Here is a 223,743-nt window from a genome sequence, read left to right as displayed (position 1 = left end):
GTGACGAAGCCCTGCAGGCTCGATGCGGTTCCGGCAATCTCCCCCATCCGCTCCATCGCCATCGCCGAGAAGTTCGACGTGGCGAGGCCGAAGCTCGCCATCATCAGCGCCTGCAGGATCGCGAAGGTCCACAGATTCTCGTAACCGCCAAAGGCGACGACGAGATGGATCGCCGCGAACAGGATCAACGCCGACAGCGCGCTGTGCGAGATGCGCCGCGTGCCGATCTTCATCACGATCCGCGAATTGAGGAACGACCCGACCGCCATCGTGCTCGCCACCGTCGCGAACACGACAGTGAGCAGCTCGGGCCGGCCGAACACATCGGCCATGATCTGCTGGACCGAGCCGATGAAGCCGAACAGCCCGCCCGAGAGCAGGGCGGCGGCGACGGTGTAGCCCACGGCGCAGCGATCGCGCAGCACCAGCCCGTAATCGGCCACGATCCGCGCCGGCCGCAGCGACTGGCGATTGGCGGAATCGAGCGTCTCGGGCATGCGCAGCCAGAACCACAGCACAACCAGCGCCGCCACGCCGGCGACGCCCCAGAAGATCATCCGCCACGATCCCCCTGCGCCGAGCACCGCCTGACCGAACGCCGGGGCGAAGATCGGTGCCGCCATGAAGACGATGAAGGCCAAGCTCATCACCCGCGCCATTGCGCGGCCGGCGAAGCAATCGCGCACCAGCGCCACCGTCACGACGCGCGCGCCAGCCGCCGAGGCGCCCATTGCCGCGCGGGCGACGAGCAGCAGCTCGAAGCTGCCCGAGATCGCCGCGAGCGCGCTGGTGAGGACATACGAGACCAGCGCGATCACCAGCACCGGCCGGCGCCCGAACCGATCCGAGAGCGGCCCATAGATCAGCTGCGCGAACGCGAAGCCGAGCAGGAAGGCCGTGATCACGAACTGGCGGTGGTTGGGCTCGACGACGTCGAGGCTCTCACCGATCGCGGGCAGCGCCGGCAACATCGAATCGATGCCGAGCGCAGTCAGCGCCATCATCGACGCGATCAGCGTCACGAACTCGCCGAAGCGCAGCGGCGCGCGATTGGCGGAATCGGTGGAGAGATGCGGTTCGGCCATGGCGTTGCCCATGGCGGATAGCGGCACGGGCGTCACCCCCTTGGTTGACGGCCCCGGCGCCGGGCGCTAGTGTATTGCATACATAATACGCCAACGGAGATCCGCGATGCTTCGCCTCGCCCTGCTACTGCCGCTGCTCCCGCTCGCCGCCTGCGACGGCTCGGGAACCGGGACGAGCATCAAGATCAACGCCAAATCGGACGAGAACGGCAGCTCGACCACGGTCTCCACCGACGGCAATGGCCAGGCGGCGATCAAGGTTCCGGGCTTCGAAGGCTCGATCAAACTGCCCCAGATTCACGTCAATGCCGAGAATTTCGACCTCAACGGGGTGAAGCTCTATCCGAATTCGCAGGTCAAGGCGCTCAACGTCGACGCCAACTCGGGCGATGGCGGCAAGGACGAGGGCACGGTCGACGTGACCTTCGAGAGCCCGGCGCCGCTGGCGACGGTGCAAGGCTGGTTCCGCGACAAGATGACCGCGCGCGGCTTCCGGGTCGAGGCGGACGGCACCGGGCTCAAGGGCAGCACCGACGAAGGCGACCCGTTCCGGCTCCAGCTCGGCGCGGAGGGCGATCAGAAGACGAAGGGGCGGCTCGAGGTCGGCAGCAAATAGCGGTGCCGAGCCGCTTGTTCGGCACCGGCCTGCGGGTCTAAGCGGTCTCCAATTCCGGAGACTCGCATGCTCGACACTTTGAACGAAATCCCGACGCTGTCGCTCGCCGATCAGCAGTCCGATCCCGATGGCTTCGCCCAGGCCTTTGGCCAGTCCTTCCAGCGCTTCGGCTTCGCCGTGGTCAAGGATCACGGCGTCCCGCAGGCGCTGATCGAGCGCGCCTGGGCGGCGACCAAGGCGTTCTTCGACCTCCCCGAGGACGAGAAGCGCGGCTATTTCGTTGAGGGCGGCGGCGGCGCGCGCGGCTATACGCCGTTCAAGACCGAGATCGCCAAGGGCGCGCAATATGTCGACCTCAAGGAGTTCTGGCATGTCGGCCGCGAGCTGGCGAAGGGCCACCGCTTCGAGGATTCGATGTCGCCCAATATCTGGCCCGACCGGCCGGAGGGCTTCCGCGATACCTTCCTGACGCTGTTCCAGGCGTTCGACGATGCCGGCGACAAGCTGCTCTCGGCGGTCGCGCGCTATCTGGGGCTCGCGCCGAACTGGTTCGACTCCGCGGTCAAGGACGGCAATTCGGTGCTCCGCCTGCTCCACTATCCGCCGGTCGACGCCAACGCCCCCGAGGTCCGCGCCGGCGCGCACGAGGACATCAACCTGATCACGCTGCTGCTCGGCGCCGAGGAAGCCGGGCTCGAGCTGCTCGACCGCGACGGCAAATGGCTCGCGGTCAAGCCGCCCGAGGGCGCGATGGTGGTCAATGTCGGCGACATGCTGCAGCGGCTGACCAACCATGTCCTGCCCTCGACCACGCACCGCGTGGTCAACCCGCCGGCCGAGCGCCGCGGCCATTCGCGCTATTCGATGCCGTTCTTCCTGCATCCCGCGCCCGATTTCCTGATCAAGGCGCTGCCTGGGTGCGTCACCGCGCAGAACCCCGAGCGCGAGCCGCCGATCACCGCGCACGACTATCTCGCCGAGCGCCTCGCCGAGATCGGGCTGATCAAGAAATAGAAAATCTAATTCCCCTCCCTGCAAGGGAGGGGTTAGGGGTGGGTTGCGGCGGGCGGGGCTCGATGCCCCGCTCGCCGCTTTCACGTCAGACGTCGAAGGGCTCGCTGACGCTCGCACCCACCCCCAGCCCCTCCCTTGCAGGGAGGGGAGTGAGAGAGAACATGACCGAACCGCTCCGCATCGCACTTGCCGGCCTTGGAACCGTGGGTGCGGGCGTGATTCGCCTGCTCGACGCCAATGGCGAGCTGATCGCACGGCGCGCGGGGCGGCCGATCGAAGTGGTGGCGGTCTCGGCGCGCGACCGGACCAAGGATCGCGGGGTCGACATCGCGCGCTTCGACTGGATCGACGATCCCGCCGAGCTGGCGCGGCACCCGCAGGCGGACGTGGTGGTCGAGCTGGTCGGCGGCTCGGACGGCCCGGCGCTGGCGCTCGCCCGCGCGACGCTGGCCGCAGGCAAGAGCCTCGTCACCGCCAACAAGGCGATGATCGCGCATCACGGGCTCGAGCTCGCGCGCGCCGCCGAGGCCGCCAATCTCGCGCTCAAGTTCGAAGCCGCGGTCGCCGGCGGCGTGCCGGTGATCAAGGGGCTGCGCGAAGGCGCCGCCGCGAACGTGATCGGCCGCGTCTACGGCATCCTCAACGGCACCTGCAATTTCATCCTCTCCAAGATGGAGGCCGAGGGCCGCGACTTCGCCGAGATCCTGAGCGAGGCGCAGGCATTGGGCTATGCCGAGGCCGATCCGAGCTTCGACATCGACGGCGTCGACGCCGCGCACAAGCTCTCGATCCTCGCCAGCGTCGCCTTCGGTGCGCAGCCCGCGTTCGACGATGTCGCGATCACCGGCGTGCGCCACGTCATCGCCGCCGACATCGCCGAGGCCGCGGCGCTCGGCTATCGCATCCGGCTGCTCGGCGTCGCCGATGCCGGCCCGCACGGGCTGTTCCAGCGCGTCCATCCGCATCTCGTGCCGCTCAGCCACCCGCTCGCGCACGTTCTCGGCTCGACCAACGCGGTCGTCGCCGAAGGCAATTTCGTCGGCCGGCTGCTGTTCCAGGGCGCCGGCGCAGGCGACGGCCCAACCGCCAGCGCCGTGGTCGCCGATCTGATCGACATCGCCCGCGGCGAATTCGGCCCGCCCTATGCGATGCCCGCCGACGCGCTCGCCGCGCAGGACGCGGCCGATAGCGGCGAGCGGCGTGCGCGTGCCTATGTCCGCCTCACCGTCGCCGACAAGGTCGGCGTGCTCGCCGAGATCGCCGCGGCGATGCGCGATGCCGGGGTCTCGATCGAGAGCCTGATCCAGCGCGGCGCGCAGGCCGATGGCAGCGTGCTCGTCGCGATCGTCACGCACGAAGGGCCCGAGCGCAGCGTCGCGCAGGCGCTCGACAAGCTGCGCGGCTCGCAGAGCCTCGTCGGCGAGCCGATGTGGATGCACATCCTCGGCGAGTGATCAGGGCGCCAGCTTGCGCTCCACCCATTGGAGCCCGCGCCCGCCGACCGAAACGCTGGCGCCGACGAACCCGCAATGCGCCATGAAGGCGCCCTGCCCGCATTCGGGCTCGGTGCGCTGGCCGACCAGCCGCGCGACGCGCTGATCGGGCAGCTCCTGTCTTCCGGGCGCGACGAAAGGCACGCGATAGCGATCGGCGTCGCGCAGCTTGCAGATGACGACCTCGCCTTCCTCCGTGGTCGCCCGGCACGGCACGTCGCCGGCGGTTTTCGCCCGGGCGTCGGCGATTGCCGTCTCGAGCGCGGGCGCGTCCTGAAGCAGCAGCAGCAACGGCAAGAACATCGCGATTCGCTCCCCGCTTGCGACGAAGCGAGGCTGGCGCGCGGTTGTGGCGAAATTGCGATCGGCCTGACAGCGCTAGCAGCCTCGACACTGCAACCTGCGCCTCCTATCGCGACCCCATTCTGTAAGGGGATCCCCAGCCGATGCCGACCGCCAGCCATGTTCTCGACCGTGTCCTCGTGCTCGAAATGGTGCGCGTCACCGAAGCCGCGGCGATCGCCGCGTCGAGCCTCGTCGGTCGCGGCGACGAAAAGGCCGCCGATCATGTCGCGGTCGAGGCGATGCGCGAGGCGCTCAATTCGCTCTACATGGACGGTACCGTGGTGATCGGCGAAGGCGAGCGCGACGAGGCGCCGATGCTGTTCATCGGCGAGAAGGTCGGCTCGGCGATCGGCACCGGCCCCAAGATCGACATCGCGCTCGACCCCCTCGAAGGCACCACGATCTGCGCCAAGGCCGGCCCCAACGCGCTCGCGGTGCTCGCCGTCGCCGAGCATGGCTGCCTGCTCAATGCGCCCGACGTCTATATGGACAAGATCGCGGTCGGCCCCGGCTATCCCGACGGCGTGATCGATCTCGCCAAATCGCCGACCGACAACGTCAAGGCGCTCGCCGCGGCCAAGGGCGTCGCGCCCAACGAGATCATCGTCTGCGTGCTCGATCGGCCGCGCCACGAGAAGCTGATCGCCGAGCTGCGATCGATCGGCTGCGGCATCGTGCTGATCGGCGACGGCGACGTGGCGGGGGTGATCGCCACCACCAATCCCGACACGACGATCGACATGTACATGGGCTCGGGCGGCGCCCCCGAGGGCGTGCTCGCCTGCGCGGCGCTGCGCTGCGTCGGCGGCCAGTTCAAGGGCCGGCTGCTGTTCCGCAACGACGACGAGCGCGCCCGCGCGCGCAAATGGGGGATCGACGATCTCGACAAGATCTACGACCTCACCGATCTCGCCAAGGGCGACTGCATCTTCGCCGCCACTGGCGTCACCGACGGCTCGCTGCTCGAAGGCGTCAAGCGCGTGCGCGGCAAGATGACCACCGAAAGCGTGGTGATGCGCGCCAGCTCGGGCACGGTCCGCTGGGTCAAGGGCGAGCATCGGCTCGACTGACCCCTACGATCGCGCGACGAGCTTCGACCGCGCCGATTGACAGGCGCGTGGCGCGCTTCTCTAGTCCGGCACAAACCGGACGGGGATCGAAATGAACAAGCTGATGATCGTGCTCGCGGCAAGCGTCGCCGCGCTTCCGATGGCGGCCGCGCCCGCGCGCCAGCAAGCGGCGCCTGCCACTGCCGCGGAGGAATCGCCCTTCACCTTCGAAGAGGTGATGGTGCCGATGCGCGACGGCGCCAAGCTGCAGACCGTGATCTGGCGGCCCAAGGGCAAGACCGGCAAGCTTCCGATCCTGCTCCAGCGCACTCCGTACGGCGTGCCCGACGCCGCGCCGCCCAAGATGCCCAACACGATCCGCTTTCTGCAAGAGGATGGCTACATCATCGTCTTTCAGAACATGCGCGGCCAGTTCAAGTCGGACGGCGACTTCAGGATGTCGATGGCGCTCGATGCCAAGGGCAAGAAAGGCGTCGACGAGGCCACCGACGCGTACGACACCGTCGACTGGCTGGTGAAGAACGTCGCCGACAACAACGGCAAGGTCGGCATGTGGGGCGTCTCCTATCCGGGCTATGCCTCGGCGGTGGCGCTCGCCCGGCCGCACCCGGCGCTCAAGGCAGTGAGCCCGCAGGCGGCGTGGAACGACTGGTGGATCAACGACGATCTCCACCGCTACGGCGCGGCGCGGCTCTCCTATCTGACCGACTGGCTGTTCAGCCTGCAGAACAACGACCAGGGCAACGACTTCGATTATGGCGGCAAGGCCCCGGTCGACAGCTATGAGTGGTTCCTCAAGCTCGGTCCGATCGCCAATCTCGACAAGCTCTACTTCAAGGGAACGGTGCCCCAGTTCACTGCGATGATCGAGCATCCCGATTACGACGATTTCTGGAAGCGCCAGCGCTGGACCGAGCAACTCGGCCGCACCACCGTGCCGACGCTCCACGTCGCCGGCTTCTGGGATCAGGAGGATCCGCTCGGCACGTGGAAGATCTATGAGAAGATGGAGGCACAGGACCCCGACGGTCTCAACATGATCGTCGCCGGCCCCTGGGCGCACGGCACCTGGCATTCGATGGGCTATGATGTCGGCTATATCAAGCACGGCAAGGAGAGCGGCACCGAGTTCATGCGCGACATCGAGGCGCCGTTCTTCGCGCATTGGCTGCACGGCAAGGGCGCCAGGCCGACCGGCGAGGCGCGGATGTTCCAGAGCGGCTCGTGGGAGTGGAAGTCCTATCCCAAATGGCCGGCCCCGGGCACGACCGCGACCAACCTCTATCTACAGAGCGACGGCACGCTGTCGTTCACGCCGCCCGCCGATGCCGGGCAGTGCCGCGAATATGTCTCCGACCCGGCCAATCCGGTGCCGTTCCGCGAGCGCCCGATCTCGCGCACCTATCCGTCGCAGGAATGGCGCTGGTGGGAAGCCGCCGACCAGCGCTTCGTCGATCACCGCCCCGACGTGCTCAGCTACGTCAGCGCGCCGCTCGAGGCGGATCTGACCGTCACCGGCGAGATCGCCGCGAAGCTGATGGCGTCGACCTCGGGCACCGACAGCGATTTCGTGGTCAAGCTGATCGACGTCCTCCCCGACGATTACGAACCTGCTCCGAAAGGCGCGCTCGGCGATTATCCGCGCACGCTCAACGGCTACCAGTTCCCGATCGCGATGGAGGTGCGGCGGGGCCGCTATCTGCAGAGCTTCGAGAAGGCGACGCCGCTGACGCCGAACCAGGTCGTCGCATGGGACGTGCCGCTGCGCAGCCACGACCATGTCTTCAAAAAGGGCCACCGGCTGATGGTGCAGGTCCAGTCGAGCTGGTTCCCCGTGGTCGACCGCAATCCGCAGAAGTTCGTGCCCAACATCTACAAGGCGGCGCCCGAGGACTTCGTCAAGGCGACCCAGCGCGTCTGCGGCGGCTCGCTGGTGACGCTGCCGGTGGTCAAATAGGCAGGACCGCGCCGAGCATCAGAAACGCATCCTCGCCGTAGGACGGATCGGCGTCGCGCGGAACATAGGCGAAGCCTTGGGCGGCCCAGAAGCGATCGGCGCCGCCCACCGCCATCAGCGCGATGTCGACCAGCCCCAGCGTCCGGGTCTGCGCCTTGACGAAGTCGAGCGCCGCCTTGCTCGCACCGGCCCCGCGCGCGACCGGCAGCAAGGCGATGTCGTGGAGATAATAGGCGTCGGCATCGGAAGGAATCGCGCCGAGCATCGCCCCGAGCTTCGGTGGCGCCTCACGATACCATGGATGGCTGACCAGATAGCCGACGACCGCACCGTCCCGCTCGAGCACGCGGCAGCCCTCCGGCCACAGCGCCAGCCGCTCCGCATAGACTGCTACCGGCTCGGTGAAGCGGCCGTGCACCGCATCGGAGATCGCCGACACCGTAGCGAGGTCGCTCGCGTCCATCTGCCGCCACATATCTTCGCCTTTCCTCACCCCCGCCCTTGCGCGGGGGTCCACGACGCCGGGAGAAGCCGGAAGCTCGACGGCCTCGCCTGCCGCACAGTGGACCCCGGCACAAGGCCGGGGTGACGGAATGGCGAGGGCGCGCGGACCCTAGTTCTTGAGCCGGTATCCGGTCCGGAAGATCGCGACGATCAGCCCGAGGCAGAGCAGCAGGAAGAAGCCGGTCACCCCGAGGCTCCAGCCGACGCTGACATCGCCGGCGCCGAAGAAGCTCCAGCGGAAACCGCTGACGAGATAGACCACCGGGTTGAACAGACTCACCGTCCGCCACGGCTCGGGGAGCATGTCAATCGAGTAGAAGGCGCCGCCGAGAAAGGTCAGCGGGGTGATCAGCAGCGCCGGCACGAAGCTCAGCTGCTCGAATCCCTTGGCCCATACCCCGATGATGAAGCCGAACATGCTGAACGCCACCGAGGTCAGCACCAGAAAGGCGATCATCGCCACCGGATGATCGATCCGCAGATCGACGAAGAAGGCCGAGGTGATCAGGATGATCAGTCCGATCACCACCGATTTGGTCGCCGCCGCGCCGACATAGCCGACCACCAGCTCGATCGCCGAGATCGGCGCCGAGAGCAGTTCGAAGATCGTGCCGGTGAATTTCGGGAAGTAGATGCCGATCGAGGCGTTCGAGATGCTCTGGGTGAGCAAGGTCAGCATGATCAGCCCGGGGACGAGGAAGCTGCCGTAGTTGACGTCGCCGATCGCGTCGATCTTGCTGCCGATCGCCCCGCCGAACACGATGAAATAGAGCGAGGTGGTGATCACCGGGGTGGCGACGCTCTGCCACAGCGTGCGCAGCGTCCGCGCCATCTCGAAGCGATAGATCGCCCAGATGCCGTGCAGGTTGATGCCGGTCATCAGCGCTTCTCCACCAGGTCGACGAAAATATCCTCGAGGCTCGACTTGGAGGTGTCGAGATCCTTGAATGCGATGCCCAGCTCGCCGAGCTTGCGCAGCAACGACGGGATGCCGGTGCGCTCGGCCTGCGCGTCGAACACGTAGCGCAGCCGATGGCCTTCGTCCTCGAGGCTGAGATGCCATTCCTCCAGCCCCGCGGGCACTTCGGAAAGCGGCTCGACCAGCGACAGATCCATCTCGCGCTTGCCGAGCTTCTTCATCAGCGCAGCCTTGTCCTCGACGAGGAGCAGCTGGCCCTTGTTGATCACCCCCACCCGATCGGCCATTTCCTCGGCCTCTTCGATATAGTGGGTGGTGAGGATGATGGTGACGCCGCGCGCGCGCAGCGATCCGATCAGCTTCCACATGTCGCGGCGCAGCGAGACGTCGACGCCGGCGGTGGGCTCGTCGAGGAACAGGATGTCGGGCTCGTGGCTCAGCGCCTTGGCGATGAGCACGCGGCGCTTCATGCCGCCCGACAGCTCCATGATCTTGGCATCGCGCTTGTCCCAGAGCGACAGATCGCGCAGCACCTGCTCGGTATGCGCCTTGTCGGGCGCCTTGCCGAACAGGCCGCGGCTGAAGCGCATCGTCGCCGCAACCGTTTCGAACATGTCGACCGACAATTCCTGCGGCACCAGCCCGATGCGCGAGCGTGCCTCGCGCGGATGGCGGATCGCGTTATGCCCGTCGACGAGGATCGTCCCCGAGCTCGGCGTGACGATACCGCAGATGATGCTGATCAGCGTCGTCTTGCCGGCGCCATTCGGGCCGAGCAGCGCGAAGATCTCGCCGCGGCGAATCTCCAGATCGACATGCTCGAGCGCCTTCTGCCCCGACGCATAGGTCTTGCTGACCTGCGAAACCGACAAGATAGATTGCATGGAGAACCCCGGACCGGAACGGAGCCGTTACGTAGGGTCGGATAGGGGGCACGACAAGCACGTGTCCCAAATCAGCGTCGAAAAGCGGCGCGTGATCCGGCAAGGCAGGAGCGCCGGATCGGCAGGTAGCCGCCTATTTCGCCGCCCGCGCCTCGGCGACCGCCGCTGCCAGCCCGGCATAGTCGCGCGCGCCGCTGAGCAGCTTGCCGCCCACCACCCAGCTCGGAGTGCCGGTCATCGCGAGCAGCTCGCCATATTTGTGGTTCGCCGCGATCTCCTGCTCGACCGGCTTCGACTCGATCGCCTTGGTCGCCACTGCCTTGTCGAGGCCGGCCTTTTCGACAGCGAGGGCGATATTCTCGGCGCTGGGCTGACCGGCAGCGAACAGCGCGTCGTGGAAGGCGCGGAACTTGCCCTGCCCGGCCGCCGCCAGCGCCCAGCGCGCGGCGAGCACGCTCTCGGGGCCGAGCACGGGGAATTCGCGATAGACGACGCGCACGTTCGGATCCTTGGCGAGCAGCTCCTCGATCCCCGGCAGGCTCGCGCGGCAATAGCCGCACGCATAGTCCATGAACGCCACCACGGTGACGTCACCCTTCGGATTGCCCGCCCAGGCACCGGCAAAGGGCGTTTCGAGCTGCGCGCGATGCTGCGGCACGGCAGCTTGCGCGCCTTGCTGCGCCTTTTCGTAGCGCGCCGTCTCGCGCGCCTGGAGCCGGTCCATCGCCTCGGGCAGCACTTCGGGATGCTCGAGCAGATAGCCGCGGATCGCGGGACCGGCGAGACCGGGCATCCAGCTCAACAGCAGGGCGAAGGCACCCGCGCCGAGCAGGGCGGATACCAGCATCGCGCCGGCGAGGGCCAGCGGGTTGCGCAACAATCTCCCGCTCATTGGAATCGGCGCTTCTTCTTCTGCTCTTCCATCGCGGTCTGCGCGACCATCGCGATGTCCTGCGCGCGCACCCAGTCGCTCGAACCTTGGGGCAGGTTCGCCATCGCCGAGCGCGCGCTCACCAGCGCGGTGCGCACATCGCCCATCAGATGCGCACGCTCGGCGGTGGCGAGCGCGGTGCGCGGCTCGTCGCCCTTGCGCTCATAGACGGTGCCGAGCTGCATCCAGGCGAACGGGTTCTCCTTATCGCGCGCGACGGCCTGGCGCAGCACGGTCTCGGCCTCGCCGAGATTGGCCTTGTCCTCGGTCGCGAGCAGCGCGTGGCCGAAGGTCGCGGCGATCAGCGGCTGGTTGTTCGAGCGGCGCGTGGCCTCGCGCAGCGGACTCAATGCCTCGGCAGGCTTGCCCGATTCGAGCAGGATCTGGCCCTCGAGCTCGAGGAAATAGGGATCGTCGGGCGCGGTCTTGACCAAAGCCGCGGTCTCGGCCGCCGCCTGCTCCGGATAGCCCGATTTGTGATAGGCATAGGCGCGCGCATAATGCGCCGGCGCCGACTGGTCGGTGGCTGGGTAGCGCCGCAGCGTCGCCTCGGGCTCGTTGACATAGCCGCGCAGCTTGGCCTGCACGCGCTTGAAGCGTTGCTCGATCTTCGCATCGATCGGCTTGTTCCACGATGGCGCCGATTGCAGATCGGCCTTGAGATTCTCGACGCGATCGGCCGACATCGGGTGAGTCTGCGCGAAGGGATCGACCTCGGGATTGCTCGCGGTCGCGTAATATCCGTAGCGGTGCATCTGCGCGGTCAGCTTGTCGAAGAAGCTGAGCATGCCTTTGCCGCTGATCCCGGCGGTGGTGATGAAACGAACGCCCGCGGCATCGGCCGAGGATTCCTGCACGCGGCTGAACGCGAGATATTTGCCGATCGCGGCGCGCTGGCCCATCATCAGGATGCCGGTGCCCGCCTCGCCCGCGCCCGCCGCCATCGCCGCGGCGCCGAGCAACAGGCTGAGGATCGAGATGTTGGTGTAACCGCCGTCATTCTGGAACACGGCATGGCCGCCGACGATATGGCCGATCTCGTGCGCGATCACGCCCTGGACTTCGTTGGCGCTATCGGCGGCGTCGATCAGCCCCGAATGAATATACACGATCTGGCCGCCCGCGACGAAGGCGTTGATCGACGGATCATTGACCAGCACGACGCGGACATTGGCGGGCGAAAGCCCCGCCGCCTCGATCAGCGGCCGCGACATGTCGGCAAGCAGCGCCTCGGTCTCGGCGTCGCGCAGCACCGACTGCGCCATCGCGGGCCGCGCCGCGAAGCAGCACAGGCAAAGCAGGGCCGTCAGGGCCGCGAGGCGCTTCATCATCGGGGCACGCTCCTGGGATAAGGCTGGTGTCGAATATCCGCGATGAACATGTCGTGAAGCCAGCCTGCGAGCGGGCGTGCCCGGGGCACGCCCGCTCGTTCGGCATCAGGCGCCGAAGGTCCGCTGCCACCAGCCACGGCGCGGCGTGCCGTCGGGATTGGCATCGCCGTCGCCTTCGGCTTCGTTCGCCTCGGGCGCGAGATCCTGCGCCACCGGCTCGGCCTCGGCAGGCGCCTCCGCTACGGCCTCGGGCGTCGGCGCAGCTGCCTTGCGACGGCTACGCTTCGGCTTCTCGGCCGGCGCATCGGCGATCACCGCCTCAGCCGCCGGCGCCGCGGCCGCCTCGACGGGCGCCGCTTCGGCATCGGCCTTCTTGCGACGGCTGCGCTTCGGCTTCTCGGCCGGAGCTTCCTCGGCAATCGGCTCGGCTGCCGGGGCCGCGGGTGCCGCTTCGACTGCCTCTGCCTCTGCCGGCGCCTCGGCATCGGCCTTCTTGCGACGGCTGCGCTTCGGCTTCGCGGGTGCCTCGACGGCCTCGACTGCCGGCTCGGCTTCCGCCAGCGCCGCCACGTCGCTCACCGGCGCCTCGGCCGCTTCGCCTTCGGCTGCCTCGGCAACCCCGTCCTCGCCATGGCCGGCACCGCGACGACCGCCGCGACGGCCGCGACGACGGCGCTTGCGACCGGCCTCGCCGGCCTCGTCACGCTCGCCCTCGGCAGCTTCGGCACCATCGGCTTCGGTCTCGGTCTCGGCGATATCGTCCTCGCCCTCGCCTGCTTCGGCCTCGGACGTGTCCTCGCCGCCCTCGACCTCGTTCTCGCGACCCCGCCGACCGCGACCACGCCGGCGGCGGCGACGCTTGCCGCGCCCCTCGCCGTCGCCTTCGTCACGCTCGCGCGCCTCGCGGGGCTGACGCGCGCGGGGCGCCTCGGCCTCTTCCTCCTCGATCTCCTCTTCGTCGACTTCCTCGACATAATCGTCTTCGGGCTCTTCGACGAGGCGCTCGATCCGGGGCGCATGCGCCGGCGGCGGCCCGCTCGATTCGACCGACATGCGCGCGCCCTCGAGCTCACCGTCCGACGCGACCTCGACCATCACGCCGTAGCGATCCTCGATCTCGGCAAGCTCCGAACGCTTGCGGTTGAGCACGTAGAAAGCGGCTTCCTGGCTGGCGCGCAGCACCAGCTGCGAGCCGCGGCCGCGGGCGGCTTCGTCCTCGATCATGCGCAGCGCCGAGAGCCCTGCCGACGAAGCGGTGCGGACCAGCCCGGTGCCTTCGCAATGCGGGCACTGGCGGGTCGAAGCCTCGAGCACGCCGGTGCGCAGCCGCTGGCGGCTCATCTCCATCAGGCCGAACGCCGAGATGCGGCCGACCTGGATGCGCGCGCGATCGTTCTTGAGCGCCTCCTTCATCGCCTTCTCGACCTTACGGACGTTGGATCCGTGATCCATGTCGATGAAGTCGATGACGACGAGCCCGGCCATGTCGCGCAGCCGCAGCTGGCGCGCGATTTCCTGCGCGGCTTCGAGGTTGGTCTGGGTCGCGGTCTGCTCGATCGAATGCTCGCGCGTCGAGCGGCCCGAGTTGATGTCGATCGAGACGAGCGCCTCGGTCGGGTTGATCACCAGATAGCCGCCCGATTTGAGCTGCACCACCGGATGGTACATCGCCGACAATTGCTCCTCGACCCCGGCGCGCTGGAACAGCGGCACCGCATCGGCGTATTGCTTCACCTTGCGGGCGTGGCTGGGCATCAGGAGCCGCATGAACTCCTTGGCCTGGCGATAGCCGTCCTCCCCCTCGACGATCACCTCGTCGATGTCCTTGTTGTAGATGTCGCGGATCGCGCGCTTGAGCAGATCGCTGTCGCCATAGACGAGCGCCGGCGCCGACGATCGCAACGTCTCCTCGCGAATCCCGTCCCACAGCCGGGCGAGATAGTCGAAGTCGCGCTTGATCTCGGTCTTGGTGCGCTGGAGCCCCGCGGTGCGGACGATGCAGCCCATCGTCGGCGGCAGCTTGAGGTCCGACATGATCGTCTTGAGCCGCTTGCGATCGGCAGCCGACGAAATCTTGCGCGAGATGCCGCCGCCGTGCGCGGTGTTGGGCATCAGCACGCAGTAACGGCCGGCGAGGCTGAGATAGGTGGTCAGCGCCGCGCCCTTGTTGCCGCGCTCTTCCTTGACGACCTGGACCAGCAGCACCTGACGGCGGCGGATCACGTCCTGGATCTTGTAGCGACGACGCAGGTTCATGCGGCGCTGGCGCAGCGCCTCGGCCTCGTCTTCCTTGCCGCCACGCCCGCGGCGACGGCCCCGGCCGCGCCCGTGATCGCCCTCGGCGCTTTCCTCGCCCTCGGCGGTCTCGCCGTCGGTCTCGTCGTCATGCTCCTCGTCGTCGTGCGGGCGCTCGAGAACCTCTACGCCGTCCTCGGCCTCGAGATGCTCGTCGTCGTCGGCGTCATCCTGCGCGCGCAGCGCGGCTTCCTCGGCGGCATGCTCGGCCTCTTCGCGAAGCAGCGCCTCGCGATCCTCTTTGGGGATCTGGTAGTAATCGGGATGGATTTCCGAGAAGGCGAGGAAGCCGTGGCGGTTGCCACCATAGTCGACGAACGCCGCCTGAAGCGACGGTTCGACCCGGGTGACCTTGGCTAGATAGATATTGCCCTTGAGCTGCTTGCGCTCGGCAGACTCGAAGTCAAACTCCTCGATCCGGCTCCCTTTGACGACGGCCACACGGGTTTCCTCCCGGTGGCGTGCGTCGATCAGCATACGCATGGTCATTTATTGTTCTCCGGGCGCGCCGGCCTGAACCCCTGAAGACTGTGTTGTCCCTGTGAGGAAGGGGCGCGTGCGCGCGATACAAATTGCGGCCTTGGCCGGCGACGCCGGCTGTGGTCTCGCAGGTTTCGAAAACTGCTGCTGCTCGCCAGGCACGTCCGGACGCGTGGTCCGGAAGCTCCACCATCGTCCCGCGGCCGGCCACCTGGGCCTGGCGGGTGGGACGATGGGGAAATTGCCTCATGCGAGCGTCAACCTGAACTGTCGCGACGGATTTTGTCGCGGATAGGCTCCGATACAAGGGTCGGAGCGAACTCCTGCTAGCACCCCCCGGGCCATGCGGCAACCACGAGCGGGTGCTTAAGTGCAATGAACCGCAGCGGCAATCACCTGCCGCCCTCCGGCAGATTTATGCCGGTTAACCAAGCTGTTTCACTTCGATTTGAAGGTCCTTCTCTATCCCGATTCCGTCAGGGAAGACGTGTTCGAGAGTTGATCTTCATGCATTTGGGCTGGACCCTTCACGGCCCGGCGCGGCATATCGCGCGGGTGCTATTCCTGCTTGCCCTTCTCTCCGGCTGGTTGACCGGGGTGCCGAGTTGGGCAGGCGCCGTGCAGGAAGTGCGCGTGCAGGGCGATCGCGTCGTCGTGAAATTCGACGCGCCGGTCGCCCGGGCGAGCGCCTTCCTTCTTGCTGGACCGCAGCGCATCGCGCTCGATGTCTCCGGCGCCGAGCCCGGTCGCGTCGCGATCACGGGCGGCGCGGTCGCGAAGATTCGTCAGGGCGCGCAGGGCGATGGCGCGCGCATCGTGTTCGACCTCGCGCGCCCCGCGATCGTGTCCGAAGGCAGCTTCGGCAGCGACGGGCGCACGCTCACGCTCCAGCTCAGAACCGTCGACGACGAACGCTTCGCACGCGCCGCGGCCGAGCGTCGGATGAGCTTCCTGCCACCCTTCACCTATCTCCAGCCGGCGAGCCGCCACCCCTATAGCGTGGCGATGGCCGTGCCGAAGCGGCTTTCGCGGGCGCCGCTGCCGCGCGTCTATGGCGCGGCGGGCAAGCCGCTGGTGGTGATCGACGCCGGTCATGGCGGCCACGACCCCGGCGCGCTCTCGAACGATGGCGGGCTGCGCGAGAAGGATCTCACCTTGCAGGTGGCCCGTGCGGTCCGCGATTCGCTGCTCGCCTCGGGCCGCGTCCGCGTCGCGCTGACCCGCGACGACGATCGCTTCCTCGTGCTCCAGGAGCGCTACGGCCTCGCGCGGCGGCTCAAGGCCGATCTGTTCATCTCGATCCATTGCGACAGCGCCGGCAATCCCGAGGCGACGGGCGCGACCGTCTACACGCTCTCCGAAGTCGCTTCGGACAAGGAAGCCGCCCGGCTCGCCGCGCGCGAGAACAAGGCCGATATCCTCGCCGGGGTCGATCTCGGCGCCGCCAGCCCCGACATCTCGTCGATCCTGATCGATCTTACCCAGCGCGAGACGATGAACGCCAGCGCCAATTTCGCGCGCCTGCTCGGCCGCGAGGCGCAGCCGCTGATGCCGATCAAGGCCAACTACCACCGGATGGCGTCGCTGATGGTCCTGAAGGCGCCCGATATGCCCTCGGTGCTGTTCGAGACCGGCTATATCTCGAATAGCGCCGATGCCGATTTCCTCGCCTCGAGCGAAGGGCAGCGCAAGGTCGCCCAGAGCGTCCGCAAGGCGGTCGAGATCCATTTCGCGACCCGCATGGCGTCGCGCTGATCCGGCTGTTTCTGCAATCCCCACCGACCTCTTATAGAGGCGAATGCGGCGGGTTGGTTTCGGTGGCGTTTTGATCGGGTTTCTTCGCCCGAGAAAGTTGCTACACCGCACCCCGCATGGCGGACGGCAGTATTTCCAGCGAAACGGTGACGATCAAGCGTGGGGCCGGGGGTATCCGCGGCTGGTACCAGCGTGTGCATCGTCGGTGGTGGTTCCGAATCCTCGCCTGGCTGGCGCTGCTCGCCGGGGTGTTCTGGTTCCTGATCTGGCTGCTCGTCGCGCGCAATCTTCCCTCGGTCGACACGCTGCGCGCCTATGAGCCGCCGCTGCCGACCAATGTCCGCTCGGTCGACGGCCTGCCGATCCACAGCTATGCCCGCGAGCGCCGCGTCCAGCTGAGCTATGCCGAATATCCGAAGCAGCTGGTCGAGGCGTTCCTCTCGGCCGAGGACAAGACCTTCTTCAGCCATTACGGCGTCGACCTTCCGGGCACCGCGGGCGCCGTCGTCGATTACGTCACCAAGATGGGCAGCGGCCAGCGCGCGCGTGGCGGCTCGACGATCACCCAGCAGGTCGCCAAGAACCTGCTGATCGGCAGCGAATATTCGCCGGTCCGCAAGCTCAAGGAGGCGATCCTCGCCTACAAGATCGAAAGCACGCTTTCCAAGCAGCAGATCCTCGAGCTCTATCTCAACTCGATCGAGCTCGGCCGCAACGCCGGCGGCGTCGAGGCGGCGAGCCAGGCCTATTTCGGCAAGGAGCTCGACCAGCTCAGCCTTCCGCAAATGGCCTATCTCGCGATCCTGCCCAAGGGGCCGGCCAATTACGATCCCGATCGCTACACCGAACGCGCGCTGGAGCGGCGCAACTGGGTGCTCGGCGAGATGCACGACAATGGGTTCATCTCTGCCCCCGAGCGCGACGCGGCGCGCGCCGAGCCCTTGGGCACGATCCCGCGCCAGACCCCGCGCTACGAGCGGGTCGGCGGCTATTTCGTGGAGGAGGTCCGCCGCCAGCTGATCGACAAGTTCGGCGAGCAGGCCGAGGACGGACCCAACAGCGTCTATGGCGGCGGCCTGTGGGTGCGCACCTCGCTCGATCCGCGTCTCCAGCAATATGCCCAGAAAGCGCTGCGCGACGGCCTGCTCCGCTATGATCGCGGGCGTGGCTGGTCGGGCCCGATCAATCATGTCGAGGTCGAGAAGGGCTGGCTCCAGCCCTTCCTCAACACCAATATCGGCGTCGATTACGAGGACTGGCGTGCCGCCGTGGCGATCGAGCGCGGCGCCGGCGGCTGGCAGATCGGCTTCGACAACGGCCAGACCGGCACGCTGCCGCGCGATCTCGCGACCATGCCGGTGCGCGGCAAGGGCGGCGCGGCGTACGATGCGATCAAGCCGGGCGACATCATCGCGGTCGCGCCCGATGGCGGTAGCTGGTCGCTCCGCTCGATCCCGCGCGTCTCGGGCGGCATGGTGGTCGAGGACCCGCGCAACGGCCGCGTGCTGGCGATGCAGGGCGGCTTCGATTCGCGCATCCAGTCGTTCAACCGCGCCACCCAGGCGCAGCGCCAGCCGGGCTCGACGATCAAGCCGCTCGTCTATGCCGCTGCGATGGAACAGGGGCTAACCCCCGCCTCGATCGTCGTCGACGGGCCGTTCTGCGTCTGGCAGGGCGCCGGGCTCGGCAACAAATGCTTCCGCAATTTCGGCAATCAGCGCGGCGCCGGCCCCAAGACGCTGCGCTGGGGCGTCGAGCAGTCGCGCAACCTGATGACGGTGCAGGTCGCCAATCAGATCGGCATGGAACATGTCGTCGATCTGATCCAGCGCGTCGGCGTCTCGAAGCAGAAATTCCCGACCTATCTCAGCTATGCGCTCGGCGCGGGCGAGACCACCGTGATGCGGATGGTCAATGCCTATTCGATCCTCGTCAATCACGGCCGCGCGCTCAATCCGACGGTGATCGACTTCGTCCAGAACCGCCGCGGCGAGGTGATCTGGCCCGAGAACTGGCGCGCCTGCGACCGCTGCAACGCGCGCGACTGGGACGGCGGGCCGATGCCGCGGCCGGTGACGCGGGCGCGCCAGCTGGTCGAGCCGATGAGCGCCTATCAGATCGTCCACATCGCCGAGGGCGTCGTCCAGCGCGGCACCGCCACCGTGCTGCGCGATCTCGGCCGGCCGATCATGGGCAAGACCGGCACCACCTCGGGGCCGACCGACGTGTGGTTCGTCGGCGGCACCCCGCAGATGATCGGCGGGCTCTATCTGGGCTATGACAATCCGACCAATCTCGGTGGCTATGCCCAGGGCGGCTCGATCGCCGCGCCGATCTTCAAGCAATTCGCCCTCCCCGCCTTCAAAGGCATGGAAGTGCTGCCCTTCACTGCGCCCGCCGGGATCCGGATGGTGCGCATCGATCGCGCCAGCGGACGTCCGGTGGCCGGCGGCTGGCCGACCAACGATCCGCTCGCCTCGATCATCTGGGAAGCCTTCAAGCCCGAGGTCGAGCCGCAGCGCCGCCGTCGCACCGGCGCGGAGGAAGAGGTCGAGAAAAAGGCCGTCGAGAAAAAGGCCGCGCCCGCCACCCAGGCGCCCGGCGACAGCGACTTCTTGCAACGCGAGGGCGGAATCTACTAGCGCGCTTCCTATATCGTCATCCCGGCGAACGCCGGGATCTCAGGCCGCGTGCAGGGCCTGAGGCGCGAGATCCCGGCTTTCGCCGGGATGACGGAATGATTTGGAGTTATTGAATATGCGCGCCGAAGCGCAGGCTCATGTCGACAACATCAAGGCGGCGCTGGCGCTGCTGCGGCGCTTCCTCGATTGGGACCGCGCGCTGCGCCGGCTCGACGAGCTCAACGCGCGCGTCGAGGACCCGACCTTGTGGAACGACGCCAAGGCCGCGCAGGACGTGATGCGCGAGCGCCGCCGCCTCGACGAGGCGGTCAGCGCGACGCGCGCGATTGAGACCGAGCTCAACGACACCGCCGAATTGATCGAGATGGCCGAGGCCGAAGGCGACGAGGAGATGGCGAGCGAAGGCACTGCCGCGCTCGCCGCGCTCGCCGAGCGGGCCGAGGTCGACAAGGTCAAGGCGTTGCTCTCGGGCGAGGCCGATCCCAACGACACCTATATCGAGATCAACTCGGGTGCCGGCGGCACCGAGAGCCAGGACTGGGCGGGCATGCTCCAGCGCATGTACACGCGCTGGGCCGAGCGCCACGGCTTGAAGGTCGAGCTGATCGACTATCACGCCGGCGAGCAGGCGGGGATCAAGTCGGCGACTCTGCTGGTCAAGGGCGAGAACGCCTATGGCTACGCCAAGACCGAGAGCGGCGTGCATCGCCTCGTCCGCATCTCGCCCTATGACAGCGCGGCGCGGCGCCACACCAGCTTCTCGAGCGTCTGGGTCTATCCGGTGATCGACGACAATATCGAAGTCGAGATCAACGAGAGCGAGCTGCGCATCGACACCTATCGCGCCTCGGGCGCCGGCGGCCAGCACATCAACACCACCGATTCGGCGGTGCGCATCACCCATTTGCCCACCGGCATCGTCGTCCAGTGCCAGAACCAGCGTTCGCAGCACAAGAACAAGGCCGAGGCCTATAACCAGCTCCGCGCCCGGCTCTACGAGCGCGAGCTCGCCGAGCGCGAGGCCGTGGCCAATGCGCAGAACGCCACCAAGACCGATATCGGCTGGGGCCACCAGATCCGCAGCTATGTGCTCCAGCCCTATCAGCTGGTGAAGGACCTGCGCACCGGCGTCACTTCCACGGCGCCGTCCGACGTGCTCGACGGAGACCTCGACGCATTCATGGCGGCTGCGCTATCCCAGCGCGTGACCGGCGAGACGGTCGAAGTGGAGGATGTCGATTGAAGTCAGCCCTCGCTCTGGGCGCCCTGATGCTGCTGGCCGCATGCGACGGCGGCAGCGCGGTGCCGCGCGAGCAAAAGGCGCAAACGCATACCGGCTTCCCCGCCGCCGACCGGCCGGTCGCGACGATCGTCTCGGCACGCTGGTCGACCGAAGAGGCGCGTGACCGGCTCAACGAGGCCGGACAGGTGATGAACCTCGCCGGGATCAAGCCCGGCATGACCGTCGCCGATATCGGCGCGGGCGAAGGCTATTACACGATCCGCCTGGGCCAGCGCGTCGGCAAGGAAGGCCGCGTCGTCGCCGAGGACATCGTTCCCGATGTCCGTGACGCGCTGGCGACGCGCGTCGTGCGCGAGCGGCTCGACAATGTCAGCGTCCGGCTCGGCCTCCCCGCCGATCCGCGCCTGCCCGAAGCCAGCTTCGATCGCGTGCTGATGGTGCACATGTATCACGAGATCGAGAGTCCCTACGAGTTCCTGTGGCGGTTGCGGCCGTCGCTGCGCCCCGACGGGCAGGTGATCGTGGTCGATGCCGATCGCCCCACCGAGCATCACGGCACTCCGCCCGAACTGCTCAAATGCGAGTTCGGCGCGGTCGGCTATGCGCTGGTCTCGATGCGCCGGATGCCGTCCGCGGGCGGCTATATCGCGATCTTCCGCGCGAGCGGCGAGCGCCCCGAACCGGGCATGATCAAGGCCTGCAAGAGCGGCGCCCGCGCCACCCCCGCGGCGGTCCAGCCCGGCCAGGGCTCAGAGTAATCCCAGCCGGCGAAAGCTGGTGATTCCGCCGCGCGCCACGATCAGATGGTCGAGCAGCCGCATGTCGAGCGCGTCCAACCCGCGCGCGAGCCGGCGCGTCGCCTCGCGATCGGCGATGCTCGGACGGGGATCGCCGCTCGGATGGTTGTGCGCGACCACCACTGCCGCCGCGCCGAACGCCAGCGCGTCCGCCGCGATGTCGCGGATCGGCAGGACCATGCGATCGGCCGCACCCGAACGCGCATGGCGCAAGCCCAGCACGCGCTGGTCGGGGTCCAGATAGACCGCGACGCATATCTCGGTCGCTTCATCCGCAAGGCACGCGAACAACATCCCTGCGGCGGCCGGGTCGGCGAGACGGTGCGGTTCTGCGAGCGCGTCGAGCGGCATCGCCAACAGCTGCCAGCCACATCGGCCGCATCGAAACGGAGTCCGCTCCAGTTCGGCGGTGCTGCGACGAACATCGACCGGCTTGGCGCACGCCCCGGCCGTCGCTAGGCTCGCGATATGCGTCAGTGTCTCGATCGGATCGAAAGCGGGCCGGTCGCGGCGCCGGAAAGCTCCATAATCGATCGATCGTCGCTTCCGACGCCCGCAATGCTGACCCCCGAGCTCGAGAAAGCCAGAACATCGTGATGCGCCATCCCGAACATCAATATCTCGATCTGCTCGCCCAGGTCCTCGACAAGGGCGACGAGCGCGTCGACCGTACCGGCGTCGGCACGCGCTCGATCTTCGGTGCGATGGTGCGGTTCGATCTGTCGGACGGCGCGGCGCCGATCCTCACCACCAAGCGCGTGTTCTGGAAGACCGCGGTCAAGGAAATGCTGTGGTTCCTCACCGGCGGCACCAACATCCAGCCTTTGCTGCGCGAAAATGTCAGGATCTGGAGCGACTGGCCGCTCGCCGCCTATCGCCGCGAGACCGGAGAGGATATCGGCCAGCTCGAATTCGAGCAGCGCATCGTCGAGGACGACGCCTTTGCCGCGCGCTGGGGCGACCTTGGCCCGGTCTATGGCAAGCAATGGCGCCGCTGGCTCGGGCCGGACGGCCGCGAGCATGATCAGATCGCCGAACTCGTGCGGATGCTGCGCGAGACCCCGGCCAGCAGGCGCATGCTGTTCCATGGCTGGAACGTCGCGGAGGTCGGCGCGATGGCACTGCCGCCCTGTCATATGGTCTATCAATATCATGTGACGTCGGACGGGAAGCTCAATTGCCTGCTCTTCCAGCGCTCGGTCGATCTATTGCTCGGCGCGCCGTTCAATTTCGTCGGCGCCGCCGCGCTGCTGTTGATGCTTGCCCAACAGGCCGATCTCGCGCCGGGCGAGCTCGTCTGGGTCGGCGGCGACGTTCATCTCTATCTGAACCATCTCGAGCAGGCGCGTCTGCAGCTCGGCCGCGAGCCGCGACCGCTTCCAGGCATGCGGCTGACGCGCCGCGCCGCCGATATCGACGACTATCGCATCGAGGATTTCGAGGTTGCGGACTATGCGCCGCACGCGTCGATCAGCGCCGAGGTCGCCGTATAGGCGGAGCCGGGCCGGTTTGCGCCGCGCGAGCGATCGCGCGGCGCTGGCAGGTCAGTTGGTCTTGCCGGCGCGCGGCGCCCGCTTCGGCTTGGCCGGGCTGTCGGCGCGCGCCGTCGCGGCCTTGGCCTGTCTGCCCTTCGCGCCGAGGCCGATCTTGTGCGCCATCGCGCGGCGCACTTCCGAATAATTCTCCGACACCATCGGATAATCCGGCTTCAGATTGTAGCGGCGGCGATAATCCTCCGGCGTCAGCCCGTGCGTCGAAAGATGCCGACGCAGCGTCTTGTACGGCTTGCCGTCGATCATCGAGATGATGTGATCCTTCGACGCCAGCGACTTGCGGACGGATACGGCAGGCGTGAACTCGGCCTGCGCCGCAGGCTCTTCATCACCGCCACCCGAACCGGAAGTTCCGCTCGATAGTTCGCTGACGGTTGCGTGCATGTTGCGGAGAAATACCGGAACTTCCTCCGCCGACACCCGATTGTTCTGATTGCCGAGCCAGGCAATTGTCAGCTCGGTCGCGAGCTCGACTGCATTGAGCGCGTTATCTTCCGGCATGGGCGACTCCATATCGTTATAACAAGTGTTTCAAGCGACGCAGTATAGCTGCGGGCACATCTCCATAACGGATGTTCTGCGTCTGTCGATTGGTACAATCCGTGAATTTTCACAAATCCCGAACATGCTTGTTGCCTGTTCTGAACCCCGATGGCATCGCCGCGAGGACCGCGACGCGACGGCCGGATGCCGCCATGCGTTCCCGGCGCCAGTCCGCGCGCGTTCTGCGACGAAAGGGCTTGAGACTTTATATCATCTCCGTTAGCGCAGCGCCGACATCATCTGGTTCGGGATCTGTCCATGTTGCGTACCCTGTTGCTTGCCACTGCCGCGCTGCTCGCTTTGCCCGCCCATGCCGAGGAAAAACCGATCGCCGGCCCCGGTGGCGACGCGCCTGCCGACGCACCCGCGGCCGACACGCAGGACCACGACCAGCCGACCCAGGAAGTCGTGATCACCGGCACGCGCGCCCGCGCCACCGCCGATGTGCTCGGCGGCACCGCGGTGCTCGCCGCCGAAGAGCTCACTCGCGAGATGCGCCCGACGATCGGCGAGACGCTCGCCTCGCAGCCGGGCGTCTCGGCGACCTCGTTCGGCCCCAATGCCTCGCGTCCGGTGCTGCGCGGCTTCACCGGCGATCGCGCGCGGCTGCTGATCGACGGGATCGGCAGCATCGACGTGTCGAACACCTCGGCCGATCACGCCGCGATCATCAACCCGCTCACCGCCGATCGTATCGAAGTGCTGCGCGGCCCTTCGGCGCTGCTGTTCGGCCCCTCGTCGATCGGCGGCGTGGTCAACGTCATCGACAGTCGCATCCCGCGCCGCATGGCCGAAAGCCCGCTCCATTTCGACGGCATGGCGACTTATGGCAGCGCCTCGGACGAGCGCTCGGTATCGGGCGCCGCCGACGTGCCCGTGGCGGGCAAGATCGTGGTCCATGCCGATGGCAGCTATTCGAAGACCGGCGACCTGCGCAGCGGCGGCTATGTATTGACCCCCGAGCTGCGCGCGCAGGCCGCGGCCAGCGCCGATCCCGAGATCCAGGAGCTTGCCGACCTCAAGGGCAAGGTGCCCAACACCGCCGCGCGCACCTGGGACGTCGCCGGCGGCGCCGCGATCGTCGACGACCGCGGCAGCCTCGGCTTCTCGGTGTCGCGCTACGACAGCCTCTATGGCGTGCCGATCCGCTACTCGCTCGATCCGTCGGTCGAGGCCGAGGCCGTGCGGCTGCACGCGAAGCAGACGCGCTTCGATGTGCGCGGCGACATCCTCACCGAGGCCGCAGGCATCCACCAGATCCGTATGCGTCTGGCCGCCGCCGATTATCAGCACAGCGAGATCGAGGACACCGGCGCGGTCGGCACGACCTTCTACAGCCAGGGTCTCGAAGGCCGGCTCGAGCTGGTGCAGGAGACGCACGGCAAATGGGAAGGCGTCACCGGCGGCCAGTTCTCGACGCGCAACACGCGCATCGTCGGCGAGGAGAAGTTCCTGCCGCGCACCGAGAGCAACCAATACGGCCTGTTCACGCTCCAGTCGCTCGACTTCGGCAAGCTCAAGGCCGAGGCGGCGCTGCGCTACGAGCGCAACGATCTCGTCGCGCAGGCTGACGAGGACATCGGCAACCCGCGCACCGATCGCAGCTTCGACAGCCTCTCGGCCTCGCTCGGCGCCAGCTATGCGCTGGCCGATCATCTTCGCTTCGGCGTGAACGTGTCGCGCAGCGAGCGCGCGCCGACGCAGGAGGAATTGTTCGCCAACGGCCCGCACGCCGGCACCCAGGCCTTCGAGATCGGCAATCCCGATTTCACCACCGAAAAGGCTTGGGGCGTCGAAGGCACGCTCAAGGGCACCGGCGACGGCTGGAGCCTGTCGGCCGCGGCCTATTACAACTGGTTCAGCGACTATATCTACGACGCGCCGACCGGCGCGATCGAGGATGATCTGCCGGTATTCCAGTACAACCAGGCCGATGCCCGTTATTACGGCTTCGAGGTCGAGGGCTCGGCCAAGCTGGCCCAGCTCGTCGGTTTCGCGATCAACGCCGATGCGCTCGCCGATTACGTCCATGCCGAGATCGTCGATCAGGGCCCGGTCCCGCGCATTCCGCCGCTCCGCGTGATGGGCGGGCTCGAAGCCCAGTCGGACGCGCTTACCGGCCGGGTCGAGGTCGAGCACAGCTTCGCGCAGGATCGCGTCACCGATTTCGAGACGACCACCTCCGGCTTCACCTTGGTCAACGCCTCGGTCTCGTGGAAGCCGTTCGGGGCGGGCTCGAACACCAGCCTGATGCTCTCGGCGAACAATATCTTCGACGTCGAGGCGCGCCGCCACACCAGCGTGCTCAAGGACTATGCCCCGCTCGCCGGGCGCGATCTGCGCGCGACGCTGCGCGTGCAACTCTGACGGCGCTGAGCCATTAGGGGGCGGATGGAGAGCCCGCCCCCCGAACCCGTCGCCGGACTGAAGCCCGAGGCCGCGGCATCGCGGCGCATCCCATGGCCGATCATCGCGCTGGCCGCACTGGCGCTGTTGCTGCTCGGGCTGTTCTGGTTCGGGCACGAGATCATGGAAGGCGACGCCGCCGAGCTCGACCGCGCGATCATCCTCGCGCTGCGCGTCCCCGGCCATCCCGAACAGCCGATCGGGCCGCACTGGCTGCCCTCGGCGGTGCGCGACGTCACTGCGCTCGGCAGCACCACGGTGCTGACTCTCGTGGTGATCGTCACCGCCAGCTTCCTCGCGCTCCAGCGGCGCTTCCGCTCGGCGCTGCTCGTCCTTGCCGCCACCACGCTCGGCGCGCTGGCAGTGACGCTGATCAAGGTGCTGATCGCCCGCGCCCGCCCCGATCTCGTCCAGCAATTGATGGAGGAGGCCTCGCACAGCTTTCCGAGCGGCCATGCCGCCAACAGCGCGATCGTCTATCTGACGCTGGCGACCCTCCTCTTCCCGGTCGTCCGCGGCTGGCGGATGCGCGGCTTCGTCCTCGCCGTCGCGATGCTGCTCGTCGGGCTGATCGGAGTCAGCCGCGTCTATCTCGGCGTCCATTGGCCCAGCGACGTCCTCGCCGGATGGGCGTTCGGCAGCTGCTGGGCGCTGCTCTGGTGGGGAATCGAGCTCCGGCTCTTCAAGGCGCGCTGACGCCGCATCCGTCACCCGGTCGTGTGCCGGGTCTACCGCGTCCCAAACAATACCCTTCGCGGGTCCGTGGATCCCGGCACAAGGGCGGGAGTCGGTTCAGGGTCTAGCCACGCTCGGCGAGCTTGCGCTCCCACGCCAGCGCATCCTTGACGATCGTCTCGAGATCGTCGTGCTTCGGCCGCCACGGCAAGGTCGCGAGGATGCGGCTATTGTCGGCGACCAGCGCGTCGGGATCGCCGGCGCGGCGCCCCTCGAGCTTGCGCTCGATCGTCCGGTTGGTCACCCGGTCGACCGCGTCGAGCACCTGCAGCACCGAGAAGCCGCGGCCATAGCCGCAATTCATCGTGTGGCTCTCCTCCGGCCGCGCGATCAGCAGGTCGAGTGCGTCGACATGCGCCGCGGCGAGATCGGTGACATGGATATAGTCGCGCACCCCGGTGCCGTCCGCGGTGGCGAAGTCGGTGCCGAACACCGACACCGCCGCGCGTTTCCCCGTCGCGGCCTCGGCAGCGATCTTGATCAGATGCGTCGCCCCCGCGGTCGACTGGCCCGAGCGGCCCTGCGGATCGGCACCGGCGACGTTGAAATAGCGCAGCGCGCAATAGTTGATCGGATGCGCCGCGGCGACGTCCTTGAGCATGATCTCGGTCATCAGCTTGGACATGCCGTACGGGTTGATCGGCTGCTTGGGACTTTCCTCGGAGACCGGCACCTGCTCCGGAATGCCATAGGTCGCCGCGGTCGAGGAGAAGATGAAATGCTTCACCCCGCATGCCACCGCGCTCTCTATCAGCGCGCGGCTGGCGACGGTGTTGTTGCGATAATATTTGAGCGGGTCGCTGACCGATTCGGGCACGACCACCGATCCGGCGAAGTGCATCACCGCGATCACGCCCTCGTCGCGCATCGTCCGGCGCACGGTCGCCTCGTCCTCGATGTTCGCGACGACCAGCTTCGCGCGCTTGTCGACCGCCCAGTCGAAGCCGGTGACGAGGTTGTCGACCACCACGACCTTCCAGCCCGCGTCGAGCAGCGCGAGCACCGCATGGCTGCCGATATAGCCCGCCCCGCCCGTCACCAGCACCGTACCGTCGCGCATGCCCGTCTCCCTTTTCGCGGCCTCGCCTAAAGGCCCGATTGCGCTCCGCCAACCCCCACCTATCTTGGTCGCGACAAGGAGAATGAAATGACAGTCGAAACCGCGACTCTCGCCGGCGGATGCTTCTGGTGCACCGAGGCGGTGTTCAACGATGTGGTGGGCGTCAGCAAGGTCGAGAGCGGCTATATCGGCGGCAGCGTCGCCAATCCGACCTACAAGCAGGTGTGCGGCGGCGACACCGGCCATGCCGAGGCGATCCGGGTGACCTTCGATAGCGATCAGATCCGCTATGCCGATCTGCTCGACATCTTCCTCGCCACGCACGACCCGACCCAGCTCAACCGCCAGGGCAACGATATCGGTACCCAGTATCGCTCGGCGATCTTCCCGCATTCGGAGGAACAGAAGGCCGAGGCCGAAGCCGCGATCGAGCGTGCCCGTCCCGATTGGCCGGCGCCGATCGTCACTACGATCGAGCCGCTTTCGGACTGGTATCCGGCAGAGGATTACCACCAGCAATATTGGGAAGGCGAAGGCCAGCGGAACCCCTATTGCCTCGCCGTGATCCCGCCCAAGCTGCGGAAGCTGCGCAAGAGCTTCGCCGCGCGGATCAAGGAAGGCGCGGCGGCCTGAGCCGGAGCCGCTATTCGGCCGGAAGCGCCTCGCCTTCGATCGGCGGGCGCTTCCCGGCTTCGGCGCCGAGCAGGCGATAGACCGTCCCGCCGAGGATTCCGCCGGCGATCGGCGCGAGCCAGAACAGCCAGAGCTGGCGGAACGCGATCCCGCCCTCGAGCAGCGCCGGGCCGGTCGAGCGCGCCGGATTGACCGAGGTATTGGTCACCGGGATCGAGATCAGGTGGATCAGCGTCAGCGCCAGCCCGATCGCGATCGGTGCGAACCCCGCCGGCGCGCGTGCATCGGTCGATCCCATGATCACCAGCAGAAACACGAAGGTCAGCACGACTTCGATCGTCGCCGCCGCGGTCACCGAATAGCCGTGCGGCGAGTGGACGCCGAAGCCGTTCGAGGCCAGCCCGCCGGTGAACCCCGGCGCCCCGCTCGCGATCCCGTAGAGCAGGGCCGCGGCCACCACCGCGCCGACCAGCTGCGCCGCGACATAGAGCGGGATGTCGCGTCCCGGAAAGCGCTTGCCCGCCCACAGGCCGATCGTCACCGCCGGATTGAGATGGCAGCCCGAGATGTGCCCGATCGAATAGGCCATGGTGAGCACCGTCAGCCCGAATGCCAGCGACACGCCGGCATAGGCGATGCCGAGCTCGGGGATCCCCGCAGCGAGCACCGCGCTGCCGCAGCCGCCGAACACCAGCCAGAACGTGCCGATCGCCTCGGCGAAACCCCGTTGCGCGTTGGTCATCCCGATCCTCCTGCGAAACCCGGCACAGCATGCCGCTTCCGCGTTTCGGGGCGCATCGGGATAAGTCCCGAGTTCAGGAGTGGGCCAATATCAGGAGCGGGGATGTGCCGCCCGGCGAAGACGGTCGTTGATCGCAATGCCGATGCCGAGCGCGGGGACCGGCGCCACCGCGATCGCCTTGGCGGCCGAAGCGTCGGCGCGGTGAAGCGCATCGAACAGGTTCGCGGCCGCCTCGGTGAGATCGCCGCGAATCGACAGCGTATCGTCGCCCGCGACATCGCCGAAGCCGATCAGCCATTCGCCCGCCTCGCGCTCCCCTGCGTTCAGCCGCAGCGGCTTGCCCGGCGCATAATGGCTGGCGAGCTGGCCGGGTGCCACGATCGCGTGCTCCGGCGAAGGCCGGAGCGCTGGATGACTGGACGACTCGCGCTGTAACGCAGGGCTCCGGCCTTCGCCGGAGAACAGGTCTTGCGCGCTCAGCGGCCCAGGCCGCAAAATCGTCCGCCCCATCACGATCGTCGACTCAAGTCCCGCGGATGTCGGCCCGTCGTCGATCACCAGCGGGATGCGGCCCGCCAGGCTCGCCGCGACATGCGCCGCGCGCGTCGGGCTGATCGACCCGCTGGCATTGGCCGAGGGCGCGGCGAGCGGCACCCCGCTCGCGTCGAGCAGGGACTGCATCGCGCGGTGATCGGGCACGCGGATCGCGATCGTGTCGAGCCCGGCAGTCACCAGCGAGGCGATCCCCGCCTCGGGTCGCAGCGGCAGCACCAAAGTCAGCGGTCCGGGCCAGAAGCGCTGCGCGAGCGCGCGCGCCGCATCGTCGAACAGCGCGATGATCTCGGCCGCCGCGAGATCGGGCACGTGCACGATCAGCGGGTTGAAGCTCGGCCGCCCCTTGGCTTCGTAGATTCCCGCCATCGCCTGCGAATCGGTAGCGTTCGCGGCGAGGCCATAGACCGTCTCGGTCGGCACCGCGACGCAGCCGCCGGCGCGAATCACTGCCGCCGCTTCGGCGATCGCAGCCATGCCGTAGGGTAAGATTCGAGGATTTGTCGGGCTCACGCGAGGGGGGCTATAGCGCGGGAAACAGGACGACAAGAGAGGCATCATGTTCACCCCCGCCACCGCCGAGCAGCGTTTCGTGCTCGAGCACCTCGTCCGCCTCGCCGAGATCAACCCCGAGGCCGCCGAAATGACCGACGCGGTGCTCGAGGGCGCGGGGCAATTCGCCGCCGGCGAATGGGCGCCGCTCGAGCGCCTCGGCGATACCGAGGGGCCCAAGTGGAGCGCGGGCGGCGTGACGATGCCCGCGGGCTTCGCCGCGGCGTACAAGGCCTATGTCGAGGGCGGCTGGGGCACGATCGGCTCACCGGCCGCGTTCGGCGGGCAGGGCCTGCCGGTCAGCCTGTCGATCGCGGTGCTCGAGACGCTCGGCACCGCGAACATGGGGTTCGCGCTCGCGCCGATCCTCACCGTCGGCGCGATCGAGGCGCTGACGCATCACGGCTCGCCCGAGCAGCAGGCGCTCTATCTGCCCAAACTGGCGACCGGCGAATGGACCGGCACGATGAACCTCACCGAGCCGCAGGCCGGATCGGACGTCGGCGCGCTCAAGACCCGCGCCGATCCGGTCGGCGACGGCACCTACAGGATCAAGGGCACCAAGATCTTCATCTCGTTCGGCGACCACGACATGGCCGACAACATCGTCCACCTCGTCCTCGCCCGCACCCCCGATGCGCCCGCCGGCACCAAGGGCCTCTCGCTGTTCCTCGTCCCCAAATATCGCCTGAACCCCGACGGCAAGCCGGGCGCCTTCAACGACGTCCGCGTCGTCTCGATCGAGCACAAGATGGGGCTCCACGCCTCGCCGACCTGCGTGCTCAGCTTCGGCGATCATGACGATTGCATCGGCGAGCTGATCGGCGGCGAGATGGGCGGCATCCGCGCGATGTTCACGATGATGAACAATGCGCGGCTCAATGTCGGCCTGCAGGGTGTGCAGGTCGCCGAGCGCGCCACCCAACGCGCGGTCGCCTATGCCCGCGAGCGGGTGCAGGGCGTCCGCGCCGGCACCCCCGCCGCGATCGTCGAGCATCCCGATGTCCGCCGCATGCTGCTGCGGATGAAGGCGCAGACCCAGGCGGCACGCGCTTTGGTCTATTACGCCTTCGGCCAGCTCGATCGCGGCCATGCCGGCGACGCCGCCGCGCGGGCCAGGGTCGAGCTGCTCACCCCGCTCGCCAAGGCGCACGGCACCGATCTCGGCAACGAAGTCGCCAGCCTCGGCATCCAGGTCCATGGCGGCATGGGCTATATCGAGGAGACCGGCGCCGCCCAGCATTTCCGCGATGCGCGGATCACCCCGATCTACGAAGGCACCAACGGCATCCAGGCCGCCGATCTGGTCGGCCGCAAGCTGAGCATGGACAATGGCGGGACGTTGTTCGCCCTGCTCGGTCAGATGCGCGACGAGGCCGAGGATGGCGAGCTGCTCCGGCTGGTCGATGCCTGCGAGGAAGTCGGTCGCCACCTGCTCGGTGCCGACTCCGACGATCGCCTCGCCGCGAGCACGCCCTTCCTGACGATGCTGTCGGTCGCGGTGTGCGGCTGGCTGATGGAGGCGAGCGGGCGCATCGCCGCGCGCTCGGAAGGCGATCCCGCGTTCCTCCGGATGAAGGCCGCTGCGAGCCGCTTCTATGTCGAGCAGATCGTCCCCGAGGCGATGGGTCTCAAGGCCGCGGCGATGGCGCCGGCGGAAATCCTCTATTCGATCGACGCGGACGCGTTCGCGGCCTGAGCCGGGCGCTCGGCGCGCTGCTTGACGAGGGCGAGCAGATTGTTCTCGACGTCGCCGAGGAACAGCTCGCCCCACAGCGCCGAATAGCCGTTCACCGGGGTGCGGATCACATAGTGCGTATCGAGCGTGACGCGGGTGCGCCCGCCACCGAGCGGCTCGAGCGTGTAGCCACCGGTCGTCACGCGGAAATAGGCGCTGTCGGGGCGCAGATGCCGGTCGGTGAAGTGCCAGCCCTGCGAGCCGCCGAAATCGAAGCTCCACCCGATCCGGCGGCCGGGCTGCCATTCGGTGATCCGCTCGCGAAAGCCGATCCCGTACTGCCAGCGCGCGACGCGCTCCGCCCCCGCACCATTGCCGAGCAGCCGCGCGCCCACCGGCCGGGGCACCCCGACCACGTCCTGCGAGAAGTTCCATTTGCCTTCGCCGGGCCGGACGTCGGGGATGCCGCGCAGAAGTGGCCAGATCCGGTCCGGCGACGCCGCGACCACGATCGTGCGGGTGACGGCATAACTCTGCTCGGGCAGCGGAATCAGCGGCTCGATCTGCATCGCCACCAAAGGTGCCAGCAGCAGCGTCGTGCACAAAGTGCGATCACGGCGCGTGCGCTTGCGCGCCTCGCGGAGGACGATCGTCCCGATCGAACCCGAGATCAGCCACAGCGGCGAGAGGATCACCACGCAGATCGTGCCTTCGCGCAGCACCACGATCGAGATCGCGATCAGCCCGAGCAGCGTCCAGAACGGAATGGCGAGATAGAAGCCCGCGCCGCGCTCGAACCACGGATCGGCGACGAACGCGGCCAGCGCGCAGGCCGCGGCGGGCAGCACGAGCAGGAAGGTGAAGCTCACCAGCCCCGCCGACGGTCGTGCCATCTCCAGCAGCAAATAGACGACGAGGCCGAGACCCGCCGCTGCGGCAAGCGCCGCGGCGATGCGCGGCGCCGCGTTGCGCCGGGGTTCGGCGCCGTCGTCGGGATCGTCGGTCATGTCAGGCCGCGGACTCGGCCGTCGCCGGCACGGCATGACCGCTGCGCTGCCAGAGCCCGCGCAGCATCCTTCCGGCCAGCGCCGGCAGTCCCGGCCGGACGAACAGCCAGTCGCGGATCGCGGGGCCGCGCTCGGCGCCGATCACGCGCTTGTAGCCGCTGTCGCCCGCGCCCCAATCGACCCTGGCGATGCCGTCCGCGATGCCGCGGACGAGGTTGCGGTAATAGAGCAGCTTGCCCGGCGAATGCTTGGCGAAGGCGGGATCGTAGCTGTTTGCGATCGCATATTTGAGCGCGCCGGCATTGAGATCGAACGAGAAGGCCGCCGGCACGCCGTCGACGCGCAGCACCGCGGCCCACATCATCGCCGCGACCACCGGGTCCGCCGCGGCGGCGCGCCAGAAGCCGCCATGGCCGTCTTCGGTGAACTTGGCGTCGGACCCGTCGGTGCGCGCTGCGATCCAGCTCTTGCGCTCGATTTCGGCCAGCGCGTCGAACGCCGCCGCGTTCCAGCCGGCGCCCGAGACGAAGGCCCAGTCGAGTTCGCCATGGCCGGAGAGATGCTTTTCGTGGAAGCGGTTCTTGCGCAGCGTCGAATTGCGCGGCCAGATCCCCTCGGCCTGCAGTTCGGCGATGTCGAGCAGATAGGAGTCCGCGACGAAGCGATCGAGCACCGCCCAGCCCTTGCCCCGCGCCGCGTCGCGGAGCAGCTCGAGCGCCGGATCGCCGTCATAGACCGGCCCGAGCCGAAGCGCATTGGCCTCGCGCGCCAGCCGGCCGAGCAACGCTTCGGCGACTTCGATGCCGGCATCGGCCGCCACCGGGAAGCTGCGGAACGGCCAATAGCAGCCCGGCACGCTGGCCAGCCGGAGCCGGCCCGGCCCGATGCCGACGATCGGCAATGCCGCTACCGCCATACCCTCGCGAGTCACGGTCAGCGTCCGCGCCGCGCCGCCATAGGCCTGCAGCGCCGCCGCGAACCAGCCATAGCGCAGGAAGCGGTGCGTCGGCGCCGCGTTGCCGGCGACGGCGTCGATGCTCGCGGCGAGCCCGTCGACGCAATCGGCGGCGAGCATCGGCGGCAGGCGCGTGAAGGTGTCGAGCGGCATCGGCTTGGTCATCCCACCCATCCTAACCGGCGATCGGTTACCAAGCGGTGAGGGCAGGCGCGTAACGACTTCACTCCGCCGCGCGACCGCGCCATAGTCCGCAGCGATGGAAGGCCCCTATCTCTCCACCGTCGCCGACACGATCCAGAGCGCGATCGCCCCGGTGTTCCTGCTCGCCGGTATCGGCGCGATCCTCAACGTCATGGTCGGCCGCCTCGCGCGCATCGTCGACCGGGCACGCACGCTCGAGGAGATCCACCCGCGCTCGACCGGGCCAGAGCACGACCGCCATGTCTGGGAGCTGCGCCTGATCGACAAGCGCATCTCGGTGATCAACATGGCGATCTTCCTGTGCGTCTCCAGCGCGCTCTCGACCTGCTTCGTCGTCGCGCTGATGTTCGTCTCGCGGCTGTTCGGCCTCCATGTCGGCGCGATCGTCGCAGTCGCCTTCGTGGTGACGATGCTGCTGCTGATGACCTGCCTGATCTATTTCCTGATCGAGGTCCGCATGTCGCTCGGCGCGATCCATGTCCGCGAGGAGCTGCTCGAGCTCGACCGGCTGGGGCCGCGGCACAGGCGCGTCGAGCCGGCGGAATAGCTCACTTCAGCCGTTGCGGACCGAGATCGGCGGGCACGGTCGGCAGATAGCGCGGCGCCACCCGGGCATGCGTCGCCTGCTCGTACGCATAGCCTGCCCGGAGCAGCAGCCCGTCGGAATCGGCGGTGCCGATGAACGACAGCCCCGCCGGCAACCCGCCGACCAATCCCATCGGCACGGTCAGGTGCGGATAGCCTGATACCGCGGGGAGCTCGCTCGCCGAGGGGCCGCCGAACTGGTCGCCATGCGCGGGATCGCTGAGCCACGGCGTGCCATAGGTCGGCGTGACGAGGATCTGCGCGTCCGCGGCCTTGAGCATCGCGTCGATCCCCTCGATCCCGGCCAGTCGCGCCGATTTCGCCCGCGCGCCGAGATATTCGGGGTCCTTCGTCCCGCGGGTCTTCTCGGCCTTGAGGAAACTCTCCTGCCCGAAGAACGGCATCTCCACCGCCTTGTTGGCCTCGTTGAAGGCGATGACGTCGGCGAGGGTGCGCACCTTTACCGACGCCGGGGTGGTGGCGAGATAGGCGGCGAGATCGTCGCGCAGCTCGGTGTAGAGCACCTCGCTCTCGGCGTCGCCGAGCCCCTTGAGCTCGGGCATCTTGACCTCGACGAGGACCGCGCCGGCCGCGCGCAGCTCGTCGAGCGCCTTGTCGAACCGCGCGGCGAGATCGGCACTCATCTCGGGCTTCCAATAGCCGACGCGAATGCCCTTGAGCGCGTCCGCCGACAGATCGGCGGCATAATTGGCGAGATAATTGTTCGCGTCGAGCGTCGCCGGATCCTCGGGATCCTTGCCGACCATCGCCGTGTAGAGGATAGCGACGTCGCGGATGCTGCGCCCCATCGGCCCGGGCGTGTCCTGGCTGTGGCTGATCGGCACGACATGGGTACGGCTGACCCTGCCGAGCGTCGGCTTCAGCCCGACCAGCCCGTTCATCGCCGCGGGGCAGACCACCGACCCGTCGGTCTCGGTGCCGACCGCGACCGCGGCGAGGCTCGCCGCCACCGCCGCCCCCGATCCGCTCGACGAGCCGCAGGCCGAGCGATCGAGCGCATAGGGATTGCGGACCAGCCCGCCGACCGCGCTCCACCCGCTCATCGAATTGTTCGAGCGGATGTTCGCCCATTCGCTGAGATTGGTCTTGCCGAGGATCACCGCGCCCTGCGATCGCAGCCGCGCGACGACCGGCGCATCGCGCTTCGTCCAATTGTCGGCGAGAGCGAGGCTGCCAGCGGTGGTGGGCAATTCGATCGTGTCGATATTGTCCTTGATCAGCACCGGGACGCCATCGAGCGGCCCGAGGCTCTTGCCCGCCTTGCGCCGCGCGTCGCTGGCGCGGGCCTGATCGAGCGCATTGGGCGAGACTGCGATCACCGCGCGCAAGGTCGGCCCCTTGCGATCGATCGCCGCGATCCGATCGAGATAGGCCTGGGTGAGCCGGGCGCTGGTCGCCTTGCCCGAGGCGAGCATCGCCCGCAGCGCGTCGATCGACTGTTCCTCGACCAGCGCACCGGCGCCACGCTCCTGCGCCAGCGCAGGAGCGCTCGCCACCAATGCCAGCGCCAGCAACCCCGTCCGCATATGCCGCCCCCCTTGATCCGGGACGCAGCCTAGAGCGGCGAATCCCCAACGGAAAGGCCCGTGAAAATAGTCGGCCGCGCACCGCCGACGAGACGCCGCAACGCCACAGCCAGTGGTAACCCCGATGCCCGCACCGCGCGTCCGCTGGCAGGATCGTCCGCTTCGGAAAGGAACCCGGCGACTCGTGCCAGACGCGATCCACACCCTCCTGCCGATCACCGCCGAGGCGCCGACCAACCGCCAGCGCCTCGTCATCGGCTATCTCTTCGGCGTGCTCATCGATCTGGTGGTGCTCAACCTGTTCGCCGAACTTTGGGGCAGCGTCGTCGTCGCCTCGTTCAGCTGGTCGCTGCTCGCCGCGATCCTGTTGCAGGCTCTGCTCAAGGCGACGCTCGCGCTCGAGCAGCGCGTCACCGCCTTCTTCAAGGCGCGACAGGGTGCGCTGATGACCTTCCTGCGCTTCCTCGGCGCATGGCTGGTGCTGTTCCTCTCGAAGTTCGTGATCCTCGAGGCGCTCAATCTCGTGCTCGGCGACAAGGTTCGCTTCGAGGGCGCGATGTATGGCCTCGTGCCGTTGATGGTCGTCGTCGCCACCATGGTCCTCGCCGAGGAGGCGGTCCTGCGGTTCGTCCGCTGGCTGCGCTAGCGCGCGAGCTCGACCTCGGCCTCGACCGACATGCCCGGGCGCAGGCGCGCGGCAGCGGGTTGATCGGGATCGATGCGGATGCGCACCGCGATCCGCTGGGGCACCTTGACGAAATTGCCGCTGGCATTGTCGGGACGGATCACTGCGAATTCGGAGCCCGCCGCCGGCGAGAGCTCTTCGACATGGCCGGTCAGGCGCTCGCCGCCGAGCGCGTCGACGCGGAAGCGCGCCGCCGCACCCGGCCGGATCCGCGCGGTCTGCGCTTCCTTGAAATTGGCAATCACCCAGAGCTGGTGCGGCACCAGCGACATCAGCTGGGTGCCGGCGGTGACATATTGGCCTTGCCGCACTCCGATCTCGCCGAGCTGCCCCGCCACCGGCGCGCGGATCACCGTGTTGGCGAGATCGATCTCGGCGAGGCGCAGCGCCGCCTCCGCCGCCTCGACTCCCGCCTCGAGCCCGCCGCGGCCGACCTCGACGCTGCGGATGTCCTGCTCGGCGATCGTCTGCCCCGCCTCGGCCTGACGAAGATCGGCCTGCGCCTGGCGCAGCGCCGCGCGGCTGACATCGAGATCGCGGCGCGCGACGAAGCCCTGCCGCGCCAGCGCCTCGACCCGGGCATTGTCCGCCTGCGCGCGTGCCAGCTGCGCCCGCGCCGCCGCGACGCCGGCCTGTTGCGAGCCGAGGCTCGCCGCGCGCGATGCCGCATCCTGCGGATTGTTGGCGAGCGAGGCGCGCGCGGTGGCGAGATTGGCGCGCGCCTGCTCGACGCGCTGGCGATAGATGCGATCGTCGATCCGCGCGAGCACCGTGCCCGCCTCGACATTGGCGAAATCCTGCACCGGCACCTGCACGACATAGCCGTTCACTTGCGGGCTGACGATCGTGACCTGCCCGCGAACATAGGCATTCTCGGTCGATTCGACCCCGGCGGCGAACGGCCCCACGCGCAGCGCGAGCAGGATCGCGACGATCGCGCCGATCACGAGCAGCACGATGATCGCGAGGCCCACCGGCCCGGGCCGCGGCGGCGACCAGCGCCGCGCCTCGGGCGCGGGCGGCGGATCGGCACCCTCGGCGGTCGGCGGCGGCACCGGCTCGACGGGCTCGGCCTCGACGGGCGGCGGCGGATTGCGGTCAGCCATTTTTCGCTCCTGCCTCGCCCGCGGCGATGCGCGCGAGATTTTCGCGGCGCACCCGGAAAATATGGAACGACGCCCAGACGATCGTGCCCACCGCGATCGCCGCGATCAACAGGAAGACGTCGTTATAGGCGAGGATGTTCGCCTCGCGGCTCGCCTGTTGCGCGAGCAATGCCGCGCCCTCGGCCTGTCGTAGCGCCGGATCGGTGAGCACCCGGCCATAGGCGCTCGCATTCTGCTGGATCCGCTGGGCGACCAGCGGATCGGCGAGCGTCAGCCCGGAGGTGATCGCGGCGCTGTGGGCGCGCTCGCGCACCACCTGGAAGGTGCCGAGCATCGCCGCGCCGAACAGCCCGCCAAGGCTCTGGGTGATCCCGAACAGCGCCGAGAAACTGACGAAATGCGTCGGCCCCTGCTGGAGCGCGCGGGTCAGCCCGACGAGCATCGCCGGCCCCATGAACAGCGCGCCGGCGAAGCCGAGCAATGCCTGGCTCCAGTACATGTCGTGCGGCCGGGTGAGATTGGTCGAATTCGAATCGAGCCATGCGCCCAGCGCGATCAGCGCCAGCGCGATCAGGATCGGCCGGCCGAGAAAGGTCGGATCGATCGTCAGCGCGCTGACCACCCCGCCGGCCAGCGTGGCGAGCAGCACGATCAGATAGAGGCCGCGCAGCTGATCCTGCCCCATGCCGACCACGGTGAGCAGCCCGCTCGCGCCGATGCCCTGTTCCGACAGCACGATGCGGACGAGGATCGCGACGAGGGCGAAGCGAAGGATGTCGCCGCTCCCCAGCCAGCGGGTGTTGAGCAACGGATTGGCGCGATAATGCTCGATCAGCAGCGCCGCCGGGATCAGCACCGCCGCGCCCGCCAGCGCCGGCGCGATCCACGGCGCCTCGAACCACCACAAGGTCCGCCCCATGCCGAGCACCGCGCAGAGCAGCCCCATGCCGACCGCGAACAACGGAAAAGTGACGAAATCGAGCGGCTCGAACGCCTTGACCCGCTCGACCGGGGGCAGCGCGAGCAGTCGCACCCCGGCGAGGCAGAGCAAGGCCAGCCCCAATTCGAACAGATACATGGTCTGCCAGCGATCGGGCTCGAACGCGCTCGACGGGAACAGGCGGGCGAGCGGCACCGCGAGCTGGGGCAGCGTGATCGCAGTGACGATCCCCTTGAGCCGATGCTTCGCCGGCCAGGCCTGGACCATGTAGAGGAAGCCGACCGTGCTCAGCGCCGCCGCCGCGATCCCCGAAAAGGCGCGCACCGCGATCGCCGACCAGAAGCTGTGCACCAGCAGATGCGCGCCGGTGGTGAGCACGAAGCCGATCAGGAAGATCTGGGTGAACAGGCGGATGCCATATTGCTGGCGGAACTTGATCAGCACCATGTTGGCGCAGACATTGGTCATCACATAGACCGTCGGCAGCCACTGGATCTCGGCCTGATAGAGCCCGAGCGAGCCCTGGAGGTTGACGAGATTGGCGGTGACGATGCCGTTGCCGAGCGCGCCCGCCATCACAACCAGAGTCGCCACCGAGCCATAAGCGGCGCGGCGGTGTGGCGGATGCCAAGGCGTCGGCGGCGAGCCCGGGATCGGCGAGCGCTCGTGCGGCGCCGGCTGCCATTGCTGCTCGGGGATCTCGCCGCTCGTTGCCATAGCGATATAAAGCGGAAGCGGGACGAACGATCCCGTCTCCGCAACAGTCCCGATGCGCGGCGCTCAGTCGCCGCGCACGATCGTCAGATGGACGGCGTTCTCGCCGGCCTCCTGCCTGGCGACGCGATAGCCGAGCGCGGCGAGATCGAGCCCCGCGAACAGCGCCTCGCCCTTGCCGAGCAGCACCGGCGAGACAGGGATGTGAAGCTCGTCGATCGCCTGCGCGGCGAGATATTGGCGCACCGTCTCGACGCCGCCGCCGATGCGGATGTCGCGCGCGCCCGCCGCGACGCGTGCCTGATCGAGCGCGCTTTCGATTCCGTCGGTGACGAAGTGGAACACGGTGCCACCCTCCATCGCGAGCGGCGGACGTTCATGGTGAGTCAGCACGAACACCGGCACATGATAGGGCGGATTGGGGCCCCACCAGCCCTTCCAGTCGTGGTTCGGCCATGGCCCACGCACCGGGCCGAACATGTTGCGGCCCATGATCCATGCGCCGAGCCCGGCCATGCTGCGCGCGGCATAGCCCTCGTCGATCCCGGTCGAACCGCCGTCCTGACCGAACATCGTGCGGAAGGTCTGCGTCTCGAACGCCCAGCCGTGCAGCTCCTCGCCGCGCCGGCCGAGCGGATCCTCGAGGCTCTGCTCGATCCCTGCGCCATAGCCATCGGCCGAGATGCTGAATGCACTCACGCGAACTTTCGACATGCCCGCCTCCATCTGCTTGCGTTTTGCAACCGGTTGCGGTTTACGTAAACTGATTTTATATTGCAAGCGGTTTCTGGAGGCCGATATGGAAGAGCCGCGCTCGGGCTGTCCGATCAATCTCGCGCTCGAGGTGCTCGGCGATCGCTGGAGCCTCGTCATCATCCGCGACATGATGTTCGGCAATCGCCGCCATTTCCGCGTGCTGCTGCGCGAATCGATGGAAGGCATCGCCTCGAACATCCTCGCCGAGCGCCTGAAGCGGCTCGAGGCGGCGGGGCTGGTCAGCCGCGCCGACGATCCCAGCCACAAGCAGAAGACGCTCTACAGCCTCACCGAAAAGGCGATCCAGCTGGTACCCTTGCTGGTGACGATGGGGGCATGGGGGCGCAAATATCTGCCGGTCACCCCCGAGCTGGCGATCCGCAACCAATTGCTCGAGGAGGGCGGGCCCGCGATCTGGGAGCAATTCATGGACGAGCTGCGCGCGACGCATCTCGGCGCGCCGCCGCGGCCGGGGCCCACCGTCGCCGAACGGCTGCTCGCCGCCTATCGCGAGGCGGCGGGGCTGGCCTGAGCCGGGCTCATCGCGCGCACCGCCGCTTTGGTCGTCGCGGCGTTGCGCGCGCGCCTGCGCGAGCCACGGCTTCGGCATGCTCGGAAAACTCGCCGCCTTGTTGATCGCCGTCGCCACGCCGGTGGCGGCGCGGCCGATCGATCCGGTCACCGCCGCCGAGGGCGATGCGATCCGCGCGATGGCGGCGTTCCGGCCGGTGGGCATGGCGGTCGCCTATATCGCCGATGGCGAGCTGCAGTTCGCCGAGGGCTTCGGCGTGCGCGGGCTGAACGATCCGGCGCGGGTGGACCCCGACACGGTGTTCGGCATCGCCTCGCTGACCAAGGCCTTCACCGCCACCGCGCTGGCCATGCTGGTCGACGACGGCAAGCTGGCGTGGGACGACCGCGTCGTCGATCGCCTGCCCGGCTTCGCGATGTCCGATCCGTGGGTGACGCGCGAGATGCGGGTGCGCGACCTGCTCGTCCATCGCTCGGGGCTGGCGCGCGGCGCGGGCGATCTGCTGACCTGGCCCGACGGTACCGCGACCCCCGGGGAAGTGATGGCGGCGCTGCGCTATCTGCCGCTGACGCAGGGCTTTCGCAGCGGATTCCTCTACGACAACGCGCTGTACAGCGTCGCCGGGCTGCTCGTCGCGCGGGTATCGGGGATGGCGTGGGAGGACTTTGTCCGCGCGCGCATCTTCGATCCGCTCGGCATGGCGTCGTGCAGCGCCGATCCGCGCCGGCCGCGCGCCGCCAATGTCGCGGGTCGGCATGCCAGCACGGGTGGCGGCGCGCGGCTGCTGGCGCATGCCCCTGCCCAGCCCGACCCGGCGGGCTCGATCGCCTGCTCGGTGCGCGACATGGCGAAATGGGCGCAGTTCAACCTCGCCGGCGGCGTGGCGCCCGACGGCACGCGGCTGCTGCGCGAGGCGCAGATGCGCGAGATCCTCACCGGGGTGACGCCGATGCGACCGCAGGGAATTCTGCGGCGGCTCGGCGCTACCCATTTCAGCCTCTATGGCCTTGGCTGGACGCTGGCCGATTTCCACGGCGCGCTGATCGCCGAGCATGGCGGCAGCGCGCCGGGCGGCACCGCGCAGATCGTGCTGGCGCCCGAGCGGCACGCCGCGGCGATCGTGCTGGTCAACGACACCGTCCCCGCGACGATGCTCGCCTGGCAGCTGATCGATCGTGCGCTGCGCGGCACCGCCGCGGCCGACTGGATCGCCGACGTCGCCGGGCGCCCCGGCCCCGACGCGGCGGCGCCCGCCCCCGCCGAGCGCGCCCCGCCGGCCGATGCGAAACCGCCGGCGCACCCGATGCCGGCCTATGCCGGGCGCTACCGCGATCCCTGGTATGGCGATCTCGAGGTGGTGTGGGACGGGCGGATGCTGATGCTCCACATGACCCGCTCGCAGCTGCTGCGCGGGCCGCTGATCCCGTTCGGCGGCGAGACCTTCCTCGCGCGCTGGCCCGATCGCAGCCTCAACGCCGATGCGCTGGTGACCTTCGAGGCCGATGCCGGCGGGCGCCCGGTGCGGATACGGCTGACGCCCTTCGCGGAGGACACCGATTTTTCCTATGACTATCAGCATCTCGCCCCGGTGCGGGTGCCCGGGCCGCGCGCGGACCGCTGATCGCGCCGCGCCGCCGGCCGAAACACTACCGATAGTGTTCACCGATTCCTCAACCGGAAAATTTTTTCGGTTCTTGCGATGTTCTCTTGCCTTTGCGGGACCCGAGGATTGACCATGCGTCGCGCCCTGCAGGCGTCTGTGAACCGAGTCATTTTAGCGACGAAGCGTTTGGTTAAGTGAGAATTTAACCCCTTGTGCCGGGACTCGGTTTGGCACAATCTGTAGTGGTAAGACTGAGGGGCAGGCTCAAGCACTGGTAGAAGCGCACCCGCATACCCATATGCGGAGCAGGCGCTGACGTGTCCGCCGCATGGTGCGAAGTTCGTTTTTTGTTCTCGCGCCAGGCCATGTCGACGGGTACCATCGTCGAGCCGCCCCGAGTCGCACCCAACGCTTCCGCGAGGAGGCGGGTGCAGAGTCAAAAAGGGGTCGGATGCCATGGAATTCAGGGACACGGAAAACAGCGTGAACGACACCGTCGCCGAAGCCACGACCGCCGCCGAGACCAGGGCGAAGCCGCGCAAGTCCGCCAAGGAGCAGGATACGCGCGCCGTGAACCCGCGCCCTTGGCCGCTCGAGGTCGATCACAGCCGCGACGCGCTGCTCACCGAGTTCGGCAAGGAGACCCTGAAGGACCGCTATCTCCTCCCCGGCGAGACCTATCAGGACCTGTTCGTCCGCGTCGCCTCGGCCTATGCCGACGATCAGGCGCACGCCCAGCGCATCTATGATTACATCTCGAAGCTGTGGTTCATGCCCGCCACGCCGGTTCTCTCGAACGGCGGCACCGGGCGCGGCCTGCCGATCTCGTGCTTCCTCAATTCGGTGCCCGACAGCCTCAACGGCATCGTCGACACGTGGAACGAGAATGTCTGGCTCGCCTCGCGCGGCGGCGGCATCGGCACCTATTGGGGCAATGTCCGCGGGATCGGCGAGCCGGTCGGCCTCAACGGCAAGACCAGCGGCATCATTCCGTTCGTCCGGGTGATGGATTCGCTCACCCTTGCGATCAGCCAGGGGTCGCTCCGCCGCGGCTCGGCGGCCTGCTATCTCGACATCTCGCACCCCGAGATCGAGGAGTTCCTCGAGATCCGCAAACCCTCGGGCGACTTCAACCGCAAGGCGCTCAACCTCCACCACGGGGTGCTCATCCCCGATGCGTTCATGGAAGCCGTCCGCAACGGCGAGGAATGGACGCTCAAATCGCCCAAGGACGGCTCGGAGCGCGGCAAGGTCGATGCCCGTGCGCTGTTCCAGAAGCTGGTCGAGACCCGCCTCGCCACCGGCGAGCCGTACATCGTGTTCGCCGATCACGTGAACTCGAACATGCCCAAGCATCACCGCGATCTCGGGCTCAAGGTCTCGACCTCGAACCTGTGCAGCGAGATCACCCTGCCCACCGGCAAGGACCATCTCGGCAACGAGCGCACCGCGGTGTGCTGCCTGTCCTCGCTCAACCTCGAAACGTGGGACGCGTGGAAGGGCGAGAAGGGCTTCATCGAGGACGTGATGCGCTTCCTCGACAATGTGCTGAGCGACTATATCGAGCGCGCCGAGCCGGGCATGGAGAAGGCCGCCTATTCGGCGGGCCGCGAGCGCTCGGTCGGCCTCGGGGTGATGGGCTTCCACAGCTTCCTGCAGGCGCGCGGCCTCTCGTTCGAGGGTGCGATGGCGAAGAGCTGGAACCTCAAGATGTTCAAGCACATCAAGGGCCAGGTCGACGAGGCGTCGATGCAGCTCGCGGTCGAGCGCGGGCCGTGCCCCGACGCGGCCGACATGGGCGTGATGGAGCGGTTCAGCTGCAAGATGGCGATCGCGCCGACCGCGAGCATCTCGATCATCTGCGGCGGCACCAGCGCGTGCATCGAGCCGATCCCGGCGAACATCTACACGCACAAGACGCTGTCGGGCTCGTTCTCGGTCCGCAATCCCTATCTCGAGAAGCTGCTGGTCGAGAAGTCGAAGAACTCGGACGCGGTGTGGAGCTCGATCCTCGAGCAGGGCGGCTCGGTCCAGCATCTCGACTTCCTCAGTCAGGAAGAGAAGGACGCGTACAAGACCAGCTTCGAGATCGACCAGCGCTGGATCCTCGAGCTCGCCGGCGACCGCGCGCCCTATATCGACCAGGCCCAGTCGCTGAACCTGTTCATCCCGGCGGACGTCGAGAAATGGGATCTGCTGATGCTCCACTTCCGCGCATGGGAGCTCGGTATCAAGTCGCTCTATTATCTGCGCTCCAAGTCGGTCCAGCGCGCCGGCTTCGCGGGCGGGGTCGAGGCCGACAACACGCTCGAAAAGCCGCAGTTCAACCTCGGCGAGAGCACCGACTATGACGAATGCCTGGCGTGCCAGTGAGGTGGTTGGGGTAGGTCGCCCGGGGAACCCCTCTCCCCTTGTGGGAGAGGGAGGGGCCCGCGCCGCGCAGCGGCGTGGGAGGATGAGGGGGAATGCGCAGGGCCTGACCAAGCGCCAGCTGCTGCCTGCCGCCACCGTGTTCCGCTCGCGCGAACTCCGCCGCAAGGCGGGTCCGGTGGAAAGGGCGCTGAAAATGGCGCTCCGCGAGGCGCTTCCTGCAGCTGGATTCCGGCATCAGGCGCCGTTCGGCCCCTATCACGCCGATTTCGCCTCGCACGCTGCGAAGCTGATCGTCGAGGTGGACGACGCAACCCATGCGGAGCGCCGCGATCGCGACGCTGCGTGGACTGCTTTCCTGAATGCCGAAGGGCATCGCGTGATCCGGTTCTGGAACAACGACGTAATGGGAAACATCGAAGGTGTGATCGCGGAGATCGCCCGGAGCCTGCCCCCGGAATTGCGGGGAAGCCTCGCGTGATGCGGCCCCCTCACCCTTCCCACGCCTTCGGCGCGGGCCCCTTCCCTCTCCCACAAGGGGAGAGGGAGGTGGTTGCTCCCAAATCCCTCTCCCCTTGTGGGAGAGGGAGGGAGACGCGCAGCGCCGGAAGGGTGAGGGGGGCTCGCGTCAAAAGGCGTTCAGCCCGCGTCCTCTTCTTCCTCGAAGCTCACCGCGACGTCGGCGTTGGCGCTCAGCCGCACTTGATCACCCTCGACATCGGCGACGAGGCCGAGCGAGATGAAGTGATGGTGCCCGGCATGGCTGCCCTCGGCGCCTTCGATCTCGGCGCCCGAATCCTTCTTGGTCAGCTTGATGCGGTCGCCCTCGACATGGTCGACGGTGCCGACATGGACGCCGTCGGCGCCGATGACTTCCATATGTTCCCTGATTGCGCTCGCGTCGGCCATGGGGTCACTCCTTTTGTTGGTTCGGCGTCGCAACGCACCAGCGCCGCGAACGATGCAGGAGATAGGGAATGATTCGCCTCCGCAACAGTATCGCCCTCGCCGCGCTCGTGCTGCTCACCGCCTGTGCGAAGCAGGTCGCCGCCGGCGTCGTCCCCGGCGCGCCGGGCTTCTTCTGGGGGCTGTGGCACGGCTTCATCTTCCCCGTGGCGTGGTTCCTCTCGCTGATCATGCCCGACGTCGCGATCTATGCCGTGCCCAACAATGGCGGCTGGTATGATTTCGGCTATTTCCTCGGCATCGTCGTGTTCGGCGTCGGCGCCAATCGCGGCAAGAAGATCGTTTATCGCGACCGCGTGATCCGCGAGCCGCGCGGCCGGGTGATCGACCACGAATGACGCGCAGCCTCGCCTTGATGGCCGGGCTGGCCGGCGCCGCGAGCGCGCTCGGGCTGACGACGCTGCTGCGCCCGTCGCTCGCCCGCACCGCGCTGCGCCTGCCCGATGCGGAAGCGACCGGCTATGCGCTGCGCATCGCGGGGATGATGCTGGCGGCGCTCGGGCTGCTGCTCGGCGGTTTTGCGCTGGTCGCGACGCTGGCGGGAGGCGCGGCATGAGCACGCCCCAGTTCCTTGCGGTCATGATCGCGACCGGATCGCTTTTCGTCGCCTCAGCCTATCTGCTGGGGAAACTGCTTGAGCCCGTCTTCGGCGCCGAGGCGAGCGGGCGTCGTCTGCAACGTCGTCTCGATCGACGCCTCGCGCGCGGAGAAGACAGATATTTCGAAGAGTTGCGCAGTATCGAGTCTGCGATCGCCGCGCAGGCGACGACGGCGCCGCGACGGCTTTTTGCGTGGCCGCTTGTCGCCACCTTGCCGCTCGGCATCGTCACGATGGGGCTCATGCTGGCGCCACTGCTTCTTCCGGACGAAGGTCCGATGGCGCCCCCCGCCTGGACACGCCATTGGGTCATGGTCTGGCTGATCTATCTTGGAGCCGTCAATCTCGCAGACCCGCAAAGCTCAGCTTTCAGCCCCTCGGGTGCGCGCGCAATGGGTGCTTTCATGATCGCTCTCGGCCTTGTCGCTGTCGCTTGTTCTTTCTTCTGATCCAATTCGTCCCGGAGTAATCCCATGTCCCTTCTCGAAGCCCGCAAGACCTACAAGCCGTTCGAATATCCCTGGGCCTATGAGTTCTGGAAGCGCCAGCAGCAGATCCACTGGATGCCCGAGGAAGTGCCGCTCGGCGAGGATTGCCGCGACTGGGCGCAGAAGCTCACCGAGCACGAGCGCAACCTGCTCACCCAGATCTTCCGCTTCTTCACCCAGGCCGATGTCGAGGTGCAGGATTGCTACCACGAGAAATATGGCCGGGTGTTCAAGCCGACCGAGATCAAGATGATGCTCGCCGCCTTCTCCAACATGGAGACGGTGCACATCGCGGCGTACAGCCACCTGCTCGACACGATCGGCATGCCCGAGAGCGAATATGGCATGTTCCTCGAATATGCCGAGATGAAAGACAAGCACGACTATCTCGGCACCTTCGGCGTCGACAATGACGAGGACATCGCCAAGACGCTGGCGATGTTCGGCGGCTTCACCGAGGGGCTGCAGCTCTTCGCCAGCTTCGCGATGCTGATGAACTTCCCGCGCTTCAACAAGATGAAGGGCATGGGCCAGATCGTCTCGTGGTCGGTGCGCGACGAGAGCCTCCATTGCGAGGGCATCATCCGGCTGTTCCACACCTTCGCCCGCGAGCGCGACTGCCTGACCAAGTCGGTCAAGTCCGACATCATGGACATGTGCCAGACCACGGTGCGCCTCGAGGACGCGTTCATCGACCTCGCCTTCGAGCAGGGCCCGGTGACGGGCATGACGCCCAAGGAGATCAAGAAGTATATCCGCTACATCGCCGACTGGCGGCTGGGCCAGCTCGGCCTCAAGCCGATCTACATGATCGACGAGCACCCGCTGCCGTGGCTGGCGCCTTTGCTCAACGGCGTCGAGCACGCCAATTTCTTCGAACAGCGCGCGACCGAATATTCGAAGGGCGCGACGCGGGGGAACTGGAACGAGGTGTGGGACTCGTTCGACAAGCGGCAGAAGGCGAAGGTGCCGGCGGCGAATGAGGATGCCGGCGCAGGCGACGGCGGGGATATGTTCGCTAAGGCGGGGATTGCGGCGGAGTAAACTACTAGTGGCGACACAATTTCAACATGATTGCCCTCACTGCCTAACAAAGTTCGCCGGCTTCACCGTTGCGTATCAATGGGCCGTGAGAGGTTCTTCGGTGCAGGCTCGACTTCTGACAATTTGTGGGGTTTGCACCGGCGGAATGATAGTTTTAGCTAGGTCTTTAAATGGAAACTTGCCAAATCTAATTCAGCATTCGGCAACATTTCCGGGCTCCGGATATTCTATAGATGAATATTGGCCGAGATATACCTCCGAAGTTCCCACAGGAACCCCCGAAAATATTGGCCAGTTTTATTTACAAGGAGTGGAAAGTTTACACTCGGGACGATGGGATGCCGCAGGGGCAATGTTCCGAAAAACTTTGGACGCAAGCACTAAGTCTATCGCACCTGCGCACAAATCTCTGAATCTCTACAAGCGAATTAATAAGCTCGTGGAAGAGGGTCTCCTGACTGCAGCAATGGGTGATTGGTCGCATGAGATTCGCCTTGATGGCAACGATGCCGTCCATGGTGATGAACCAGAAACGGAAGATGATGCTCGCAAGGCTCAAAAGTTCACAGAGGCCTTTCTACAATATGCCTTTACACTGCCAGCATTAGTATCGGGCAGTCGAGCAGTTCGTTCAGGTAAGATCGAGTAAGCAAGCTCCACGCTGACCAGCCCTTGTCTCGGGGACACTACTTCACCGTGCGATATCGCCAGCGGTCAAGCCTCAGCGCCATCAAGAGGTCGTTCCATTCCGGGCTCTGGCGCTCGATCGGGTCCCCCTTCCAATCCCGCCACAGCACCCCCTGCACCTCCGATGCTTTCATCCCGCCGCACCGTGGATCCCGGAACAAGTCCGGGATGACGGGAGGAGGCGAGCGGCGCCCCAAATCCATAACCGTCATCCCGGCCTTGGGCCGGGATCCACCGGGCCGCGCCTCACGGCACCCACGGTTCCAGCCCCAGTCCCGCCGCGAGGTCGTTCCACGCCGGGTTCCGGCGCTCGATCAGGTTGCGCTTCCAGTCGCGGCGCCAGCGCTTGAGGCGCTTTTCGCGGGGGATCGCTTCGGTCATCGTCTCCCAGACTTCGTAATAGACCAGCCGGCAGATGCCGTATTTCTTCGTGTGGCCTTCATAGGTGCCGTCGCGGTGCTGCAGGACGCGGCCGGGCAGGTTCGACGTCACGCCGACGTACAGCGCGCCGTTGTAGCGGCTGGCGAGGATATAGACGCAGGGGATGCCGTCGATCTTCACGCGCACAGCCTGTCGCGCGGTGGATCCCGGCACAAGGCCGGGATGACGGAGGGGACGTGAGACCGCGCCGATCCGGATGCGTTTGCCCGCGGGTCTGCCAGCGCTAGCCGCTTTTCGCATCCATCAGCTCAATCCTCATCCCGCGCCCCATGTCGGATCCGCAGAATCACCGCCTCCGCTTCAACGCGGTAGCGCAGCACATAGGGCCAGACCGTCGTCGCGTCCGCGCTCCGAATATTCCGCCAGACTGTCCGCCACGGCGATGAGCCGCTCGCCGAGCCGATCCGCCGCCGGCGGATTGAAGGCCCGGACATACGCCATGATCGCTTCGAGATGGTCGATCGCCTCGTCGGTCCAGACGATCCTTCGAAAGCTAGTCGCCGGGAGTGGGGCGCGGCAACGGCTTGTCGGTTCCGAGCGACGCGATCCAGCGTTTGACGGCGTCGTGCCCGACCAGCCGCCCCGCCTTCACGTCCGCCTCCGCGCGCGCATCGGCGGCAGCCTCGGCGGCCGGATCGTTCTCGTCGAAGAGGGACTTCTCGCGCGTCATTGCGGGATAAATCTAGCAGGCTTCCGTCGTTCCCGAAACCCGGCGCATCCCCGTTCGGCCTAAGCCAACCGCCCCAGCCGCGCCGCCAGTTGCCGGACGCGGAGCCCGCTCACCGGATCGCGCCAGTCGGGCGCCACCGCGAGCAGCGGCCGCAGCACGAAGTCGCGCGCCCGGAACGCGGCGTGCGGCACGGTCAGCCCCGGCTCGCCCCATGTCCCGCCCGACCACAGCACGATGTCGAGATCGATCACCCGCGCCCCCCAGCTCCGCCCGCGCCGCCGACCGAACGCGCGTTCGATCGCCTTCAATCGGGCGAGCAATTCCGGCGGCGTCTCGTCGCTCTCGATCAGCGCGACGGCGTTGGCGAAGCGGCGCTTCGAGGGGCCCAGCGGTGCGGTGCGCAGCAGCGGCGAGACCGCGACGACCCCGCCCAGCGCGCCAAGCGCCGCGGCGATCTCGGCTTCGGGGCTGCCGTGGCGGCCGCGGCGGTTGGAGCCCAAGGCGATCGCATAGCTTGTCGTCGGCACGGCGCCAAGCCTATCGCGGCCTCATGCCCGCGCCAAGCCCCCAGCCCTCCCGCGATTGCCCGCTCTGCCCGCGGCTGGTCGCGCTGCGCACCAGCCTCCGCGCCGAGCATCCCGATTGGTGGAACGCGCCGGTGCCCGCGCTGGGCGACCCCGATCCATGGCTGGTGATCGTCGGGCTCGCCCCCGGCAAGCACGGCGCCAACCGCACCGGCCGCGCCTTTACCGGCGACGCATCGGGCGATCTGCTGTTCGCGACATTGGCGAAGTTCGGGCTGGCCGAGGGCCGCGAGCCCAGGGGTGTCCGCATCCTCAACGCGGTCAAATGCCTGCCGCCCGACAACAAGCCGGTTCCCGTCGAAATCCATGCCTGCCGCGACTTTCTGAGCGCCGAGATCGCGGCCTTGCCCTCGGCGCGGATCTTCGTCGCGCTCGGCGAGATCGCGCACCAGTCGGCGGTCAAGGCGCTCGGCGGCAAGCTGCCCAAGGCGCGCTTCGGCCATCTCGCCGAGCATCGCCTGCCGCGCGGGCAGGTGCTGATCGATAGCTATCACTGCTCGCGCTACAACCAGAATACCGGGCGGCTGACGCCGGCGATGTTCGAAGCAGTGTTCGCCCGCGCGCTGGCGCTGCGCGACGCTCGATAAAGGCTTTCGAATGGGGTAGGATGGGCGCGTCCGTTCAGGAGGCTGCCCGTGCGTATTCTCGTGCTCGCTCTCGCGCTGTTACCCGCCGCCGCGCTCGCGCAGGACCAGACCCCGGTCCGTCCCACTGCGATCGGCAAGCCCGGCTGCGCCAACAGCGTCCCGCAATATGCGAAGGACAGGAAACCGGTGAAGGCGCGCAAGCTCGGGCAGGAGCCCGTAGCGGACCAGTATCTCACCGTGCTCCGCCTCGACGAGAGGGGCTGCGACCGGCCGGTGAAGATCCGCGAGAATATCGGCGACGACGCCGCGGACCAGCGCTAGCCCCCGATCAGATGTCCTGCACCAGCCGCCCGTAGAGCTCGGGCCGGCGATCGCGGAAGAAGCCGAACGCGGCGCGGTGGCGCTTGACCCGGTCGAGGTCGAGCCTCGCGGTGATCACCCCGGTCTCCTCGCGGTCGAGCTCGGCGAGGATGTCGCCGCGCTCGTCGGTGATGAAGCTGGTGCCGTAGAAGGTCTGGCCGTGCTCGACGCCGACGCGGTTGGCGGCGACGACGGGGACGACGTTGGAGACGGCATGGCCGACCATCGCCCGGCGCCACAGCCGCGCGGTGTCGAGGCTGTCGTCATGCGGCTCGGAGCCGATCGCGGTCGGGTAGAACAGCACTTCGGCGCCCATCAGCATCATCGCGCGCGCGGTTTCCGGATACCATTGGTCCCAGCAGACGCCGACACCGATCTTCGCGCCCGGCCCGTTCCACACCTTGAAGCCGGTATTGCCCGGGCGGAAATAGAATTTCTCCTCGTAGCCGGGGCCGTCGGGGATGTGGCTCTTGCGATAGACGCCCTCGATCCGGCCGTCGGGGCCGATCATCGCGAGGCTGTTGTAATGGTGCGGGCCGTCGGCCTCGAAGAAGCTGGTCGGGATGTGGATGCCGAGATCTGATGCGAGGTGCTGCATCGCGAGCACCGCCTTGTGTTCGGCGACCGGCTTGGCATTGGCGAACAGGCCCTCGTCCTCGACCCGGCAGAAATATTCGCCCTCGAACAATTCGGGGGGCAGCACGACCTGCGCGCCGCGCCCCGCCGCCTCGCGGACGAGCTCGGAGACCGCCTTGATGTTGGCGTCGATATCGTTGGTGAAGGCGAGCTGGAGCGCCGCGACGGTGATCTCGGTCATGGGTTCCTCAGAGCCGGGGAAGCTGCTGGCTGATGCAGTGGAAGCTGCCGCCGCCGGTCAAGATATGATCGGCGCGCTGCCCGACAACCTGTCGGCCGGGGAAAAGCTCCGCGAGCGCGGCGATCGCGGCATCGTCATTGTCCTCGCCGTAGACCGGGACCACCACCGCGGCGTTGCCGATGTAGAAGTTCATGTAGCTCGCGGGCACGATCTCCTCGTCGGGGCCGAGCACCCGCCCCGGCGAGGGGAAGCGGACGACCTCGACGCCGAACGCCGCGGCGCGCTGCGCGGCGTCCTGATAGACGCGCCAATTGGGGTCGTTGTCGGCAGCTTGCGGGATCAGCAGCCGGTTCTCGCCGACGAAGCGCGCGAGATTGTCGACATGGCCGTCGGTATGATCGTTGAGCAGCCCGTCGCCGAGCCACAGCACGCGGGTGTAGCCGAGATCGGCGGCCAGCCGCGCCTCGACCTCGCCCTGGCTCAGCCCCGGATTGCGATTGGGATTGAGCAGGCATTGCTCGGTGGTGACGGCGAGCCCGGTGCCGTCCCCGTCGATCGCGCCGCCCTCGAGGATCCAGTCGCGCGTCTCGACCGCACGCCCTTCGCGCCGCGCCAGCCGGAGACCGACGTCGCCGTCGCCGGGCAGATCATATTTGCCGCCCCAGCCGTTGAAGCGGAAATCATGCGCGGTGCCGGCGCCGTCGAGGATCGGGCCGGTATCGCGCAGCCAGATGTCGCCGAACGGCTCGACGACGACCTTGGCGACGTCGCCGGCATGCTCGCGCGCCGCGGCCGCGGCCTCCTCATCGGCGGCGACGAGGATCACCGTCTCGCCGCGCCCGCCGGCATGGACCGCGCGGGCAAAGGCGGCGACTTCCGCGCGCGCGGGCTCGAGATCGTCGAGCCACAATTCGGGGTGGCTCGGAAAGCCGATCCAGACGGCGTCGTGCGGAGCCCATTCGGGCGGAGGCGGCAGAATCATGCCGCGCCCTTTACCGCCCCGCGCGGCTCTTGTCTCGGACCGCGCGGAATTCGGCGGTGGGATACCAATTGGGCCAGGTCGATCCCTCGGCGAGCTGGCGGCCGAGGCCGTAGAAGATCGTCAGATCCTCGATCGCACCATCCCAGTTCCAGTTGGGATCATAATTGTCCTGCGGCTTGTGATAGCGATTGGCGGTATAGTCGTCCGAGGCCTTCTTGCCGGCTTCCTTGCCGCCGACGCGCAAATCCTCGCCGCTCTCGCCATAGAGCATCGGCACGCCGAGCCGGGCGAAGCTGAAATGATCCGAGCGGTAATAGAAGCCGCGCTCCGGCGTGGGCTCGGCGACGATCACCCGATCCTGCGCGGCGACGAAGGGCTTCACCAGATCTTCGAGCTCGGACTTGCCGACGCCGATCAGCACGAAATCCTTCGCCCGGCCGACATTGTTGACGCCATCCATGTTGACCCCGCCGACGGTCTGCGACAGCGGGAAGACCGGGTTCTCGGCATAGAATTTGGAGCCGAGCAGCCCCGATTCCTCGGCGGTGACGGCGAGGAAGACGAGGCTGCGCTTCGCCGGCCCGGCCCTGGCATGCGCCTCGGCGAGCGCGACCAAAGCGGCGCTGCCCGAGGCATTGTCGAGCGCGCCGTTGCAGATGTCGTCGCCATCGACGGCATCGCAGCGGCCGAGATGATCCCAATGCGCCGAATAGAGGACATATTCGTTCGGCCGCGCGCTGCCCGGCAGCACGCCGACGACGTTCTTCGAGGCCTGGCGCCGGATGCCGTTGTCGAACGACACATTGGCCTTCACGCCGAGCGGCACCGCCTTGAAACCCTTGTGCTTCGCCGCCTCGAGCAGCGCCGCATAATCCTTGCCGGCGCTGGCGAAGAGCGCCTTGGCGCCGTCCTGCTGTATCCAGCCGATCGCCTTTGACTGGTCCATATGATCGCCCGGCGTGTCCTGCTCGAGCTGCGGCCCGGTCCACGAGGATTGCACCACCCCCCAGCCATAGGCGGCCGGCTCGGTATCGTGGATGATGATCGCGGCGGCCGCACCCTGCCGCGCCGCCTCCTCATATTTGTAGGTCCAGCGGCCATAATAGGTCATCGCCCGGCCGCCGAAATCGCCCTGCAGCCCCTGCGTCTGCCAATCGGGATCGTTGACGAGGATGACGACGGTCTTCCCCTTCACATCGACGCCGGCATAATCGTTCCAGCCGCGCTCGGGCGCATTGATGCCATAGCCGACAAAGACGACGTCGCTGTCCTTGACCTGCGCCTTCGGCGTCACCTGATAGGTGCCGATCACCATGTCCTTGCGATAGTCGAGGCTGACCGGCGCCTTGCCGCCGGTGAAGCTGAGCGGCGCGACATTTTGCGGCGTGAGCTCGACCAGCGGCACATCCTGGAACCAGCTGCCTTTGTTGCCCGGCTGGAGTCCGGCCTTGCGGAAGCGCTCGACCAGATAGGCGAGCGTCTTCTCCTCGCCTGCGGTGGTCGGTGCGCGCCCCTCGAACTCGTCCGAGGCGAGACGCTCGGTGACCTGTTTGAGCGTATCGAGCGAGATTTGCGGGGCAGTCTGGGCCGCGGCGGCGGTGCTCGCGAGCAGGGTCAGTACGGAAAATGCACGGCGCATGGGCAACTCCGGGATGAAGATCCCGCAAGTGTGGCAGCGCCTTGCGGCACCGACAAGCTGGGCCGCCCGACATTGCAAGCAGGGACAAGTTCGGGCAGCAATGATAGCGATAACATGGAGGGGATCGATGCGCTGGAGAAATGCGCTGCTGATGCTGGCGGTGGCGGCGATGCCGGCCGCGGCGCAACAGGATTACCGCGCCGCCGACATCGACCGGCGCGCGATGCTCGACTTGCTCGGCATCGCCGACACCCGCCCCGGTGCCGACGGATTCAAGCCCGACGTCCCCAATGCCGCCAATTACGACGAGGCCCGGGCCGGCGGGATGCCACAACTTCCCGCGCTGCTTCGCTTCGCCGACGGCACGCCGGTGACCACCGCGAAAGACTGGGCGCGGCGGCGGCGCGAGATCGTGGCGCTGTTCGATCGCGAGATCTATGGCCGGGTTCCGGCGACCGCGCCCGCGATCCATTGGCGGCTCGACAGGCAGGAGCGCGCGATCGAGGGCGACAAGCCCGTCGTCAAATACTGGCTCACCGGCATCGCCGACAATCGCGCCTGGCCCGCGGCCAAGGCCGAGATCGCGCTGCGCTACACGCTTCCCGCCGCGGCGCGACGGCCGGTGCCGGTGATCCTCTCGTTCGGCTTTCCCGAGGGCTTCCGCTTTCCGGGCCCGCCGCGCGCGCCCGATCCCGGCCCGCCCTATACCGAGCAATTGCTCGCGCGCGGCTTCGGCTATGCGGTGCTCGTCGCCAATTCGATCCAAACAGATAATGGCGGGGCGCTGGACAATGGCGTGATCGGCATCTCGCTGCGTGGCAAGCGCCGCGGCCCGGAGGATTGGGGCGTGCTGCGCGCCTGGGCATGGGGCGCGAGCCGCGCGCTCGACGCATTGACGAAGGACCGCGCGATCGATGCGAGCCGGATCGGCATCGAGGGTCTTTCGCGCTACGGCAAGGCGGCGCTCGTCACCATGGCCTATGACCCGCGTTTCGCGATCGGCTTCATCGGATCGTCGGGCGCCGGCGGCGCGGCGCTCTATCGCCGCGATTTCGGCGAGCGGATCGGCAACCTCGCCGCAGGTGGCGAATATCACTGGTTCGCCGGCAACTTCCTCAAATATGCCGGGCCGCTGACGCCCGCCGACCTGCCGATCGACTCGCATATGCTGATCGCGCTCGCCGCGCCGCGCCCGATCTTCATCGGCGCGGGCACCGTCGAGACCGGCGACGGCTGGGTCGACCCGAGAGGAAGCTTCCTCGCCGCGGTCGCGGCGTCCCCGGCATGGGTGCTGCTGGGCCGACAAGGATTGACGACGGACGGGTTTCCACCGGTGTTGACCGGGCTAACCGACGGTAAAGTCGCGTTTCGTCAGCATCAGGGCGGGCACAATAACCGCGACAACTGGCCGGTCTTCATCGATTATGCTGCGATGCAACTGTCATCAAAGTTACACTGATCTTGAGGATAGTTTTCGAGACGTCTTGCGAACCTGAATAATAGGACTTGCCAATTTCGTTTCGCTGGTAAACGATAGGGCATCGGGGGAGAATCGGGCATGGCTGAGCCGTTTTTGTCGGAGCTGAGGCTTTTTTCCTTTGCCTTCGCACCCAAGGGCTGGGCGCTTTGCAACGGCCAGTTTCTGCCGATCAACCAGAATCAGGCGCTGTTCGCGCTGCTCGGCACGACCTATGGCGGCAACGGACAGACGACCTTCGCGCTTCCCGACCTGCGCGGACGCGTGCCGATCCATTTCGCCAACGGCTTCAACCTCGGCCAGGCCGGCGGCGAACGCGCGCATACGCTGACGATCAGCGAAATGCCCACGCACCAGCACATGCTGCAGGCGACCTCGGCCAATCCGACCACGCAGATCCCCGATGCCACCACGCTGCTGTCGTCCTCGGCACCGAACGATCTTTATACCGGGCCCGCGGCGCTGACGGCGCTGATCGGCAGCTCGGTGAGCAACGTTGGCGGAAGCCAGCCGCACGAGAACCGGCAACCGTTCCTGACGCTGTCCTGGTGCATCGCGCTTCAGGGCATCTTCCCCTCGCAGAACTGAGGAAACGGCCGATGGCACAACCCTATGTCGGTGAAATCCGGATGTTCGCCGGGAATTTCCCGCCCAATGGCTGGATGTTCTGCGAAGGTCAGCTGCTGGCGATCTCCGAGAACGAGACGCTGTTTCAGTTGATCGGCACCACCTTTGGCGGCGACGGCCAGGAAACGTTCGGGTTGCCCGATCTGCGCGGCCGTGCGCCGCTCCATCAGGGCACCAGCGCGGGCACCACCTATATTCTCGGCGAGACCGGCGGTGTCGAGGAAGTCACGCTGACCACGCAACAGCTCCCGATCCACACCCATGCCATGCTGGGATCGACGAACACCGCGAGCGGCCCGACCCCGACCAACCTGCTGATCGGCCAGTCGACATCGATCGATGCGTTCCTGAACGCTGTGGCCGGCGACCCGATGAGTCCGCAGGCGATAACGCCGGTCGGCGGCAACCAGCCGCACGAGAACATGCAGCCCTATCTCTGCGTCGATTTCATCATCTCGCTGTTCGGGATCTTCCCGAGCCAAACCTGAGGAGCCGAGCCTTGGCCGATCCGTTCGTTGCCGAAATCCGGGTCTTTCCGTTCAACTTCGCACCCACCGGCTGGGCGCTCTGCAACGGGCAGCTCCTGCCGATCTCGCAGAATACGGCGCTCTTTTCGCTGCTCGGCACCGTCTATGGCGGTGATGGCAAGAGCACTTTCGCGCTTCCCGACATGCAGGGATCGGTACCGCTCCATCCCGGCCAGGGCCCGGGCCTGTCCCTGTACGATCTCGGCCAGATCGGTGGCTCGGAGACGGTGACCTTGCTGACCAGCGAGATGCCGTTTCACAATCACAACCTCATGGCGGCCTCCGGCGACACCGCGGAGAAGAACATCCCGACCGACAGCGCGCTGTCGCGATCGACGCTCAACATCTATTCGACGACGCTGACGCCGCTCGTCCAGATGGCGCCGCAGGCGCTGGCGCCCAACGGCGGCAGCCTGCCGCACAACAACATGATGCCCTATCTGACCCTGAACTTCTGCATCGCGCTGCAGGGCGTCTTCCCGCCGCGCCCCTGAGCCGATCGTGCCGCTCCCGCTGGACCGGGCCGCCGCGCTCGGCATCGCACTTCGGCCGATGTCGGATGCGGACCTGCCCTTCACCGCCGCGCTCTATGCTTCGACGCGCACCGAGGAGCTGGCGCCGCTGCCCTGGCCCGAAGAGGCCAAGCGGATGTTCCTCGCCCAGCAGCATGCCGCGCAGCATGCGCATTACCAGCAGCATTATCGCGGCATGGAGGCATGGATCGTCGAGCATGGCGGCGCGGCGATCGGCCGCCTCTACCTGCATGACATGCCCGGCGAGATCCGGATCGTCGACATCTCGCTGATCCCCGAGGCGCGCGGCCAGGGGATCGGCGCGGCGCTGCTCCATGATCTGTTCGCGCAGGCGCGGCTGCGCGAGCGGCGCGTGACCATCCATGTCGAGAAGAACAATCCGGCACGCACGCTCTATGCGCGGCTGGGCTTCACGATCCTCGACGACGATCGCGGCGCCTATGATCTGTGGGAATGGCGCGCGGCGGCCTGAGCCTCAGTAGAACACGGCTTCGTAGCGCACGCCCCCGGCATCGCGGGCGATCGGCACGATGAAGATCTCGTGCGCGTCTCCGGCGCCCGCGAAGCGATAGATCGCCTGCGGCAGCACCGGCGCGTCGGGGCCGACGAACTCGAGACGGAACGCACCGCCCTCGCGCCCCGAATCGGCGAGCGCCTGCACCCTGTCGAGCGTGAGCGGGAACACCGCGTCGCCCGCCGCGACGTCATAGACCGCTCCGGCGGTGAAATCGGACAGGCTCAGCGCGGTCATGGACACCCTATCGTGGTTCAGGCCGAACGAATTGTGACAGCGCGATTCCCGCGCGGCAAGTCCGCTTGATCCTCCGCAATTTGGCGATAGGTTCGCGGCGTAGTTCCATCGGGGGAAATCCATGATCCGAAATCTTGCGGCACTGGGTGTGTCGTTGAGCATCGCCGTGCCTGCGGCCGCCCAGAGCGTGCAGGCCAAACAATTTGGCGCACGCGAAATGGTGCGCGACGTGAGCGTCTCGCCCGACGGGCAGCGCGTGGCGCTGGTGGTGGCGACGGGCACGCGGGGAACCGGCCTCGTGGTCTCGACGCCGGACGGGCAGCTCAAGTCGATCCTCAATTATCCGGGCACGCCACCGATCCGGCTGAGCAGCTGCGCCTGGTCGACATCGACCCGGCTGGTCTGCACGCTGTTCGGCATCGTCGACCGCGCGGGCGATCCCGCCGGAATGACCCGCATGATCGCGATCGACGCCGACGGCTCGAACGCGAAGGAGCTCAGCGCGCGCCAGAAGCTCGGCGAATTGTACGAGCGCTATTATGGCGGCGGCATCCTCGACTGGCTGCCCGACGACACCGGCAGCCATGTGCTGATGCTGCGGCAGTTCGTTCCCGAGCAGGGCACCGGCACGCTGGTGGCGCAGACCCGCGAGGGGCTGGGCATCGAGCGGGTGGACACCGTCTCGCTCAAGCGCACCACCGTCGAAGGGCCGCGCGCAACGGGCGCCGACTACATCACCGACGGCCATGGCGTGACCCGGGTGATGGCGACGCAGCCGCGGCTGTCGAGCGGCTATTTCGGCGACGAGATGGTCTATAAATATCGCCGTGCCGACGGAAAGGAATGGGAGCCGCTCAGCACGGTCAAGTTCACCGGCTATCTGAGCGACGGATTCTGGCCCTATGCCGTCGATCGCGACCTCAACGTCGCCTATGGCTTCGACAATGCCGACGGGCGCAAGGCGCTGTACAAGGTCGCGCTCGACGGCAGCCTGAAGCGCGATCTCGTGCTCGCGCGGCCCGATGTCGATGTCGACGGACTGGTGCGGATCGGGCGCCAGCAGCGCGTGGTGGGGGTGAGCTATGCCACCGACCGGCGCCATGTCAGCTATTTCGACCCCAAGATCAGCGCGCTGGTCGCCTCGCTCGGCAAGGCCGTGTCGGGATCGCCGAGCATCGCGGTGACCGATGCGAGCCTCGACGAGAAGAAGCTGGTGGTGTTCGCCGGCAGCGACCTCAATCCGGGCAGCTATTATCTGCTCGACCAGCCGACCAAGAAGATGGCCGAGATCGCGCCGGCGCGGCCCGACCTTGCCGGAGTCAAGCTCGCGGCGGTCAAGGCGATCACCTATCGCGCAGGCGACGGCACGATGGTGCCCGCCTATCTGACGCTGCCGCCCGGCAGCGACGGCAAGAACCTGCCCGCGATCGTGATGCCGCATGGCGGCCCCTCGGCGCGCGACGAATGGGGCTTCGACTGGCTCTCGCAATTCTTCGCCGCGCGCGGCTATGCTGTGATCCAGCCCAATTATCGCGGCTCGAGCGGCTATGGCGAGCGCTGGTTCAAGGGCAATGGCTTCCGCTCGTGGAAGGCGGCGATGGGCGACGTCAACGATGCCGGCCGCTGGCTGGTGTCGGAAGGGATCACCACGCCCGACAAGCTGGCGATCGTCGGCTGGTCCTATGGCGGCTATGCCGCGCTCCAGTCGAGCATGCTCGACCCCGACCTGTTCAAGGCGATCACTGCGATCGCCCCGGTGACCGACCTCGAGCGGTTGCGCAACGAGCTCAAAAACTCATCGAGCGACCAGCAGGTCAAGGACATCATCGGCGCCGAATCGCTCTGGGCCGAAGCCTCGCCCGCGCAGAATGCCGGGCGGATCAAGGCGCCGGTGCTGCTGTTCCACGGCGACAGGGACCTCAACGTCGCGATCGGCCAATCGCAGCTGATGGCATCGAAGCTGCGCGGCGCCGGCCGCCCGGTCGAGTTGATCGAGTATAAGGGGCTCGACCACCAGCTCGACGACAGCGCGGTGCGCGCGGCGATGCTCGACCGGATCGATCAGTTCCTGCGGACGACGATGAAGCTTCCCGCCAACCCGTGACCAACAAAAAGGGGCGGCCCGCAAGGACCGCCCCGATTTGTTTCCCGAGGGAAGCCGAAGCCTAGCGCGAGTAGAACTCGACGACGAGGTTCGGTTCCATGCGCACCGGATACGGCACTTCGTCGAGCGTCGGGATGCGCGTGAAGGTGATCTTCGAGGCGCCGTCCGGCGAGACATAGTCGGGGATGTCGCGCTCGGAGAGGCTCTGCGCCTCCATCACCAGCGCCATTTCCTGCGCCTTCGAGCGGAGCGACACGGTCTGGCCCGGCTTGATGCGACGCGAACCGATGTTGCACTTCTCGCCGTCGACGAGGACGTGGCCGTGATTGACCAACTGGCGGGCGGCGAAGATCGTCGGCGCGAACTTGGCGCGATAGACAATCATGTCGAGGCGCTGCTCGAGCAGGCCGATCAGGTTCTGACCGGTATCGCCCTTCATGCGCGACGCCTCTTCATAGGCCTTCTTGAACTGCTTCTCGGTGACGTCGCCGTAATAGCCCTTGAGCTTCTGCTTCGCGCGCAGCTGGATGCCGAAGTCCGACATCTTGCCCTTGCGGCGCTGGCCGTGCTGGCCGGGGCCATACTCGCGCTTGTTGACCGGGCTCTTCGGGCGACCCCAGATGTTCTCGCCCATCCGGCGATCGAGCTTATACTTGGCGCTGGAGCGCTTCGACATATCTAATCCTTTGCAATCGCTAACGACGTAATCCGCGCTCCCGTTCGGGAAAGCGGGGTTGATCCCGGTCTCCGCCTGCTGAATCCTTGTGGGAAAGGCAGGGCCACCGCTTCACCGGGGTGCGGGGCCATTGCGAAGGCGCGCGGTTAGCGACCCGATGCCGATGAGTCAAGCTGGACAGGCGCGCGGCGCCCCGCCAAGGGGCTGGCATGCAAGACACGATCGATCCCGAAGCCTGCACGACGATGGCCGAGGTCCGCGCCGGGGTGGACGCCGTAGACCGCGCGCTGGTGGCGCTGCTCACGCGTCGCTTCGGCTATATGGACGCCGCCGCGCGCATCAAGCCCGAGCGCGGCCATGTCCGCGACGAGGCACGCAAGGCGCAGGTCATCGCCAATGTCCGCGCGCATGCCCGCGCCGCGGGCATCCCCGAGGAGCCGATCGCGGCATTGTGGGACCAGCTGGTCGAGGCCTCGATCGCCTATGAATTCGTCCGGTTCGACGCGCGCTGAGCGGCCCGGCGCGCCGGCGCCGGGATTTATTGACGCGCCGAACTCACCCCGATCCCGCCGGTGCGGCCGCCATAATCGCGATCGAGCTTCTCGCGCGCCGCGGTCGAGCGCCTCGCGATCTCCGCCCATTCGCCGCGGGTGTGGCATTCGCGCTTCGTCATGATCGAGCCCGTCTGCGGCATCGCCCGGCAGATCTTCTTCTCGGCGGGCTTTTCGGCCGCGGGCGGCGCGACAGGATCCGACGCCTGCGACGCGAGCGCCGGCGATGGGAGCAGGACCCCGGCAAGGATGACCACAAAACGCATCGACATTCTCCGCCACCGAAAGATTCGGTCAGCGTAACGCCATCCTGCCATTGCCGAAGCGCGCAGCGACGAGCGTGTCAGCGGCCGCGATGAAGCTTCTTGCCGTCGAGCGCGGAGAGCACGCCGCGCAGCGTGCGGAGCTCCTGCGACGACCAGCCCGGCTTGGTGAGCAGCGTGCGCAGCGTCCGCCGCGTGGCGGGGACGCGATCGGGCGGGAAATAATAGCCCGATTCGTCGAGCATCGCATCGAGCTGGCCGATCATGCCGTCGAGCTCTTCCTGCGGGGCGGGCGGATCGAGATCGGTCGTCGGCGGACTGGCGAGCTGCGCGCCCTTCGACCATTCATAGGCGACGAGGATCACCGCCTGAGCGAGATTAAGCGAGCCGAACTCGGGATTGATCGGCACGGTGACGATCGTCCGGGCGAGCGCGACATCGTCGGTCTCGAGCCCCGAGCGCTCGGGGCCGAACAGAATCGCCGAACGCTCGTCCGCCGCGCGGATGTCGCGCGCGGCTTGCTCGGGCGTGACCACCGGCTTGGAGACGCCGCGCTTGCGCACCGTGGTCGCGAAGACCTGCGTGCAATCGGCCACCGCATCGGCGACGCTGTCGAAGACCTGCGCCTTCTCGAGCACGAGATCGGCGCCGCTCGCCGCCGGTCCGGCGGACGGATTGGGCCAGCCGTCGCGCGGGGCGACGAGGCGCATCTCGGTCAGCCCGAAATTGAGCATCGCGCGCGCCGCCTTGCCGATATTCTCGCCCAGTTGCGGGCGCACGAGGACGATGACCGGGTTCACCCTTTGCCGACCTCGCTCACATTGCCGGCGAATTCCTCGAAATCCCTGGCCTCGCGGAAATCCTTATAGACCGAGGCGAAGCGGATATAGGCGACCGAATCGAGACCCTTCAGCCCGTGCATCACCAGCTCGCCGATCCGCTGCGACGGGATCTCGGCATCGCCCTGCGTCTCGAGCTGACGCTGGATGCCCGAGACCAGCCGTTCGATCTGCGCCGCGGTGATCGGCCGCTTGCGCGCCGCAGTGGAGACCGAGCGGACGAGCTTGTCGCGCTCGAACGGCTCGCGCCGTTCCCCGCTCTTCACGACCGTCAGGTCGCGCAGCTGGATGCGCTCGAAGGTGGTGAAGCGCGCGGCGCAGGCCTCGCACTGCCGCCGCCGCCGGATCGCCGCCCCGTCTTCGGTGGGACGGCTGTCCTTCACCTGGCTGTCTTCATTTCCGCAGAACGGGCAGCGCATTACCGGGTCAATCGCTTGAACGCGACATAGCCGGCGCCCAGCACGGCACCGGCGCCGACGGTGAGCAGCGGCAACGCCACGCCCGCGGCGGCACCCAGCGCGGCGCCGGCTGCCAGGCGCTTGCCGGTCTTGCTCTTCAGCGCCTCGATCGTGAGCGTTCGCACCTCACCCAGAGTTCCCCGGGCGAGTTCCGAGGCAGTCGCGCGCAAGGTGGCGTCGTCCGCCGGAGCTGCAGCGCGCACAACCCGCTTGCCGCAATGCGGGCAGAAGCGGGCATCGACATCGACCCCGGCTTCGCAATGCAGGCACTGCTCCAGCCGAACGACCCCCGACTCCATTCAGCCCTCCGGATAGATCGGGAAGCGCTCGCACAGCGCGCGTACCCGCTCGCGGACATTGGCCTCGATCTGCGCGTCGCCCGCCTCGCCATTCTTGCGCAGGCCGTCGAGCACGTCGGCGACCATGTTGCCGATCTCGCGGAACTCGGCGGGGCCGAAGCCGCGGGTGGTGCCCGCCGGCGAGCCGACGCGGATGCCGCTGGTCTTGACCGGCGGCAGCGGATCATTGGGGATGCCGTTCTTGTTGCAGGTGATCGCGGCGCGCTCGAGCGCCTCGTCGGCGTCCTTGCCGGTCACGCCGAGCGGGGTGAGATCGACCAGCGCCAAATGCGTGTCGGTGCCGCCCGAGACGAGATTGGCGCCACGCTCGTTGAGCGTCGCCGCCAGCACCTTGGCGTTCTCGACGATCGCCGCGGCATAGGATTTGAAGTCGGGGCGCAGCGCCTCGCCGAACGCGACCGCCTTGGCGGCGATGACGTGCATCAGCGGGCCGCCCTGGAGGCCGGGGAACACCGCCGAGTTGATCTTCTTGGCGATCGCCTCGTCATTGGTGAACACCGCGCCGCCCCGCGGGCCGCGCAGCGTCTTGTGGGTGGTGGTGGTGACGACATGGGCGTGGCCGAACGGCGTCGGATGCACCCCGCCCGCGACGAGGCCGGCGAAATGCGCCATGTCGACCATGAAGATCGCGCCGACCTCGTCCGCGATCGCGCGGAAGCGGGCGAAATCGATATGGCGCGGATAGGCCGAGCCGCCGGTGATGATCAGCTTGGGGCGATGCTCCTTCGCCAGCCGCTCGACCTGATCGAAGTCGATCAGATGGTCGTCGGGGCGCACGCCGTACTGGATCGCGTTGAACCATTTGCCCGACATCGCCGCCCTGGCGCCGTGGGTGAGGTGGCCGCCGGCATCGAGGCTGAGCCCCATGATCGTGTCACCCGGCTTCGTCAGCGCGAGCATCACCGCGCCATTGGCCTGCGCGCCCGAATGCGGCTGGACGTTGGCGAAGTCGCAGCCGAACAGCTGCTTGGCGCGATCGATCGCCAGCTGCTCCACCTCATCGGAGGGATGGCAGCCCTGATAATAGCGCTTGCCGGGATAGCCCTCGGCATATTTGTTGGTGAACACCGAGCCCTGCGCCTCGAGCACCGCCTTCGAGACGATGTTCTCCGACGCAATCAGCTCGATCTGATGCTGCTCGCGATCGAGCTCGTGGCGGACGCCGGCGAACACCGCCGGATCGGCATCGGCAAGCGATTTGGTGAAGAAGCCGTCGGGCTGGAGCCCTGCCGTCTGGGGGTTGGTGCTCATACGGGGCTCCTTTCGGGATGGCTGAGTTTGTCGACGCGGCGCTGGTGACGATCGCCGCCGAAGCTGGTTTCGAGAAAGGCGGTGACGCACGCCTTGGCCATTTCGATGCCGAGCAGCCGGGCACCCATCGCGACGACATTGGCGTCGTTGTGCTCGCGGGCCAGGCGCGCCGAGAGCGGCTCGGAGACCAGCGCGCAGCGCGCGGCGGGATTGCGATTGACTGCGATCGAGATGCCGATCCCCGATCCGCACAAAGCCACGCCGAACTCGGCATCGCCGCGCTCGATCGTCCGCGCGAGCGCATAGCCATAATCGGGATAGTCGACGCTCGCGGTGCTGTCCGGGCCGAGGTCGGTCACCGCATGGCCGGCGGAACGCAACCATTCGGCGAGTTCCGATTTCATGACGATGGCGGCATGATCCGAGGCGATGGCGATACGGCGCGACATGCCGCGCTCCCTACGCCCTCGGGATTGTGCTGGCTAGACCGAGACAATCTCTGGAGACCGAAATGCGCAAATCTGTTCTCGCCCTCACGCCCATATTCGCGCTTGGCCTCGCCCTCGCCGCCTGCTCCGAGAGCGCGCAGGACAATCTCGCCAGCGCCGTCGACCAGACCGGCGACAGCATCGAGAACGCCGCCGACAAGACCGGCGACATGATCGAGAACGGTGCCGACCGCGCCGGTCAGGCGATCGAGAACACCGCCGACGAGGTCGGAGACACGGTGGCGCAGGGCGCCCGCGACACCGGCAACGCCATCGACACGACTCACTAAGCTCCCGGGCGCGGCGGCGCGCGCAGCCAGCGCCGCCGCCGCGCTTCGGGCGCATAGGTCGCGCTGACCGGAACCGCCGCGCCCCCGGCGAGCCGCAGCCGCCAACGCCGCCCATCGCGCTCCGCCCCCTCGACCGCACCGGCGGCGACCCAGACGCCGCGATGGACCTGCGCCCCGTCGAGCCCGGCGAGCTCGGCGAGCGCGTCGCCGAAACGGTAATGGATTAGCGCGCTGTGGCCGTCGCGCCGATGGACGCGGCAATAATGATCCTCGGCCTCGACTGCGGCGAGCGCCTCGGGCGCGACGCGCGCGCGGCCGAGCAGCCCGTCGGCCGGGACCCCCGCCGCCGGCGCCGCGGGCCGGCGGAGCAACACCCAGGCAACCAGCGACGCGACGACGATGATCACTGCCGAGATCGCCAGCGCGCGGCTCCACGTCTCGAGCGGGTCGAAGCGCATCGGCTCGCCGACCGCGGCGCCGCACAGCGCTATCTCGACCGGCAGCGACAGATTGAGCACCAACGTTCCCGCCAGCGACGCGCGCGGCCAATCGGCGGGCTTGCGCACCCGCCACGCGAACCAGAGCTGCCATTTGAACGCGTTCCACGCCATCAGCAGCAGCCAGAAGCCGATGCGCGACCCCAGCGCGAGCCGCCCGGTGCCGAAGCCGCCGGTGACCACCATCAGCCCCGCCGCGCCGAAACAACCGATCCACAGCAAAGGAAAGCCCGGCGGCGAATCGCGCCAGGCGCGTTTCACGAAGTCCGCGACGCGGTTCACGAAACGCGGCTTGCCGGCCGGGGCGGCGGCGCGGCTTTGGCGAAGGGTCCGGGCGGCGGGCATTGGCGGAAAGGCTGCCACTGCGCACCCGATCGAGCAACGGGGACGATGCGATGAAGACGATGATAGTGGTTTGCGCGCTGGCACTGGGGGTTCCGGCGGCGGCGCAGGCGCAGGCGGCCGACATGGCGACGATCGCGGCGCAGCAGGCGGCGATGGCGAAGCTCGCGGCGATGCTCGGCATCTGGCGCGGCCCGGCGACGAGCACGACGCCGCGCGGCGAGATCCGCATGACCCAGACCGAGCGCGTCGGCAGCTTCCTCGACGGCACGCTGACGCTGGTCGAGGGCAAGGCCTATATGGCGGACGGCAAGGTCGGCTTTCACGCGTTCGGCGCGATCTCGTACGACGCCGCGACCCAGAGCTATTGGATGAGCAGCCACGCGCAGGGCCGCAGCGGCCGCTTCCAGCTGACGCTGACCGACACCGGCTGGACGTGGGAGGTTCCCGCGGGGCCCGCGACGATTCGCTACGTCGCCAGCTTCGCGGGCGGCAAATGGACCGAGACCGGCGACTATGTTGCCCCCGGCCAGCCGCCGCGGCGGATCTTCGAGATGACGCTCAGCCGCGTCGGCGACACCGACTGGCCCGAGGTCGGCAGCGTCACGAAACAGTGACCTGACTGACCGGCAGCTGTCACATGGTCGGGCTAGCAGATGCGCGAGCCGCCGGGCAGACCCGACGGCGCGCATCTGGAGTCCGGCCATGGGAACTCTTGCCAAGACGCCAAAGAACGGCGCCGTCCGAGGCGCGGTCCACCGCCACGAACATCTCAGCAAGGAAGGGCTGCTCGAGCGCGCCTTCACCTTCGCGTTTCGCGGGCTGGTCTATGCCCAGATCTGGGAAGACCCGGTGGTCGACATGGAGGCGCTGGAGATCACCCCCGACAGCCATGTCGTCGCGATCGCATCGGGCGGCTGCAACGTCTTCTCCTATCTGACCGCCGACCCGAAGCGGATCACCGCGGTCGACCTCAATCCCGCGCATGTCGCGCTCAACAAGCTCAAACAGGCGGCGGCGTTGCATCTGCCCGATTATGCGAGCTTCCGTGCGTTCTTCGCCGAGGCCGACCGCGCCGACAACATCGCGCTGTACGAACGGTATCTGCGCCCGCATCTCGACGCGGCGACCCGCGCCTATTGGGAGGGCCGCGATCTGCGCGGACGCCGCCGCATCTCGGGCTTCGCGACGGGATTCTACCGGCAGGGCCTGCTCGGCAAGCTGATCGGCTTCGTCCATTTCCTCGGGCGGCTCTACGGCATCGACGCGCGCGAGATCCTCAAGGCGCAGACGATCGAGGAGCAGCGCGCGATCTTCGAGACGCGCTACGCGCCGTTTTTCGAGAAGAAGTTCCTGCGCTGGCTGGTCGATCAGCCCGCCGCGCTGTTCGGCTTCGGCATCCCGCCGGCGCAATATGACCTGCTCAAGATCGACGACGCGCAGGGCATCACCGGCGCGCTGCGCAGCCGGCTGCGCAAGCTCGCCTGCGATTTCGACATCAAGGACAATTTCTACGCGTGGCAGGCGTTCGGCCGGGCCTATGGCAAGCACGCGGACGCGCCGCTGCCGCCCTATCTGCAGGCTGCAAACCATGACGCGGTGCGCGACCGCGCCGACCGCGTCGAGGTGCGGCACACCAACTATGCCGATTATCTGGAGAGCATGCCGGCGCAATCGCTCGATCGCTACATCCTGCTCGACGCGCAGGACTGGATGACCGACGCGCAGCTCACCCGGATCTGGAGCGAGATCACCCGCACCGCGAAGCCGGGCGCGCGCGTGCTCTATCGCACTGCGGCGGCGCCGGACGTGGTGGCGGGCCATGTGCCCGCGACGATCCTCGATCAATGGGAATATGCCGATGCGGCGACGCGCGACGACTGGTCGCAGCGCGATCGTTCGTCGGTCTATGGCGCGACGCATCTCTGGACGCTGAGGCCGCACGCATGACCGCGATGGCGCACGACCAGCGGGCGCTGATGGACGATGTCTATGCGCTCCATCGTCACTTCTACGACCTCACCCGCAAATTCTACCTGGTGGGGCGCGACCAGCTGATCCGCAATCTCGCGCCGCCGCCGGGCGGAACCGTGGTCGAGGTCGGCTGCGGCACCGCGCGTAACCTGATCGTCGCGGCGAAGGCGTGGCCCGATGCGCGCTTTCACGGCTTCGACATCAGCGAGGCAATGCTCGCGACCGCGCGCAAATCGGTCGCGCGCACCGGGCTCTCCGATCGTATCACCCTCGCCCAGGGCGATGCCGGGACCTTCGACACCGCGCAGCTCTTCCGGCTGGAGCAGGTCGACCGCGTCTTCATGAGCTACACGCTGTCGATGATCCCGCCTTGGCAGGAAGCGATCGAGCGGAGCGCCGCGAGCCTCGCGCCGGGGGGCGGCCTGCACATCGTCGATTTCGGCCAGTATGAGCGGCTGCCCGCGCTGCTCAAGCGGCTCCACTTCAAATCGCTCAACGACTTCCACGTCTGTCCGCGCCGCGAATTGCCGGCGGTGCTCAAACGCGTCGCCGAGGACCATGGGCTGACGCTCAAATTCACTCCGCTCTATCGCGGCTATGCATGGAGCGCGGTGCTGGAACGCCGCTAGCCGCGCCCGGGATCGTACACGCGGACGATCCACGAGACGTAATAAGCGAGATAGAGCAAGGCGAAGACCAGCTGGAAGCGCTGGTTGCGGGTACGCATCGCGACCAGCGCGAGCATGATCGTGCCGGCGATGCGCAGCGGATATTCGACGCCGAAGCTCGCCAGATAGGCATGGCCCTTGATCGCGGTATCGAACCAGTCGGTGAGCATCGACACGATCAGCAGCCCGAAGAACCATTTCCGGCGCGACAGGAAGTAATCCTGATAGCCGTCATATTCCTCGAGATCGTCGGGGAAGAGGATGTTCGCCATCAGCGCGAACTGGAAGGCGTAGAACAGCACGAACAGGAACAGCTCGAAGCGCCAGCGCGTCACCGCCGCGAGCCCGAATTCCCACCACCAGAAATGGATCGACGCGATCAGCACGATCAGCGCCCAGAGCAGGTGGACCGGATAGACTTTGAGCTTGCCGGGATGCTGGACGAACCTGGCCAGTCCGGCGAGGATGCGGGTGATCGCGATCCCCAGCACGATGCTGATGATCACGCGGATATGGAGATAGAGATCGTGGGTGACTTCGGGGCCGGGCAGGTGCGCGGCCAAGGCTTCAGGCCGCGAGCCGGAGCTCCAGCCGGCCCCAGATCTCGACCAGCGCGTCGACGAGCTCGCGCATCATCGCCTCGTCATGCGCCGGGCCGGGCGTGAAGCGCAGCCGCTCGGTGCCGCGCGGCACGGTCGGATAGTTGATCGGCTGAACATAGACGCCGTACTCGGCGAGCAGCACGTCGCTGATCTTCTTGGCCTTGACCGGATCGCCGACCATCAGCGGCACGATGTGCGTGGTCGAGGGCAGCACCGGCAACCCCGCCCCGGCCATCAATGCCTTGAGCTTCGCCGCCGCCGCCTGCTGGCCGTCGCGCTCCACGGTCGACGCCTTGAGGTGCTTGACGCTCGCCAGCGCGCCGGCGACGAGCACCGGCGAGAGCGAGGTGGTGAAGATGAAGCCCGGCGCATAGCTGCGGATCACGTCGATGATCATCTGATCGGCGGCGATATAGCCGCCCATCACGCCGAACGCCTTGCCGAGCGTGCCCTCGATGATCGTGATGCGACCGGCAACCGAGTCGCGCTCCGAAATCCCGCCGCCGCGCGCGCCGTACATGCCGACGGCATGGACCTCGTCGAGATAGGTCAGCGCATTGTACTTGTCGGCGAGGTCGCAGATCTCGGCGATCGGCGCGATATCCGCGTCCATCGAATAGACGCTCTCGAACGCGATCAGCTTGGGCGCCCCGGGGTCGTCGGCGGCGAGCAGCGCCTCGAGATGCGCGAGATCATTGTGGCGGAAAACGCGCTTCTCGCAGCCCGAATTGCGAATGCCGGCGATCATCGAGGCGTGGTTGAGCTCGTCCGAATAGACGATGCAGCCCGGCATCAGCTTGGCGAGCGTCGAGAGCGTCGCCTCGTTCGACACATAGCCCGAGGTGAAGAGCAGCGCGCCTTCCTTGCCGTGCAGATCGGCGAGCTCGTGCTCGAGCTCGATATGGTAATGGGTGTTGCCGCCGATGTTGCGCGTGCCGCCCGAGCCGGCGCCGACATCGTGGAGCGCCTCTTCCATCGCCGCGATCACCGCGGGGTGCTGGCCCATGGCGAGATAGTCGTTAGAGCACCAGACGGTGATCGGCTTCGGCCCGTTATGCCCGGCGAAGCAGCGCGCGTTGGGATAGGCGCCCTTGTTGCGCAGGATATCGATGAACACGCGATAGCGGCCCTCGGCGTGCAGCCGATCGATCGCCGACGAGAAGACTCGCGAATAGTCGACGGCGGGCGAAGGGCTGTCCTCGATGCGCATGGGAGCCTCCCCTAACCTCAAAATCCGCCGATTTCCAGTCGTGCAACCGCGACAAAATGTCTCACATCAATGCCCCCGCTGCATGCCCGCCCGCGCCAAAATGCGCTTGATCCAGCTCACAGGCAAATCCTGATCCGCATCATGATCGCGCGAAGATCGAACTGCTATGATCGTGGCATCGCGGGCGACCCCGAGTCGCAAGCAAGTCCGCGACTGAGAGACAATTCGTGCTCCCGCTTGTGTGATGGAGCGTCAGATGAGCGAACACATCAACAGCCCGGATATCGAATATTTCCAGCGACGCGAACGACAGGAACGCGAGCACGCCGCCCGCACCGACGATTCGATTGCCAGGCGCGTCCATCTCGAGATGGCCGAGCGCTACTCGACCTTGCAGAATTCCACCGTCGCGCCCGCGATGCAGGGCTAGAGGCCCTCGATTTCCACGAGGCCATAGCGCGCCAGCGCGGGCACCAGGGCTTCGGTGCGCGCGCTTCGCGCGGTGAAGACCGCGCGGCCGGGGACAGGCTCCGCCGGCCATTGCTGGCCCTCGGTGAGATGCGCGATCCGCCGCGCGATGCCCGGCCCCCCATCGACGAACTCGACCCGGTTTCCCGTCGCGGCGCGGAGCGCGTCCTCGAGCAGCGGGAAATGGGTGCACGCATTGACGATCACGTCGATCTCCTCGCCGCGCGGCTGCCCGGTCAGGCCGCGCAGCGTCTCGGCCACCGCCGCCACGGCGGGGGCTTCGCCGCCGAGCGCCGCCTCGGCGATGGCGACGAGCTCGGCCGAGCCGTGGCGCAGCACGACGCAATCGGCGGCGAAGCGCGCCGCGAGATCGTCGACATAGGGCTGGCGCACCGTCGCCTCGGTACCGAGCACGCCGATGACGCGGGTGCGGCTGAGCGCCGCCGCGGGCTTGATCGCCGGCACGGTGCCGACGATCGGCACGTCGAGCGCGGCGCGGACATGCTGGAGCGCGATCGTCGAGGCGGTGTTGCAGGCGATCACGATCAGCCGCGGATCGTAGCGCTCGGCCAGCCGCCCGAGCAGCGCCGGAACCCGCGCGGCGATTTCGGCCTCGCTGCGCGTGCCATAGGGAAAACCCGCCGAATCGGCGACATAGACGAGCGGCGCCTGCGGCAGGAGGCGCGCGGTCGGCGCGAGCACCGAGAGCCCGCCGACACCGGAATCGAAGAAGAGGATCGGGCGACGATCGGCCATGCCGGCGCGCATGGCGGCCGACCGCGGCGCCGTCAACCATGCGCGCAGGCCGTGGTTGCGCCCCGCCGGACAGCGCTTATGTTGGCCGCGACTGGGGGTTGGATTTGCCGAGCGAAATCGTCTGGATGCCGTCCGTAGCTGCGATCCTGCTCGGCTATCTGCTGGGCGCGATCCCGTTTGGCGTGCTGCTTACCCGCATGGCCGGCGCCGGCGACCTCCGCCAGATCGGCTCGGGCAATATCGGCGCGACCAATGTGCTGCGCACCGGCCGCAAGGGGCTGGCCGCCGCGACGCTGCTGCTCGATCTCGCCAAGGGCTCGGCCGCGGTGCTGCTCGCCGATTGGCTGCTCCCGGGCACCGCCGTGCTCGCGGGCATGGCCGCCTTTATCGGCCATTGCTACCCGGTCTGGCTGCGCTTTCGCGGCGGCAAGGGCGTGGCGACGCTGATGGGGATCGTCGTCGCGCTGCACTGGCCGTCGGGACTCGTCTATGCGGCGGTGTGGCTGGGGCTGCTCGCCGCGCTGCGCATCTCGTCGCTGGCGGGAATCACCGCGGCGATCAGCGCCCCGGTCAGCGCCGCCTTCTGGGGCCGGATCGACCTCGTCCTGCTGCTCCTCGCGCTCGCGCTGATCGTGCTGTGGAAGCATCGCGACAATATCGACCGGCTGCTCAGCGGCACCGAGCCGCGCATCGGCAGGAAGCGTGACTGACGCGCCCCCGGCGCGCAACGCATGAGCGATCCGCGCGAGGCACGGCTGCGGCTGTTGCGCTCGGCGAATGTCGGACCCGTCACCTGGCGCCAGCTGATCGTCCGCTATGGCAGCGCCGAAGCGGCGCTCGAGGCATTGCCGATGCTCGCCGCGCGCGGTGGCGGCCGCCCACCGGCGATCGCCGATCCTGGCACGGTCCGGCGCGAGATCGCGCGGGTCGAGAAGCTCGGCGCGCGCTATCTGTTCCTCGGCGATGACGACTATCCACCGCTGCTCGCCGAGCTGGATACCGCGCCGCCGGCGCTGATCGTGCGCGGCCGGATCGCATTGGCCACCGGCGATTGCGCGGCGATGGTCGGCGCGCGCAACGCATCGGCGGCGGCGTGCCGCTTCGCGCGCCAGCTCGCGCTGGGGCTCGGCGAGGCGGGGGTAACGGTGGTGTCGGGGCTGGCGCGCGGCATCGACACCGCCGCGCATATCGGCGCGCTAGCCGGCGGCACGATCGGGGTGATCGCCAGCGGGATCGACGTCGCCTTTCCGCCCGAGAATGCCGAGCTGCAGGAGCGCGTCGCCCGCGAGGGGCTGCTGATCGCCGAGCAGCCGCCCGGCACCGAGCCGCTCGCGCGCTTCTTCCCGTCGCGCAACCGGATCATCGCCGGGCTGGCGACGGGAACGGTGGTGGTGGAGGCCGCGCCGCGTTCGGGCTCGCTGATCACCGCGCGCATCGCCGCCGAGGCGGGGCGCGAAGTGATGGCGGTGCCGGGCTCGCCGCTCGATCCGCGCGCGCAGGGCTGCAATCTGCTGATCCGCGAAGGCGCGACTTTGGTCCAGTCGGTCGACGACATTCTCGAGATGCTGCGGCCGATCGACCGGCGCGCCGTCCGCGCCCCGGTCCGCCCGTTCGAAGGGCCGCCGCCGCACGACGCCAGCGACGCCGATCGCCGCGCGGTGACCGCGCTGCTCGGCCCGGTGCCGGTCTCGGTCGACGAGCTGATCCGCCAGTCGGGGCTGGCGCCGGCGCTGGTCCAGACGGTGCTGCTCGAGCTCGAGCTCGCCGGGCGGCTCGAACGTCATGCCGGCGGCAGAACGAGTTTGGCGGGATAAACCAAAACCATCCCCCTGCCGGGTCTGGCGCCGCGCCGGCTGCCGCCTACATCGTCGCCAGCAATCGTCCTGCTTTCCAGGGAGACTCCAAATGGCCGACGCCCCCGATCCCGCCCTCAACCAGCCCGTCGGTTATGTGCCGCCCAAGGTCTGGACGTGGGAGCAGCCGAGCGGCGGCCAGTTCGCCAACATCAACCGCCCGGTCTCGGGCGCGACGCACGACAAGGATCTGCCGATCGGCAAGCATCCGCTCCAGCTCTATTCGCAGGGCACCCCCAATGGCCAGAAAGTGACGATCCTGCTCGAGGAGCTGATCGCCGCGGGCCATGCCGGCGCCGAATATGACGCGTGGAAGATCGATATTGGCCAGGGCGACCAGTTCGGCAGCGGCTTCGTCGCAATCAATCCGAATTCGAAGATCCCCGCGCTCGTCGATCGCTCGGTCGATCCGGCGCTGCCGATCTTCGAGAGCGGCGCTATCCTGATCTATCTCGCCGAGAAGTTCGGCGCGTTCCTGCCGAGCGATCCGGCGAAGCGCGCGCGGACGCTGAGCTGGCTGATGTGGCAGATGGGCTCGGCGCCGTTTCTCGGCGGCGGCTTCGGCCATTTCTACGTCTATGCGCCGTTCAAGATCGAATATGCGATCAACCGCTATGCGATGGAAGTGAAGCGCCAGTTCCACGTGCTCGACACACATCTCGCCGAGCACCGCTTTCTCGCCGGCGACGACTATACGATCGCCGACATGGCGGTCTGGCCCTGGTATGGCGGCGTGGCGCGCGGCGATGCCTATGCCGGCGCGGCCGAGTTCCTCAACACCGATGAATACACCCATTTCAACCGCTGGGCCGGCGAAGTCGCCGCGCGCGAGCCGGTGCAGCGCGGCCGGCTGGTCAATCGCGGCTCGGGCCCCGAGGAGTACCGCCTCGCCGAGCGCCATTCGGCCGCCGATATCGACGCGATCCGCGCGCGCATGAAGGCGGCCGGCGCCTAGAAGTTGCTGCGATAGCAGGCTTCGATGTTGTTCCCGTCGGGATCGAGCAGGAAGGCGCCGTAATAGCCCGGCACCCCGTCGCGCGGTCCCGGCGGGCCATGGTCGCGGCCGCCCGCCGCCAGCCCGGCGGCGTGGAAGGCCTGCACCATCGCCTCGCTCCCGGCGCGGAAGGCGACATGCATCTGGTTGATCCCGGCGCGCGAGCCCTCGACCCAGTAAGAGGGGCGCAGGGTGCCGATCCACAGATAGGGGATCGGCTCGGCCGCGCTCTTGCCGAACAGGAAGCTTTCGGGGCCGTTGCTGATCGTCGCGAGCCCGAGCGCGCCAGCGATCGCATCGTAGAAGCGCCGCGCCAGCGCGAGATCGGTGACGACAATGCCGGTATGATCGAGCATGAAGCGAGAACCTGCCAGCCGTCACGCCGTTCCGCGGCTTGACGGCCCCCGCCGCTCCTCCCCACCTTACACGCGTACGCGTAAGGAAGCCCAGAACCGCTCATGCAACTCGTCATCGTAGAATCGCCGGCCAAGGCGAAGACCATCGAGAAATATCTCGGCAAGGACTATCGCGTCCTCGCTTCCTACGGCCATGTCCGCGACCTGCCGGCGCGCGACGGCTCGGTCGACCCCGATGCCGGGTTCTCGATGGAGTGGGAAACCTATGCCGACAAGGGCAAGCAGCTCAAGGCGATCGCCGACGAGGCCAAGAAGGCCGACCGACTGATCCTCGCGACCGACCCCGATCGCGAAGGCGAGGCGATCAGCTGGCACGTCCAGGAAGTGCTCAGGAACAAGAAGGCGCTCCCCAAGGAAGTCGAGCGGGTCACCTTCAACGCGATCACCAAGCCCGCGATCCTCGAGGCGATGAAGGCGCCGCGCGAGCTCGATACCGATCTGATCGACGCCTATCGCGCCCGCCGCGCGCTCGACTATCTCGTCGGCTTCACGCTCTCTCCGGTGCTATGGCGCAAGCTGCCCGGCGCCAAGTCGGCCGGCCGCGTCCAGTCGGTCGCGCTGCGCCTCATCGTCGAGCGCGAGCGCGAGATCGAAGGCTTCAAGGCGCAGGAATATTGGTCGGTCACCGCCGAGATGGAGCAGGACGGCACGCCGTTCCAGGCGCGGCTGGTCAAGTACAAGGGCGACAGGCTCGATCGGCTGTCGATCGGCGATCAGGGCACCGCGCTCGCCGCAAAGAAGGCGGTCGAGGAAGGCCGCTTCTCGGTCGCGTCGGTCGAGACCAAACCGGCGACGCGCAACCCGCCGCCTCCCTTCACCACCTCGACGCTGCAGCAGGAAGCCGCGCGCAAGCTCGGCTTCTCGGCGAGCCACACGATGCGCATCGCCCAAGGCCTCTACGAAGATGGCGCGATCACCTATATGCGTACCGACGGCGTCCAGATGGACGGCGGCGCGATCCAGGAAGCCCGCAAAGCGATCGCGACCCGCTATGACGGCAGCTACGTCCCCGACAAGCCGCGCCAGTATCAGACCAAGGCCAAGAATGCGCAGGAAGCGCACGAGGCGATCCGCCCGACCGACTTCTCCAAGGACAAGGCGGGGTCTGGCGATCACGGGCGGCTCTACGACCTGATCTGGAAACGCGCGCTTGCCAGCCAGATGGCGTCGGCGCGGATGGAGCGCACCACGATCGATCTCGAGGACGGCACCGGCCAGCACGGCCTGCGCGCCACCGGGCAGGTCGTGCTCTTCCCCGGCTATCTCGCGCTCTACGAGGAAGGCCGCGACGACCCGGTTGGCCGCTCTGGCCAACAGGCCGACGCGGATGCCGACGAGGATTCGCGCCGCCTGCCGCGCATGTCCGCGGGCGACGCGCCCGCAAAGAAGGCGGTCAACGCCGAGCAGCACTTCACCCAGCCGCCGCCGCGCTTCTCCGAGGCATCGCTGGTCAAGCGGCTCGAGGAGCTCGGCATCGGCCGCCCCTCGACCTATGCGTCGATCATCCAGGTGCTCAAGGATCGCGCCTATGTCCGCGTCGAGAAGAACCGCTTCTTCGCCGAGGAATCGGGCCGGCTGCTGACGGCGTTCCTCGAGCGGTTCTTCCAGAAATACGTCTCGTACGACTTCACCGCCGAGCTCGAGGAGGAGCTGGACGACGTCTCGGGCGGGCGCGCCGAATGGAAGGAAGTGCTCGAAGAGTTCTGGCGCGACTTCAAGCCGCGCACCGCCGAGGTGATGGAGCAGAAGCCGTCGGACATCACCGCCGCGCTCGACGAGTTCCTCGCGCCCTATCTCTTCCCGCAAAAGGCCGATGGCAGCGATCCGCGGCTCTGCCCCAATTGCGGCAACGGCCGGCTGTCGCTGCGCGGCGGGCGCTTCGGCGCGTTCATCGCCTGCTCCAACTATCCCGAGTGCAAGTTCACCCGGCGCTTCGCCCAGCCGGGCGGCGCCGAGGGCGAGGACAGCGGCCCCGAAGTGCTGGGCAACGACCCCGACACCGGGCTTCCGGTCGAACGCAAATCGGGGCGGTTCGGGCCGTACATTCAGCTCGGCGAGGGCAAGGAGGCGCCGCGCGCCTCGATCCCCAAGGATATCGAGCTCGATCTCGAATGGGCGCTCAAGTTGCTCAAGCTGCCGCGCACGATCGGCAATCATCCCGAAACCGGCAGCCCGATCACCGCGTCGATCGGCCGCTACGGCCCCTATCTCGCGCATGAGGGCAAGTACGCCCGGCTGCAATCGACCGCCGAGGTGTTCGAGACCGGCATGAACGCGGCGGTGGTCAAGCTCGCCGAGGCCGCGAGCGGCGCGGGCCGTCCGGCGCGCGGCGCGGCGCGCGAGCCGCTCAAGATCCTCGGCAAGCATCCGCGCACCGAGGCCGAGATCAAGCTGATGGACGGCCGTTACGGCGCCTATGTCACCGACGGCGAGACCAACGCGACCTTGCCCAAGTCGATCGACAAGGATCAGCTAACGCTCGAGGAGGCCGCCCAGCTGATCGACGCGCGCGCCGCGGCGGGTCCGGCCAAGGGCAAGGGCAAGAAAAAGGCCGCCCCGAAGAAGAAGGCAGCGCCCAAGAAAGCAGCGGCGAAGAAATAGCCTTGGCGGAAACCCCGGTTCCGCGTGCTTCGCTCGCACTCCGCGCGGGGGTGACTGTCAGTTTCCTGCTCGTCGTCGGGCTGCTGGCATGGGTGTTCTGGATGTCCGCCGCGCTGGCGGGCAAGGAGGCCGCGCGCTCAAGGCTCAGTTTCGAAGCGCGTAGCAGCATGTTTGCCGAGGATTTGCGTGACTGCCTCGAGCAAGGGCGAGTCGAGGGGCTGGGGATTCGGCGCAAGGACGGCGCATGGCAGACCAACGCCGATGCGCCGGCGGTCTCGTTCGCCGAGAATCCCGCGCGACATATGCGAATCGAAGTCATCGAAGCGGGAGACGAACGCGTCCTGCGCTTCTACACGCGCGACGGCGCCGCGCTGTACCGGTCCGACCGCAGGTTCATCGACGCCTGCCTCGCGGACGGGCACGCCTGAAACCTCAGGCGGCGCGGACCTCGAAGCCGCGCAGCCACGCACGCGCGGCCTTCTGCGCCTCGATGATCTCGCGCGCGGTCATGTCCTCGGAAATCTCGGCGCGGCACTCGGCGGCGCGCTCGCTGCCCGACACGGCGGCGATGTTGAACCATTTGTGCGCTTCGATCAGATCGACATCGACGCCCTCGGCGCCGCTCGAATAGACGATCCCGAGATCGAAACACGCCTTGGCGTCGCCGCGCGTCGCGTCACGCAGACGGCTCTCGACGAGAAAACGTGCGCTCTTGAGACTGTTGCCCATAACTGCTCACCCGCTGTTATCCTCAATGTTGCAAGGATTGGCAGGTAAGCGGGAAACAAAAGGTTAACGGGGTTAACCGTAATCGTTCGTATTCACCGGGATATTGTCGATCAGGCGGGTGCCGCCGATCCGCGCCGCGGCGAGCAGCCGCATCGGGCGCCCCTCGACCGGTTCGCCGAGCGTATCGGCGTCGGTCAGCGCGACATAGTCGACTTCGAACCCCGCCGCGGCGAGCATCTCGCGCGCCTGCGCCAGCGCCGCTTCGGGATCGCCGCCCTTGGCGATCGCCCGCTCGGCGACGCCCAGCGCGCGCGGCAGCGCGACCGCGCGGGCGCGATCCTCGGGGACGAGGTAGACATTGCGCGAGGAGAGCGCGAGCCCGTCATCCTCACGCTGGGTCGGCACGCCGTGGATTTCGAGCTCGAGATTGAGATCGGCCACCAGCCGGCGGATCACCGCGAGCTGCTGCCAGTCCTTCTCGCCGAACAGCGCGACATCGGGGCGGACCTGGTTGAACAGCTTGGCAACCACGGTGGCGACGCCGTCGAAATGGCCGGGACGGTGCGCGCCGTCGAGCACTTCGCTGACGCCGCTGACCGAGACGCTGGTCGCGAAACCTTCCGGATACATCTCCTCGACCGGCGGCAGCCACAGCAGATCGACGCCGGCAGCAGCGAGCATCCGCGAATCGGCGAGCTCCTTGCGCGGATATTTGGCGAGGTCCTCGTTGGGCCCGAACTGCTTCGGATTGACGAAGATCGAGACGACGACCCGATCGGCCGCGCGCTTCGCCGCCTCGACCAGCGCCATATGCCCGTCATGCAGGGCGCCCATGGTCGGCACCAGCGCGACGCGTTCGCCCGCCGCGCGCCAGGCGGCGACGCCGGCGCGAAGATCGACGAGTTGACGGACGGTTTGCACGCTTGAGCACTTTCGATAAGACAGGAGCGCGGCCTTCTATGGGGCGCGGGCGGCAGGATCAATAAAGGAAGTTGTGGGCTTGACCGACGGAGCTAAGCGCTTGCACGTGCTCGTTTTTGCCAACGAGAAGGGCGGCACCGGCAAGTCGACCACGGCAGTCCATGCGGCGATTGCGCTCGCCGCCAAGGGCGCGCGGGTGGCCTGTTTCGACCTCGATCACCGCCAGCGCACGCTCGGCCGCTACCTCGACAATCGCCGCGCCACGATCAAGCGCATGGGCCGCGAGCTGCCGATGCCCGAATATGAGACGCACGACGGCGAGAGCATGGATTTCTTCGCCGAGACGCTCGAGCGGCTCGGCGGGCAGGCCGACTTCCTCGTCATCGACACGCCCGGCCGCGACGACAAATTCGCCCGCATCGCGGTCACCAATGCCGACACGCTGGTGACGCCGATGAACGACAGCTTCGTCGATTTCGACCTGATCGGCCATGTCGACCCCGAGACGTTCAAGGTCTCGCGCCCGAGCTTCTATTCGGAGCTGATCTGGGAATCGCGCAAGCGGCGCGCGAAGGCCGATGGCGAGACGATCGACTGGGTGGTGCTGCGCAACCGCATGCAGCACATCGAGGCGCGCAACATGCGCCGCGTCTCCGAGGCGATCGACCAGCTCTCCAAGCGCGTCGGCTTCCGGGTGATCTCGGGGCTTTCCGAGCGCGTGATCTATCGCGAGCTGTTCCCGCAGGGGCTGACCATGCTCGACAGCCGAGAGTTCGGCGAGATGGGGCTGAGCCACGTCGCCGCGCGGCAGGAGCTGCGCGAGATGATGGCGGGCCTGGCGCTTCCCGAAGTCGCCATGCCGCTGTTCGCCTGATGGCAAAGGCGATCCTCGCGGCGCTGATCCTCGCCGCGCTCTATCACCTGCTGCTCAAGCCCAAGCCCCGCAAGCCGCGCATGCCCGAGGACGAGGCACGCGCGATCCTCGGCGTGTCCGCCAATGCCGATGCCGAAGCGATCCGCAGCGCGCATCGCCGGCTGGTCAGCGCGGTGCATCCCGACAAGGGCGGATCGGCCGAGCTGACGCGGCGGATCAATGCCGCGCGCGACACGTTGCTTCGACGCGGCGCATAGCCGCCACAGGCCGCCGATTTGCCCTTGTTACGCCTGCGCAATTGAACTTTCGCGACGCTCGCGATTTAGGCGGGCACCAGCTTTTCCGGAGGTATCATGACGCACCGTTTCGACCCCACTTCCCTGCGCGAATATGACATTCGCGGGATCGTGGGGAAGACGCTCGGCGCCGCCGATGCGCGCGCGATCGGGCGCAGCTTCGGCACGCTGCTGCGCCGCGCCGGCGGGCATCGCGTCGCCGTCGGCCGCGACGGCCGCGTATCCTCGCCCGAATTCGAGGCGGCGCTGGTCGAGGGGCTGACCGCGTCGGGCTGCGACGTGGTGCGCATCGGCCTCGGCCCGACCCCGATGCTCTATTATGCCGAGGCGACGCTCGAGGTGGACGGCGGCATCCAGATCACCGGCAGCCACAATCCCGGCGACTATAACGGCTTCAAGATGGTGTTCCAGCACCGCCCCTTCTTCGGCGAGGACATCCAGACGCTCGGGCGGAACGCCGCCGACGGCGATTGGGAGGAAGGCAGCGGCACCGTCACCGACTACGACATCCTCGACGCCTATGTCGGCCGGCTGGTCGCGGGCTATGCCGGGGGCGCCTATCGCATCGGCTGGGATACCGGCAACGGCGCCGCCGGCCCGGTGATCGAGAAGCTGGTCGCGCAGCTGCCCGGCGAGCATTTCACGCTGTTCACCGAAGTCGACGGCGCTTTCCCCAACCACCATCCCGACCCCACCGAGGAGAAGAATCTCGCCGATCTCAAGCGGCTGGTTGCCGAGAAGCAGCTCGATTTCGGGCTCGCCTTCGACGGCGACGGTGACCGGCTCGGCGCGATCGACGGGCAGGGCCGGGTGATCTGGGGCGACCAGATCCTCTCGATCCTCGCCGAGCCGCTGCTCAAGGCCGAGCCGGGCGCGACCGTGATCGCCGACGTCAAAGCGAGCCAGGCGCTCTACGACCGCATCGCCGAACTCGGCGGCGAGCCGGTGATGTGGAAGACCGGCCACAGCCTGATCAAGACCAAGATGAAGGAGACCGGCGCGCCGCTCGCCGGCGAGATGAGCGGCCACATCTTCTTCGCCGACGGCTTCTACGGCTATTACGGCTATGACGACGCGCAGTTCGCCGCAGTCCAGCTGATCCGCGCGGTGCATTCGACGGGCAAGTCGCTGACCGCGCTCAAGGACGCGATGCCGGCGATGATCAACACCCCCGAGATGCGCTTCCAGGTCGACGAATCGCGCAAGTTCGCGGTGATCGACGAAGTGCTCGACCGGCTCGAGGCCGAAGGTGCCGACGTCAACCGCACCGACGGCGCGCGGGTGAACACCGCCGATGGCTGGTGGCTGTTGCGCGCGTCGAACACGCAGGACGTGCTCGTCGCGCGCGCCGAGGCGAAGAGCCAGGAAGGGCTCGATCGGCTGCTCGCGCAGATCGACGCTCAGCTCGCCGCGAGCGGGCTGGCGCGCGGTCCACAAGCCGGGCACTAATCCCGACGAACCGCCCGGACGGGAGGAACCTTGATTTGCATCAAGGGTTTAACCGTCCGAGTGGGATTTGGGCCGTGACTGACAAGCATATCAACAACATCGCCGAGATCGAGGACGCGCAGGCAGGGCTCCGCGAGAGCATCGCCGCGACCAAGGAACTGGCCGAGCGCACCGACGATCTGCTGCAGCGGCACAGGGCGCGCGACGAACGCCTGAGCGTCAACGACGACGCATGATTCGCGCCGGGATTGCGGTGACGGCAAGTTTCGGCTGGCATTTCGCGGCGGCACGCCCCACCTAGCCGGCATGGCCTCCCGCGCCCCTTCCATCATCCGCGTGATCGATCTCGAAACCACCGGCCAGGCGCCGCCGACCCATGGCGTGTGCGAGATCGGCTGGCAGGACGTCGCGCTCCAGCCCGACGGTCGCTGGGAGATCGAAGGCGACGGCGGCAACCGGATGGTCAATCCGGGCCGCCAGATCCCGCCGCTGACCATGGCGGTGCACCATATCCGCGACGAGGACGTCGCCGACGCGCCGTGGTGGCACGATGTCGCGCGGCCGGTGCTCGATCCCTGGCCGCGCCGCGTCGCGCTGGCTGCGCACCGCGCCGATTTCGAGCAGCAATTCTGCACCTCCGCGCTCACCCGCGGCGCCGACTGGATCTGCACGTGGAAGTGCGCGATGCGGCTGTGGCCGCGCTCGCCGGGTTTTTCGAACCAGATGCTGCGCTATTGGCGCAAGCCCGAGGGGCTGGTGCACGAGCGCGGGCTGCCCGCGCACCGCGCCTTTCCCGACGCCTATGTGACCGCGCACCATCTGCGCGACATGCTCAACGAGGCGAGCGTCGCGCAGTTGATCGCGTGGTCGAAGGAGCCGGGGCTGTTGCCGCGGGTGCGCTACGGCCCCGATCGCGGCAAGGAATGGAGCGAGATCGACGACGATTCGCTCGCCGTTTTCCTCAACGACCGCGACGTCGATGTGCGCCACACCGCGCAGCAGGAGCATATCCGGCGCATCGGCGGCGGCCCGGTCGGGCGCAACGCCTCGACGCAGGAATTGCTGCTCTAGCGCTTGCCGGCGATCAGCCAGCGCATCCCTTCGAGCACCCAGCCGTAAACGAGATGCGATGCCGCGCTATAGGCGTGGGTGGCGAGCGGCGTCTCGTCGGGGGACGGCGCGAGCCCCGTGGCCGGGACCACTGCCTCGTCGAACAACGCCGCGGTAGCGACGCCATAGGCGCCGCCGAAGCCGGCGCTCGCCTCTGGCTTGTACTCGGTGAGGACCCCGTAAATGCCGCCGATCACCGCGCCTGCGATGTAATGGACCGCCTGCCCCGCCTGCTCGCGATAAGGCTCGGGAACCGGATCGCCGATCACCGCCTCGCTCGCCATGTCGGCTGCCTTGACCGTCGCCGGATCGTCGTCGCCGCCCTCATCGGGAAGCAGTTTCTGCGCCTGCGCCTGGAACGCCGCCATCGCGGCGGAAGCGACGACTCCCGCGGCGATGCCGACGAACAGGCCGAGAAAGGGACGCGGTTGCTTGGCCATGCGCTGCTCCGTGGCGGTGGACTGCCCGAACGTCCGCGAGGGCATTCGGGTTCAGCCCGGGCGGAAAGGGTTCAATATTTGACGCGGGTGGCGCGCAGCCCGTGCTTCCCAAGCTGCGCCTGGACGCCGTCGGGGCCGGCGAGATGCCCCGCGCCGACCGCCATGAACACGGTGCCCGGCGTCGCGAGCCGCTTATCGATCCATTCGGCCCAGCGCGCGTTGCGATCGGCGAGCAGGATTTTGGCGATCTCGGGGGTTTCGCGCATACCTTCGTTCATCGTCTCGGCGAGCCTGTCGGGATCGCCGGCGGACCAGCTGGCGACCATCTTGTCGAGCTCGGCGCCCATCTCCGGATAATCGTCGATCGTCGAGACGAGGAACTTGATCTGGAGCGGCTCGGGCAGCGTATCGAAATAGCCGAGCTGCTGTTCGGGAGTCTCGAGGCCGACGAGCTGCTTGTTCGCCGCCCTCGCGGCATCGGTGAGCGTGCGCTCGGCGCCGTGGGCCGGATCATAGCCGAGCCTGGGCAGCCCCGCGACGGTCAGCGTCACCGCGGCGAACCACGGATCGAAGCGATCGAGCGCGATGGCAGGAACGCCGACATCGGCCACCACCTTGGCATAGGCCTCGCGCTTGTCGGCGGGGAGCCTTTCGGTGAGCGTTGGGCCGGACGGGTTGACCGCGGTCTTCATGATCAGCCCCTGCATCGTCGCGGCATCGGGCTCGACCATCTCGATCACCAGCGTGTCGCTCTTGTCGAACGCGGTCTTGACCGCCTCGTCGAACCAGCTGAGCCCCGGCTTGAGCACATGGACCGTGCCGAACAGATAGATGGTCGTATCCGAATCCTTGACCACCCACAGCGCGGGATCGGCATCCTTGACCGCCTGTGCCTGCGCGGCGGGCACGGCGAGCCAGGCGAGGGCCGTCAGCAACTTCAACATCGACTTCCTACTCCGGTTCAGGCGAGGTCCTTGAGCGGGGTGGCGGCGTCGGCGAGCAGCGCCGGATCGATCACCGCCCCTTCGAGCACGAGCTTGCGCCCCTGGACATAGTCCCGCGTGGCATTCACGCAATCGAGCGCGATCACGCGACCCTCGCGCAGATAGATTACCGAAAAGCTGTGCGCGGCGGGATCGCCGCGCACCAGTGCCGCGTCGTGATCGGTCGCGAGGCCGACGGTCTGGAGCTTGAGGTCATACTGGTTCGACCAGAACCATGGGACGGCGTCATAGGCGGCCTCGATCCCGAAAATGGTCTTCGCCGCGACGGTCGCCTGATCATTGGCGTTCTGGACCGATTCGAGCCGGATGCAGCGATCGCCGGCGAAGCGATTGGCGTGAAGCGCGCAATCGCCGACCGCGAAGATGTCCGCCAGCGAGGTGCGGCATTGCGCGTCGACGAGCACGCCATTGCCACCGTTCGCGCCGGCATCGAGCAGCGGCGCGACCGCGGGATCGATACCGATGCCCACGATTGCCATTTCGGCGGGCAGAACCTCGCCATCGGCGAGCCGGACGCCGGTGACGCGGTCCGCGCCTTCGATCGACTCGACTGCGACGCCGAGCCGGATCTCGACGCCATGGGCGCGATGCTCGTCCTCGAAAAAGCGCGACAGCGGTTCGCCGGCGACGCGCGCGAGGACGCGGTCCAGCGCCTCGAGCACGACCACCTGCCGCCCGAGCTTCGCGAGCACCGCCGCCGCCTCGAGCCCGATATAGCCGCCGCCGATCACCGCGACGCGGGCGACGTCGGGCAGCTCGGCGATCATCCGGTCGACATCGGCACGGGTGCGCACGGTATGCACGCCGACGAGATCGCCGCCCGCGCAGGCGAGCCGGCGGGGCTTGCCGCCCGCCGCCCAGACCAGCTGGCCATAACCGATCATATCGCCATCGGCGGTGCCGACGCCGTGCGCGATCGGATCGACCCGGACCGCGGTGCGGTTTGGGAGCAGCGTCACCTCGCGCTCTTCCCAGAAGGCGGCGTTGCGGATCAGCAGCCGCTCGAACGGCTTGTCTCCTGCGAGATACTCCTTGGAGAGCGGCGGGCGCTCATAGGGGAACTCGGGCTCGTCGCCGAGCAAGGCGATGCTGCCGGCGAACTTGTTCTGGCGGAGTGCGATCGCCGCCTGCGCGCCGGCATGGCCGGCACCGACGATCAGGACATCGTAACGGCTCATGCCTTCAGCCGCTCGGCATGCCACGCGATATGATCGGCCATGAAGCTGGAGATGAAGTAATAGCTATGGTCGTAGCCGGGCTGGAGCCGCAGCGTCAGATCGATCTCCGCAGCATCGCAGGCGGCGCGCAGCAATTCGGGGCGGAGCTGCTCGTGGAGGAATTGATCGGCATCGCCGACATCGACGAGCAGTTCGGGCACGCGCGCGCCGTCGAGGATCAGCGCACAGGCATCATAGGCGCGCCAGTTGGAGCGATCCGGGCCGAGATAGCCGGTGAGCGCCTTCTCGCCCCACGGCACGACACTGGGCGCGACGATCGGCGCGAAGGCCGAGACGCTGCGGAAGCGGTCCGGGTTGCGCAAGGCGATGGTGAGCGCGCCGTGCCCGCCCATCGAATGGCCGGTGATCCCCTGCCGCTCCATGTCCGCCGGGAATTCGGCGGCGACCAGCGCGGGCAGTTCCTGCTCGAGATAGGCGCGCATGTGGAAATGCGAGGCCCAGCGCGCCTCGGTCGCGTCGACATAGAAGCCCGCACCCTGCCCGAAATCATAGGCTTCGTCATCGGGTACGCCTTCGCCGCGCGGACTGGTGTCGGGCGCGACGAGGATAACCCCCTGCTCGGCGCAGGCGCGGCGATACTCGCCCTTGTCGGTGACGTTGGCGTGGGTGCAGGTGAGCCCCGACAGATACCAGAGCACCGGCAGCCTGGTGCCGCGCACATGCTCCGGCACATAGACCGAGAAGGTCATGTCGGTGCCGGTGACCAGCGACGCGTGGCGGTACACACCCTGCGTTCCGCCGTGTGACTTGTTCTGGCTCAGCGTTTCCATTGTACCTCTCTCTATCCTCCCCCGGAGGGGGAGGGGGACCGCGAAGCGGTGGAGGGGTATTCTCCGCAGGCGATGCCGCTCGTGGATAATACCCCTCCGTCAGCCTGCGGCTGCCACCTCCCCCTCCGGGGGAGGATCACACCGATCGCGGAACGCATACTCATCGAAACACGATCGTTCGGATGCCGTTGAGGAACACCCGCCGTGCGCCGACCCATTGCACCGCCCGGGCGAGCACCTGCGCCTCGATGTCGCGGCCGATGCGGATCATGTCGTCGACCGAGGCGCGGTGATCGATCCGCTCGACCGCCTGCTCGATGATCGGCCCCTCGTCGAGATCGCTGGTGACGAAATGCGCCGTCGCGCCGATCAGCTTGACCCCGCGCTCGTGCGCGCGGTGATAGGGGCGCGCGCCCTTGAAGCTGGGCAGGAAGCTGTGATGGATGTTGATGCAGCGGCCCGCCAGCCGTTCGGCCAGCGCGGGTGACAATATCTGCATGTAGCGCGCGAGGATCAGATAGTCGGCGTCCAGCGCCTCGTACTGTTCGAGCAACGCGGTTTCCTGCGCCTGTTTGCCCGCAGGCAGCAGTGTGAACGGGAGACCGTGCCATTCGGTGAGCGCGCGCAGCGTATCGTGGTTCGAGACGACGCCGACGATCTCGACGCCGAGCGAGCGCGTCTGCCAACGATGGAGCAGATCGTTGAGGCAATGCGACCCTTGCGAGACTGCGATCAGCACGCGCGGGCGCTGGGCCGCGTCGGACAGCTCCCAATCGAGCGCCAGCTTCTCGGCGACCGGCGAGAAGGCTTGCCGCAACTTCGCGGCCTCGAACGGCGCATCCACCGCCTTGAACTCAACTCGCATGAAGAAGCGGCCGGCATCGAGATCGGCATATTGCTGGCTGTCGAGAATGAACCCGCCGCGCTCGGCCAGAAAGCCGCTGACCGCGGCGACGATGCCGGGCCGATCGGTGCAGTCGAGCGTCAGGATCCACGAGGGCGGCATCAGCCGTCGATCACCGGGCGCTGCGGCGAATCGTCACCGAGATTGTGCGTGCCACCGGGCTCGATGTTGATCATCCGCACCTCGCCGCGGCGCGCGACCGGGCGATGCTCGACACCGCGCGGAACGACGAAGAGCTCGCCCGGACCCAGCGTGACGGTGCGGTCGCGCAGCTCGATGTCGAGCTCGCCGTCGAGCACGAGGAAAAAGTCGTCGGTATCGTCATGGGCATGCCAGACGAACTCGCCCGCGACCTTGACGATGCGGATGTCGTTGCCGTTATAACTTGCCACGCGGCGCGGCGCCCAATGCTCGGAGAAGCTGGCGAACTTCGCATCGAGATTGACCGGCTCGTTCATGCCGGCAGGCGCCAGATCGCGCAGAGCTTGTTGCCGTCGGGGTCGCGGACATAGGCGAGGTGCATCTGCCCGAGCGCGCCGCCGTCGCGCAGGCCGGGCGGGTCCTCGATCGAGGTGCCGCCATGCGCGATCGCGACATCGTGGAACTGCCGCACTTCCTCCGCCGACGCACATCTGAACCCGATCGTGCCGCCATTGGCGCAGGTCGCCGGTTCGCCGTCGATCGGCTCGGTGATGCCGAGCGTGCCGTCCTTGTGACGAAAGAACAGCCGGGTCTGCCCGCCCGGACCGACGTTGCGCAGCGGCTCGCCGGCATAGCCGAGCGTGCCGAGCACCGCGGTGTAGAAGCTTTTCGAGCGCTCGATGTCGTTCGAGCCGAGGACGATATGATTGAACATCTCAGTAGACCACCACGCTGCGGATGCTCTCGCCGGCATGCATCAGATCGAAGCCCTTGTTGATCTCGTCGAGCGTCAGGACATGGGTGATCATCGGGTCGATCTGGATCTTGCCGTTCATGTACCAGTCGACGATTTTCGGCACATCGGTCCGACCCTTGGCGCCGCCGAACGCCGTCCCGCGCCAGTTGCGCCCGGTGACCAGCTGAAACGGCCGCGTCGCGATCTCCTTTCCCGCCTCGGCCACGCCGATGATGATGCTGGTGCCCCAGCCGCGGTGGCAGGCCTCCAGCGCGGTGCGCATAACTTCGGTGTTGCCGGTGCAGTCGAAGGTATAGTCCGCGCCGCCGTCGGTGAGCGCAAGGATCTCGGCGATGGTCTGCTCGCGCGACTTGCCGCGGCCGTCGATGAAATCGGTCATCCCGAAGCGGCGGCCCCATTCCTCGCGGTCGGGATTGATGTCGACGCCGATGATCCGTCCAGCCCCCGCCATCTTCGCGCCCTGGAGCACGTTGAGGCCGATGCCGCCCAGCCCGAACACGACGATATTGTCGCCGACCTGGACCTTGGCGGTATTCACCACCGCGCCGACCCCGGTGGTGACGCCGCAGCCGATATAGCAGCTGGTCTGGAACGGCGCGTCCTCGCGGATCTTCGCGACGGCGATCTCGGGCAGCACGGTGAAGTTCGAGAAGGTCGAGCAGCCCATGTAATGGAAGATCGTCTGGCCCTTGTAGCTGAACCGCGAGGTGCCGTCGGGCATGAGCCCCTTGCCCTGGGTCGCGCGGATCGCGGTGCACAAGTTGGTCTTGCCCGAGAGGCACGACTTACACTGGCGACATTCGGGGGTGTAGAGCGGGATGACATGATCGCCGGGGTTCACCGAAGTGACGCCGGGACCGACTTCGCGGACGATGCCCGCGCCTTCATGGCCGAGCACGCTGGGGAACAGCCCCTCCGAATCGAGCCCGTCCAGCGTGTACGCATCGGTATGACAGATGCCGGTGGCCATGATCTCGACCAGCACCTCGCCGGGCTTGGGGCCTTCGAGGTCGAGCTCGACGATCTCGAGCGGCTGCTTCGCTTCAAATGCGACGGCGGCGCGGGTCTTCATGCGGCATCTCCTTGCTCAGGCGCCTGATCGGGGAACCGACCGGCGGTTGCAAGGAGGGAAAATGGTGCTGCCGGTGAGGATTGAACTCACGACCTCAGCCTTACCAAGGATGCGCTCTACCACTGAGCTACGGCAGCACTCGCCGGTCCGGGACCGGGCGGGAGGGGCCTATGTGCTTGGGGGCGACCGATTGTCAACCCGAAGCCGGCCGGTTTATCGAGACTTATTATGAGCGATGCCGAAAAACAGGCCCGACTGGCCGAAGCGCTGCGGACGAATCTACGGAAACGCAAGGCGCAGGCGCGCGCGCAGGCGGCCGATCACGGCGATTCTCAGCGCGACTGTACCCAGCCCGCCGCGAAGGATGTCAGGTCATAGCCCTTGTCGATGAGGGCGTGGGGACCCATCAGATAGACCGCCATGGTGACGGCACCCGCGAGAAACCACATCACTCGATTGGCGCGACCTTCGCTTCCAGCCATTGCCTTTCTTCCTCACTCAGCAACGGGCCGACCACTCCCATGACCCGCGCGTGGTAGGTATTAACCCACTGAAGTTCCTTTGAGGTTAACAGCGCAGGCGCGATCAGCCGCCGTTCGATCGGCGCGAAGGTGAGCGTCTCGAAGGCGAGCATCGGCTGCTCGGCCCCGGCAATCGCGGCCTCGACGACCAGCACCAGATTCTCGATGCGGATGCCGTATTCGCCAGCCTTGTAATAGCCGGGCTCGTTCGAGAGGAACATGCCGGCGCGCAGCGGCTCGAGGCTCTGCCCGCCCGGATAGAAGGGCTGGGCGATGCGCTGCGGCCCTTCGTGGACCGAGAGATAGGCACCGACGCCGTGGCCGGTGCCGTGGCCGTAATCGAGCCCGACTTCCCAGAGCGGCGCGCGGGCGAAGCTGTCGAGCTGCGCGCCGGTGGTGCCTTCGGGGAAGATCGCGGTGGCGATACCGATATGCCCCTTGAGCACGCGGGTGAAGCGGTCGCGCATCTCCGGGGTCGGTTCGCCGACGGGTGCGACGCGCGTCACATCGGTGGTGCCGTCGGCATATTGGCCGCCCGAATCGACGAGGTAGAGCTGGCCGGTCTCGATCGGCAGGTTCGATTCGTCGGTGACCTTGTAGTGCGGGATCGCGCCATTGGGGCCGGTGGCCGAAATGGTGTCGAAGCTCAGATCCTTGAGCAGGCCGGTCTGCTCGCGAAATTGCCGGAGCTTGTCCGCCGCCGACATCTCGGTGAGCCCGCCAGCGGGCGCGGTCTCCTCGAACCATTTGAGGAAGCGGACCAGCGCCGCGCCGTCACGCGCCTGCGCCGATTTGTGTCCGGCGATCTCGGCGGGATTCTTGAGCGCCTTGGCGAGCACCACCGGGTCGCGCTGGCTCAGCACCTTCGCGCCGCCGGCATCGAGCGCGTCGAAGATCGCGGCGACCGCGCGCTCGGGATCGGCGGCGACGCGCTTGCCGGCAAAGTCCTTGAGCGCCGGCGCGAAGGCGGCGCGATCATGGACGCGAATCGCATTGCCGAGATGCTGGCGGATCGCGTCGGTAATTTTCTCGGGGGCGACGAACAGATCGGCGGTGCCGTCGGCATTGACGATCGCATAGGCGAGCGCGACCGGCGTGTGGCTGACGTCGTTACCGCGGATGTTGAATGCCCACGCGATCGAATCAAGCGCCGAGAGCACCACCGCGTCGGCTTTCCGCGCGGAGAGCCACTCGGCGATCTCGGCGCGCTTGGCGGCGGAGGTGCGCCCGGCGGCGGCATTGTCCTGAACCGTGAGGGTCGCGTCCGACGGCGCGGGACGATCGGGCCAGACCGCATCGACCGGATTGGTGTCGACCGCGACCAGATCGGCGCCCTTCTCGGCGAGCGCCTTGCGCGCTTCCTCGACCCAGGCGCGGGTGTGCAGCCACGGATCATAGCCGATGCGACCGCCTTCGGGGGCGTGCTCGCCGAGCCAGCCGGCGATGCTCACCTGCGGCACGGGGACATATTGCCAATGATCGGCCGAGACCTGCTGGCGGACCTGGAGCGTATAGCGCCCGTCGGTGAAGATCGCCGCCTCGCTGGAGAGCACCACCGCGCTGCCAGCGCTGCCCTGGAAGCCGGTGAGCCAGGCGAGGCGCTGGGCATAGGCGCCGACATATTCGGACATATGCTCGTCGGTGAGCGGGACGACGAAGCCGTCGAGCCGATCGCGCTTCAGCTGCTCGCGAAGGGCGTGGAGACGGTCGGCATAGCGGGACATGGCGGTTCCTCGAAATCGGGTGCCGCGGACTTCGGGATCGACGCGCGTGAGTCGGCGGCTTCGTTGCCGATCGTTTGGCCGATGGAATCGCGAATGGGAAGCGCTATGCCTCGGGCATGACCGTTCCCCTGCCCCGCCGCGACCTTGCCACTCCCGCGCTGATCGTCGATCGCGCCGCGCTGACCCGCAACATCGCGGCGATGGCCGCCTTTGCCGAAGCGCAAGGCGTGGCGCTGCGGCCGCACGCCAAGACGCACAAGAGCGGCGAGATCGCACGGCGACAGATCGCGGCGGGCGCGGCCGGGATCTGCTGCGCCAAGCTCGCCGAAGCCGAGGCGCTGGCCGCGGACGGCGTCGCGAACATCCACCTCACCTCGCCGGTGGTCACCCCCGCGGCGATCGAACGGCTCGCCGCGCTCAGCCGGCGGATCGCGCTTTCGGTGGTGATCGACCATCCCGACAACGCCCGCGCGATCGGCGCCGCCGCCGGCGGCCTGACCGTGTTCATCGACGTCGATCCCGGCAGCCATCGCACCGGCGTGACCTCGGCGGCGGCGGCGGTCGCGCTCGCACGGGCGATCGCCGCGACGGGGACGCTCGTGCTCGGCGGGGTGCAATTTTATTGCGGATCGCACCAGCATATCCAGAGCCTCGCCGAACGGCGCGCGGCGATCGTCGAGCGAACCGACTATCTGCGCGGGGTGCTCGATGCGCTGGGCGATGCGGGGTTCGCCGTGCCGATCGTCACCGGCGGCGGCACCGGCACCTTCGCGATCGACGCATCGCTGGGGCTGTTCACCGAGCTGCAGGTGGGATCGTACATCTTTCTCGACCGCGAATATGTCGATTGCGAGCTGGCCGGACCGCGCTTCGAGCCGGCGCTGTTCGTCGACGCGACCGTGGTCAGCGCGAACACGCCGGGCATGGTGACGATCGACGCCGGCCTCAAGGCGTTCGCGACCGATGCCGGCGTGCCGGTGGTGCTGGCCGGCGCGCCGGACGGCAGCGGCTATGCCTTCACCGGCGACGAGCATGGCGCGCTGCGCGGCGACGGATTGCCGCAACTCGGTGCGCGTGTGTCGTTGATGCCGCCGCACTGCGATCCGACGGTCAATCTCTACGATCGCTATTTCGTGCTCGACGGCGGCATGATCGTCGATAGCTGGCCGGTCACCGCGCGCGGCTGCTCGAGCTGAGACTGGCTTCCGCCGCGTTAAGCTTGCGTGTTCCGAATATTTTGAGCGGCGGCGATCAGAATGCCGATCGATGCGCTTCTATTTCGCCACCTCCTCCGCCTTTCCCTATCGCCTGCGGCTGCGGCTGTTCGCATCGTGCTGCGCCGCGACGCATCTGCCGCTGCTCGCCTGGATCGGCTGGAGCGCGGCCACGGGCAAGCTCGCGCTCGGCGAATTCGCGCTGCTGGCGCTCGCGACGCTGGCGGGCGCGGTGATCGCGCTGGGCGGAGTCGGCTCGGTGCTGGCGCGGTTGCCCTTCGCACAGGACGCGCCGGAGGCGCCCGGGCTGCGCAGCGTCCCGATCGCCCGGCCGTCGCGCCGGCGCGAGGATGTGGTCGGCAGCCTGCTCGGCCCGCTGAACACCGCCGAGGCGCGTTCGCGCGAGCGCGACCTCGCCGCCAAAGAGGATCTGCTCACCGGCATCCGCAACCGCCACGGCTTTCTCTCCGACATCGCCGATCTGCTGCCCGCGGAGCGCCGCGGCGCGATCGCGCTGCTCGACCTCAACGGCTTCCGGCGGATCAACGATCAGTTCGGCCATGAAGTGGGCGACCGGGTGCTGCGCGACTTTGCCGGCCGGCTTTCGTCCGAGCTGCGCCGCGGCGACCTGATCGCGCGCTGGGACGGCGAGGAGTTCGCGGTGCTGTTCCGGGGCGCCACCGAGGACGAGGCGGCCGGCGTGCTGAGCCGCGTCACCCGCCGCCTGATCGTCAACCCGCTGATTCTGCTCGACGGCGAGGCGCTGACCTTCTCCGCCGGCGTCTGCCGCTTCGGCGGCGACGGCATCGACGCGACTCTCGCCAGCGCCGACGACGCGCTCGCGGTCGCGCGGCAGGCGGGACGGAGCCGGGTGGCGTGCGCGGGCCGGCCCGGGCAGGTGTTGCTCCCGCTCGCCTGACGGGGGTTCGACACGGCGCCAAGCTGCGATATGGGCAGGCGATGACCGATCTCCCCCCGCCCCCCGTCGCCGCGACGCGCCCCCACAGCTTCACCGCGCACGGCGCCACGATCGACGATCCCTGGGCATGGCTGCGCGATCCCGGCTATCCCGAGGTCACCGACAAGGACGTTCTCGCCTATCTCGAGGCGGAGAACGGCTATTTCGAAAAGGTGATGGCGCCCCTCAAGCCTTTGAGCGCGAAACTGTTCGAGGAGATGCGCGGGCGGATCAAGGAAGACGAATCGACCGTGCCGCAGAAGGACGGCGACTGGCTCTACTGGACCGATTTCGAGACCGGTGGCGAATATCCGCGCTGGTGGCGCAAGCCGGTTGCCGGCGGTGACGACCAGCTGATCCTCGACGAGCCGGCGCTCGCCGAGGGCAAGGAATATTTCCGGTTGGGCGCGTTCAGCGTCAGCCATGACGGGCGCTATCTAGCCTATGCCGTCGACGACAATGGCTCGGAGCGCTTCGAAGTTCGGGTCAAGGATCTCGTGACCGGCGAACTGCTCCCCGAGACGATCCCCGGCATGCTCTCCGAAATCGTCTGGACGAGCGACTCCATGGGCTTCCTCTACGGCGTCGCCAACGAGAACTGGCGTACCGACAATGCCCGCTGGCACAAGCTCGGCGAGCCGGTCGAGAACGATGTCGAGCTCTTCAAGGAAGCCGATGAGGGCTATCGCGTCGCGGTGGGCGAGACGAGCTCGCGCAACTATCTGGTCGTCGCGACCGGCGATCACGTCACCAGCGAGGTGTATCTGCTGCCCGCCGACGATCCTGCCGCGCCGCTGCGCTGCGTGAGTCCGCGCCAGCCGGGGCGCGAATATGATGTCGACGAGCATGACGGCACGCTGTTCATCCACACCAACGACGTGGATCCGCAATTCCGGCTGGTGACGGCATCGGTCGACGCTCCCGGCGAATGGCACGAGCGCATCGCCCCGTCGCCGCATTTCTACATGACCGGCGTGACCTGCTTTGCCGACTTCTTCATCGTCGAGGGCCGCGAGGACGGGCTCGATCAGGTCGAGCTGCACCGCTACGATCCGGCGATCGCGCCGGTGCGGCTGACCTTCCCCGAGGCGAGCTATGTCGCCGGGCTGGGCGACAATCCCGAATATGCCGTCGACAAGCTGCGGCTGAGCTATGAATCGATGGTCACCCCCGGCACGGTGCAGGACTATGACGTCGCCACCGGGGCGGTCACCACATTGAAGGTGCAGGAGATCCCGAGCGGCTATGACGCGTCGAAATATGGCACCGAGCGGCTGAAGATCACCGCGCGCGACGGCACCGAGGTGCCCGTGTCGATCGTCTATCCCAGCGACTTCCCGCGCGACGGCAGCGGCACGCTCTATCTCTATGCCTATGGCGCCTATGGCTATGCGATCCCGCCGGGCTTCTCGACCAGCCGGATGTCGTTCCTCGATCGCGGCATGGCCTTCGCGATCGCGCATATCCGCGGCGGCGACGATCTCGGCCAGCAATGGTATCTCGACGGCAAGCTCGAGAAGCGCGTCAACACGTTCAACGACTTCGTCGACGTGGCGAGGGGGCTGATCGACCGCGGTTTCACGCACAAGGGGGGGATCGCGATCGCCGGACGCTCGGCCGGCGGCGAGCTGATGGGCGCGGTGGTCAATTCCGACCCCGATCTGTGGGGCGCGGTGATCGCCGACGTGCCGTTCGTCGATGTGCTCAACACGATGCTCGACGCCGAGCTGCCGCTCACCCCGGGCGAATGGCCCGAATGGGGCAACCCGGTCGACGACGCCGCGGCCTTCGCGCTGATCCGCTCCTATTCGCCCTACGACAACGTCACTGCCCAGCCCTATCCGCCGATGTTCATCTCGGGCGGACTCAACGATCCGCGGGTGACCTATTGGGAACCGGCCAAATGGGCGGCGAAGCTGCGCGCCACCAAGACCGACGACAATGTGCTGGTGCTCAAGACCAATATGGGCGCGGGGCATGGCGGCAAATCGGGCCGCTGGGAGAGCCTGAAAGAGGCCGCGGACGAGATGGCGTTCGTGCTGTGGCAGCTGGGCGTGGCGCAATAGCGCCTGGTTTGGGGATGTGCGCGCTTCGCCGGCCGGGGAAGCCCGACGCGCGCCTGGCTATCGCCGCGCGCGCTCGGCCAGCCGGGTCTCGCGATGGCAGGTGTGGCAGAAGGCAAAGTCGAATATCTCGCTGAGCGCCCAGGCCTGGCTTTCCAGATTCCATTCGGCCCATGCGTCGCGCGTCACCGCCACGCTGCCGCAGCGTTCGCACGCATATTCTACCCGAGGAGTGTCACCTTCCGCCACGCGCGCATGGTGGCACGGCCAGCGTCCGCTTCGGAGGGAAGTGGCTCCGAAACGGAGACGTTTGCCCGTGAACCGCGTCTGCCCCCCGTCGGCCCTGTCGAGGCACGCCGCGAGGCGGCCACCGCGTAAGGGATTCGCTCCAGCGCAGCACGCTACCTTTTGGTTACGCCGCCGGCTCTAGGCTCGCCCGATGCGGCACGCGTTCGAATTCCACCGTCAATTGCGTCGGCCTCGGCGCCGCCGCACCAAGCTCGATTTTCGGATCGCGCTCGCCCTTGTCGTCGCCGCGGGCGGCGCGTTCGGCGCGACCTTCCAATGGCCGGCCGCCGTCCCCGGAGGGCGCCCGGGCGCAACCGCGACCGAAATCGAGATCGATGGCGCCGGCGCGACGATCAGCCGGCGCTTCGGCGCGTGCCACAGCGGCGGCGGGACCAATTGCGTCGTCGACGGAGACACCTTCTGGCTGGACGGCGAACGCATCCGCATCGCCGATATCGATGCGCCCGAAACCCATCCGCCGCGCTGCGCAGAGGAAGCACGGCTGGGCGACGCCGCGACCGAGCGGTTGCGGGCATTGCTCAACGCGGGGCCGGTGCAGCTCGCGATGACCGATCGCGATACCGACCGCTACGGCCGCAAGTTGCGCGTCGTGCTGCGCGACGGGCGGTCGCTGGGCGCGCAAATGGTGGACGAAGGGCTGGCGCGTACCTGGACCGGGCATCGCCGGCCGTGGTGCTGACCGCGGCTCAGCTCTTCGGCTGCTGGTCGGCGGGCACCGGAGTCAGTTCGTAGATGTCGACCTGCCGCGCATCCACCCCGGCGACCGCGAGGCGCCAGCGGAAGCTGCCGACGCGCTCGACCACGCCGACCATGTCGCGCGTCGGCTCGTTGCCATAACCCACCGAATTCTCGCCCGCGCGGCGCTGGCGCGCGCCGAGAAAGACATAGCGTTTGCCGTCGGGGTAGAAATAGCCCGCCGCCGGATCATTTCCGGTCTGCTTGACGAAGGCCACGCCGTCGGGCGCGCCCGAGATGAAGCAGAAATCGTTCGAGGAACTGCGAACCGTGGCGGGACCGCGCGGCGGGGTGCGCAACCGGACGACGCGGCAGCGATACGAACCCGGGCTCAGCGCGGGCAGATCCAGCCCCGCGGCCGGATCGACGAGGCTGCCCTGCGCGGTGCGGACGCGCGCCGAGAGGCGGGCGTGGAGGCCGTCCCAATGCGCGCGCAGCGCCTGCAGCCGCGCCTCGTCCTCGCGCTTGATCGACGTCCGCCATGCCGGCGGCTCCTCGATCGTGACGGGGCTCACCACCACGATACGCGGCGGCGCCTTGGTCGCGCACGCGGCCAAGGTCGAGCACAGGGCAAGCGTGGCGATGCGCCGATACATTGGCGGACCCTCCCGAACCACATCCAGATTGTCGAAAACCGTTACCGAAAGATGAACGGAGAAAGTTAACGAATGGTAAACGACGCGTTACACCGTTGCGTCGCAGCATGTTTCGGTCCGGAAAATGGCCCCGCTTGCGCGCATCCGTGACGGGGTACGGACCGATGCCGCAGCCGGATACGCTGGCATGCGCGGCATCGGTGATGGCAGAATCGCCGAGCCGCGATTTTGTTGCACTGCAAACGAAAAAACTGGGCGCGGCGCGTTTCGCGCCCTGCGGCCGCTATTCGGCGGCGCGCATCTCGGGCACGTCGTCCGCCACGTCTTCGGGCAGCGCCCAGAGCAGATCGCCCTTGTGGAGCACGCGGCCATCGTGCGCCTGCACCGTCACTTGCGCGATCGGGCGGCGGTCACGCGCATCGACCAGCACCGGGAAGGCGGGGACGCAGGTCTCCCAGCGCTCGCCCCATTGCCGCAGCGCGATCATCGTGGGGAGCAGCGCATAGCCCTTGTCGGTGAGGCGGTACTCGATCTTGCGCCGATCCTCGGGACAGGGCCGCCGTTCGAGAATTCCCTTGTCGACAAGGCGCGCAAGCCGGTTGGCGAGGATGTTGCGGGCGATGCCGAGCTCGGACTGGAACTCCTCGAAATGGTTCAAGCCGTTGAACGACCCGCGCAGGATCAGGAACGACCATCGCTCGCCCATTGCCTCCAGCGCGGCCGGAAGGCTGCAGTCTTTCGCCAGCTCGCGCAGCGACTCTCGGATCGCACCACCCATGACTGAACACCCTACTCCAATTCGCGCATGCAGGGAAACGGCATAACGCATTGCAACGCAGCAATAGTTTCTGCTTGCAACTTACCTGCATGTCAATTAGGTATCGATTCGCAACTGATGTTGCGTCCAAAGGTTCCCCAGGAGGACGAAATGACCCGTTATCTTGCCGTCGCGGCAGCTGCCGCGGCAACGCTGGCGCTCACGCCCACGGCCGGCTTCGCGCAGACTGCGCGCGGTTATTATGCCGCAACTCCGGTGACTTCGCCCGAGAAGGCCAGCCTCGTGACGCGCTCGACGATCTGGAAGTGCGGCGAAGGCGTGTGCGTCGCCTCGAAGGCCAATGCCCGCGACAACATCGTGTGCGAGCTGGTTGCCCGTGAAGTCGGCCAGCTTTCGGCCTTCCGCGCCAACGGCGCCGAATTCGACGCCGACGCGCTCGCCAAGTGCAACGCCAAGGCGCACTAAAACAACAAATACGTTGCATTGCCGCAGCACGGGACGCCATCTAGGTCCCGTGCTGCGTCAATATGAACTTGTAGACCGGGTCCTGTCCTACGACCCCGAAGCCGACGAGGCGCTGCTCAACCGCGCCTATGTGTTCTCGGTCAACGCGCACGGCACCCAGAAGCGCGCTTCGGGCGACCCCTATTTCAGCCACCCGATCGAAGTGGCGGGCATCCTCACTGATCTGCATCTCGACGACGAGACGATCGCCACCGCGATCCTCCACGACACGATCGAGGACACCGTCGCCACCCCCGAGGAGATTCAGCGGCTGTTCGGCGACAATGTCGCGCGGATGGTCGACGGGGTGACCAAGCTCTCCAAGATCGAGGCGCAGACCGAGAGCGAGCGCGCAGCCGAGAATCTCCGGAAATTCCTGCTCGCGATGAGCGACGACATCCGGGTGCTGCTGGTCAAGCTCGCCGACCGGCTGCACAACATGCGCACGCTCCACCACATCAAGAATCCGGACAAGCGCAAGCGCATCGCGCGCGAGACGATGGACATCTATGCCCCGCTCGCCGAGCGGATCGGCATGTACGAGTTCATGAAGGAGATGCAGACGCTCGCCTTCAAGGAGCTCGAGCCCGAGGCCTATGAGAGCATCAGCAAGCGGCTCGACAGCCTCTCGGTCGAGGGCGAGGACCGGATCGCCAAGATCGCCTCGGGGCTCAAGCTGCTGCTCGCGCGCGGCGGCGTCGATGCCGAGCTGTCGGGGCGCGAGAAGCATCCTTATTCGATCTGGAAGAAGATGTCCGAGCGGCACGTGTCGCTCGAGCAGCTCAGCGACATCATGGCCTTTCGCGCGATCGTCGAGACCGAGGAGGAATGCTATCGCGCGCTCGGCGTGATCCACCGCCGCTGGCCGATGGTGCCGGGGCGGTTCAAGGACTATATCTCGACGCCCAAGCGCAACGGCTATCGCTCGCTCCACACCACGATCATGCACGCCGGCGATACCCGCGTGGAGATCCAGATCCGCACCCGCGACATGCACGCCCAGGCCGAGTTCGGGCTCGCCGCGCACTGGGCGTACAAGCAGGATTCGGTGCGCCCCGACACGCAGGTCAGCTGGATCCGTGACCTGATCGAGATCCTCGAGCATGCCGAAAGCCCCGAGGAGCTGCTCGAGCATACCCGGATGGCGATGTACCAGGACCGGATCTTCGCCTTCACGCCCAAGGGCGAGCTGATCCAGCTCCCCAAGGGCGCGACGCCGATCGACTTCGCCTATGCGGTGCACACCGATCTCGGCGACCAGTCGGTCGGCGCGAAGATCAACGGCAAGGTCGTGCCGCTCCGGACCGAGATCGAGCAGGGCGATCAGGTCGCGATCCTGCGCTCCAAGGCGCAGGAGCCGCAGGCCAATTGGCTCAACTTCGCGATCACCGGCAAGGCCCGCGCGGCGATCCGGCGGCACATCCGCCACAAGGAGCGCGACGAGACGGTCAAGCTCGGGCGCAAGCTCTATGACGAGATCATCGCGCGACTGCCCGCGCCGACCGGCGAGAGCGCGCTCAAGGACGCGCTCAAGCGACTGAAGCTCGCCGACGAGGCCGCGCTGATGGAGGCGATCGCGCGGCGCAAGCTCAACGATGCGCAGGTGATGGAAGCGGTGATGCCGGGGTCGAGCGACGGCACCGAGCACGAGCTGCCGAGCCAGGCGCGGGCGATCGACATCAAGGGGCTGACGCCCGGCGTCGCGGTCCATTTCGCCGAGGATTGCCGCCCGGTGCCCGGCGATCGCATCGTCGGGGTGCGCCGCCCCGGCGAGCCGATCGAGGTGCATCGCATCGATTGCGCCGGCCTGATCGACACCGACGAAGAGGATTGGGTCGATCTGACGTGGGGCGACAAGGCCGAGACCGGGATCGCCCGGATCGCGGTGACGCTCAAGAACGAGCCCGGCGCGCTCGGCGCGGTGGCGACGCTGATCGGCGCGCAAAAGGCCAATATCCTCGGCCTGCGCATGGATAATCGCGACACGACCTTCCACACCAACACGATCGACCTCGAGGTCCGCAATGCGGGGCATCTGATGAAGCTGCTCGCGGCGCTGCGCGCGGCGGATGTGGTGAATTCGGCCGAACGGGTTTAGCGGCGATTCTTTTCCTCCCTCGCGTCAGCGGGGGAGGTGGCATGCGCAGCATGACGGAGGGGGCCTCGCCGCGAACGCATCGCCCGCGGAAATGCCCCCTCCACCAGCTTCGCTGGTCCCCCTCCCCGCTGCGCGGGGGAGGAACTGGCGTCAGCCGCCCGCGGCCCTGGTCGCCTGATCCATCAGTGCCTTTGCGGTGCGGATCGCGTCGGCTTCCTTGATCTTGCCCGCCTGGAGTTCGTCGGCGATCTCGAGCACGCGGCCGCTGATCACGGTGCCGTGATCGGCTTCCTCGGTGATGCGGATCCCGCCCTTGGCTGCCGCGATGCGATCCCATTCGGCGCGGATCGCCGCCCAATAGCCCTTGGTCGCCGCCCAATAGCCCTCGGCGGCCTTGATCTCGAAACCGTCGTTCTTCGTGTAGCTGTTGAGGACATATTCCTGGACGATCGGGCTGAGCTTGCCGCTCACCTCGCCGATCTTCAGATTGTCCTGCCAATGGATCCAGCCGGCGGGTGCCAGCGCGTGGCGGTTGATCCCGAGATAGCGATCATAGACCGGTCCGCGGATCGCATCGCGGCGCGCGAGCGGGCGCCAGCTCTCGCCCGACTGCCAGCGGCGCACGCCGCCGACCGTCTGCCATTTGCCCCAGCCGCCATAGCGTGGGCTGTCGTCGACCTGATAGACGGTCTGCGACCAGACGCCCTTGCGTTGCTCGGGCGAGAGCGCGGCCCATGTCCAGGCATCGGGGCCGGCATAGGTGAGCACGCGGGCAGGTTCGTACTCCCAGTCCTGCCGCCAATGCTTGATCACCATCGGCTTGCCGCCGGCATCGACGACGAGCAGGTGCTGGAGCCGGATGACGCGACCGCTGTCCTCGATCACGCGCACCGCCTCGAACCCGCCCGAGACCTTGACCGGGATCGGCGTATAGTCGGCGCGCCACGACGTCGCCTCCTGCATGTCGAACCTGACCTTGTAGTTGCCGGCCATGCCGAGAATGTCGGCGCGATCGGCATCGAATGCGGAAGCCGGCGCCGCGATGGGCGCGGCTTGCGCGAAGGCGGGAAGCGGCGCGGCGACGAGCGCGAGCGCGGCAACGAAGCGAAGATGGTTCATCCTGTCCCTCCTCAGAAGCGGACGCTGAGCGAGATGCTGCCGTTGCGGCCCGGCTGGCTATAGGCGTCCTTGATCGGCGAGCTGGTGGCAAGGCCGCGAATATCGGCCCATTGCCAGTATTTCTGATCGGTGAGGTTGAACACGCCGGCGCGCAAGGTCACCCCCGGCAGCACCCGCCACCATGCGGTGATGTCGAGCGCCAGATATTCGTTCCCCGTGAAGCAGGCCGGCACCGGATCGGGCGCGGCCGTGGTCGGCAGCGGGAAGCACGACGCGCCGCGCGTCTCACTGTTTTCCTTTTGCCCGCCATAGGTGGCGACGATCCGCCCGCCAAAACGCTGGCCGTCATAACCGAGCCCGAGCGCCGCGCGGAATGGATCGATCGACTGGAGCGGGGTCTTCACGCCCGCGCCCGAAATCGCCGCGCCATCGGCATAGGCGAGCGCCAGCGTCGCGCTGACGCCGGGCGCCGGCCGGACCGAGCCGCGCGCCTCGAAGCCGCTCACCTCCGCGCCGGTCAGGTTGACCCATTGATAGATCCACGGATTGCCCGGCATCGGGAACGGTCGCCCGGTGGTCTCCACCTGCTCGATGAAATTGTCATATTCCGAATGGAAGCCGGTGAGTTCGAGCGACGCGAAGGTGCCGGCATAGCGCAGCCCGCCCTCGAAGCTGCGGCTCGTCTCGGGGCGCAGATCGGGATTGGGGATGCTGACATAGCCGACCGGCGGGTTCTCGAAGAAATTGTTCACCTGGCTCGGCGACGGCGCCTTGAAGCCCTCGGCATAATTGGCGAACAGCCGGAAATCTGCGGGCAGCCGCAGGACCGCGCCGAGCTTGGGCGACACCCGCGATCCGTGCTGCGCCGCGCCCGTGAAGGTCGGCAGCAGCGGATCGTCCTCGGGATCGAGATCATAGGCATCGTAGCGCAGCGCCGGGTAGAGCGTCAGCGGCCCGAGCTTGAGCTCGCCCGCGACGAACAGGCCGGCGAGCATGAAATCGGTCTCGGGGAAGGCGCGGGTCGGGAAGACCTCGCCCGCCGGCGGGACGACACCGTCGCGCAGCCCCTGCTGGTGGGTGAAGCTGATATCGCCCCCCGCGACGATCCGTACCGCGCCGACGCCGCCGCGAAGCTCGGCCGCCGCGCCATAGACGCGGTTCTCGAACGTGTTGAGCCGCTCGCGATCGGCGGCGGGGGTGCGATCCTCGTCGGTGAACTGGCGATCCTCGGCATCCTGCCACCAGGCGGCGACACGCGCATAGTTGATCGCGCCGGTGCCCTGCCACGTCCAGTCGGCCGACAGGCGTTTGCGCTGGCCGGTGTCGCGGCCGTGGAGCAGCTCGACCGTGGAGCTGAGCCCGCTCAGCACATCGGTGGTGACCAAGGTGTCGAGATATTCGCCGGTCAGGCGGATCTTGTGATTGCCCGGCGCATAGACGATGCGGCCGAGCACCGCGTTCGATTGGCCGTCCTGCGGATTGGGCTCGGTGCGCAGCGCGCCGGTGCCGCCGACGGTCCCCATATTGTCGAGCTCGGACCAGTCGCGGCGGGTATAAGCGGCCATCGCCGACCAATCACCGCTGCGCCCTGCGAGGATCGCGGTCTCGGCGAACTCGTTGTCGGCCGAGCTCCAGCCGGCCCGCGCGAGGCCGCCGATCGATTTGCCGCCGTCGAGGAAATCGGCAGGATCGCTGGTGATGAAGCTCACCGCGCCCGCCAGCCCGTCGCTGCCGTAGAGCGCAGAGGCCGGGCCGCGCAGGATCTCGACCGACTTGACCAGCCCGACATCGACATAATCGCCCCGCCCTGCCGCCTGCGCGCCGAAGGCGAAGCCGTCGGGCGCGCGGATGCCGTCGACCTGGATCAGCACGCGATTGCCGCCGATGCCGCGGATGTTGAAGCCTTCATTGCCGGCGCGGCCGGTGGCGCCGAGCGCCGCACCGAAGCGCGCGGGCCCGCGCGGCACGGTGATGCCGGGTTCATAGCGGACGAGATCCTTGATGTCGGTCACCAGCTCGTCGGCGATGCGCCGTTCGTCGATCACCGTGACCGTAGCCGGCGCGTCGACCGTGGCGATCGGCTGGCGCGTCGCGGTGACCGTGACCTGGCCCTGGTCCTGCTCCGTCGCCTCCTCGACCTCAGCCGCTGCACCCCGTGTGCCCTGTGCGAGCGCCGGCGCCGCCAGCGCGCATGCCCAAAGGCTGATCCCCGTTGCCACCCACCGCTTCATCATGCCCCTTTCGCTACTGCGACTGACTCGCATTAGCTTCCCGGTAGGAGCGTTGACCGCGTGGGTCAATCCCGTAACGAATAGGCGGCAGCGCGGAGGGGCCCGCGGATTTTCATGTGACGCCGCCGCCGCACGCCGCTACAGCGGCCGGTCATGAAGAGGCCCAAGCTTTCCGTCGTCGTCCCCTGCTACAATGAAGAGGCGTGCCTCGAGCTCTTGCACGGACGCATCTCCGCGGCCGCCCATGCGGCGGTGGGCGAGGATTACGAGATCGTGCTGATCAACGACGGCTCGCGCGACGCGAGCTGGAAGGTGATGCAGCGCCTGTCCGAAGCCGATCCGCGCCTCGTCGCGATCAACCTCTCGCGCAACCACGGCCATCAGCTCGCGCTCACCGCGGGGCTCGACCTGTGCAGCGGCGAGGAGATATTGATCATCGACGCCGATCTGCAGGATCCGCCCGAGCTGCTGACCGACATGCGCGCGGCGATGAAGAGCCAGGGCGCCGACGTGGTCTATGCGGTGCGGCGCAAGCGCGACGGCGAGACGATCTTCAAGAAGCTCACCGCGGCGTTCTTCTACCGCATGCTCGATCGGATCACCGACACGCCGATCCCGCTCGACACCGGCGACTTCCGGCTGATGACGCGGCGCGCGCTCGACGCGTTCCTGTCGCTTCCCGAGCAAGCGCGCTTCATCCGCGGGATGGTCGCCTGGGTGGGCTTCAAGCAAGTGCCCTTCCCTTATGATCGGCACGAGCGCCATGCTGGCGAGAGCAAATATCCGCTCGGCAAGATGATCCGCTTCGCGCTCGATGCGATCACCGGCTTCTCGACCGCGCCGCTGCGCTTCGCCAGCCATGTCGGGCTGCTGCTCACCGGCGCCTCGGCGCTGCTCGTGCTCTACATCCTGATCGGCTGGCTGTTCGGCGCGGCGATCCCCGGCTGGACCTCGCTGATGCTCGTCGTCGTCGTGCTCGGCGCGGTGCAGATGTTCGTGCTGGGGATGATCGGCGAATATCTCGGGCGACTCTATGTCGAGTCGAAGCGGCGCCCGCTCTATCTCGTCGCCGATGTCGCCGGGCCGGTACGCGGCCACGCCTCGCTCGGCTATCGCTTCGAGGATTCAGGCGAGGTCAGCGTCTCCCCCCAGACCGTGCGCAGCGAAACGGGGCAATAGCCCGATCCACCCTCGCCTGCGCAGGGGAGGATTTTACTTCTTCGAAGCCAGCGTGATCAGCGAGAGACCGGGCGGCAGCGGCATCCGGCCGACCATGTGGCGCTCGAGCCGGAAGACGCCCTCGAACAGGGTGTTGAGCGGCTTGGGCGGGGGCGAATCGTCGCTATCGTCCTTGCCCATCAGCTTGCCGGCGAAGCGCGCCGCGACCGCGACCGGGAAGAGCAGCGAATTGAAATAGCCGAGCTTCTTGCCCTGCAGCCCGGCGTTCGCGAGCAGCGCCTCGAAACCTGCTTTCGAATAGCGGCGCTTGTGATGGTTGACCACGTCGTGCGCGCTCCACATCCATTGGTGCGCCGGCACGGTGATCAGGATCTTGCCGCCGGGCTTGAGCGCCGTGGCGATCGCCTCGAGCGCGGCGACATCGTCCTCGACATGCTCGATCACGTCGAGCACCGCGACAAGATCGTAGCTGCCGGGCGCGACGCCGACCAGCTCGGGCAGCGGCGCGGTGCCGACCGGCTTGCCGAGCCGCTCGCTCGCCTTGGCGCGCGCGGTCTCGTCGATCTCGATCGCGTCGATCTCGCCGAACTGCGCGAGCATCGGCAGGTTGTGCCCGGTGCCGCAGCCGATCTCGAGGATGCGCGCATCCTTGGGAAGATCGCCCCAGCGCCTGAGATAATCGGCGAGGATGTCGCGGCGCGCGCGGTACCACCAATGGGTGGTGTCGTGTGCGGCCATGCGCTCGTAAACAATGCGGTCCATTTCAGCCGAATACCCATTGGCGGTTGAGCGCGAAAGTCGCGAGCGGTGTTATCAGCACGATCGGGAGCAGCGGCAGCCATTGCGGGCCGTGCAAGAGCGGACCGGTGATCACCCAGGTGAACAGCGCGTTGAGCAGCAGCCCGAAGCCCTGGACTACGAAGAATTTGAGGTGCTGGCGGCCGCTCGAATCGCGCGTGCCGTGCCCCTTGAAGCTCCAATAGCTGTGCAGGAAGAAGCCGCAGACCACTGCGACAAGGAACGCCGGCGGCACCGCGAGCACCGCCATGTTCTTGGGCAGCACGAAATAGGCGAGCGGCAGATAGACCGCCGAATAGATCACGGTCGAGATCCCCCCGGCGATGCCGAAGCGGATCAGCTGGCCGAGCACGCCGCTCGCCATCACGGATTCCAGTCGCTGGAAGATTGCGGTCACTAGTCTAGCTTGCCCTCGCGCAGGGCGCCGCCCTAATGCGGAGCGCGGAACGAGGGAAGCGATTTTGAAGCTGAGCGGTATTGGCGGTCTGCGCCTGGAAGAGGAACTGGACCGGCGCTGGCGGGCGGGCATGCTGCTCTTCTGGCTGGGCGTGGTCGCCTGGTATCTGTGGCAGCGGCAGGGCAACATCCAATGGCTGATGCTCACCGATACCGACGACAATATGCGGCTGATGCAGGTCCGCGCCTGGCTGGCGGGACAAGGCTGGTACGATCTGCGCCAGTACCGGCTCGATCCGGCGATGGGCGGGTTCGACATCCATTGGTCGCGGATCGTCGACTTGCCGATCGCCGCGCTGATCCTGTTGCTCAAACCCTTTATCGGCGTCGCCGCGGCGGAGAGATGGGCATGCGGGCTCGCGCCGCTGCTCCCGCTGACGCTGACCATGACCGGGCTCTGCCTGACCGTCCGCCGGCTGGTGGCGCCGCAGGCCTGGCTGCTCGCGCTGATCATCCTGATGGGCTGCACCTCGACGATGCTGATGTATGCGCCGCTGCGCATCGATCATCATGGCTGGCAGCTCGCCTGCCTCGCGCTGACCGTGGCGGGGCTCGCCGACACCCGGCGCGCGCGCGGCGGCGCCACCGTCGGGCTGTCGAGCGCGCTGTCGCTGACGATCGGGCTCGAGATGCTGCCCTATTGCGCGATGGCCGGCGCGATCATCGCATTGCGCTGGGTGTGGGACGCGGGCGATGTCCGGCGCATGCAGGTCTATGGGCTGAGCCTCGCGGGCGGCACCGCGCTCGGCTTCGCGCTGTTCGCCTCGAATGCCAACCAGGTGCTGCGCTGCGACGCGCTGACGCCGGTGTGGCTGAGCGTGATGGTCGCCGCCGGCACCTTGCTGTTCGGGCTGTCGTTGCTCAACCCCGCCAATCGCTGGGTACGGCTGGCGCTCGCCGCGCTTGCCGGCGCGGTGATCGTCACGGGCTTCGCGCTGCTCTTCCCGCAGTGCCTCGGCCGGCCCGAACAGGTTTCGGACGAGCTCGCCCAGACTTGGCTCAACCGCGTCCGCGAGGCCAAGCCGATCTACGAACACCCGTTCAAGACCGGCTTCCCGATCGCCGTGCTGCCGGTGATCGGCATCCTCGGCGCGCTGGTCGGGACATGGCGCGCGCGGCGCAGCGAGGCGGCGGTGGCATGGGCGGCGATCGCATTGTTCACCGCCTTCGCCGCGGCGATGCTGCTCTGGCAGATCCGCGCCGGCCCGGCGGCGCAGATGCTGAGCGTGCCGGGCGCGACCGCACTCGCCTGGCTGATCATCCCGTGGTTCCTGCGCCAGAAATCGATGCTGGTCCGCGTGTTCGGATCGGCGCTCGCCTTCCTGATCGTCTCGGGGCTCTTCGCCGGCCTGCTCCTGCCTTATCTGCCCTCGGATGCGGGCAAGACCGGCAAGGCCGGCAAGAGCATCCCCGACAAGGTGGCGCAGGCAAATGCCGCGTGCGCGCGCATCACCTCGCTGCGCCCGCTCGACATGCTTCCCAGGGCGATAATGTTCACGCATGTCGACATGGGGCCGCGGCTGATCACGATCACCCATCACTATGGCGTGGCGGGCCCCTATCACCGCAACGGCGACGCGATCCTCGCGGTGCACCACGCGTTCAGCGGTCCGGCGCGCGGCTTCCGTCCGATCGCGGCGCGGCACAAGGCGCAATATCTGCTGATTTGCCCCGACATGGCCGAGACCACGGTCTATCGCGCGCGCAACCCCAACGGCTTTTACGGCCAGCTCCATCGCGGCCAGGTGCCCAACTGGCTCGAGCCGGTGGCGCTGCCCGAGAAATCGCCGTTCCGGCTGTGGCGGATCCGCTACGACCTGCCCGACGTGCCCGAGCCGGTCAGCTCCGCAAGGATCAATGCCCCGAAAGCGCCGCCCCGGCGCTGAAGCTCGCGCGGATCCCGTCGATCACGAACTGCGCCGCCAGCGCGGCGAGCAGCACCCCGAGCAGCCGCGAGACCACCGCCTCGATCTTGGCGCCGACGACGCGCATGATCGGACCGGCGATCAGCAGCGCGACCAGTGTCAGCACGAGGATCGACGCCATCGCGGCGAGCACCACCGCCGAGCGCTCGATGCCGTTGTTCTGCGACATCAGCAGCATCACCGAGGCGATCGATCCGGGACCCGCGATCATCGGCATCGCCATCGGGAAGGTCGAGATGTCGGCGACTTCGTCGGCGCGGACCTTTTCCGCCCGGTCCTCGCGGCGCTCGGTGCGCTTCTCGAACACCATCTCGAGCGCGATCAGGAACAGCATGATCCCGCCGGCGATGCGAAAGGCGTTGAGGCTGATGCCCAGCGCGCGCAGCAGCGCCTCGCCGAACAGCGCGAAGCCGAACAGGATCGCCGAGGCGACCAGCACCGCGCGGATCGCCATCGCGCGGCGATGCACCGCGCTCGCGCCGGCGGTGAGGCCGGCGAAGATCGGCGCGCAGCCGGGCGGATCGATCACCACGAAGAAGGTGACGAAGGACGAGAGGAAGAGTTCGATCATTGCGGCTCCGCGGCTACATTGTCGTCGATGACGGTCTCGAAGGACCGGCCGTTCCAGAGCCGGGCGTCGAAATGACGCGCGCCATCGGCCGCGGCGCGCCAATGCCAGGTGAGCGATCGATCGCGGGACTGCTCGGCGCGGCATTGCGACTCACGCCCGCGACAGGTGTCGAATGCGATCTCCGGCGCTTTCGTTCCACAGGCGGCGCGGCGCAGCTTCGGCGGGGCGGCGGGGCGCGGACGGGCGAGCCTGTCGCCATGATCCATCGTCCATTTCCACGCACCATCGGCCTGGCGGACCCATAAAGTAGTGAAATAGCCGACCGATCCGTTCGGCCGCGTCCATCCGCCGGTGTTCACTGCGACGCTGCCGTCGCACGAGACATAGCTTTCGAGCGGCCACCAGCGCACTGGCCGCGGCGGATCTGGCCGGTCCTTGAGCCATGCTTGCGCATTGACCTGATGCGGCACGAACATCACCGCGTCGTGCGTCGCGAACGCCCGGAAGGCGGTCCACTGCCCTTTCTGCTGCGCCATGCGATCAAAGGCGCGCTCGGCGTCGATCGCGGTCGTCTCGGGAACGATGGCGAACAGCAGCAGGGCCAGCATCAGATCTCCCCTTCGTCGAGCGGGACTCCCTCGCGGCGGTGCGCCGCCACCAATGTGTTACGCAACAGCACGGCGATCGTCATCGGACCGACCCCGCCGGGCACCGGGGTGATCGCGCCCGCCACGCTCGCGGCGCTGTCGAAATCGACATCGCCGGTGAGGCCCGTCTCGGTGCGGTTGATCCCGACATCGATCACGCATGCGCCGGGCTTGAGCCACTCGCCCTTGACGAAATGCGCGCGGCCGACCGCCGCGACGACGATATCGGCATGCTGGAGATAGTGCGGCAGATTCTTCGTGCGCGAATGCGCGACCGTCACCGTGCAGCTCTTCGCGGTGAGCAACGCCGCCATCGGCTTGCCGACGATGTTCGAGCGGCCGATCACCACCGCGTCGAGCCCGGAGAGATCGCCGAGCCGGTCCTCGAGCAGCATCAGGCAGCCGAGCGGGGTGCACGGCACGAAGCCGGGCAGCCCGGTGGCCAGCCGGCCGGCATTGACCGGATGGAAGCCGTCGACATCCTTGTCGGGATCGATGCGCAGCAGCACTTCGTCGGCGTCGAGATGCGCCGGAAGCGGCAGCTGGACGAGGATCCCGTCCACCGCCGGATCGCCGTTGAGCCGATCGACCAGCGCGAGCAGATCGGCCTGGCTGACATCGGCGCCGGGGCGATGCTCGAAGCTCTCCATACCGGCCTCGCGCGTCGCCTTGCCCTTGGAGCGGACATAGACCGCCGAGGCCGGATCCTCGCCGACCAGCACCACCGCCAGCCCGGGCGCCCTGCCCGCCGCCTCGCGGAATGCCGGAACCCGTTCCGCCACCCGGGCACGAAGCCCCGCCGCGAATGCCTTGCCGTCGATCAATGCTGCGCTCATGGCTCGCGTCCATAAAGGCTGGCGGCGATCTTCGCCAGCGCATCCGGGTCGCCGGCGATGGCGAGCCGCTTCAGCCGCGCGGCCTCGCCGGCGCGCAACGTCACCGCGCGCTTCGGGACATCGAAGACCGTGGCGATCAGCGCGACGAGCGCGGCATTGGCTGCGCCATCGACGGGCGCCGCCGCCAGCCACGCGGCGAAATGCGCGTCGGAGCCGGCGGCGAGGCGATCGCGCGATGCGCGCGGCGTAACCCGCACGGCGATCTCGATCCCGTCGGGGCGCAGCGTCCAGGCTGCGCCGGCCCGGCTCAGATCGGCAGACCGAAGGCGGCGCGGTAGAGCGCCGGGATCACCGCGCGCTGGATGATCCACAGGATCACGAGCACCACCATCGGCGAGAGATCGAGCCCGCCGAAATCGGGCAGCACGCGCCGGATGGGGCGGTAGATCGGATCGGTCATCCGCTGCAGCGCGCGCCAGACTGCGCCGACATATTCGTTGTGCGTGTTGATCACGTTGAACGCGAGCAGCCACGACAAAATGGCCTGGACGATGATGATCCACCAGATGACGGTGAGGACGATCTGCAGGATGTCGAGGATCAGGATCAAACCCGTTCTCCGGAGCGATTGGTTTGGATGGTGATAGCGCGCGCTTCAGGCGTGGACCAGCGTGCCCGCGCCGCGCCGCGTGAAGATCTCGAGCAGCATCGCGTGCGGCACGCGCCCGTCGAGGATGACCGCGGCATCGACCCCGGCCTCGACCGCGGCGACGCAGGTGTCCACTTTCGGGATCATGCCGCCCGAAATCGTGCCGTCGGCCTTGAGCGCGGCGATCCCGGCGGGATCGAGATCGGTCATCAGATCGCCCGACTTGTCGAGCACGCCGGCGACATCGGTGAGCAGGAAGAAGCGCTTGGCCCCGCAGGCCCCGGCGATCGCCCCGGCCATCGTGTCGGCGTTGATGTTGTAGGTATGGCCGTCGGTGCCGAGCGCGATCGGTGCGACCACGGGGATGAAGCCCTGCGCCGCGAGCGAGCGCAGGATCGAGGGATCGACTGCCACCGGCTCGCCGACAAAGCCCAGATCGACGTGGCGCTCGATCCCCTGCAGCGGATCGGCATCGCGGCCGGCGACCTTCTCGGCGGTGACCAGCGCGGCATCCTTGCCCGAGATGCCGACGGCCTTGCCGCCGGCCTGGCCGATCCAGCCGACGATTTCCTTGTTGATCGATCCGGCGAGGACCATCTCGGCGATCCGCGCAGTCTCCGCATCGGTGACGCGCAGCCCGCCGACGAACTGCGATTCGACTCCCAGCCGCTTGAGCATCGCGCCGATCTGCGGGCCGCCGCCGTGCACGACGATCGGATTGATGCCGACCGCCTGGAGCAGCACCACGTCCTCGGCGAAATCGCGCGCCAGCTCGGGATCGCCCATCGCGTGGCCGCCATATTTCACGACGAAGGTCGCGCCGGCGTAGCGCTTCAGATAGGGCAGCGCTTCGGTGAGGGTCTCGGCCTTGGCGAGCAGCGCGGGATCGGGTGCGTGATCGGTCATCGCGCGCCCTTAGGGCAAAGCGCGCGCGAGCCCAAGCCCGTCTTAGAGGCTGCGGCGCCCATCGAGGAAGCGGCCGAGCCCGACGAAGAAATAGATCAGCAAGGGCACCAGCACGACGCTGAGCACCACCTTGGCGAGCATCTGGCCGACGAGCAGCTCGCCGATCGGGAAGACGCCGTAAAAGGCGATGGTGGCGAAGATCAGCGTATCGACGATCTGGCTCAGCACGCTGGCGATCGCGGCGCGCAACCAGAGCAGCCTGCCGCCGCCGCTCTTCAGCGCGCTGAAGATCGTGACGTTGAGTATCTGCGAGATGCCATAGGCGACGATCCCGCCCAGCCAGATGCGCCAGGTCGAGCCCATCATCAGCGTGAAGGCATCGCGCCGCGCCGGATCCATGCTCGGCGATGCGGGCAGGCTCAGAACGAGCTCGGTGAGCGCGACCGACAGGATCAGCGGCACGAAGCCGATCAGCACCATCCGCCGCGCGGTGTCCGGTCCGTGCAGCTCGGCGACCGCGCTCGACACCGCGACGAGCAGCAGGAAGGCGAAGATCCCGGCCTCGACCGCGAGCGGCCCGACGCCGACCCAGGTGCCGATCTGCGAGATCGGCCCGAGCGACACCTGCTTGTTGCCGAGCACACCGGCGATACAGACCATGCCGCCGTAGAAGATCGAGAGAAAGAAGAGCGAGCGCGTGATGCTGGGCCGGATTTCCATCGGCGGACGCTAGCGGGAAAGAAGCGGCTGCGAAAGATGCTGCGCTGCCCTCTGGCCTGCGCGCGCGCAGCGTGTATGGTCCCGGTTTTGCTGGCCAAATATCGAGCCGGCCTGGGGGCGCGCAAGCGGCATGAATCAGTTTCCGATCGGCATTTTCGGCATCATCGCGATCCTCGCGATCGCGTGGCTGCTTTCGAGCAACCGCCGCGCGATCCGTCTGCGCGTCGTCGGCGCGGCGTTCGCGTTGCAGGCCGGCGTCGCGTTTCTCGTGCTGCGTACCGACTGGGGACAGACGGCGCTGCACGCGCTTTCGAACGGCGTCTCGGCGCTGCTCGGCTATGCCGGCGAAGGCACCGCCTTTCTATTCGGGCCCCTCGCCAAACCTGAGCTGGGCGGCCAGAGCTTCGCGATCGCCGCGCTGCCGGTGATCATCTTCTTCGCCGCCCTCGTGTCGATCCTCTACCATCTCGGCGTGATGCAGTTCGTCATCCGCTGGATCGGCGGCGCGATCGAGAAGGTGGTGGGCACCAGCAAGGTCGAATCGCTGTGCGCGGCGGCGAACATCTTCGTCGGCCAGAGCGAATCGCCGCTGGTGATCCGCCCCTATCTCGCCCGGCTCACGCCCTCGCAGCTGTTCGCGGTGATGACTGTCGGCATGGCCGGTGTCGCGGGCACGATCCTCGCCGCCTATGCCAGCCTGCTCGGCCCCGCATCGCTGCCCTATCTGCTCGCCGCCTCGTTCATGGCGGCGCCGGGCGGGCTGCTGATGGCCAAGATCATCATGCCCGACGATCTCGCACCGGCGAAGGGCGAGCTGCCGCTCGGCGACGATCCCGAGGACGAAGCGATCAAGATCGCCGAGCACGACATCGAGGAGGAACGCGCCGCGAACCTGATCATGGCCGCGGCGACCGGCGCCTCGACCGGCGTCAAGATCGCCGTGGCGGTGGGCGCGATGGTGCTCGCCTTCGTCGCGCTGGTTGCGCTCGCCAACGGACTGCTCGGCGGGCTCGGCAACTGGATCTACGAACTTTCCGGACACGCCGCCTGGGCGCAGTGGTTCGCCGGGCTGAGCTTCCAGAAGATCATCGGCACGATCTTCGCGCCGGTGATGTTCCTGCTCGGCATCTCGTGGCACGAGGCGGTGGCGGCGGGCGGGCTGTTCGGCACCAAGGTCGTGCTCAACGAGTTTGTCGCGTTCATCGATCTCGGCCAGATGAAGGATCTCGCTCCGCGCACCGTGGCGATCATCACCTTCGCGCTGTGCGGTTTCGCCAATTTCAGCTCGATCGCGATCCAGATGGCGGCGACCGGGAGCCTCGCTCCGAATCAGCGCCCGATGATCGCGAGGCTGGGCATCAAGGCGCTGATCGCGGGCAGCCTCGCCAATTTGATGTCGGCGGCGCTGGCGGGGCTGCTGCTGCAGTGAGCCGGATGGCCGCGATACTGATCGCCTCGGCGACGTTCGCGGCCACCCCGGCGGATGCCTGCTCGCCGCCGGTGACCGGCGTGCCACGGATTGCGCCGCCAGGCGACGCGGTGATCGCGGAGAGCCTGTTCCGCCAGTCCAGCGAGATCGTCTACGGCAGGGTGATCCGCGGTGCCGGCACGCGTGGCGGCGCGCGATTCAAGGTACTCCACGTCTACAAGGGCAAGCTGAAGCCGGGCGCGATCCTCGCGATCGCATGGACCGCGCCGATGCCCTGCGCCGGCGTCACCGTGCCGCAGATCAACAAGGGCATGTCCGGCGTGATCGGCTTCAGCGGCGCCCCGAAGCTCGACTTCATAGAGCGGAAATGGGTCGATCGGATGATCGCCGACAAATGGATCGTGGCGAGCCCCGGCGACCGCGCCCGGCTTCAGCGGGTCGGCACCGGCTCCGCGCCCGAATAATCGTAGAAGCCGCGCTTCGTCTTGCGGCCGTACCAGCCGGCTTCGACATATTTGACCAGCAGCGGCGCGGGACGGAACTTGGGGTCGCCGGTGCCTTCGAACAGGACGCGGGTGATCTCGAGGCAGGTATCGAGCCCGATGAAGTCGGCAAGCGTGAACGGCCCCATCGGATGATTGAGCCCGAGCTGGCAGGCGGCGTCGATATCGGGAATCGTCGCGACGCCCTCGCCGAGCGCGAAGCATGCCTCGTTGAGCATCGGCATCAGCACGCGATTGACGATGAAGCCGGGCGCGTCGTTGGCGTGAACAATGCGCTTGTTCAGCGACTGGCCGAACTTCTCGACCGCGGCGACGGTGGCGTCCGAGGTGGCGAGGCCGCGGATCAGCTCGATCAGCCCCATCACCGGCACCGGGTTGAAGAAATGAACGCCCATGAAGCGGGCGGGGTCCGGCGCCGCCTGCGCTAGCCGGGTGATGGGGATCGACGAGGTGTTGCTGGCAAGGATCGCGTCCGGCGCGAGCACCTTGCCGACATTCTGGAAGATCGCGCGCTTGATCTCCTCGCGCTCGGTCGCGGCCTCGATCACGAGCGCGCACGGTGCCATCGCCGAGACATCGCCCACCGGCTCGATCCGGGCGAGCGCCGCCTCGGCGTCGGCGGGGGCGATCTTCTCCTTTTCGACGGCGCGCGCGAGCTGCTTGCCGATGCCGGCCTTGCCCGCTTCGGCACGCGCGCGATCCATATCGGAGAGCAGAACACGATACCCCGCCTGCGCCGCGACCTGCGCGATGCCCGCGCCCATCTGTCCCGCACCGATCACGCCCACTGTCTGCATCGTCCGTCTCCTCTTGCGCGCCACCTACCGCCACGGAAACGCTTCGGCTAGACCGTCGCCATGCTGATCCTCGCGCTTCTCGCCGCGGCACAGGCCGCACCGGCGCCCTCCGACGTCAAGGCATATGGCGATTGGGCCGTCGCCTGCGACAATATCCGCTTTTGCGAGGCGACCTCGCTGATGCCCGGCGAGGATCTGTCCGGCGATCCGCCGCAGGTGTCGATCACGCGCGAGGGCGGCCCGGCGGGCGACGTGTCGCTCGAGATCACGCCCAACGCCGAATATCGCGGCGCCTGGCGGATCGAAGTCGACGGCAAGCCGGTGGCGAACGGTTCGGTGACCGGGCCGAGCATCGTCCTGCAGGGTGCCGCGGCGGCGGAACTGATCGACGCGATGCTGAAGGGACAGGCGATGACGACCCGCGCGGGCGACGGCAAGGTGCTGAGCCAAGCCTCGCTCAAGGGGATTTCAGCAAGCCTGCGCTATTTCGATGCCAGCCAGGGACGCGCCGGCGCGCGGAGCGCCTTCGTCGCCAAGGGCCCGGGATCGGCCGCCGCGGTGCCCGGCGCTCCGCCTGTGCCGCGCGTCCAGTTCGTCCGCCCTTCGGGCAAGCCCGATGCCATTCCAGCGGCGCTGCGCACGGCGATGGGCAAGCAATCCGATTGCGATTCGGTCTACGAGGGGGGCGAGGGCGAGAAGCCCAAGGTCGAGACCCATGCGCTCGGCGGCGGCAAGACGCTGGCGCTGATCCCGTGCGGCAGCGGCGCGTATAATTTCTCGACCGTGCCCTTCATCGTCGAGCGCGGCAAGGCGGTGGTCGCACGCTTCGACCATGTGCCGGGCTGGACCCAGAGCGAAGGCATCGCGACGCTGGTCAATGCCGACTGGGACGCGGCCAAGGCCGAGCTTTCGAGCTATACCAAGGGCCGCGGGATCGGCGATTGCGGCAGCTCGGAAGGCTATGTGTGGGACGGCGCGATGTTCCGCCTCGTCGAGGCGCGGGCGATGGGCGAATGCCGCGGCTCGGCCAATTGGCTGCGCATCTGGAAGGCCGAGCCGGTCGCGCGCTAGGGCGCCATCCGCAGCGGCTGCGCCTCGCACAGCGCCAGCGCGAACCAGTCCTGCGGATCGGTCCATTCGCGGATCGGGGTCCAGCCACCCGCACGGAGCAGCATCCGGCCGCCATTGGGACCGTATTTGTGGCTGTTCTCGGTGTGGATCGTCTCGCCCGCGGCGATGGCGAAGGGGCGGTCCTCGACGGTGAACGCGACGTCGCGCTGCGCTTCGAGATGCATCTCGATCCGGGCGGCGCCGGCGTTCCAGATCGCACGATGCCGGAAGGCGTCGACCGGGATCGTCCCGGCGAGCTCGCGGTTGATCCGCTCGAGCAGATTGCGGTTGAACGCGGCGGTGACGCCCTGCGCGTCGTCATAGGCGGGGATCAGGATGTCGGGCGATTTGACCCGGTCCATCCCGATCAGCAGCCGCGCGCCTTCGCCCAGCCATTCGCGCATCGCGCGGAGCAGATTGACGGCGTGGAAGGCGTTCATGTTGCCGATCGTCGAGCCGGGGAAGAAGCCGAGCTTGGGCAGCCCGGCGACCTGCGTCGGCAGCGGCACCGGGCGGAGGAAATCGGCCTCGACCGGATGAACCGGCAGCCCGGGAAAGGCCTGTGACAGCGCCGCCGCCGAGTGGCGCAGGAACTCGCCCGAGATGTCGATCGGCACATAGGCGGCGGGATCGATCGCGCGCAGCAGAATCGGCGTCTTGGTCGACGAGCCCGAGCCGAACTCGACGATCGCCGCGTTGGGCGCGGCGAGCGCGCCGAGCTGTGGCCCGACCTGCATCAACAGCGCGGTCTCGGTGCGCGTCGGGTAATATTCGGGCAGATCGGTGATCGCCTCGAACAGTTCGGAGCCGCGGCGATCATAGAACCAGCGCGCCGGGATCGCGCGCGGCGTGGCGGCGAGGCCGTTGAGCACGTCCGCGCGAAAATTGGGATCGGCGAGCCCGCGCTCGCCGTCCACCATCTCTTGCTTGAGCATCGTTACAGATCCCTGGCCAGACGCACGCCGGTGAACTGCCAGCGCTGGTGCGGATAGAAGAAATTGCGGTAGCTCGCCCGGACGTGACCGCGCGGCGTCGCGCAGCTGCCGCCGCGCAGCACGAACTGCCCGCTCATGAACTTGCCATTATATTCGCCGACCGCGCCCTCGGCGGCGCGGAAGCCCGGATAGGGGCGATAGGCGCTGCCGGTCCATTCCCAGACGTCGCCGAAAAAGGCCGGGCCGCCCGGCGAGGGGCGCGGCTCGACCGCGCCGGCGCGGTCGAGCTGGTTGCCGCCGTTCGGGTCATGCCGCGCGGCCGCGGCTTCCCACTCGAACTCGGTGGGCAACCGCGCACCGGCCCAGCTCGCATAGGCGTCGGCCTCGAAGAAGCTGACATGGGTGACCGGCGCAGCGGGATCGACCGGGCGGCGGCCATCGAGCCCGAAGCGCGTCCAGACCCCGTCGCGCTGCTCCCAATAGAGCGGCGCCGCGACGGCGTTCGCCTGCACCCATGCCCAGCCATCGGAAAGCCAGTGGCGGGAGTCGCGATAGCCGCCATCGGCGATGAAGGCCGCCCATTCGCCATTGGTCACCGTGCGGTCGGCGAGGGCATGGGGATGGAGCAACTGGGTGTGGCGGGGGCCTTCGCAGTCGAAGGCGAAAGGTTGCGAAGTTGTCGCGGAGCCGATGTCGGCGGGACCGGTCACGCCGTCGAGCCATTGGATCGGGCCGGGCACCGCGACCGGCACTTTGGGGGATCCGGACCAAATAGCTGATTCCAAAGGATTTATGGAGAAGTGATGGAGGATGTCGGTGAGCAGCAGCTCCTGATGCTGCTGCTCGTGATGACATCCCAGCTCGACCAGCGCCTGCGCCGCCGGGGACAGATCGGGCAGCGCCGCGAGCAGCGCGGCGTCGACCGCCTCGCGATAGCGCAGGATCTCCGCGAGCGACGGGCGCGACAACATGCCGCGGCGCGGGCGGGCGTGGCGCTGCCCCTCGGCCTCGTAATAGCTGTTGAACAGGAACGGCCAGCGCGAGTCGAACAGGCGATAGCCGGCCACATGATCGCGCAGGAGGAAGGTCTCGAAGAACCAGGTCGTGTGCGCGAGGTGCCATTTTGCCGGCGACGCATCGTCCATCGACTGGATCGTCGCATCGGCGTCCGACAGCGGGGCGACAAGATCGGCGCTGAGCGCCCGGACCGCGGCAAAGCGCGACGCGAGTGCGGAGGAAGCCGAAAGTACGTCGCGCTCCGTTCTCATAATGTTCCCCCTACGCCGTCGCCGCTATAGCGTCAACCCGAAACGAGCCGGTCAGCGCGATGCGCCCGGCACCCATAGAACGTCTCCCGCCCCGTTGCGGTTCATTGCCCGCGCGGCGACGAAGAGCAGATCGGAGAGGCGGTTTAGGTAGGCGATCGCCTCGGCACGCAGCGCGACCGTCGCGGCGGCGGCCACCGCGGTGCGCTCGGCGCGGCGCACGATCGCACGGGCGAGATGCAGCGCCGCCGCGGCAGGCTCGCCGGCGGGGAGGATGAAGCTGGTCAGCGGATCGAGCGCGGCGTTGAGGTGATCGATCCGCGCCTCGAGCCATTCGATCTGACCGGGCACGATGCGCAGCGCGCCCTCGATCTCGATCGGGGTGGCGAGATCGGCGCCGAGATCGAACAGATCGTTCTGGATGCGGGCGAGCATCTCGCTGAACGTGCCGGGCCCGAGCGCGGCACGCGCGACTCCGATCGCGCTGTTCGCCTCGTCGACGTCGCCGATCGCCGCCATGCGCGGATCGGCCTTGGACAGGCGCGAGCCGTCGACCAGCCCCGTGGTGCCGTCGTCGCCGGTGCGCGTGTAGATCTTGTTCAGCTTGACCATGAAGCGATCCCTAGCCCTGCCCGGCGCTTCGCGAAAGCGCCGGCGGATTTACGCGCGGGTAAGCCTAAAACCACACCGCGCGGTAACCCGGCGGGGCGCAGCATATAAGCGGAGGAAATCCGTATGCGCTCGAATGACCAGAATGCGAATGGGACGCTGCTGGGCCAGTCCGATCTGGCCGAACGCCGCGCCAACCCGCGTACCTCGACGGCGCTCACCGCGACGATCCGCGCCAGCGGCGACGTGCGGCGGATCAAGGGCGAGGTCGCCGACGTGTCGGTGGAGGGCTGCAAGATCTTCACCTGGGGTCTGCGCGAGGGCGACGAGGTCTGGGTGGCGATCGCCCATCTCGCGCCGATGCCGGCGACAGTGATGTGGTCGCGCGAGGGCGTGGTCGGGCTCAAGTTCAAGGGCACGCTCCACCAGTCGCTGGTGACGCATCTCGGATTTCTGTGACCATGGCGGCGATGCGATGCGCCGTCCGTCCCTGCTCGATCTCGAACTCGCGGTCCTGATCGGCCTGCTGCTCGTCGCCTTCGTCTGGTGCCTCGTCGCGCTCTATCGTTGAGCGCGGTCAGCCCTTGGCGGAGAGGATCAGCAGCAGCAGCGCGATGATCGCGATCGCGACGCCCTGAAACAGGATGCGCTGCTGCATGAGCTTCTGCGAGCGCAGCGACCGATCGCTCGGGCCCTCGCCCTCCAGATCCTGGGTGGTGGTCTGCGCCATGTTGATCAGACCCTTGATGAGCACGACGACCACCGCGAGCATCGCGGCGAGGAGCAAGGCGGCGAGGAAGAAGGTCATTCCGCCGTCCTACGCCTTTGCCGGCGCGAAGCCAACCGGGAGCAAACCCTGACGCAGCCGGTCGGCCAACCCGCGGCCGTCCTCGCCGGCGAGGCGCATCGCCTCGAGGCTGGGCGCGCCGTGGCGCTTGGCGAGCCGCGTGCCGTCGGGACCGAGCAGCAGCGGATGGTGGCGATATTCGGGCGTCGGCAAGCCGAGCAGCGCCTGGAGCAGGCGATGGACATGCGTCGCCTCGAACAGGTCCTTGCCGCGAACGACATGCGTGACGCCCTGCGCGGCGTCGTCGACGGTGACCGCGAGGTGATAGCTGGCGGGGGCGTCCTTGCGGGCGAGGATGACGTCGCCGTGCGAGCGCGGGTTGGCGCGGATCCAGCCAGCGGGGGTGTCGTGCCACCAAAGATCCTCCCCGGCACGGGGAGGGGGACCAGCCGCAGGCTGGTGGAGGGGGTTCTCCACCGGCGACGCCGTTTGGGGCGAGCCCCCTCCACCACCGCCTTCGGCGGCGGTCCCCCTCCCCGTGTCGGGGAGGATCTCAAGCGCCTTCTCCACATCGAGCCGCCAGCTATGGGGGCGGGAGAGATCGGGATCGGCCAGCCCGCGGCAGGTCCCCGGATATATAGTCCCCTCGGGCCCGTGCGGGGCCGACAGGCTCGCGGCGATGTCGGCGCGGGTGCAGAAACAGGGGTAGAGCAGGCCCATCGCGCGGAGACGATCGAGCGCGGCTTCGTAGAGGTGCAGGCGCTGCGACTGGAAGGTCGCCTCGCCGTCCCAGCCCAGCCCGAGCCATTCGAGATCGCGCAAGATCGCCTCGACATGCCCGGTGCGGCTGCGGGTGCCGTCGATATCCTCGATGCGCAGGCTGAAGCGTCCACCGTGCCCGCGGGCGAAATCGTGCGCCTGAAGCGCGGACCAGGCATGGCCGAGGTGCAGGCGCCCCGTCGGGCTCGGCGCGAATCGGCTGTGGACAACCATCAAACCCGCCCTTGACCGCGAGTCGCGGCATATGCTGTCATGTGCACGTCACCATTCCCGGTCAGGGAGTGCGGCAACCAAAACGGGGCGAGGGAACGTATGTACCATCCCGATCTGATCCGCCATCCGGACAGTTGCCCCGCGCTTGTCCTGAACGCCGATTACACGCCGCTCAGCTATTATCCACTCAGTGTGTGGCCATGGCAGACCGCGATCAAGGCGCTGTTCCTCGAACGCGTCGACGTCGTCTCCTATTACGAACGCGAGATCCGAAGTCCCAGCGCGAGGCTGAAGCTTCCTTCGGTCATCGCGCTCAAACAATATGTCAGACCGTCCCAATTCCCTGCCTTCACGCGCTTCAACCTGTTCCTCCGCGACAAATTCTCCTGTCAATATTGCGGCAGCCTGCGCGACCTCACCTTCGACCATGTCATTCCCCGCGCCCAGGGCGGGCGCACCACCTGGGAAAATGTCGCCACGGCCTGCGCCCCCTGCAACCTGCGCAAGGGCGGGCGCACCCCGAAGCAGGCGCACATGCCGCTCCACATCGAACCGATCCGGCCGACGAGCTGGCAGCTGCAGGAACATGGCCGCCGCTTCCCGCCGCATTATCTCCACCAGACCTGGCGCGACTGGCTCTACTGGGACGTCGAGCTCGAGGCCTGAACCCCCTCCTTCCCTGCCCGTTGTCCCGCCGGGATTTTTTCGTCGGCCGGCGAAGTGAGTCTTTCGTGCCACACCCACCAGCGCTTGCGCCTGTGGATAACTTCTTGACTCAACATCTGGTCGGGTGCCGGAATGTTCTGGGCCGTTAACGGCTTAGCAGCCTTTCTCGTTAACCAATGTTTGCTTGACGGCGGACTCCGCCAGCCGCGAATACGCGCGTTCCGGGCAAGGGAGTTGAGTGAATGGGGGTTCTGGAAAAGGTAAATGTGCGGGGCCGCACGGCTGCGCAGCCGGTGCCGGTGCTGCCGCTCGACCAGATCCTGCGCGGCGACTGCATCGCGCACATGAAGGCGCTGCCCGACAAGTCGATCGACTGCATCTTCGCCGACCCTCCCTATAATCTGCAGCTCGGCGGCGACCTCAATCGCCCCGATGGCAGCCATGTCGACGCCGTCACCGACGCATGGGACAAGTTCGACAGCCTCGCGGCGTACGACAAGTTCACCCGCGAATGGCTGACCGAGGCGCGCCGCATTCTCAAGGATGACGGCACGATCTGGGTGATCGGCAGCTATCACAACATCTTCAAGGTGGGCTCGGCGATCCAGGATCTCGGCTTCTGGATCCTCAACGACATCATCTGGCGCAAGGCCAATCCGATGCCCAATTTCAAGGGCACGCGCTTCACCAACGCGCACGAGACGCTGATCTGGGCGTCGACAGGCGAGAAGGCGCGCTACACCTTCAACTATCGCAGCATGAAGACGCTCAACGACGAGCTGCAGATGCGCAGCGATTGGGAATTCCCGATCTGCGGCGGGCAGGAGCGGCTCAAGAAGGACGGCCATAAAGTCCACCCGACCCAGAAGCCCGAGGCACTGCTCTACCGGATCCTGCTGGCGAGCACGAAGAAGGGTGATGTGATCCTCGACCCGTTCTTCGGCACCGGCACCACCGGCGCGGTCGCCAAGCGGCTCGGCCGGCGCTGGATCGGGATCGATCGCGAGGGCGTTTATGTCGAGGCGGCGCAGGCGCGCATCGACGCGGCGCTGCCGCTCGACGAGAGCGCGCTCACCACGATGCAGGCGCCCAAGGCGGCACCGCGCGTGGCGTTCGGCCAGCTCGTCGAGAATGGCTATCTCGCGCCCGGCACGGTGCTCACCGATGCCAGGCGGCGGCACCGCGCGGTGGTCGGCGCCGACGGCTCGCTCAAATGCGGCGACGCGGCGGGATCGATCCACAAGCTGGGCGCGACGCTGCAGAACGCGCCGTCGTGCAACGGCTGGACGTGGTGGCATTACGAGGACGGCGGCGCGCTCAAGCCGATCGACGCGCTGCGCCAGACTTATCTGCTGGCGACGCAGCCCTAGTTCGATCCTCCCCGGCACGGGGAGGTGGCAGCGCCCAGCGCTGACGGAGGGGGCTCTCCACAAGCGACATCCTTTGCGGCACGCCCCCTCCACCAGCCTGCGACTGGTCCCCCTCCCCGTTCCGGGGAGGATCTTGTAGGACCTCGTTCATGGACCTCCCCGCCTCCGCACGCCTCTATCTTCGGCCCACCCAATTCGTCGACACGCCGATCGGGCATGACGACGGCAGCGTCGCGCGGCTGGCCGGCGGGCTGTGCTGGTTCGCGGCATGGGAGCTGATCGCCGTCGAGGGCCAGCGTCGCGTGCTCCAGCGCACGATCCCGGTCGCCGATCTTCCCGCCGACGAACGGCTGCAAGCGATCGCCGCGCGCGTCACCGCGCCGCGCGCGCCACTCAGGCTCGGCGAGCGCGTGGTGCGGCTCGATCAGCCGCAGGTGATGGCGATCCTCAACCTCACCCCCGACAGCTTCTCCGACGGCGGCAAGCATGTCGGCGATCCCGCCGCGGCGGCGCAGGCGGGCGTCGACATGACCGTCGCCGGGGCGGCGATCGTCGATGTCGGCGGCGAATCGACCCGGCCGGGCGCGGCAACGGTGTGGGAAGGCGACGAGATCCAGCGCATTGTGCCGGTCGTCGAGCGACTGGCGCGGAGCGGCACGGCGGTGTCGATCGACACGCGCAAGGCAGCGGTGATGGAAGCCGGGATCGGCGCGGGCGCGCATCTGATCAACGACGTGTCGGCGCTGCTCTACGACGATCGCGCGCTCGGTGTGGCGGCGCAGGCCGGCTGCCCGGTGGTGCTGATGCACTCGCCCGATCCGCGCAAGACCGGGCACGAGGGTGGCAATTACGGCGACGTGCTGGTCGAGGTCTATGACTGGCTCGCGCGCCGCGTCGAGCAAGTCGTCGCCGGCGGGATCGCGCGCGAGCATGTGCTGATCGATCCGGGCATCGGCTTCGGCAAGTCGCTCGCCGACAATCTCGCGCTGCTCAACGGGCTGGCGCTGTTCCACGGCATCGGCTGCGGAATCGTGCTCGGGGCGAGCCGCAAGCGGATGATCGGCGCGCTCTCGAACGAGGCGCCGGCCGAGGCGCGGCTGGGCGGCTCGCTGGCGGTGGCGCTCAAGGGCGCCGAGCTGGGCGCGCAGCTGATCCGCGTCCACGACGTGTTCGAGACCGCGCAGGCGCTGCGCATCTGGCGCGGGATGCGCGACGCGGCGCTGGTCGCGCGGAACTAGGGCAGCAAGCCGCGCGCGATCAGCGCGGTGGCGGCGAGACCGAGCAAGGTGCGGACCCAGTGGAGCTGGCCCCAGCGGATCAGCAGCGCGCGGCTCGCCGGCCCGGCGGCGTCGGGCGGCGTCGCCTTGAGCGCGCCGTTGGTGCGCCAGATGACGAGCAGCGTGTAGGGGATGTTGAGCAACAGGACGATGCCGCCGGCAAGCCAGAACCAGTTGCTCTGCCAGCGAAACCAGGCGGCGGCACCGAGCACGCCGCCGAGCAGCGCGAGGCTGGCCTGCAACAGGGCGGCGCGATCATAGGACGGCTTCCACTGCGCCAGCGCGGCGCGGTCGTCGAGCTTCATCCGGGCCGGATGCTCGGCGAAGGAGACGTAGAAAGCGGCGCCGGCGAACAGGGCGGCGCACATCAGTGCGGCAAGTGCGAGCATCGGATGCTCCTCCCGGGCCGGGGCTATACCGTATCGCCGCCCTTGCTGACCAGCGCCGCGGATCGATCGCGCCGCGGCGCCTTGACGCCATGCCCCGGCCCCGCGACAGCAAGGCCGGGAGCCTGGGGAGGAGTGCGACTTTGACGCGCGGCGCGGCAGGAGCGGAATGGAGCCGCGGCGACTTGCTCGTCGTGCCCGTGCTGCTGGGCGCGATCGCGCTCCGCATCGTCAGCGCGGGCTATTCGCTGTGGTTCGACGAGATCGCCGCGGTCACGCTGGCGCATCAGCCGCTCGATCATTTGTGGAGCGGCTGGATGGCACGCGAGGCCAATCCGCCGCTCTATTACACGCTGCTCAAGGGCTGGATGGCGCTGTTCGGCTCCGGAGACCTGGCGGTGCAGCTGCTGTCGGTGGCGATCGGCACCGCGGGAATCGGCGCCGCGTGGTGGGCGGCGCGGCGCCTCGGCGGGACGGGAGCGGGGCTGATCGCGGCGCTGCTGCTGGCGATCTCGCCCGCGCATCTCGATTTCTCGCAGGAGGTGCGCAGCTATATCCTCGCGCAGACCGCGGCGCTGTTCGCGTGCGCGGCGATCATTCTGTATCTCGAGCGGCCCCGGCTGGCGCCGCTCGCCGGCTATGCGCTGGCGGCGGGGGTAGCGCTCTATGCGCATACCACGATGGCGCTGTTCGTCGGGCTGTCCAATTTCGCCCTGTTCTGGCTGCTCCGCCGCGACCGGCCGGCGCTGCTGCGCTGGATCCTCGCCAATGCGCTCGTCGCAATGCTGTGGAGCTGGTGGGCATGGATCAGCCTCGGCCAGGCGGCGGGCGGCGACACCGCGTTCGGCTGGATCACGCGGCCCGACCTGCCCGCAGCGCTGACCATGACCGCGACGGTCTATCTGCCTTTCTATGTCGCCAGCGAGCGCATCGTCTTCGCGCCGCTGCTCGCGCTGGCGTGGCTTGGCGGGCTCGGCTGGTTCGCCGCGCGGGACCGCCGTCCGGCAGTGGTGCTGCTCGCGGCGCTCACGCTGGCGGCGCCGTTGCTGCTGTGGGCGGTGAGCCAGCGCCTGCCGATCTTCCTGCCGCGGACCCTGTTCTGGGCGGCCGGGCCGGCGACGGTGCTGCTGGCGGTCGCGCTGGCGGCGGTGCCGTCGCGGCCGATGCGCGGAGCGCTCGTCGCCTTGCTCGTCGCGCTGCAGATCGGCGCGCTGCTGCGCTGGCTACCCGAACGCGAGACCGAGGCGTGGCCGCAGACGCTGGCGACGATCGCGCGAATCGATCCGCACGCGGCGGTGATCGTCGAGGGCGACGCGATGGGCGTGGCGGCCGAGCATTATCGGCAGGCGCAGGCGCCGGGCTTGCGCATCTTCATCGTCCAGCGCCCCGCCGGTGCGGTGGATCGCTGGGCGGAGGGACTCGTCGCGGCGCCGCATCTCGACGCGGGCAGCGCACGCGCCCTGCTCGCGCGCGAAGGCCGGCTCTTCACACTCGCGCGCGGCGATTATGATCCGGCGTGGCTGTTCGCCGGGATCGGCGTAGCGCAGCCCCTGCCCGAAAGCGCGCGGAACCGGCAGCCGCACCTCGCCTCGTGGCGGGTGCGCTGAACCTCAGGCGGCGCTCTGGTCGATCCCGAGCTCGCCGAGCTTGCGGTAGAGCGTCGAGCGCCCGATGCCGAGGCGGCGGGCGACTTCGGTCATGCGCCCGCGATAATGGCCGATCGCGAGGCGGATGACGTCGGCCTCGATCTCGTCGAGCGCGCGCAGATTGCCGTCGGGACGAAACAGCGTCACCCCGGCATTGCCCGAGCCTTGCGGATGCGGGCCGCTGCCCGCCGGCCGACCCGCGGCGAGCTGGGCGATCTGGGGAAAGTCGGCGCGGGCCAGCCCGTCGCCGTCACAGAGCACCGCCGCGCGGAACAGCGCATTCTGGAGCTGGCGGACATTGCCGGGCCAGTCATAGCTGCCGAGCAGCGCCAGCGCGTCATCGGTGATGCCGAGCGGGCGCAGCCCCGGCTGCTCGGCGATCCGCGCGAGCAGATGGCGGGCGAGCGCCGGGATGTCGCCGGCGCGCTCGCGCAGCGGCGGGATCGTCACCTGGACGACGTTGAGCCGGTAATAGAGATCCTCGCGGAAGCGCCCGGCCTCGACTTCGGCGAGCAGGCTCTTGTTGGTCGCGGCGATCACCCGGACGTCGACTTCGCGGGGATGGCGCGCGCCGAGCGGCTGGATCTCGCCGGTCTGCAGCACGCGGAGCAATTTGACCTGCGCATCGAGCGGCATCTCGCCGACCTCGTCGAGGAACAGGGTGCCGCCATCGGCATCCTGGAAGCGGCCGATCTTGCGCTCGAACGCGCCGGTGAACGCGCCCTTTTCGTGCCCGAACAGCTCCGATTCGACGAGATTGGCGGGGATCGCGCCGCAATTGACGGCGATCGCGGGCTTCTTGTTGCGCGGGCTCGCGGCGTGGATCGCCTCGGCGACGACTTCCTTGCCGACGCCGCTCTCGCCCTCGATCAGGATCGGGACGCGGGCGCGCGCCGCCTTTGCGGCGATCGCGAGCGCGGCGCGGAACTGCGGCGCGCTGCCGACGATCTCGTCAAAGGCGAGGCTGGCCGAAAGCTTCTCGGTGAGCGGGCGGAGCTCGCCCGCGCTCATCCCGCCGATCGCCGCCTCGAGCGCGGCGAGCAGCCGTTCCGAGGCGATCGGCTTTACGAGGAAATCGGTGGCGCCCGCGCGCATCGCGCTGACCGCCGCGGCGGCCGAGCTGTTGGCGGTGAGCACGAGGATCGGCAGCTGGGGACGGCGCTCGCGCAGCTCGCCGATCAGCGCAGCGGCATCGGCATCCGACGAGGCATGATCGAGGATGATCGCATCGAGCGCCATGCCGTCGGGTGTGCCGAGCATCGCGATCGCCGTCTCGGCCTCGCCCGCGAACACCGTGCGCCATCCGCGCCGCGCGGCGATCGCCGCGACGAGGCGGCGCTGCGCCGGTTCGTCGTCAATCAGCATCAGGAGGCGCTGCCCGTTGCGCGTCATCCCACTGTCCCTGTTGTCCCGTTTCAGGTCGTATCCCATAATCGGCATCGGTAAAGGCGGGCTTAAGCCTGCGCGCAGTCGATGTTTTCCGTGCCGGGGTTGAGGCGCTGCGGCACCGCCGTTAAGGTCCCCCAAAAATCGCGCAGAGGGGATCACGAAGCATGGCCGAAACGGGCGACAACAGCACCGAAGTCCAGGCCCATATCGCGGCCTATGGCGGCTTCACCAGGCTCATGCTGTGGGGAACCATCACTGCGTTCGCGATCGGCGCGTTCGTCGTCCTCATGATCGCCAGCTGAGGTGAAGATCGCGGTGCTCAAGGAGGCCGCCGCCGGCGAGCGGCGCGTCTCCGCGACTCCCGAGACCGTCAAGAAGTTCATCGGGCTGGGCGCCACCGTGGCGGTCGAATCCGGGGCGGGCGCGACGGCATCGATCGCCGATCAGGGCTATGCCGATGCGGGTGCGGCTGTCGCCAGCCGCGCGGAAGTGCTGGCCGATGCCGATATCGTGCTCGGCGTGCAGGGTCCCGATCCCGATCAGCTTCCCGGATTGAAGCAGGGCGCGTGGATCGTCGCGGGGCTCAATCCCTTCGGCGAGCGCGCGCGCGTCGATCGCTATGCCGCGCTCGGCGCCGAGGCGCTGGCGATGGAGTTCATGCCGCGCATCACCCGCGCGCAGTCGATGGACATCCTCTCCTCGCAGTCCAACCTCGCGGGCTACAAGGCCGTGCTCGACGCCGCCGCCGAATATGGCCGGGCCTTCCCGATGATGATGACCGCGGCGGGCACCGTCAGCGCCGCCAAGGTCTTCGTGATGGGCGTCGGCGTCGCCGGGCTTCAGGCGATCGCCACCGCGCGGCGGCTCGGCGCGCAGGTCTCCGCTACCGATGTGCGCGCGGCGACGAAGGAGCAGATCCTCTCGCTCGGCGCCAAACCGATCTTCGTCGAGAGCGTGAAAGGCATCGAGGGCGAAGGTAGCGGCGGCTATGCCACCGAGATGTCCGACGAATACAAGGCGGCGCAGGCCGAGCTGGTCTCGTCGCACATCGCCAGGCAGGACATCGTCATCACCACCGCGCTGATCCCGGGACGTCCGGCGCCGCGGCTGATCAGCGACGCGCAGGTGGCGAGCATGAAGCCGGGCAGCGTGATCGTCGATCTCGCGGTCGAGGCGGGCGGCAATGTCGAGGGCGCGGTCGCGGGCGAAGTGGTCGAGCGGCACGGCGTCAAGATCGTCGGGCACAAGAACGTCGCGAGCCGCCTTGCCGCGGACAGCTCGGCGCTGTTCGCGCGCAACCTGTTCAACTTCCTGAGCGCGTTCTGGGACAAGGAAGCGCAGCGGCCGGTGCTCGACGACGAGATCGGCAATGCGATCCGCCTGACGCAAGGCGGCAAGGTCGTGCACGAGAGGCTGCTGGGTTGACGACGCAGCGGCTCCCCGATCCTCCCCGGAACGGGGAGGGGGACCGCGCGAAGCGTGGTGGAGGGGGCTTTCCGCGCATGCTCCGGCCCGAGACGGCGCGGGCGCGCAAGCAGCGGCGTGAAATGAGCTATCCGGAGGTCCTGCTGTGGCAGCGTTTGCGGCGCCGGAATTCAGGGCTGCACTTTCGCAATCACCACGCGATCGGGCCCTATGTCGTCGATTTCTATTTCGCGCCGAAACGGCGGGCGATCGAAGTCGATGGTCAGATTCATTCGACAGCGACCGCGATCGCACAGGATCGCGAGCGTGACCGGTCCATCCGTGAGAACCGGTACCGACTAGTTCGGATCAATGCCGCAGACGTATTGCAGGATGCGGATGCAGTAGCCGCCGCGATCATCTCGCTTGTGGCGAGCCCCCTCCACCAGCCTGCGGCTGGTCCCCCTCCCCGTTCCGGGGAGGATCAAGGAAAGTAAGATGGACTTCATCTCGATCCTGTCGATCTTCGTGCTGGCGTGCTTCGTCGGCTATTACGTGGTCTGGTCGGTAACCCCGGCGCTGCACACGCCGCTGATGGCGGTGACCAACGCGATCTCGTCGGTGATCATCGTCGGCGCGCTGATCGCGTCGGCGGCGGTCGGGCTGGGCAGCGGGGGCGCGGTCTCGAAATGGCTGGGGCTGGTCGCGGTGGTGTTCGCCAGCATCAACATCTTCGGCGGCTTCGCGGTGACCGCGCGCATGCTCGCGATGTACAAGAAGAAGGTGCGCTGAGATGGAACATGGCGCACCGGTAAACCCTTGGGCCGCACTCGCGTATCTCGTTGCGGGCGTGTGCTTCATCCTCGCGCTGCGCGGCCTGTCGAGCCCGGTCTCGAGCCAGCGGGGCAACCGCTTCGGGATGATCGGCATGACCATCGCGGTGGTGACGACGATCGTCACGCATTTCCCGATGACGGCGCTGGGCGCTTTGGATGGGCAACCCATCTTCGAGCCCGACCTCGGGCTGGCGGGGCAGATATTGGCCGCGATTGCCATTGGCGCCGCAATCGGCCTGGTGACCGCGCGGAAGATCGCGATGACCGCGATGCCGCAGCTCGTCGCCGCGTTCCACAGCCTTGTCGGTCTCGCCGCGGTGCTCGTCGCGGCAGCGGCGTTCCTCAATCCGCTGGCCTTTGGGATCGCGCAGGTGATCCGGCCGATCTACGGCCCCGATGTCGTGACCATCCTTCAGGTCAGCCGGGTCGAGATGGGCCTCGGCGTCGCGATTGGCGCGATCACCTTTTCGGGCTCGGTGATCGCGTTCCTCAAGCTCAACGGCAATATGAGCGGCAAGCCGATCATGCTGCCCGGCCGCCATGTCATCAATCTCGCGCTTCTTGCCGGCATCCTCGGCCTGATCGGCTATTTCCTCACCGACCAGAGCCCGTGGGTGTTCTGGACGATCACCGCGCTCAGCTTCGTGATCGGCTTCCTGCTGATCATCCCGATCGGCGGCGCGGACATGCCGGTCGTGGTGTCGATGCTCAACAGCTATTCGGGCTGGGCAGCGGCGGCGATGGGGTTCACGCTCCACAACAGCGCGATGATCATCACCGGCGCATTGGTCGGCAGCTCGGGCGCGATCCTGAGCTACATCATGTGCCGCGCGATGAACCGCAGCTTCATCAGCGTGATCGCGGGCGGGTTCGGCGGCGACAGCGGCAGCGGTGCGGCCGCGGCGGCGACCGACCGGCCGTGGAAGCGCGGCTCGGCCGAAGACGCCGCGTTCCTGATGCAGCAGGCCGAGCAGGTGATCATCGTCCCCGGCTACGGCATGGCGGTGGCGCAGGCGCAGCACACGCTCAGGGAGATGGCCGACAAGCTCAAGGAGCACGGCGTCCGGGTGAAATACGCGATCCATCCGGTCGCGGGACGCATGCCGGGGCACATGAACGTGCTGCTCGCCGAGGCCAACGTGCCGTATGACGAAGTGTTCGAGCTCGAGGACATCAACAGCGAGTTCGCGCAGACCGACGTCGCCTTCGTGATCGGCGCCAACGACGTGACCAACCCCGCCGCCAAGACCGACAAGAGCTCGCCGATCTACGGCATGCCGGTGCTCGACGTCGAAAAGGCCAAGACGGTATTGTTCATCAAACGCTCGATGGGCGGCGTCGGTTATGCGGGCGTGGACAACGAGCTGTTTTACCGCGACAATACGATGATGCTTCTGGCCGATGCCAAGAAGATGGTCGAAGAGATCGTGAAGTCACTGGATTAGTTCGCGTAAAGTCGGATTGGCAGACGGCGCTCCCCGCGCGGGCGCGCCGCCATCCGCTCCGATATGGAGCCTCGCTCCAGCCCAGCGCCGCGCAGGTCGCCTCATAACCTCCGAAACGGAGGAAATCGGACTCACCCGTTCCGGGGCCTTGCGGCATCTCCGGAACAGAAGACGAACTTGAGGCAGGCGATGGCGAGATTGACCATGGTCCATGACGAGGCCGTTCCTGGCTATGCCGCCAGCGGGCCGACGGCGCTGGTCATCGCCGACAGCGAAACGGCCGCCGCCGAGGCGATCGCCGCGCTCGAACTGGCCGGCTGCCCCGCGCGACGCGCCATCGACTTCGCCGAGGCCGCCGCCGACATCAGCAATTATGACGGGCTCGACCTGATCCTCGTCGAGGCCGTCGCGGCGTCGGACGATCTGCTAGACCTCGTGCTCGCGCGCGCCGACACGATCGCGCGCGAACGTGCGCTCGGGATCGTCGCGACGGTGCTGCCCGAGCAGATCGACATCGCCGCGGCGCAATTGCTCGGCCCGCGCGCCCAGATCCTGTGCAATCCCGGCACCGCCGAGCGAGTCAGCGCGATCGCCGCGGCGAAATGGCAGGCGCGCGGGGTGATGGACGACGTCAACCGCGAGTCCGAATCGGCGCGGCTGCGGCGGCTGAGCGAGGAAGTCGCGCGGATCGCCGAGACGCTCGCGCGGCTGACCCGCGGCGACGATGCCGAGCCCCGTGCCGGGGTGCGCGACCGTGGGGTCGGCTATCGCGGCCCCGATTCCGGCGCCGGCGTGGAGATCGCCGCGGCCGAAATTCGCGCGGTGATCCGGGCGCGGCGGATGCGCGCGCAATTCTTCGCCGACGAGCTGTTCGCCGATCCGGCCTGGGACATGCTGCTCGATCTTTTCGCGGCGGGGCTCGAGCGGCGGCAGGTCTCGGTTTCGAGCCTGTGCATCGCCGCCGCAGTGCCGCCGACGACGGCGCTGCGCTGGATCGGGACGCTCCACGAAGCCGGGCTGTTCGAACGCCAGGCCGATCCGGCCGACCGCCGCCGCGCCTATATCGGGCTGAGCGCGCGAGGCTTCGAGGGCATGCGCAGCTATGCCGGCGCGGTAAAGCGCGCCGGGCTGCATCTGGTGTGACGCCGGGCCTTGCCCCGGCGCGCCGCTTTTGGCATCGCGCACGGGATCGGGCGCTTAGCTCAGTTGGTAGAGCATCTCGTTTACACCGAGAGGGTCGGCGGTTCGAGCCCGTCAGCGCCCACCATCCCGATGGTCCGGGCGCGCGGGCGCAACCGGCGGATCATTCGCTCCGCTCGTCGCGGGAATGGATGGCCGCCTTTGGGCGCGACCGCCGGGTTTTAAGCCCTTCGGCCCGGCCTTTCCCAAAAAGGTTCGCGTGGTGCGAAGCGGACGCAGAGGCTGACGCACCTCCCACCCCGTGAATAGCGGTTGCATCAAGTGCTCCCGGCGTCGGCCTGACTCGCGCCCAGCGCCTGGAGAACATCCTTCCATCGTCTTGTTTCGTTGAAGCGCGGCCCGTCGAGATTGATCAAATAATCAATGGCCGAGCGGCTGGGCACGAAGAAATAGCCGCCCCCGTGAAACTCGACGAAGGTCTGCATCTCCTTGAGCGCCAGGGGGCCGGCGGCGGTGGGGATCGAATAGCCGCGCGGCTCGCACAGGCGCGCGTCGGTCGTGATCGGATCGGGCTCGCCGGTCAGGCCGTGGAAAGACGGCAGCGTCGCCCAGCTCTGCTGCACGAACTCGAACTGCCGCTCGAGATCGCCGCACAGGCACATGAACAACATGCCGCGCTGCACATCCGCCTCCGGCGCGTGTTCCGAAACATAGTCGGAGATCGCCGGATCGAACACATAGCTGCGCCCGCGTCGCAACATGCGATGCCGGTTGGAAATCGTCTGCTCAAGCGGATCATCGGGCTCGAGGCTGTCGCGCGGATTGGTCCGCCGGATATGCGCGCCGAGCGGGCATTGGTGGCCGCGCGGATCGTCGCGGCCATACAAAAAGTCGTTATTGGGTTTCTGGTCGTTGAATTCATTCGCCCGCCGGGGATTGCCGATCAACGGGCGGCCATCGCGCCATCTTCCCATCATCTTGGCGGCGACCCAGTCCCCGTCGACATGCTCGCCGACAGTGGCGCGCAATTCCTTCTCGCCATAATGAGCAACGAGCTCCCCGGCCTTCCCGTCCGCAAAGCGGCGGAAGCCGGCGACATCCTGTCCGAGCTGGCGAATGACGAGGAAACTGCCGTTGCGGCCGAAATCGCGGGTCGCCAGCAGATCGTCCCGGCCGGCGAAATCGGGATGACCGAAGGCCGTGCTCTGCGCCAGGATCGGAAGGCTCTCGCCCAGGTCCGTCGCCGCGGGAACGGTGATCGCCGGCGGGAAATAGCCCTGATTGTTGCGATAGCCGAGAACGAATTCGCCTGGCTCGACCAGATCATGCCTGTCGAAGCCGGGGGTGAATTGTTCGGTGCCGCGGATCACCGGCTGCGAGATGCCGTCGCGGAAGCCGAAATGCTCATGGCTCACAGCCTTTGGCGCATTCCGTCCGCGCGGTGTGCCGTCGATGACGGTCCCCTCTTCGTCGAGCAGCAGGGTGCGGATCACGCCGTGCACCACCGCGCCGCCATGTTCCTCCAGCGCCGCGCAATGATTGCTGATCTCCTGGTCGAGCGCCGCGCAATTGGGCGCGTAGATCAGCAATACGGCATCGGCGACATTCGCTTCGGGTTCGGGAGCGGCGTCGCGCCATCGCCAGCCGTGCGCCTCCGGGTCCGGATCGCGCAGAATCTTGCTGCGCGCGCTCATCCCGCCCGCGAACGCGCTCGGGAAATCGCGCAGCATGTCGACGCCGAGCGCCGCGTCGCCTTGCGGACTGTCGAACCGGGCGATCCCGGTTGGCGACAGTGCGAGATAGAGCGCGCCATCGAGCTTGGGATAGGCGCCGAACGACAAATGTTCGCGCACATGCATGAGCCAGTCGCTCTTGCGGCCGTCAGACGGCAGGCGCACGGGAATGCAGGCGCTGAAATAGGCGCGCTTCAGCCCGCGGAACAGAATCGACTGGATCTCTTCTGACTCGAGTTCATATTCCTGCCGCGGCGCCGAGCCGATCAGATCGAGCCACGCGCGCGCTGCGGTATCGGAATAGGCCCGCGCCAGGCCATCCTGCACCAGCGCGTTGCGGCGGATTTCCTGCGTCGTCAGTTGCGGGTAGCGACTGTACCAGAAATCGGTCGGCACCTGCTGGCGCCGCACCCAGCGCTTGAAACGGTCACCGTCGCGCGCGCCCTTGTTGATCAGCCATTCCGAGTTCGGAAACCCCACGCCGTTGCTCCACGCCGCGGTTTGCCCCTGATGCGCGCGCGTGATGAAATCCTCGAGATAGCTTTCCCAGCTGCCGTCATAGTTGGACTGGAACACCAATGTGTGGGTGCCGGGCACGCGGAACCAGCGCGCGTAATGGATCGTGCCCATGGTCACGACGAAGCCGGTGCGGAACCACAACAGGCTCTGCCGGATGCCCCAGAGCGCGAGCGCGAGCGACAGGCGGCGCATCAGTCCGCGCTTGAGCGGAGTCACCGCGATGATGTGGTTCTGGGCATGGCCCGGGCTGTCCTCGCGCGCCGCGATCTCCCGCAGATGCTCGCGATCGGGAGCCTCGTCATCCGGCACCTCGAGCCGCTCGGCACGGCGGTAGAACCAAGCCAATGCGGCCAGAACGAGCGTCCAGAACAGGATCGTGAGGACCAACGCCAGCAACGCCAGCAACCCGCCGCGCAGCCCGGCAGCCAATGCGTCCCCCAGCGCGCCGTGATACAAGGCGGCGCCGAGTCCCCAAATGCTGTGGCCCAGCGCGGGAAGCGACAGCCACGCGCCCTGGCGGAGCGCATGATGGCAAAGCAGCAGCGTCACGACCCAGGTGGCGAAGGCAACCGTGCCGACCTTGTGGTTCAACCCGCCGCTCCAGACGTCCGCGAACGGCGCCCAGAAGCCATGATCGGGCCGCCGTCGCGCAAATGAGAGTCCGCCGCGCGTGGGCGCGACCAGCATCGCATCGAGTTCGAGCAATCCACCGTCTTCCGGATTCGCCCATGCCGCATCCCGGATCTCGTGGCGGACGTTCGCCAGCACCTGCAATGCGCGGCCGCCCAGTTTGTCGGCATCGCCAGCCAGATTGGCGGCGATCTTGTCACAGACATGCGCGTGCAAAGCCTGTTGGCGATGTATGTCGGCGACGGAGAATTCGCCTGTCCCCGGGAAATGCAGCCCGGTCGATCCCCATGGCCAGAAATGCAGGTCGAGCGCGTGGCGGCGCAGCGCCGCTTCCAGCGAATCGGGCGCGTCGCCGAGGGCGAGCGCGACGATGGGGCGGATCCACCGGCCCATCGCGACCGCATAGCAATGGATCGCGGCATCGCGCTGGCCATCGACATTGAGTTCGATCAGCAGCCGGAATTCGGGCGCTCCGGGCACCCCCGCATTGATCAGCGAGCAAGAGGAGAAATGGACGATCCCGGTAGCATCGAGCGCCGCGGTGACTTTCGACGAGGCCGGATTGCCCATGTCGCGAAGTGCCTCGCGAATATCCGTCACCTTGCCGGTATCGACGACCGGGATGGCGATGATGATCTGGCTCTGGGTGCTGGCTGGACCATCATAGACCATGTCGAGCCGCTTGGTGAAATAGCCCACGCGCTGCATCCGCCCCCGGGGGCCGGCCGCCACGCGCAATCCCGGCAGCGCAAAGAGCGGCAACAGCGCTTCGCGGATGATCCGCATCGCCAGATATTTGCCGACGCATTCATGGAGCCCATCACCGAAGATCAACCCCGGCTCCTGCCCGCGGTTCGGATCGAAGCGACCGGGATGCGCCCAGCGGCGCCGGTCGCGCATTGCCGACATCGTCGCCACCATCACCGTCGCGCCGGCGGGGATCTCGCGCCCGGCGACGGTGGCGCCCCCCGGGCAATAGCGCCATTGGCCGGGCGCCAGCCCCGGGTTGAGCCGCGCCGCTTCGAGCAGAATCGCTTCGAGGCGCTCGACCTTTCCCGCGCGCGCCACCTTGCATGCCAGGTCGAACACTTCCGGCCGGCGCAGGATCTCCTCGATCATCTTCGCGCCGCCGACGCCATTGGTCGGGACGAAGCCGACGACCATTCCGAGCAGGATCGCGCGGATTTCGTCATCCTGCAGCTCAAGTGCGCGATCGTGCTGCGACAGCGCAACCAACCGTTCGACCAACGTCAACTGGGCGAGATCCGGCGTCCCCAGCGCGACCGCGCGCGCGACCGGCCGCCTGGCGCGCGCGATGGCGATGTCGATGATCCGGCGCAGCCGCTGCGCTCCGGCAAGCGCGACCTCGCGTGTCGTGGGATCGCCATAAGGGTCGGCGAACACCAATGCCGAGACCGACATCGCCCATTCCGCGAAACTGTCCGGATCAGCGATGCCGAGCCCGAAATAGCGTCTGCAAATCTCGGTCGGGATCCGGATCGACAGGTCGCCGACAACGTCGAGCCGCCCCTTCCCTCCCGCAATCAGCGAGAGCGCGAAGGCGCGGGCATATCGGCCGACGCGTTCGGTGTCCCCGGGCAGCACGACGCTTCGGATAATCGCGTTCTGGCGCGCCTGGTCCGGCCCATCCATGCCGAGCGAGAAATTGACCTCGTCGCCGCGATCGATCGGTCCGGTGGTGGGCGGCGCGGCGTGTCCGCCCGAAAGCTCCGCCATTTCCGGCCCGAAGGGTGTGGGAAAGGTCGCGCCGTCGGCGAGCACGGCCTCGACATCCTCGGCACGGCAGACCCAGTAGACGCCGTTCAATCGGAACACCGGGAAAAAGGATCTGCCCAGCCAGAGCAGGACCGGCAGCAGGCCGTCGACGACGGCGCCGACGATCTTTTCCCGCCACGTATTCCGCCCAAGTCGGTTGAAATCGAATTCGAGAAGTTCACCAATACGCGGTTGCCGCCATGCACCACGCACTTCGAGAATGCGATCAAAATACTTCGTTTTCGCCACGCCCCACCCCCCAGTGAAAACGCTCAAGTACTTATCTTATCAGTACAATAGCGGGCATCAATTCCGAACCCGCCCATTTTGGCGTTATTCCTCTGCCACGCTCAACGACGCGCGAAGGCGTGACGGCCATTTGGCGGTGGTGAACGGAATCCAGTCGATATAGCTGGCATCGAAGCGCGGCTTGGCACGTCGCAGCCGCGCAAGTGCCGCGGCGGCTTCCCCCGCGCAGCCACATTGGACCAGCGCGTGGATCTTCACGAGATGCGCATACCAATAGGCCTCGCGGCGCACGATCGCATGGTCCGCCGCCTCGATCGCGCCGGTGGCATTGCCCAGCATCGCGCGGATGATCGCCAGCTCGCCCAGCGCATAATAAGTATATTGCTCGCCCAGCCCCAATCGGAACGCCCGGCTGATCGGTTCGAGTGCGTGTTCGGGTGCGTCGTCGAGATAGAAGGCCGCGGCCAGCTGGGTGTAAGCCAGCGCAAGGCTGGGGTTTAGCCGGATCGCCTGCTCGAGCAGCGCGACCGCGGGCACCGTATTGCGACGCCAGAGTTCGGCCATCCCGGCGAGCATATAGCCTCGGCCGTCGATCGGGTCGGCAGTGATCGCGCGCCGCGCGAGCTGTCCAAGATCCGCGATTTCCGCCGCGCTGGCGCGCTTGATCCATAGTTGACGCTGGCGGAAATATGCGAGCTGCAGGATCGCCTCCGACGAGTCCGGATCGATCGCCAGCGCCTGTTCGAGCAGATCCTCGGCGATGCGTGCATTGGCCGGCGTGTAGCGGTTGTGATGCCAGCGCGCGCGCCAGATCAGGCCGGTGACGCCGGAGCCGGTCGCGGGCGCCCGCGTCGCGCGGACCATCTCCGCCAGATCGATCCGGGTGGACAGCGCGCCGACAATCTCGTCGAGCACCGGCCCCAGCATCGTCGCGGAGGCGTCGGCGGGGAGCTGGATATGGTGCGACCAGATCGCCTCGCTGGTGTCGGTGTCGGAAATCCCGATCGCGAGCGTCAGCGCGCCGGCCTCTCCGCGCAGTCGCCCGTCGATCAGATATCGCGCACCGAGCGCCCGCCCGATATCGGCGAGGCGCAGTTTCGCCGAAGGATAGGCGGCGCTCGCCATGCCCGAGATCACCGGCAGCCAGCGCAGATGGGCGATCTGATCGATCAGATCGCTGACCAGGCCTTCGGCGACATAGTCGAGCTCGGCATTCCCGGTCAGATTGGCGAAAGGCAGCACCGCCAGCGTGGGCCGATCGGGCAGACCCGCGGCAGGCTCGGTCATGTCGACGATGTCGCGCGGCAACACCGGCGCGGCCGGCGGCGCCAATTGCCCGGCAAAGTCGCTGCGTTGTTCGCGCAGCCATTGCTCGAACGCCTCGGCGTCGACGAGATCCAGCCCCTCGAGGAACTCGCCGCAGCGGCCCGGCCGCGCGCTTCCGGCATCGACCGCGATATGATCGAGCGCGAGCGTGACGCGGCCGTGTTCGCAGATCAACAGCGGATCGGAGCCGGCGTTGAGCAGCCGGCGCAACGCAGAAAGCTCGCGGCGCAGGCTCGCGCTCGCCTGCTCGGGCGCGCGCGAGCCCCATAGCATGTCCTGCAACCACGGCCGCGCGCGCACGCCGTCCCGCGCCATCGCCAGCAGCGCGAGCAGCGCCATGCCCTTCTTGCTGGGAATCTCGATGCGTGCGCCGTTTGGCTCGAACAAGCCAAACGGACCCAACAGATTCAGCTGGTGCGAGTGCCCGGTCGCCTGCTGCATCATTCCCCCGCGCGCAACATAAGCGAAAAACGGGGCCTCCTCACTTCATTTTTCACGCTTTCCCGACGCCGCAATCACGTCCTGCGAGCGGGTGATCCGCGATGACCTTCGGCGACAATCGCCAAAAGGGAGTCCGAAATGCTCTTCGCACTGGGACATGGTCAAAAATTCGTGCAGCTCGGCATGACTCTCGCCACCGCGGGCAGCGATGGGGACGGCGCCGGCGGCGCGACCAGCAGCGAAGTCGCACCCGCATCCGCGTTCGCGTCGAATGCGCCCGACATGATCGCCGAGGCGGCAGGCGCGGCGGCGGCAGGCGCGGCACCGGCGGGACCCGACCGGTTCGGCTATATGTTCACCGGCGGCGGGCTGGTGCACGATCCCGACGCGTTCGAAAAGCTGGGCGCGGTCGGCGCGGCGATGAACGACGCCGGGCCATTTCCCGGACCGTCGAGCGAGCTGCCCGCCGTGCTCACCTATTTCGGCCAGTTCATCGATCACGACATCACCGCCAACACCGATCGGAATCCCGAGGCATTGGCCGATTTCAGCATCGCCGCGCCGCCGCTGGTGATCAACCCGCGCGCGACGGTGATGCAGCAGCTCGGCAATCTGCGACGCGGCACGCTGCGGCTCGACAGCGTCTATGGCGACGGCACCGATATCGACGAGAAGCTGCGCGACGGGGCACATATGCGCGTCGGCCACGCCGATGGCGGTGAGCCCAATGATCTGCCGCGCTTCGGCCAGATGCTGGACGAAGGCCTAGTGACCGATTTGCCACCGACCACGGGCATGGTCAGCGACTTCGGCCCCGTCGATCCGCGCAAGCTCGCTTTCATCGCCGACAGCCGCAATGACGAGAATCTGGTCGTCGCGCAGCTCCATTTGTCGGTCCTGCGCTTCCACAACGCCGTCGCCGATACGCTTGCCGGTGACGACGACGCGCGCTTCGCACGCGCCAAACGGCTGGTGCAGTGGCATTATCAATGGCTCGTCGTGGAGCGGTATCTCGCCGCCTTGTGCGATCCCGCGATCCTCGCCGTGACGAAGGTGAGCGGGGGCGCCCGCTACGCGGCCTTCGCCAAAGCGCATGGCGGCACGTCCGGGGATCACGCACCGCTCCCGATCGAGTTCAGTGTCGCCGCCTTCCGCTTCGGCCATTCGATGATCCGCGGCGCCTATACCTTCAACGCGTTCTTCGGCCCCGCGGGCAGTCTCGGTCGGGCGACGCTGCACGAGCTGTTCCAGTTCACCGGCAAGGGAGGGCTCGGCGGGGCATCCGTGCTGCCCAGCGTGTGGATCATCAACTGGGCCAATTTCATTGTGCCCGACGACGTCGCACGTGTCGCGCGCCCGATCGATCCCGCGCTGGCCGACGCGCTCGGCGACCTCGTCAATGAAAGCAAGCCGCATCTGCGCTCGCTGGCGCAGCGCAACCTGCGCCGGAGCTATATCCTCAACCTGCCCACCGCGCAGACCGTCGGGGCACAGCTCGACGATGCCGGGATCGAGGTCAAGGCATTGACCACCGCCGAGATCACCGCGGGCCCCGGCGGCGCGGCGATCGACGACAATGGCTACGAGACCCAGACGCCCTTGTGGTTCTACGTGCTCGCCGAGGCGCAGGCGCGGGGCGGCGGCAAACGGCTCGGGCCGATCGGCAGCGCGATCGTCGCCGAGACGCTGGTCGGCCTGATCGCGACCGATCCCGAAAGCTACTGGAACGCCGCGGGCAGCGACCAGGGACGCTGGCATCCCGCTGACGCCGGTCTGCCCGGCGGACCGGTCGACAGCTTCGAATCCTTCTTCAAATTCGCGGGAGTGCTGTGATGCGCCGGTCGACGCTTCGGCCGGGCACTGCGGCAACCGCCTTGCTCGAGGAAACGGTGTGATGGCGAAGGGAACCCAAAGACGGCATTCCGGAACCGGCGAGGCCGGCGAGAATGGCAACCCACTCATCCGGCTCGCCGCGCCTTATGCGTCCGAACTGGTCCCGGGCATGCTGGTCACCTTCCCGCTCGAGGGTACCAGCGACGCGGTCGCGACGCTGCGGTCGAAGGCGGGATTGGCCGTCGCGCACGCGGCCGACTATGGCGAGGGCATGGCCGCCGCCGCCGGGGACGGCGCCGATGCGACGATCTTTCCCTCGCTCGGTGTCGCGGTGCTCGACGCCGATCCCGACCAGCAGGGCGCGATCGCGGCGGCGGTCGCCGACAAGGCCAATCCGCTCGCCTCGCGCGAGTGCGAGCCCATTTTTTTCGCCTTCGGTGGCGCGTCGCCCGACTTCGCCCCGTATCTGCGCGGCTATCGGGACGCGGTGAACGCGCTCTGGGCCCAGCTCAATGGCGAAGCGATCGGCGAAAGCGCGGCACCGGGCCCACTGGCGGGCCTGCCCGGCGCGTGCGCTGCCGGGCAGGCATTTGCCGACAGCCTCACCTCGACCTGGGGATTGACCGCGACGGGGGTGGAGGGCACGGCGCTGACCGGGCGCGGCGTCAAGCTGGCCATTCTCGATACCGGGATCGACATCGATCATCCGGATTTTCGCGGACGCCTGAGCGCCGCGCGGATGAAGTCCTTCATTCCCGGCCAGGACGTAGACGATCTGAACGGCCACGGCACTCACTGTGCCGGCACCGCCGCAGGCTCGCGTCAGCCGCAGCGAGGTCCCCGCTACGGCATCGCATCCGAGGCCGAACTCTATATCGGCAAGGTGCTTTCGAATACCGGCGCGGCGTTGGGCCGCTCGACCGTGTTCGGAATCGAATGGGCGGTCAGCCAGGGATGCCGGATCATCTCGATGTCGATCGGCGGACGGATCTTGCCCGGTGCCGGGCCGAGCCCCGCGTTCGAGACGCTCGCGCGCAACGCACTTCGCAGCAATGCCCTGATTATCGCGGCGGCCGGCAATGACAGCCGCCGCAGCCAGACCCGCCCCGAACCGGTCAGCTCGCCGGCCAACTGCCCGTCGATCATGGCCGTGGCGGCGCTCGACCGCGCCTTGCGGGTGGCGGACTTCTCGAACGCGGCGGTGAACCCCAGCGCCAACATCGATATCGCTGCGCCCGGCGTGCAGGTCTATTCGAGCGCTCCCGAGCCCGCTGCGCCGCCGCAGCCGCCGCGCTTCCGGCCATGGCGCTCGCAATATGACCTGCTCGACGGAACCAGCATGGCGACGCCGCACGTGGCCGGGATCGCCGCGCTTCTGCTGCAGCAGAATCCCTCGCTGAGCGCCAGCGAACTGTGGCGCATGCTCGTCTCGCGCGCGCAGCCGCTGTCGCAGCCGGCGAGCGACGTCGGCGCGGGGCTCGCGCGGCTATAGCCTTTGCGATAAAAGGGGACCCAAGCAGTGGAGATCGGTTCATGTCCGGACGCAAGACCTACAAGCTCAGCGTCCTTGTCACGGTCGAGGAGCCGCACCGCGAGCGCCTCGACGCCATCGAGCAGCAGCTGCGCAACGCCGGCCTCGAAGTTGTCGACACCTCCGAACTCGGCGGCATCATCGCCGGGGACATCGAGGAGGAAAAGCTCGGTTCGCTGGCAGCGGTGCCCGGCGTCGCAAACGTCGAAGTGGACCAGAGCTACACCACCGAGGACGAAGACCCGCATAGCTGACCCGCCGGCGGCGGCGCCCCTGCGGGGCGCCCTCGCCGTGATGGCGCTGTTGACGCTGTCGGCCTGCGCGATGCGCGGCCCGATGGCGATCCGCGACTGCCCCGGTTTCTACGCGATGAGCCACGCGCTGCCGCGCGACGCGCTCACCGAGGCGATCCAGCGCGACGCGCCGCCGCCAACCGAGGCGGACCAGACGGGCGCGATCGCGGCCGCCGACACCGCCGCGACGTCCACCGAGGATTTCGACGCGCTGTTGCGCGAAGGCATCGACCTTGCCGAGCTCGTCGGCCTGTCGGCGGAGGTTTTCCCCCCCGGCCCCGATTGCGACCGTCCTGCCGGAGCGGGGCGCGAGGCGCCGACGCAACCCGGCCTGTTGTTGCTCTCGGGCGGCGGCCAATGGGGCGCGTTCGGCACGGGCTTCCTCAACCGGCTCCACAAATGCGGCGAATTGCCGCAGTTCACCTTCATCAGCGGCGTGAGCACCGGCGCACTCCAGGCCCTGTTCCTCGCCGGCGCCAGCCGCCCGGAGGAAGCCGAGCGGATGTTCGCAACGCTCACGCGCAATTACGCGCCGGCCAGCGAACGGCAAATCGTGAACCGTAACGCGCAGGCCCTTGCCGCGCTCACCGGCTCGGTTGCGGGAAGCGCGCCGCTGCGCCGCCGCATCGAGGAAGCGCTATGTCCGCGCGCCGACGGCCGTCCGGGCGAAGGCGACTGCACGCAAAGCCCGATGCTCAAGCTGCTCGCCGCGCCGGGAACCCCGCCGACGCTGCTCGGCTTCGTCGATGCCCGCAACGGCGGCTTCCGCTTCGTCGACGTGCGGATGCTGGCGCGCCTGCGCGGACGCACCGCGCAGCAATGCATCGTCGGCGCCGCCCTCGCCTCCGCGGCGGTGCCGGTATTCTACCAGCAGGTGCGTATCGACGAACGCTCCTATATGGATGGCGGCGTTCGCCAGTCGGTGTTCGAGGCCGCCATCGCCGAGCGCGCCGCAGCGATCATGGCGGTGCGCGCACGCACAGGTGCAAGCATTGTCACGCCGCCACTTTATGTGGTGCGCAACGGCCCCACGATCGTCGGTCGCGACACCGCGATCGACGGGCGGGCCGACGCGCTGAGCGCGGCGCTGCGCACGCAGAGCATCATGGTCAACGCGCTGGAGGTCGGCTCGATCGCGGCGCTGCGTCTCGGCTTTCCCTCGACCCCGATCCACCTCGCCACCGCCGACGGCTGGAACCGGCCGGCGACGGAGGGCGGACCCGGGTGCCGCAAGGACTTCCACCGTGGCCGTGATCGCAAGGGGATGATGTTCAATCCCACCTTCATGCAATGCCTCCAGCGGTTCGGCGCCGCCAAGGCCGACCGCGCGCAACCGTGGATTGCATTGCCGACCGTCGCCGAGATCGCCGCCGCGCGCGGCAAAGGAGCATCCCGATGAAACACCGCTCTCTCCTTGTCACCACGGCGCTCGTGCTGTCCGGTTGCGGCGCCAATACTCTGCGGCTGGAAAGCGCCGCCACCGTCTCGACATCCTCGACCGCGGTCGTCGACGCGTCGCGCGCCGCGCTCGTCGAGCACAGGCTCCGCCGGGCCCGCGCGAACGCGGTGATCGTCGCAAGCGATCCTTCGTGCACCGGCGCGATAGTCGTCCATATCCGGATAGGATCGACAGGAGCGCTCTGCGCGGACGAACCTGGACCCCAAGGCACCACGATAGCCCTCGACACGCGTCCGATCGCCGATGCCAGCGTACAGCCCACACTGGTGATGATCGCCGCGCTGGCGGACTATGCCGCAGCTCTGGACAAGACTCTCGGCGCGCCGAACCGCGACATCGCCGCCGAGCTGGCGGCCCTCGCCGCCAAGGCCGGCGAGGCGCGCGCGCTCGCCGAGGCGCTATTCGGCGCCGGATTGCCCAAAATCCCGACGGATCTGGCGGGCGATCAGGCGAAAAGCGCGATCAAGCTCGCGCAATTCGCCAGCGATCTCGCGCAGGAAGCCGGCAAGGTCCGGCGCGTGCGCGCGATCGTCGCCGCGCGCGATGCGGAGGTCGGCGCGATCTCGGCCGAATTGCAGAAGCAGGTCAGGGATTGGGTGGCCTTCGCCAGGACCGACGCGAACGACACCACCAGCCGCCTGCGCACGGTCTACAACGGCCAGATCCGCAACAGCCGCCCGTTCGAGCAGCGTCTCGCTTTCGTCGAACTGCTGCAATCGGCGCGCGTCGACGAGAACCAGGTCGAGGCACGTGGAAAGGCGATGGAGGCGGCGGTCGTGCTGCTCGGCAATAGCCGGGCGACGCTGGCACGGCACCTGAAGGGCGATTTCACCGAAACCGAGCGTCGGCGCATCGCCGCCATCGAGGGAAAACGCATAGCAGAAGCACTGCGTCTTTTGGCGCAGGTCGCGACTGCGGTGATCTGAGGAGGAATTATGGCAATCGCAGATGAAACCGTCGCCGCGTTCCGGCAACTTGCGCAGGCCGTGCATCAAGCGGGCGAGAGCGGCAATTTCGGCGCGGATCAAAGCGCGGCGCTGGCCAACGCGGAGACCGCGCTCAATGCCGCGATCCGGAACTTTGCCGCGGCTCCCGGCGATGAAACCGCGCAGCGTGCCGCGGCGGCGGCCGCGGGTCGCGCGGAGCGCATGCTGGCCAGCGCGACACCGGCCGATCTCGACGCCGCGTTGCGAGAGATAGCGGACGCGACGCGGCTGCTCCTCGCTGCAACCGGGGCCGCACGCGCGCACACCGCCGCCCTGCCCTCGATCCAGGGCAGCCTTCGCATCGCGCGCCGGCCCGCGCCGACGGGAGTGCTTTCCGCAACCGGGGCCGACGACAATATCGAGGCGGGCGGCGGCGATCCGACCGTCTACAACAAGCTCATCACGCTGTTCCCCGCCGAGGCGCTCACTCTGTATGGAAGCGGGCTCGCCATCTTCCCCAATGGCGCGGTCAAGAAGCTCGTCGTGCTGATCGTCTGCGTCGTGTTGCTGTTCTTCGTCCGCCGCCTCGCGAACACGAGTCGGCCCGTCGCCAACGAACCGACCAATCTGGATGCCGCCGCGGTTTGGGTCGCGGTCACCGCGTTCCTGCTATGGGCAACCGCGACCGATGCCGAATGGCTGTTCGGGTTTTACGATCTCACCGGCTTCGGGCTGCCGGAGCGCGCGGAGGTCGTCAGGCAATGGGCGGCATTCCTGGGTGCGGCTTTCGTGCTCGGGGCGACAGCTTTCTACACGCCCAAGCCGCTGCCGAGCGAGGGCACCGCCGGTTGACAGCTTTGCTTGATCGGCCATCAGGTGTTGGGGGATCGTCGCCGGCGACAGCGATGTTGTTCGCCGGCGGCCCCCCATTCCTGCTGCGCTCCGGTTGAGCCGATGTGGCGGATCTGCGGAAAACCGCCTCTCGCAGCTTTCCGCCATTTACCCGGGGACGCTCTCGTCTGGATACGACAGCGCGTGCCGCTCAGCTCACCTTGAAGCTCGCCTTGCCATTGGCATAGGTGATCGTCACATAGCTGTTCACGCAGATGTCGATCGCGGACCACACCGCCGAGCTATCGTCGTCGAAAGTGGCCTTGAGATCATATTTGCAGCCCGAGCCCTTGTCGAAATGGACCGTGGTCTTGCCGCCGGTCTTGACCGAGGCCTCCTTGCGCAGCTCGGGATCGAATTTATTGGGCGCCCAGCTGCCCGCGCCGGCGGCCGAGATCTCGATCGACTTGATCGTCTTGCCGGTGCTGTTGGTGAGCATGAAGTCCCAATCCTCGGCCAGTGCCGGCGCGGCGAGCGTCAGCACGGCGGCGAGCGTCGTTGCGATTCGGATCATGGCGATCCCCTCCTGTTCTTGCCCCTTTTCTGCGCGGCAGAGTGCGCTTCCGCGCGGCGCTGGGCAAGCGTCTAGAGCGCGCGCACCAGCCGCACCGCGCAGGCGATCCACGGCGGGTCGGTCACCACTTGCTGGCGGGCGCCCGCGCCGAGCGGGAGGAGGAGAAGCTTGTCGCCCTCGCGCCCGATCAGCCGCCCGAACAGGAAGCGTCCCGCCGGGCGTGGAACGAGCACGTCGCGGTTGAGCGCGCGCGCATAGGCATCCGGCGCGAGGCGATCGCACCAGATCTCATCGCCCGCGCGATAATCGCCGATCCCGCCGCCGACGGTGACCGCGATCATCTCCGGCGCGCCGCGCGGCGGCACCACCGAAGCCGGGCGCCGCGGCGCCTGCACCCCGCTCGAATCGAGGATCGCCGCCACGGCGATCTCGGGACGATCGGGAAGCCGGACGAGATCAGCCGCATCGACGCCGAGCGCCGTGGCGATGCGATTGAGCCAGCCGACCGAGACGGTGCGCGTCCCCGTCTCGAGACGCCCGACCGTCTGCGCCGTGGTCGGCGGGACACAGCGCTGCGCCACCTCCTCGAGCGTGAGCCCCTTGGCGCGTCGCACTTCGCGGATCGCAGTGATCATGCACGTATCCTAACCGATTTGGTTTTTTCACTTTCCTACAAACAGGACTCGGTGGCAAGAGTGTCGCTGCGAACAAAAGGAGATCATCGATGCGGGAGCTGGTCGAGCGCGACATTCATGATCCGGGCGGCACGCGCACGCCGGCGCCGCGGGTGCGGCGGAGCGTGACGGTCAATCTCGCCGAATCACCGCTGAGCTGGCTGCGATCGCGCGGGCATGTCGACGCCCGTCAGTTCGAGGCGGGCGAGCGGCTGCGCGGCGATTACGAGACGGCATCGCTCGGCGCGCGGGTGACGATGCGCTGGGACGCGGGCCCGCGCGCACCCGGCCGGCGCGGCCCGGCCGAGGGGCTCGATCCCACGCTGGCGCAGATCGCGGCGCGGCGGCGCTTCGACGCGGCGGTGGCGGCGGCCGGACCGGGGCTCTCGGACATATTGTGGCGCGTCGTCTGCGCGGGCGAGGGCCTCGTCGCCGCCGAACGGGCATTGGGCTGGCCGAGCCGGGCGGGCAAGCTCGTGCTCGGACTGGCACTCGACCGGCTCGCCCATCATTACGGGCTGCGCTGAATCGGGTAAAACGCCCCTAAGCCGCTGCTAATCATGATTTTTCGGAACGCGTGAATCGCTGGCGCGTATCCGGCCACGATGTTCGGGGGCGAGATGCCGACAATCGACAGGGGTGGCACGCATCCGCGCGCGGCGGCGCGGCTCAAGATCTTCCGGCCGGGCGAGATGGAGCGCGGCGGCGCAACCACGCGCGTCCATCTGCTCAACATCTCGACCGGCGGCGCGCTGCTCTATGCCGAGACCGCCCCCGCGGTGGGCGCGGAGATCCGCCTGACCAGCGGGATCGCGCTCGGGCCGGCGCGGGTGCAGTGGAGCAGCGGCCGCCGCTTCGGCGTCGCCTTCCGCACGCCGCTGACCCCCGGGCAGCTGGCGGCGATGCTGCAGGCCGGAAGCGAGGCCCGAAGCTGACGGATCAGGCCTAAGGCGCGTCGCCTTCGCCGATCGCCGCCGCCGGGCGCGCGAGAAAGCGGCCATAGGCCCAGCTGATGCCGATCAGCGCGACGCCGAGCGCGAGGAACGACAGGATGCGCAGCACGCCATCGAGCGCCGCGGCGTCGAGGAGGAACACCTTGAAGGTGACGAGCGTGAGCAGCGCGAGCCCGGCGATGCGCAAATCATAGACGCCCGCGGTGATGCCGCGCCACAGCCAGAACAGGGCGACACCGAGCAGCGCCGCCGAATAGCCCGTATTCTCGAGCGTTCCGACCGGCCCGGCGAGCAGGCTGCCATGCGTCGCCTGCCGGACGAGCGCGAGCGCGGCGACGATGGTGGCCAGCGCGCCGGCGGTGCGCCATGCCGGCGCGCGCGGCAGCGTCCAGAGCCAGAAAGCGGTGAGCGCGGCGTGGAGCACCGCGGCGTTGAGCAGCGGGAACGGGCCCACCGCCTGCGGCTCGAGCACCGGATTGAGCAGCAGCAGATCGAACCAGACGAACCGCACCAGCCCGAGCCCGAACAGGAATGCGGCGAGCGACGGCAATCGGCGGGTGCGCAGCAGATACCAGCCCGAAGCGAGGCATACCTGGGTGAGCAGCGCGCGCTCGACGAAGCCGAGTTCGACGAAGCGCGGCAAGGTGGCGATCGCGAGCAGCTGCTTGGCGAGCGCGTGGAGGAGCAGGATCCCGACCGCGATGGCGAGGCTGCCGACGAGGCGCCGCGCGCGGCCGAGCTGGCGCGGATCGAGCAGGATCGCGAGCAACGCCGCGGTGGGCAACGCCAGGTCGCGGAACAGCCCGGTCAAGGGCGGGATGCCGAGCAACGGCAGACGGTCGCCGCCCAGCGCCGCGCCGACCATCGTCGCCAGCCCGAAAAGGGATTCGGCGCCCGCGACCATCGCGGCGATCCAGGGCAGCGCGGGCAATTCGAACAAGGCAGGGGCGCGGACGGCGCGCGCCCAGTCCGCCAGTCCGAGCAGCACGAGGGTCAGCGGCAGGCTGAGCCAGCCGTCGGGCAGGAACTGGGCGAGCCCGACCGTGACGAGCAGCCCGGTCGCGAGGCTCGCCGCGGTCAGCACCGGTGCGTCGCTGTCGCGCCTGAGCCGCCATGCGAGATACGCGCATGCGGCCGCCGCCGCCAGCGCGAGCGCGCCCCATGCCGCGGGGGCGAGCAGCGACGGCGCGAACGCGCACGCGATCAGCAGCGGCCCCGCCGAGCCGCCCAGCGCGAGCGTTGCCCAGCCGCGGCCGCGGCCGGCAAGGCCGTGGCCGGGGACCGCGAACAACAGGGTCGCGCCGGCCGCGGCGAGCGGCGTCGCGCTGCGCTCGCCCTGAATCAACGCGAGCGCCTCGAAGGCGAGCAGGAAACCGAGCGCTGCGAGCGCCGCGGGCAAATAGAGCGACTGGCGCCACGACAGGAACAGCGCCGCCGCGGCGAGGACGAGGTAGAAGCTCCACGCCAGCGCGCCGAATTCGAGCGCCGGCGCGAGCGCGAGCAGCTGGACGAAGCCCGCGACGAGCGGCGCCAGCCGCAGCCAGCGATTGTGCATCCCGGTCGCGGGGAGCGCGGCGCTGGCGCAGGCGGCGAGCAGCATGGTGAAGCCGCCCACCGCCGACAGATCGCCGCCACGTCCATCGAGCGCCGCGATCAGATAGTTGATCCACGCGAAGCCGGCGATGCTCGCAGCCAACGCGAGCCAGCCCCAGCCGCGATGGATGGCGAGCCCGAACAGCGCCGCGGTGAACAGCCCGAGATAGACGAGCAGCGGGCCGACCCCGGCAGTATCGAACCCCGCGACGAGCGGCGCGACGAAACCGCCGATCAGCGCCATCGCCGCGGTCGGCGGACCGTGCCGGAGGGCGAGCCCCATCGCTGCCGCAGTGACCAGCACCACCGCGACAAAGGCAGTGAGCGGCGCGATCAGATGATAGAGCGCCGCCGCCATGTAGAGCGTGCCGTAGAGGCTGGCGACGCCGGCCCCGGCAAGCACCTGCGCCACCCGCGGATCCTCGGCAGTCGCGGGCAGGCGGCGCGCACCTTCGCTCGCCGCGATCAGCACCAGCCCAAACAGCGCCGCAAGCAAAGTCCGCACCGTCGGGCCGAGCAGCCCGCTCTCGATCGAATAGCGCACGAGGAAGAAACCGGCGAGGACGAGCGCCGCCCCGCCGATCCAGATCGGCAGGCTGCCGCCGATCAGCGCCTCGAGCTGGATCGCCGGCCGGGCCGGGCTGGTACGTGTCGGCGCAGGGGAAGCCTTTGCGGGTTGCGCGGGCCGCGCGCGAGCGGTGACGATTCGCGCCGCGGGCTGCGCGAATTGCTCCGGCGCGGGAGGCGGCACGTCCTCTTCGCGAGACGCCGCGACGAGGGGCTCAGAAGGTGCGACGAAACGGGACTCGCGCTGCTCGATACGCGCGACGAGTGACTCGACGCGGCGCAACTCCTGTTCCACAACAGCGAGGCGACGCAGGACCACAAAAAAGGCCGCGGCGACGCCAAGGACGAGCAGGAGCGTGAAAGCGATCAAGTGCTTCTCCCTGGCACAGCGGATTCGCGCTGTCGTGGCAAACTAGGTGTTCCCCGGGTCCGGAGTGCCAAGGTTTTGCGGCATGATGGAGGGAATGTCCGATGATCGTATTTGGTTCGACGCTGTCACCTTATGTCCGAAAATGCATGGTGTTCGGGGCCGAAAAAGGGCTCGCGCTGGAACTGCAGCCCGCCGGCATGGGCCGGGGCGGCCCCGATTTCCAGGCTGCGAGCCCGTTCGGCAAGATGCCGGGCTTCAAGGACGAGGATTTCCTGATCTCGGATTCGTCCGCGATCGTCGCCTATATCGAGGCCAAATATCCCGACCCCAACCTGATCCCGGCCGAGCCGCGCGCACGGGCCCGGACGATCTGGTATGACGAGCTGGCCGACACGATCATGATGGCCGCGGGCGGCGCGATCTTCGGCAATCGCTTCGTGCTGCCGCGGGTGCTCAAGCAAGACTGCGACCATGAGGCCGCCGACCGGGCCGAGCGCGACCAGCTGCCGCCGATCTTCGACTATCTCGAGAATATGATCCCCGCGAGCGGCTTCCTCGTCGAGGACCGGCTGACCCTTGCGGACATCGCGGTGGCGAGCCCGTTCGCGACGCTCGGCTGCATCGAGGTGCGGGCGAACCCGGCGCGCCATCCGCGCACCGCCGCCTATCTCGAGGCGATCCACGCGCGGCCGAGCTTCGCCGAGATCATCGCGCGCGATCAGGCGACCGTTGCGGCGATGGGCGGCCCGGTGAGCGCGCAACAGGCCGCCTGAGGGAGTAGCCAGCCGGGCGCTGCCGCCCTAGATGGGCGGCATGCGGCTCGCCTTCACCAAATGCCATGGCTCGGGGAACGACTTTCCCCTGATCGACGCGCGCGCGCTGGCGCTGGACGACGATGCCTGGGCGGGGATCGCGCGCGCGCTCGCCGATCGCAACGGCCCGGTGGGCGGCGACGGGCTGCTGCTGCTCGTCGCGGGCGACGACGCGCACGCATTCGGCATGCGGATGTTCAACGCGGACGGCTCCGAGGCCGAGACCTGCCTCAACGGGCTGCGCTGCGTGGCGCGCGCGGGATTCGAGGCGCTGGGAATCGATTCGGCGCGAGTGAAGCTCAAGACGAGCTCGGCCGAGGTGGCGCGCGAGGCGGAGCTGGCGCCGGGCGTCGCGACGGTGCGCACCGTGGTCGGGCCGGCCTCGACCGCGCTCGCCGATGTCGGGCTCCGCGGCGCGCTGACCGAGCTGCCGAGCGAACGGAGCTTCACCGCGGTGGCGATGCCCAACCCGCATCTGGTGACGTTCGTCGACCGGGTCGACGAGGCGGAGCTGGTCGCGCTGGGCGAATTTTGCGAGAGCGCGCCGCCGCTGATCCCGGGTCGCGCCAATGTCTCGTTCGTAGAGCTGCGCGGTGCCGACCTGTTCGTGCGGACCTTCGAGCGCGGCGTGGGGCTGACCGACAGCTGCGGCAGCGCGATGGCCGCATCGGTCCTCGCCGCGGGCCTCACCGGGCGCGTGCCGCTGGGCGCCGAGGTCCGCGTGTTCAACAAGGGCGGGCTGGTGCGCGGGCGCGCGAGCGCCGACCGAGTGGTGACGATCAGCGGCAACGCGACCTTTCTCTACGATGCGAGCGTCGAGGTCGATCCGGCACGCGGCGTCGCCGAAGTCCCTGTCGTCCATGCCCGGCGCGAGGAAGAAGCGCGCGCATGGGAAGCGGCGGTGGCGGCGCTGGCCTGAGCTTGTCACGCCCCTGGCGCGTGGCTAGCGTGGCCTGACCAGGAGGCCGGACATGCCGGCGCTACGGGGAGGTATGCGCATGTCGTGGGTCCGCTTGCTTGCCGTCGCCGTGCTGGCCGCCGCGCCGCTGGCGCTCGCCGCGCAGGACACGCCCGCCCCGCAACTCCCGCCGATCGACAAGCCGCTCCCCCCCGCCGCCGACCGCACCCCGCGCGCCAGCGTGATTCTCGCCGATTATCGCTACGACGACATTCTCTGGGAGAATGACCGCACCGCGCATCGCATCTATGGCCATGCGCTCGAAGCCTATGAGCCGCCCTCGGGCTCGGGCGTCGACAGCTGGGGCAAGACCGTCGCCTGGCCGTTCGCCGATCGCCAGCTCAAGAGCGGCGACCAGCATGGCTTTCACGGCGAGGGGCTCGACTATTACAATGTCGGCACCTCGCGCGGCGCGGGCGGGCTCGGCATCTGGTTCGACAACAAGCTGTGGACCTCGCGCAACTACGCCGCGCACCGAATCCTCAGGAACGGCCCCGACGCCGCCGACTTCGAAGTCGACTACAAGCCGTGGCCGGTCGACGTGAACCGCAAGGTCTGGGAGACGCGACGCTTCACCCTGCCGATGGGCACGCACTTCACCCGGATGGTCTCGACGATCCGATCGGACAAGGCGGGGCCGCTGATCGTCGGCGTCGGCATCGCGCGCAAGCCGACCGGCGCCGAGGGCGAGCTCACCGTCGACAAGGCGCGCGGGCTGCTCTCGTGGTGGGGCCCGGAACAGCCGGGCCATGGCCGGATGGCGGTCGCGCTGCGCGTCGATCCGACGATGCTGGTCGACGTCGTCAAGGACGCCGACAACCATCTCGCGCTGCTGCGCGTCACCCCGGGCAAGCCCTTCGTCTATTATTCGGGCTCGGCGTGGAGCCTCGGCAATGGCGGGTTCCGCACGCGCGCCGACTGGGATCGCTACGTCGCCGCCGAACAGCCGCGCTTCGCCCCGCCGGCGCGATAGCCCGATGCCCGTAACTGGAGCCGATCGCATGAGACTCTTGCTTCTTCCGATGCTGGCGCTGCTCGGCGCCGCCCCCGCGCCTGCATGGCAGCGCATCTTCGACGGCAAGAGCCTCGAGGGCTGGACGCCCAAGATCACCGGCTATGCAGTGGGCGAGGATCCGCTGCACATGTTCACCGTCGAGGACGGGGTAATCCGCGTCTCCTATGCGCATTATCCGAAATTCGAGGGCGCGTTCGGGCATCTGTTCTGGAAGACGCCGCTCAAGGCCTATCGCATCCGCTTCGATTACCGGCTGTTCGGCGAGCCGCTGCCGGGGATCAAGACCTGGCAGACCGCCAATTCGGGGCTGATGTTCCACGCGCAGGCGCCCGCGACGATGCGCCGCGATCAGGATTTCCCGGTGAGCCTCGAGCTGCAGCTGCTCGCCGTTCCACGCCCGACGCAGGAGCCGACCGGCAATCTCTGCACGCCGGGCACGACGGTGGTGTTCGAGGGCAAGCGCGACCCACGCCACTGCATCCTGTCGAGCGCGCCGCTGGTCCCGGTGGGGCGCTGGACCCGCGTCGAGCTCGAGGTGCTGCCCAATGGCGCGGTCACCCATTTCATCGACGGCAAGCCGGTGCTGCAATATTCGGGGATCGAACTCGATCCCGCCGACAAGGACGCGCAGCCGCTGATCGCCGCGGCCGGCAGCAAGCTGACGCTCGGCGAGGGCTATATCGCGCTGCAAAGCGAGGGCCACCAGATCGACTTCCGCGACATCGAGGTCAAACGGCTCGATTGAAGGTCGCGCGCGGTTCGAGAAAGTGGCGCACCCGACAGGATTGTGCGTGCGTCACCAAATTCTCCATATGTAATTGGTTTTGTTGTGAGCGTCCGGCTTCGTGGAACACGATTGTGTGAGAGTGGAGGGTAGCGCCTTGTCAACCATTGTGAAGGGGTTTGGCCGCTTTGCGCTCCATTTCGGCGATTCAGCTGGGTCGTGAACGGTCCGAAAGCTGCCGTTGCTGCAAGAGGCATCGGACACAGAGCTGTTGGCAAGACCCGGGGATCTTTCCATCCAACCGACGAGCGGGTACCAAAAAACTAGCCGCTCTGAATAGTTGCTCGATTGCGTTCGCCTTGATTCGCATGCAAGTTTCCTGCCTCGGGGTGGAGGGGTAAAGCATGGATTTGGCGACGCGTCTTACTGAGCTGGCAGCGAAGACCCAGCAGCATCGGGAAGTCTTACTGACGGAACAGGCCGCCAAGACCGCCCTTGTGATGCCATTCATCAACCTCTTGGGTTATGACGTATTCAATCCGTCCGAGGTTGTCCCGGAATACGTAGCGGACGTTGGCACCAAAAAAGGTGAGAAGGTCGATTACGCAATCTGCATCGGTGGTAAGCTCTCGATTTTGATTGAGTGCAAACCCTCCACCGGCGACCTCACGATCAACCATGCATCGCAATTATTCCGCTATTTCAGCGTAACGGATGCTCGGCTTGCGATCCTGACGAACGGCGTAATCTACAAATTCTTCTCCGACCTTGATCAGCCGAACAAGATGGACGCGCAACCATTCTTTACACTGAGCCTCGATGCGGTTCGCAAGTCCGACGTGCGCATTCTCGAAAGCTTTACCAAAGCCGGCTTCGATATCGACGCTATCGTACGCGAGGCGTCCAATCTGAAACTGGAATCCCTCGTCCGTAAAGAGCTGGAAAGCGAAATGGGGACCGCGTCGGAGGAGTTTGCCCGCTTGATCGCCAAGCGCGTTTATCCGGGTCAGGTGACATCGCAGGTGAAAGACAACTTCACGCGGCTCATCGCAAACTCGTTCTCGGCGATTGTGCGTGACCATGTGAATGATCGGCTCACCTCTGCCCTGAACGCTTCAGCCGTTCCCGAACATGATGAGGGGCCGGGGGCGTCGTCGCCAGAGGAAGTCATCACTACTGAGGAGGAAGTGAGCGGGTTTCGTATCGTACAGGCCATCGCTTCTCGGCTGATCGACCCCAAGCGTGTCGTCATGCGGGACGCAAAATCCTACTGCGCTGTCCTGCTTGACGACAACAACCGTAAATCACTGGCTCGCCTGCACTTTAATGGCCTGACGACGAAATATGTCGGCACATTTGACGGTCAGGCAGAGACACGGAATTTAATCAGCGATTTGACCGACATTTATAAGTTCGCACCGCAAATTGAAGCGCGCATCAACGAGCTTAGCAGCAAGAAGACGGATTGAGTCGCCGCTCTTCTCTGGCCAACGCCCTTGGCTCCGCCGCGAGGCATCGAAAGGTTCACAGTCCGTGCAAGACGAAGCGCCGCTGAATGACAGCGGATATGATCGTAATGATGAGCAGTCGGCCTCTGCTCGCTCTGTACAGAAGCTTTTCGATGACACGCGTAAACGGCTGGTAGAGACAGGTACGCGAAATCGGCTTGTCCACGTCAACCGCGCAAACACTCGCGGTAATATTGTGAATGTCGTCAACGAGCGATCGGACGAAGTTTGGGCAATCCTGTCGTCGGGCAAAGCCATGCGCTTCCGCGCGCTGGGGCATGATACCCGGCGCGGCGATGACGCGTCGGATATTGTCTTGGCGAATGAGGATTCCGATGAGGTCGGAACCGACCGCTACACCGACAACCAGCTAGAGACGCGATTGGGACCGGACGGGCTGGCGAAGAAGTTGCTCAAAATCGCCCGTGAAGCGAAAACGGCAGAGGAAGAGCAAGGCGTCAACATACTGTACCTTGCTCTCGGATTTCTGACTTGGTTTGAGGACACGACCTCAACCGTGGTGCGGGAAGCTCCGTTGATCCTGTTGCCCGTGGAACTGGTGCGCAACGCCCGCACCTCAACCTACGATATCAGGTTGCGAGACGAGGATCTGATAACAAATTTGCCCTTGCAGCAGAGGCTGTCCGAGGATTTTGGGATTAGGCTTCCTCCGGTCGAGGTCGGAGATAATTGGAAGCCGTCCGATTATTACAAGCAAGTCGAAGCTGTCATCGCCGACCGAGCGCGATGGAAGATCGACAGCGACGCAATGCAGCTGGGATTTTTCTCATTTTCAAAGCTGCTGATGTATCTCGACCTCGCACTGGATGCGTGGCCTGACAGCGCGTTGGAGGGCCACGCCCTGACACGCGGGCTATTATACGAGGGGTTCGATTCCGAACAACCGCTGTTCGGACCCGATGACCGCCTCGATGACATTCTGCCACCAGAAAAGATGTTTCATGTTGTCGATGCGGATTCCAGTCAGGCGCGTGTGATCGAAGAAGTGCGCTCTGGTCGGAACTTGGTTGTTCAAGGCCCGCCTGGCACCGGCAAGAGTCAGACTATCACCAATATCATCGCGGCGGCTGCGAAAGAGGGTAAAACCGTCTTGTTCGTCGCGGAAAAAATGGCTGCGCTTTCGGTGGTTCACGATCGCTTGGTCAAAGTCGGCCTGCGAGACGTTTGCCTTGAACTGCATTCCAAATCGGCGAACAAAAAGGTTGTACTGGCGGAGATCGCGAGGACGCTCGGTGCCGCGCAAGCCATTCCCGCTATGCCGCAAGCGCCTGTTGCGCTGACAGAAACAAGAGATCGCCTAAACCGGATCGCAGACGCGCTGCACACACCGATTGGTGAAACGGGCGAAACGCCATTCTCCGCACTCGCCCGCCAAGCTCGATATATCGGCATGGATGCACCAACGCCGATGTTTGAAGCCGATGCGCTGGCAACAATGCCGAAGGCAAAAGAGCGCGAACTTGCCAACGACCTTCTTGAATTTGGTTCTCTGCTTCAGTCCTTGGGTAACCTGCGTTCCCATCCTTTTTGGGGAGTCGGCGCGCTCGACCTGCAACCCGTTGAATTAGCGCGCTTGCGAAACGATCTAACTACCGCCGTTGAAGCAGTTCAGGAACTACGCGATGTCCTCGACGGGCCATTGACGGCGATGCGATTGCCGTTGGCACGATCCTTGTCGGTGGTGTCGGCTGTTATCGAAACTATGCGTGGCCTGATCGGTCTCCCCGAAGGCGAAGCCACGCTTGCTAAGGCCATCTCGCGTGTCTCTGATCCGGCGCGACTTACCGAGGCGCTAGATACGGCAACGGCTTGGCGTGAACTCCGCGACGCGGAGGCGGCAGAGTTTACGGAACCTGCATTTGATGGCGATGCCGCTTCTATCCGTGCGCCATTGGTTGCTGGAACCGGGTCATTTTTCGCTCGATGGGGATCAGCGTATCGGGGTGCCTCCCGGCAGTTGGGAGGTATGTTGCGCAACCCAATGCCCAAAAGCGCTGACGATCGGGTCAGCTTGATAGATCGGTTGCTGGAGGTGAAGCGGCTCCGCGCTCGTTGGGGTGACGACGAAGCTTTCATGAGTGCTGCACTAGGCGAGGTCTGGCGTGGAGAGCGGACCGACTTCGCGCGAGTAGCCGGTATCGCGCGGTGGGTATTCAAGGCTCGGAATGTCCCGCTAACGATAGACATAGAGCAAGCGATTGAGCTGGGCGCAGCCGCGCCTGCGCTTGAGGCGATGATTGATGGGCTTGAGCGACGATCGCCTGTGGCGCGTGATGCGATCGACCGCACCACCGGAATATTACAACTCGATTCGGCCATATTTGATGGTGGCGTGGATGGCGTCGATCTGATCGATATCACCGCCAGATTCTCGGCAATGGCTGATTCCGTTGATCGCTATGCCGAATGGTCGAGATTGCGCAGACTAGAGAACCAGCTTGCCGTTGGCGGAGTTGCTGCCCTTGCGGATCGCGTTGCCAGTGGCGCGCTAGATGGGAATGCCGGTGTTATCGAATTGAAGTTCGCGAGAGCGGAAAGGCTCTGGCAGGATTCAATCGCAGCATGGCCAGAGCTTAAGGAAATCGGAAACCTCAACCGACACGCGCTCGCGGGAGAGTTCGCCGGCCTTGAGCGCAAGCGGTTGAAAGAGAATGTGACGACGATCCTCGCCGGTCATTTAGCTCAGGTGCCGCAAGGTGCGCTTGGCGAAATGAAAATAGTTCGGGGAGAGATCGGAAAGAAGCGGGCGCACATTGCGCTTAGGCGATTGTTCGAACAGGCACCGGCTGCGCTGCAACGGATCAAGCCAGTAGTTCTTATGAGTCCGATTTCGGTAGCTCAGTATCTGACACCGGGGCGCCTCAGTTTCGACTTGCTGGTCATCGATGAAGCAAGTCAGGTGCGTCCTGAAGATGCTCTTGGGGCAATCGCGCGGGCGCGACAGATTGTCGTTGTGGGGGATCAGAAGCAGTTGCCCCCATCATCCTTCTTCGATCGCCTGGTCGCCGATGACGGCGAAACCGAAGAGGAGGATGAAGAGGGCGAAGAGAACCTGCTGGGGGGTGCCGCCGCTCTCGGATCGCTCGAAAGCATCCTATCGCTTTGCGAGGCGCGTGGTCTCTCGTCACGCATGCTGCAATGGCATTATCGATCGCGTGATCCCTCGCTGATCCGGGTTTCTAATCGTGAGTTCTACGAGGATGGGCTGATCCTCCCACCATCGCCGCTACAGGAAGACCCCGCCTATGGACTGATCTTTACCAAGGTCGATGGGGTCTATGATAAGGGTGGCAAACGCGACAATCGCCTTGAGGGCGAAGCGATCGTCAAGCGCGTGTCGGAGCATGCGCGCGCCAATCCCAACCTTTCGCTTGGGATCGTGACGTTTTCATCCGCGCAGAAGAATACGATCACGGAGCTGCTCGAACTGATGCTCGGCAGCAACTCGCCATATGGGCTGCGCGATCAGGGGGCTATCGCCGCGCGCGATGTAGCCGCACGCCGTGATTGCGTATCCCTGCGCAGAAAACGGGATCGATCGCCAAGGACCGCGCCGGTCGCCATCCGGGTTCGAGAACCCGTTCAGGTTGGGTGGCAGAGTGTTGCGAAACGCCTTCCATTCGACCGGTGGCACCTTACCGTACGCTAGAACCGTGTCGTGCGCCAAGCCAATAGCTGCGCGGTTCTCGCGCGACGTTCGCTTCTGCCAGATGACCTCCGCCAAGAAGTTTCGCCTCCCAAAGACCTCGTCAAGGATGACCTTGAGGTAGTGGCCTTCATTGTCGTCGATCGACACCCAGATGCTGCCGTCCTCCGCCAGCAGATCGCGCAGCAGCACGAGCCGGGGATAGATCATGGCCAGCCATTGGCTGTGTTCCAGATTGTCATCATAATGCTCGAACGCCGAACGCGTGTTGTACGGCGGATCGATGTAGATGCATTTCACTGCGCCCTTGAAATAGGGCATCAGCGCCTTGAGCGCGTCGAGGTTGTCGCCTTGGATCAGCATGTTCGCTGGATCGGCGTCGCCGCCGTCCAGCTCGGACCGTGCTTCCAGCAACCGATACGGCACCTGCGCCGCCGCGCGTACGTCGTCCCCGCGCGTCATCCACTCCAGCGTCGGCACCTATCCCCCGGGGTCAAATTCAATAGCTACGCGAGGGCTAGCACGGCGCGGTCGGAGCGGGAACGGCGAACCGCTTTCGCCCGGCTCGAGGCTTCTCTCCGAATAGCCGATTCAATGCGCACGGAATGTTGAAGGTTCTCCGCAAAATGCCGTTTCAATGCGCGCGAGCGTTTGGGAGCTTCTCCGGAAATTGCCGTTTCAATGCACAGTGCGATGTCGCCGATGAAGGCCATAATCACCCTCAACGCACGAATCTGGGCCGTTTTTTGTATTTGCCACAATTAGGGGAGAGCGAGAATTCGGCTTCTCCGCTAATTCCAATACCGGCCGCCAGAGCAGGCTCGGCGAGTGCGAGTCCAGTGCCACCGTCCGCGATAAATCCATATAGGGGAACGATTTATTTTGGGATGCCGGGGGGCGGCGGCTTCTCCGCTAAATCGCGCGCCGGTAAATATGGGACCTCCTCTGCAGCTATTCGGCCGACTGCAACAGCATCCTCGGAGCCGCTTATCGGAATTAGCGGAGAACAATTATGCCGCTCCATCGCCGCATTGCAGACCACTAAGGTCCGAAACGACGTCATTCTCGCCTTCTCCGCTAATTCCTGTCGAATTCTCCGCAGTTGCTGGAAATGCGAACCTAGGTCGGAACGCAGCGTGGCAAAGCCAGCTGGAAGCCGAAAAGGTGGTTGAGGGGATCTGCCCACGTAATCCTCGAAATTGTGACGTTGTTGCGTATCGCAGCAGCGCCAATCCCAAACCCTCCCTCGGAACCGCCGCGAAGCCTTCGCGCGGTTGAGATGGAGAATGAAATGGCGGCTCTCAGCGAGCTTGCGCGGAATTGGTTGCGAAAAACCGAACTGGGAAAAGGCATTCGCATCGATGCCGATGCCCTCGATCTGCTCAACGCGATCGGTGTGGGCGAGTTCATTCAGGCAGCCGCCGCCGAACAACAGAGGAAAATATGCGAAAACAGGATCAACCCCTCTATTCGAGGGGACGGTATAAACTCGTCTACGACAGGAAGCGGAACGGAAGCCTTCGGTCACCCTATCTCCAGATCGTCTGGTATGATCAGGCCACAGGACGTAACCGAAGCCGCTCAACGGGCACAGCGAGCGTTGAAGATGCGCAGCATCAGCTAGATGCGCTTTATCTTGAGCGCGAGCGCGGTCAGGCGGTGTGCCCGAGCTGCGGGCAGCCTCTCCAGGCGAGCGCTCGGCATCTCGTAACAGACGCCATTGCGAACTATCTGATTGCTCGCGAAACCCGCGCCAGCATTAGCGCGATCAGGCCGCGTCTAGCGCACGTCGTTGCCTACCTCACCGAAATCGGGAAACTTGATGCCGTCTGCGAGGATATCGACGAAGATTGGATTGACGCTTTCCGCGAATGGGCCTCGGAGGTTCCCATTGCGCTGCCGAACGGCGACACTCGGGAGCGCGCGCCCGGGACGGTCGAGGCTAGCGTACGCCAGCTTGCCGCTGTCATCAATTTGGCCGAAGCGAACAGGAATACGCTGTCCCGCGCCAAGTTCGTGCCTAAGAAGCCGGCGGAAGTCAGCCAGACGCCGATGTACCGGGCCGACATTCCAACGCTCGCGGCCATGTTCAATTATTGCATCGATCCGAAGATGGCCAAAGGCGAAAGCGAAAAACTGCGCGATAGGCGGATTCAGTTCCGCGAGCAGCTTCACCGCTTCCTGCAGATCAGCGTCACGACCTGGGCGCGGCCTGATGCTGCTCACGATGTGTCTGTCGATTCGAAGCGCGCGCAGTGGCATTCGGCATCGAGGACGCTCAATCTGAATCCGAAGGGCCGGGCTCAGACCAAAAAGTACCGGCCGATTATCCCGGTCGCCCGACAAATGGCGCCGCTCCTTGATGGTCACAAGGGCTTCTATGTCGAAGTCGCGTCGGTTAGGCAGGCGTTCGAGGCGCTGCAGCAAGCACTCTACCTGCCTGGTGATCGCGAAGCGGGCCTCAAGCTGGTCCGTCGCTCGATGGCCCAGCTCGCTCGCCGCCGTCTGGGAGAGCGGGACTGGGTGGAGGGCAAGATTTTCCTCGGGCATCATCGCCCGGATGTGTCGGATATTTATGCCCCCTTCGACCCGGATTACCTCAGCCGTGCGCGGGAGGTGACTGAGCAGATTATCGACGAAATCATCGTGTTGGCGCCGAACGCGTTTCAACCGACCGGAGGTCAACGCCGCAATGAACCGCGATAGCCCCGGCGCCCCCGGCGCCGCTTACCTCGGCAGTAACCTGAGCAGACGACAATCTTGAAACCTGTCTCGGATAGAGGGCGCTATGCCACAACGCCCTGACTCCACCGCCCACCCCGCTTTTCTGCTAGCACGACAACCCCTTCTTCAAATGGGCAAGGACATCTGCGTCATCGGAATCCTGTCGTGTGTGTTTCTGCTGGGCCTGTCGGCAGTCGCCCCGAGATACGCGACGCACCCTCTCCATCTCATCAGTGTCTGTTCGATACTAATATCGAGCATGCTGCGCGTTTGCCTGGGCCTGTATGGCCAGTCGCAGTCCTTTTGGGCGGAGATGCAGAGCGTGTCCGCCAACGCGGCAGCGATCGCCGCACAAGCTGAGGCTTTGTCTGATTGGCCGAGAGTCGGTGCTAAGTGAGCGCGTCATCGCAGCCACCTTCGTAGAGGGCCGCACTGCGATACCCTTGCCTCGTTCGCTTGCAGCGGTCTCGAAAGCCGCCGCTTATTCGCTTATTCAGCCGCCCATCCACGGGTCGAATGGACAATCTTTGGGATATTGGGGAGGCCAGCTTACGCAGGCTAGAGGATTAGCGCCCGTCGAAATACGGCAATCAGAATCTCGTGGTTCCGAAGTGACGCCTGTTCAAAATTCGACGCGGTATAGCCAGGCCCGAGCAAGGTCAGTCCCGGTTTTGGCTGAATATCCCTTGCTAAACGGAAATAGCACCCGCGCACCGATCGGACCGCAATCAAACATGTGATAGATAGCAAAGCCAAGAGCTTGGGCCTTGGTGCCGAGCGGGCAGAGCATGACGCTCGTGTCAGGCGCGCTCGACAAACGCCGCTCGACGATCTCGCGCAACACCGAGGCCGTCCCGAACGGATCATTGGCCGGAGCGAACGAGCGGTGATACTCAGAGAAGCCAGGATCCCCGAGTTCGTCGGCAGCCTTGCGCGACCGCAAAACGCTTTCCTGATACATATCGGCGCGCAGCGATGGCAAGCCGAACATCTGATGCTTGTCCGCCTTGTCCTTCGTCTCGGCTACGGCGGCGAGGAGCCGATCGTCATAACCCATGCCGATGACCAGGAAATCGTCGCTGCCGCGAGCACTTGGTGACCCTTCGAACCCACGCACCGGTCGCACCTCGTAGATCGAGCCGGTGGAGAAGGGAGTTTTCTCCTTCAGCGCATAATGCTTAGGTTCGGCGTATATTAGATCGACATAGCGTAAGCCGAGACGCTTCAGGTACAAGACCAGAAACATTAGATGCGGGCGCAAAATCCCGGTAATGTCGATGCACAGTCGCGTTGCCGCCGGGTCCAAGCTGCCCTCAGCCACAAGACCGTCGATCAAAGCGCGGCAATAGGTTGATTCATCAGTGCCAGCCAGCATGAACCGCTCGCCTTCTGGGAGATCTTCGGCTGCGAGCTCGTATTCCTCATGAATTAACCAGATTTTCTTCGCCGCGCTCACTTGGTCGAAGACAATCTTGATGCGTTCACCAAGGTTGAATGCGGAGAGGAACAGCTCGTAGGATTCTAATTGCTGCCAGCCGCTAGTGCCGTAGATCTCCTCGCGCAGGAAAAGGCCGTAGTCAAAACTCATCGATCAACCCTGAAACAGATCGGCCTGATCATCCCGACCCTCTGTTGAGTTTAGGTTCGAGGTCAGCCGGCGAGCGCGCTCGAACGGGGCGTTCATACGGCTCGACCAATCGGCTTTGAGCAAGTTGAAGGCGTCCTGAGCGCTAGGATCAAAGATCGCGTTAAACTCGCGCTCGCCCAGCGGCTTGATGCCGCGACGTCCGGTGGCGAGCCCCCATTTGGGCACCAGCATCCTGTTCAGCTGGTACTTGCCAGTGACCTGCTCCGAATTGCGCTCGGCTTGTCCACCAAGTATTTCCACCAAGAACGAGTGGTCGAGCGCCAAGCTTAGGGTACGATGCGCCGCCTCTGACCCTGTGCTTTGGCTGACGCTGAACCCGATCAGGGAACATTCGGCCGGATTGTTCGCGTAGCGATTGATCCGAAACAATTCCGCGAGGCGGTCCGTGGCGATGAGAATGGCGCGGCCATCGTCGCCGGCCCTGCTCATATTGTTGTAGAACCAGTCGGACGCTGCGAGTGCACCCTTGCTTTCAGCGTCGATGCTGATGCTGCCAACCTCAAAGGGGCGCTCGCCTTGGAACGTAGCCCAGTCGAACGTTTGCTTCAGCAAGGTTATCAGCGCGCGGGGCTGGCCTTCGGACATACGGGTGAACTCATCCAGGCCACCATATGGCTGGCGGACCGTCGCCTCCCGATACATCTGGGCGATGATGTCAGATTTGTAATGATCGAGCTTCTGGCGATAGCGCCCGTTCTGGCGCGTTCTAATGAACTCGGCGCAGTCGTTGCGGATCGTAGCAGCCGCGTCGCGTAGGTCGGCATTCTTGGCCCAGGCGTTGAACACGATCATCGTGTTCAACTTCTCGAGAAGCGGCGCTTCTGCAACGGCGGTATCGATCATTATTTGATCGATATGCGCCTGCTCGGATACCCCCGGAACTGCGCCGCGCTCCATGTACTCCTGGAGCGCCGATCGGAGCCGCACCATGTGCGGGCGCTCCCCCGACGGCCCCGATTTGCCAAGGCTTAGGAAGGCTGGATCAAACGGGTCGCGTTTGGGCTCTTCGAACCATTCGGATAATTTCCGTCCGCGCCCGGCTAGGCCCGAACGAGAAGGTGGCCAGAAGCTTTCCAGCCGCCGTTCCACTAGGTTGCTGACTAGGCTTCGATACGTGCTTTCGTTCCGGCGGAACAGCTGGTCAAGCCGCAGTTCCTCGAACTCGGAATCCTTGAGGTTGATCTCTCCGGCACTCATCGTCTCGTGCGTCTTGATGCCGAATTGCCGCGCGCCGATCTTCAGGCTGGCCGGGCCGCTCCTAGCCCTCACGAGCGTGTTAACGTGCTTCTGCTGCGCCTCTGTGAGGTTTTCCATCTCATCGATCTGGTAGGCGAATAGAATGCCAGCGAGTTCTGGAACGAACGCGTGCACCGCCTGCGGTATCCCAAAGATCAGCCTGCCGCGGCTCGCGGTGATGTTCAAGTTTAGCTGCCCGGTAAAAGCGGCATTGTTGACTTCAGCGTCGAGTGCGCGCCGCCGTCTTTCAAACTCGCCGATCAAGTCCGAAAAGCGTTCGCCAGCCGGAGCATCAATGTCGAAAAGTCCCGCGATCTCGGCACAAAGAGCAGTCGCATTGTGAGCCGCGGCGCTCGCGGCGACGAGTTCCTCCGTCACGCGAAGCGCAGCGACGCCTAGCGACAGCTCTAGGTAGTAGGAGAAGACCTCGTGCCACGCCTCGGCCGACTGGCCCTTGCCCTGAAACCTTCCCGTCTCGAGGCCGCTACACAGCATGTAGATGCCGACGTACCCATCCCGCCGGACGCCGTTGCATAGCCCGAGTTCGTCGCGCGCGAATCGCTTCTTCTGAAGTGGAAATGAAGCGTAGCGCATAAGGTGCGTCTTACCGCTGCCCTTGCTGCCTAGGATATAGGTGGGCATCGGAGAGGCGAACCTCCCGGAGCTGAACAGCGACTGTGGCTTGTCGGGCGGCGCAATGTCCACCCACAGGTCCTGAATTTGGTCATCACTCAGATCGTTAGCCTTGGTCAGGCTGAACGGGTTGTCGGGTTCGATACCGGCCATCACCAGGACACCTTTGGATACCGTTTGAATATAGGCCGCCACGGCAGGGGTGCGCTATGATCGCTCCAGAAGATGGGAAGGCTGTTGTCAGGCGTGTTGTGAGCGAAGCCGATGAACAGTTGGCCTTCCTCATAGCCAAGTGGATGGCCCGGCCAGAGTTTGTCGCCATAGCGCCGGCACGTGGCTTCGGTAGCGGACCGCAGGAGCGCCATCGTCTCGTCAACGAACAGGCGGGATTCAGCTGCGAAAGCACGGAACGAATCGTCGAGTTCCATCACCGGAGCAACGAGATCGAACTCTGTGCACCTCCGAAGGTGGTCAATGCCTGCGGAAAGCCCGAACAGCGGAAAATAATAAGTGCGAATGGCAGGGTCGATGCGCTTGAGAGGGGCGACGACATTCGTGGCATAATCTTCGGCCTGGTGGCCGGAGCCGCAGAGATCGTCTATGAAGACATATCGTGAGATCGAGGGATCGCGGAGGCTTACGGTCCCGCCCGTTCCCACTCGGGATAGATCGAAGATATCGGACGCGTGAATGAAAAGATCTTTCGGCAGCGAATTTTCCTGCCGGAAATAATATAGCAGCAATGCGCTGCTCTCCGACGGATTGCCCAGCGACACGAACCGCATGTGGTCGAGATCGTTGCGCAGCTCCGCCGCGATGGCTGCGAGGTCGACCGCCCCGCCGAGCCGGGCCCTTACCTCCTTCGCCACCTGCGGCCGGAACGTGTCGCGATAAAGCGAGCGAAGCAGAGCCCGGATTTCGTTCACACCGAAATACATGAAGTTCGAGAGCAGTCGTAGCGCATGCAGCTGCTCGTCGGCTGCGGGATCTGCATTCTCCGCGAACTGGTCGAGCCACTCGAGCACCTGCGGCCACGCGGCCCGGCGTTCCCAGATCGACTTGTGGAGAGTCATGATCTTCGCCTGGAGCTCATCGACGATCGTGTCGTGTGCGCTGTCGCTATACATCGACGGGACCGCGCTTGAGGAGGAAGACCGATTCCTGCTGAATGACCCCCGCCGTTCGATTTCGCTTAGTCATCAGTCCACGCGACTCGATCGAATCGATCAGATGTAAGTGCGTTGCGAAGCCGGCCCGCCGGGCTAGCTCTTCCAGAAACGCCGGCGTCGGGAATTCGAAGCCAGCGACCAGATTGGGGCCGACGACAAGGATGAGATCCGCCCCGGTCCTCATAACCCGTGCGAGCTCGGCCAAGGCATCTCGCATCTCTAGCAGGTATCTCTGCGCAATCCGCGCGCGCAGCGGATTCCTCGCAGCGATCTCGTCCAGCAAGGCATCGGCGGCGAGGATGCCGGTACCCTCGGTCTGCCAAATTTCCTCGGCTCCTAAGTGCTCTCTGCCGATCGAGACCCGTTCATGCGGGCGCAGCTTGCATTCCGGCGTGAAGCCTAGCCAGCCGAGAGAAAGGCTCGAGGCGCGGATATATTTCTGCGCGCCGACATAGGGTGGCGAGGTGATCGCAATGTCGATGGATGCATCGGCCAGGTTGAGTGCGCGGGCATCATCGAAGATCGTGAAAGGGATCTCGGCGTCGCCTTCGCGCACCTGGCGCAATCGCCGGCTGTTCTGGCTAACAATGCTCCAAAACACGGCTGCCACGTCAACGTTTTCGAGGCGCGCGAGCCGCCGAAGGACCTCGTCGCCCTTAGCGCCGTAGCGCGCGCTACGCGCCGGGTTGATTTTGACTGGCACCGAGAGCCGCGGGTCGGCGTAGCTCACGCGCTTTACGGTGGCGGAGAAACTGACGTCGAACAGCGGCCGATGCCGCGTCGACACGCATTGCGCAATTGCTGCCCGCAGCTTTCCAAGCGTCTGCGAAATACGATCTGAGAACCAGTAATCGAGGTTGATGACATCGGGAATGTCGGGTGCCAGCATAGGGTAGCGCTGCATGATTAACGCCAGCTCGTCGCCCACCACATCGCGGTTGATCGATGTCAGTTTGGCTCGCGTTACGAGCCGTGCCAACGGATTCGAGTCAGAACCTAAGGGTCGCAGGCCGGCAAGGGCGGCCTCGTAGAGGACGGTGCCCGAGCCGCAGAAAGGATCGAGCAGCTTGTCTCCGTGATCGGGGCACAGAGCCGCCAAAAAAAACTGCGGGATATTGACCAGCAGCTTTGCCGGATAGGGATGGATGGCGTGTCCGCCGCGCGGCGGCGTCACCGACGGCATGAGGCGCCGAAAATTGACCTCCACCGCAGCGCTCCCGGAGTCGAAGCGGGAAATTAGCGTGTCGAGGGCGGGCCGCTCGCCGTGCGGGAGTGGCTCAACGCGCGCGGTCATCGATCATCATAGCCCCTTCGCTCCCGGAATAGACGCTGCCACTAGCAAAGCAAGGTTGGCGGGCGCCGCGCTCATCGAGATGCTGCCGACGCACAAGTCAGCGGCTGCGGAACAGATCGTCACGCATGCCGTGCCGTTCTGCGATCGGTCTCAGTGTCAGACCCGCTTCGAGTTCGTCGAAATAACTGCCTTGGTCCTCCATGCGCCGACGGAAATGCTCGTTCTCGAAAATCGAAACTTCGAACAGGCCGCCCCGCTTTAGGAACAGGCCGGGTTCGCCGACCACGGTGCCCACGATTGCAATCGCCAGGCCAGCCAGCCCCAAATCCTCGACCTGCGCTTTGTCCTCAGGCGCGATGGCGTAGACGATGCCCCAGTCGCCAACTCCGAAAGCGTAGTGGATAAGATCGGCGCCGCGCTCCGCCGCATTGTCCATAGCCAGGTCGTGAAACGGCAACGCGGCGAAATCCAGAACCGCCCCGGCCCCGGCGGCGAGGACTTGTCTGACGCTCGACGCCAAGCCGTCGCTGAGGTCGCAGGCCGAGCGAATGCCCGCGATTTGCGACAAGGCGCGCGCCTCTCGCCAAGCCGCACTTGGTTCGCACAGGTACCGCAGCGCCTCGCCGGACGGGTCTTGGGACACGCATTGCCGATATCCACCCAGGAACCCGCCCAGCTGTCCCGCCAAAACGAGAAGGTCGCCCGGACGTCCCTGCAGCCGGTCATAGTGCCGACCTTTAGGGATCGTGCCGATTGCCGACCCGACAATGTTGAGGCCAACCGCCTCCTTGGTGTCGCCGCCGAGGAAGGCAACGTCGCATCGTTCACATTCCTCAGCGGCGCCCCTGATGATTTCCGCGGCGATGCTAACCGGTGTGTCGGGCGCGATGCTGAGCGACAGCATGAACCCCTTCGGCTCGCCGCCAACAGCTAGGATGTCGCTGCAATTCGCCGTGACGGCGATGCGTCCCCAGACGCGATAGTCGGCCCAGCCATTCAAGGAGGCGATGGGCGTGGCCGCGCGATCGATCTTCATTACCAGATCTCGCTCCAAGCCGATGTCGAGCACGCTGGCATCGTGGCCGAAACCGTTCACGAATCGCGCGTCGACGCTGAGGCTAGGAAGGAGCCGGGCGAGAAACTCCTTTTCGCCAAGGTCTGTCATCGTGGCTGCCGAACCGATCATTGGCCCACGCTTTCGAGCACCAATGCGAGATGCTCGCGCGACATAGCCTTCACGCTCTCATCCTTGGGTTGATCATAAGAACCGGCGGCGCGGAAGACACGGGCGGTAGGCTCGATACACGGCGACTGAAATTGGATGGTGACTGCAACATCGGTTAGGGGCCACGCCCGGTGAAGCTCCCGATGATGAAGTGACAATGCGTCATAAGGGGCGACGGTTCGCTCGTTTTTCAGCGCGAGCCGCTGGCGTTCGCCCGGAGCGCCTTCGGTCTCGGCGCAGCATCCTGCCTGATAGCGCGATGCCTCGCAGGCGAGGGCATCTGCGGAATCGCATGGCTCGAAAAAGCTGTGACAAATCTCGCCCGCGATGCAGATGGAAACGAAGTCGTAGCAATGGTCATGGATATCGAGGGCATGCCCCGCCGGCCAATCTCTGCTCCATACATGGACGGCGAAACGGGGCCGCTCAAGCGTCCAAGGCGACAAGGGAATTCTGGCGAAACCCAAGGGGTGAATAACGCCCCCGCCACCATCACGCAGCGCGGCCACGGCACGGCGCAGCGCCTCCGCGGCGATCGTCGCGCGTTCATCGCGATCCCATGGAATCGCCGTATATCCCGCGGCGTCAACGCGCGCCGCCGCTGCCTCAAGCAAGCCGCCGGTCTCGTAAGCGGAAATGGTCATCTGATCACGGCGTCGATGGCATTAGGTATGCGGTCGTCCTGGAAGATCGCGCGATAGTGATCGCGCAGGTAGCGGAAGACATCGCCATTTTTATCCGCGCTCTTCGGGTTAGCCAACGCCTCTTCGATGGTAACCCACTTGTAGTTTCGCGACTGGACTTCGAACTCACGGCGTCGGAAGGGAGTCGCATGCCCCGCCGCAACCTTCATTATGTAAAAGGCGAATCGATAGTTAGTCATCTTGCCCGTGGCCGCAGATATTTTCTCTGATACTAAAACGTGATCATCGAGTTCGCGGGCAGAAAGCGCGTCCTTCGACAGGCTGAACCGGTCCGCCGCGGGCTCGGATACGTCCTCAGGATCAGATTGGTCTTCGTGAAGTCGGACATAGGGGAGCAAGTAGCAGTCCCAGACTTCGTCATGATACACTAGCAACCGCGCCACACCCCGCGCGTCAGCGGCTTTGAAAAGCGTTATACCGTAGTGGCGCGGTCTCGAAATGCTTTCGGCGCAGATGGTATCCATAAGCGCGTCAAGGTCTTGGCCGCGAACTGCACGTACGACCGCGATGATCGTAGTGACGGACGCAGCCGCGAGACCGAGCAAAGCGAGGAGGCGCCACTGCTCGGCCGACAGGCCGGCAAAACTCATCTTAAACTCAGACACGACGAGCGTGAACAGCAGCGAAATGGCAATGCTAAACGGCGTCCACCAGAAAACGCGGTCCTTCACCCGGCCAGCAAAGGCGTGGATCAGGTTTTCGAGCCGAAAGAAATTGATCGACACCGTATCAACGTAATGTCGCGTACGGTGTGGCCCCCGCCCCCCGCTCTGTCCCTGCACCATCCACCTGACCTCACAAACTATCGATCGCTATCGGTGGCTCGATCATAGCTAGGTTGCCTCACAAGCGAAGGGACAAAGCCTCTGTCTCAGACATTTCGCTTCTGATCCACACGCGATCGCCGGCATCCTTTTATAGTTTCGGGCATGCGCCAAAAACCATTCGATGCCGAGACTTCGAACAGATCGCCTTGACCGCAAGCTGCCAAGCTCTGCCCTAAAGGCGCCGTCTAAGACAACCTGGATGGATGGCGGATTTGGGCAGTAGGATCGTTGCCTCTAACAACAGCAAAGTCGGCGGTTGCCGATCTCGCCAAAGCTCCGCGCGAACGTCAGGTTTCCACAGCTCCCTGCCTGGAAACGGACTGTGAGCAACCGGCCCAACATTGGTCGCCAGGTATCACAAACGGGGCGGCCTAGAGCACTTCACCGGATCGACACCGGAGCAAAATCCGGTGTCGATCGAAAAAAACGGTGGAAAAGCTGGCGCACCCGACATAATGAAGGTGGGCACTCAAATTATTGGGAAATATCTCTGCCGCTGGGCGGATAGCATCGCTTTGCGCCCGATCCCCAATGGATCGATTGACCGGCCCTCCCGGAGGATCCTGTGGAACATATCCCCGTTCATCGGCAATCTTCCTGGATATCACCGGGGCATCACGTTTTGCTTGTAACGACGGTCTCGGCTGCCTCAGTGTAGTGCGGCCACGGCGCCTCCAGGACCGGAAACCCCGGTCGCCGTTGGCGTGTGGAACAGTGCGATAAGTCATGCCCATGCGTTACAAACGATCCGTCGCCACCTTCGTAGACATCTTGGGATTCGCCGAGATCGTCGGCGATGGCGAGGGCAACGACGCCGCCAATGTCGACGACCTGCTCGACGCTTTGGACAAGACAGCCGGGCAGCCCGTTGGCGAGGTCGGCGCAAAGACCTCCGTCCTGACCTTCTCGGACAGCGTCATCCGGTCACGGCCACTAGACGGCGAGTCGATCTACGACGCGCTGCTCGCCGAGGTGCAGGACCTCGCCACGGCGCAATGGACGCTCCTCGAGGCGGGCGTGCTGATCCGTGGGGGGACAACGGTCGGTGATATGGTGCTCGACGAGCGCCGCGCGTTCGGTCCTGCGTTCGTCCGCGCCTATCGTCTCGAGTCAGGGTTGGCGAATGCTCCCAGGATCGTGATCGACCCGGCGGTGATCGAACAGGTTCGCGGCCACCTGAAGGCCGTGCCGTCGCGATCGACGAAGCGGAACCTCATCGAAGATCTGAAGAGCCATCTGAGGCTCGGCGACGATGGGATCTGGTTCATCGACTACATCAAAAGCGTGTCGCTGATGAACGAGGCGGCATACGTGCGCGATGCACTAGGGACGATGCGCGCTTTCATTATCGACAAGGCGGAGTCGTTACCGCCGTCCTCACTGATCCTGCCCAAGTATCTATGGCTGATCCGCTACCACAATCAGTCCGTCGGACGGGTGTTTCCCAGCGCACGCGAACTAAAGATTAGGTCCAGCGACGTGCCAGCGGCTGACGAGCTCCTCAAGCCTATCCGCATCAAGAAACCGCCGCGCCGGTAGGCGACGACAGCGAAACGCCGCCGGGCATCGGTATTTGGTGGCGGGGCACCATGTCTCGACCCACCTATGGGATGCCATCGTAAGCGGCTTCGCGCGACCACGCTCGAGCATAGGCCGTGCCCGACCGGCCAGCAGATAAGATTGATTGAAGATTCCCCGGACACGGTCCGAAAGAGGAAAAATTATGGACAACAGCTACAGCTTCGCCGCCATCCGCGGCATCCAGGCAGGACGCGCCTTCTACGTCGCGATGATACCGTTGCGGATGCTGGAGCGGCTGTTTCGGTATGACGAGGAGGAGCTTCCGATCGCCTTGTGCGCCCAGCGCGACCTGAACAAGACCCGCATTCCGGCGATCGCCAGATACGTGGCCGACAACCCTAGCGAATACGTATTGTCCGCGCTGTCGGCGACGATCGACGGCGCGTTCGAGTTCGAGCCGGTAGCCGGGCAGCGCTCGGTCGGGACGCTTGAGATCGACATGCGCGCTACCATCCTGGTCAACGACGGGCAGCACCGTCGAGCCGGAATTATCGAGGCGCTGCGCGACAGGCCGTCGCTCGGCGATGAGACTATCGCGGTGACATTGTTCCCGGACGAAGGGCTCACCAGATCGCAGCAGATGTTCGTCGACCTCAACCAGCATGGCGTGAAGCCCGCACGGTCGCTCCGTCTGTTCTACGACGGGCGGGACGAGGGCGCCCGCCTCAGCCGGGCGGTGGCCGACGCGATCCCGCTCTTCCGGGAGCTGACCGACTTTACTAGGTCCAACTTGACGGCCGGTTCGCGCAAGCTGTTCGCGTTCAGCAACCTGCATACGGCGGTGAGCACTCTGGTTGCCGACGCTGGGCTGACCGTCACGGCCGCCGATCCTGACCGGGTCGTCGAGTTCTGGAACGCGGTGATCGAGAACATGCCGGACTGGACCGCCGCCGGCCGCCGCGAGGTGACGCCGGCCGAACTTCGCCGTGAGACAGTCCATGCGCACGGGATCGCGCTGGAGGCGATCGCGGTTGTCGGCGCGCGCCTGATGATCGAGCTTCCGGACAGCTGGCAGGTGGCGTTGGAAGGGTTACGCGACGTGGACTGGTCGCGCTCAAACACGGCGATCTGGGAGGGGCGCGCGCTCGTGAACGGAAAGATCAACCGATCGAGGGCTAGCGTCCTGCTCACGGCCGAGCTTATTTCTCGTTCCACTCCACCAGAAGTCGATGACGCGGCGCGCGCGACACGCTAGGATTTGGAATCAGATGGGTGGGAAAAATGGGAAAAGCCGTATTGGATGATGGAGTTGCGCGGTTGAAGCGCATCCACGACGATGTTCGCGAGATTTACCTCAGCGACAATCGTCCCTGGGTGGTCGGATATTCCGGCGGGAAGGACTCCACCACCGCATTGCAGTTGATCTGGGCCGCGATCTCCGCGCTGCCGGAAGAGCAGCGCACCAAGAAGATCTACGTCATCTCGTCCGACACGCTGGTGGAGACCCCTGTTGTGTCGCACTACATCGACGTGTCACTCGAACGCATCGCGAAGGCGGCCGTCGAGCAGGGCATGCCCATCGAGACGCACAAGGTCGTGCCCGAGGTCGACAAGAGCTTCTGGGTCAACCTCATCGGTCGCGGATACCCGGCACCGTCGCGCCGGTTCCGCTGGTGCACCGAGCGTCTGAAGATCGAGCCGGCGAACGACTTCATCCGGAGCCGCGTTGCGGAGTTCGGCGAGGTTGTGATGGTGCTCGGCGTGCGGCGCCAGGAATCGGCCACGCGCGCGCAGGTCATGTCGCTCCACAAGATCGAAGGCTCGCGGCTCTCCCGCCATTCGTCCCTGCTCAACGCGTTCGTCTACGCGCCGATCGCCGAGTTCTCGACCGACGACGTCTGGACCTACTTGCTTCAGAACCAGTCGCCGTGGGGCAACGATAACCGCGATCTCGTCGCTATGTATCGCAATGCGGCCTCGGGCGAATGCCCGCTGGTGGTCGACACCTCGACACCTTCTTGCGGCAATTCACGGTTCGGCTGCTGGGTCTGCACCGTGGTCGAACGCGACAAGGCGATGGAGGCGATGATCGATTCCGGCGAGGAGTGGCTCACCCCGCTGCTCGACTACCGCGACAAGCTGGCGGCCACGCAGGATCCCGCGAAAAAGCTGAAGTACCGCGACTATCGGCGCCGGACCGGGAAGGTGTCCTTCATCGGCGAGACCGACCGCGTAATGCCCGGGCCCTACACGATGGACTTCCGCCGCGAGCTGCTACGGGGCCTGCTCGAGACGCAGCGCCAGGTCGCCGACGAGGCGCCGGCTGGCGAGGCGCCGATCCTGATCCACGAGGCGGAGCTGCACGAGATCCGTCGCCTGTGGCGGACCGAGAATGGCGATTGGCCGGACTCGGTGCCGCGCATCGTCCGCGACACGCTGGGCAAGGACAACGGCTTCGTCGAACCCGACTGGGTATCGGAAGACGCCGTGGCGTTCACCGCCGACGACGGCGAGTTGCTCAACGCGATCTGCGAGGAGAACGACGTGCCGACAGAGCTAGTCATGCGCCTGCTCGACATCGAGCGCGCGTCCCATGGCTTGAAGCGCCGGCACGCCGTGCACACCCGCATCGAGGACGTCTTCAAGCAGGAGTGGCGCGACCTGGACGTGCTGGTGTCGGAGCGGCGGGTCTCGCTCGACATGCCCGAGGCGGCGAACCTCAACGAACTCGACGAGGAACTCGAACAGCCCTTCGATGGCGAGGAGGACTCGCAATGATTCTCCGCACCATCGAGATCGAGAACTTCGGGCTCTACGCCGGTCGGCAGGTGCTGGACCTTGTGCCCCGCACGCAGCCCGGGCGCGAGACGCCGGTCATCCTGTTCGGCGGACGCAACGGCGCAGGCAAGACCACCCTGCTCGAAGCGGTGCGTCTTGCCCTCTATGGCCGACGCGCGCTCGGCCACCGCGTAGGCCAGAGCGAATACGAATCCCACCTCCGCTCTCGCATGCACGCAGGGCCTGGCGGCAACATTGCCCGGTCGGCGTCGGTCGGACTCGAATTTGACTATGCCGAAGGCGGCGTCGTTCAGCGCTACCGCGTCGTGCGCCGATGGACGGCGAAGGGCGCGAAGGCGGTCGAGACGCTGATCCTTGAAAAGGACGGCAAGCCGGTCGAAAGCGTGCCCCGCGACGAATGGCACCACTTCCTGCAGGAACTGATCCCGCCCGGCGTATCACAGCTGTTCTTCTTCGACGGCGAGAAGATCGCCGAAATCGCCAGCGACGAGGTCAACGACGGGCTGGCCGACGCCATGCGCGGACTGCTCGGGATCGAACTGGTCGGCCGGCTTCGCACTGACCTTGGCCTCTTCATGGCCCGCCGGGGCAAGCGCGAGAATGCCGAGACGGCCGCGCGGCTGGAGGCGATCGTGCGCGAGGAGGCCGAGCTCAGCGAGCGCATCGCCGATGCGCAGGAACTGGTGGCCGAACTGACGTCACGGCGCCTGGGTCAGGCGCGACTGGCAGCAAACGCACGTCAGCGGTTCACCGCCGAGGGTGGCGACGCCGCGAACCAGCGCGCTTCGCTCGAAGCGTCACAGAGCGAGCTCAAGCAGCAGCTTGCCCGACGGGAAGCCGAACTGCGCGAGATGGCCGGCGGCCTGCTCCCTTTCGCGATGGCACCGAAGCTCGCCGCCCGCGCGGTCGAGGAACTGTCGCGCGCACGGGGGGGCACGGGCGCCGAGGCGGCCGCACTTCGCGAGAGGCTGCTCGCATGGCGCGGCACCGGTCATCCGCCGCGTTCTGCCCAGTGGAAGGATCCGCACTGGCGCGATCTGGAGGCGTTCTTAGCCGCCGATGCTGCTACGCCGGTCGACCAGTCTGGCAATCCGCTCGACGACATGGAGGCCAGCCAACGCACTGGGCTGCTCGCCCAACTGCGGGAAGTCCGCGAGACGACGGCGGCGAAGGCGGCGCTTCTGGCTTCGGAGCTGGACCGGCTTGGTGGACGCCTGCGGGAAGTCGAGGCGAACCTCGTCCGCGCGTCGGGCGCAGCCGCCGGCGTCATCCTGGACGAACTGACGCTCGCCGAGCAGCAGGTCGGCGCGATCGAGGCAGAGCAGCGCGCCCGCAGCGAGGAGCTCAAGAGCCTCGAGTTCCGCCGTTCCAACCTTCGCCGCGAGCGCGACCGCCTGCTGAAGAGCCAAGCGGACGCCGAGGCGTCGGAAGGTCGAGCCGCGCTTGCAGGACGGATCGGCCAGGCTCTGCAGCAATACGAGAAGCGGCTGCTCGACACGAAGCTGTCGCGCCTCCAGCGCGAGTTCGTGCAGCGCTTCAACCTCCTCGCGCGTAAGGAAGGCTTCGTCGCCGACGTCCGCATCGACAGCGCGACCTTCGAGACAGTTTTGATCGACCGCGACGGGCACGAGATACCCAAGGCGGCGCTGTCCGCGGGCGAGAAGCAGGTCTACGCCATCGCCATGCTTTGGGCGCTCGCGCGGACCAGCGGACGTGCGCTGCCGATGATCATCGACACGCCCCTCGCGCGGCTGGATTCGGAACACCGCGCGGCACTAGTCGAGCGTTACTTCCCAGCAGCCAGTCATCAGGTGATCGTGCTGTCGACAGACACCGAGGTCGACGAGGCACTGCTCGACCGGCTGATGCCGGCGGTCAGCCACACCTACCGGCTCGACTATGATCCCGACCGGCGCGCGACCGTTGCGACGCCCGGCTACTTCGATGACGAGGAGACCGCCAATGCGGTTCACCAAACTTAAGATTTCGGCCGACGCCACCAGCCGCCTGCGTTCGCTGCGCCAGCGCACCGGCCTGACGCCAAACCTGCTTTGCCGCATGGCGATCATGCTGTCGCTCGAAGAGGGCGCGGTGGGTCCGGGCACAATCACGGACGAGGCGGGCCAGGAATTCAACGCCTATACGCTCACCGGCGACTACCATTCGATGATCGCCGCAATGCTGCGTCTGGTCGAGGAAGGCGATGCCGGCACCAAGCTGTCCGAGGAGGAGCAGGTGAGCCGTCTGCGCGCCCACGTCCACCGCGGCGTAGCGACGCTTGCGGTGCGCGCGAAGGCGCCCGTCGACGTCGCGCGGTTGGCGCTCGCGGCATGAGCACCCAAGGCGCCGACCCGATCTATCTCGACCACAACGCGACGACGCCCACCGACCGGCGCGTGCTGGCGGCGATGCTGCCATACTTCACCGAGGTGTTCGGGAACCCGTCGAGCGTGGAGCATGTGCACGGCAACCGTGCGCAGGCAGCCGTAACCAAGGCCCGGGCGCAAGTCGCGTCGCACATCGGCGCGCGCGAGAACGAGATCGTTTTCACCGGTAGCTGCACCGAGGCCAGCAACATCGCCATCCTCGGCGCAGCGCGGGCAAGGCCCGATCGCCGGCACCTGATAACCACTGCGATCGAACACCCTGCCGTGACTGAGCCGTTCCAACAGCTCGCGCGTGAAGGATACGAGGTCACCGTTCTGCCCGTGGACGAGACAGCGCGCGTCGATCCCGATTCGCTTGCCGCGGCTATGCGCGATGACACCGGTCTGGTGTCGGTGATGGCGGCCAACAACGAGGTCGGCACGACTCAGGACATCGGCGCGCTGGGCGAGATCGCCGAGCGTCATGGCGCGCTGTTCCACACGGACCTCGCCCAGCTGCTGGCCCACCGCAAGGTCGATGTGGTGGCGGAGCACATTCATCTTGCCAGCATCTCGGGGCACAAGGCCTACGGCCCGAAGGGCGTTGGCGCTCTATACGCCCGGTCGCGAGCGCCGAGAGCGCGGATTGAACAAACCGTCTGGGGCGGTGGACAGGAGCGCGGCCTGCGGTCGGGCACGCTGGCCGTGCCGCTGATCGTGGGGATGGGAGAGGCGCTGGCAATCGCGGGCCGCGAGGGCCGACGCGAGGGCGACCGGCTCAAGGCCATGGGCGCAGGTTTCGTCGACCGGGTCACCCGCGCACTCGACGGCGTCCAATACAACGGTCACGCCGAACACCGCATTCCGGGCAACGTGTCGCTGTCGATCGCGGGCGTCGAGCCGCTGGCGCTGATGCACCGCCTCAACCAAGTCGCCAGCTTCTCGGCCTCCAGCGCGTGCTCGACGGACAAGGTCCAGACCAGCCACGTCCTGCTCGCAATGTTCGGCGACACGCCCCGCGCGCGACAGGCGTTCCGTGTGTCCCCCGGCCGCCTGACCACCGAGACGCAGCTGACCGGTTTCGCCGATGCGTTGGTCGATGCCGTCCTGGAGTTGCGCCGCTTCGCCGCCTAGCCTTGATTCACTTAGAATCGCCATCCTGAAAATTAGTGCTTGCCCATTCTAAGCGAATCTGTATGAAGGGCTCAGCCGACCCGGACGGGGAGGCGGTAACCAGGCCGGATGGTCGGGAGCAGACAGAAAACGATCGAACGGGCACCCGCGATGGGAACACCAGCCGGTCAAACAACTGAACGCACCCGATCTCCTGCTGCAAAGCACGGAGATTTTTTTATGCAAGTTGTTCTCAAGATCCAGGACGCCGCGCGTCAGACCAGCAAGCTCAACAAGCTGCTCGGCACCGTCTCCCTCAATAGCATGGTGGACCTGCTTTCGAGCGCCGGGCTCGAGGCGAACCCACGTCTGTCGAAGGTCAGCCGTGTCACCGACGACATCGAGGAGAGCCTGGCCAAGGAGCCAGACATCTTCCACTTCATGAGCAAGGGCATCCTGGTCGCGGCCAGCACGGTCGAGGAGCTCGAACGCAGCCGCTTCCGCCTGGAATTCGACGATCCCGACCTCGAGGGCATCCTTGACGGTGGCCACAACTCGCTCGCCGCCGGCCGCTTCATCCTGCGCAAGGTGCTCGCCGCCCGCCATGGCGACGACAAGGCCGAGGCGATGGTCAAGCCGCTTAAGACCTGGGAGAAGTTCAAGAAGGTCTGGAACGAGAACCTAGAGCTGGTGAAGGAGGAGAAGGCGGCGATCCCCGAGATCCGCATGCCGATCGAGGTAATCTATCCCTCGTCCGAAACCGACGGCTTCGCCTATTTCCAGGAGAAGGTGCTGGCGATCAACGCGGCCCGCAACAACAACGCGGAGCTCACCGCCGAAGCCCGCGCCAATAAGCTGGGCTATTACGACGAGATCAAGACCGCGCTCGACGACGCGCTGGTCGAGCAGGTCGAGTGGAAGACGAACGACGGCGGCCGCATCAAGGTGCGCGACCTCGTCGCCCTGTCGCTGATCCCGCTATCCCGGCTCGACTACAAGGAGACCGAGCAGGTCAAGCGGTCGCCGACGGTGATCTTCTCCTCCAAGGGGCAGTGCGTGGCGCTTTACGACGCGCTGATGTCCGAGGAGGGCGTCGCCACCGAGACGAAGGGCAACATCGTCGAAGTCGTCGAACCACGCGTGAAGAGCGCGCTGGCGATGATGAAGGACATGCCGCGGCTGTTCGACCTCATCTACAAGCTGCTGCCGGACGGCTACAACAAGGCCGGGGGCAAGTTCGGCAAGATCGACGGCGTGCGCATGGCGTCGGAGGGCAAGGTGCTCCGTTCGCACTACTACCGCGATCCGATCGGCTACACCTATGGCGACGGCTATATGTATCCGCTGGTCTACGGCCTGACCTCGCTGATGAAGGTGACCGACGACAGCGTCGAGTGGATCACCGACCCTGACGCTTTCATCAAGCAGAACATGCCCACGATCATGAAGTCGTTCTACGCGATGATCGCCGGCGTGGGCTTCGATCCCGCCAAGGTCGGCAAGTCGGGCGGCGCATACAACCTGGCCTGCGACCTGGTGGCAGCCGCCTACAAGGACGAGCTTCTGCGCAAGCACGGGCTGGCCTGACCTCAATTTGGATCCCGGCCAACCGGCCGGGATCCCCCCATTCGCTCGACAGAGGCACCGCGAAGATCCGGCTGACGCCGGAGGGGAGCGCGTGTCCGTCGAACCCGGCCTCGGCCGGCAACCGGACAGGAAATCACAGTGGCAACAGATCACGAATACGCGGTCATCGACCACCCACGCGCTGCCATCGGGCGGTGGCTGGGTGCGGTGGCCGGCGGTGTCGCCGCGGCGAGCACGCTGCTCGCCCCGGCGCTCACCGACTGGTTCGACAAACTCCACCTGGCGATCGGCACCCCGAAGGCCGTCATCATCCCGGTCACCGCCGGGATGGCCTTCTGGGCCGTCCACACAGCCTTCGACAAGCTAATCTGGCGCTGGGCGTTGGTGCGGATGTTCTTGAAGATACCCGACCTCAACGGCGTCTGGCTCGTCGAGGGGGTCACGAAGAACCCCGTCGAAGGCGCCCCTGACACCTGGCAGGGTGAGCTGCGCATCACGCAGAGCTGGGAGAAGATCTGGGTGCAGCTCAAGACCGGGCAGTCGGTCTCGACCAGCAAAGCCGCATCGCTCCTGCGCGAGCCCGGGGCCGGCTGCGTGCTGATGTATAGCTACCGCAACGAGCCGCGCATGGGCGAGCAGATCACGCCCCACGTCGGCTACGCCGAACTGACCTTCGATCAAGGGCTGACCGGAGCGGAAGGCGACTATTTCAACAGCAAGGGCCGCACGACCTACGGCCGCATGACTTTGACCGGGAGGAAGTGAGATGAGCATTGATTACCAGTCCAGCCTGTCCCGCCTCCGCGCGCGTCGCATGGGCACCGATCACGGCAAGGTCTCGATCCTAGAGACGATCGCGAAGGTCGAGCGGTATCAGAAGCGCGTGACCACCGACGCTACGCAGTATACGTTGGGCGCCATGCAGGAGGTCGATCCCGACTACACCCGGGTCAGCAACGAAGAGGCCCTCCGCATCTCAGAGGCTCTGCGTTCCGGTCTGACGACCTTGGGCAGATCCGCTGAATACCTGCAGCAGGGGTCCGTTCCGGCGAACACCCACATTCGCGGGGCGAGCGACGTCGACCTTCTGGTCATCCTAGGTGAGGCGCTCAGCTACGACGCAACCGGCTGCCTTGCAGCGACTGGGTGGTATATCCCATGGTATGGCTCGCTCATCACCGCGGTGGGGGATTTGCGCGTCGACTGCGAGGGTATTCTCGAACGCCGCTATTATAGCGCTACGGTCGACAAGTCCAAGAACAAGTCGATACGCCTGAGCGATGGATCGCTGAAGCGGGACATCGACGTCGTCCCTGCCCACTGGACCGACAACGTCACATACCAGTCGAGCCAACTCCGCCGCGACCGCGGAGTGCACATCCTCGACAAGTCCGTGCCGATCACGTCGATGAACCTGCCATTCCTTCACATCGACCAGCTGGAGACGGGCGACCGTGCAACAGACGGCGGCCTGAAGATGGCAATCAGGCTGCTGAAGAACATCAAGGCCGACAGCAGCCGGAGGATCGACCTGTCCAGCTATGACATGGCCAGCCTGATGTGGAACTGCGAACCATCGATGCTGACGTTTCACCATGGTCATGAGCTGGCGGTGCTGCTCGGCACCGACCAGTGGCTGGAGACGCTGGTCAACAATCCCACGTTCGCCGCCGGGCTGCAGACGCCTGACGGCATTCGGAAGGTGCTGGACGAGCAGACGAAGTTTACCGCGCTCGCCGCGATTGCCGCTGAGGTGGCGGCACTGCGGCAGGCGGTGGCGACGGAGTGGCTGCCAGTTCTGAAGTCGTATACATTCGCGATCGACGCCAGATCGCTCCTGGAGAGTGTGGCGATACCTGGTTAGGCGCTAGGCCTAGATGACCAGCCGGCCCCGCCCAATCTCCAGTGGGCAGGGCCGGTTGGTGTGCTCGCGATGGTAATCGAGCCGATCAGCGCGCCAATCGGGCTTCCGGGATGAGATCGATCAGATAGTAGCCGCGCTCGACTGAGTTCGCGTCACCAGCGTCGTCACCGATCCGGCGTTGCGACCGGGCGCGCAGGAACACGAGCGCCTTTTCGATAGACAAGTTGCCTGCATTTCGCGCTCGATGCGCCAGCGATTTGCCCGGCTCAGGCGCGGTTTTGTCGCGCAAGACTTCACGCCGATAAAGATGGAGCAGATCGCGCGCATGGTCGCGCCAACCCGGCGACAGCCCACCGGCAACGAACGGCGGCATCGCGGTGCCGTCGCGCGACGCGGGTCTTGGGGCATCCTTGACCGGATACACTTCTCCCACCAGCCGCTCGATCCACGTCTCGGCCTGCAGATAGCGCAAGATGGTGACCGCTGCGACTTGGACATGACTCAGCCCCGAGAACCACAGCCCCGAAAAATGCGCCTCCAGTTCGTTGGCGGTGACGGGCTGGTCGAGGATGGCACGCACTCGTTCGTCAGCACAGCCGCGCACGTCGCGCATATACTCGACCAGTTCATCGAGCGCCGCGCGGTCGGTGTTCAGGCCGACCAGCAGCAGGTCGAGATCGTGCCGTGCTGCCGCGCCGAGTATCCGCGCATGGACGTCATCGGACAGATCCTGAGGCACCGGCTTCGCAAAATGGGGATGCGTTTCCTCGTCGATGGTGACGTACTGCGTCAGCAGCGTGCGGAGCAACAGCAACCGAGGCTTGAGGTCGTTGGCGATCCGCTCGGGCTTGAGTTCGATCTGGGTGGTACTCAGCAGGTCGCCGAGCGGATTGGCGGCGGCGGCGCGGCTGCGGGCGAGGATAAGCTGGAGGTCATGACAGCACCAGATCAGCCCCTGCCGTGCGATCAGGTCGAGGATCACCTGTGTGGTGAAGTTCTTCGGTGGCCCTTTCTCGCGCAGCAGCTTGAGCGCTGTGCCGTGCCTTCCGGTGGCGATCGCCGCATAGACGGCGGGCGCTGCGGCCGACAGATGCCACAACCGATCGACATGGGCGTGCAGATGGCCGAGCGCCTTCTCGATCAGCGCCAGTCTGCCGACCTTGATGTCGCGGCGCGATGCGGTGCCGCCCGGCCAGCCGGCGACCAAATAGGCGATCAGTTCAGGATCTCGGCTACGCACGATCATCCGCTCGCACAGCGCCAGAAGGTCGGCGCGCGACCGCGGGATCAACACATCGGGGAGCGGTAGCTCTTTATGATCGAGCACACCGACCGGCAGGCTCGACAGATCGGCCAGGTCGGGGTCGAAGATTAGCTGGTCGTGGTCAGCTGTATCGCCGGCGCCTTCGCGATAGGTCGCGATGAGCGTGTCGATCATTTCGGATAGCCCGTCGGGATCGGGCAGGGCATCCTTGTCGAGCAGGCATGTGAGTTCGGAGAAGTCACGAATCACGGTATCGCGCCCGCGCGAGGCGGCTTTGTGGGCTCCATAGGTCTGCCGCTCGCGGGCGGTGCGCTGACGCTTCACTTCCTTGCGGCCGAGCCGGACCTCCATGTTCATATCGACGCTCGCTCCCGCTCGATGGCGGCGGCCAGTCTGGCCGCAAAGGCATTAACCTCGCCTTGCAGTTGGGCGGCGCGCTTGTAGTGGGCAAGGCCGGTACGACCGGCGGCCTGCTCGGCGGCGCATTGATCGAGCGCGTCTTCGCGGGACTTCGCCAGCGTCAGGAACTTGGCATAGGCCACATCGATATCGGTGATGTCGTCCATCACGCGTTCCATTCCGGTGGGATTGTGGGCGGCGCCCACCATGTTGGATTGCCGCCGTTAGCGTGGATCCACTCGAATGCTTCTCCCCGGTTGGCGAGCACAGGGACGTCAATTCGTTCATAAAGGCAGATGCGGAGGATAAGACTCTCCTGGTCTTCGGTGATCTCAGCGCGCCGCCAACGTTCCTTCGGTCCGGCGCGGCCCGAGATCACGAACGATGTGACCGTCGCATCGTAGAGCACCTTGCCGTGTAGCCAGCCGATATGGACGCCCCACTTCCGGCACCATTCGAATCGCGCGTCGTCCTCAAACACTGCGCCGATCAGTTCGACCAGCGGTGCGTCACCGAGAGCAGAGCGTGCATCGCCCAGCCACGTCAGCATCCGAGCAGGATTGCCGAACAGGCCGGTCAGTGCGATCGGATCGAGGTGCTCCAGGCCCAATATGGTCAGGGCACCCCCGAGCGCATAGCGTGACGCATCTCGCTTGCGCCGCTGCGGTTCCGCACGCGCCTGGCGACGCAGTTCGGGAAGCGTTTCAGCCATCACGCCCAGCTCGTGCTGGATTGCGCTGCCCGTGCCATCGATGGCGGCCATCAGTTCAGCGAAGTCGGTATCATGTCCCATCCCGACGATATGGCCGCGCAAGATGCGCGGCGCGTCCAACCTACCCCCATGCGCAAACACCAGGAGAAGGATCGCCAACTCTGCGACGGGGTAGGCTGGACCACCACTGGTTAGAGAGGTCCCAGATGAGGAGGAGAGGGGGTGGTGCGCGATAAAGTGTTGTTTTGGCGATACCGCCTCAACAACCGTTCCGGCCACCCCCTCTCCTGGATTCTGGAAGGGTAGGATGGACGTCGGCTATGCAGCGCTGAAACAACCATCGACCGCGGTCGCGGACGCGATCGCGGCAGTGCGCAGCGCACGTAATCTCGCCAGTCGCCGCCAAGCGGCCGAGCGGTCTGCCGAGCGCGCCAAGGTGCGCGATCAGCGCGTGAAGAAGCGCCGCGACGACCGCGAGGCCGAGATCGCCCTTCGGCGCCGGATTCGAGTCCGTGTCGAGAAGCTAGACCGGCCCCGCAATTTGAGCCGCACGCCACGCCGACTATATCATCGTCAGATCGACACGCTGCTGAAGGGCACGACAGGGTCCAGTGATTCCCGGGGACCAGACCGGCTGTATTCGATCCACTATGCGTTCACCGCTCGCGGGTTCAAATCATCGAAGGGTCGGCGCTGGCGCAGAGGCGAAGCCGAACGCGCCGCGCTCTACGGCGTGCGCGAGGATGCGCTGGAAGGCGGCGAGCGCGGCTGGTGGTCGAACATCGCCGAGGACCGCAACGAGCTGGCGGCGCATTATCGCGCCTCGGAAGCGCTCGAGAAACATGATCGCGCCAACGCCAACGTCTATATCAGCGAGGTGATCGCGCTGCCCGCCGAACTGACCGCGCGGCAGCGTCGCCGCGCGGTCAGGCGCATCTGCCGGTGGTTCGAAGCGCGTGGCCTGCCGTATACCGTGGGTATTCATTTACCCGACGAGACCGGCGATCAACGCAACTACCATTGCCATATCGTCTATTCGCTAAGGCAGTGCCGCCGGGTCGCATCATATGAATGGGAATTCGCGGCGGCTAAACAGAACGATATCAACACGCCCGCTGGCATCCGTGCGCGGCGCCTGGCGGTGGTGCGAGCGATCAACGCCACGCTTGACGCCGCCGGGATCGACAAGCGCTACACCCATCTCAGCAACAAGGCCCGAGCCATGGCACCGCCTGAGAGAGGCAAGGTCGGGCAGCAGGCGACGTGGGCGCGGCGCCGGCTCGCCGCAATGACCCGGCGCCGCGATCGGCTCGACGCGCTCGCCGGCGTCGTGTCGGGGTTGCGCAGCGCGGTGGTCGATGGAGTCGCGAAGCTCGATGCCGCTCAACATGGGATCGACGTGTGGACCCACGATATGATGCGATACATTGCGGCGCTCGTTGGCGACATGCGGACCGTCGAAAGGCGCGAGCGTCTCGGCGACGTGCTCAAGCGGATGCGAACCACGGTGGCGCAGGGCAGCTCCGAGGCAGCAGCCGTCGCTAATGCTGCCCAGCCCACGGCGATCCTGCGCGCGGACTGGACGGCCAATCGGTTCACGCTGTCCAGCGGGGCAGCCCTGCCCGATGCCCGAAGTGCCGTGGTCGAACGGTTGGGCCGGATTTACAGGGATGCTGCATCCGTCGGCGAGCCGGCGCCTATCAGTGCCGCTGCTGTCAGCACCCGTGATCGGCTGGTGCGCATCGCGTCATCGGTGGCCGCTCGGACACATGCCGGCGGCACGCGTATTGCCGCTATCGAGCGGCGCATCGAACGTGCCGCCAAGCTCGACGACATGAGCGTCACGCTGATGGAGACGTTCACCCGTGGTGCGTTGCGATTGGCGGACATGCGTTCGGATTCGCTCAAGCGGCTCAAGGCGATGGCTGTCGATATGGCAATCGCACCGGTGAAGCTCACTGCCACACATGCCGTTGTTGCGGAGCGCCTGCGCGCGATCCGCGCCGCGATCGATCCGCGTGCAGGGATCATCCGCCATGGAGCTGCGCGGCTTTACGCAGCGAAACTCCATGGGCCCAAACCGCTGCGCGACTCCGCCGCAATGCAAGCGGTCCGCGAGCATGTCGCAGCGCCGCCGCCGCTTAAGCGTGATGACGGCGGTGATCGCGTGCTCGCGGTTCCAACGGCGCCTACGGTGGGACCAGCACCGGTCGAGGCAGACCCGACCGTTGCCGAGGTCCTCGGTGGCGCAAGTCATCGTGCACAGGCGCGCGCCGCGGCAGCCGAGCGCGAGCGGCGCGATCGCGAAGCCGTGTGGACGCGGCTGCTCAGGCTGCGCGCGGCCGTCACCCGCGACGGAGAGCGCTATGCCATCGATATGGCGGCCCTCACCGAGGCCGAGCGCGGACTGCTGCTTCGCGCCTCGTTCGCGGAGGAGCTTCAGCAGCGATTGCGCCGCTTGTTCGAAATTCAAGCGGCGCAGTCGATCGATATGCATGCGAGCCAGCAACCTCTCGCGGACGAGGACATTGATCTGGCCATCCAGCACCGGCTTCTCAGCCGTGGCTCGAAGGAACGGAAGTGAGGAAGCGCCCTGAGGCGCCCTGAGGAGGAGCGGAGGCACGAGCCTCCAAGGGTGTGAAACTCTTGAACGGGCTTGATCGACCAACCGGCCGATCCACCCTCACCAAGGACAATCCCTTGCCTAAGACCAAGACTACAAAGGCCTCGACCGTTTCCGCCAACCCGCACAGCTGGCTCCAGCTCAACCCGGATGAGAAGCACAGGGCGTCCAACTTCATGTTCGGCATCCTGGAGCGCGAATATGCTGGTCGCCCCAACAATGTGACCGAGTTCGTGACCGTCAAGCTCCAGCCGGTATCATCTCCGGACGGGGGTGCCGCGATCACCGCCGAGCGTGCCGAAGTGTTGCTCCCGCGCGATGCCGATGACCGGTTTGTCGATCCGTTCGTGCTGGCGGCCGAGGTCGACCGGATGGCCGTGGCGGGCAAGCCCGCTCTGCTGTGCTACGTCACGCTGTATTTCCCAGAGACGACGCGATTGCATCGCGCATGGACCGCAGCTCGGTCGTTCGCGGAAACGCTGGCCGAGCAGCATGAAGTCGCGACGATTGTCGCGCTGCATGCGCCCCATCGGGCGGGATCGTCGAACCCGGTCCATGCGCATCTGCTCATTGTGCCCCGCGTCCTCAACGCGCTGGGCCTCGGCAAATATCAGCACCTGTTCTGCTTCCCGCGCGGACAGAAGGAGCTGGCACGCCTCTGGGGCGAGCATCGCGAGGCCCAGCAGGAATAATCGAACGAATGTTCGATCTGACCGGCCGTCGCTGCGGAGCAGACGGCGGCCGGCTTTGCCAGACGAGAAAGACGATCAGCGATGCAGCTCGGGGGAGAAAGACCGGGCGCGCCGCACTCCTGCTTGAAAGACTTCACATGAATGAATCCGACCTTATCGGCGCGGACCTCGCCACGCGCCTGATCTCCCTGCCGCTCGCCGCCATGAGGGCGGTAGCGGTAGTTCCGCACAAGCCCATCGAGCATATGCCCGCGTGCACCGTCACCGCTCCGGCGGGCCGGCTGCTGATGGCGGCGACACCGCAACCGGCTCCGATGTTCGCCGATACGCTTGAACAGGTGTCGCGCGCCCATGCGAGTGACGTGCTTCTGATCCGCGGTGGCCGTCACCCCGAGCTGATCGATGCCGTGACCGTCGATGTTGCGCTTCGTTATGGCAATGACGCGCTGCTACTCGCTGACATGCTGTTCTTCCGGCACATCGATAAGGGTCTGTGGCTGGTGCCGGAAAAGCGCGGGCCGTTCCTCGAACTGACCCGATCGGGTCTCCGGCTCGAGATGCTGCCACCCTGGTTTGATACCGACGAACGCTCGGCTGGCCTGTGCCGGGCCGCCGCCGAAATCGCGCGCCTGACGCGGCGACGATCCAGCATCGGACACTGATGGGAATTGGAGGTGAACACGATCCCCATGGTGGGGAGAAAAGGAAGTCAGAATGCACAACCAGCTTGAGATCGCGCAGCGCCATGTCCAGGCCGTGGCCAGGATGCTCCTGGGTCACAAATCCCTCAAGCCTGGCGTCCTGCTATCGGCCGGGGGGCCGGTCGATTGGGAAATCAAGCTCGAACTCGCCTGCCTTGCCCGCGACAGCGATTGCGATCTCGTTCACCTCAGCCTCGACGATACGGAGGAGGGATACCGGATGACCGGCATCCATATCTGCGCGCCGAGGGACGTTGCGGTCCACAGCTATAGTGATTGCAGGCTGTCGATGATCGGCAATCGCACCGTGATCATCCCGGCGCAGGGCCGCGGATATTTCGTGCTGTCCTCACGCGAGCTGATCCACAAAGCCGTCAAGCCGGATAACTGGGAGGACGGTCTCAACCGCGCGGATCAGCGGCTGCGAGAGCTTGTCGCGCATGGTGTCGACACTGCCGGGCAGATCGCGGTCCACGCCATCGCGCAGGATTAACGAACGCATGTTCGATATGCGGCAGCGCGCGATCGGGCGCGCTGCCGCGGAACTTCAATCTACGGTCGGCGTCACATTGCCGATCGCGGAAATCGAAACATCGATGCGGTTAAGCTACTGGCGAAGGGTCGCATAACCGTCTCTATCTTTGCTCGACCTCTTAGGGGTAGGTTGGACCAATAGCTCTACGCACAGTTCGACATCCTGTAGGTGTCGAGAAATCCTCCCCCTTTTGAACGCGGCGTAAATGCGCCTGGCGGTTCGGGACCGGTGGACGACCGGCATGTGGAAGACGGCCTGCTCAAAAGATTGCCGATCCTCCCAGATGAAATCCGCGTTATCGATCAATTGATGAGTGGAGAGATCGCAAAGCTGTTCGAAGAGGAATGAAAGATGCCGAGCTACGCAGGCGCGCGGGTATGTATCTATGGCCGCGTGTCGACGACACGGCAGGCAAAGAACGACCTGTCGATTCCCGACCAGATCGATCGCGGCAGGCAGTGGTGCGAGCAGAACGGCGCCATCGTCGCCGATACCGTGGTTGAACCTGGTGCCAGCGCCACCGACGATGATCGCCCGCATTTCCAAGCAATGATCGCGCGCGCGACGAGCGAAGATCATCCCTATGACGTGATCCTGATCCACTCACTGTCGCGCCTGTTCCGCAACGCGTTGCAATTCATGCATTATCGCCACATCCTCAAGCAATCGAAGGTGGCGATCGTGTCGATCACGCAGGGGTTCGGGGACGACCCCGCCGCCGAGCTGGCGATCGGTATGCTCGCCCTGTTCGACGAGTATCATTCGGTCGAGAATGCCAAGCACACCCAGCGTGCGATGCTCGCGAATGCGCGACTGGGGTTCTGGAACGGGCAGACGCCACCGCTGGGCTACCGCACCTATGAGGCCGAACGTCGAGAGGGAAAGAGTAAACGCAAGCTCGAGATCGACGAGGACGAGGCGTTCGTCGTCCGCAAGGTGTTCGACCTTTACCTAAATGGCCCGCCAGGCGGACTACCGCTCGGGATCACGCGACTGGCGGCGTGGCTCAACGAGCACGGCTACAAATATCGTGGTGCCAAGTTTCACGTATCAAACGTGCAGGCGCTGCTGCGCAACACCGCCTATGTCGGGATCGCGCTCTACAACAAGCGCGATTCAAAGGCCGGCGAGATGCGCCCTGAAAGCGAGTGGGTGCCGATCCCCGTGCCTCCTATCATCGATGCCGAAAACTTCGAGATCGTCCAGGCGCGGTTGGTCGATCGGCGCGCCATCAACAAGCCCGCCCGCGTTACTACGACCGACAACTTGCTGATCGGACTCGTTCGCTGTGGCTGCGGCGGCGATGGCTGTGGCGGAGGTATGACGACCAGCACAGGCAAGTCGGGTCGCTACAAATACTACGCCTGCTCGAACCGGGCTCGGTCAGGCGTAAGCGCCTGCAAGGGGCGCCGCATCTCGATGCCCAAGCTGGACGATATCGTGACGAGTGCGATCGAACGGCGTGTGCTGGCGCCCGAGCGACTCAAGGAACTGCTGTCCGGCTGGCTCGACCTGTCCACCGATGCGGCCGCCGCGCGGCGGGAAACGCTGCGACAGCTGCGCACCCGCCAGACGTCGCTCGAAGCTGCGCTCGATCGGTTGCTCGACCTCGTTGCTGAAGGGCACCTGACTGCCGGTGACGAGCGATTCTCTCGCAAATATGCCGAGCAGACAGGGCTGCTCAACGAAACCAAGACCGACATCGTCATGCTGGTGCGTCAGCTGGCCACTTCCGAGAGGCGCATTACCCCCGAACGGCTGGAGCAGTTCGCCAACCTCATGCGCGATCGGCTGCGCGGCAACGATGTGGCGCTACGACAATACTACGTTCGCGCGATCGTTGACCGGATCGAGGTGGGCGACAGTCGGATTCGCATCCGAGGAGCGACCAAGGCGCTTGAACATGCCGTGGGGCGGTTCGATGCGGCACCAGGCATGCCGGTGCCCAACATCGAACGGAAATGGCGCACCCGACAGGATTCGAACCTGTGGCCTCTGCCTTCGGAGGGCAGCGCTCTATCCAGCTGAGCTACGGGTGCAATGTCGGCGAAACGCCGGGAACAGGCCTCTACAGCAGGATCGCGCGGTCCTCAATCCCGAAAGCATGGCCGCGTAAAGGCCCGGTTTTCACGCCGCCTGGGCGCCGGGCTCGGGGTCGGCGCCGCTCAGGGGCAGCAGGATTTCGACACTGAAACCCGATCCGTCCCGCGCGGTCGTCAGCGACGCGGCGGCGCCGAAAAGCGCATCGAGGCGGCGGCGCACGATCGAGAGACCGCGCCCGGTGCCCGAGGGGACCGAGGCGCCCGCGGCGCCGGTGTCCTCGACGGTCAGCCGCAAGCGCCCCGCATCCCGCGCCGCGCGCACCGTCACCGATGCGGCGCCGCGCGAGGGATGCACGGCATATTTGAGCGCGTTCTCGACCAGCGGCTGGAGGATCAGGCGCGGCACGGCGGCCTCCGACAGGTCGTGCGGACATTCGATCCGCACGTCGGGCGTTCGGGCGAGACGGACCGCCTCGATCGCCAGATAGGCCTCGATCAGCGCGATTTCGTCGGTGAGCGGGATCAGCGCGGCGTCCCCGCCCTCGAGGCACGCCCGCATATAGGTGGACAGGCGCTCGAGCAGGGCCTCGGCCTCGGCGTTGCGCCCCGAAAGCACGAGCGAGGACAGGCCGTTGAAGGTGTTGAACAGCATGTGCGGATTGAGCTCGTTGCGGAGCGCCTCGATCCGCGCAGCGCGCGCGGCCTCGCGCGCCTCTTCGGCGTTGCGGGCATTGCGCGCCGCCCGATCCGAGGCCGCGATCAGCTCGAAGACCAGTGCCTGGATCGCGAACAACCAGACATAGAGCGTCGCGTTGAGCGAGACCCCGCGGATGAAACCTTCGACCGGCTTGATGCCGAACAGCGCGCGCATGAGCACGTAGAAGCCATGATCGGCACCCGCCTGCGCGAGGACGACGACGAGGAACAGCGGCGCCAGACGGAGCCAGCGACCGGCCAGCGACCGCGCCTCCAGCCGGGTGACGGCTGCCTGCAGAACCAGCGAGAGAAGGACGCCGCTGACCGGCACGCATGCCAGCCAGCACCAGAACCACGGCCCCGGGAAGCCGTTGCGAAAGACGATCCCGATCGTCGCGAACGCGCCCGCGGTGGCGAGCCACAACCCGAGGGTGATCACGATGCCGTGTCTACGGTTCACGCGTCCCCCGATGCCGCCGGACGAGAATAAGCAAGCAGGGACTAGCAAAGCCGGCCGGAGCGCGCCAGCCTGGCGGCGTCAGGCGCCGCGGTCGGGTTTCCGCGCGGGAGGCGCCGGCGTCTTGGGCTTGTATGCGCAGAGATCGGCCACGACGCAGCGCCAGCATTCGGGGGTGCGCGCCTTGCAGGTGTAACGGCCATGCAGGATCAGCCAGTGATGCGCGTGCAGGCGGAACGGCTGGGGGACGTTCCGGTCGAGCTTGAGCTCGACCTCGAGCGGGGTCTTGCCGCGCGCAAGCCCGGTGCGGTTGCCGACGCGGAAGATGTGCGTATCGACCGCGAAGGTCTGGTGGCCGAACGCACTGTTGAGCACGACATTGGCGGTCTTGCGCCCGACCCCGGGCAGCGCTTCGAGCGCCGCGCGGTCCTCGGGCACTTCGCCTCCATGCTGCTCGATCAGCGCGCGACTGAGGGCAAGGACGTTCTTCGCCTTGGTGTTGTAGAAGTTGATCGTGCGCAGATGCGCCTTGAGTTCGTCCTCGCCGAGCGCGAGCATCTTCTCGGGGGTGTCGGCCTCGGCGAACAAGGCGCGGGTCGCCTTGTTGACCCCGACATCGGTCATCTGCGCCGAGAGCACCACGGCTACGAGCAGCGTGAAGGCATTGGAATATTCGAGCTCGGTCTCGGGGTGCGGATTGTCCGCTGCGAGCCGCGCGAAGAACTCGACGATGTCGGGCTTCTTCAAATCCCGAGCACCTGGTCCATCGTATAGCGGCCGGGCTGCTGGCCCTTGAGCCAGAGCGCGGCCTGGATCGCGCCGCGCGCGAAGATTGCGCGATCGTCGGCGCGATGGATGAGCTCGATGCGTTCGCCGGCGGTGGCGAACACGACGCTGTGATCGCCGACCACCGAGCCGCCGCGCAGCGAGGCCATGCCGATCGTCCCGTCCGCGCGGGGGCCGGTGAGCCCGGCGCGATCGCTCACGCCCGCTTCGGCAAGCGTGGTGCCGATGCCGTGCGCGACGGCATTGCCGAGCATCAACGCCGTGCCCGAGGGCGCATCGGCCTTGTTGCGATGGTGCATCTCGACGATCTCGATGTCCCAGTCGGGGCCGAGCCGCGCCGCCGCCTCGCGCGCCAGCCGGGCGAGCAGCCCGATGCCGAGCGAGGTGTTGCCGGTCTGGAGCACCGGGATCTCCGCCGCGGCGGCGTCGATCAGCGCATGCTGGTGCGGGTTGAGGCCGGTGGTGCCAATCACGATCGGCGTCCGCGCCGCGCGTGCGGCGCCGAGATGCGCCTCGAGCGCGGCGGGCGCGGAGAAATCGACGAGCACATCGGCCTTGCGCGCCAGATCGGCGGGATTGTCGCCGACATCGCTGCCGCCGGCGATCGTTGCACCGAGGCCGGGCGCGATCTCGGCGATCGCCCGCCCCATCCGGCCCATGCTCCCGAAGATTCCGATGCTCGTCATGGCCGATGCTGTGGCACAGGAGCCGGGCCCAACGACAGCGATTATTTCTTTTGCCCGCGTCCTAGCGGAATCCGGAACCGTAGCATCGCCGCGGGAGCGCCGGCGCCGGGGAGCTCGCGCTGCTCCGCCTCGACCGAAAGCTCGCCCGGCCCCAGCCGCCGCGTCGCGCGCACCGGCGCCTCGCGATAGCGCGGTTCGATCTTCTCGAGGCGGAATTGCTCCTTGTCGGACCGGCGGCAGATCACGACCTCGTCGCCCGACGAATCGCAGCGCCGCGCGCCGGCGATCGCCGCGCCGACTTCCTCCTCGCCGCCGGGAACCAGCTGGTCGGCGCCACCCGAAGCAATAGCAAGGGTCATTGCAAGCGCGATCATCACCGTCCCCCCGAAGCGAGGCGGACATCCGACAGGCCATTTGCGGCGAGGGCGTGGCGGCGCCGGGGCGTGCGTCGACATAGCGACGCCCCGCGTCGGTCCAGACGCGATCCGCGCCCGGCGCAACGGCGCGAAATTCTTTTGCAGCGTCGCTTGCGCGAGGTGTTGCAGGGATCCGGTTTGCGTGTGAAAGTGTAATCAGAATCGGCGGTTAGGACTTGGTGGCTACCTAAACTGCGCAGCATCTTCTCCTTTCCTGTCGCTCAATACCGGGCACTACCCGGGGTCGCAGCACGATAGCGTCATCGCCGCCGGCGAGGCGCTCCATTCTTTCAGGGGAAAAAGCGATGGCCATTGATTCGACCAGCGAGACCGAGCGCGACATCAGCGATGCCTTGCTGTCGCTGAGCGCCGAAGGGGCTTTGGCGGACGAGCCGACCCAGCCGATCACACCGGGCACGCCGAAGACCGGGCACATCGATCCCGGCAACGACCTCGATTATTACATCCTCAACGTCGTCGCGGGCCAGACCTACGTCATTTCGATGAACGGCACCGGGCCCAATGCGATGCCAGATCCGCAGATCTATCTCTACAATAGCGGCGGCTTTGCCATCGCCGCCGATGACGAGGGCGGCACCGGCTCGAACGCGCTGCTGACCTATACCGCGACCTATACCGGCGTGGTCTATGTCGAGGCCGGCCCGTGGTTCGACGACTTCAACGACGGCGTCCCCGGCGATTACACGCTGGCCGTCGCGCAGCGCGGCGCCGATGTCTCCGATACCGCGGCGGGCGCGCAGGCGGTGGCGGTGGGCTCCTCGACGCTGGGCTTCATGGACGCGACCAGCGCCACCGATTTCAGCGATGTCGACTTCTACAAGGTCGATCTGGTCGCCGGCCAATATTATGAATTCCAGGCATCGGGCGGTTGGGACTATTATGTCGGGCCCGAAGGCGATCTGCGGCTCCACGTTATGGCGCCCGACGGGACGACGATCGCGGCCTTCAGCGGCGACATCTCGAGCAGCGACCAGAATGCCGCGGTCTCGTTCGTGCCGACCGAGAGCGGCACCTATTATCTGCGCGTCAGCCACGACCAGCCCGATTTCCTCGCCGCCGGCGCGGCCGCGAACACGGGCTATGAGCTGAGCGTCAAGACCTTCGACCTCAGCGGCATGAGCCCGCTCGACGCGATCAACTGGGGCGGTGACGACAATGTCCTGCCCGGCGCCGCGGACGGCGAGATCAAGGTCTATTTCGCCGCCGCGGGCGAGACCTTCGACGGCAATACCTCGCTCGGCTGGACCGCATACGAGCAGCAGCAGGCGATGCTCGCCTTCCAACAATATGAGACGGTGCTGCCGGTCCACTACACCGTCACCACCAACGCCGCGGAAGCCGATTTCAAGCTGGTGGTGAAGAACACCACCGCGGGCGATACCGAAGGCGTGCTCGGCTATTTCAACCCGCCGGGCGAGGCGAATGCCGGCGTCGGCGTGTTCTGGCGCGACGGCTTTGGCTGGGACGAGGACGGCCCCGGCGCCGACACCGCGAATCGCGAGAATGGCGGCCTCGAACAGGGCGGCTATGCCTTTTACACGCTGATCCACGAATTCGGCCACGGCATGGGGCTCGCGCATCCGCACGACACCGGCGGCGGTTCGTCGATCCTGCCGGGCGTGTTCGGCGCATTCGATTCCTATGGCGCCTATGATCTGAACCAGGGCGTCTACACAGTGATGTCGTACAATCCGGGCTGGCCGCTCGACCCTGCCAATGATCCCTTCGGCGTGCCGTGGTATATCGACGACGAAGGCGCATGGCTCGAGATCGACGAGGCTTATAACGGCTCGCTCTCGGCGCTCGACATCGCACTGCTGCAGATCAAATATGGCGCGAACACCACCGCCAATGCGGGCGACAACGTCTATGTCCTGCCGGCGGTGAATGCCGGCGACGGCTATTTCCAGACGATCTGGGACACCGGCGGCGTCGACACGATCCAGCACAACGGCACCCAATCGGCGCGGATCGACCTGACTGCGGCGACGATCGACTTTTCGGCGACCGGCGCCGGCGTGATCTCGCACGCTGATGGCGTCTATGGCGGTTACACCATCGCCCGCGGCGTGGTCATCGAGAACGCCACCGGCGGCAGCGCGGCCGACGTGCTGATCGGCAATGCCGCGGCCAACACGCTGACCGGCAACGCCGGCGACGACACGCTGCTCGGCCGGGACGGCAACGACGTGCTGCTCGGCGGGGCGGGGCTCGACACGCTCGACGGCGGCGCCGGCAACGACCGCCTCGACGGCGGCGCGGACGGGCTCGCGGACGTGCTCAAGGGCGGCGCGGGCAACGACAGCTATGTCGTGGGCGAGGCCGGCGAGCTGATCACCGAGCTTGCCGGCGAAGGCGGCGCCGATCGCGTCGTCGCGTCGATCAACTACACGCTGGGCGCCAATCTCGAGGAGCTCGAGCTGGTCGGCAACGCGAAGAACGGCACCGGCAACGCGCTCGACAATCTGATCATCGCGAATGATCAGAAGAACGTGCTCGACGGCGGCGCCGGGATCGACACGGTCAGCTACGAGGCGTCGGACGCCGGGGTGCTGATCCGCCTCGACAATGTCCGGACCGGATCGGGCTCGTTCTGGCAGAATCTCGGCGGCATACTCGAAGATGTCCTTGCCGATGGCGTGGGCGGCTTCGCGACCGGCGACCGGCTGATCAACTTCGAGAACGTCACCGGCTCGGCGCATAGCGACACGTTGTTCGGCAACAACATCGCCAATGTGCTGCACGGTGGCGCCGGCAACGACACGCTGTACGGCGATGACGGCAACGACTCGCTCTATGGCGACGACGGGCGCGACATCCTGATCGGCGGGAGCGGTGCCGACCTGCTCTTCGGCGGCGGCGATGTCGACTCGCTCACCGGTGGGGACGGCAACGACCGGCTCAACGGCGGGGCCGGCCATGACCTGCTGACCGGCGGTTCGGGCAACGACGTGTTCGCCTTCAGCGACCTGGGTGGCTGGGACAGCATCACCGACTTCCGCCGCGGCCAGGACAAGATCGACCTCAGCGCGATCGACGCGAAAAGCGCGACCGCTGCGGACGATGCGTTCGCCTGGATCGGATCGAGCGCGTTCAGCGGCGTCGCGGGGCAGCTGCGGGTCTACAAGAGCCTCGGCGAATATCATGTCGCCGGGGACGTCAACGGTGACGGCCTTGCCGATTTCACGATCGACGTGGGGAATGTCCAGCTCGCCCAGAGCGACTTCCTGTTCTGACCCGATGCCGGCACTTCCGGCCGCGGCCTGCTCGGGCAGGTCGCGGCCGCGAAGGCCGGCAGCCGAGTCGGGCGCGGTTCAGGATGGTTCGGGCATAGCGGCTTTACGGAAGGAGGAGCCCGACGGTGTTTCCGGCATTGGTGACCGCCATGATCCTGTCGCTGCCGGCCGCGGCCGGCACCGGGCAGGCCGCCGGCTTTCATCGGGACACGCCGCAGGTCGCTACCGAATCGGCCAAGCCCGGCGGCCGGCAGGTTCGCGTGAGCCGGGAGAGCCTCGCGATCGCCGCCTGCCGGACCCGCGCCGCCCGCCTTGGCGAGGCGACCTACAAGGATCTGCGGCTCGCCGGGTTCCGCACCTATCTCGTCACCGGCAGCATAGTACCGAACCGGGCCGAGCAGCGTCGCGGCGGCATCGGCCCATGGTCGTTCCGCTGCACCGTCCGCGGCGAGGGCGAGATAGTGCGCTTCGACGCGGGGCCGGCGCGCCGATCCGCCGATCGAAAGCCATGACCGGCATATAGCATCCGGTTCCAGATGCTCTTTCGACATTGACCAAATATGGCTAAGAGCCGCTCTGGCCCCGTCGCACTTCGCGTGACGGCGCCGGAATTCTTCCCGATCCGGGCACCCGCGCCGCCCGGCCGCCCCAGGTCAGCCAGGAGCCAATGGCCACCCCGCAATCCAAACCCGAGCCCGACCCCAGGCCCAAGCGCGTGCGGCGACGCCCGCCGCGGCCGCGCTCGCTCCGGCTGCACGGCACCGTGGCGCGCGAGCTCGGCACCCGGATCGTCTCAGGTATGCTCAGGCCCGGCGAGATCCTCGAGGGCGAGATCGCCGCGAGCAGCCAGTTCAACGTCTCGCGCACCGCCTATCGCGAGGCGATCCGCATCCTCGCCGCCAAGGGCCTGGTCAATTCGCGGCCGAAGATCGGCACGCAGGTCTCGCCGCGCAAGGAATGGCACCTGCTCGACCCCGATGTGCTGAGCTGGATCTTCGCGGGCGAGCCCGATGCCGGGCTGATCGCCAATCTGTTCGAGCTGCGCCGGATCGTCGAGCCCGATGCCGCGCGGCTGGCGGCGACGCGCCGGACCCCCGAGCAGCTCGCGCGGATGAAGGCCGGGCTAGACGGAGTCGCCAAGCACGGCTTCGCCACCGAGATCGGACGCTGCTGCGACGAGGAATTCCACTCGGCGCTGCTCGAGGCATCAGCCAACGACTTCATCGTCTCGCTGACCAGCGGCGTCGCCGCGGCGATCGCGATCACCACCGCGTTCAAGCAGCATCGCCTGCCCGCGCCGCACGATGCGCTGCCGGTCCACCTCGCGGTGTTCGAGGCGATCGAGGCCGGCGACGCCGAGCGCGCGCACGACGCGATGGCGCGGCTGGTCGAGCGCGGGCTGAGCGACACGATGGAAGCGCGCGAAGGCGCCGGCCAGGGGCCGATCGCCGTATGCTGCTGATGCGCAGGATTGAACCGCGCGGCGACCATCCCTAAGTCGCACCGCGAGACATTGTTACCGCTAACTTCATTTACGGGATTGGGAGAGTTCGCATGGCGCTGACTGGAGAATTGTTCGTGGCTTCGGAACGCGTGCGCCGCGATGGCCCGGGCTTCAGGGCTGTCGCCGCTGCCACCGGTGCGGAGATCGAGCCGAGCTTCACGGTCGCGACGCTCGAGGATGTCGAGGCGGCCACCGCCGCTGCCGAGGCTGCGTTCCCGATCTATGCCGGCCTGCCGCGCGAGGACCGCGCGAAGTTCCTCGAGGCGATTGCCGACGAGATCGAGGCGCTGGGCGACGAGCTCGTCGAGCGCGCGATGCAGGAAAGCGGTCTGCCCCAGGCGCGCCTTACCGGCGAGCGCGGCCGCACCGCGGGCCAGCTCCGCCTGTTCGCCAGGGAGCTGCGGCTCGGCGAATATCTGCGCGCGCGCATCGATCACGCGATCCCCGACCGCCAGCCGGCGCCCAAGCCCGATCTGCGGCTGCGCATGATCCCGGTGGGCCCGGTCACGGTGTTCGGCGCGAGCAACTTCCCGCTCGCCTTCTCGGTCGCCGGCGGTGACACCGCCTCGGCGCTCGCGGCGGGGTGCCCGGTCATCGTCAAGGGCCATTCGGCGCATCCCGGCACTTCCGAGCTGGTCGCCGGCGCGATCACCCGTGCCGCTGAGAAGATCGGCATGCCCAAGGGCGTGTTCTCGCTGATCAACGGCGCGGGCAACACGATCGGCTCGGCTCTCGTCACCGATCCGCGGATCAAGGCAGTAGGCTTCACCGGCTCGCGCGGCGGCGGCACGGCGCTGATGAAGCTCGCCGCCAACCGCCCGGTGCCGATCCCGGTCTATGCCGAGATGAGCAGCATCAATCCGGTGTTCCTGCTTCCGGGCGCGCTGGCGGCGCGCGCCGAGGCGCTGGGCAAGGGCTTCATCGCCTCACTGACGATGGGCGCGGGCCAGTTCTGCACCAATCCCGGGCTTGTCCTCGCGCTCGAAGGCCCCGATCTCGACCGGTTCGTGACCGCGGCCTCGGACGCGCTGTGCGGCGCGCCGTCGCAGGTGATGCTCACCCCGGGCATCCACAAGGCCTATACCAGCGGAGTCGCGCGCTGGGCTTCGGCACCCGCGCTCAAGCTGGTCGCCGAGGGCCAGGAGCCGACCGGCCCGACCTCGGGCCGCGGCGCGCTGTTCACAATGACCGGCGCCGACTTCATCGCCGATCCGAGCCATGCCGAGGAAGTGTTCGGCGCCGCCTCGCTGCTCGTGCGCTGCGCCGATATCGACGAGCTGACCAACGTGATTGGCCTGCTCGAAGGCCAGCTCACCGCGACGCTGCATCTCGAGGAGAGCGATACCGACACCGCGCGCGCGCTGCTGCCGGTGCTCGAGCGGCTCGCCGGGCGCATCCTCGCCAATGGCTGGCCGACCGGAGTCGAGGTGACCGACGCGCAGGTCCATGGCGGGCCGTTCCCGTCGACCGCAGACGGCCGCAGCACCTCGGTGGGTACGCTGGCGATCGACCGCTTCCTGCGCCCGGTCGCCTATCAGGACCTGCCGGCCACGCTGCTCCCCACCGAGCTGCGCGACGGCGATGCCGGCGTGCCGCGCCGCATCGACGGCAAGCCGACGCTCTGACGTTGATCCCGCCGGCGCGACGTTCGGCCCTGCCGACGTTGCGCCGGCGTTCGAAGTCACTAGGCTGGACACCTCATCTCCGAGGAGTCCAGCCTATGCGTATGCTGCTGCTTGCCGCGCTGACGATCGCCACCCCTGCCCTCGCGCAGGAGAAGGACGAGGCGGGCGCGCGCGCCGCGGTGAACCACTATCTCGCCGGGCACATCACCGGCAGCGCGGACGAGTTTCGCGCCGCTTTCCATCCCAAGGGCATGCTCTACTGGAACAAGGACGGCGCGTTCGCCGAGCGCACGGTGACCGACTTCATCGCCGGCGCGCCGGGCAAGCCCGCCGCCGACGAAGCGCAGCGCCGTCGGTCGATCGAGAGCCTCGACGTCACCGGCAACGCGGCGATGGCCAAGGTGGTGCTCGACTATCCGAGCGTGAAATTCACCGACTATCTTTCGCTGGTGAAGGCCGATGGCGAGTGGCGGATCGTCAACAAGATCTTCAACGTCGAGCGCAAGACGCCGTAGGAAATCGCGCGCGCGTCGGTGTTGGATTGCTGGCCGCAAGCTTCGCACCTTGCGCGCAATGAGGACTCGCGCGTTGCGCGGGCAGGAAAGGTGGTTGCGCGTGCCGGTGGGAATAAAGCGGCGGCGCGGGCGGCCGGTCCGGGCCAGCGCGCGCATTCCTACACGGCAAGCGCAGGCACCAGCACCACCAGCTTGTGATCGGGCCGCTCCGCCGGGCTGAAGGTGTGCTGGGCGTAGCGGAGCCGCCCCTGCCGGGGATGGAGGAAGCTGCGCGGACCGCCTTCGCGCGCCATCACGGTCTGCGCATCCCATTCATGCGCGAAGAGATCGGATTCGCTCCGGAGCTGCGCGACGAGCTGGTCCAGCGCGGCATCGTTGAGCATGCGGGCGCAATCGGCGCGAAATTCGGCGAGCAGGCGCCGTGCCCGCTGCTCCCAATCAGGCAGAAGCGCCCGCGCCGACGGCTGGGTGAAGGTGTAACGGAGCAGATTACGCTGGCATCCCTCGCCGAGCCAATCAGCGAACAGATCCGCGGCAGGCTGATTCCAGCACGACGCGTTCCACAACGGGTCCAGCCCATAGGCGGGATGCGGCAGCGCCGCGACGAGCGCGGCGACAGCCTCAGGCGCTTCGGAGAGCGCCGGCGATTGCGGCGCTTCGGGATCGCGGCGGCCCGCAAGCTCGAACAGATAGGCGCGCTCGGCCGCGGTCAGCGCGAGCGCCGCGGCGAGACGGGCGAGCGTGGTCGGCGAAACGCTGATATCACGGCCCTGCTCGATCCAGGCGCACCAGGTGACGCCGATACCGGCGCGCGCCGCCAACTCCTCCCGCCGCAACCCTGGCGTGCGGCGGCGGCGCACGACCCGATCCGGCGTCGCGCGCTCGCGATGCGAACGGACGAACTGCCCGAGCAATCTGCGCTGTTCGTCCGCGTTCATGGGCCTTCTTATAACAGGATAACTTTGTCCATTGTAACAGGTTGAAGGCTGCGCTCCAGAGGCGTGGAGGAGAAAAGCCGTGACCCGTTCCCATGATGCCGTTGTCGAAGACCAGTTCGGCGCGCAGGCGGCCGCCTATGTCGAAAGCAGCGTCCATGCCGGAGGCGAGGATCTCGACGCGTTGGAGGCGATCGTCGCCCGGATGCGCCCGGATCGCGCGGCGGACCTCGGATCGGGCGGCGGGCACGTCGCCTATCGGCTGGCGCGCCATGCCCGATCGGTAACGGCGATCGACCTTTCCGCAGCGATGCTGGACGCGGTGCACGAAACCGCCCGGCAGCGCGGACTGGCGAATATCGAGACCTGCGTCGCGCCGGCCGAGAAGCTGCCGTTCGGAGATGCCAGCTTCGACCTGCTGGGGTGCCGCTTCTCGGCGCATCACTGGCGCGATTTCGATGCCGGGTTGCGCGAGGCACGGCGCATCCTGAAGCCCGGCGCGACCGCGATCTTCATCGATGTGGTCTCGCCGGGGCATCCGATCTTCGACACGCATCTGCAGGCAGTCGAGCTGCTGCGCGATCCCTCGCATGTTCGCGACCATAGCGAGGCCGAATGGGCCGCCGGGCTGGACCGCGCGGGCTTCCGGGTGACGGGCACGCAGAAGCGGCGGTTGCGGATGGACTATCCGTCCTGGGTGGATCGCATGCGGACCCCCGACGCGCACCGGGCGGCGATCCGATCGCTGCAGCAATGGGCATCGCGCGAGACGGCACGCTATTTCGCGATCGAGCCCGACGGCTCGTTCTCGATCGATGCGCTGCAGATCGAGGCATCGGCCTGCCGGGCGCGACCCTGACGCGACGCGCATATGGTTGCCGGGCACGAAGGCCGTCAGCTCCGGGTGGGGGCGGCCTCGATCAAATCGCGTTCCATGAACACCAGCCAGTCGCGCAGCAACGGCGGCAGATCATAATAGGGCGCCACGTCGCGGAAGCCGAGCGCGCGGTACAGGCCCTGCGCTTCCTTCTGCGCCGGGCCGGTATCGAGCAGCATCCTGACATAACCGAGCGCCCGGGCGCGTTCGATCACCGCTTCGGCGAGCGCCCGCCCGGCCCCGGCGCCGTGGTAGTCCGGATCGACGAACATGCGCTTCATCTCGCAGCTGCCGTCCGCCAGTGGCCGCAGCGCGACGCAGCCGAGAATGCGGCCCTGCGCCTCCGCGACCAGCAACGCGCCCGCGGGCGGGGCGAACTCGCCCGGCAGGGCGTCGAGCTCGGCCTCGAACGCGGCGGGCTCGAAATAGCTGTCGATGATGTGCCGGTCGCGCGCGTGCCGGGCATAATGCCATTGGATGAACGCCCGCATCAGCGCCGCGACGGCGGCGAAGTCGCTCGATGAGACAGCATCGCGGATCTCCATCGCGCGAGGCTGCCCCAGCGGCCGGCCGCGATCAATCCGGACTCTAGCCGAAGGCGGTCAGGCAGGGTGGCGCGCACCGCGGTGGCGGGCCGGCGCCGGGTGCCTCCTGCGCATTCCTACATTGCAAGCGGCAAGGCCGGCCCCGGCGGCACCGGCGGCTTGCCGATCCAGGCGCGCCCGCGATCGAGATCGAGCGTGACGACCCAGTTGCGCAGGAACGGCATGCCGAGATTGCCGTCCATGATCATGTCCGGAGTGAAGGCATCGGGGGTCGTCGCGCGCACGCCTTCCATCACGGCAAAGTCGGCCGGCTGCTTCGCTTCCAGCTTCGGATCCATCCCGACCAGCTCGGCGACGGGTTTGGACACCAGCACCGTGCCGCCATTCCCCGAATCAAACTCCATCCACAAATTGCCCTGGGCCGTCGGGACCGCAGCCGCGACTGCAAGGGCGCGACCGTCTGCCTCCCGCTTCAGGCGGATGCGCAGCGGGCGCATCGTCGCGATGCGCTGGGCGCGGCTAGCCCCGGATTCGAGCGTGAGCGTGCCCGCGGCGAAATCGATCGTCACCGTGCGGCCTTCGAACAGGTTGAGCCCTATGATGCCGTCGAGCTCGGCATCCTTCGGATTCAACGCCGCCATCTCGATCGGACCGAGCATCGGCGGCTCGAGCTTCACTCCGCCGACGATCATGGCGATGCCCTCGCAATGCGGCCCGTCGCCGCGATTGCCCATCATGTTGTAGCCGGTGACCCGGCCCCAGGGCTTGCAGCCGGTGCGGGCGAGCGATGCGTTGGACACGAGGGTGAGCCCCGCGCCGGTGTCGAACAGATAGAGCCCCTTCTTCCCCGCGACTTCGGCCTCGAGCACCCAGCGCGTGCGCCACGGCTTCATCGCGATCACTGCCTCGGGCGCGGCGGCGGGGGCCGGCTGCGCATCGGCGGCGGTGGTGGTGAGCAAGAGGGAGGCGAGCGCCCCGAGCAAGATCTTCATGGCGGCCTTCCGGTGTCGAGCCCGATCGGGTGCCCGGCGTCGGGCCACCCGCCGCTTTCGATGCGACGAAAACCGATATTCACGCGACCAAATTCTCCTGCTCCGTAGGTGAAAATGGCGGATCGGGCGCGCGCCCGACGCCTAACGCGCCGCGTAATCGCCTTTCGCGGCGATGCCGAAAAAGGTCGCCGACGTCAGCCACAGCGCCGTGAAGAAAGCGCCAAGCGCGAGGAAGCGGAACGGGGCGTCGGGCACGCGCGCGGTCACCGGCGCCGTGGCGACAGCGATGCTGACCAGCGCCTGCATGACCGCGACGCCGAGCATGGCCCGCGCCATCCCCGCGGCCCGGAACCACGCCGCGAAGGCGCCGATCGCCGCGGTCACGACCAGCATGAGGAAGCCGATGCCGTTACCATCGTCGCGCACGATCGTAGTCCACACGGTAAGGAACGCCGTGATCAGCGCGATGGCGGCACCCGCGCGATAGGCGCGGCTCTTGCTCGCGCGCTCGGCGAACTCGTAGAGCAATCCCACCCCGCCCATGACGGCGCCGGCGAAGACGAAGCTGCCGATCGTCCAGTGCCAGCCGTCACTGATCTGCATCATCACCAGCGGGGTGAGCAGCAACGCGAGGATCCCGGCCCAGCGCGCCATCCGCCAATAGTTCGGAGCCCTGGCGTCGGCCTGTTCGCTTGCTTCGATCATCGTTCGCCTCCTGTCACATCGCTGCTCGATCGTGGCGGCGACCGCGATGCGAGGCATGAGCAGAAGATGAGCAAGCGCTGAGCAATGATGCGGCGCCTCCAAGTTTCTCCGGCGCGCCGGCACCGGTGAAGGAATCGCGTCAGTACGCCCCGTATTTGGCGCGATAGCGGCGATCATAATGATCGATCACCTGCTGCGCGGCGGCCTCCGCGCCGAGCGCGACGGGAAAGCGGAACGCATAGTGCAGGTCGGACTGTTGCGGCCGCGGGGTGACGAAGCGCAGCTCGAGAACCGAGGGTGGCCCCGCGCTCATTCCCGCGCCTTTGAATTCGGCGAGCGGCACGGGGTGGAAGTCTCCGTCGATCTGCAGGCAGTCGTCGCCCACGATCACCTCGACCGCCCCATCCGGGCTTGATCGCAGGCGGATCGCGTTGTTTCGCTTGCGCCCGTCGCGCTCGGCATCACGGTCATCGGCGACGAAGCGCGCCCAGAGCGCGGGCTCGACACGCCAGCGGGCGATGACGCCCTTCCCCGCATGGAGGCTCCGCATTCGCCGCATGCGCATCGTCAGCGTCAGGGCGGCCCCGAGTCCGATAACCGCCGCCGTGGCCCCGAGCAGCAGCCACGCCGCCTCGTCCGCATGATCGGGGGAGACGAACGGTATGCTCGCCGAGGCCAGCCCCAGCAGCCCCGCGGCCAATGCCAGATTGCGTATCTTCCCCGGCCCGCGCATCGCCTGCCCCGTCCGTTCGCCTATGACAGGCACCCTGCGGCCAGCCTCGTACCTTGGCAAGCTGCCTCAGCAGACCCGAGCGGTTAGCCGAACGCCTCCCTCGAATCCTTCGCTGTGCGGAAGCGGAACGCCATGTCGTGGCGATATTCCTTGCCCGGATCGAGCCGCGCCGAAGGGAAGTTCGGCTTGTTGGGCGAATCGGGGAATTTCTGGGGCTCGAGGCACAACCCGCCGCGGGCAGGATAGCTGCCGCCGCTGGTGCCGGGCGCGCCATTGGCGAGATGGTTGCCGGTGTAGAATTGCAGCCCCGGCTCGGTCGAATGGAGATCGAGCACCCGGCCCGATTTCGGATCGAACAGCGTCGCCACACGGCGGATGGTGCCGGCGGCGCCGACCAGCACGAAATTATGATCATAGCCCCCGCCCTGCCGGAGTTGGGGATCGTCGGCGGCGATGTCGCGGCCGATCGGCTTGGGGCTGCGGAAATCGAACGGGCCGCCCGCCACATCGGCGAAGGCGCCGGTCGGGATCAGGGCGGCGTCGGTAGGCGTGATCTGGCTCGCCGGGATCTGGAGCAGATGATCGAGGATCGCGGTGCCGCTGCCCTCCCCCGCAAGATTGAAATAGGCATGGTGGGTGAGGTTGATCACCGTCGCGCGATCGGTGGTGGCGCGAAAGCCGATCGCGAGCCCGCCATCCCTCAGCGCGTAGCGCACGCGAACATCGAGCTTGCCAGGAAAGCCGTGATCGAGATGCGGGCTCGTCAGGCCGAAGGTCACCGAATGCGCGTCGCGTGCCTCGATCGTCCAGTCCTGCAGATCAAAGCCTTTGGGCCCCGAATGGAGGCTGTTGGCGCCGTTGTTCGCCGGCAGCCGATATTCGGTGCCGTCGAGGCTGAAGCGCGCCCCGCCGATGCGATTGGCGAAGCGCCCCGCGACCACCCCGTAGAAGCGCGGGTGCGCGCGATATTCGGCGAGATCGCGATAGCCGAGCACGACATTGGCGGGCGTGCCGTCGCGCCCGGGCACGTCGAGCCGCCGCAAGGTTGCGCCGAGCGTGAGCAACTCGGCGCGCATGCCGCCATGGGCGATCTCGATCGTGTCGATCGGGGCGTCGGCCATCACGGCTTGGGGCAGACCGAGGCGTTGGGATCGGAGACGATCCGGACATCGGCGATGCTCAGCGTGAACGGCCCCGTCGCCTCGAGCACGAACGGCGCGCCGACCTTGGCGAGATCGACGCCGTTCTGCTGATAGCATTTGAGGAAGACCTTGGCGGTGCGCCACGTGCCGGTCTGGCCGGTGAACAGGCTGGTCGCGTCGATGCCACCTTTGGTGTTGCCGCCGTCCATCGAGAGCTGGACCTTGCCCGCCGGCGCGCGATCGACCCGATAGTTGATCTGGAGCGACAGATCGCCATTGGCCTCGCGCGTGAGATCGAGCTCGCCGCCCCCGCCGATGCGGAGCGTCGCCGGGCCGTTGGGCCAGGCGAGCTGCTGCGCGCCTTCCTGCGTCTGCGGACCGTCGACGGTCTTGCGCGTCACCCGGCTGTCGGTCGCGAAAGAAAAGGGCGCGGGCGTCACGCCCTTGGCGAAGAAGGTGCTGGTGTTGCCGAGCGAGGGATCTAGCCCCGCCTCCTCGCTGAGCGTCGGGACGTCGCCGCCCCTGGCGTAGCTGAGGCCATAGCCGAGCGCGAACAGCGGGTCATAGCCGGGCTTGCCCTTGTTGTTGGCGAACTGGCCCGCGGTCTTGGGCCAGCTGAACGAGAGGCGGCCCTTGAAGTCGGCGCGCGGCTTGCCGGCGGCATCGCCGACCAGCACGTCGGCAACCGCCCCGCCCTCGCTGCCGGGCAGCCATGCCGCGACGAACGCGTCCGAGGCGTTGAGCTCGGGGTTGGTCCACAAGGGGCGGCCCGAGAGGAACACCGAGACCACCGGCACGCCGGCGTTCTTGAGCTTCTTGAGCAGGCCGAGCGCCTGCTTGTCGCCGGGCTGGAATTCGAGCGTGCGGATGTCGCCGCGCATCTCGGCATAGGGCTGCTCGCCGAACACGACGATCGCGACGTCGGGCTGGGACGTGAAGCTGCCGTCGGCCGAGAGCGTCGCGGTGCCACCGGCTGCCTCGACTGCCTTCTTCACCCCGGCAAAGATCGTCTCGCCATTGGGGAACAGCTCGTTGCCGTTGCCGTCGCCCTGCCAGCTCAGCGTCCAGCCGCCGGTCTGCATGCCCATCGAATCGGCGCCCGGGCCGGTGACCAGCACCCTGGCGCTGGCCTTGACCGGCAGCACGCCGCTGTTCTTGAGCAGGACGAGCGATTCGACTGCGGCCTGGCGCGCGATCGCGCGATGCTCTGCGCTGCCGAGCACGCCGGTCTTGCCCTCGAGCGGCCGCGCCGGATCGAACAGGCCGAGCTTGACCTTGACGCGCAGGATGCGGCGGACCGCATCGTCGATGCGGGCCATCGGGATGGTGCCGTCGCGGACGTGCTTGACGGTCGAATCGAACAGCCCCTTCCAGCTGTCGGGCGCCATCGCCATGTCGAGCCCGGCATTGAAGGTCGCGGCGCAATCGGTGGGGGTGCAGCCCGGTATCTGGCCATGGCCGTTCCAGTCGCCGACGACGAAGCCCTGAAAGCCCATCCTGCCCTTGAGCACATCGGTGAGCAGCGACTTGTTGCCGTGCATCTTGGCGCCGTTCCAGCTGTTGTACGACGCCATCACGGTGAGCGTGCCGGCATCGATCGCACCCGGATAGCCGGCGCCGTGGATCGCGATCAGCTCGTCCTCGCTGACCCGGGTATCGCCCTGATCGACGCCGTTGAAGGTGCCGCCATCGCCGAGGAAATGCTTGGCCGAGGACGCGACATGGCCCTTCTGGATGCGATTGGCGGTATTCGGCTCGCCCTGCAGCCCGCGGACCATCTCGCCGGCATAGGAACGGACGATCGCGGGATCCTCCGAATAGCCTTCATAGCTGCGGCCCCAGCGATCGTCCTGCGGCACCGCCAGCGTCGGGCCGAACGCCCAATCCGGACCGGCGGCGGCGGTCTCGGCGGCGGTCGCCTCGCCGATGCGGCGGATCAGCGCGGGATCATTGGCGGCGCCGAGGCCGATATTGTGCGGGAAGATCACCGCCCCGATGACGTTGTTGTTGCCGTGCACCGCGTCGACGCCGAAGATCAGCGGGATCGGCGTGCCGCCGGGGTGCGGTTCCATCGCGACGGCGCGAAAGGCGCGCGCGGTGGCGACCCAATCGGATTGCGGCGATCGGTCATTGCCCGAGAGCGGCGGCGAATTGCCGCCGGCGAGGATCGAGCCGAGCGGATACTTCCGCAGATCCTCGGGCTTCACGCTGGCGATGTCGCCCTGGATCATCTGCCCGACCTTCTGCTCGAGCGTCATCTTCGCCATCAGATCGGAGACGAACTTCTCGGTCCCGGGATCGACCAGCCCCGGGCTGGCGGCCTTGGGCCATTTGGCGGGGTCGGCCACGGTCGGGCCGCCCGACAGCGCTGTCGGCGCTTGCTGCGCCAAAGCCGGCGCGGCCCAGAAAATCGTGGTGGCAAGCAACAGCTTCGTTCCGGGCCGCATCACATCTCCTCCGTCTTGTTCTTTGTGTTAGCGATAACGCAAGTTCATCGCCCGAGTCCATCGGCCAGCCAGCGCGCGGCCTGATCGGGGCTCTGCTTGGCGGTGTCGCGGTCGACGCGATAGTTCGCCTCGCGCATCTTCTCCACAGGAATCGCGCCGATCAGCGGGCGCAGCGCGGCCTGAAAGCGCGCATCGCCGGCGCGGCGCGGGGCGAGCAGCAGGATCGCGTCATAGCCGGGGATCGCGCCCCTGGGATCGGCGAGGATGGCGAGCTTGTCGGCTGCGATGCGGCCGTCCGAGGAAAACGCCGGGATGACATCGGCCTCGCCGCTCGCCAGCGCGCGGTACATGAAGGTCGGCTGATAGGGGCGCGCCGACTTGAAGGCGAGGCCATAGGCGCTTCGCACCGCCGCCCATTCGGGGCGCTCGAGAAACTCGACATCGGTGGCGAAATCGAGTTCGCCAGCCTGGCCAGCGAGATCGTCGAGGCTCCGGATGCCGCGGCGCCGCGCATCATCGCCGCGCATCGCGAAGGCATAGGCGTTCTCGAAGCCGAGCGAGCCGAGCAAAATGACGCCGTGCCTGGTCTTGGCCCAGCGGGCGACGCCGTCGACGATCGCGGCGCGCGGGGGCACGTCGGTGCGGTGCATCTGGTTGGTCCACAGTGTCCCCGAATAATCGACATAGACGTCGATATCGCCCGCCGCGAGCGCGCCGAACGCCACCGCCGAGCCGAGCCCTTCGCGGTAGCGGACGGCGTAGCCGGCATCCTCCAGCCGATGCCCGATCAGCCGGGCGAGGATATATTGCTCGGAAAAGCCCTTGGCGCCGATCGTCACGGTGCCGCGCGGGGCCGGCCAGGCGGGGGCGAGCGCGACCGCAGCAGCGACGAGCAAGGTGGCGAGGCTTGCCCAGACCAGCCCGCGCCGGCGGCGGGCGATGCCGTGCTCGGCGAGCCCGAGCAGCGCGTCGACACCGAGCGCGAGGCCCGCGGCGGCGACGCAGCCGGCGAGCACCAGCGTCCAGTTCTGGGTCTGGAGCCCGGCGAAGATCAAATCGCCGAGGCTCGGCTGACCGACCGTGGTGGAGAGCGTCGCCGCGCCGATCGTCCACACCGCAGCGGTGCGAATCCCGGCCATGAGGACAGGCGCGACGAGCGGCGCTTCGACCAGCCACAGGCGCTGGTTGCGCGTCATCCCCATCGCGTCAGCGGCCTCAAGCACAGCGGGGTCGAGATTGGCGAGCCCGGTGACACCGTTCCTGAGGATCGGCAGCAGCGCATAGAGCGACAGCGCGAGCAGCGACGGCAGGAAGCCGAGCGCGGGGATGCCGCCGCCGACCAGCGCCGAGAGCCACAGCAGGATCGGGTAGAAGAGCGCGAGCAGCGCGAGGCTGGGGATGGTCTGGATCAGGCTGGCAAAGCCCAGCGCGATGCGCCCGACGGCGCGGCTGCGGGAGGAGAGGACCGCGAGCGGGAGCGCGACGAGCAGCCCGAGCAGCAGCGCGGCGAAGGCGAGCAGCAGATGCTGGGCGAGCAGCTCGGGCACGCGGGCAAAGGCGGCGGTCATCTCGATCCTCCCGCAGAGCGGGACGGGGACCGCGAAGCGGTGGAGCGGTAGTTGCCGCAGGCGACGTCGCGCGTGGAGACTAACTCTCCACCAGCTTCGCTGGTCCCCCTCCCCCTCCGGGGGAGGATTTGGGCCACCCCTCTCATTCCCCCAACGCCGCCAGCCGCCGCGCCTGCTCGCGCGGCACCGCAACCAGCGCATCCGCCGCACCGCCCGCTTTGCCCGCGAGCAGATCGCGCGGCGTTGCGTCGGCGACGATCCGCCCGGCGGCCATCACCAGCACGCGATCGGCGAGAAGCAGCGCCTCGGCCATGTCGTGGGTGACGAGGATCGTGGTGAGTCCGATGCGCGCATGCAGCGCGCGGATCGCCTTGCCGAGACCGTCGCGCGTCACCGGATCGAGCGCGCCGAACGGCTCGTCCATCAGCAGCAGCCCAGGCGAGCAGGCGAGCGCACGCGCGACGCCGACGCGCTGGCGCTGCCCGCCCGACAGCGCATCGGGCATGCGCGCACCGAGCGCCGGATCGAGCTCGACCAGCGCGAGCAACTCGGCGACCCGCGCAGCGGGTTCGCGCTCGCCCGCCAGCTTCAGCCCGATCGCGACATTCTGCGCGACGGTCATGTGCGGAAACAGTCCGATATTCTGGAAGACATAGCCGATCCGGCGGCGGAGCAGATGCGGCGGTTCGGCCGCGACCGGCGCACCGTCGATCAGCACTTCGCCCGCGCTCGGATCGACCAGCCGGTTGACGGTCTTGAGCAGCGTCGACTTGCCCGAGCCCGACGCGCCGACCAGCGCGACGAAGCAGCCCCCGGAGACCTCGAGCGACACCCCGTCGACGGCCTTCACCCCGCCGGCATAGGTCTTACTGACATTTTTGAAGGTAACGCTGCGCGATTGCTCTGGCATCGGCCGGGATTGTGCGGGATGAAAGTGGAAAGGTCAAAGAAACAGGGGGGAGCGGATGGCGGGCGAGAAGGCGATCTTCATCACCGGCGGCGGATCGGGGATCGGCCAGGCGGTGGCCAAGCTGTTCGCGCGCAAAGGCTGGCGCGTCGGGCTGGCCGACGTCAATGCAGCGGGACTCGAAGCCACGCGGGCGATGCTCCCCGCCGGGATGGTGACGACGCATGTGATGGACGTGCGCGACCGCGATCAATGGCGCGACGCGCTCGCCACCTTTTCCGAGGCCAGCGGCGGGCGGCTCGATGTCCTCTTCAACAATGCCGGGATCGCGATCGGCGGGCCGCTCGCGGGCGCCACCGACGACGAGATCGACCGGATCGTGGGGATCAACCTTGTCGGCGTAATCAACGGCGCGCGCGCGGCCTATCCGCTGCTCAAGGCGACGCCGGGATCGACGCTGGTCAATACCGCCTCCGCCGCAGCGATCTATGGCTCGGGCGGGCTGGCGCTCTATGCCGCGGTCAAGTTCGGGGTGCGCGGGCTCTCCGAGGCGCTCGACGCCGAATGGGCAGGCGACGGGATCAAGGTTCGCGTGGTGATGCCGAGCTTCATCGACACGCCTTTGCTCGATTCGAACGTCTCGGGCACCAACCGCACCGCGCGCGATTCGGTGCGCGCCGCAGGGCTGGAGTTCACGCCCGTCGATCAGGTCGCCGAAGAGATCTGGAACGGCATCGAGCGCGACAAGCTCCACGTCATCATCGGCAAGACCGCACGCCGGCTCGCCTTCGCCGCGCGCTGGATGCCGGGCGCGCTGCGCAAGCAGATGCGCCGCGGCGGGATGCGGTGACCATGATCCTCCCCCGCTGTGCGAGGACGGATTTTTAGAGCAGTCCGTCGATCGCCTGGGCCATCGCGATGTCGCGCTGCGAGAGGCCGCCGGCATCGTGGGTGGTGAGCAGGATGTCGACGCGGTTCCACACGTTCGACCATTCGGGATGGTGATCGGCCTTTTCGGCGAGCAGCGCGACACGGGCCATGAATCCGAACGCCGCGTTGAAATCCTCGAAGGTGCAGCGCCGGGTGATCGCGTCGCGGGCTTCGTCGTAGCTCCAGTCGGGAATCGCGGCGAGCGACTCGCGCCGATGCCCTTCGGTCAATCGTGCCACCATGATCGCCCTCCTTGCCCTGCCTTCACCGCTCCGCCTATGGGTTCGGCCATGCGCGGGCAAGCACCTTCCACTGCGCCGGACGCGGCGACGATCGAGGCACTGGCGCGCGAGGCGCTGGCGCGCATCCCCTCGCCCTTTGCCGAGCATCTTGCCGACGTGGTGCTGATCGTCGAGGAATTCGCCGACGACGAGACGCTCGACGCGCTGGGTATCGAGGATCCGTTCGATCTGAGCGGCGTCTATCACGGCCGTCCGATCGGCGAGAAATCCGCGTTCGATTCGGGCGCGCTGCCCGACCGCATCCACCTCTACCGCCGTGCGATCCTCGACGAATGGTGTGACACCGGCGTGCCGCTGCAGGAACTTGTGACGCACATCGTGGTGCACGAGGTCGGGCATCATTTCGGGCTGTCGGACGACGATATGCACGCGCTGGAAGACGCCGCCGGGTGAGGACCAGCCTGACCTTCGCCGATGTGGCGTGCGTTCGCGGCGGACGATTGTTGTTCGAGGATATCGGCTTCGCATTGGGCCCCGGCGACGCGGCGCTGGTCAGCGGCCCCAATGGCGCGGGCAAATCGAGCCTGATCCGCATCGCCGCGGGGCTGCTCGCGCCGGCCGCCGGCCGGGTCGCCGGCGAAGGGGCGCGTGCCCTGCTCGCCGAAAGCGCGGCGCTCGACCCCGAACTGGGCGTCGCCGCAGCGCTGCGCTTCTGGGCGCGGATCGACGGACGCGCCGAGGCGGTGATGCCGGCGCTGGAGGCGGTCGGGCTCGGCGAGCTTGCGCAGGTGCCGGTGCGGCTGCTGTCGACCGGGCAGCGCCGCCGCGCCGCGCTGGCGCGGGTGGTGGCGAGCGGCGCACCGGTCTGGCTGCTCGACGAGCCGGCCAATGGGCTCGATGCTGCTTCGGTACGGATGCTCGAGGATCTGATCGCGGGGCATCGCCGTGAGGGCGGGATCGCACTAGTCGCGACGCATCTGCCGATCGCGCTGCCGGATGCGGTCGCGGTGACGCTGTGAGCGTCTATGCCGCCATCGTCTGGCGCGAGCTGCGGCGGGCATGGAGCACCGGCGGGATGCTGATGCCGATCGCTTTCTTCCTGCTCGTCGCGATCCTGTTCCCGTTCGCAGTGGGGCCCGAGGCCCGCCTTCTCGCGCGGGTCGGCGGCGGAGTGATCTGGGCGGCGGCACTGCTCGCCGCGCTGCTGCCGGTCGAGCGGCTGGTGGCGCCCGATGCCGAGAGCGGCGTGCTCGACCAGTTCGCCGTGCGCGGACTGCCCGATGCGGGGGTGGCGGCGGCCAAGATGCTCGGCCATTGGCTCGGCTTCGCGCCGGCCTTGCTCGTGGCGACGGTGATCGCAGCGGCGCTACTGCATCTGCCCGGGAGCGCGCTGGTGCCGATCCTCGCCGGGCTCGCGATCGGCACGCCGGGGCTCGCCGCGCTCGGCATCGCCACCGCGGCGCTGGTCGCCGGACTACGCGGCGCGGGGGCACTGGCCGGGCTGGTGATGCTGCCCTTCGCAGTACCGCTGCTGATCTTCGGCGCCGGCGCCAGCGCCGGCCAGCCGGGTGCGTTCAAGCTGCTCGGCGCCGTGAGCCTGTTGCTGGTGGCGGGCTGCCCGCTGGTCGCCGGTGCGGCAATCCGGATGGGGCGGAACTGACGACCCTTGGCACGACACCGCCGACATCCAATATCGGCCGCGTAACAAGGGGGACAGCATGATCACGATCTGGCTTGCGGGCTTGTGGCTCGCCCTGCTGGCTGCGGGCGACACGGCGACCGGACGCACGATGCGGCGCATCCTGGTCGAGGCCCCGGCCCGTGCGCTCAACAATGTCCATCGCGGCCAATATCTCATGCTGCTCCTCCTCATCCTCGTCGGCGGCACATTAGGCTGGCTGACCGAGGGGGAATCGCTGCGGATGATGATGATGGGCGCGCCCGAGCTGGTGGGCATGCTGGCCAGCCTCGAGCTCGGCGTCTTCGTCGACGTGCTGGCGGTGGCGCTGCTGACGGCCTCGACCGTGCGCATCCGCACGGTGATCGTGCTGCTGCGCGCGCCCTTCGCGCGCCGCGCCCCCCGAGCCCGCCGGACGCATAGCGCGCCGCAGCGTCAAACTCCCGCGAACGACGACGACAGACCCGCCCCGGCACTCGCCGCCTGAGATGCCGCCGCGGGGGCGGCGATGAGGGTGGCGCGAAGTCAGGCTTCCGGCGGCAGCTCGTCGCCGTACACGACGATCGCCGAGCCTTCCTCCAGCGCCGTTCCGGCAGCCGCGCGGAGTACGGGATCGTCGTTCGCCGCGGGATCGACGACTTCCATGCCCTTTTCGAGCCGCACCATCATCCAGCCGGCGCCGAGCGCGACGCCCGCCGCCTTGCGCTGGGCCGCCTCGAAATCCCGCGCGAAGACATAGATCAGCATCGCATGCCGCGCGCCGGGCCGACGGCCTTCGACTTCGTCCGCGACCGCGGTCGCAAGGAAGACCGAGAGCGCCATCAGCGGCGCCAGCGCGCGAAGATCGCGGTCGGCAGCTCGAGCCCGCGCGCTTCCTCGCGCACGGTGAGCTCGCCGCACTCCACGGCGCCGCCGAGATCGGCGAAATGCTGGCGGACCAGCTCGCCGATCGCCAGCGCCGACATCCGCACCGCATAGACGGTGAGGAACAGGAAGCGGGAATCGGCATCGAGCAGCTTGCGCGTATCGGCGATCAGGCCGGGCAGGCCCTCCTCGAGCTTCCACACCTCGCCATTGGGCCCCCTGCCCCATTTGGGCGGATCGAGGATGATTCCGTCATAGCGGCGCTCGCGGCGCACCTCGCGCGCGACGAACTTGCCGGCATCGTCGATCATCCAGCGGATCGGCTTGTCCTCCATCCCCGACAGCGCCGCATTGGCCTTACCCTCGGCGACCGACTTCTTCGAGGCGTCGACATGCGTCATCCGCGCGCCCTTGGCCGCCAGCGCGAGCGTGCCGACGCCGGTATAGCCGAACAGGTTCATGCACTCGGCCTCGGGTTTGTCGGCGATCTGCGCGCGCATCCAGTGCCAAACCGGCGCCATGTCGGGGAAGAAGCCGAGATGGCGGAACGGCGTGGTCTGCGCAGTGAAGCGGACCTCCTCCCAGGCGAGCGGCCAGCCTTCGCGCGGGGTGGGCTTGTGGAACACCCAGCGGCCGCCGCCTTCCTCGTCCGAGCCGGGGAGGAATTCGCCATGCGCATCCCAGTCGTCGGACGCGGGCGCCCACATCGCCTGCGGCTCGGGGCGGATGAAGCGATAGTCGCCATAGCGCTCGAGCTTGCGGCCATGGCCCGAGTCGAGCAGGCCGTAATCCGTCCAGGGCTCGCCGGTGAGAGTGATGAGGTTCATGCCTTTTCCATAGAAGGACAGGCGCGTTTCTCAATCCTCCCCCGGAGGGGGAGGTGGCAGCCAGAGGCTGACGGAGGGGTATTTTCCGCGGGCGATGCCGCCCGTGGCGACTACCCCTCCACCCCTTCGCGGTCCCCCTCCCCCTCCGGGGGGATTTCAGCGGCGGGGCGTGGCGCGCTCGGCGATATAGGCGGTGACGGCCTCGAACGTCGCGGGGAGCACGTCGTAGCGCTCCTGACGCTGGTGGAGATCGCCCACCCGCGGCGGCACCTGCGGGCGGATGCCGGTGGCGCGCTCGACCGCGTCGGCGAACTTGGCGGGGTGTGCGGTCGCCAGCGTGACGACGGGGACGTCGGCGGGCAGACCGGCGCGGCGCGCCGCGGCAAGCCCGATCGCGCTGTGCGGATCGAGCACCTCGCCCGCCTCGGTATAGCCCCAGCGCATCGCCTCGTTCATCGCATCGGCATCGATGCGGTCGCTGACGAACAGCGCCGCTGCGCCTTCGCGCTGGGCGTTGGTCAGCTGCATCGCGCGCGCCGCCTCGAAACCGCGCATCTGCTCGGCGACGGGCGCAGCGGCGAGATCGAACAGCAGTCGCTCGAAGTTCGAGCTGACCTGGATGTCCATCGACGGCGCCGCGGTGGCGGTGACGGTGCCGGTCGAATAATCCCCCGTGGAGAGCGCGCGGTGGAGGATGTCGTTGACGTTGGTCGCGACGATCAGCTTTGCCACCGGCAGCCCCATCTTCGCCGCGACATAGCCGGCGAAGACGTCGCCGAAATTGCCGGTGGGGACCGCGAAGGCGACCGGCTTGTCGGGCGCGCCGAGGCGCACCGCGGCGTAGAAATAATAGACCACCTGCGCCATCAACCGCGCCCAGTTGATCGAGTTGACCGCGGTGACCTGGAAGCGGCCGGCGAAATCGGCGTCGTTGAACATCGCCTTCACCAGCGCCTGGGCGTCGTCGAAGCTGCCCTCGATCGCGATGTTGTGGACGTTTGGCGCGAGCACCGTCGTCATCTGGCGGCGCTGGACCTCGGAGACGCGCCCCTTGGGGTGAAGCATGAAGATGTCGATGCCGGTGCGGCCGGCGACCGCGTCGATCGCGGCGCTGCCGGTGTCGCCCGAGGTCGCGCCGACGATGGTGAGATGATCGCCGCTGCCGATCAGGAACTTCTCGAACAGCAGGCCGAGCAGCTGGAGCGCGACGTCCTTGAAGGCGAGCGTGGGCCCCTGGAACAGCTCGAGCAGCCAATGCTGGTGGTCGAGCTGGACGAGCGGGGTGACCGCGGCATGGCTGAAGCGGCCATAGGCGCGGGTGCAGAGATCGCGGAGTTCGTCCTCGGAGAGATCGGGGCCGACGAACGGCAGCATCACCCGGACCGCGGTCTCGACATAGGACAGGCCGGCGAGCCCGGCGATCGCCTCGCGGGTCAGGCCCGGCCAGGTCTCGGGGAGGTAGAGCCCGCCGTCGCTGGCGAGGCCGGCGAGCGTGACATCGCGAAAGCCGAGCTGGGGCGCGGCGCCTCGGGTGCTTTGATAGCGCATGGCGGCGGGTTAGCGGGGTGCAGGCGGGGTCACAAGATAGGTGATGTTTAGGCCGCCTCGCGAGGGGACTTCCGTCCCCGCCAGCGCAGCGCGAGGCCGTAGATCACGGTCGCGACGAGCGCGAACAGGAACCATTGCACGCCGTAGGCGAGATGGTTGTTGGGGACCGAGGACAGGTCGGGCGCGGCATTGGCGGCGAGGCCGGCCGCAGGCGTGTCGGCGACCAGCAACAGCCGCTTCGGCGTGCGATCGAACAGCGAGGCGAGCATCGAGCGGCCGTCGGGCGCGTGGCTGATCGTGCCGCGCACTTCGCCGCCCTTCCATACCGGCTTTGCCATCGGATCGCGGGTGGTGCCGAGCTGGACGAGCATTCCGGGCCCCTCGGCACCGCCGGTGCGGCACTCGACAATGTAGCGGAAGCCGGCCTTGCCAGCGCCGGTAAGGTTGCCCGAGACCGGCTCGACGCAATAGCCGTGCGCGCGGCGGAACAGCAGGCTGTCGTCGGGGAGGCGGGGAAAGGCGATCTCGGGCTTGGCCGGATTGGCGGCGAGCTGGGCGAGCGCGGCTTCCTTTTGCGGGAGGCGGATGGTGAGCTGCCAAAGGCCGAGTCCGATCATCGCCGCGACGGCGAGCGCGACGATCAGCGTCGGGAGCAGCGGAATCCCCCGCCCCGAAACGACAGAGGGAGGCAGCGCGGTGCTGCCTCCCTCCGTTTGCGTGTCGCTGGCGTCGGGCAAATCAGCCGGCGTGGACGGGTGCGCCCCAGCCGCCCCAGACATAGATCGAGGCGAAGAGGAACAGCCACACCACGTCGACGAAGTGCCAGTACCAGGCAGCGGCCTCGAAGCCGAAATGCTGCCGCGGGGTGAAGTGGCCCTTGTAGACGCGCACGAGGTTGACGATCAGGAAGATCGTGCCGACCAGCACGTGGAAGCCGTGGAACCCGGTCGCCATGAAGAAGGCACCGCCATAGCTCGAACCGCCCTCGCTCGCCGCCTTGAAGGGGAAGGGCGCGTGGGCATATTCATAGGCCTGAATGCAGCTGAAGATCAGGCCAAGGATGATCGTCAGCCACAAGCCCTTCTTGACCGTGTCGTTCGCGCCGACGCCGATCAGGCCCCACAGACCCTTCATCGCACCGCCGCGCTCATTGTGGAGCAGCCCGTGATGCGCCCACGTGACCGTGCAGCCCGAGAGCAGCAGGATCAGCGTGTTGAGCAGCGGGAATTCCCACGCGTTGAGCACTTCCATGCCCTTGGGCGGCCACTGGCCGCCGACCGCCTCGGCCGTCGAGGGGAAGAGCGAAAAGTCGAACCACGCCCAGAACCAGCCGACGAAGAACATCACTTCGGAGGCGATGAACAGGATCATGCCGTAGCGCAGATGGAGCTGGACGATCGGGGTGTGATCGCCGGCATGCGCTTCGCGGATCACATCGGACCACCAGCCGAAAAAGGTGATCAGGACGCCCGCGACGCCGGCGAAGAACACGAGGTTCGCGCTCGGCATGCTGTGCATCCACATGATGCCGCCCGAAGCGAGCACCAGCGCCGCCATCGCGCCGAACAACGGCCAGATGCTCGGCGGAAGAATGTGGAATTGATGGTTCTTGGCACCCGCCATCGGCTCGTCCCTGTTCCTTGGTTTGCGGCGTGTCTAGCTTGCAGTCTTGCCGGAATCTACCGGGTAAAATGTATAGGAGAGCGTGATCTCCTGAACGTCGCGCGCGTCGGGATCCTTCTCGATCGCGGGATCGACGTAGAAGATCACCGGCATGCGGACTTCCTCGCCGGGCGCGAGCGTCTGCTGGGTGAAGCAGAAGCACTGGATCTTGGTGAAATATTTGCCCGCCACCTCGGGGGTGACGTTGAACGAGGCGGTGCCGGTGAGCGGCTTGTCCGAGAGATTCTTCGCCTTGAAGAAGGCCATGTCGCGGCCGCCCACGTCGATCGTGTCGGCACGGCGCTCGGGCTCGAACTTCCACGGCAGCTTGGGGCTGACGTTCGAATCGAACGCGACAGTGATCCTGTGCCCGGTGGTGCCGGGCGCCTGCAGCCCGCGCTGGGTGGTGCCGCCGAGCCCGGTCGCCTGGCAGAACATCCGGTAGAGCGGCACGCTGGCGAAGCCCATCCCGGTCATCGTGCAGACGCCCAGCCCCGCGAGCAAAGCGGTGCGCAGATTGCGGTTCATCCCGGATGGCCGAGCTGGATCTTCACGATCGAGATCGCGAAGACGAGGATCACGAAGGCGCCGAGCAGCAGCGCCATCACCCGCGCCCGCGAGCGCTGGCGCGCCCGGATCAGATCGGTCGATTGCTTGTCGATCATGCCAGCCACCACCTGTCGACGACCAGCGCGCCGAACATCAAGAAGAGATAGAAAATCGAATATTTGAACAGCCGCTTCTCGGGCACCATCGCGTCGTCCGCCCCGGAGCTGCGGAACGTCACCAGCGCCGCGAGGGCGAGGAAGAGCGCGTTGAGCGCAACCGCCGACCAGCCGTAAAAGGCGCCGGCGAGGCCGAGCGGCCACGGCAGGATCGCCGCGGCGACCATCGGCAGCGTATAGAGCCCGATCTGCAGCCGGGTGCTGCGCTCGCCCGCCACCACCGGCAGCATCGGCACCCCGGCATTGGCGTAATCGGTCTTCACGAACAGCGCGAGCGCCCAGAAATGCGGCGGCGTCCACAGGAAGATCAGCGCGAACAGCAGCACCGGCATCAGCGTCACGTCGCCGGTCGCCGCCGCCCAGCCGATCATCGGCGGGAACGCCCCCGCCGCGCCGCCGATCACGATGTTCTGCGGGGTGCGGCGCTTGAGCCAGATCGTGTAGACGAAGACATAGAACAGGATCGAGACGGCGAGGATGATCGTCGCGACCAGATTGATCGCGAAATACATCAGCGCGAGGCTGAACCCGGCCAGCCCGACCCCGAAATGCAGCGCCGACTGGCGATCCATCCGCCCCGCCGGCAGCGGCCGCTTCTGCGTGCGCCGCATCTTCGAATCGAGATCGGCCTCATACCATTGGTTGAGCGCCCCTGCCGCGCCTGCGCCCAGCGCGATGCACAGGATCGCCGTGAAGCCGAGCACGGGATGAATCGGCACCGGCGCGGCGAGCATCCCGCACAGCCCGGTGAACACGACGAGCGTCATCACCCGCGGCTTGGTGAGCGCGAGAAAATCGCGCCAGTCGGCGGGCAGGGAGACGGAGGCGGCGGCGGAAGTGGTCATGACTCGGCGGCCGCTATAAGCGCCGGTCACGCAAGGGGAAAGGCCCGTCGATCAATGCCCGCAGAATGGGCCGCGGCATTTCCCGCTGGAGAGCGAATAATAGGTGTTGTGGCTTCCCGGATCGACCGGCCATTCGATGTCGCCCGGTATCAGGAAGACGGCGGAATGCGCCCCATACATGCCGCGCGGGATCGCAGTCGGCCGAAGCACCACGAAGGCACGCGGACCGAGATGCTCGGGCCGGACCGGTGCCAGATAGCCCGTCGGGCTTGCCCGCGTCAGGGCTTCGGAGAGCGCGTCGATATCCGCCGGGCCGGCCGCACGCAGCGCGCCCTCGGCCACCAGCTGCGCGATCCCCGCCGCCTTGGGCAACAGCCGCTCGCGCCGGATCTCGGCCGATGCGCGGATCTGGCCGATATCGAACGGGCGGCCCGACGCGCCGACCGCGCCGCGATCGACGTCGAAGGCCGTCGCGGAATAACCCCCCTGAAAGTCGTCGATGCGTCTGCCCGTGGCCTGCGTGACCGCAGCCGCCAGCCGCTCCAGCTCGCGCCCTCCCTTATAGGCATAGGCTGTCTGCCCACACGGGCTCGACTGCCCACGTCGCTGGAAGCGAACCGGTATCGACGACGGCACGCCGGCAACCGCCTGATCATAATGTCCAAAAGCCAGCACCGCGCGGAGGCGACGGCGTGGAAAGCGGCGAAGGTCCCAGATCGTCGCTTCATAGGCGGTCAGGACGAGCACGACCGGATCGCCCTTCGGATTTCCCGTCACGGCGATCGCGCCGGTCTCGTGCGGGCCGTCACCTATCGCCAGGTCGGTCGAACCCCTGCCTTCATAGGCGCCGAGCGCGACAATGCGGGCGCCCGCGAGCAATCCGGCGGGAAGACAGGGCTCGCCGCGCTGCTGCGGCTGCGTTCGATCGAGAGGCGTGATCGTTGGATAAAGGGGCGTGGGCGCGCCATCCTCTTCGCGGCCGCCGCCGCCAGATTGCAGCGTCGCCGCAACCAGCGCGGTCGCCGTCACAGACAATCCTGCCGTCAATGCCGCCAGAGCGAGAGTCTTCATCGCACATCTCCCCGGTCGCAAAGGCTATCGAGGCGCGATTGACGATTTCTGAATGCGAATGCCAACCGCCGTTCGCCATTCGCGGCGCCGGCGATGCCCGCTCAGCCGAGCCGTTTGCGGTTGGCCTTCACCTTGCGGCGATAATGGCGGATCGTCTTGCGCGTGCTGGCCAGCGGGGTGTTGCCCAGCTGGCCGGTGACCATCGCCGTCTGCAGCTCGAGCGCTGCCTGCATCTTCTCGGAGACCATCAGCTGCGCCTCGGCCGCGGCATCTGCGCCACCCGTCGCCATGCGCATGACGCGCAGGCCGATCACCGCCGAGGCCTCCATACCGAGCGCCCAGGCATCGATGCCCGCGCTCGCCCAGCCGCCATAAGGCCATTTGGTCATCGTCACCCCTTCGCTCGCGCCGGGCCGAATCCGGTCGGCGCAC

General features: G+C 67.0%; 224 protein-coding genes, 3 tRNA genes and 2 pseudogenes (1 of these 229 cut by a window edge). 112 read left to right on the top strand and 117 right to left on the bottom strand.

The window, feature by feature from the left end; translation table 11 throughout:
* Positions 1-1,097, bottom strand: partial view of a multidrug effflux MFS transporter gene (locus E5A74_RS11325; RefSeq protein WP_240699766.1) — the 5' portion only. The gene continues 151 nt to the left of window position 1, outside the view; only the first 1,097 of its 1,248 coding nucleotides appear in the window; it begins with the start codon at positions 1,095-1,097; its stop codon lies off the left edge, out of view.
* A 94-nt stretch (positions 1,098-1,191) separates the two neighbouring features.
* On the opposite strand from E5A74_RS11325, the gene E5A74_RS11320 reads away from it, so the two are divergent.
* From E5A74_RS11320 to E5A74_RS11310, 3 genes are all read left to right on the top strand, one after another.
* The gene (locus E5A74_RS11320; RefSeq protein WP_135984914.1) at positions 1,192-1,701 is read left to right on the top strand and encodes a hypothetical protein; all 510 of its coding nucleotides are present in this window, start codon (positions 1,192-1,194) and stop codon (positions 1,699-1,701) included.
* Positions 1,702-1,767: 66 nt separating this feature from the next.
* The gene (locus E5A74_RS11315) at positions 1,768-2,715 is read left to right on the top strand and encodes an isopenicillin N synthase family dioxygenase (RefSeq protein WP_135984912.1); all 948 of its coding nucleotides are present in this window, start codon (positions 1,768-1,770) and stop codon (positions 2,713-2,715) included.
* A 161-nt stretch (positions 2,716-2,876) separates the two neighbouring features.
* On the top strand, positions 2,877-4,169 hold the full coding sequence (locus tag E5A74_RS11310) for a homoserine dehydrogenase (protein WP_135984910.1): 1,293 nt from the start codon (positions 2,877-2,879) through the stop codon (positions 4,167-4,169).
* Here E5A74_RS11310 and E5A74_RS11305 read toward each other — a convergent pair whose 3' ends face one another.
* Entirely contained in the window at positions 4,170-4,511 is a 342-nt protein-coding gene (locus E5A74_RS11305; protein WP_135984908.1) for a hypothetical protein, read from the bottom strand. It abuts the gene before it with no gap.
* Between the two features lie 143 nt (positions 4,512-4,654).
* Between E5A74_RS11305 and glpX the strand changes: the two genes are divergently transcribed.
* Together glpX and E5A74_RS11295 are read left to right on the top strand one after the other, a co-directional pair.
* Positions 4,655-5,623: a class II fructose-bisphosphatase gene (gene glpX / locus E5A74_RS11300; protein ID WP_135984906.1), complete on the top strand. Its 969-nt coding sequence runs from the start codon at positions 4,655-4,657 to the stop codon at positions 5,621-5,623.
* A gap of 91 nt (positions 5,624-5,714) precedes the next feature.
* Positions 5,715-7,580: a CocE/NonD family hydrolase gene (locus tag E5A74_RS11295; protein ID WP_135984904.1), complete on the top strand. Its 1,866-nt coding sequence runs from the start codon at positions 5,715-5,717 to the stop codon at positions 7,578-7,580.
* Here the strand turns inward: E5A74_RS11295 and E5A74_RS11290 are convergent.
* From E5A74_RS11290 to E5A74_RS11265, 6 genes are all read right to left on the bottom strand, one after another.
* A complete protein-coding gene (locus E5A74_RS11290) occupies positions 7,573-8,043 on the bottom strand; it encodes a GNAT family N-acetyltransferase (RefSeq protein WP_240699765.1) in 471 nt (156 codons plus the stop codon). The two genes, E5A74_RS11295 and E5A74_RS11290, sit on opposite strands and share 8 nt — an antisense overlap.
* 150 nt (positions 8,044-8,193) lie before the next feature.
* Positions 8,194-8,964 (bottom strand): ABC transporter permease, encoded by a 771-nt coding sequence (locus E5A74_RS11285; protein ID WP_135984900.1) that lies wholly within the window; start codon positions 8,962-8,964, stop codon positions 8,194-8,196.
* Positions 8,964-9,887, bottom strand: coding sequence for an ABC transporter ATP-binding protein (locus E5A74_RS11280; protein WP_135984898.1), 924 nt, complete (start codon positions 9,885-9,887; stop codon positions 8,964-8,966). Before E5A74_RS11280 ends, E5A74_RS11285 begins: the two co-directional genes overlap by 1 nt.
* A 133-nt stretch (positions 9,888-10,020) precedes the next feature.
* On the bottom strand, positions 10,021-10,779 hold the full coding sequence (locus E5A74_RS11275) for a DsbA family protein (RefSeq protein ID WP_135984896.1): 759 nt from the start codon (positions 10,777-10,779) through the stop codon (positions 10,021-10,023).
* Complete coding sequence (locus E5A74_RS11270) at positions 10,776-12,146, bottom strand: M48 family metalloprotease (RefSeq protein WP_135985186.1); 1,371 nt, start codon at positions 12,144-12,146, stop codon at positions 10,776-10,778. The genes E5A74_RS11275 and E5A74_RS11270 overlap by 4 nt, the downstream gene beginning before the upstream one ends.
* 108 nt (positions 12,147-12,254) lie before the next feature.
* Positions 12,255-14,933: an Rne/Rng family ribonuclease gene (locus tag E5A74_RS11265; protein WP_240699764.1), complete on the bottom strand. Its 2,679-nt coding sequence runs from the start codon at positions 14,931-14,933 to the stop codon at positions 12,255-12,257.
* Between the two features lie 498 nt (positions 14,934-15,431).
* On the opposite strand from E5A74_RS11265, the gene E5A74_RS11260 reads away from it, so the two are divergent.
* The 4 genes from E5A74_RS11260 to E5A74_RS11245 all read left to right on the top strand — a co-directional run bounded on the left by E5A74_RS11260 (position 15,432) and on the right by E5A74_RS11245 (position 21,322).
* Positions 15,432-16,679 carry an N-acetylmuramoyl-L-alanine amidase gene (locus E5A74_RS11260; RefSeq protein WP_135984894.1) on the top strand — a complete coding sequence of 416 codons (1,248 nt, stop codon included), beginning with the start codon at positions 15,432-15,434 and terminating at the stop codon, positions 16,677-16,679.
* Positions 16,680-16,795: 116 nt separating this feature from the next.
* Positions 16,796-19,321: a penicillin-binding protein 1A gene (locus E5A74_RS11255; RefSeq protein WP_135984892.1), complete on the top strand. Its 2,526-nt coding sequence runs from the start codon at positions 16,796-16,798 to the stop codon at positions 19,319-19,321.
* A gap of 115 nt (positions 19,322-19,436) precedes the next feature.
* Entirely contained in the window at positions 19,437-20,564 is a 1,128-nt protein-coding gene (gene prfB, locus E5A74_RS11250) for a peptide chain release factor 2 (RefSeq protein WP_135984890.1), read from the top strand.
* Between the two features lie 26 nt (positions 20,565-20,590).
* Positions 20,591-21,322: a class I SAM-dependent methyltransferase gene (locus tag E5A74_RS11245; protein WP_135985182.1), complete on the top strand. Its 732-nt coding sequence runs from the start codon at positions 20,591-20,593 to the stop codon at positions 21,320-21,322.
* On the opposite strand, the gene E5A74_RS11240 is transcribed toward E5A74_RS11245, so the two are convergent.
* Positions 21,314-21,712, bottom strand: a complete 399-nt coding sequence (locus tag E5A74_RS11240; protein ID WP_135985180.1) for a JAB domain-containing protein — start codon at positions 21,710-21,712, stop codon at positions 21,314-21,316. The two genes, E5A74_RS11245 and E5A74_RS11240, sit on opposite strands and share 9 nt — an antisense overlap.
* Before the next feature lie 245 nt (positions 21,713-21,957).
* Here E5A74_RS11240 and E5A74_RS11235 point away from each other — a divergent pair, with 245 nt between their 5' ends.
* Positions 21,958-22,854 carry a thymidylate synthase gene (locus E5A74_RS11235; protein ID WP_135984888.1) on the top strand — a complete coding sequence of 299 codons (897 nt, stop codon included), beginning with the start codon at positions 21,958-21,960 and terminating at the stop codon, positions 22,852-22,854.
* A 51-nt stretch (positions 22,855-22,905) separates the two neighbouring features.
* Here the strand turns inward: E5A74_RS11235 and E5A74_RS11230 are convergent, their stop codons facing one another.
* The gene (locus E5A74_RS11230; RefSeq protein WP_135984886.1) at positions 22,906-23,415 is read right to left on the bottom strand and encodes a Ros/MucR family transcriptional regulator; all 510 of its coding nucleotides are present in this window, start codon (positions 23,413-23,415) and stop codon (positions 22,906-22,908) included.
* A gap of 300 nt (positions 23,416-23,715) precedes the next feature.
* Between E5A74_RS11230 and E5A74_RS11225 the strand changes: the two genes are divergently transcribed.
* Entirely contained in the window at positions 23,716-25,824 is a 2,109-nt protein-coding gene (locus E5A74_RS11225; protein ID WP_135984884.1) for a TonB-dependent receptor, read from the top strand.
* A 24-nt stretch (positions 25,825-25,848) separates the two neighbouring features.
* On the top strand, positions 25,849-26,559 hold the full coding sequence (locus E5A74_RS11220; protein ID WP_135984882.1) for a phosphatase PAP2 family protein: 711 nt from the start codon (positions 25,849-25,851) through the stop codon (positions 26,557-26,559).
* A gap of 103 nt (positions 26,560-26,662) precedes the next feature.
* Here E5A74_RS11220 and galE read toward each other — a convergent pair whose 3' ends face one another.
* Positions 26,663-27,658 carry a UDP-glucose 4-epimerase GalE gene (gene galE, locus E5A74_RS11215; RefSeq protein ID WP_135984880.1) on the bottom strand — a complete coding sequence of 332 codons (996 nt, stop codon included), beginning with the start codon at positions 27,656-27,658 and terminating at the stop codon, positions 26,663-26,665.
* 87 nt (positions 27,659-27,745) lie between these two features.
* On the opposite strand from galE, the gene msrA reads away from it, so the two are divergent.
* Complete coding sequence (msrA, locus tag E5A74_RS11210) at positions 27,746-28,291, top strand: peptide-methionine (S)-S-oxide reductase MsrA (RefSeq protein WP_135984878.1); 546 nt, start codon at positions 27,746-27,748, stop codon at positions 28,289-28,291.
* 10 nt (positions 28,292-28,301) lie between these two features.
* Here msrA and aqpZ read toward each other — a convergent pair whose 3' ends face one another.
* Both aqpZ and E5A74_RS11200 read right to left on the bottom strand, forming a co-directional pair.
* Positions 28,302-29,033, bottom strand: a complete 732-nt coding sequence (aqpZ, locus tag E5A74_RS11205; protein WP_135984876.1) for an aquaporin Z — start codon at positions 29,031-29,033, stop codon at positions 28,302-28,304.
* 90 nt (positions 29,034-29,123) lie between these two features.
* Positions 29,124-30,062 (bottom strand): L-threonylcarbamoyladenylate synthase, encoded by a 939-nt coding sequence (locus E5A74_RS11200; protein ID WP_135984873.1) that lies wholly within the window; start codon positions 30,060-30,062, stop codon positions 29,124-29,126.
* A gap of 82 nt (positions 30,063-30,144) precedes the next feature.
* Here E5A74_RS11200 and E5A74_RS11195 point away from each other — a divergent pair, with 82 nt between their 5' ends.
* Entirely contained in the window at positions 30,145-31,836 is a 1,692-nt protein-coding gene (locus tag E5A74_RS11195) for an acyl-CoA dehydrogenase family protein (RefSeq protein ID WP_135984871.1), read from the top strand.
* Here the strand turns inward: E5A74_RS11195 and E5A74_RS11190 are convergent.
* Together E5A74_RS11190 and E5A74_RS11185 are read right to left on the bottom strand one after the other, a co-directional pair.
* Positions 31,803-32,822, bottom strand: a complete 1,020-nt coding sequence (locus tag E5A74_RS11190) for an SRPBCC family protein (RefSeq protein ID WP_135984869.1) — start codon at positions 32,820-32,822, stop codon at positions 31,803-31,805. The two genes, E5A74_RS11195 and E5A74_RS11190, sit on opposite strands and share 34 nt — an antisense overlap.
* Before the next feature lies 1 nt (position 32,823).
* Positions 32,824-33,942 carry a GNAT family N-acetyltransferase gene (locus E5A74_RS11185; protein ID WP_135984867.1) on the bottom strand — a complete coding sequence of 373 codons (1,119 nt, stop codon included), beginning with the start codon at positions 33,940-33,942 and terminating at the stop codon, positions 32,824-32,826.
* 94 nt (positions 33,943-34,036) lie between these two features.
* On the opposite strand from E5A74_RS11185, the gene E5A74_RS11180 reads away from it, so the two are divergent.
* A complete protein-coding gene (locus E5A74_RS11180; protein ID WP_135984865.1) occupies positions 34,037-34,528 on the top strand; it encodes a DUF2721 domain-containing protein in 492 nt (163 codons plus the stop codon).
* Position 34,529: 1 nt separating this feature from the next.
* Here the strand turns inward: E5A74_RS11180 and E5A74_RS11175 are convergent, their stop codons facing one another.
* Entirely contained in the window at positions 34,530-36,113 is a 1,584-nt protein-coding gene (locus E5A74_RS11175; protein WP_135984863.1) for an amidase, read from the bottom strand.
* A 184-nt stretch (positions 36,114-36,297) separates the two neighbouring features.
* On the opposite strand from E5A74_RS11175, the gene E5A74_RS11170 reads away from it, so the two are divergent.
* Positions 36,298-36,759 carry a hypothetical protein gene (locus tag E5A74_RS11170; protein ID WP_135984861.1) on the top strand — a complete coding sequence of 154 codons (462 nt, stop codon included), beginning with the start codon at positions 36,298-36,300 and terminating at the stop codon, positions 36,757-36,759.
* Here E5A74_RS11170 and E5A74_RS11165 read toward each other — a convergent pair.
* From E5A74_RS11165 to E5A74_RS11155, 3 genes are all read right to left on the bottom strand, one after another.
* Entirely contained in the window at positions 36,756-37,904 is a 1,149-nt protein-coding gene (locus E5A74_RS11165) for an HlyD family secretion protein (RefSeq protein ID WP_135984859.1), read from the bottom strand. The two genes, E5A74_RS11170 and E5A74_RS11165, sit on opposite strands and share 4 nt — an antisense overlap.
* The gene (locus tag E5A74_RS11160; RefSeq protein ID WP_135984857.1) at positions 37,897-39,561 is read right to left on the bottom strand and encodes an MFS transporter; all 1,665 of its coding nucleotides are present in this window, start codon (positions 39,559-39,561) and stop codon (positions 37,897-37,899) included. The genes E5A74_RS11165 and E5A74_RS11160 overlap by 8 nt, the downstream gene beginning before the upstream one ends.
* Before the next feature lie 63 nt (positions 39,562-39,624).
* Positions 39,625-40,272: a dihydrofolate reductase family protein gene (locus E5A74_RS11155; RefSeq protein ID WP_135984855.1), complete on the bottom strand. Its 648-nt coding sequence runs from the start codon at positions 40,270-40,272 to the stop codon at positions 39,625-39,627.
* A gap of 85 nt (positions 40,273-40,357) precedes the next feature.
* Here E5A74_RS11155 and E5A74_RS11150 point away from each other — a divergent pair, with 85 nt between their 5' ends.
* The 4 genes from E5A74_RS11150 (at position 40,358) to E5A74_RS11135 (ending at position 45,300) form a co-directional block, all read left to right on the top strand.
* Entirely contained in the window at positions 40,358-40,846 is a 489-nt protein-coding gene (locus E5A74_RS11150) for a winged helix-turn-helix transcriptional regulator (RefSeq protein WP_135984853.1), read from the top strand.
* 76 nt (positions 40,847-40,922) lie between these two features.
* A complete protein-coding gene (locus E5A74_RS11145) occupies positions 40,923-42,467 on the top strand; it encodes a serine hydrolase (protein ID WP_135984851.1) in 1,545 nt (514 codons plus the stop codon).
* A 438-nt stretch (positions 42,468-42,905) separates the two neighbouring features.
* A complete protein-coding gene (locus tag E5A74_RS11140; protein ID WP_135984849.1) occupies positions 42,906-44,822 on the top strand; it encodes a ribonucleoside-diphosphate reductase subunit alpha in 1,917 nt (638 codons plus the stop codon).
* A gap of 82 nt (positions 44,823-44,904) precedes the next feature.
* Positions 44,905-45,300, top strand: a complete 396-nt coding sequence (locus E5A74_RS11135; protein WP_135984847.1) for an endonuclease domain-containing protein — start codon at positions 44,905-44,907, stop codon at positions 45,298-45,300.
* Positions 45,301-45,458: 158 nt separating this feature from the next.
* On the opposite strand, the gene E5A74_RS11130 is transcribed toward E5A74_RS11135, so the two are convergent.
* Positions 45,459-45,728 carry a DUF2171 domain-containing protein gene (locus E5A74_RS11130; protein WP_135984845.1) on the bottom strand — a complete coding sequence of 90 codons (270 nt, stop codon included), beginning with the start codon at positions 45,726-45,728 and terminating at the stop codon, positions 45,459-45,461.
* Positions 45,729-45,796: 68 nt separating this feature from the next.
* Here E5A74_RS11130 and E5A74_RS11125 point away from each other — a divergent pair, with 68 nt between their 5' ends.
* From E5A74_RS11125 to E5A74_RS11105, 5 genes are read left to right on the top strand one after another with little or no spacing between them, the layout of a single operon-like run.
* On the top strand, positions 45,797-46,123 hold the full coding sequence (locus E5A74_RS11125; RefSeq protein WP_135984843.1) for a hypothetical protein: 327 nt from the start codon (positions 45,797-45,799) through the stop codon (positions 46,121-46,123).
* Positions 46,120-46,341 carry a hypothetical protein gene (locus tag E5A74_RS11120; RefSeq protein ID WP_135984841.1) on the top strand — a complete coding sequence of 74 codons (222 nt, stop codon included), beginning with the start codon at positions 46,120-46,122 and terminating at the stop codon, positions 46,339-46,341. Before E5A74_RS11125 ends, E5A74_RS11120 begins: the two co-directional genes overlap by 4 nt.
* On the top strand, positions 46,338-46,832 hold the full coding sequence (locus E5A74_RS11115) for a hypothetical protein (protein ID WP_135984839.1): 495 nt from the start codon (positions 46,338-46,340) through the stop codon (positions 46,830-46,832). Before E5A74_RS11120 ends, E5A74_RS11115 begins: the two co-directional genes overlap by 4 nt.
* Positions 46,833-46,856: 24 nt before the next feature.
* Positions 46,857-47,915, top strand: a complete 1,059-nt coding sequence (locus E5A74_RS11110; protein ID WP_135984837.1) for a ribonucleotide-diphosphate reductase subunit beta — start codon at positions 46,857-46,859, stop codon at positions 47,913-47,915.
* A 7-nt stretch (positions 47,916-47,922) separates the two neighbouring features.
* Entirely contained in the window at positions 47,923-48,564 is a 642-nt protein-coding gene (locus tag E5A74_RS11105) for a DUF4145 domain-containing protein (protein WP_166745780.1), read from the top strand.
* A gap of 284 nt (positions 48,565-48,848) precedes the next feature.
* Here the strand turns inward: E5A74_RS11105 and E5A74_RS11100 are convergent, their stop codons facing one another.
* From E5A74_RS11100 to folK, 4 genes are all read right to left on the bottom strand, one after another.
* Positions 48,849-49,157: a GIY-YIG nuclease family protein gene (locus E5A74_RS11100; protein WP_240699781.1), complete on the bottom strand. Its 309-nt coding sequence runs from the start codon at positions 49,155-49,157 to the stop codon at positions 48,849-48,851.
* Positions 49,158-49,343: 186 nt separating this feature from the next.
* On the bottom strand, positions 49,344-49,484 hold the full coding sequence (locus E5A74_RS21455) for a type II toxin-antitoxin system RelE/ParE family toxin (RefSeq protein ID WP_243853016.1): 141 nt from the start codon (positions 49,482-49,484) through the stop codon (positions 49,344-49,346).
* 52 nt (positions 49,485-49,536) lie between these two features.
* The gene (locus E5A74_RS11090; protein ID WP_135984831.1) at positions 49,537-49,713 is read right to left on the bottom strand and encodes a CopG family transcriptional regulator; all 177 of its coding nucleotides are present in this window, start codon (positions 49,711-49,713) and stop codon (positions 49,537-49,539) included.
* Positions 49,714-49,772: 59 nt separating this feature from the next.
* Positions 49,773-50,240, bottom strand: coding sequence for a 2-amino-4-hydroxy-6-hydroxymethyldihydropteridine diphosphokinase (gene folK / locus E5A74_RS11085; RefSeq protein ID WP_135984829.1), 468 nt, complete (start codon positions 50,238-50,240; stop codon positions 49,773-49,775).
* 23 nt (positions 50,241-50,263) lie between these two features.
* Here folK and E5A74_RS11080 point away from each other — a divergent pair, with 23 nt between their 5' ends.
* Both E5A74_RS11080 and E5A74_RS11075 read left to right on the top strand, forming a co-directional pair.
* The gene (locus E5A74_RS11080; protein ID WP_135984827.1) at positions 50,264-50,884 is read left to right on the top strand and encodes a uracil-DNA glycosylase; all 621 of its coding nucleotides are present in this window, start codon (positions 50,264-50,266) and stop codon (positions 50,882-50,884) included.
* A 48-nt stretch (positions 50,885-50,932) separates the two neighbouring features.
* Positions 50,933-51,205 (top strand): hypothetical protein, encoded by a 273-nt coding sequence (locus tag E5A74_RS11075; RefSeq protein ID WP_135984825.1) that lies wholly within the window; start codon positions 50,933-50,935, stop codon positions 51,203-51,205.
* 7 nt (positions 51,206-51,212) lie between these two features.
* On the opposite strand, the gene aguB is transcribed toward E5A74_RS11075, so the two are convergent.
* The 3 genes from aguB to E5A74_RS11060 are packed head-to-tail and all read right to left on the bottom strand — an operon-like array spanning position 51,213 to position 54,682.
* Complete coding sequence (gene aguB, locus E5A74_RS11070) at positions 51,213-52,061, bottom strand: N-carbamoylputrescine amidase (protein ID WP_135984823.1); 849 nt, start codon at positions 52,059-52,061, stop codon at positions 51,213-51,215.
* 7 nt (positions 52,062-52,068) lie between these two features.
* Entirely contained in the window at positions 52,069-53,043 is a 975-nt protein-coding gene (locus tag E5A74_RS11065) for an agmatine deiminase family protein (protein ID WP_135984821.1), read from the bottom strand.
* A 10-nt stretch (positions 53,044-53,053) separates the two neighbouring features.
* The gene (locus tag E5A74_RS11060) at positions 53,054-54,682 is read right to left on the bottom strand and encodes a M28 family metallopeptidase (RefSeq protein ID WP_135984819.1); all 1,629 of its coding nucleotides are present in this window, start codon (positions 54,680-54,682) and stop codon (positions 53,054-53,056) included.
* Between the two features lie 127 nt (positions 54,683-54,809).
* Between E5A74_RS11060 and E5A74_RS11055 the strand changes: the two genes are divergently transcribed.
* From E5A74_RS11055 to E5A74_RS11035, 5 genes are all read left to right on the top strand, one after another.
* Positions 54,810-56,141, top strand: coding sequence for a glucuronyl esterase domain-containing protein (locus E5A74_RS11055; protein WP_206365837.1), 1,332 nt, complete (start codon positions 54,810-54,812; stop codon positions 56,139-56,141).
* Positions 56,142-56,240: 99 nt separating this feature from the next.
* Positions 56,241-56,747, top strand: a complete 507-nt coding sequence (locus E5A74_RS11050; protein ID WP_135984817.1) for a phage tail protein — start codon at positions 56,241-56,243, stop codon at positions 56,745-56,747.
* An 11-nt stretch (positions 56,748-56,758) separates the two neighbouring features.
* Positions 56,759-57,274, top strand: coding sequence for a phage tail protein (locus tag E5A74_RS11045; RefSeq protein WP_135984815.1), 516 nt, complete (start codon positions 56,759-56,761; stop codon positions 57,272-57,274).
* An 11-nt stretch (positions 57,275-57,285) separates the two neighbouring features.
* Positions 57,286-57,807, top strand: coding sequence for a phage tail protein (locus tag E5A74_RS11040; protein WP_135984813.1), 522 nt, complete (start codon positions 57,286-57,288; stop codon positions 57,805-57,807).
* A 7-nt stretch (positions 57,808-57,814) separates the two neighbouring features.
* Complete coding sequence (locus tag E5A74_RS11035) at positions 57,815-58,318, top strand: GNAT family N-acetyltransferase (RefSeq protein WP_206365836.1); 504 nt, start codon at positions 57,815-57,817, stop codon at positions 58,316-58,318.
* A 3-nt stretch (positions 58,319-58,321) separates the two neighbouring features.
* Here E5A74_RS11035 and E5A74_RS11030 read toward each other — a convergent pair whose 3' ends face one another.
* Positions 58,322-58,597 carry a DUF6916 family protein gene (locus tag E5A74_RS11030; protein ID WP_135984811.1) on the bottom strand — a complete coding sequence of 92 codons (276 nt, stop codon included), beginning with the start codon at positions 58,595-58,597 and terminating at the stop codon, positions 58,322-58,324.
* Positions 58,598-58,718: 121 nt separating this feature from the next.
* Between E5A74_RS11030 and E5A74_RS11025 the strand changes: the two genes are divergently transcribed.
* Positions 58,719-60,701 carry an alpha/beta hydrolase family protein gene (locus E5A74_RS11025; RefSeq protein ID WP_166745781.1) on the top strand — a complete coding sequence of 661 codons (1,983 nt, stop codon included), beginning with the start codon at positions 58,719-58,721 and terminating at the stop codon, positions 60,699-60,701.
* A 61-nt stretch (positions 60,702-60,762) separates the two neighbouring features.
* Here the strand turns inward: E5A74_RS11025 and rpsD are convergent, their stop codons facing one another.
* Positions 60,763-61,377 (bottom strand): 30S ribosomal protein S4, encoded by a 615-nt coding sequence (rpsD, locus tag E5A74_RS11020; RefSeq protein ID WP_135984809.1) that lies wholly within the window; start codon positions 61,375-61,377, stop codon positions 60,763-60,765.
* A gap of 209 nt (positions 61,378-61,586) precedes the next feature.
* Between rpsD and E5A74_RS11015 the strand changes: the two genes are divergently transcribed.
* Positions 61,587-61,889: a chorismate mutase gene (locus E5A74_RS11015; RefSeq protein WP_135984807.1), complete on the top strand. Its 303-nt coding sequence runs from the start codon at positions 61,587-61,589 to the stop codon at positions 61,887-61,889.
* A 26-nt stretch (positions 61,890-61,915) separates the two neighbouring features.
* On the opposite strand, the gene E5A74_RS11010 is transcribed toward E5A74_RS11015, so the two are convergent.
* The 6 genes from E5A74_RS11010 to rpiB form a co-directional block, all read right to left on the bottom strand.
* Entirely contained in the window at positions 61,916-62,194 is a 279-nt protein-coding gene (locus tag E5A74_RS11010; protein WP_206365835.1) for a hypothetical protein, read from the bottom strand.
* A 77-nt stretch (positions 62,195-62,271) separates the two neighbouring features.
* On the bottom strand, positions 62,272-62,991 hold the full coding sequence (locus tag E5A74_RS11005; protein ID WP_135984805.1) for an RNA methyltransferase: 720 nt from the start codon (positions 62,989-62,991) through the stop codon (positions 62,272-62,274).
* Complete coding sequence (gene nrdR / locus E5A74_RS11000) at positions 62,988-63,449, bottom strand: transcriptional regulator NrdR (protein ID WP_135984803.1); 462 nt, start codon at positions 63,447-63,449, stop codon at positions 62,988-62,990. The genes E5A74_RS11005 and nrdR overlap by 4 nt, the downstream gene beginning before the upstream one ends.
* Positions 63,449-63,787 carry a zinc ribbon domain-containing protein gene (locus E5A74_RS10995; protein ID WP_135984801.1) on the bottom strand — a complete coding sequence of 113 codons (339 nt, stop codon included), beginning with the start codon at positions 63,785-63,787 and terminating at the stop codon, positions 63,449-63,451. Before E5A74_RS10995 ends, nrdR begins: the two co-directional genes overlap by 1 nt.
* Positions 63,788-65,098: a serine hydroxymethyltransferase gene (glyA, locus tag E5A74_RS10990; protein WP_135984799.1), complete on the bottom strand. Its 1,311-nt coding sequence runs from the start codon at positions 65,096-65,098 to the stop codon at positions 63,788-63,790.
* Entirely contained in the window at positions 65,095-65,547 is a 453-nt protein-coding gene (gene rpiB / locus E5A74_RS10985; RefSeq protein ID WP_135984796.1) for a ribose 5-phosphate isomerase B, read from the bottom strand. Before rpiB ends, glyA begins: the two co-directional genes overlap by 4 nt.
* A 62-nt stretch (positions 65,548-65,609) precedes the next feature.
* Here rpiB and E5A74_RS10980 point away from each other — a divergent pair, with 62 nt between their 5' ends.
* Positions 65,610-65,876: a hypothetical protein gene (locus E5A74_RS10980; protein ID WP_135984794.1), complete on the top strand. Its 267-nt coding sequence runs from the start codon at positions 65,610-65,612 to the stop codon at positions 65,874-65,876.
* Here the strand turns inward: E5A74_RS10980 and E5A74_RS10975 are convergent.
* Entirely contained in the window at positions 65,873-66,655 is a 783-nt protein-coding gene (locus E5A74_RS10975; RefSeq protein WP_206365834.1) for a LytTR family DNA-binding domain-containing protein, read from the bottom strand. The genes E5A74_RS10980 and E5A74_RS10975 overlap by 4 nt on opposite strands.
* Positions 66,656-66,768: 113 nt before the next feature.
* Here E5A74_RS10975 and E5A74_RS10970 point away from each other — a divergent pair, with 113 nt between their 5' ends.
* From E5A74_RS10970 to E5A74_RS10960, 3 genes are all read left to right on the top strand, one after another.
* A complete protein-coding gene (locus tag E5A74_RS10970; protein WP_135984792.1) occupies positions 66,769-67,332 on the top strand; it encodes a DUF1579 domain-containing protein in 564 nt (187 codons plus the stop codon).
* A gap of 88 nt (positions 67,333-67,420) precedes the next feature.
* Positions 67,421-68,665, top strand: a complete 1,245-nt coding sequence (locus E5A74_RS10965) for a BtaA family protein (protein ID WP_135984790.1) — start codon at positions 67,421-67,423, stop codon at positions 68,663-68,665.
* Positions 68,662-69,318 carry a class I SAM-dependent methyltransferase gene (locus E5A74_RS10960; protein ID WP_135984788.1) on the top strand — a complete coding sequence of 219 codons (657 nt, stop codon included), beginning with the start codon at positions 68,662-68,664 and terminating at the stop codon, positions 69,316-69,318. Before E5A74_RS10965 ends, E5A74_RS10960 begins: the two co-directional genes overlap by 4 nt.
* Here the strand turns inward: E5A74_RS10960 and E5A74_RS10955 are convergent.
* Both E5A74_RS10955 and hemA read right to left on the bottom strand, forming a co-directional pair.
* Complete coding sequence (locus tag E5A74_RS10955) at positions 69,315-69,920, bottom strand: hypothetical protein (RefSeq protein ID WP_135984786.1); 606 nt, start codon at positions 69,918-69,920, stop codon at positions 69,315-69,317. The genes E5A74_RS10960 and E5A74_RS10955 overlap by 4 nt on opposite strands.
* A 4-nt stretch (positions 69,921-69,924) precedes the next feature.
* A complete protein-coding gene (hemA, locus tag E5A74_RS10950) occupies positions 69,925-71,169 on the bottom strand; it encodes a 5-aminolevulinate synthase (protein ID WP_135984784.1) in 1,245 nt (414 codons plus the stop codon).
* Between the two features lie 256 nt (positions 71,170-71,425).
* On the opposite strand from hemA, the gene E5A74_RS20925 reads away from it, so the two are divergent.
* The gene (locus E5A74_RS20925) at positions 71,426-71,599 is read left to right on the top strand and encodes a hypothetical protein (RefSeq protein WP_166745782.1); all 174 of its coding nucleotides are present in this window, start codon (positions 71,426-71,428) and stop codon (positions 71,597-71,599) included.
* On the opposite strand, the gene murI is transcribed toward E5A74_RS20925, so the two are convergent.
* The gene (murI, locus tag E5A74_RS10945) at positions 71,596-72,393 is read right to left on the bottom strand and encodes a glutamate racemase (protein WP_135984782.1); all 798 of its coding nucleotides are present in this window, start codon (positions 72,391-72,393) and stop codon (positions 71,596-71,598) included. The genes E5A74_RS20925 and murI overlap by 4 nt on opposite strands.
* Before the next feature lie 125 nt (positions 72,394-72,518).
* On the opposite strand from murI, the gene plsY reads away from it, so the two are divergent.
* The 3 genes from plsY to yghU all read left to right on the top strand — a co-directional run bounded on the left by plsY (position 72,519) and on the right by yghU (position 75,201).
* Positions 72,519-73,103 (top strand): glycerol-3-phosphate 1-O-acyltransferase PlsY, encoded by a 585-nt coding sequence (plsY, locus tag E5A74_RS10940; protein ID WP_135984780.1) that lies wholly within the window; start codon positions 72,519-72,521, stop codon positions 73,101-73,103.
* A 21-nt stretch (positions 73,104-73,124) separates the two neighbouring features.
* A complete protein-coding gene (dprA, locus tag E5A74_RS10935; RefSeq protein WP_135984778.1) occupies positions 73,125-74,207 on the top strand; it encodes a DNA-processing protein DprA in 1,083 nt (360 codons plus the stop codon).
* A 91-nt stretch (positions 74,208-74,298) separates the two neighbouring features.
* The gene (yghU, locus tag E5A74_RS10930) at positions 74,299-75,201 is read left to right on the top strand and encodes a glutathione-dependent disulfide-bond oxidoreductase (protein ID WP_135984776.1); all 903 of its coding nucleotides are present in this window, start codon (positions 74,299-74,301) and stop codon (positions 75,199-75,201) included.
* On the opposite strand, the gene E5A74_RS10925 is transcribed toward yghU, so the two are convergent.
* Complete coding sequence (locus E5A74_RS10925; RefSeq protein WP_135984774.1) at positions 75,198-75,596, bottom strand: VOC family protein; 399 nt, start codon at positions 75,594-75,596, stop codon at positions 75,198-75,200. The genes yghU and E5A74_RS10925 overlap by 4 nt on opposite strands.
* 102 nt (positions 75,597-75,698) lie before the next feature.
* Between E5A74_RS10925 and topA the strand changes: the two genes are divergently transcribed.
* Both topA and E5A74_RS10915 read left to right on the top strand, forming a co-directional pair.
* Positions 75,699-78,257 carry a type I DNA topoisomerase gene (gene topA / locus E5A74_RS10920; protein ID WP_135984772.1) on the top strand — a complete coding sequence of 853 codons (2,559 nt, stop codon included), beginning with the start codon at positions 75,699-75,701 and terminating at the stop codon, positions 78,255-78,257.
* A 50-nt stretch (positions 78,258-78,307) separates the two neighbouring features.
* Positions 78,308-78,685 (top strand): hypothetical protein, encoded by a 378-nt coding sequence (locus E5A74_RS10915; RefSeq protein ID WP_168355594.1) that lies wholly within the window; start codon positions 78,308-78,310, stop codon positions 78,683-78,685.
* A 4-nt stretch (positions 78,686-78,689) separates the two neighbouring features.
* Here E5A74_RS10915 and E5A74_RS10910 read toward each other — a convergent pair whose 3' ends face one another.
* Positions 78,690-78,986 (bottom strand): SEL1-like repeat protein, encoded by a 297-nt coding sequence (locus tag E5A74_RS10910; protein ID WP_135984767.1) that lies wholly within the window; start codon positions 78,984-78,986, stop codon positions 78,690-78,692.
* Positions 78,987-79,058: 72 nt separating this feature from the next.
* A complete protein-coding gene (gene panC, locus E5A74_RS10905; protein ID WP_135984765.1) occupies positions 79,059-79,907 on the bottom strand; it encodes a pantoate--beta-alanine ligase in 849 nt (282 codons plus the stop codon).
* A gap of 100 nt (positions 79,908-80,007) precedes the next feature.
* Here panC and E5A74_RS10900 point away from each other — a divergent pair, with 100 nt between their 5' ends.
* The 5 genes from E5A74_RS10900 (at position 80,008) to E5A74_RS10885 (ending at position 83,597) form a co-directional block, all read left to right on the top strand.
* Entirely contained in the window at positions 80,008-80,781 is a 774-nt protein-coding gene (locus E5A74_RS10900) for a division plane positioning ATPase MipZ (protein WP_420822496.1), read from the top strand.
* Positions 80,781-81,038, top strand: a complete 258-nt coding sequence (locus E5A74_RS10895; protein WP_135984761.1) for a J domain-containing protein — start codon at positions 80,781-80,783, stop codon at positions 81,036-81,038. The genes E5A74_RS10900 and E5A74_RS10895 overlap by 1 nt, the downstream gene beginning before the upstream one ends.
* Positions 81,039-81,134: 96 nt before the next feature.
* Positions 81,135-82,526 carry a phosphoglucomutase/phosphomannomutase PgmG gene (gene pgmG / locus E5A74_RS10890; protein ID WP_135984759.1) on the top strand — a complete coding sequence of 464 codons (1,392 nt, stop codon included), beginning with the start codon at positions 81,135-81,137 and terminating at the stop codon, positions 82,524-82,526.
* Between the two features lie 74 nt (positions 82,527-82,600).
* Positions 82,601-82,762: a hypothetical protein gene (locus E5A74_RS20920; protein WP_166745783.1), complete on the top strand. Its 162-nt coding sequence runs from the start codon at positions 82,601-82,603 to the stop codon at positions 82,760-82,762.
* A gap of 70 nt (positions 82,763-82,832) precedes the next feature.
* On the top strand, positions 82,833-83,597 hold the full coding sequence (locus E5A74_RS10885; RefSeq protein WP_135984757.1) for an exonuclease domain-containing protein: 765 nt from the start codon (positions 82,833-82,835) through the stop codon (positions 83,595-83,597).
* On the opposite strand, the gene E5A74_RS10880 is transcribed toward E5A74_RS10885, so the two are convergent.
* The 10 genes from E5A74_RS10880 to E5A74_RS10835 all read right to left on the bottom strand — a co-directional run bounded on the left by E5A74_RS10880 (position 83,594) and on the right by E5A74_RS10835 (position 92,207).
* Complete coding sequence (locus E5A74_RS10880; protein WP_135984755.1) at positions 83,594-84,076, bottom strand: DUF1440 domain-containing protein; 483 nt, start codon at positions 84,074-84,076, stop codon at positions 83,594-83,596. The two genes, E5A74_RS10885 and E5A74_RS10880, sit on opposite strands and share 4 nt — an antisense overlap.
* A gap of 71 nt (positions 84,077-84,147) precedes the next feature.
* Positions 84,148-85,020, bottom strand: a complete 873-nt coding sequence (locus E5A74_RS10875; protein ID WP_135984753.1) for a TraB/GumN family protein — start codon at positions 85,018-85,020, stop codon at positions 84,148-84,150.
* Between the two features lie 17 nt (positions 85,021-85,037).
* A complete protein-coding gene (locus E5A74_RS10870) occupies positions 85,038-86,258 on the bottom strand; it encodes an NAD(P)/FAD-dependent oxidoreductase (RefSeq protein ID WP_135984751.1) in 1,221 nt (406 codons plus the stop codon).
* Entirely contained in the window at positions 86,255-87,088 is an 834-nt protein-coding gene (gene fghA, locus E5A74_RS10865; RefSeq protein WP_135984749.1) for an S-formylglutathione hydrolase, read from the bottom strand. The genes E5A74_RS10870 and fghA overlap by 4 nt, the downstream gene beginning before the upstream one ends.
* A gap of 160 nt (positions 87,089-87,248) precedes the next feature.
* Complete coding sequence (purU, locus tag E5A74_RS10860) at positions 87,249-88,094, bottom strand: formyltetrahydrofolate deformylase (RefSeq protein ID WP_135984747.1); 846 nt, start codon at positions 88,092-88,094, stop codon at positions 87,249-87,251.
* The gene (locus E5A74_RS10855; RefSeq protein ID WP_135984745.1) at positions 88,094-88,450 is read right to left on the bottom strand and encodes a cupin domain-containing protein; all 357 of its coding nucleotides are present in this window, start codon (positions 88,448-88,450) and stop codon (positions 88,094-88,096) included. Before E5A74_RS10855 ends, purU begins: the two co-directional genes overlap by 1 nt.
* On the bottom strand, positions 88,447-88,848 hold the full coding sequence (locus E5A74_RS10850) for a VOC family protein (protein ID WP_135984743.1): 402 nt from the start codon (positions 88,846-88,848) through the stop codon (positions 88,447-88,449). The genes E5A74_RS10855 and E5A74_RS10850 overlap by 4 nt, the downstream gene beginning before the upstream one ends.
* 1 nt (position 88,849) lies before the next feature.
* Positions 88,850-89,962, bottom strand: a complete 1,113-nt coding sequence (locus tag E5A74_RS10845; protein ID WP_135984740.1) for an S-(hydroxymethyl)glutathione dehydrogenase/class III alcohol dehydrogenase — start codon at positions 89,960-89,962, stop codon at positions 88,850-88,852.
* A 62-nt stretch (positions 89,963-90,024) separates the two neighbouring features.
* Positions 90,025-90,099: transfer RNA gene (locus E5A74_RS10840), tRNA-Thr, on the bottom strand.
* Positions 90,100-90,410: 311 nt separating this feature from the next.
* A complete protein-coding gene (locus E5A74_RS10835; protein WP_135984738.1) occupies positions 90,411-92,207 on the bottom strand; it encodes an aminopeptidase P family protein in 1,797 nt (598 codons plus the stop codon).
* 116 nt (positions 92,208-92,323) lie between these two features.
* Here E5A74_RS10835 and E5A74_RS10830 point away from each other — a divergent pair, with 116 nt between their 5' ends.
* The 3 genes from E5A74_RS10830 to E5A74_RS10820 all read left to right on the top strand — a co-directional run bounded on the left by E5A74_RS10830 (position 92,324) and on the right by E5A74_RS10820 (position 96,445).
* On the top strand, positions 92,324-93,403 hold the full coding sequence (locus tag E5A74_RS10830) for an alanine racemase (protein ID WP_135984737.1): 1,080 nt from the start codon (positions 92,324-92,326) through the stop codon (positions 93,401-93,403).
* A gap of 70 nt (positions 93,404-93,473) precedes the next feature.
* Positions 93,474-94,340: a GGDEF domain-containing protein gene (locus E5A74_RS10825; protein WP_135984735.1), complete on the top strand. Its 867-nt coding sequence runs from the start codon at positions 93,474-93,476 to the stop codon at positions 94,338-94,340.
* Positions 94,341-94,381: 41 nt separating this feature from the next.
* Positions 94,382-96,445, top strand: coding sequence for a S9 family peptidase (locus E5A74_RS10820; RefSeq protein WP_135984732.1), 2,064 nt, complete (start codon positions 94,382-94,384; stop codon positions 96,443-96,445).
* Between the two features lie 57 nt (positions 96,446-96,502).
* Here the strand turns inward: E5A74_RS10820 and E5A74_RS21370 are convergent, their stop codons facing one another.
* On the bottom strand, positions 96,503-96,631 hold the full coding sequence (locus tag E5A74_RS21370) for a hypothetical protein (protein ID WP_276469522.1): 129 nt from the start codon (positions 96,629-96,631) through the stop codon (positions 96,503-96,505).
* Positions 96,632-96,911: 280 nt separating this feature from the next.
* On the opposite strand from E5A74_RS21370, the gene E5A74_RS10815 reads away from it, so the two are divergent.
* Positions 96,912-97,430, top strand: a complete 519-nt coding sequence (locus tag E5A74_RS10815) for a thermonuclease family protein (RefSeq protein WP_240699763.1) — start codon at positions 96,912-96,914, stop codon at positions 97,428-97,430.
* 7 nt (positions 97,431-97,437) lie between these two features.
* Here E5A74_RS10815 and E5A74_RS10810 read toward each other — a convergent pair whose 3' ends face one another.
* Positions 97,438-98,082 carry a DUF4893 domain-containing protein gene (locus E5A74_RS10810; RefSeq protein ID WP_135984728.1) on the bottom strand — a complete coding sequence of 215 codons (645 nt, stop codon included), beginning with the start codon at positions 98,080-98,082 and terminating at the stop codon, positions 97,438-97,440.
* Between the two features lie 283 nt (positions 98,083-98,365).
* Positions 98,366-98,860, bottom strand: a complete 495-nt coding sequence (locus tag E5A74_RS10805) for a winged helix-turn-helix transcriptional regulator (protein WP_135984726.1) — start codon at positions 98,858-98,860, stop codon at positions 98,366-98,368.
* A gap of 150 nt (positions 98,861-99,010) precedes the next feature.
* On the opposite strand from E5A74_RS10805, the gene E5A74_RS10800 reads away from it, so the two are divergent.
* Positions 99,011-99,325, top strand: coding sequence for a CC_3452 family protein (locus E5A74_RS10800; RefSeq protein ID WP_135984724.1), 315 nt, complete (start codon positions 99,011-99,013; stop codon positions 99,323-99,325).
* 49 nt (positions 99,326-99,374) lie between these two features.
* Positions 99,375-101,462 (top strand): RelA/SpoT family protein, encoded by a 2,088-nt coding sequence (locus E5A74_RS10795; protein ID WP_135984722.1) that lies wholly within the window; start codon positions 99,375-99,377, stop codon positions 101,460-101,462.
* 150 nt (positions 101,463-101,612) lie between these two features.
* On the opposite strand, the gene E5A74_RS10790 is transcribed toward E5A74_RS10795, so the two are convergent.
* Positions 101,613-102,581 carry a DUF6607 family protein gene (locus tag E5A74_RS10790; RefSeq protein WP_135984720.1) on the bottom strand — a complete coding sequence of 323 codons (969 nt, stop codon included), beginning with the start codon at positions 102,579-102,581 and terminating at the stop codon, positions 101,613-101,615.
* An 11-nt stretch (positions 102,582-102,592) separates the two neighbouring features.
* Positions 102,593-104,812: a TonB-dependent hemoglobin/transferrin/lactoferrin family receptor gene (locus E5A74_RS10785; RefSeq protein WP_240699762.1), complete on the bottom strand. Its 2,220-nt coding sequence runs from the start codon at positions 104,810-104,812 to the stop codon at positions 102,593-102,595.
* 153 nt (positions 104,813-104,965) lie between these two features.
* Between E5A74_RS10785 and E5A74_RS10780 the strand changes: the two genes are divergently transcribed.
* Positions 104,966-105,991: a glycosyltransferase family 2 protein gene (locus E5A74_RS10780; RefSeq protein WP_135984716.1), complete on the top strand. Its 1,026-nt coding sequence runs from the start codon at positions 104,966-104,968 to the stop codon at positions 105,989-105,991.
* Between the two features lie 33 nt (positions 105,992-106,024).
* Here E5A74_RS10780 and E5A74_RS10775 read toward each other — a convergent pair whose 3' ends face one another.
* Both E5A74_RS10775 and E5A74_RS10770 read right to left on the bottom strand, forming a co-directional pair.
* Positions 106,025-106,753 (bottom strand): class I SAM-dependent methyltransferase, encoded by a 729-nt coding sequence (locus E5A74_RS10775; RefSeq protein WP_135984714.1) that lies wholly within the window; start codon positions 106,751-106,753, stop codon positions 106,025-106,027.
* Position 106,754: 1 nt separating this feature from the next.
* Positions 106,755-107,153 (bottom strand): GtrA family protein, encoded by a 399-nt coding sequence (locus tag E5A74_RS10770; RefSeq protein ID WP_206365844.1) that lies wholly within the window; start codon positions 107,151-107,153, stop codon positions 106,755-106,757.
* A 163-nt stretch (positions 107,154-107,316) separates the two neighbouring features.
* On the opposite strand from E5A74_RS10770, the gene E5A74_RS10765 reads away from it, so the two are divergent.
* Positions 107,317-109,131, top strand: coding sequence for an AcrB/AcrD/AcrF family protein (locus tag E5A74_RS10765; protein ID WP_240699779.1), 1,815 nt, complete (start codon positions 107,317-107,319; stop codon positions 109,129-109,131).
* On the opposite strand, the gene E5A74_RS10760 is transcribed toward E5A74_RS10765, so the two are convergent.
* From E5A74_RS10760 to E5A74_RS10730, 7 genes are read right to left on the bottom strand one after another with little or no spacing between them, the layout of a single operon-like run.
* Positions 109,100-109,741 carry a MarC family protein gene (locus tag E5A74_RS10760; protein WP_135984712.1) on the bottom strand — a complete coding sequence of 214 codons (642 nt, stop codon included), beginning with the start codon at positions 109,739-109,741 and terminating at the stop codon, positions 109,100-109,102. The two genes, E5A74_RS10765 and E5A74_RS10760, sit on opposite strands and share 32 nt — an antisense overlap.
* Positions 109,738-110,349, bottom strand: coding sequence for a Cif family virulence factor (locus E5A74_RS10755; protein ID WP_135984710.1), 612 nt, complete (start codon positions 110,347-110,349; stop codon positions 109,738-109,740). The genes E5A74_RS10760 and E5A74_RS10755 overlap by 4 nt, the downstream gene beginning before the upstream one ends.
* The gene (gene folD, locus E5A74_RS10750; protein WP_135984708.1) at positions 110,349-111,224 is read right to left on the bottom strand and encodes a bifunctional methylenetetrahydrofolate dehydrogenase/methenyltetrahydrofolate cyclohydrolase FolD; all 876 of its coding nucleotides are present in this window, start codon (positions 111,222-111,224) and stop codon (positions 110,349-110,351) included. Before folD ends, E5A74_RS10755 begins: the two co-directional genes overlap by 1 nt.
* Entirely contained in the window at positions 111,221-111,493 is a 273-nt protein-coding gene (locus E5A74_RS10745) for a DUF167 domain-containing protein (RefSeq protein ID WP_276469524.1), read from the bottom strand. Before E5A74_RS10745 ends, folD begins: the two co-directional genes overlap by 4 nt.
* Positions 111,494-111,531: 38 nt before the next feature.
* A complete protein-coding gene (locus tag E5A74_RS10740) occupies positions 111,532-111,834 on the bottom strand; it encodes a YggT family protein (protein WP_135984704.1) in 303 nt (100 codons plus the stop codon).
* A gap of 45 nt (positions 111,835-111,879) precedes the next feature.
* Positions 111,880-112,779: an acetylglutamate kinase gene (gene argB / locus E5A74_RS10735; RefSeq protein ID WP_135984702.1), complete on the bottom strand. Its 900-nt coding sequence runs from the start codon at positions 112,777-112,779 to the stop codon at positions 111,880-111,882.
* Positions 112,780-112,821: 42 nt separating this feature from the next.
* Positions 112,822-113,499: a queuosine precursor transporter gene (locus tag E5A74_RS10730; protein WP_135984700.1), complete on the bottom strand. Its 678-nt coding sequence runs from the start codon at positions 113,497-113,499 to the stop codon at positions 112,822-112,824.
* Positions 113,500-113,629: 130 nt separating this feature from the next.
* Between E5A74_RS10730 and E5A74_RS10725 the strand changes: the two genes are divergently transcribed.
* Together E5A74_RS10725 and E5A74_RS10720 are read left to right on the top strand one after the other, a co-directional pair.
* Positions 113,630-114,928, top strand: coding sequence for a NupC/NupG family nucleoside CNT transporter (locus E5A74_RS10725; protein ID WP_135984698.1), 1,299 nt, complete (start codon positions 113,630-113,632; stop codon positions 114,926-114,928).
* A 5-nt stretch (positions 114,929-114,933) separates the two neighbouring features.
* Positions 114,934-115,392 carry a hypothetical protein gene (locus tag E5A74_RS10720; protein WP_135984696.1) on the top strand — a complete coding sequence of 153 codons (459 nt, stop codon included), beginning with the start codon at positions 114,934-114,936 and terminating at the stop codon, positions 115,390-115,392.
* Here E5A74_RS10720 and E5A74_RS10715 read toward each other — a convergent pair.
* A complete protein-coding gene (locus E5A74_RS10715) occupies positions 115,359-116,228 on the bottom strand; it encodes a 3-hydroxyacyl-CoA dehydrogenase NAD-binding domain-containing protein (protein ID WP_135984694.1) in 870 nt (289 codons plus the stop codon). The genes E5A74_RS10720 and E5A74_RS10715 overlap by 34 nt on opposite strands.
* Before the next feature lie 60 nt (positions 116,229-116,288).
* Here E5A74_RS10715 and E5A74_RS10710 point away from each other — a divergent pair, with 60 nt between their 5' ends.
* Positions 116,289-117,299, top strand: coding sequence for a DUF1176 domain-containing protein (locus tag E5A74_RS10710; RefSeq protein ID WP_135984692.1), 1,011 nt, complete (start codon positions 116,289-116,291; stop codon positions 117,297-117,299).
* On the opposite strand, the gene egtD is transcribed toward E5A74_RS10710, so the two are convergent.
* Genes egtD through E5A74_RS10695 form a run of 3 tightly spaced genes read right to left on the bottom strand, consistent with a single transcriptional unit; the run spans position 117,296 to position 120,150 of the window.
* The gene (egtD, locus tag E5A74_RS10705; RefSeq protein ID WP_135984690.1) at positions 117,296-118,273 is read right to left on the bottom strand and encodes an L-histidine N(alpha)-methyltransferase; all 978 of its coding nucleotides are present in this window, start codon (positions 118,271-118,273) and stop codon (positions 117,296-117,298) included. The genes E5A74_RS10710 and egtD overlap by 4 nt on opposite strands.
* Before the next feature lie 2 nt (positions 118,274-118,275).
* The gene (gene egtB, locus E5A74_RS10700; protein ID WP_135984688.1) at positions 118,276-119,541 is read right to left on the bottom strand and encodes an ergothioneine biosynthesis protein EgtB; all 1,266 of its coding nucleotides are present in this window, start codon (positions 119,539-119,541) and stop codon (positions 118,276-118,278) included.
* 51 nt (positions 119,542-119,592) lie between these two features.
* Complete coding sequence (locus E5A74_RS10695) at positions 119,593-120,150, bottom strand: cob(I)yrinic acid a,c-diamide adenosyltransferase (protein WP_135984685.1); 558 nt, start codon at positions 120,148-120,150, stop codon at positions 119,593-119,595.
* A gap of 123 nt (positions 120,151-120,273) precedes the next feature.
* On the opposite strand from E5A74_RS10695, the gene E5A74_RS10690 reads away from it, so the two are divergent.
* Positions 120,274-120,606 carry a PilZ domain-containing protein gene (locus E5A74_RS10690; protein ID WP_135984683.1) on the top strand — a complete coding sequence of 111 codons (333 nt, stop codon included), beginning with the start codon at positions 120,274-120,276 and terminating at the stop codon, positions 120,604-120,606.
* Positions 120,607-120,724: 118 nt separating this feature from the next.
* On the opposite strand, the gene E5A74_RS10685 is transcribed toward E5A74_RS10690, so the two are convergent.
* Positions 120,725-120,955, bottom strand: coding sequence for a twin transmembrane helix small protein (locus E5A74_RS10685; protein ID WP_135984681.1), 231 nt, complete (start codon positions 120,953-120,955; stop codon positions 120,725-120,727).
* 9 nt (positions 120,956-120,964) lie between these two features.
* Positions 120,965-121,927 (bottom strand): glutamyl-Q tRNA(Asp) synthetase, encoded by a 963-nt coding sequence (locus E5A74_RS10680; protein WP_135984679.1) that lies wholly within the window; start codon positions 121,925-121,927, stop codon positions 120,965-120,967.
* Positions 121,928-122,026: 99 nt separating this feature from the next.
* Here E5A74_RS10680 and E5A74_RS10675 point away from each other — a divergent pair, with 99 nt between their 5' ends.
* The 3 genes from E5A74_RS10675 (at position 122,027) to folP (ending at position 125,201) form a co-directional block, all read left to right on the top strand.
* Positions 122,027-122,593, top strand: a complete 567-nt coding sequence (locus E5A74_RS10675; RefSeq protein WP_135984677.1) for an HNH endonuclease — start codon at positions 122,027-122,029, stop codon at positions 122,591-122,593.
* A 242-nt stretch (positions 122,594-122,835) separates the two neighbouring features.
* Positions 122,836-123,963: a site-specific DNA-methyltransferase gene (locus E5A74_RS10670; protein ID WP_135984675.1), complete on the top strand. Its 1,128-nt coding sequence runs from the start codon at positions 122,836-122,838 to the stop codon at positions 123,961-123,963.
* A gap of 149 nt (positions 123,964-124,112) precedes the next feature.
* Positions 124,113-125,201 (top strand): dihydropteroate synthase, encoded by a 1,089-nt coding sequence (gene folP, locus E5A74_RS10665; protein WP_135984673.1) that lies wholly within the window; start codon positions 124,113-124,115, stop codon positions 125,199-125,201.
* Here folP and E5A74_RS10660 read toward each other — a convergent pair.
* Positions 125,198-125,629, bottom strand: a complete 432-nt coding sequence (locus tag E5A74_RS10660) for an anthrone oxygenase family protein (RefSeq protein ID WP_135984671.1) — start codon at positions 125,627-125,629, stop codon at positions 125,198-125,200. The genes folP and E5A74_RS10660 overlap by 4 nt on opposite strands.
* Positions 125,630-125,769: 140 nt before the next feature.
* Here E5A74_RS10660 and E5A74_RS10655 point away from each other — a divergent pair, with 140 nt between their 5' ends.
* Positions 125,770-127,233, top strand: coding sequence for a glycosyltransferase family 39 protein (locus E5A74_RS10655; RefSeq protein WP_166745784.1), 1,464 nt, complete (start codon positions 125,770-125,772; stop codon positions 127,231-127,233).
* 3 nt (positions 127,234-127,236) lie between these two features.
* Here E5A74_RS10655 and E5A74_RS10650 read toward each other — a convergent pair whose 3' ends face one another.
* A complete protein-coding gene (locus tag E5A74_RS10650; RefSeq protein WP_135984667.1) occupies positions 127,237-128,664 on the bottom strand; it encodes a sigma-54-dependent transcriptional regulator in 1,428 nt (475 codons plus the stop codon).
* Positions 128,665-128,825: 161 nt separating this feature from the next.
* Between E5A74_RS10650 and E5A74_RS20915 the strand changes: the two genes are divergently transcribed.
* The 7 genes from E5A74_RS20915 to E5A74_RS10620 all read left to right on the top strand — a co-directional run bounded on the left by E5A74_RS20915 (position 128,826) and on the right by E5A74_RS10620 (position 133,613).
* A complete protein-coding gene (locus tag E5A74_RS20915) occupies positions 128,826-128,963 on the top strand; it encodes a hypothetical protein (RefSeq protein ID WP_166745785.1) in 138 nt (45 codons plus the stop codon).
* A gap of 1 nt (position 128,964) precedes the next feature.
* Positions 128,965-130,086, top strand: coding sequence for a Re/Si-specific NAD(P)(+) transhydrogenase subunit alpha (locus E5A74_RS10645; protein WP_135984665.1), 1,122 nt, complete (start codon positions 128,965-128,967; stop codon positions 130,084-130,086).
* Between the two features lie 77 nt (positions 130,087-130,163).
* Positions 130,164-130,562 (top strand): endonuclease domain-containing protein, encoded by a 399-nt coding sequence (locus tag E5A74_RS10640; RefSeq protein WP_135984663.1) that lies wholly within the window; start codon positions 130,164-130,166, stop codon positions 130,560-130,562.
* Between the two features lies 1 nt (position 130,563).
* Positions 130,564-130,857: a proton-translocating transhydrogenase family protein gene (locus E5A74_RS10635; RefSeq protein ID WP_135984661.1), complete on the top strand. Its 294-nt coding sequence runs from the start codon at positions 130,564-130,566 to the stop codon at positions 130,855-130,857.
* Between the two features lies 1 nt (position 130,858).
* On the top strand, positions 130,859-132,346 hold the full coding sequence (locus E5A74_RS10630) for an NAD(P)(+) transhydrogenase (Re/Si-specific) subunit beta (protein WP_135984659.1): 1,488 nt from the start codon (positions 130,859-130,861) through the stop codon (positions 132,344-132,346).
* A 189-nt stretch (positions 132,347-132,535) separates the two neighbouring features.
* Positions 132,536-133,489, top strand: coding sequence for a winged helix DNA-binding protein (locus E5A74_RS10625; RefSeq protein WP_135984657.1), 954 nt, complete (start codon positions 132,536-132,538; stop codon positions 133,487-133,489).
* 48 nt (positions 133,490-133,537) lie between these two features.
* Positions 133,538-133,613: transfer RNA gene (locus E5A74_RS10620), tRNA-Val, on the top strand.
* Positions 133,614-133,803: 190 nt separating this feature from the next.
* Here the strand turns inward: E5A74_RS10620 and E5A74_RS10615 are convergent.
* On the bottom strand, positions 133,804-138,393 hold the full coding sequence (locus E5A74_RS10615; protein ID WP_135984655.1) for a cytochrome P450: 4,590 nt from the start codon (positions 138,391-138,393) through the stop codon (positions 133,804-133,806).
* A gap of 84 nt (positions 138,394-138,477) precedes the next feature.
* Positions 138,478-140,106: a hypothetical protein gene (locus E5A74_RS10610; RefSeq protein ID WP_166745787.1), complete on the bottom strand. Its 1,629-nt coding sequence runs from the start codon at positions 140,104-140,106 to the stop codon at positions 138,478-138,480.
* Positions 140,107-140,298: 192 nt separating this feature from the next.
* Here E5A74_RS10610 and E5A74_RS10605 point away from each other — a divergent pair, with 192 nt between their 5' ends.
* From E5A74_RS10605 to E5A74_RS10580, 6 genes are all read left to right on the top strand, one after another.
* Positions 140,299-141,993 carry a peroxidase family protein gene (locus E5A74_RS10605; RefSeq protein ID WP_135984641.1) on the top strand — a complete coding sequence of 565 codons (1,695 nt, stop codon included), beginning with the start codon at positions 140,299-140,301 and terminating at the stop codon, positions 141,991-141,993.
* A 61-nt stretch (positions 141,994-142,054) separates the two neighbouring features.
* Complete coding sequence (locus E5A74_RS10600) at positions 142,055-143,485, top strand: S8 family serine peptidase (RefSeq protein ID WP_135984639.1); 1,431 nt, start codon at positions 142,055-142,057, stop codon at positions 143,483-143,485.
* Positions 143,486-143,526: 41 nt separating this feature from the next.
* Positions 143,527-143,778, top strand: a complete 252-nt coding sequence (locus tag E5A74_RS10595; RefSeq protein ID WP_135984637.1) for a hypothetical protein — start codon at positions 143,527-143,529, stop codon at positions 143,776-143,778.
* 40 nt (positions 143,779-143,818) lie between these two features.
* Positions 143,819-145,216 (top strand): patatin-like phospholipase family protein, encoded by a 1,398-nt coding sequence (locus E5A74_RS10590; RefSeq protein ID WP_135984635.1) that lies wholly within the window; start codon positions 143,819-143,821, stop codon positions 145,214-145,216.
* Complete coding sequence (locus E5A74_RS10585) at positions 145,153-146,202, top strand: hypothetical protein (RefSeq protein WP_135984633.1); 1,050 nt, start codon at positions 145,153-145,155, stop codon at positions 146,200-146,202. Before E5A74_RS10590 ends, E5A74_RS10585 begins: the two co-directional genes overlap by 64 nt.
* A gap of 9 nt (positions 146,203-146,211) precedes the next feature.
* Positions 146,212-147,054 (top strand): hypothetical protein, encoded by an 843-nt coding sequence (locus E5A74_RS10580; RefSeq protein ID WP_135984631.1) that lies wholly within the window; start codon positions 146,212-146,214, stop codon positions 147,052-147,054.
* Between the two features lie 190 nt (positions 147,055-147,244).
* On the opposite strand, the gene E5A74_RS10575 is transcribed toward E5A74_RS10580, so the two are convergent.
* Positions 147,245-147,607 (bottom strand): hypothetical protein, encoded by a 363-nt coding sequence (locus tag E5A74_RS10575; protein ID WP_135984629.1) that lies wholly within the window; start codon positions 147,605-147,607, stop codon positions 147,245-147,247.
* A gap of 71 nt (positions 147,608-147,678) precedes the next feature.
* Complete coding sequence (locus tag E5A74_RS10570) at positions 147,679-148,242, bottom strand: helix-turn-helix domain-containing protein (protein ID WP_135984627.1); 564 nt, start codon at positions 148,240-148,242, stop codon at positions 147,679-147,681.
* Between the two features lie 89 nt (positions 148,243-148,331).
* Between E5A74_RS10570 and E5A74_RS10565 the strand changes: the two genes are divergently transcribed.
* Complete coding sequence (locus tag E5A74_RS10565) at positions 148,332-148,808, top strand: DUF6456 domain-containing protein (protein ID WP_135984624.1); 477 nt, start codon at positions 148,332-148,334, stop codon at positions 148,806-148,808.
* Positions 148,809-148,901: 93 nt separating this feature from the next.
* Entirely contained in the window at positions 148,902-149,216 is a 315-nt protein-coding gene (locus E5A74_RS10560) for a PilZ domain-containing protein (protein ID WP_166745788.1), read from the top strand.
* Between the two features lie 10 nt (positions 149,217-149,226).
* On the opposite strand, the gene E5A74_RS10555 is transcribed toward E5A74_RS10560, so the two are convergent.
* The gene (locus E5A74_RS10555; protein ID WP_208411869.1) at positions 149,227-151,764 is read right to left on the bottom strand and encodes a DUF2339 domain-containing protein; all 2,538 of its coding nucleotides are present in this window, start codon (positions 151,762-151,764) and stop codon (positions 149,227-149,229) included.
* Between the two features lie 101 nt (positions 151,765-151,865).
* Here E5A74_RS10555 and E5A74_RS10550 point away from each other — a divergent pair, with 101 nt between their 5' ends.
* From E5A74_RS10550 to E5A74_RS10525, 6 genes are all read left to right on the top strand, one after another.
* Positions 151,866-152,537 (top strand): glutathione S-transferase family protein, encoded by a 672-nt coding sequence (locus E5A74_RS10550; RefSeq protein ID WP_135984620.1) that lies wholly within the window; start codon positions 151,866-151,868, stop codon positions 152,535-152,537.
* A 40-nt stretch (positions 152,538-152,577) separates the two neighbouring features.
* Complete coding sequence (gene dapF, locus E5A74_RS10545) at positions 152,578-153,495, top strand: diaminopimelate epimerase (RefSeq protein WP_206365833.1); 918 nt, start codon at positions 152,578-152,580, stop codon at positions 153,493-153,495.
* A 79-nt stretch (positions 153,496-153,574) separates the two neighbouring features.
* Positions 153,575-154,507, top strand: coding sequence for a DUF4861 family protein (locus E5A74_RS10540; protein ID WP_135984615.1), 933 nt, complete (start codon positions 153,575-153,577; stop codon positions 154,505-154,507).
* 28 nt (positions 154,508-154,535) lie between these two features.
* On the top strand, positions 154,536-155,294 hold the full coding sequence (locus E5A74_RS10535) for a 3-keto-disaccharide hydrolase (protein ID WP_135984613.1): 759 nt from the start codon (positions 154,536-154,538) through the stop codon (positions 155,292-155,294).
* Between the two features lie 383 nt (positions 155,295-155,677).
* A complete protein-coding gene (locus tag E5A74_RS10530; RefSeq protein ID WP_135984611.1) occupies positions 155,678-156,742 on the top strand; it encodes a type I restriction endonuclease in 1,065 nt (354 codons plus the stop codon).
* 64 nt (positions 156,743-156,806) lie between these two features.
* On the top strand, positions 156,807-160,451 hold the full coding sequence (locus E5A74_RS10525) for a DUF4011 domain-containing protein (protein ID WP_240699761.1): 3,645 nt from the start codon (positions 156,807-156,809) through the stop codon (positions 160,449-160,451).
* Positions 160,452-160,487: 36 nt separating this feature from the next.
* Here E5A74_RS10525 and E5A74_RS21245 read toward each other — a convergent pair.
* Both E5A74_RS21245 and E5A74_RS10515 read right to left on the bottom strand, forming a co-directional pair.
* Positions 160,488-160,769 (bottom strand): annotated as a pseudogene (locus E5A74_RS21245) (DNA methyltransferase); the annotation flags it as partial.
* A gap of 556 nt (positions 160,770-161,325) precedes the next feature.
* Entirely contained in the window at positions 161,326-161,880 is a 555-nt protein-coding gene (locus tag E5A74_RS10515; protein WP_135984606.1) for a hypothetical protein, read from the bottom strand.
* Positions 161,881-161,891: 11 nt separating this feature from the next.
* Here E5A74_RS10515 and E5A74_RS10510 point away from each other — a divergent pair, with 11 nt between their 5' ends.
* Positions 161,892-163,154, top strand: a complete 1,263-nt coding sequence (locus E5A74_RS10510) for a hypothetical protein (RefSeq protein WP_240699760.1) — start codon at positions 161,892-161,894, stop codon at positions 163,152-163,154.
* A gap of 640 nt (positions 163,155-163,794) precedes the next feature.
* On the opposite strand, the gene E5A74_RS10505 is transcribed toward E5A74_RS10510, so the two are convergent.
* From E5A74_RS10505 to E5A74_RS10475, 7 genes are all read right to left on the bottom strand, one after another.
* The gene (locus E5A74_RS10505) at positions 163,795-164,760 is read right to left on the bottom strand and encodes a hypothetical protein (protein ID WP_135984604.1); all 966 of its coding nucleotides are present in this window, start codon (positions 164,758-164,760) and stop codon (positions 163,795-163,797) included.
* 3 nt (positions 164,761-164,763) lie between these two features.
* Positions 164,764-166,842, bottom strand: a complete 2,079-nt coding sequence (locus E5A74_RS10500) for an ORC-CDC6 family AAA ATPase (RefSeq protein ID WP_135984602.1) — start codon at positions 166,840-166,842, stop codon at positions 164,764-164,766.
* A complete protein-coding gene (locus E5A74_RS10495) occupies positions 166,842-167,816 on the bottom strand; it encodes a phosphoribosyltransferase-like protein (protein WP_135984600.1) in 975 nt (324 codons plus the stop codon). The genes E5A74_RS10500 and E5A74_RS10495 overlap by 1 nt, the downstream gene beginning before the upstream one ends.
* Positions 167,809-169,152: a TRM11 family methyltransferase gene (locus E5A74_RS10490; RefSeq protein ID WP_135984598.1), complete on the bottom strand. Its 1,344-nt coding sequence runs from the start codon at positions 169,150-169,152 to the stop codon at positions 167,809-167,811. Before E5A74_RS10490 ends, E5A74_RS10495 begins: the two co-directional genes overlap by 8 nt.
* 97 nt (positions 169,153-169,249) lie before the next feature.
* Positions 169,250-170,338 (bottom strand): thiamine-phosphate kinase, encoded by a 1,089-nt coding sequence (locus tag E5A74_RS10485; RefSeq protein ID WP_135984596.1) that lies wholly within the window; start codon positions 170,336-170,338, stop codon positions 169,250-169,252.
* The gene (locus E5A74_RS10480) at positions 170,335-171,021 is read right to left on the bottom strand and encodes a hypothetical protein (protein WP_135984594.1); all 687 of its coding nucleotides are present in this window, start codon (positions 171,019-171,021) and stop codon (positions 170,335-170,337) included. The genes E5A74_RS10485 and E5A74_RS10480 overlap by 4 nt, the downstream gene beginning before the upstream one ends.
* A complete protein-coding gene (locus E5A74_RS10475) occupies positions 171,018-171,806 on the bottom strand; it encodes a hypothetical protein (protein ID WP_135984593.1) in 789 nt (262 codons plus the stop codon). Before E5A74_RS10475 ends, E5A74_RS10480 begins: the two co-directional genes overlap by 4 nt.
* A gap of 834 nt (positions 171,807-172,640) precedes the next feature.
* Between E5A74_RS10475 and E5A74_RS10470 the strand changes: the two genes are divergently transcribed.
* The 9 genes from E5A74_RS10470 (at position 172,641) to E5A74_RS10430 (ending at position 183,158) form a co-directional block, all read left to right on the top strand.
* On the top strand, positions 172,641-173,447 hold the full coding sequence (locus E5A74_RS10470; RefSeq protein WP_135984590.1) for a hypothetical protein: 807 nt from the start codon (positions 172,641-172,643) through the stop codon (positions 173,445-173,447).
* A gap of 184 nt (positions 173,448-173,631) precedes the next feature.
* Positions 173,632-174,684, top strand: a complete 1,053-nt coding sequence (gene dndB, locus E5A74_RS10465) for a DNA sulfur modification protein DndB (RefSeq protein WP_135984588.1) — start codon at positions 173,632-173,634, stop codon at positions 174,682-174,684.
* A gap of 62 nt (positions 174,685-174,746) precedes the next feature.
* Entirely contained in the window at positions 174,747-176,207 is a 1,461-nt protein-coding gene (gene dndC, locus E5A74_RS10460; protein WP_206365832.1) for a DNA phosphorothioation system sulfurtransferase DndC, read from the top strand.
* Positions 176,204-178,210, top strand: a complete 2,007-nt coding sequence (gene dndD, locus E5A74_RS10455) for a DNA sulfur modification protein DndD (RefSeq protein ID WP_135984583.1) — start codon at positions 176,204-176,206, stop codon at positions 178,208-178,210. The genes dndC and dndD overlap by 4 nt, the downstream gene beginning before the upstream one ends.
* Positions 178,191-178,562 (top strand): DNA sulfur modification protein DndE, encoded by a 372-nt coding sequence (dndE, locus tag E5A74_RS10450; RefSeq protein ID WP_135984581.1) that lies wholly within the window; start codon positions 178,191-178,193, stop codon positions 178,560-178,562. Before dndD ends, dndE begins: the two co-directional genes overlap by 20 nt.
* Positions 178,559-179,728: a cysteine desulfurase family protein gene (locus E5A74_RS10445; RefSeq protein WP_135984579.1), complete on the top strand. Its 1,170-nt coding sequence runs from the start codon at positions 178,559-178,561 to the stop codon at positions 179,726-179,728. The genes dndE and E5A74_RS10445 overlap by 4 nt, the downstream gene beginning before the upstream one ends.
* Positions 179,729-179,947: 219 nt before the next feature.
* On the top strand, positions 179,948-181,294 hold the full coding sequence (locus tag E5A74_RS10440; protein WP_135984578.1) for a hypothetical protein: 1,347 nt from the start codon (positions 179,948-179,950) through the stop codon (positions 181,292-181,294).
* Between the two features lie 138 nt (positions 181,295-181,432).
* Positions 181,433-182,059 (top strand): Cap15 family cyclic dinucleotide receptor domain-containing protein, encoded by a 627-nt coding sequence (locus E5A74_RS10435; RefSeq protein ID WP_135984576.1) that lies wholly within the window; start codon positions 181,433-181,435, stop codon positions 182,057-182,059.
* A 1-nt stretch (position 182,060) separates the two neighbouring features.
* On the top strand, positions 182,061-183,158 hold the full coding sequence (locus E5A74_RS10430; protein WP_135984574.1) for a nucleotidyltransferase-like protein: 1,098 nt from the start codon (positions 182,061-182,063) through the stop codon (positions 183,156-183,158).
* Between the two features lie 85 nt (positions 183,159-183,243).
* On the opposite strand, the gene E5A74_RS10425 is transcribed toward E5A74_RS10430, so the two are convergent.
* The 3 genes from E5A74_RS10425 to E5A74_RS10415 are packed head-to-tail and all read right to left on the bottom strand — an operon-like array spanning position 183,244 to position 185,653.
* Positions 183,244-184,779, bottom strand: coding sequence for a hypothetical protein (locus E5A74_RS10425; RefSeq protein ID WP_135984571.1), 1,536 nt, complete (start codon positions 184,777-184,779; stop codon positions 183,244-183,246).
* Positions 184,776-184,988 carry a hypothetical protein gene (locus E5A74_RS10420; protein ID WP_135984569.1) on the bottom strand — a complete coding sequence of 71 codons (213 nt, stop codon included), beginning with the start codon at positions 184,986-184,988 and terminating at the stop codon, positions 184,776-184,778. Before E5A74_RS10420 ends, E5A74_RS10425 begins: the two co-directional genes overlap by 4 nt.
* On the bottom strand, positions 184,988-185,653 hold the full coding sequence (locus E5A74_RS10415) for a hypothetical protein (protein WP_135984567.1): 666 nt from the start codon (positions 185,651-185,653) through the stop codon (positions 184,988-184,990). The genes E5A74_RS10420 and E5A74_RS10415 overlap by 1 nt, the downstream gene beginning before the upstream one ends.
* A 187-nt stretch (positions 185,654-185,840) precedes the next feature.
* Between E5A74_RS10415 and E5A74_RS10410 the strand changes: the two genes are divergently transcribed.
* The 5 genes and pseudogenes from E5A74_RS10410 to E5A74_RS21450 form a co-directional block, all read left to right on the top strand.
* The gene (locus tag E5A74_RS10410) at positions 185,841-188,117 is read left to right on the top strand and encodes a MobA/MobL family protein (RefSeq protein WP_135984565.1); all 2,277 of its coding nucleotides are present in this window, start codon (positions 185,841-185,843) and stop codon (positions 188,115-188,117) included.
* Positions 188,118-188,170: 53 nt separating this feature from the next.
* Positions 188,171-188,848 carry a hypothetical protein gene (locus tag E5A74_RS10405; RefSeq protein WP_135984563.1) on the top strand — a complete coding sequence of 226 codons (678 nt, stop codon included), beginning with the start codon at positions 188,171-188,173 and terminating at the stop codon, positions 188,846-188,848.
* A gap of 8 nt (positions 188,849-188,856) precedes the next feature.
* Positions 188,857-189,510 carry a hypothetical protein gene (locus tag E5A74_RS10400; RefSeq protein WP_135984561.1) on the top strand — a complete coding sequence of 218 codons (654 nt, stop codon included), beginning with the start codon at positions 188,857-188,859 and terminating at the stop codon, positions 189,508-189,510.
* 52 nt (positions 189,511-189,562) lie between these two features.
* Entirely contained in the window at positions 189,563-190,042 is a 480-nt protein-coding gene (locus E5A74_RS10395; RefSeq protein ID WP_135984559.1) for a hypothetical protein, read from the top strand.
* A 393-nt stretch (positions 190,043-190,435) separates the two neighbouring features.
* Positions 190,436-191,479 (top strand): annotated as a pseudogene (locus E5A74_RS21450) (recombinase family protein); the annotation flags it as partial.
* Here the strand turns inward: E5A74_RS21450 and E5A74_RS10375 are convergent.
* From E5A74_RS10375 to E5A74_RS10350, 6 genes are all read right to left on the bottom strand, one after another.
* Positions 191,468-191,710 carry a hypothetical protein gene (locus E5A74_RS10375; RefSeq protein WP_135984555.1) on the bottom strand — a complete coding sequence of 81 codons (243 nt, stop codon included), beginning with the start codon at positions 191,708-191,710 and terminating at the stop codon, positions 191,468-191,470. The pseudogene E5A74_RS21450 and the gene E5A74_RS10375 overlap by 12 nt on opposite strands.
* Positions 191,711-192,046: 336 nt before the next feature.
* A tRNA-Arg gene (locus tag E5A74_RS10370) sits at positions 192,047-192,123 on the bottom strand.
* Positions 192,124-192,211: 88 nt separating this feature from the next.
* Positions 192,212-193,282 (bottom strand): sensor histidine kinase, encoded by a 1,071-nt coding sequence (locus tag E5A74_RS10365; protein ID WP_135984553.1) that lies wholly within the window; start codon positions 193,280-193,282, stop codon positions 192,212-192,214.
* 78 nt (positions 193,283-193,360) lie between these two features.
* Positions 193,361-194,026, bottom strand: coding sequence for an endonuclease III (nth, locus tag E5A74_RS10360; RefSeq protein WP_135984551.1), 666 nt, complete (start codon positions 194,024-194,026; stop codon positions 193,361-193,363).
* Positions 194,023-194,751: a 4-hydroxy-tetrahydrodipicolinate reductase gene (dapB, locus tag E5A74_RS10355; RefSeq protein ID WP_135984549.1), complete on the bottom strand. Its 729-nt coding sequence runs from the start codon at positions 194,749-194,751 to the stop codon at positions 194,023-194,025. The genes nth and dapB overlap by 4 nt, the downstream gene beginning before the upstream one ends.
* Before the next feature lie 41 nt (positions 194,752-194,792).
* Entirely contained in the window at positions 194,793-195,125 is a 333-nt protein-coding gene (locus E5A74_RS10350) for a hypothetical protein (protein ID WP_135984547.1), read from the bottom strand.
* 347 nt (positions 195,126-195,472) lie between these two features.
* Here E5A74_RS10350 and E5A74_RS10345 point away from each other — a divergent pair, with 347 nt between their 5' ends.
* The 5 genes from E5A74_RS10345 (at position 195,473) to E5A74_RS10325 (ending at position 202,068) form a co-directional block, all read left to right on the top strand.
* A complete protein-coding gene (locus E5A74_RS10345; RefSeq protein ID WP_135984545.1) occupies positions 195,473-198,424 on the top strand; it encodes a M10 family metallopeptidase C-terminal domain-containing protein in 2,952 nt (983 codons plus the stop codon).
* Between the two features lie 125 nt (positions 198,425-198,549).
* Positions 198,550-198,936, top strand: a complete 387-nt coding sequence (locus E5A74_RS10340) for a hypothetical protein (protein ID WP_135984543.1) — start codon at positions 198,550-198,552, stop codon at positions 198,934-198,936.
* 155 nt (positions 198,937-199,091) lie between these two features.
* Entirely contained in the window at positions 199,092-199,886 is a 795-nt protein-coding gene (locus tag E5A74_RS10335) for a FadR/GntR family transcriptional regulator (RefSeq protein WP_135984541.1), read from the top strand.
* A gap of 92 nt (positions 199,887-199,978) precedes the next feature.
* Positions 199,979-201,553 (top strand): aldehyde dehydrogenase (NADP(+)), encoded by a 1,575-nt coding sequence (locus E5A74_RS10330; RefSeq protein ID WP_135984539.1) that lies wholly within the window; start codon positions 199,979-199,981, stop codon positions 201,551-201,553.
* Between the two features lie 95 nt (positions 201,554-201,648).
* Complete coding sequence (locus tag E5A74_RS10325) at positions 201,649-202,068, top strand: nuclear transport factor 2 family protein (protein WP_206365831.1); 420 nt, start codon at positions 201,649-201,651, stop codon at positions 202,066-202,068.
* 158 nt (positions 202,069-202,226) lie between these two features.
* Here E5A74_RS10325 and E5A74_RS10320 read toward each other — a convergent pair whose 3' ends face one another.
* Entirely contained in the window at positions 202,227-203,006 is a 780-nt protein-coding gene (locus E5A74_RS10320) for an MmyB family transcriptional regulator (RefSeq protein ID WP_135984537.1), read from the bottom strand.
* Positions 203,007-203,085: 79 nt separating this feature from the next.
* Here E5A74_RS10320 and E5A74_RS10315 point away from each other — a divergent pair, with 79 nt between their 5' ends.
* Positions 203,086-203,862, top strand: a complete 777-nt coding sequence (locus tag E5A74_RS10315) for a class I SAM-dependent methyltransferase (RefSeq protein WP_135984535.1) — start codon at positions 203,086-203,088, stop codon at positions 203,860-203,862.
* A 35-nt stretch (positions 203,863-203,897) separates the two neighbouring features.
* On the opposite strand, the gene E5A74_RS10310 is transcribed toward E5A74_RS10315, so the two are convergent.
* From E5A74_RS10310 to E5A74_RS10275, 8 genes are all read right to left on the bottom strand, one after another.
* A complete protein-coding gene (locus tag E5A74_RS10310) occupies positions 203,898-204,425 on the bottom strand; it encodes a GNAT family N-acetyltransferase (RefSeq protein WP_135984532.1) in 528 nt (175 codons plus the stop codon).
* Between the two features lie 116 nt (positions 204,426-204,541).
* A complete protein-coding gene (locus E5A74_RS10305; protein WP_135984529.1) occupies positions 204,542-205,417 on the bottom strand; it encodes a pepsin/retropepsin-like aspartic protease family protein in 876 nt (291 codons plus the stop codon).
* A gap of 141 nt (positions 205,418-205,558) precedes the next feature.
* Positions 205,559-206,122 (bottom strand): hypothetical protein, encoded by a 564-nt coding sequence (locus E5A74_RS10300; RefSeq protein ID WP_135984526.1) that lies wholly within the window; start codon positions 206,120-206,122, stop codon positions 205,559-205,561.
* Positions 206,123-206,261: 139 nt separating this feature from the next.
* Complete coding sequence (locus E5A74_RS10295; RefSeq protein ID WP_135984522.1) at positions 206,262-206,822, bottom strand: hypothetical protein; 561 nt, start codon at positions 206,820-206,822, stop codon at positions 206,262-206,264.
* A 116-nt stretch (positions 206,823-206,938) separates the two neighbouring features.
* Positions 206,939-207,976, bottom strand: coding sequence for an aldose epimerase family protein (locus tag E5A74_RS10290; protein WP_135984520.1), 1,038 nt, complete (start codon positions 207,974-207,976; stop codon positions 206,939-206,941).
* A complete protein-coding gene (locus tag E5A74_RS10285; RefSeq protein ID WP_135984518.1) occupies positions 207,976-210,444 on the bottom strand; it encodes a glycoside hydrolase family 3 protein in 2,469 nt (822 codons plus the stop codon). The genes E5A74_RS10290 and E5A74_RS10285 overlap by 1 nt, the downstream gene beginning before the upstream one ends.
* A 44-nt stretch (positions 210,445-210,488) precedes the next feature.
* A complete protein-coding gene (locus E5A74_RS10280; RefSeq protein ID WP_135984516.1) occupies positions 210,489-212,012 on the bottom strand; it encodes an ABC transporter permease/substrate-binding protein in 1,524 nt (507 codons plus the stop codon).
* 142 nt (positions 212,013-212,154) lie between these two features.
* Positions 212,155-212,922 carry an ATP-binding cassette domain-containing protein gene (locus tag E5A74_RS10275; protein WP_135984514.1) on the bottom strand — a complete coding sequence of 256 codons (768 nt, stop codon included), beginning with the start codon at positions 212,920-212,922 and terminating at the stop codon, positions 212,155-212,157.
* Positions 212,923-212,977: 55 nt separating this feature from the next.
* On the opposite strand from E5A74_RS10275, the gene E5A74_RS10270 reads away from it, so the two are divergent.
* On the top strand, positions 212,978-213,769 hold the full coding sequence (locus E5A74_RS10270; protein WP_135984512.1) for an SDR family oxidoreductase: 792 nt from the start codon (positions 212,978-212,980) through the stop codon (positions 213,767-213,769).
* 34 nt (positions 213,770-213,803) lie between these two features.
* On the opposite strand, the gene E5A74_RS10265 is transcribed toward E5A74_RS10270, so the two are convergent.
* On the bottom strand, positions 213,804-214,091 hold the full coding sequence (locus E5A74_RS10265; protein WP_208411870.1) for a 4a-hydroxytetrahydrobiopterin dehydratase: 288 nt from the start codon (positions 214,089-214,091) through the stop codon (positions 213,804-213,806).
* 48 nt (positions 214,092-214,139) lie between these two features.
* Here E5A74_RS10265 and E5A74_RS10260 point away from each other — a divergent pair, with 48 nt between their 5' ends.
* Genes E5A74_RS10260 through E5A74_RS10245 form a run of 4 tightly spaced genes read left to right on the top strand, consistent with a single transcriptional unit; the run spans position 214,140 to position 216,256 of the window.
* Complete coding sequence (locus tag E5A74_RS10260; RefSeq protein WP_240699758.1) at positions 214,140-214,544, top strand: metallopeptidase family protein; 405 nt, start codon at positions 214,140-214,142, stop codon at positions 214,542-214,544.
* A complete protein-coding gene (gene ccmA, locus E5A74_RS10255; RefSeq protein WP_135984508.1) occupies positions 214,541-215,110 on the top strand; it encodes a heme ABC exporter ATP-binding protein CcmA in 570 nt (189 codons plus the stop codon). The genes E5A74_RS10260 and ccmA overlap by 4 nt, the downstream gene beginning before the upstream one ends.
* Positions 215,107-215,751 carry a heme exporter protein CcmB gene (locus E5A74_RS10250; RefSeq protein ID WP_135984506.1) on the top strand — a complete coding sequence of 215 codons (645 nt, stop codon included), beginning with the start codon at positions 215,107-215,109 and terminating at the stop codon, positions 215,749-215,751. Before ccmA ends, E5A74_RS10250 begins: the two co-directional genes overlap by 4 nt.
* Before the next feature lie 58 nt (positions 215,752-215,809).
* Entirely contained in the window at positions 215,810-216,256 is a 447-nt protein-coding gene (locus tag E5A74_RS10245) for a hypothetical protein (protein WP_135984504.1), read from the top strand.
* A 38-nt stretch (positions 216,257-216,294) separates the two neighbouring features.
* Here E5A74_RS10245 and E5A74_RS10240 read toward each other — a convergent pair whose 3' ends face one another.
* The 10 genes from E5A74_RS10240 to E5A74_RS10200 all read right to left on the bottom strand — a co-directional run bounded on the left by E5A74_RS10240 (position 216,295) and on the right by E5A74_RS10200 (position 223,700).
* Positions 216,295-216,591, bottom strand: coding sequence for a hypothetical protein (locus E5A74_RS10240; RefSeq protein ID WP_135984502.1), 297 nt, complete (start codon positions 216,589-216,591; stop codon positions 216,295-216,297).
* Positions 216,591-217,460: a class I SAM-dependent methyltransferase gene (locus tag E5A74_RS10235; protein WP_135984500.1), complete on the bottom strand. Its 870-nt coding sequence runs from the start codon at positions 217,458-217,460 to the stop codon at positions 216,591-216,593. The genes E5A74_RS10240 and E5A74_RS10235 overlap by 1 nt, the downstream gene beginning before the upstream one ends.
* 156 nt (positions 217,461-217,616) lie before the next feature.
* Positions 217,617-219,008 carry a threonine synthase gene (thrC, locus tag E5A74_RS10230; protein ID WP_135984497.1) on the bottom strand — a complete coding sequence of 464 codons (1,392 nt, stop codon included), beginning with the start codon at positions 219,006-219,008 and terminating at the stop codon, positions 217,617-217,619.
* Positions 219,009-219,055: 47 nt separating this feature from the next.
* Entirely contained in the window at positions 219,056-219,700 is a 645-nt protein-coding gene (locus E5A74_RS10225; RefSeq protein WP_276469523.1) for an SURF1 family protein, read from the bottom strand.
* 46 nt (positions 219,701-219,746) lie between these two features.
* Positions 219,747-220,631, bottom strand: coding sequence for a cytochrome c oxidase subunit 3 (locus E5A74_RS10220; RefSeq protein ID WP_135984492.1), 885 nt, complete (start codon positions 220,629-220,631; stop codon positions 219,747-219,749).
* A 33-nt stretch (positions 220,632-220,664) separates the two neighbouring features.
* A complete protein-coding gene (locus tag E5A74_RS10215) occupies positions 220,665-221,198 on the bottom strand; it encodes a cytochrome c oxidase assembly protein (protein WP_135984490.1) in 534 nt (177 codons plus the stop codon).
* Entirely contained in the window at positions 221,195-221,335 is a 141-nt protein-coding gene (locus E5A74_RS20910; protein ID WP_166745789.1) for a hypothetical protein, read from the bottom strand. Before E5A74_RS20910 ends, E5A74_RS10215 begins: the two co-directional genes overlap by 4 nt.
* Complete coding sequence (locus tag E5A74_RS10210; RefSeq protein WP_135984488.1) at positions 221,332-222,240, bottom strand: heme o synthase; 909 nt, start codon at positions 222,238-222,240, stop codon at positions 221,332-221,334. The genes E5A74_RS20910 and E5A74_RS10210 overlap by 4 nt, the downstream gene beginning before the upstream one ends.
* Positions 222,241-222,291: 51 nt before the next feature.
* Entirely contained in the window at positions 222,292-223,311 is a 1,020-nt protein-coding gene (locus tag E5A74_RS10205) for a hypothetical protein (protein WP_135984487.1), read from the bottom strand.
* 101 nt (positions 223,312-223,412) lie between these two features.
* A complete protein-coding gene (locus tag E5A74_RS10200) occupies positions 223,413-223,700 on the bottom strand; it encodes a hypothetical protein (RefSeq protein WP_240699757.1) in 288 nt (95 codons plus the stop codon).
* Between the last annotated feature and the right edge of the window lie 43 nt (positions 223,701-223,743).

Source organism: Sphingomonas naasensis, assembly GCF_004792695.1.
In the GTDB taxonomy this organism is placed as follows: domain Bacteria; phylum Pseudomonadota; class Alphaproteobacteria; order Sphingomonadales; family Sphingomonadaceae; genus Sphingomonas; species Sphingomonas naasensis.
Note: the sequence above shows the minus strand (reverse complement) of the source record. Positions and strands in the feature narration are given on the sequence as shown.

What these genes read in the sequence shown, in the direction of transcription:
- dapB (WP_135984549.1), bottom strand. Translation starts at nt 194,751, where the DNA reads ATGACGAGCATCGGAATCTTCGGGAGCATGGGCCGGATGGGGCGGGCG.
- E5A74_RS10300 (WP_135984526.1), bottom strand. Translation starts at nt 206,122, where the DNA reads ATGATCGAAGCAAGCGAACAGGCCGACGCCAGGGCTCCGAACTATTGG.
- E5A74_RS11155 (WP_135984855.1), bottom strand. Translation starts at nt 40,272, where the DNA reads ATGTCGAAAGTTCGCGTGAGTGCATTCAGCATCTCGGCCGATGGCTAT.
- E5A74_RS11290 (WP_240699765.1), bottom strand. Translation starts at nt 8,043, where the DNA reads ATGGACGCGAGCGACCTCGCTACGGTGTCGGCGATCTCCGATGCGGTG.
- prfB (WP_135984890.1), top strand. Translation starts at nt 19,437, where the DNA reads ATGCGCGCCGAAGCGCAGGCTCATGTCGACAACATCAAGGCGGCGCTG.
- E5A74_RS10400 (WP_135984561.1), top strand. Translation starts at nt 188,857, where the DNA reads ATGTTCGATCTGACCGGCCGTCGCTGCGGAGCAGACGGCGGCCGGCTT.
- E5A74_RS11110 (WP_135984837.1), top strand. Translation starts at nt 46,857, where the DNA reads ATGTCCCTTCTCGAAGCCCGCAAGACCTACAAGCCGTTCGAATATCCC.
- E5A74_RS10870 (WP_135984751.1), bottom strand. Translation starts at nt 86,258, where the DNA reads ATGAGCCGTTACGATGTCCTGATCGTCGGTGCCGGCCATGCCGGCGCG.
- E5A74_RS10605 (WP_135984641.1), top strand. Translation starts at nt 140,299, where the DNA reads ATGCTCTTCGCACTGGGACATGGTCAAAAATTCGTGCAGCTCGGCATG.
- E5A74_RS10570 (WP_135984627.1), bottom strand. Translation starts at nt 148,242, where the DNA reads ATGATCACTGCGATCCGCGAAGTGCGACGCGCCAAGGGGCTCACGCTC.
- E5A74_RS10810 (WP_135984728.1), bottom strand. Translation starts at nt 98,082, where the DNA reads ATGTATCGGCGCATCGCCACGCTTGCCCTGTGCTCGACCTTGGCCGCG.
- E5A74_RS10785 (WP_240699762.1), bottom strand. Translation starts at nt 104,812, where the DNA reads ATGAAGCGGTGGGTGGCAACGGGGATCAGCCTTTGGGCATGCGCGCTG.
- thrC (WP_135984497.1), bottom strand. Translation starts at nt 219,008, where the DNA reads ATGCGCTATCAAAGCACCCGAGGCGCCGCGCCCCAGCTCGGCTTTCGC.
- E5A74_RS11065 (WP_135984821.1), bottom strand. Translation starts at nt 53,043, where the DNA reads ATGATTCTGCCGCCTCCGCCCGAATGGGCTCCGCACGACGCCGTCTGG.
- E5A74_RS11255 (WP_135984892.1), top strand. Translation starts at nt 16,796, where the DNA reads ATGGCGGACGGCAGTATTTCCAGCGAAACGGTGACGATCAAGCGTGGG.
- E5A74_RS10485 (WP_135984596.1), bottom strand. Translation starts at nt 170,338, where the DNA reads ATGATCGGTTCGGCAGCCACGATGACAGACCTTGGCGAAAAGGAGTTT.
- egtD (WP_135984690.1), bottom strand. Translation starts at nt 118,273, where the DNA reads ATGCTCAAGCAAGAGATGGTGGACGGCGAGCGCGGGCTCGCCGATCCC.
- dndD (WP_135984583.1), top strand. Translation starts at nt 176,204, where the DNA reads ATGATTCTCCGCACCATCGAGATCGAGAACTTCGGGCTCTACGCCGGT.
- E5A74_RS10885 (WP_135984757.1), top strand. Translation starts at nt 82,833, where the DNA reads ATGGCCTCCCGCGCCCCTTCCATCATCCGCGTGATCGATCTCGAAACC.
- E5A74_RS10440 (WP_135984578.1), top strand. Translation starts at nt 179,948, where the DNA reads ATGCAAGTTGTTCTCAAGATCCAGGACGCCGCGCGTCAGACCAGCAAG.
- E5A74_RS11080 (WP_135984827.1), top strand. Translation starts at nt 50,264, where the DNA reads ATGCCCGCGCCAAGCCCCCAGCCCTCCCGCGATTGCCCGCTCTGCCCG.
- E5A74_RS10965 (WP_135984790.1), top strand. Translation starts at nt 67,421, where the DNA reads ATGGGAACTCTTGCCAAGACGCCAAAGAACGGCGCCGTCCGAGGCGCG.
- E5A74_RS11225 (WP_135984884.1), top strand. Translation starts at nt 23,716, where the DNA reads ATGTTGCGTACCCTGTTGCTTGCCACTGCCGCGCTGCTCGCTTTGCCC.
- E5A74_RS11285 (WP_135984900.1), bottom strand. Translation starts at nt 8,964, where the DNA reads ATGACCGGCATCAACCTGCACGGCATCTGGGCGATCTATCGCTTCGAG.
- E5A74_RS11160 (WP_135984857.1), bottom strand. Translation starts at nt 39,561, where the DNA reads ATGGCAACGAGCGGCGAGATCCCCGAGCAGCAATGGCAGCCGGCGCCG.
- E5A74_RS10445 (WP_135984579.1), top strand. Translation starts at nt 178,559, where the DNA reads ATGAGCACCCAAGGCGCCGACCCGATCTATCTCGACCACAACGCGACG.
- E5A74_RS10205 (WP_135984487.1), bottom strand. Translation starts at nt 223,311, where the DNA reads ATGAAGACTCTCGCTCTGGCGGCATTGACGGCAGGATTGTCTGTGACG.
- E5A74_RS10720 (WP_135984696.1), top strand. Translation starts at nt 114,934, where the DNA reads ATGGCCGCGATACTGATCGCCTCGGCGACGTTCGCGGCCACCCCGGCG.
- E5A74_RS10235 (WP_135984500.1), bottom strand. Translation starts at nt 217,460, where the DNA reads ATGAACCTCATCACTCTCACCGGCGAGCCCTGGACGGATTACGGCCTG.
- E5A74_RS10710 (WP_135984692.1), top strand. Translation starts at nt 116,289, where the DNA reads ATGCTGATCCTCGCGCTTCTCGCCGCGGCACAGGCCGCACCGGCGCCC.
- galE (WP_135984880.1), bottom strand. Translation starts at nt 27,658, where the DNA reads ATGCGCGACGGTACGGTGCTGGTGACGGGCGGGGCGGGCTATATCGGC.
- E5A74_RS10425 (WP_135984571.1), bottom strand. Translation starts at nt 184,779, where the DNA reads ATGAACATGGAGGTCCGGCTCGGCCGCAAGGAAGTGAAGCGTCAGCGC.
- E5A74_RS10970 (WP_135984792.1), top strand. Translation starts at nt 66,769, where the DNA reads ATGAAGACGATGATAGTGGTTTGCGCGCTGGCACTGGGGGTTCCGGCG.
- yghU (WP_135984776.1), top strand. Translation starts at nt 74,299, where the DNA reads ATGGCCGACGCCCCCGATCCCGCCCTCAACCAGCCCGTCGGTTATGTG.
- E5A74_RS11090 (WP_135984831.1), bottom strand. Translation starts at nt 49,713, where the DNA reads ATGACGCGCGAGAAGTCCCTCTTCGACGAGAACGATCCGGCCGCCGAG.
- E5A74_RS10480 (WP_135984594.1), bottom strand. Translation starts at nt 171,021, where the DNA reads ATGACCATTTCCGCTTACGAGACCGGCGGCTTGCTTGAGGCAGCGGCG.
- purU (WP_135984747.1), bottom strand. Translation starts at nt 88,094, where the DNA reads ATGCCGCCCTCGTGGATCCTGACGCTCGACTGCACCGATCGGCCCGGC.
- glyA (WP_135984799.1), bottom strand. Translation starts at nt 65,098, where the DNA reads ATGAGCACCAACCCCCAGACGGCAGGGCTCCAGCCCGACGGCTTCTTC.
- E5A74_RS10730 (WP_135984700.1), bottom strand. Translation starts at nt 113,499, where the DNA reads ATGGAAATCCGGCCCAGCATCACGCGCTCGCTCTTCTTTCTCTCGATC.
- hemA (WP_135984784.1), bottom strand. Translation starts at nt 71,169, where the DNA reads ATGCGCATCGAGGACAGCCCTTCGCCCGCCGTCGACTATTCGCGAGTC.
- E5A74_RS10420 (WP_135984569.1), bottom strand. Translation starts at nt 184,988, where the DNA reads ATGGACGACATCACCGATATCGATGTGGCCTATGCCAAGTTCCTGACG.
- E5A74_RS11230 (WP_135984886.1), bottom strand. Translation starts at nt 23,415, where the DNA reads ATGCCGGAAGATAACGCGCTCAATGCAGTCGAGCTCGCGACCGAGCTG.
- E5A74_RS11195 (WP_135984871.1), top strand. Translation starts at nt 30,145, where the DNA reads ATGTTCACCCCCGCCACCGCCGAGCAGCGTTTCGTGCTCGAGCACCTC.
- aqpZ (WP_135984876.1), bottom strand. Translation starts at nt 29,033, where the DNA reads ATGACCAACGCGCAACGGGGTTTCGCCGAGGCGATCGGCACGTTCTGG.
- E5A74_RS10350 (WP_135984547.1), bottom strand. Translation starts at nt 195,125, where the DNA reads ATGATCGCGCTTGCAATGACCCTTGCTATTGCTTCGGGTGGCGCCGAC.
- E5A74_RS10980 (WP_135984794.1), top strand. Translation starts at nt 65,610, where the DNA reads ATGCGCAAATCTGTTCTCGCCCTCACGCCCATATTCGCGCTTGGCCTC.
- E5A74_RS10835 (WP_135984738.1), bottom strand. Translation starts at nt 92,207, where the DNA reads ATGTCCCGCTATGCCGACCGTCTCCACGCCCTTCGCGAGCAGCTGAAG.
- E5A74_RS10275 (WP_135984514.1), bottom strand. Translation starts at nt 212,922, where the DNA reads ATGCCAGAGCAATCGCGCAGCGTTACCTTCAAAAATGTCAGTAAGACC.
- E5A74_RS11125 (WP_135984843.1), top strand. Translation starts at nt 45,797, where the DNA reads ATGATTCGCCTCCGCAACAGTATCGCCCTCGCCGCGCTCGTGCTGCTC.
- E5A74_RS11050 (WP_135984817.1), top strand. Translation starts at nt 56,241, where the DNA reads ATGGCTGAGCCGTTTTTGTCGGAGCTGAGGCTTTTTTCCTTTGCCTTC.
- E5A74_RS10600 (WP_135984639.1), top strand. Translation starts at nt 142,055, where the DNA reads ATGGCGAAGGGAACCCAAAGACGGCATTCCGGAACCGGCGAGGCCGGC.
- E5A74_RS10670 (WP_135984675.1), top strand. Translation starts at nt 122,836, where the DNA reads ATGGGGGTTCTGGAAAAGGTAAATGTGCGGGGCCGCACGGCTGCGCAG.
- E5A74_RS10330 (WP_135984539.1), top strand. Translation starts at nt 199,979, where the DNA reads ATGGCGCTGACTGGAGAATTGTTCGTGGCTTCGGAACGCGTGCGCCGC.
- dapF (WP_206365833.1), top strand. Translation starts at nt 152,578, where the DNA reads ATGCGGCTCGCCTTCACCAAATGCCATGGCTCGGGGAACGACTTTCCC.
- E5A74_RS10530 (WP_135984611.1), top strand. Translation starts at nt 155,678, where the DNA reads ATGGATTTGGCGACGCGTCTTACTGAGCTGGCAGCGAAGACCCAGCAG.
- E5A74_RS20910 (WP_166745789.1), bottom strand. Translation starts at nt 221,335, where the DNA reads ATGATCGACAAGCAATCGACCGATCTGATCCGGGCGCGCCAGCGCTCG.
- E5A74_RS11190 (WP_135984869.1), bottom strand. Translation starts at nt 32,822, where the DNA reads ATGACCGACGATCCCGACGACGGCGCCGAACCCCGGCGCAACGCGGCG.
- E5A74_RS10580 (WP_135984631.1), top strand. Translation starts at nt 146,212, where the DNA reads ATGGCAATCGCAGATGAAACCGTCGCCGCGTTCCGGCAACTTGCGCAG.
- E5A74_RS10290 (WP_135984520.1), bottom strand. Translation starts at nt 207,976, where the DNA reads ATGGCCGACGCCCCGATCGACACGATCGAGATCGCCCATGGCGGCATG.
- E5A74_RS10410 (WP_135984565.1), top strand. Translation starts at nt 185,841, where the DNA reads ATGGACGTCGGCTATGCAGCGCTGAAACAACCATCGACCGCGGTCGCG.
- E5A74_RS10200 (WP_240699757.1), bottom strand. Translation starts at nt 223,700, where the DNA reads ATGACCAAATGGCCTTATGGCGGCTGGGCGAGCGCGGGCATCGATGCC.
- E5A74_RS10805 (WP_135984726.1), bottom strand. Translation starts at nt 98,860, where the DNA reads ATGGGTGGTGCGATCCGAGAGTCGCTGCGCGAGCTGGCGAAAGACTGC.
- E5A74_RS10490 (WP_135984598.1), bottom strand. Translation starts at nt 169,152, where the DNA reads ATGACCGCGCGCGTTGAGCCACTCCCGCACGGCGAGCGGCCCGCCCTC.
- E5A74_RS10690 (WP_135984683.1), top strand. Translation starts at nt 120,274, where the DNA reads ATGCGCTCGAATGACCAGAATGCGAATGGGACGCTGCTGGGCCAGTCC.
- folP (WP_135984673.1), top strand. Translation starts at nt 124,113, where the DNA reads ATGGACCTCCCCGCCTCCGCACGCCTCTATCTTCGGCCCACCCAATTC.
- dndE (WP_135984581.1), top strand. Translation starts at nt 178,191, where the DNA reads ATGCGGTTCACCAAACTTAAGATTTCGGCCGACGCCACCAGCCGCCTG.
- folD (WP_135984708.1), bottom strand. Translation starts at nt 111,224, where the DNA reads ATGAGCGCAGCATTGATCGACGGCAAGGCATTCGCGGCGGGGCTTCGT.
- E5A74_RS11055 (WP_206365837.1), top strand. Translation starts at nt 54,810, where the DNA reads ATGCGCTGGAGAAATGCGCTGCTGATGCTGGCGGTGGCGGCGATGCCG.
- E5A74_RS10895 (WP_135984761.1), top strand. Translation starts at nt 80,781, where the DNA reads ATGGCAAAGGCGATCCTCGCGGCGCTGATCCTCGCCGCGCTCTATCAC.
- E5A74_RS10280 (WP_135984516.1), bottom strand. Translation starts at nt 212,012, where the DNA reads ATGACCGCCGCCTTTGCCCGCGTGCCCGAGCTGCTCGCCCAGCATCTG.
- E5A74_RS10395 (WP_135984559.1), top strand. Translation starts at nt 189,563, where the DNA reads ATGCACAACCAGCTTGAGATCGCGCAGCGCCATGTCCAGGCCGTGGCC.
- E5A74_RS10565 (WP_135984624.1), top strand. Translation starts at nt 148,332, where the DNA reads ATGCGGGAGCTGGTCGAGCGCGACATTCATGATCCGGGCGGCACGCGC.
- E5A74_RS10800 (WP_135984724.1), top strand. Translation starts at nt 99,011, where the DNA reads ATGACCCGTTATCTTGCCGTCGCGGCAGCTGCCGCGGCAACGCTGGCG.
- E5A74_RS10635 (WP_135984661.1), top strand. Translation starts at nt 130,564, where the DNA reads ATGGACTTCATCTCGATCCTGTCGATCTTCGTGCTGGCGTGCTTCGTC.
- dprA (WP_135984778.1), top strand. Translation starts at nt 73,125, where the DNA reads ATGAGCGATCCGCGCGAGGCACGGCTGCGGCTGTTGCGCTCGGCGAAT.
- E5A74_RS11270 (WP_135985186.1), bottom strand. Translation starts at nt 12,146, where the DNA reads ATGAAGCGCCTCGCGGCCCTGACGGCCCTGCTTTGCCTGTGCTGCTTC.
- E5A74_RS11315 (WP_135984912.1), top strand. Translation starts at nt 1,768, where the DNA reads ATGCTCGACACTTTGAACGAAATCCCGACGCTGTCGCTCGCCGATCAG.
- E5A74_RS11200 (WP_135984873.1), bottom strand. Translation starts at nt 30,062, where the DNA reads ATGGCTGCGATCGCCGAAGCGGCGGCAGTGATTCGCGCCGGCGGCTGC.
- nrdR (WP_135984803.1), bottom strand. Translation starts at nt 63,449, where the DNA reads ATGCGCTGCCCGTTCTGCGGAAATGAAGACAGCCAGGTGAAGGACAGC.
- E5A74_RS10625 (WP_135984657.1), top strand. Translation starts at nt 132,536, where the DNA reads ATGGCGAGATTGACCATGGTCCATGACGAGGCCGTTCCTGGCTATGCC.
- E5A74_RS10765 (WP_240699779.1), top strand. Translation starts at nt 107,317, where the DNA reads ATGCTGCTCTTCTGGCTGGGCGTGGTCGCCTGGTATCTGTGGCAGCGG.
- E5A74_RS10265 (WP_208411870.1), bottom strand. Translation starts at nt 214,091, where the DNA reads ATGGTGGCACGATTGACCGAAGGGCATCGGCGCGAGTCGCTCGCCGCG.
- E5A74_RS11185 (WP_135984867.1), bottom strand. Translation starts at nt 33,942, where the DNA reads ATGACCAAGCCGATGCCGCTCGACACCTTCACGCGCCTGCCGCCGATG.
- E5A74_RS10910 (WP_135984767.1), bottom strand. Translation starts at nt 78,986, where the DNA reads ATGGGCAACAGTCTCAAGAGCGCACGTTTTCTCGTCGAGAGCCGTCTG.
- E5A74_RS10540 (WP_135984615.1), top strand. Translation starts at nt 153,575, where the DNA reads ATGTCGTGGGTCCGCTTGCTTGCCGTCGCCGTGCTGGCCGCCGCGCCG.
- E5A74_RS11015 (WP_135984807.1), top strand. Translation starts at nt 61,587, where the DNA reads ATGCAAGACACGATCGATCCCGAAGCCTGCACGACGATGGCCGAGGTC.
- E5A74_RS10780 (WP_135984716.1), top strand. Translation starts at nt 104,966, where the DNA reads ATGAAGAGGCCCAAGCTTTCCGTCGTCGTCCCCTGCTACAATGAAGAG.
- E5A74_RS11310 (WP_135984910.1), top strand. Translation starts at nt 2,877, where the DNA reads ATGACCGAACCGCTCCGCATCGCACTTGCCGGCCTTGGAACCGTGGGT.
- E5A74_RS10550 (WP_135984620.1), top strand. Translation starts at nt 151,866, where the DNA reads ATGATCGTATTTGGTTCGACGCTGTCACCTTATGTCCGAAAATGCATG.
- E5A74_RS10680 (WP_135984679.1), bottom strand. Translation starts at nt 121,927, where the DNA reads ATGGTTGTCCACAGCCGATTCGCGCCGAGCCCGACGGGGCGCCTGCAC.
- E5A74_RS11265 (WP_240699764.1), bottom strand. Translation starts at nt 14,933, where the DNA reads ATGACCATGCGTATGCTGATCGACGCACGCCACCGGGAGGAAACCCGT.
- E5A74_RS11135 (WP_135984847.1), top strand. Translation starts at nt 44,905, where the DNA reads ATGAGGGGGAATGCGCAGGGCCTGACCAAGCGCCAGCTGCTGCCTGCC.
- E5A74_RS10640 (WP_135984663.1), top strand. Translation starts at nt 130,164, where the DNA reads ATGCTCCGGCCCGAGACGGCGCGGGCGCGCAAGCAGCGGCGTGAAATG.
- E5A74_RS10850 (WP_135984743.1), bottom strand. Translation starts at nt 88,848, where the DNA reads ATGTTCAATCATATCGTCCTCGGCTCGAACGACATCGAGCGCTCGAAA.
- E5A74_RS10685 (WP_135984681.1), bottom strand. Translation starts at nt 120,955, where the DNA reads ATGACCTTCTTCCTCGCCGCCTTGCTCCTCGCCGCGATGCTCGCGGTG.
- E5A74_RS10875 (WP_135984753.1), bottom strand. Translation starts at nt 85,020, where the DNA reads ATGTTGAAGTTGCTGACGGCCCTCGCCTGGCTCGCCGTGCCCGCCGCG.
- fghA (WP_135984749.1), bottom strand. Translation starts at nt 87,088, where the DNA reads ATGGAAACGCTGAGCCAGAACAAGTCACACGGCGGAACGCAGGGTGTG.
- E5A74_RS11235 (WP_135984888.1), top strand. Translation starts at nt 21,958, where the DNA reads ATGCGCCATCCCGAACATCAATATCTCGATCTGCTCGCCCAGGTCCTC.
- E5A74_RS10880 (WP_135984755.1), bottom strand. Translation starts at nt 84,076, where the DNA reads ATGGCCAAGCAACCGCGTCCCTTTCTCGGCCTGTTCGTCGGCATCGCC.
- E5A74_RS21455 (WP_243853016.1), bottom strand. Translation starts at nt 49,484, where the DNA reads ATGGCGTATGTCCGGGCCTTCAATCCGCCGGCGGCGGATCGGCTCGGC.
- E5A74_RS11305 (WP_135984908.1), bottom strand. Translation starts at nt 4,511, where the DNA reads ATGTTCTTGCCGTTGCTGCTGCTGCTTCAGGACGCGCCCGCGCTCGAG.
- E5A74_RS11025 (WP_166745781.1), top strand. Translation starts at nt 58,719, where the DNA reads ATGATCCGAAATCTTGCGGCACTGGGTGTGTCGTTGAGCATCGCCGTG.
- E5A74_RS10270 (WP_135984512.1), top strand. Translation starts at nt 212,978, where the DNA reads ATGGCGGGCGAGAAGGCGATCTTCATCACCGGCGGCGGATCGGGGATC.
- E5A74_RS10755 (WP_135984710.1), bottom strand. Translation starts at nt 110,349, where the DNA reads ATGCTGGCCCTGCTGCTGTTCGCCATCGTTCCCGAGACGACCGCGATC.
- E5A74_RS11145 (WP_135984851.1), top strand. Translation starts at nt 40,923, where the DNA reads ATGCTCGGAAAACTCGCCGCCTTGTTGATCGCCGTCGCCACGCCGGTG.
- E5A74_RS10925 (WP_135984774.1), bottom strand. Translation starts at nt 75,596, where the DNA reads ATGCTCGATCATACCGGCATTGTCGTCACCGATCTCGCGCTGGCGCGG.
- rpsD (WP_135984809.1), bottom strand. Translation starts at nt 61,377, where the DNA reads ATGTCGAAGCGCTCCAGCGCCAAGTATAAGCTCGATCGCCGGATGGGC.
- E5A74_RS11220 (WP_135984882.1), top strand. Translation starts at nt 25,849, where the DNA reads ATGGAGAGCCCGCCCCCCGAACCCGTCGCCGGACTGAAGCCCGAGGCC.
- E5A74_RS10715 (WP_135984694.1), bottom strand. Translation starts at nt 116,228, where the DNA reads ATGCAGACAGTGGGCGTGATCGGTGCGGGACAGATGGGCGCGGGCATC.
- E5A74_RS10495 (WP_135984600.1), bottom strand. Translation starts at nt 167,816, where the DNA reads ATGTATAGCGACAGCGCACACGACACGATCGTCGATGAGCTCCAGGCG.
- E5A74_RS10305 (WP_135984529.1), bottom strand. Translation starts at nt 205,417, where the DNA reads ATGAAGATCTTGCTCGGGGCGCTCGCCTCCCTCTTGCTCACCACCACC.
- E5A74_RS20915 (WP_166745785.1), top strand. Translation starts at nt 128,826, where the DNA reads ATGGCCGAAACGGGCGACAACAGCACCGAAGTCCAGGCCCATATCGCG.
- E5A74_RS10215 (WP_135984490.1), bottom strand. Translation starts at nt 221,198, where the DNA reads ATGAACCGCAATCTGCGCACCGCTTTGCTCGCGGGGCTGGGCGTCTGC.
- E5A74_RS10325 (WP_206365831.1), top strand. Translation starts at nt 201,649, where the DNA reads ATGCGTATGCTGCTGCTTGCCGCGCTGACGATCGCCACCCCTGCCCTC.
- pgmG (WP_135984759.1), top strand. Translation starts at nt 81,135, where the DNA reads ATGACGCACCGTTTCGACCCCACTTCCCTGCGCGAATATGACATTCGC.
- E5A74_RS10790 (WP_135984720.1), bottom strand. Translation starts at nt 102,581, where the DNA reads ATGAACCATCTTCGCTTCGTTGCCGCGCTCGCGCTCGTCGCCGCGCCG.
- E5A74_RS10660 (WP_135984671.1), bottom strand. Translation starts at nt 125,629, where the DNA reads ATGCTCGCACTTGCCGCACTGATGTGCGCCGCCCTGTTCGCCGGCGCC.
- E5A74_RS11120 (WP_135984841.1), top strand. Translation starts at nt 46,120, where the DNA reads ATGACGCGCAGCCTCGCCTTGATGGCCGGGCTGGCCGGCGCCGCGAGC.
- E5A74_RS10500 (WP_135984602.1), bottom strand. Translation starts at nt 166,842, where the DNA reads ATGGCCGGTATCGAACCCGACAACCCGTTCAGCCTGACCAAGGCTAAC.
- plsY (WP_135984780.1), top strand. Translation starts at nt 72,519, where the DNA reads ATGCCGTCCGTAGCTGCGATCCTGCTCGGCTATCTGCTGGGCGCGATC.
- topA (WP_135984772.1), top strand. Translation starts at nt 75,699, where the DNA reads ATGCAACTCGTCATCGTAGAATCGCCGGCCAAGGCGAAGACCATCGAG.
- E5A74_RS10575 (WP_135984629.1), bottom strand. Translation starts at nt 147,607, where the DNA reads ATGATCCGAATCGCAACGACGCTCGCCGCCGTGCTGACGCTCGCCGCG.
- E5A74_RS10820 (WP_135984732.1), top strand. Translation starts at nt 94,382, where the DNA reads ATGACCGATCTCCCCCCGCCCCCCGTCGCCGCGACGCGCCCCCACAGC.
- E5A74_RS10220 (WP_135984492.1), bottom strand. Translation starts at nt 220,631, where the DNA reads ATGGCGGGTGCCAAGAACCATCAATTCCACATTCTTCCGCCGAGCATC.
- E5A74_RS11240 (WP_135985180.1), bottom strand. Translation starts at nt 21,712, where the DNA reads ATGCCGCTCGACGCGCTCGCAGAACCGCACCGTCTCGCCGACCCGGCC.
- E5A74_RS10595 (WP_135984637.1), top strand. Translation starts at nt 143,527, where the DNA reads ATGTCCGGACGCAAGACCTACAAGCTCAGCGTCCTTGTCACGGTCGAG.
- E5A74_RS10470 (WP_135984590.1), top strand. Translation starts at nt 172,641, where the DNA reads ATGCGTTACAAACGATCCGTCGCCACCTTCGTAGACATCTTGGGATTC.
- dndB (WP_135984588.1), top strand. Translation starts at nt 173,632, where the DNA reads ATGGACAACAGCTACAGCTTCGCCGCCATCCGCGGCATCCAGGCAGGA.
- E5A74_RS11150 (WP_135984853.1), top strand. Translation starts at nt 40,358, where the DNA reads ATGGAAGAGCCGCGCTCGGGCTGTCCGATCAATCTCGCGCTCGAGGTG.
- E5A74_RS10650 (WP_135984667.1), bottom strand. Translation starts at nt 128,664, where the DNA reads ATGACGCGCAACGGGCAGCGCCTCCTGATGCTGATTGACGACGAACCG.
- glpX (WP_135984906.1), top strand. Translation starts at nt 4,655, where the DNA reads ATGCCGACCGCCAGCCATGTTCTCGACCGTGTCCTCGTGCTCGAAATG.
- E5A74_RS11275 (WP_135984896.1), bottom strand. Translation starts at nt 10,779, where the DNA reads ATGAGCGGGAGATTGTTGCGCAACCCGCTGGCCCTCGCCGGCGCGATG.
- E5A74_RS11045 (WP_135984815.1), top strand. Translation starts at nt 56,759, where the DNA reads ATGGCACAACCCTATGTCGGTGAAATCCGGATGTTCGCCGGGAATTTC.
- E5A74_RS11165 (WP_135984859.1), bottom strand. Translation starts at nt 37,904, where the DNA reads ATGGCTGACCGCAATCCGCCGCCGCCCGTCGAGGCCGAGCCCGTCGAG.
- E5A74_RS10285 (WP_135984518.1), bottom strand. Translation starts at nt 210,444, where the DNA reads ATGCGGCCCGGAACGAAGCTGTTGCTTGCCACCACGATTTTCTGGGCC.
- E5A74_RS10590 (WP_135984635.1), top strand. Translation starts at nt 143,819, where the DNA reads ATGGCGCTGTTGACGCTGTCGGCCTGCGCGATGCGCGGCCCGATGGCG.
- E5A74_RS10855 (WP_135984745.1), bottom strand. Translation starts at nt 88,450, where the DNA reads ATGAACGAGCCGGTCAATCTCGATGCGAAGTTCGCCAGCTTCTCCGAG.
- E5A74_RS11180 (WP_135984865.1), top strand. Translation starts at nt 34,037, where the DNA reads ATGGAAGGCCCCTATCTCTCCACCGTCGCCGACACGATCCAGAGCGCG.
- E5A74_RS10510 (WP_240699760.1), top strand. Translation starts at nt 161,892, where the DNA reads ATGCGAAAACAGGATCAACCCCTCTATTCGAGGGGACGGTATAAACTC.
- E5A74_RS11295 (WP_135984904.1), top strand. Translation starts at nt 5,715, where the DNA reads ATGAACAAGCTGATGATCGTGCTCGCGGCAAGCGTCGCCGCGCTTCCG.
- E5A74_RS10760 (WP_135984712.1), bottom strand. Translation starts at nt 109,741, where the DNA reads ATGATCGAACTCTTCCTCTCGTCCTTCGTCACCTTCTTCGTGGTGATC.
- E5A74_RS10245 (WP_135984504.1), top strand. Translation starts at nt 215,810, where the DNA reads ATGATCACGATCTGGCTTGCGGGCTTGTGGCTCGCCCTGCTGGCTGCG.
- E5A74_RS11130 (WP_135984845.1), bottom strand. Translation starts at nt 45,728, where the DNA reads ATGGCCGACGCGAGCGCAATCAGGGAACATATGGAAGTCATCGGCGCC.
- E5A74_RS10345 (WP_135984545.1), top strand. Translation starts at nt 195,473, where the DNA reads ATGGCCATTGATTCGACCAGCGAGACCGAGCGCGACATCAGCGATGCC.
- E5A74_RS10260 (WP_240699758.1), top strand. Translation starts at nt 214,140, where the DNA reads ATGCGCGGGCAAGCACCTTCCACTGCGCCGGACGCGGCGACGATCGAG.
- E5A74_RS11140 (WP_135984849.1), top strand. Translation starts at nt 42,906, where the DNA reads ATGGAATTCAGGGACACGGAAAACAGCGTGAACGACACCGTCGCCGAA.
- aguB (WP_135984823.1), bottom strand. Translation starts at nt 52,061, where the DNA reads ATGACCGAGATCACCGTCGCGGCGCTCCAGCTCGCCTTCACCAACGAT.
- E5A74_RS11320 (WP_135984914.1), top strand. Translation starts at nt 1,192, where the DNA reads ATGCTTCGCCTCGCCCTGCTACTGCCGCTGCTCCCGCTCGCCGCCTGC.
- E5A74_RS10560 (WP_166745788.1), top strand. Translation starts at nt 148,902, where the DNA reads ATGCCGACAATCGACAGGGGTGGCACGCATCCGCGCGCGGCGGCGCGG.
- E5A74_RS11260 (WP_135984894.1), top strand. Translation starts at nt 15,432, where the DNA reads ATGCATTTGGGCTGGACCCTTCACGGCCCGGCGCGGCATATCGCGCGG.
- E5A74_RS10320 (WP_135984537.1), bottom strand. Translation starts at nt 203,006, where the DNA reads ATGAACGCGGACGAACAGCGCAGATTGCTCGGGCAGTTCGTCCGTTCG.
- E5A74_RS10695 (WP_135984685.1), bottom strand. Translation starts at nt 120,150, where the DNA reads ATGGTCAAGCTGAACAAGATCTACACGCGCACCGGCGACGACGGCACC.
- E5A74_RS10310 (WP_135984532.1), bottom strand. Translation starts at nt 204,425, where the DNA reads ATGGAGATCCGCGATGCTGTCTCATCGAGCGACTTCGCCGCCGTCGCG.
- E5A74_RS10430 (WP_135984574.1), top strand. Translation starts at nt 182,061, where the DNA reads ATGAGCATTGATTACCAGTCCAGCCTGTCCCGCCTCCGCGCGCGTCGC.
- E5A74_RS11060 (WP_135984819.1), bottom strand. Translation starts at nt 54,682, where the DNA reads ATGCGCCGTGCATTTTCCGTACTGACCCTGCTCGCGAGCACCGCCGCC.
- E5A74_RS10675 (WP_135984677.1), top strand. Translation starts at nt 122,027, where the DNA reads ATGTACCATCCCGATCTGATCCGCCATCCGGACAGTTGCCCCGCGCTT.
- E5A74_RS11010 (WP_206365835.1), bottom strand. Translation starts at nt 62,194, where the DNA reads ATGCGTTTTGTGGTCATCCTTGCCGGGGTCCTGCTCCCATCGCCGGCG.
- E5A74_RS11280 (WP_135984898.1), bottom strand. Translation starts at nt 9,887, where the DNA reads ATGCAATCTATCTTGTCGGTTTCGCAGGTCAGCAAGACCTATGCGTCG.
- E5A74_RS10960 (WP_135984788.1), top strand. Translation starts at nt 68,662, where the DNA reads ATGACCGCGATGGCGCACGACCAGCGGGCGCTGATGGACGATGTCTAT.
- E5A74_RS10630 (WP_135984659.1), top strand. Translation starts at nt 130,859, where the DNA reads ATGGAACATGGCGCACCGGTAAACCCTTGGGCCGCACTCGCGTATCTC.
- E5A74_RS10725 (WP_135984698.1), top strand. Translation starts at nt 113,630, where the DNA reads ATGAATCAGTTTCCGATCGGCATTTTCGGCATCATCGCGATCCTCGCG.
- msrA (WP_135984878.1), top strand. Translation starts at nt 27,746, where the DNA reads ATGACAGTCGAAACCGCGACTCTCGCCGGCGGATGCTTCTGGTGCACC.
- E5A74_RS11115 (WP_135984839.1), top strand. Translation starts at nt 46,338, where the DNA reads ATGAGCACGCCCCAGTTCCTTGCGGTCATGATCGCGACCGGATCGCTT.
- E5A74_RS10825 (WP_135984735.1), top strand. Translation starts at nt 93,474, where the DNA reads ATGCGCTTCTATTTCGCCACCTCCTCCGCCTTTCCCTATCGCCTGCGG.
- rpiB (WP_135984796.1), bottom strand. Translation starts at nt 65,547, where the DNA reads ATGTCGCGCCGTATCGCCATCGCCTCGGATCATGCCGCCATCGTCATG.
- E5A74_RS10830 (WP_135984737.1), top strand. Translation starts at nt 92,324, where the DNA reads ATGACCGTTCCCCTGCCCCGCCGCGACCTTGCCACTCCCGCGCTGATC.
- E5A74_RS10845 (WP_135984740.1), bottom strand. Translation starts at nt 89,962, where the DNA reads ATGAAGACCCGCGCCGCCGTCGCATTTGAAGCGAAGCAGCCGCTCGAG.
- murI (WP_135984782.1), bottom strand. Translation starts at nt 72,393, where the DNA reads ATGGCCGATCGTCGCCCGATCCTCTTCTTCGATTCCGGTGTCGGCGGG.
- E5A74_RS10210 (WP_135984488.1), bottom strand. Translation starts at nt 222,240, where the DNA reads ATGACCACTTCCGCCGCCGCCTCCGTCTCCCTGCCCGCCGACTGGCGC.
- argB (WP_135984702.1), bottom strand. Translation starts at nt 112,779, where the DNA reads ATGACCGATCACGCACCCGATCCCGCGCTGCTCGCCAAGGCCGAGACC.
- E5A74_RS11175 (WP_135984863.1), bottom strand. Translation starts at nt 36,113, where the DNA reads ATGCGGACGGGGTTGCTGGCGCTGGCATTGGTGGCGAGCGCTCCTGCG.
- E5A74_RS10335 (WP_135984541.1), top strand. Translation starts at nt 199,092, where the DNA reads ATGGCCACCCCGCAATCCAAACCCGAGCCCGACCCCAGGCCCAAGCGC.
- E5A74_RS10505 (WP_135984604.1), bottom strand. Translation starts at nt 164,760, where the DNA reads ATGAGTTTTGACTACGGCCTTTTCCTGCGCGAGGAGATCTACGGCACT.
- E5A74_RS10995 (WP_135984801.1), bottom strand. Translation starts at nt 63,787, where the DNA reads ATGGAGTCGGGGGTCGTTCGGCTGGAGCAGTGCCTGCATTGCGAAGCC.
- E5A74_RS10770 (WP_206365844.1), bottom strand. Translation starts at nt 107,153, where the DNA reads ATGGCGAGCGGCGTGCTCGGCCAGCTGATCCGCTTCGGCATCGCCGGG.
- E5A74_RS10775 (WP_135984714.1), bottom strand. Translation starts at nt 106,753, where the DNA reads ATGGACCGCATTGTTTACGAGCGCATGGCCGCACACGACACCACCCAT.
- E5A74_RS10240 (WP_135984502.1), bottom strand. Translation starts at nt 216,591, where the DNA reads ATGGCGCTCTCGGTCTTCCTTGCGACCGCGGTCGCGGACGAAGTCGAA.
- E5A74_RS11030 (WP_135984811.1), bottom strand. Translation starts at nt 58,597, where the DNA reads ATGACCGCGCTGAGCCTGTCCGATTTCACCGCCGGAGCGGTCTATGAC.
- E5A74_RS20925 (WP_166745782.1), top strand. Translation starts at nt 71,426, where the DNA reads ATGAGCGAACACATCAACAGCCCGGATATCGAATATTTCCAGCGACGC.
- E5A74_RS10535 (WP_135984613.1), top strand. Translation starts at nt 154,536, where the DNA reads ATGAGACTCTTGCTTCTTCCGATGCTGGCGCTGCTCGGCGCCGCCCCC.
- E5A74_RS11245 (WP_135985182.1), top strand. Translation starts at nt 20,591, where the DNA reads ATGCTGCTGGCCGCATGCGACGGCGGCAGCGCGGTGCCGCGCGAGCAA.
- egtB (WP_135984688.1), bottom strand. Translation starts at nt 119,541, where the DNA reads ATGAGAACGGAGCGCGACGTACTTTCGGCTTCCTCCGCACTCGCGTCG.